Source organism: Paenibacillus montanisoli, assembly GCF_003268025.1.
Lineage (GTDB): Bacteria > Bacillota > Bacilli > Paenibacillales > Paenibacillaceae > Paenibacillus_Z > Paenibacillus_Z montanisoli.
The window spans coordinates 403700-634385 of record NZ_QLUW01000003.1 but is presented as its reverse complement, the minus strand read 5'-3'; the positions used below and the strand labels follow the sequence as shown (position 1 = coordinate 634385).

General features: G+C 54.1%; 216 protein-coding genes, 7 tRNA genes, 3 pseudogenes, 2 riboswitches and 1 other annotated feature (2 of these 229 cut by a window edge). Of the genes and pseudogenes, 57 read left to right on the top strand and 169 right to left on the bottom strand.

Annotated elements, in window-relative coordinates; genetic code table 11:
* Together DL346_RS18850 and DL346_RS18845 are read left to right on the top strand one after the other, a co-directional pair.
* Positions 1-556: the 3' portion of a histidinol-phosphatase gene (locus DL346_RS18850; protein WP_112883676.1), read on the top strand. Its footprint begins 254 nt before the window's first position; 556 of the gene's 810 nt are visible here — the last part of the coding sequence; its start codon lies beyond the left edge, outside the window; its stop codon occupies positions 554-556.
* 145 nt (positions 557-701) lie between these two features.
* A complete protein-coding gene (locus DL346_RS18845; RefSeq protein ID WP_112883674.1) occupies positions 702-1619 on the top strand; it encodes an EamA family transporter in 918 nt (305 codons plus the stop codon).
* Between the two features lie 7 nt (positions 1620-1626).
* On the opposite strand, the gene DL346_RS18840 is transcribed toward DL346_RS18845, so the two are convergent.
* Positions 1627-2466, bottom strand: a complete 840-nt coding sequence (locus tag DL346_RS18840; protein ID WP_112883672.1) for a DUF695 domain-containing protein — start codon at positions 2464-2466, stop codon at positions 1627-1629.
* Positions 2467-2695: 229 nt separating this feature from the next.
* Here DL346_RS18840 and DL346_RS18835 point away from each other — a divergent pair, with 229 nt between their 5' ends.
* Complete coding sequence (locus DL346_RS18835) at positions 2696-3004, top strand: winged helix-turn-helix transcriptional regulator (protein WP_112883670.1); 309 nt, start codon at positions 2696-2698, stop codon at positions 3002-3004.
* A 348-nt stretch (positions 3005-3352) separates the two neighbouring features.
* On the opposite strand, the gene sdhB is transcribed toward DL346_RS18835, so the two are convergent.
* From sdhB to DL346_RS18820, 3 genes are read right to left on the bottom strand one after another with little or no spacing between them, the layout of a single operon-like run.
* Positions 3353-4117, bottom strand: a complete 765-nt coding sequence (gene sdhB, locus DL346_RS18830) for a succinate dehydrogenase iron-sulfur subunit (RefSeq protein ID WP_112883669.1) — start codon at positions 4115-4117, stop codon at positions 3353-3355.
* Between the two features lie 15 nt (positions 4118-4132).
* The gene (sdhA, locus tag DL346_RS18825) at positions 4133-5878 is read right to left on the bottom strand and encodes a succinate dehydrogenase flavoprotein subunit (protein ID WP_112883668.1); all 1746 of its coding nucleotides are present in this window, start codon (positions 5876-5878) and stop codon (positions 4133-4135) included.
* A 25-nt stretch (positions 5879-5903) separates the two neighbouring features.
* Positions 5904-6575, bottom strand: coding sequence for a succinate dehydrogenase cytochrome b558 subunit (locus DL346_RS18820; RefSeq protein WP_112883667.1), 672 nt, complete (start codon positions 6573-6575; stop codon positions 5904-5906).
* Between the two features lie 226 nt (positions 6576-6801).
* On the opposite strand from DL346_RS18820, the gene DL346_RS18815 reads away from it, so the two are divergent.
* The gene (locus DL346_RS18815) at positions 6802-7695 is read left to right on the top strand and encodes a LysR family transcriptional regulator (protein WP_112883666.1); all 894 of its coding nucleotides are present in this window, start codon (positions 6802-6804) and stop codon (positions 7693-7695) included.
* Between the two features lie 566 nt (positions 7696-8261).
* Here DL346_RS18815 and DL346_RS18810 read toward each other — a convergent pair.
* Together DL346_RS18810 and DL346_RS18805 are read right to left on the bottom strand one after the other, a co-directional pair.
* The gene (locus DL346_RS18810) at positions 8262-8567 is read right to left on the bottom strand and encodes a hypothetical protein (RefSeq protein WP_420849576.1); all 306 of its coding nucleotides are present in this window, start codon (positions 8565-8567) and stop codon (positions 8262-8264) included.
* Positions 8551-9213, bottom strand: coding sequence for a potassium channel family protein (locus DL346_RS18805; protein ID WP_112883665.1), 663 nt, complete (start codon positions 9211-9213; stop codon positions 8551-8553). The genes DL346_RS18810 and DL346_RS18805 overlap by 17 nt, the downstream gene beginning before the upstream one ends.
* Positions 9214-9580: 367 nt before the next feature.
* On the opposite strand from DL346_RS18805, the gene DL346_RS18800 reads away from it, so the two are divergent.
* Positions 9581-11215, top strand: coding sequence for a CPBP family intramembrane glutamic endopeptidase (locus DL346_RS18800; RefSeq protein WP_112883664.1), 1635 nt, complete (start codon positions 9581-9583; stop codon positions 11213-11215).
* Here DL346_RS18800 and uvrC read toward each other — a convergent pair.
* Entirely contained in the window at positions 11187-13172 is a 1986-nt protein-coding gene (uvrC, locus tag DL346_RS18795) for an excinuclease ABC subunit UvrC (RefSeq protein WP_112883663.1), read from the bottom strand. The two genes, DL346_RS18800 and uvrC, sit on opposite strands and share 29 nt — an antisense overlap.
* Before the next feature lie 198 nt (positions 13173-13370).
* Between uvrC and DL346_RS18790 the strand changes: the two genes are divergently transcribed.
* The 4 genes from DL346_RS18790 (at position 13371) to DL346_RS18775 (ending at position 18133) form a co-directional block, all read left to right on the top strand.
* Entirely contained in the window at positions 13371-13517 is a 147-nt protein-coding gene (locus tag DL346_RS18790) for a YqzM family protein (protein WP_112883662.1), read from the top strand.
* 428 nt (positions 13518-13945) lie between these two features.
* Positions 13946-15061: a ribosome small subunit-dependent GTPase A gene (gene rsgA / locus DL346_RS18785; protein WP_112884073.1), complete on the top strand. Its 1116-nt coding sequence runs from the start codon at positions 13946-13948 to the stop codon at positions 15059-15061.
* Between the two features lie 86 nt (positions 15062-15147).
* Entirely contained in the window at positions 15148-15822 is a 675-nt protein-coding gene (locus tag DL346_RS18780) for a TetR/AcrR family transcriptional regulator (RefSeq protein ID WP_112883661.1), read from the top strand.
* Positions 15823-15898: 76 nt separating this feature from the next.
* The gene (locus tag DL346_RS18775) at positions 15899-18133 is read left to right on the top strand and encodes an MMPL family transporter (RefSeq protein WP_112883660.1); all 2235 of its coding nucleotides are present in this window, start codon (positions 15899-15901) and stop codon (positions 18131-18133) included.
* Positions 18134-18212: 79 nt separating this feature from the next.
* On the opposite strand, the gene DL346_RS18770 is transcribed toward DL346_RS18775, so the two are convergent.
* From DL346_RS18770 to DL346_RS18750, 5 genes are read right to left on the bottom strand one after another with little or no spacing between them, the layout of a single operon-like run.
* On the bottom strand, positions 18213-18428 hold the full coding sequence (locus DL346_RS18770) for a YezD family protein (protein WP_112883659.1): 216 nt from the start codon (positions 18426-18428) through the stop codon (positions 18213-18215).
* Between the two features lie 22 nt (positions 18429-18450).
* The gene (locus DL346_RS18765) at positions 18451-19515 is read right to left on the bottom strand and encodes an ABC transporter ATP-binding protein (RefSeq protein WP_112883658.1); all 1065 of its coding nucleotides are present in this window, start codon (positions 19513-19515) and stop codon (positions 18451-18453) included.
* A 2-nt stretch (positions 19516-19517) separates the two neighbouring features.
* Positions 19518-20399, bottom strand: coding sequence for a sulfate ABC transporter permease subunit CysW (cysW, locus tag DL346_RS18760; protein ID WP_112883657.1), 882 nt, complete (start codon positions 20397-20399; stop codon positions 19518-19520).
* A gap of 15 nt (positions 20400-20414) precedes the next feature.
* Positions 20415-21263 (bottom strand): sulfate ABC transporter permease subunit CysT, encoded by an 849-nt coding sequence (gene cysT / locus DL346_RS18755; RefSeq protein WP_112883656.1) that lies wholly within the window; start codon positions 21261-21263, stop codon positions 20415-20417.
* Positions 21264-21290: 27 nt separating this feature from the next.
* Entirely contained in the window at positions 21291-22418 is a 1128-nt protein-coding gene (locus DL346_RS18750) for a sulfate ABC transporter substrate-binding protein (RefSeq protein ID WP_112884071.1), read from the bottom strand.
* Positions 22419-22806: 388 nt separating this feature from the next.
* Between DL346_RS18750 and DL346_RS18745 the strand changes: the two are divergent.
* A pseudogene (locus DL346_RS18745) lies at positions 22807-23824 on the top strand (sulfate ABC transporter substrate-binding protein).
* 49 nt (positions 23825-23873) lie between these two features.
* On the opposite strand, the gene dnaI reads toward DL346_RS18745, so the two are convergent.
* The 4 genes from dnaI to DL346_RS18725 form a co-directional block, all read right to left on the bottom strand.
* A complete protein-coding gene (dnaI, locus tag DL346_RS18740; protein ID WP_112884069.1) occupies positions 23874-24830 on the bottom strand; it encodes a primosomal protein DnaI in 957 nt (318 codons plus the stop codon).
* 34 nt (positions 24831-24864) lie between these two features.
* The gene (locus DL346_RS18735) at positions 24865-26373 is read right to left on the bottom strand and encodes a replication initiation and membrane attachment family protein (protein ID WP_112883655.1); all 1509 of its coding nucleotides are present in this window, start codon (positions 26371-26373) and stop codon (positions 24865-24867) included.
* A 124-nt stretch (positions 26374-26497) separates the two neighbouring features.
* Positions 26498-27376 (bottom strand): alpha/beta fold hydrolase, encoded by an 879-nt coding sequence (locus tag DL346_RS18730; protein ID WP_112883654.1) that lies wholly within the window; start codon positions 27374-27376, stop codon positions 26498-26500.
* An 87-nt stretch (positions 27377-27463) separates the two neighbouring features.
* Entirely contained in the window at positions 27464-27769 is a 306-nt protein-coding gene (locus tag DL346_RS18725) for a YuiB family protein (protein WP_112883653.1), read from the bottom strand.
* Positions 27770-27924: 155 nt separating this feature from the next.
* On the opposite strand from DL346_RS18725, the gene hemQ reads away from it, so the two are divergent.
* A complete protein-coding gene (hemQ, locus tag DL346_RS18720; protein WP_112883652.1) occupies positions 27925-28671 on the top strand; it encodes a hydrogen peroxide-dependent heme synthase in 747 nt (248 codons plus the stop codon).
* A 62-nt stretch (positions 28672-28733) separates the two neighbouring features.
* On the opposite strand, the gene DL346_RS18715 is transcribed toward hemQ, so the two are convergent.
* Entirely contained in the window at positions 28734-28988 is a 255-nt protein-coding gene (locus DL346_RS18715) for a hypothetical protein (RefSeq protein WP_112883651.1), read from the bottom strand.
* Positions 28988-30181 carry an NAD(P)/FAD-dependent oxidoreductase gene (locus tag DL346_RS18710; RefSeq protein WP_112883650.1) on the bottom strand — a complete coding sequence of 398 codons (1194 nt, stop codon included), beginning with the start codon at positions 30179-30181 and terminating at the stop codon, positions 28988-28990. Before DL346_RS18710 ends, DL346_RS18715 begins: the two co-directional genes overlap by 1 nt.
* Positions 30182-30513: 332 nt before the next feature.
* On the opposite strand from DL346_RS18710, the gene DL346_RS18705 reads away from it, so the two are divergent.
* The gene (locus DL346_RS18705; protein ID WP_276311566.1) at positions 30514-31515 is read left to right on the top strand and encodes an NAD(P)/FAD-dependent oxidoreductase; all 1002 of its coding nucleotides are present in this window, start codon (positions 30514-30516) and stop codon (positions 31513-31515) included.
* A 376-nt stretch (positions 31516-31891) separates the two neighbouring features.
* Here the strand turns inward: DL346_RS18705 and sda are convergent, their stop codons facing one another.
* From sda to trhA, 6 genes are all read right to left on the bottom strand, one after another.
* Positions 31892-32035 carry a sporulation histidine kinase inhibitor Sda gene (sda, locus tag DL346_RS18700; protein ID WP_112883649.1) on the bottom strand — a complete coding sequence of 48 codons (144 nt, stop codon included), beginning with the start codon at positions 32033-32035 and terminating at the stop codon, positions 31892-31894.
* Between the two features lie 254 nt (positions 32036-32289).
* A complete protein-coding gene (locus DL346_RS18695; RefSeq protein WP_240633287.1) occupies positions 32290-32994 on the bottom strand; it encodes a YheC/YheD family protein in 705 nt (234 codons plus the stop codon).
* A gap of 330 nt (positions 32995-33324) precedes the next feature.
* The gene (locus tag DL346_RS18690; RefSeq protein WP_165822574.1) at positions 33325-33819 is read right to left on the bottom strand and encodes a hypothetical protein; all 495 of its coding nucleotides are present in this window, start codon (positions 33817-33819) and stop codon (positions 33325-33327) included.
* Positions 33816-34286 (bottom strand): hypothetical protein, encoded by a 471-nt coding sequence (locus DL346_RS18685; protein ID WP_112883648.1) that lies wholly within the window; start codon positions 34284-34286, stop codon positions 33816-33818. Before DL346_RS18685 ends, DL346_RS18690 begins: the two co-directional genes overlap by 4 nt.
* A gap of 143 nt (positions 34287-34429) precedes the next feature.
* Entirely contained in the window at positions 34430-34792 is a 363-nt protein-coding gene (gene erpA / locus DL346_RS18680) for an iron-sulfur cluster insertion protein ErpA (RefSeq protein WP_112883647.1), read from the bottom strand.
* 133 nt (positions 34793-34925) lie between these two features.
* A complete protein-coding gene (gene trhA, locus DL346_RS18675; protein WP_112883646.1) occupies positions 34926-35570 on the bottom strand; it encodes a PAQR family membrane homeostasis protein TrhA in 645 nt (214 codons plus the stop codon).
* A 288-nt stretch (positions 35571-35858) separates the two neighbouring features.
* Between trhA and mqnE the strand changes: the two genes are divergently transcribed.
* On the top strand, positions 35859-36962 hold the full coding sequence (mqnE, locus tag DL346_RS18670; protein WP_112883645.1) for an aminofutalosine synthase MqnE: 1104 nt from the start codon (positions 35859-35861) through the stop codon (positions 36960-36962).
* 127 nt (positions 36963-37089) lie between these two features.
* Positions 37090-38157 carry an NAD(P)/FAD-dependent oxidoreductase gene (locus DL346_RS18665; RefSeq protein WP_112883644.1) on the top strand — a complete coding sequence of 356 codons (1068 nt, stop codon included), beginning with the start codon at positions 37090-37092 and terminating at the stop codon, positions 38155-38157.
* Positions 38158-38191: 34 nt separating this feature from the next.
* Here the strand turns inward: DL346_RS18665 and DL346_RS18660 are convergent, their stop codons facing one another.
* Positions 38192-38464 (bottom strand): YuzB family protein, encoded by a 273-nt coding sequence (locus DL346_RS18660; RefSeq protein ID WP_112883643.1) that lies wholly within the window; start codon positions 38462-38464, stop codon positions 38192-38194.
* An 89-nt stretch (positions 38465-38553) separates the two neighbouring features.
* On the opposite strand from DL346_RS18660, the gene DL346_RS18655 reads away from it, so the two are divergent.
* A complete protein-coding gene (locus DL346_RS18655; protein ID WP_048744982.1) occupies positions 38554-38799 on the top strand; it encodes a NifU family protein in 246 nt (81 codons plus the stop codon).
* Positions 38800-38890: 91 nt separating this feature from the next.
* On the opposite strand, the gene DL346_RS18650 is transcribed toward DL346_RS18655, so the two are convergent.
* The 10 genes and pseudogenes from DL346_RS18650 to DL346_RS18605 form a co-directional block, all read right to left on the bottom strand.
* A complete protein-coding gene (locus DL346_RS18650) occupies positions 38891-39679 on the bottom strand; it encodes an SDR family oxidoreductase (protein WP_112884061.1) in 789 nt (262 codons plus the stop codon).
* A 26-nt stretch (positions 39680-39705) separates the two neighbouring features.
* On the bottom strand, positions 39706-40410 hold the full coding sequence (locus DL346_RS18645) for a Cthe_2314 family HEPN domain-containing protein (RefSeq protein WP_112883642.1): 705 nt from the start codon (positions 40408-40410) through the stop codon (positions 39706-39708).
* 32 nt (positions 40411-40442) lie between these two features.
* A complete protein-coding gene (locus DL346_RS18640; protein WP_112883641.1) occupies positions 40443-42203 on the bottom strand; it encodes a UbiD family decarboxylase in 1761 nt (586 codons plus the stop codon).
* Positions 42200-43129 (bottom strand): COX15/CtaA family protein, encoded by a 930-nt coding sequence (locus DL346_RS18635; RefSeq protein ID WP_112884059.1) that lies wholly within the window; start codon positions 43127-43129, stop codon positions 42200-42202. Before DL346_RS18635 ends, DL346_RS18640 begins: the two co-directional genes overlap by 4 nt.
* 161 nt (positions 43130-43290) lie before the next feature.
* Positions 43291-43677, bottom strand: a pseudogene (locus DL346_RS18630) (thioredoxin family protein); the annotation flags it as partial.
* A 9-nt stretch (positions 43678-43686) separates the two neighbouring features.
* Positions 43687-45318: a copper amine oxidase N-terminal domain-containing protein gene (locus tag DL346_RS18625; protein ID WP_112883639.1), complete on the bottom strand. Its 1632-nt coding sequence runs from the start codon at positions 45316-45318 to the stop codon at positions 43687-43689.
* Between the two features lie 93 nt (positions 45319-45411).
* Positions 45412-47055 (bottom strand): putative polysaccharide biosynthesis protein, encoded by a 1644-nt coding sequence (locus DL346_RS18620; RefSeq protein WP_112883638.1) that lies wholly within the window; start codon positions 47053-47055, stop codon positions 45412-45414.
* A gap of 18 nt (positions 47056-47073) precedes the next feature.
* The gene (locus DL346_RS18615; RefSeq protein WP_112883637.1) at positions 47074-47796 is read right to left on the bottom strand and encodes a ThuA domain-containing protein; all 723 of its coding nucleotides are present in this window, start codon (positions 47794-47796) and stop codon (positions 47074-47076) included.
* Positions 47797-47814: 18 nt separating this feature from the next.
* A complete protein-coding gene (locus DL346_RS18610) occupies positions 47815-48291 on the bottom strand; it encodes a DUF456 domain-containing protein (RefSeq protein WP_112883636.1) in 477 nt (158 codons plus the stop codon).
* Positions 48292-48298: 7 nt separating this feature from the next.
* Positions 48299-49051, bottom strand: a complete 753-nt coding sequence (locus tag DL346_RS18605; RefSeq protein WP_112883635.1) for a Cof-type HAD-IIB family hydrolase — start codon at positions 49049-49051, stop codon at positions 48299-48301.
* A gap of 273 nt (positions 49052-49324) precedes the next feature.
* Here DL346_RS18605 and DL346_RS29545 point away from each other — a divergent pair.
* Positions 49325-49408: pseudogene (locus DL346_RS29545) on the top strand (transcriptional regulator); the annotation flags it as partial.
* A 516-nt stretch (positions 49409-49924) separates the two neighbouring features.
* Here the strand turns inward: DL346_RS29545 and DL346_RS18595 are convergent.
* From DL346_RS18595 to DL346_RS18585, 3 genes are all read right to left on the bottom strand, one after another.
* Entirely contained in the window at positions 49925-51958 is a 2034-nt protein-coding gene (locus DL346_RS18595; RefSeq protein ID WP_112883634.1) for a peptidoglycan D,D-transpeptidase FtsI family protein, read from the bottom strand.
* Positions 51959-51980: 22 nt separating this feature from the next.
* Positions 51981-53156 carry a transglutaminase domain-containing protein gene (locus DL346_RS18590; protein WP_112883633.1) on the bottom strand — a complete coding sequence of 392 codons (1176 nt, stop codon included), beginning with the start codon at positions 53154-53156 and terminating at the stop codon, positions 51981-51983.
* A 190-nt stretch (positions 53157-53346) separates the two neighbouring features.
* The gene (locus DL346_RS18585; RefSeq protein WP_112883632.1) at positions 53347-53802 is read right to left on the bottom strand and encodes a hypothetical protein; all 456 of its coding nucleotides are present in this window, start codon (positions 53800-53802) and stop codon (positions 53347-53349) included.
* Between the two features lie 184 nt (positions 53803-53986).
* Here DL346_RS18585 and DL346_RS18580 point away from each other — a divergent pair, with 184 nt between their 5' ends.
* The 3 genes from DL346_RS18580 to DL346_RS18570 all read left to right on the top strand — a co-directional run bounded on the left by DL346_RS18580 (position 53987) and on the right by DL346_RS18570 (position 55928).
* Entirely contained in the window at positions 53987-55195 is a 1209-nt protein-coding gene (locus tag DL346_RS18580; RefSeq protein WP_112883631.1) for an MFS transporter, read from the top strand.
* 136 nt (positions 55196-55331) lie between these two features.
* Positions 55332-55448: a sporulation protein YjcZ gene (locus DL346_RS18575; protein ID WP_240633313.1), complete on the top strand. Its 117-nt coding sequence runs from the start codon at positions 55332-55334 to the stop codon at positions 55446-55448.
* Between the two features lie 105 nt (positions 55449-55553).
* Positions 55554-55928: a toprim domain-containing protein gene (locus DL346_RS18570; RefSeq protein WP_112883629.1), complete on the top strand. Its 375-nt coding sequence runs from the start codon at positions 55554-55556 to the stop codon at positions 55926-55928.
* Positions 55929-55947: 19 nt separating this feature from the next.
* Here the strand turns inward: DL346_RS18570 and DL346_RS18565 are convergent, their stop codons facing one another.
* Genes DL346_RS18565 through cyoE form a run of 3 tightly spaced genes read right to left on the bottom strand, consistent with a single transcriptional unit; the run spans position 55948 to position 58377 of the window.
* Positions 55948-56874 (bottom strand): AEC family transporter, encoded by a 927-nt coding sequence (locus DL346_RS18565; RefSeq protein ID WP_112883628.1) that lies wholly within the window; start codon positions 56872-56874, stop codon positions 55948-55950.
* A 9-nt stretch (positions 56875-56883) separates the two neighbouring features.
* Positions 56884-57504, bottom strand: coding sequence for an SCO family protein (locus tag DL346_RS18560; protein ID WP_112883627.1), 621 nt, complete (start codon positions 57502-57504; stop codon positions 56884-56886).
* Between the two features lie 12 nt (positions 57505-57516).
* Positions 57517-58377 carry a heme o synthase gene (gene cyoE / locus DL346_RS18555; RefSeq protein WP_112883626.1) on the bottom strand — a complete coding sequence of 287 codons (861 nt, stop codon included), beginning with the start codon at positions 58375-58377 and terminating at the stop codon, positions 57517-57519.
* 212 nt (positions 58378-58589) lie between these two features.
* On the opposite strand from cyoE, the gene DL346_RS18550 reads away from it, so the two are divergent.
* On the top strand, positions 58590-59012 hold the full coding sequence (locus DL346_RS18550; protein ID WP_112883625.1) for a cell wall hydrolase: 423 nt from the start codon (positions 58590-58592) through the stop codon (positions 59010-59012).
* A 143-nt stretch (positions 59013-59155) separates the two neighbouring features.
* Complete coding sequence (gene gerQ, locus DL346_RS18545; RefSeq protein WP_112883624.1) at positions 59156-59659, top strand: spore coat protein GerQ; 504 nt, start codon at positions 59156-59158, stop codon at positions 59657-59659.
* Here the strand turns inward: gerQ and DL346_RS18540 are convergent.
* On the bottom strand, positions 59643-59933 hold the full coding sequence (locus DL346_RS18540; RefSeq protein WP_112883623.1) for a hypothetical protein: 291 nt from the start codon (positions 59931-59933) through the stop codon (positions 59643-59645). The two genes, gerQ and DL346_RS18540, sit on opposite strands and share 17 nt — an antisense overlap.
* A gap of 173 nt (positions 59934-60106) precedes the next feature.
* Here DL346_RS18540 and DL346_RS18535 point away from each other — a divergent pair, with 173 nt between their 5' ends.
* A complete protein-coding gene (locus DL346_RS18535) occupies positions 60107-61093 on the top strand; it encodes a metal-dependent hydrolase (RefSeq protein ID WP_112883622.1) in 987 nt (328 codons plus the stop codon).
* 130 nt (positions 61094-61223) lie between these two features.
* Here DL346_RS18535 and DL346_RS18530 read toward each other — a convergent pair whose 3' ends face one another.
* On the bottom strand, positions 61224-61454 hold the full coding sequence (locus DL346_RS18530; RefSeq protein WP_112883621.1) for an alpha/beta-type small acid-soluble spore protein: 231 nt from the start codon (positions 61452-61454) through the stop codon (positions 61224-61226).
* A gap of 117 nt (positions 61455-61571) precedes the next feature.
* Between DL346_RS18530 and DL346_RS29135 the strand changes: the two genes are divergently transcribed.
* Positions 61572-61748 (top strand): DUF5325 family protein, encoded by a 177-nt coding sequence (locus tag DL346_RS29135; protein ID WP_165822572.1) that lies wholly within the window; start codon positions 61572-61574, stop codon positions 61746-61748.
* 46 nt (positions 61749-61794) lie between these two features.
* On the opposite strand, the gene trpS is transcribed toward DL346_RS29135, so the two are convergent.
* On the bottom strand, positions 61795-62781 hold the full coding sequence (gene trpS / locus DL346_RS18525) for a tryptophan--tRNA ligase (protein ID WP_112883620.1): 987 nt from the start codon (positions 62779-62781) through the stop codon (positions 61795-61797).
* 65 nt (positions 62782-62846) lie between these two features.
* Positions 62847-63098, bottom strand: a binding site (T-box leader).
* A 192-nt stretch (positions 63099-63290) separates the two neighbouring features.
* On the opposite strand from trpS, the gene DL346_RS18520 reads away from it, so the two are divergent.
* From DL346_RS18520 to DL346_RS18510, 3 genes are all read left to right on the top strand, one after another.
* A complete protein-coding gene (locus DL346_RS18520) occupies positions 63291-64214 on the top strand; it encodes a permease (RefSeq protein ID WP_240633285.1) in 924 nt (307 codons plus the stop codon).
* Between the two features lie 16 nt (positions 64215-64230).
* Positions 64231-64554, top strand: coding sequence for a DUF1980 domain-containing protein (locus DL346_RS18515; protein ID WP_112883618.1), 324 nt, complete (start codon positions 64231-64233; stop codon positions 64552-64554).
* A gap of 94 nt (positions 64555-64648) precedes the next feature.
* Complete coding sequence (locus tag DL346_RS18510) at positions 64649-64867, top strand: alpha/beta-type small acid-soluble spore protein (protein WP_112883617.1); 219 nt, start codon at positions 64649-64651, stop codon at positions 64865-64867.
* Positions 64868-64930: 63 nt separating this feature from the next.
* Here DL346_RS18510 and DL346_RS18505 read toward each other — a convergent pair whose 3' ends face one another.
* A complete protein-coding gene (locus DL346_RS18505; RefSeq protein WP_112883616.1) occupies positions 64931-65341 on the bottom strand; it encodes an O-methyltransferase in 411 nt (136 codons plus the stop codon).
* A gap of 245 nt (positions 65342-65586) precedes the next feature.
* Here DL346_RS18505 and DL346_RS18500 point away from each other — a divergent pair, with 245 nt between their 5' ends.
* Positions 65587-66846, top strand: coding sequence for a methyl-accepting chemotaxis protein (locus DL346_RS18500; RefSeq protein WP_112883615.1), 1260 nt, complete (start codon positions 65587-65589; stop codon positions 66844-66846).
* Positions 66847-66919: 73 nt separating this feature from the next.
* Here DL346_RS18500 and DL346_RS18495 read toward each other — a convergent pair whose 3' ends face one another.
* Complete coding sequence (locus tag DL346_RS18495) at positions 66920-67579, bottom strand: SGNH/GDSL hydrolase family protein (RefSeq protein WP_112883614.1); 660 nt, start codon at positions 67577-67579, stop codon at positions 66920-66922.
* 16 nt (positions 67580-67595) lie between these two features.
* Positions 67596-68555, bottom strand: a complete 960-nt coding sequence (locus tag DL346_RS18490; protein WP_112883613.1) for an alpha/beta fold hydrolase — start codon at positions 68553-68555, stop codon at positions 67596-67598.
* Between the two features lie 164 nt (positions 68556-68719).
* On the opposite strand from DL346_RS18490, the gene DL346_RS18485 reads away from it, so the two are divergent.
* Positions 68720-69610, top strand: coding sequence for a polysaccharide deacetylase family protein (locus DL346_RS18485; RefSeq protein WP_240633284.1), 891 nt, complete (start codon positions 68720-68722; stop codon positions 69608-69610).
* A 74-nt stretch (positions 69611-69684) separates the two neighbouring features.
* Here DL346_RS18485 and DL346_RS18480 read toward each other — a convergent pair whose 3' ends face one another.
* The 6 genes from DL346_RS18480 to DL346_RS18455 all read right to left on the bottom strand — a co-directional run bounded on the left by DL346_RS18480 (position 69685) and on the right by DL346_RS18455 (position 75519).
* Positions 69685-70476 carry a 3D domain-containing protein gene (locus DL346_RS18480; protein ID WP_112883611.1) on the bottom strand — a complete coding sequence of 264 codons (792 nt, stop codon included), beginning with the start codon at positions 70474-70476 and terminating at the stop codon, positions 69685-69687.
* A gap of 108 nt (positions 70477-70584) precedes the next feature.
* A riboswitch (cyclic di-AMP (ydaO/yuaA leader) is annotated at positions 70585-70780 on the bottom strand.
* A gap of 65 nt (positions 70781-70845) precedes the next feature.
* Positions 70846-71979 carry an ATP-binding protein gene (locus DL346_RS18475; RefSeq protein ID WP_112883610.1) on the bottom strand — a complete coding sequence of 378 codons (1134 nt, stop codon included), beginning with the start codon at positions 71977-71979 and terminating at the stop codon, positions 70846-70848.
* A gap of 79 nt (positions 71980-72058) precedes the next feature.
* Entirely contained in the window at positions 72059-72691 is a 633-nt protein-coding gene (locus DL346_RS18470; protein ID WP_165822571.1) for a TetR/AcrR family transcriptional regulator, read from the bottom strand.
* Positions 72692-72826: 135 nt separating this feature from the next.
* Positions 72827-73510 (bottom strand): CAP domain-containing protein, encoded by a 684-nt coding sequence (locus tag DL346_RS18465; RefSeq protein WP_240633283.1) that lies wholly within the window; start codon positions 73508-73510, stop codon positions 72827-72829.
* A 113-nt stretch (positions 73511-73623) separates the two neighbouring features.
* Entirely contained in the window at positions 73624-74610 is a 987-nt protein-coding gene (locus DL346_RS29540; RefSeq protein WP_240633282.1) for an HNH endonuclease, read from the bottom strand.
* A 24-nt stretch (positions 74611-74634) separates the two neighbouring features.
* Positions 74635-75519 (bottom strand): AraC family transcriptional regulator, encoded by an 885-nt coding sequence (locus DL346_RS18455; protein ID WP_112883608.1) that lies wholly within the window; start codon positions 75517-75519, stop codon positions 74635-74637.
* A gap of 99 nt (positions 75520-75618) precedes the next feature.
* Between DL346_RS18455 and DL346_RS18450 the strand changes: the two genes are divergently transcribed.
* Together DL346_RS18450 and DL346_RS18445 are read left to right on the top strand one after the other, a co-directional pair.
* A complete protein-coding gene (locus tag DL346_RS18450) occupies positions 75619-77640 on the top strand; it encodes a beta-galactosidase (RefSeq protein ID WP_112883607.1) in 2022 nt (673 codons plus the stop codon).
* Positions 77641-78003: 363 nt separating this feature from the next.
* The gene (locus tag DL346_RS18445; RefSeq protein WP_420849581.1) at positions 78004-78657 is read left to right on the top strand and encodes a CAP domain-containing protein; all 654 of its coding nucleotides are present in this window, start codon (positions 78004-78006) and stop codon (positions 78655-78657) included.
* Positions 78658-78679: 22 nt separating this feature from the next.
* On the opposite strand, the gene DL346_RS18440 is transcribed toward DL346_RS18445, so the two are convergent.
* On the bottom strand, positions 78680-79582 hold the full coding sequence (locus tag DL346_RS18440) for an AraC family transcriptional regulator (protein WP_240633280.1): 903 nt from the start codon (positions 79580-79582) through the stop codon (positions 78680-78682).
* Positions 79583-79741: 159 nt separating this feature from the next.
* Between DL346_RS18440 and DL346_RS18435 the strand changes: the two genes are divergently transcribed.
* Positions 79742-80578, top strand: a complete 837-nt coding sequence (locus tag DL346_RS18435; protein WP_112884049.1) for a phytanoyl-CoA dioxygenase family protein — start codon at positions 79742-79744, stop codon at positions 80576-80578.
* 634 nt (positions 80579-81212) lie between these two features.
* Here the strand turns inward: DL346_RS18435 and DL346_RS18430 are convergent.
* The 3 genes from DL346_RS18430 to DL346_RS18420 form a co-directional block, all read right to left on the bottom strand.
* Positions 81213-84056, bottom strand: a complete 2844-nt coding sequence (locus tag DL346_RS18430) for an alpha-mannosidase (RefSeq protein WP_165822570.1) — start codon at positions 84054-84056, stop codon at positions 81213-81215.
* Between the two features lie 213 nt (positions 84057-84269).
* Positions 84270-85289, bottom strand: coding sequence for a Gfo/Idh/MocA family protein (locus tag DL346_RS18425; RefSeq protein WP_112883605.1), 1020 nt, complete (start codon positions 85287-85289; stop codon positions 84270-84272).
* A 26-nt stretch (positions 85290-85315) separates the two neighbouring features.
* Positions 85316-86083: a sugar phosphate isomerase/epimerase family protein gene (locus tag DL346_RS18420; protein ID WP_240633278.1), complete on the bottom strand. Its 768-nt coding sequence runs from the start codon at positions 86081-86083 to the stop codon at positions 85316-85318.
* A 162-nt stretch (positions 86084-86245) separates the two neighbouring features.
* Here DL346_RS18420 and DL346_RS18415 point away from each other — a divergent pair, with 162 nt between their 5' ends.
* The 4 genes from DL346_RS18415 to map all read left to right on the top strand — a co-directional run bounded on the left by DL346_RS18415 (position 86246) and on the right by map (position 89656).
* The gene (locus DL346_RS18415) at positions 86246-87034 is read left to right on the top strand and encodes an AraC family transcriptional regulator (RefSeq protein ID WP_112883604.1); all 789 of its coding nucleotides are present in this window, start codon (positions 86246-86248) and stop codon (positions 87032-87034) included.
* A gap of 78 nt (positions 87035-87112) precedes the next feature.
* Positions 87113-87805 (top strand): L-serine ammonia-lyase, iron-sulfur-dependent subunit beta, encoded by a 693-nt coding sequence (gene sdaAB / locus DL346_RS18410; RefSeq protein WP_112883603.1) that lies wholly within the window; start codon positions 87113-87115, stop codon positions 87803-87805.
* Positions 87802-88716 carry an L-serine ammonia-lyase, iron-sulfur-dependent, subunit alpha gene (gene sdaAA / locus DL346_RS18405; protein WP_112883602.1) on the top strand — a complete coding sequence of 305 codons (915 nt, stop codon included), beginning with the start codon at positions 87802-87804 and terminating at the stop codon, positions 88714-88716. The genes sdaAB and sdaAA overlap by 4 nt, the downstream gene beginning before the upstream one ends.
* Before the next feature lie 193 nt (positions 88717-88909).
* A complete protein-coding gene (gene map, locus DL346_RS18400) occupies positions 88910-89656 on the top strand; it encodes a type I methionyl aminopeptidase (protein ID WP_112883601.1) in 747 nt (248 codons plus the stop codon).
* A 66-nt stretch (positions 89657-89722) separates the two neighbouring features.
* Here the strand turns inward: map and pyrB are convergent, their stop codons facing one another.
* The 12 genes from pyrB to DL346_RS18340 form a co-directional block, all read right to left on the bottom strand.
* Positions 89723-90652: an aspartate carbamoyltransferase gene (gene pyrB / locus DL346_RS18395; protein WP_112883600.1), complete on the bottom strand. Its 930-nt coding sequence runs from the start codon at positions 90650-90652 to the stop codon at positions 89723-89725.
* Positions 90653-90731: 79 nt separating this feature from the next.
* A complete protein-coding gene (locus DL346_RS18390; protein ID WP_112883599.1) occupies positions 90732-92084 on the bottom strand; it encodes a TrkH family potassium uptake protein in 1353 nt (450 codons plus the stop codon).
* 134 nt (positions 92085-92218) lie between these two features.
* Positions 92219-94237 (bottom strand): glycoside hydrolase family 127 protein, encoded by a 2019-nt coding sequence (locus DL346_RS18385; RefSeq protein WP_112883598.1) that lies wholly within the window; start codon positions 94235-94237, stop codon positions 92219-92221.
* A gap of 85 nt (positions 94238-94322) precedes the next feature.
* Positions 94323-94688 (bottom strand): hypothetical protein, encoded by a 366-nt coding sequence (locus tag DL346_RS18380; protein ID WP_112883597.1) that lies wholly within the window; start codon positions 94686-94688, stop codon positions 94323-94325.
* Positions 94689-94851: 163 nt separating this feature from the next.
* Positions 94852-94936 (bottom strand) — tRNA-Leu (locus tag DL346_RS18375).
* A 39-nt stretch (positions 94937-94975) separates the two neighbouring features.
* A tRNA-Lys gene (locus DL346_RS18370) sits at positions 94976-95048 on the bottom strand.
* A gap of 5 nt (positions 95049-95053) precedes the next feature.
* Positions 95054-95128: transfer RNA gene (locus tag DL346_RS18365), tRNA-Glu, on the bottom strand.
* Between the two features lie 301 nt (positions 95129-95429).
* A tRNA-Leu gene (locus DL346_RS18360) sits at positions 95430-95514 on the bottom strand.
* Positions 95515-95550: 36 nt separating this feature from the next.
* Positions 95551-95625: transfer RNA gene (locus DL346_RS18355), tRNA-Glu, on the bottom strand.
* 86 nt (positions 95626-95711) lie between these two features.
* Positions 95712-95802, bottom strand: a tRNA-Ser gene (locus DL346_RS18350).
* 7 nt (positions 95803-95809) lie between these two features.
* A tRNA-Asn gene (locus DL346_RS18345) sits at positions 95810-95885 on the bottom strand.
* Between the two features lie 27 nt (positions 95886-95912).
* Positions 95913-96392 (bottom strand): SprT family protein, encoded by a 480-nt coding sequence (locus tag DL346_RS18340; RefSeq protein ID WP_112883596.1) that lies wholly within the window; start codon positions 96390-96392, stop codon positions 95913-95915.
* Between the two features lie 150 nt (positions 96393-96542).
* Here DL346_RS18340 and DL346_RS18335 point away from each other — a divergent pair, with 150 nt between their 5' ends.
* Both DL346_RS18335 and cmpA read left to right on the top strand, forming a co-directional pair.
* Positions 96543-96896, top strand: coding sequence for a hydrolase/acyltransferase (locus tag DL346_RS18335; protein WP_112883595.1), 354 nt, complete (start codon positions 96543-96545; stop codon positions 96894-96896).
* A gap of 122 nt (positions 96897-97018) precedes the next feature.
* Positions 97019-97153: a cortex morphogenetic protein CmpA gene (cmpA, locus tag DL346_RS18330; RefSeq protein WP_112883594.1), complete on the top strand. Its 135-nt coding sequence runs from the start codon at positions 97019-97021 to the stop codon at positions 97151-97153.
* A gap of 91 nt (positions 97154-97244) precedes the next feature.
* Here cmpA and DL346_RS18325 read toward each other — a convergent pair whose 3' ends face one another.
* The 4 genes from DL346_RS18325 to uptA form a co-directional block, all read right to left on the bottom strand.
* Entirely contained in the window at positions 97245-99509 is a 2265-nt protein-coding gene (locus DL346_RS18325; protein ID WP_112883593.1) for a Tex family protein, read from the bottom strand.
* 47 nt (positions 99510-99556) lie between these two features.
* Positions 99557-100192, bottom strand: a complete 636-nt coding sequence (locus tag DL346_RS18320) for an MBL fold metallo-hydrolase (RefSeq protein WP_112883592.1) — start codon at positions 100190-100192, stop codon at positions 99557-99559.
* Between the two features lie 6 nt (positions 100193-100198).
* Positions 100199-100765, bottom strand: coding sequence for a thioredoxin family protein (locus DL346_RS18315; RefSeq protein ID WP_112883591.1), 567 nt, complete (start codon positions 100763-100765; stop codon positions 100199-100201).
* Between the two features lie 75 nt (positions 100766-100840).
* Positions 100841-101467: an undecaprenyl phosphate transporter UptA gene (uptA, locus tag DL346_RS18310; protein ID WP_112884045.1), complete on the bottom strand. Its 627-nt coding sequence runs from the start codon at positions 101465-101467 to the stop codon at positions 100841-100843.
* Positions 101468-101611: 144 nt separating this feature from the next.
* Between uptA and DL346_RS18305 the strand changes: the two genes are divergently transcribed.
* Positions 101612-102058, top strand: coding sequence for a cupredoxin domain-containing protein (locus tag DL346_RS18305; RefSeq protein WP_112883590.1), 447 nt, complete (start codon positions 101612-101614; stop codon positions 102056-102058).
* 64 nt (positions 102059-102122) lie between these two features.
* A complete protein-coding gene (locus tag DL346_RS18300) occupies positions 102123-102434 on the top strand; it encodes a dehydrogenase (protein WP_112883589.1) in 312 nt (103 codons plus the stop codon).
* A gap of 83 nt (positions 102435-102517) precedes the next feature.
* Here DL346_RS18300 and DL346_RS18295 read toward each other — a convergent pair whose 3' ends face one another.
* The 12 genes from DL346_RS18295 to DL346_RS18240 all read right to left on the bottom strand — a co-directional run bounded on the left by DL346_RS18295 (position 102518) and on the right by DL346_RS18240 (position 114293).
* Positions 102518-102880, bottom strand: coding sequence for a hypothetical protein (locus DL346_RS18295; protein WP_112883588.1), 363 nt, complete (start codon positions 102878-102880; stop codon positions 102518-102520).
* Positions 102881-103029: 149 nt separating this feature from the next.
* Positions 103030-103320 (bottom strand): MazG nucleotide pyrophosphohydrolase domain-containing protein, encoded by a 291-nt coding sequence (locus DL346_RS18290; protein ID WP_112883587.1) that lies wholly within the window; start codon positions 103318-103320, stop codon positions 103030-103032.
* Between the two features lie 33 nt (positions 103321-103353).
* The gene (locus tag DL346_RS18285; protein ID WP_112883586.1) at positions 103354-105510 is read right to left on the bottom strand and encodes an O-antigen ligase family protein; all 2157 of its coding nucleotides are present in this window, start codon (positions 105508-105510) and stop codon (positions 103354-103356) included.
* Between the two features lie 111 nt (positions 105511-105621).
* Positions 105622-106353 (bottom strand): PilZ domain-containing protein, encoded by a 732-nt coding sequence (locus DL346_RS18280; RefSeq protein WP_112883585.1) that lies wholly within the window; start codon positions 106351-106353, stop codon positions 105622-105624.
* Between the two features lie 143 nt (positions 106354-106496).
* Positions 106497-106595, bottom strand: a riboswitch (cyclic di-GMP riboswitch).
* A 31-nt stretch (positions 106596-106626) separates the two neighbouring features.
* Positions 106627-107709, bottom strand: a complete 1083-nt coding sequence (locus tag DL346_RS18275) for an HD-GYP domain-containing protein (RefSeq protein ID WP_112883584.1) — start codon at positions 107707-107709, stop codon at positions 106627-106629.
* Positions 107710-107744: 35 nt separating this feature from the next.
* Entirely contained in the window at positions 107745-108431 is a 687-nt protein-coding gene (locus DL346_RS18270; protein WP_112883583.1) for a GGDEF domain-containing protein, read from the bottom strand.
* A 12-nt stretch (positions 108432-108443) separates the two neighbouring features.
* On the bottom strand, positions 108444-110114 hold the full coding sequence (locus DL346_RS18265) for a histidine kinase N-terminal 7TM domain-containing diguanylate cyclase (protein WP_240633275.1): 1671 nt from the start codon (positions 110112-110114) through the stop codon (positions 108444-108446).
* Positions 110115-110264: 150 nt separating this feature from the next.
* The gene (locus tag DL346_RS18260; protein ID WP_112883582.1) at positions 110265-111452 is read right to left on the bottom strand and encodes a class I SAM-dependent methyltransferase; all 1188 of its coding nucleotides are present in this window, start codon (positions 111450-111452) and stop codon (positions 110265-110267) included.
* A gap of 16 nt (positions 111453-111468) precedes the next feature.
* The gene (locus DL346_RS18255) at positions 111469-112125 is read right to left on the bottom strand and encodes a DUF6483 family protein (RefSeq protein WP_112883581.1); all 657 of its coding nucleotides are present in this window, start codon (positions 112123-112125) and stop codon (positions 111469-111471) included.
* A gap of 35 nt (positions 112126-112160) precedes the next feature.
* Complete coding sequence (locus DL346_RS18250; RefSeq protein ID WP_112883580.1) at positions 112161-112997, bottom strand: alpha/beta fold hydrolase; 837 nt, start codon at positions 112995-112997, stop codon at positions 112161-112163.
* 51 nt (positions 112998-113048) lie between these two features.
* Positions 113049-113597 (bottom strand): spore protease YyaC, encoded by a 549-nt coding sequence (gene yyaC / locus DL346_RS18245; RefSeq protein ID WP_112883579.1) that lies wholly within the window; start codon positions 113595-113597, stop codon positions 113049-113051.
* Between the two features lie 69 nt (positions 113598-113666).
* On the bottom strand, positions 113667-114293 hold the full coding sequence (locus DL346_RS18240; RefSeq protein ID WP_112883578.1) for a hypothetical protein: 627 nt from the start codon (positions 114291-114293) through the stop codon (positions 113667-113669).
* A 108-nt stretch (positions 114294-114401) separates the two neighbouring features.
* Between DL346_RS18240 and DL346_RS18235 the strand changes: the two genes are divergently transcribed.
* Positions 114402-114629, top strand: coding sequence for a DUF1128 domain-containing protein (locus DL346_RS18235; RefSeq protein WP_112883577.1), 228 nt, complete (start codon positions 114402-114404; stop codon positions 114627-114629).
* A 68-nt stretch (positions 114630-114697) separates the two neighbouring features.
* Here DL346_RS18235 and DL346_RS18230 read toward each other — a convergent pair whose 3' ends face one another.
* From DL346_RS18230 to DL346_RS18215, 4 genes are all read right to left on the bottom strand, one after another.
* Positions 114698-115159 carry a hypothetical protein gene (locus DL346_RS18230; RefSeq protein WP_112883576.1) on the bottom strand — a complete coding sequence of 154 codons (462 nt, stop codon included), beginning with the start codon at positions 115157-115159 and terminating at the stop codon, positions 114698-114700.
* A gap of 183 nt (positions 115160-115342) precedes the next feature.
* On the bottom strand, positions 115343-116926 hold the full coding sequence (locus DL346_RS18225; protein ID WP_112883575.1) for a UDP-glucose--hexose-1-phosphate uridylyltransferase: 1584 nt from the start codon (positions 116924-116926) through the stop codon (positions 115343-115345).
* A gap of 30 nt (positions 116927-116956) precedes the next feature.
* Positions 116957-117946 carry a UDP-glucose 4-epimerase GalE gene (galE, locus tag DL346_RS18220; RefSeq protein WP_112883574.1) on the bottom strand — a complete coding sequence of 330 codons (990 nt, stop codon included), beginning with the start codon at positions 117944-117946 and terminating at the stop codon, positions 116957-116959.
* Positions 117947-117978: 32 nt separating this feature from the next.
* Positions 117979-119154: a galactokinase gene (locus tag DL346_RS18215; RefSeq protein ID WP_112883573.1), complete on the bottom strand. Its 1176-nt coding sequence runs from the start codon at positions 119152-119154 to the stop codon at positions 117979-117981.
* 165 nt (positions 119155-119319) lie between these two features.
* Here DL346_RS18215 and DL346_RS18210 point away from each other — a divergent pair, with 165 nt between their 5' ends.
* Positions 119320-120177, top strand: coding sequence for an AraC family transcriptional regulator (locus tag DL346_RS18210; protein ID WP_112883572.1), 858 nt, complete (start codon positions 119320-119322; stop codon positions 120175-120177).
* Positions 120178-120672: 495 nt separating this feature from the next.
* Here the strand turns inward: DL346_RS18210 and DL346_RS18205 are convergent, their stop codons facing one another.
* The gene (locus tag DL346_RS18205) at positions 120673-121806 is read right to left on the bottom strand and encodes an asparaginase (RefSeq protein WP_165822569.1); all 1134 of its coding nucleotides are present in this window, start codon (positions 121804-121806) and stop codon (positions 120673-120675) included.
* Positions 121807-122042: 236 nt separating this feature from the next.
* On the opposite strand from DL346_RS18205, the gene DL346_RS18200 reads away from it, so the two are divergent.
* Together DL346_RS18200 and DL346_RS18195 are read left to right on the top strand one after the other, a co-directional pair.
* A complete protein-coding gene (locus tag DL346_RS18200) occupies positions 122043-122222 on the top strand; it encodes a hypothetical protein (protein ID WP_112883570.1) in 180 nt (59 codons plus the stop codon).
* A gap of 90 nt (positions 122223-122312) precedes the next feature.
* Entirely contained in the window at positions 122313-123548 is a 1236-nt protein-coding gene (locus DL346_RS18195) for an NAD(P)/FAD-dependent oxidoreductase (RefSeq protein WP_112883569.1), read from the top strand.
* Positions 123549-123551: 3 nt separating this feature from the next.
* Here the strand turns inward: DL346_RS18195 and cls are convergent, their stop codons facing one another.
* The 9 genes from cls to DL346_RS18150 all read right to left on the bottom strand — a co-directional run bounded on the left by cls (position 123552) and on the right by DL346_RS18150 (position 131433).
* Positions 123552-124982, bottom strand: coding sequence for a cardiolipin synthase (cls, locus tag DL346_RS18190; protein ID WP_112883568.1), 1431 nt, complete (start codon positions 124980-124982; stop codon positions 123552-123554).
* A 184-nt stretch (positions 124983-125166) separates the two neighbouring features.
* Entirely contained in the window at positions 125167-125967 is an 801-nt protein-coding gene (locus DL346_RS18185; protein ID WP_240633274.1) for an ABC transporter permease, read from the bottom strand.
* Positions 125951-126889, bottom strand: coding sequence for an ABC transporter ATP-binding protein (locus tag DL346_RS18180; protein ID WP_112883566.1), 939 nt, complete (start codon positions 126887-126889; stop codon positions 125951-125953). Before DL346_RS18180 ends, DL346_RS18185 begins: the two co-directional genes overlap by 17 nt.
* Before the next feature lie 109 nt (positions 126890-126998).
* The gene (locus DL346_RS18175; protein WP_133257541.1) at positions 126999-127253 is read right to left on the bottom strand and encodes a hypothetical protein; all 255 of its coding nucleotides are present in this window, start codon (positions 127251-127253) and stop codon (positions 126999-127001) included.
* A 221-nt stretch (positions 127254-127474) separates the two neighbouring features.
* On the bottom strand, positions 127475-127927 hold the full coding sequence (locus DL346_RS18170; RefSeq protein ID WP_112883564.1) for a PilZ domain-containing protein: 453 nt from the start codon (positions 127925-127927) through the stop codon (positions 127475-127477).
* Between the two features lie 64 nt (positions 127928-127991).
* Positions 127992-128489, bottom strand: a complete 498-nt coding sequence (locus tag DL346_RS18165; protein ID WP_112883563.1) for a DUF1854 domain-containing protein — start codon at positions 128487-128489, stop codon at positions 127992-127994.
* Positions 128490-128553: 64 nt separating this feature from the next.
* Positions 128554-129057, bottom strand: coding sequence for a hypothetical protein (locus DL346_RS18160; RefSeq protein WP_112883562.1), 504 nt, complete (start codon positions 129055-129057; stop codon positions 128554-128556).
* A gap of 70 nt (positions 129058-129127) precedes the next feature.
* Positions 129128-130066, bottom strand: a complete 939-nt coding sequence (locus DL346_RS18155; RefSeq protein WP_240633273.1) for an LCP family glycopolymer transferase — start codon at positions 130064-130066, stop codon at positions 129128-129130.
* A 29-nt stretch (positions 130067-130095) separates the two neighbouring features.
* The gene (locus DL346_RS18150) at positions 130096-131433 is read right to left on the bottom strand and encodes a UDP-glucose dehydrogenase family protein (RefSeq protein WP_112883560.1); all 1338 of its coding nucleotides are present in this window, start codon (positions 131431-131433) and stop codon (positions 130096-130098) included.
* 366 nt (positions 131434-131799) lie between these two features.
* Between DL346_RS18150 and DL346_RS18145 the strand changes: the two genes are divergently transcribed.
* Positions 131800-132168, top strand: a complete 369-nt coding sequence (locus DL346_RS18145) for a helix-turn-helix domain-containing protein (protein WP_112883559.1) — start codon at positions 131800-131802, stop codon at positions 132166-132168.
* 78 nt (positions 132169-132246) lie between these two features.
* Here DL346_RS18145 and DL346_RS29130 read toward each other — a convergent pair whose 3' ends face one another.
* Together DL346_RS29130 and gltB are read right to left on the bottom strand one after the other, a co-directional pair.
* Positions 132247-132387 carry a hypothetical protein gene (locus DL346_RS29130; protein WP_165822568.1) on the bottom strand — a complete coding sequence of 47 codons (141 nt, stop codon included), beginning with the start codon at positions 132385-132387 and terminating at the stop codon, positions 132247-132249.
* 363 nt (positions 132388-132750) lie between these two features.
* Positions 132751-137355 carry a glutamate synthase large subunit gene (gene gltB / locus DL346_RS18140; RefSeq protein WP_112883558.1) on the bottom strand — a complete coding sequence of 1535 codons (4605 nt, stop codon included), beginning with the start codon at positions 137353-137355 and terminating at the stop codon, positions 132751-132753.
* 323 nt (positions 137356-137678) lie between these two features.
* On the opposite strand from gltB, the gene DL346_RS18135 reads away from it, so the two are divergent.
* Entirely contained in the window at positions 137679-139037 is a 1359-nt protein-coding gene (locus DL346_RS18135; RefSeq protein WP_165822567.1) for an SGNH/GDSL hydrolase family protein, read from the top strand.
* 218 nt (positions 139038-139255) lie between these two features.
* Here the strand turns inward: DL346_RS18135 and DL346_RS18130 are convergent, their stop codons facing one another.
* The 4 genes from DL346_RS18130 to kapB all read right to left on the bottom strand — a co-directional run bounded on the left by DL346_RS18130 (position 139256) and on the right by kapB (position 143139).
* Positions 139256-141271, bottom strand: a complete 2016-nt coding sequence (locus tag DL346_RS18130; protein ID WP_112883556.1) for a YhgE/Pip domain-containing protein — start codon at positions 141269-141271, stop codon at positions 139256-139258.
* Positions 141272-141470: 199 nt separating this feature from the next.
* Positions 141471-142058, bottom strand: coding sequence for a TetR/AcrR family transcriptional regulator (locus DL346_RS18125; RefSeq protein ID WP_112883555.1), 588 nt, complete (start codon positions 142056-142058; stop codon positions 141471-141473).
* A 99-nt stretch (positions 142059-142157) separates the two neighbouring features.
* The gene (gene pyrE / locus DL346_RS18120; RefSeq protein WP_112883554.1) at positions 142158-142724 is read right to left on the bottom strand and encodes an orotate phosphoribosyltransferase; all 567 of its coding nucleotides are present in this window, start codon (positions 142722-142724) and stop codon (positions 142158-142160) included.
* 22 nt (positions 142725-142746) lie between these two features.
* Complete coding sequence (kapB, locus tag DL346_RS18115) at positions 142747-143139, bottom strand: sporulation phosphorelay system protein KapB (protein WP_112883553.1); 393 nt, start codon at positions 143137-143139, stop codon at positions 142747-142749.
* A 184-nt stretch (positions 143140-143323) separates the two neighbouring features.
* On the opposite strand from kapB, the gene DL346_RS18110 reads away from it, so the two are divergent.
* Positions 143324-144439, top strand: a complete 1116-nt coding sequence (locus DL346_RS18110) for an MGDG synthase family glycosyltransferase (protein ID WP_112883552.1) — start codon at positions 143324-143326, stop codon at positions 144437-144439.
* A gap of 61 nt (positions 144440-144500) precedes the next feature.
* On the opposite strand, the gene DL346_RS18105 is transcribed toward DL346_RS18110, so the two are convergent.
* The 17 genes from DL346_RS18105 to DL346_RS18025 form a co-directional block, all read right to left on the bottom strand.
* Complete coding sequence (locus tag DL346_RS18105; RefSeq protein WP_112883551.1) at positions 144501-144887, bottom strand: MerR family transcriptional regulator; 387 nt, start codon at positions 144885-144887, stop codon at positions 144501-144503.
* An 18-nt stretch (positions 144888-144905) separates the two neighbouring features.
* Positions 144906-145886: an aldo/keto reductase gene (locus tag DL346_RS18100; protein ID WP_112883550.1), complete on the bottom strand. Its 981-nt coding sequence runs from the start codon at positions 145884-145886 to the stop codon at positions 144906-144908.
* Positions 145887-145962: 76 nt separating this feature from the next.
* The gene (locus tag DL346_RS18095; protein WP_112883549.1) at positions 145963-146580 is read right to left on the bottom strand and encodes an NUDIX domain-containing protein; all 618 of its coding nucleotides are present in this window, start codon (positions 146578-146580) and stop codon (positions 145963-145965) included.
* A gap of 92 nt (positions 146581-146672) precedes the next feature.
* Entirely contained in the window at positions 146673-148016 is a 1344-nt protein-coding gene (locus DL346_RS18090; RefSeq protein WP_165822566.1) for a DUF4179 domain-containing protein, read from the bottom strand.
* On the bottom strand, positions 148009-148551 hold the full coding sequence (locus DL346_RS18085; RefSeq protein ID WP_112883547.1) for a sigma-70 family RNA polymerase sigma factor: 543 nt from the start codon (positions 148549-148551) through the stop codon (positions 148009-148011). The genes DL346_RS18090 and DL346_RS18085 overlap by 8 nt, the downstream gene beginning before the upstream one ends.
* A 689-nt stretch (positions 148552-149240) precedes the next feature.
* Positions 149241-150601 (bottom strand): IS3 family transposase gene (locus DL346_RS18080; protein ID WP_112883546.1). Its coding sequence is split into 2 segments (ribosomal slippage): positions 149241-150145 and positions 150145-150601, totalling 1362 coding nucleotides; the frame shifts between segments, so codons are not numbered across the junction.
* A 90-nt stretch (positions 150602-150691) separates the two neighbouring features.
* Positions 150692-150919, bottom strand: coding sequence for a hypothetical protein (locus DL346_RS18075; protein ID WP_206098547.1), 228 nt, complete (start codon positions 150917-150919; stop codon positions 150692-150694).
* 210 nt (positions 150920-151129) lie between these two features.
* Complete coding sequence (locus tag DL346_RS18070; protein WP_112883544.1) at positions 151130-151894, bottom strand: cyclase family protein; 765 nt, start codon at positions 151892-151894, stop codon at positions 151130-151132.
* A 130-nt stretch (positions 151895-152024) separates the two neighbouring features.
* Entirely contained in the window at positions 152025-153020 is a 996-nt protein-coding gene (locus DL346_RS18065; protein WP_112883543.1) for a C40 family peptidase, read from the bottom strand.
* A 315-nt stretch (positions 153021-153335) separates the two neighbouring features.
* Positions 153336-153572 carry a hypothetical protein gene (locus tag DL346_RS18060; RefSeq protein WP_112883542.1) on the bottom strand — a complete coding sequence of 79 codons (237 nt, stop codon included), beginning with the start codon at positions 153570-153572 and terminating at the stop codon, positions 153336-153338.
* 469 nt (positions 153573-154041) lie between these two features.
* Positions 154042-154524, bottom strand: a complete 483-nt coding sequence (locus DL346_RS18055) for a zinc ribbon domain-containing protein (RefSeq protein WP_112883541.1) — start codon at positions 154522-154524, stop codon at positions 154042-154044.
* Between the two features lie 201 nt (positions 154525-154725).
* A complete protein-coding gene (locus DL346_RS18050) occupies positions 154726-156357 on the bottom strand; it encodes a type 2 periplasmic-binding domain-containing protein (protein ID WP_112883540.1) in 1632 nt (543 codons plus the stop codon).
* A gap of 101 nt (positions 156358-156458) precedes the next feature.
* Positions 156459-157352, bottom strand: coding sequence for a carbohydrate ABC transporter permease (locus DL346_RS18045; protein ID WP_112883539.1), 894 nt, complete (start codon positions 157350-157352; stop codon positions 156459-156461).
* A 25-nt stretch (positions 157353-157377) separates the two neighbouring features.
* Complete coding sequence (locus tag DL346_RS18040; RefSeq protein ID WP_112883538.1) at positions 157378-158346, bottom strand: ABC transporter permease; 969 nt, start codon at positions 158344-158346, stop codon at positions 157378-157380.
* 219 nt (positions 158347-158565) lie between these two features.
* Positions 158566-159474 (bottom strand): AraC family transcriptional regulator, encoded by a 909-nt coding sequence (locus DL346_RS18035; protein WP_112883537.1) that lies wholly within the window; start codon positions 159472-159474, stop codon positions 158566-158568.
* Positions 159475-159640: 166 nt separating this feature from the next.
* Positions 159641-161263 (bottom strand): ABC-F family ATP-binding cassette domain-containing protein, encoded by a 1623-nt coding sequence (locus tag DL346_RS18030; RefSeq protein WP_112883536.1) that lies wholly within the window; start codon positions 161261-161263, stop codon positions 159641-159643.
* 73 nt (positions 161264-161336) lie between these two features.
* Positions 161337-162263, bottom strand: a complete 927-nt coding sequence (locus tag DL346_RS18025) for an MBL fold metallo-hydrolase (RefSeq protein WP_240633272.1) — start codon at positions 162261-162263, stop codon at positions 161337-161339.
* A 228-nt stretch (positions 162264-162491) separates the two neighbouring features.
* Here DL346_RS18025 and DL346_RS18020 point away from each other — a divergent pair, with 228 nt between their 5' ends.
* The gene (locus tag DL346_RS18020; protein ID WP_112883535.1) at positions 162492-163673 is read left to right on the top strand and encodes a conserved virulence factor C family protein; all 1182 of its coding nucleotides are present in this window, start codon (positions 162492-162494) and stop codon (positions 163671-163673) included.
* 230 nt (positions 163674-163903) lie between these two features.
* Here DL346_RS18020 and DL346_RS18015 read toward each other — a convergent pair whose 3' ends face one another.
* The 15 genes from DL346_RS18015 to DL346_RS17945 all read right to left on the bottom strand — a co-directional run bounded on the left by DL346_RS18015 (position 163904) and on the right by DL346_RS17945 (position 182473).
* Positions 163904-164686, bottom strand: a complete 783-nt coding sequence (locus DL346_RS18015) for a transglutaminase domain-containing protein (protein WP_112883534.1) — start codon at positions 164684-164686, stop codon at positions 163904-163906.
* Between the two features lie 129 nt (positions 164687-164815).
* Positions 164816-166810: an alpha-galactosidase gene (locus DL346_RS18010; RefSeq protein ID WP_112883533.1), complete on the bottom strand. Its 1995-nt coding sequence runs from the start codon at positions 166808-166810 to the stop codon at positions 164816-164818.
* A gap of 90 nt (positions 166811-166900) precedes the next feature.
* Positions 166901-168199 (bottom strand): ABC transporter substrate-binding protein, encoded by a 1299-nt coding sequence (locus DL346_RS18005; RefSeq protein ID WP_112883532.1) that lies wholly within the window; start codon positions 168197-168199, stop codon positions 166901-166903.
* A 26-nt stretch (positions 168200-168225) separates the two neighbouring features.
* Positions 168226-169119 (bottom strand): carbohydrate ABC transporter permease, encoded by an 894-nt coding sequence (locus DL346_RS18000; RefSeq protein ID WP_112883531.1) that lies wholly within the window; start codon positions 169117-169119, stop codon positions 168226-168228.
* Position 169120: 1 nt separating this feature from the next.
* Positions 169121-170035, bottom strand: a complete 915-nt coding sequence (locus DL346_RS17995; protein ID WP_112883530.1) for a carbohydrate ABC transporter permease — start codon at positions 170033-170035, stop codon at positions 169121-169123.
* A gap of 90 nt (positions 170036-170125) precedes the next feature.
* Positions 170126-171142, bottom strand: a complete 1017-nt coding sequence (locus tag DL346_RS17990; protein WP_112883529.1) for a LacI family DNA-binding transcriptional regulator — start codon at positions 171140-171142, stop codon at positions 170126-170128.
* Between the two features lie 205 nt (positions 171143-171347).
* Positions 171348-171851 (bottom strand): GNAT family N-acetyltransferase, encoded by a 504-nt coding sequence (locus tag DL346_RS17985; protein WP_112883528.1) that lies wholly within the window; start codon positions 171849-171851, stop codon positions 171348-171350.
* A gap of 110 nt (positions 171852-171961) precedes the next feature.
* Positions 171962-172792, bottom strand: coding sequence for a phytanoyl-CoA dioxygenase family protein (locus DL346_RS17980; protein WP_165822565.1), 831 nt, complete (start codon positions 172790-172792; stop codon positions 171962-171964).
* Positions 172793-173198: 406 nt separating this feature from the next.
* Positions 173199-174251 carry a Gfo/Idh/MocA family protein gene (locus tag DL346_RS17975; protein ID WP_112883526.1) on the bottom strand — a complete coding sequence of 351 codons (1053 nt, stop codon included), beginning with the start codon at positions 174249-174251 and terminating at the stop codon, positions 173199-173201.
* Positions 174252-174272: 21 nt separating this feature from the next.
* Positions 174273-175001 carry a ThuA domain-containing protein gene (locus tag DL346_RS17970; protein WP_112883525.1) on the bottom strand — a complete coding sequence of 243 codons (729 nt, stop codon included), beginning with the start codon at positions 174999-175001 and terminating at the stop codon, positions 174273-174275.
* Between the two features lie 129 nt (positions 175002-175130).
* Positions 175131-176723: an ABC transporter substrate-binding protein gene (locus DL346_RS17965; protein WP_112883524.1), complete on the bottom strand. Its 1593-nt coding sequence runs from the start codon at positions 176721-176723 to the stop codon at positions 175131-175133.
* A 66-nt stretch (positions 176724-176789) separates the two neighbouring features.
* Positions 176790-177674, bottom strand: a complete 885-nt coding sequence (locus DL346_RS17960) for a carbohydrate ABC transporter permease (RefSeq protein WP_112883523.1) — start codon at positions 177672-177674, stop codon at positions 176790-176792.
* 11 nt (positions 177675-177685) lie between these two features.
* A complete protein-coding gene (locus DL346_RS17955; protein ID WP_112884038.1) occupies positions 177686-178648 on the bottom strand; it encodes an ABC transporter permease in 963 nt (320 codons plus the stop codon).
* A gap of 462 nt (positions 178649-179110) precedes the next feature.
* Complete coding sequence (locus tag DL346_RS17950; protein WP_240633271.1) at positions 179111-180724, bottom strand: response regulator transcription factor; 1614 nt, start codon at positions 180722-180724, stop codon at positions 179111-179113.
* A gap of 18 nt (positions 180725-180742) precedes the next feature.
* Positions 180743-182473, bottom strand: coding sequence for a sensor histidine kinase (locus DL346_RS17945; RefSeq protein WP_112883521.1), 1731 nt, complete (start codon positions 182471-182473; stop codon positions 180743-180745).
* A gap of 185 nt (positions 182474-182658) precedes the next feature.
* On the opposite strand from DL346_RS17945, the gene DL346_RS17940 reads away from it, so the two are divergent.
* Positions 182659-183222, top strand: a complete 564-nt coding sequence (locus tag DL346_RS17940) for a GNAT family N-acetyltransferase (protein WP_112883520.1) — start codon at positions 182659-182661, stop codon at positions 183220-183222.
* A gap of 255 nt (positions 183223-183477) precedes the next feature.
* Here the strand turns inward: DL346_RS17940 and DL346_RS17935 are convergent, their stop codons facing one another.
* Positions 183478-183789: a hypothetical protein gene (locus DL346_RS17935; protein WP_112883519.1), complete on the bottom strand. Its 312-nt coding sequence runs from the start codon at positions 183787-183789 to the stop codon at positions 183478-183480.
* A 358-nt stretch (positions 183790-184147) separates the two neighbouring features.
* On the opposite strand from DL346_RS17935, the gene gap reads away from it, so the two are divergent.
* From gap to DL346_RS17905, 6 genes are all read left to right on the top strand, one after another.
* Entirely contained in the window at positions 184148-185152 is a 1005-nt protein-coding gene (gap, locus tag DL346_RS17930) for a type I glyceraldehyde-3-phosphate dehydrogenase (RefSeq protein ID WP_112883518.1), read from the top strand.
* 202 nt (positions 185153-185354) lie between these two features.
* Positions 185355-187994 (top strand): pyruvate, phosphate dikinase, encoded by a 2640-nt coding sequence (gene ppdK / locus DL346_RS17925; protein ID WP_420849580.1) that lies wholly within the window; start codon positions 185355-185357, stop codon positions 187992-187994.
* A 68-nt stretch (positions 187995-188062) separates the two neighbouring features.
* Complete coding sequence (locus DL346_RS17920; RefSeq protein WP_338066316.1) at positions 188063-188701, top strand: helix-turn-helix transcriptional regulator; 639 nt, start codon at positions 188063-188065, stop codon at positions 188699-188701.
* Positions 188702-188863: 162 nt separating this feature from the next.
* The gene (locus DL346_RS17915) at positions 188864-190429 is read left to right on the top strand and encodes a spore germination protein (protein ID WP_112883515.1); all 1566 of its coding nucleotides are present in this window, start codon (positions 188864-188866) and stop codon (positions 190427-190429) included.
* A gap of 29 nt (positions 190430-190458) precedes the next feature.
* Positions 190459-191667, top strand: coding sequence for a Ger(x)C family spore germination protein (locus tag DL346_RS17910; protein WP_112883514.1), 1209 nt, complete (start codon positions 190459-190461; stop codon positions 191665-191667).
* A gap of 24 nt (positions 191668-191691) precedes the next feature.
* Entirely contained in the window at positions 191692-192810 is a 1119-nt protein-coding gene (locus DL346_RS17905) for a GerAB/ArcD/ProY family transporter (protein WP_112883513.1), read from the top strand.
* Here the strand turns inward: DL346_RS17905 and DL346_RS17900 are convergent.
* Complete coding sequence (locus DL346_RS17900; RefSeq protein WP_112883512.1) at positions 192754-193053, bottom strand: YczF family membrane protein; 300 nt, start codon at positions 193051-193053, stop codon at positions 192754-192756. The genes DL346_RS17905 and DL346_RS17900 overlap by 57 nt on opposite strands.
* A gap of 124 nt (positions 193054-193177) precedes the next feature.
* Between DL346_RS17900 and DL346_RS17895 the strand changes: the two genes are divergently transcribed.
* The gene (locus tag DL346_RS17895) at positions 193178-193624 is read left to right on the top strand and encodes a CBO0543 family protein (protein ID WP_112883511.1); all 447 of its coding nucleotides are present in this window, start codon (positions 193178-193180) and stop codon (positions 193622-193624) included.
* Positions 193625-193805: 181 nt separating this feature from the next.
* Here DL346_RS17895 and DL346_RS17890 read toward each other — a convergent pair whose 3' ends face one another.
* From DL346_RS17890 to DL346_RS17880, 3 genes are all read right to left on the bottom strand, one after another.
* Positions 193806-194438 carry a bifunctional 4-hydroxy-2-oxoglutarate aldolase/2-dehydro-3-deoxy-phosphogluconate aldolase gene (locus DL346_RS17890; protein ID WP_112883510.1) on the bottom strand — a complete coding sequence of 211 codons (633 nt, stop codon included), beginning with the start codon at positions 194436-194438 and terminating at the stop codon, positions 193806-193808.
* 74 nt (positions 194439-194512) lie between these two features.
* Complete coding sequence (gene mutY / locus DL346_RS17885) at positions 194513-195829, bottom strand: A/G-specific adenine glycosylase (RefSeq protein WP_112883509.1); 1317 nt, start codon at positions 195827-195829, stop codon at positions 194513-194515.
* Positions 195830-195833: 4 nt separating this feature from the next.
* Complete coding sequence (locus DL346_RS17880) at positions 195834-196673, bottom strand: AraC family transcriptional regulator (protein WP_112883508.1); 840 nt, start codon at positions 196671-196673, stop codon at positions 195834-195836.
* A gap of 132 nt (positions 196674-196805) precedes the next feature.
* Between DL346_RS17880 and DL346_RS17875 the strand changes: the two genes are divergently transcribed.
* A complete protein-coding gene (locus DL346_RS17875; protein ID WP_112883507.1) occupies positions 196806-197141 on the top strand; it encodes a c-type cytochrome in 336 nt (111 codons plus the stop codon).
* 65 nt (positions 197142-197206) lie between these two features.
* On the opposite strand, the gene DL346_RS17870 is transcribed toward DL346_RS17875, so the two are convergent.
* The 25 genes from DL346_RS17870 to DL346_RS17760 form a co-directional block, all read right to left on the bottom strand.
* A complete protein-coding gene (locus tag DL346_RS17870; RefSeq protein WP_112883506.1) occupies positions 197207-197431 on the bottom strand; it encodes a hypothetical protein in 225 nt (74 codons plus the stop codon).
* An 87-nt stretch (positions 197432-197518) separates the two neighbouring features.
* Entirely contained in the window at positions 197519-197914 is a 396-nt protein-coding gene (gene acpS, locus DL346_RS17865) for a holo-ACP synthase (RefSeq protein WP_112883505.1), read from the bottom strand.
* A 52-nt stretch (positions 197915-197966) separates the two neighbouring features.
* Positions 197967-198749, bottom strand: a complete 783-nt coding sequence (gene modA, locus DL346_RS17860; protein WP_165822564.1) for a molybdate ABC transporter substrate-binding protein — start codon at positions 198747-198749, stop codon at positions 197967-197969.
* A gap of 31 nt (positions 198750-198780) precedes the next feature.
* Positions 198781-199884: an SGNH/GDSL hydrolase family protein gene (locus tag DL346_RS29125; RefSeq protein ID WP_165822563.1), complete on the bottom strand. Its 1104-nt coding sequence runs from the start codon at positions 199882-199884 to the stop codon at positions 198781-198783.
* A 235-nt stretch (positions 199885-200119) separates the two neighbouring features.
* Positions 200120-201136, bottom strand: a complete 1017-nt coding sequence (locus DL346_RS17855) for a phosphotransferase enzyme family protein (protein WP_112883503.1) — start codon at positions 201134-201136, stop codon at positions 200120-200122.
* 9 nt (positions 201137-201145) lie between these two features.
* A complete protein-coding gene (locus tag DL346_RS17850) occupies positions 201146-203026 on the bottom strand; it encodes a heparinase II/III domain-containing protein (RefSeq protein WP_112883502.1) in 1881 nt (626 codons plus the stop codon).
* A 69-nt stretch (positions 203027-203095) separates the two neighbouring features.
* On the bottom strand, positions 203096-204091 hold the full coding sequence (locus tag DL346_RS17845) for a Gfo/Idh/MocA family protein (protein WP_112883501.1): 996 nt from the start codon (positions 204089-204091) through the stop codon (positions 203096-203098).
* A 50-nt stretch (positions 204092-204141) separates the two neighbouring features.
* Positions 204142-205131: a carbohydrate ABC transporter permease gene (locus DL346_RS17840; protein WP_112883500.1), complete on the bottom strand. Its 990-nt coding sequence runs from the start codon at positions 205129-205131 to the stop codon at positions 204142-204144.
* 19 nt (positions 205132-205150) lie between these two features.
* Positions 205151-206020, bottom strand: coding sequence for a carbohydrate ABC transporter permease (locus DL346_RS17835; RefSeq protein WP_112883499.1), 870 nt, complete (start codon positions 206018-206020; stop codon positions 205151-205153).
* 2 nt (positions 206021-206022) lie between these two features.
* On the bottom strand, positions 206023-208266 hold the full coding sequence (locus DL346_RS17830; protein ID WP_112883498.1) for a DUF5696 domain-containing protein: 2244 nt from the start codon (positions 208264-208266) through the stop codon (positions 206023-206025).
* A gap of 9 nt (positions 208267-208275) precedes the next feature.
* Complete coding sequence (locus DL346_RS17825; RefSeq protein WP_165822562.1) at positions 208276-208920, bottom strand: Yip1 family protein; 645 nt, start codon at positions 208918-208920, stop codon at positions 208276-208278.
* Positions 208917-210341 (bottom strand): hypothetical protein, encoded by a 1425-nt coding sequence (locus DL346_RS17820; RefSeq protein WP_112883497.1) that lies wholly within the window; start codon positions 210339-210341, stop codon positions 208917-208919. Before DL346_RS17820 ends, DL346_RS17825 begins: the two co-directional genes overlap by 4 nt.
* 12 nt (positions 210342-210353) lie before the next feature.
* Positions 210354-211217 carry a carbohydrate ABC transporter permease gene (locus DL346_RS17815; RefSeq protein WP_206098546.1) on the bottom strand — a complete coding sequence of 288 codons (864 nt, stop codon included), beginning with the start codon at positions 211215-211217 and terminating at the stop codon, positions 210354-210356.
* Between the two features lie 14 nt (positions 211218-211231).
* The gene (locus DL346_RS17810) at positions 211232-212182 is read right to left on the bottom strand and encodes a carbohydrate ABC transporter permease (RefSeq protein ID WP_112883496.1); all 951 of its coding nucleotides are present in this window, start codon (positions 212180-212182) and stop codon (positions 211232-211234) included.
* A 22-nt stretch (positions 212183-212204) separates the two neighbouring features.
* Positions 212205-215180, bottom strand: coding sequence for an extracellular solute-binding protein (locus tag DL346_RS17805; RefSeq protein ID WP_112883495.1), 2976 nt, complete (start codon positions 215178-215180; stop codon positions 212205-212207).
* Between the two features lie 80 nt (positions 215181-215260).
* Complete coding sequence (locus DL346_RS17800) at positions 215261-216655, bottom strand: ABC transporter substrate-binding protein (RefSeq protein ID WP_112883494.1); 1395 nt, start codon at positions 216653-216655, stop codon at positions 215261-215263.
* 183 nt (positions 216656-216838) lie between these two features.
* Entirely contained in the window at positions 216839-218251 is a 1413-nt protein-coding gene (locus DL346_RS17795; RefSeq protein WP_165822561.1) for an ABC transporter substrate-binding protein, read from the bottom strand.
* A gap of 66 nt (positions 218252-218317) precedes the next feature.
* Entirely contained in the window at positions 218318-220078 is a 1761-nt protein-coding gene (locus tag DL346_RS17790; protein ID WP_112883492.1) for a sensor histidine kinase, read from the bottom strand.
* Positions 220079-220138: 60 nt separating this feature from the next.
* Positions 220139-221800 (bottom strand): response regulator transcription factor, encoded by a 1662-nt coding sequence (locus DL346_RS17785; protein WP_165822560.1) that lies wholly within the window; start codon positions 221798-221800, stop codon positions 220139-220141.
* A 330-nt stretch (positions 221801-222130) separates the two neighbouring features.
* Positions 222131-222940 carry an ammonia-dependent NAD(+) synthetase gene (gene nadE / locus DL346_RS17780; protein ID WP_112883490.1) on the bottom strand — a complete coding sequence of 270 codons (810 nt, stop codon included), beginning with the start codon at positions 222938-222940 and terminating at the stop codon, positions 222131-222133.
* Between the two features lie 21 nt (positions 222941-222961).
* Positions 222962-223396, bottom strand: coding sequence for a BrxA/BrxB family bacilliredoxin (locus DL346_RS17775; protein WP_112883489.1), 435 nt, complete (start codon positions 223394-223396; stop codon positions 222962-222964).
* 99 nt (positions 223397-223495) lie between these two features.
* The gene (locus DL346_RS17770) at positions 223496-223921 is read right to left on the bottom strand and encodes a DUF3905 domain-containing protein (protein WP_112883488.1); all 426 of its coding nucleotides are present in this window, start codon (positions 223919-223921) and stop codon (positions 223496-223498) included.
* A 14-nt stretch (positions 223922-223935) separates the two neighbouring features.
* On the bottom strand, positions 223936-224073 hold the full coding sequence (locus tag DL346_RS29120) for a hypothetical protein (RefSeq protein WP_165822559.1): 138 nt from the start codon (positions 224071-224073) through the stop codon (positions 223936-223938).
* A gap of 46 nt (positions 224074-224119) precedes the next feature.
* Positions 224120-224791 carry a hypothetical protein gene (locus DL346_RS17765; RefSeq protein ID WP_112883487.1) on the bottom strand — a complete coding sequence of 224 codons (672 nt, stop codon included), beginning with the start codon at positions 224789-224791 and terminating at the stop codon, positions 224120-224122.
* Between the two features lie 64 nt (positions 224792-224855).
* Positions 224856-226538, bottom strand: a complete 1683-nt coding sequence (locus DL346_RS17760; protein WP_240633308.1) for an ATP-binding protein — start codon at positions 226536-226538, stop codon at positions 224856-224858.
* Between the two features lie 239 nt (positions 226539-226777).
* Here DL346_RS17760 and DL346_RS17755 point away from each other — a divergent pair, with 239 nt between their 5' ends.
* Positions 226778-228049, top strand: coding sequence for a BaiN/RdsA family NAD(P)/FAD-dependent oxidoreductase (locus DL346_RS17755; protein WP_112883485.1), 1272 nt, complete (start codon positions 226778-226780; stop codon positions 228047-228049).
* A gap of 49 nt (positions 228050-228098) precedes the next feature.
* Here DL346_RS17755 and DL346_RS17750 read toward each other — a convergent pair whose 3' ends face one another.
* Together DL346_RS17750 and DL346_RS17745 are read right to left on the bottom strand one after the other, a co-directional pair.
* Positions 228099-230597 carry an alpha-mannosidase gene (locus DL346_RS17750; RefSeq protein WP_112883484.1) on the bottom strand — a complete coding sequence of 833 codons (2499 nt, stop codon included), beginning with the start codon at positions 230595-230597 and terminating at the stop codon, positions 228099-228101.
* A 30-nt stretch (positions 230598-230627) separates the two neighbouring features.
* Positions 230628-230686, bottom strand: the 3' end of a protein-coding gene (locus tag DL346_RS17745) for an ROK family protein (protein WP_112883483.1). It continues 919 nt past the right edge of the window; 59 of the gene's 978 nt are visible here — the last part of the coding sequence; the start codon falls outside the window, past its right edge; its stop codon occupies positions 230628-230630.

Sequence of the window (230686 nt, the reverse complement as noted above, 5' to 3'; positions counted from 1 at the left end):
GGAGTCGGACTTCTTCCCGGAGCATGCGAAGGTGTACGGAGACGTCTACGCTCAGTATCCGTTCGACTACATCATTGGTTCCGTCCACAAAACGCGCGGGGTAAGCATTTTTAACCGCAACCGTTGGAAAAAACTGAACGAAGCCCAGAAAATCGATGAAAAACGCCATTATTACGATCTTATCGGACAATCCGCCCGCAGCGGCATGTTTCAGATTCTCGGCCACATCGATGCCATGAAGGGGTACTACCCGGCCTTCTCCGCTCTTTCGGCGGATGATGCCATAGACGACTGCTTGAAGTCGATCGCGGATAGCGGCGTTTCCATTGAAATTAACACGTCCGGCAAGACAAAAGACGTCGGCGGTTGGTATCCGTCCGATGCGATCCTTGAGCGCGCGCATCACTTCGGCGTTACCGTAACGTTCGGCTCCGATGCCCACAAGCCGAGCCGAGTCGGCGACGATTGGGCGCTTGTTGCGAAGAGGCTGAAGGAAATCGGTTTCTCGGAATGGTTTTACTACAAGAACAAGAAGCCTGTCAGTGTCCCGTTATAAAAAAGTGGACCTGCACGCGGCAGGTCCAAAGTCATATATAATCAAAAGGGGGTCTTGCATTTATCATACCCCCGCATTGTAATGGGACTGTAACAGAACGATTTCAATTGTGTAACAAATTTGAAGTGCAGGATGGTGTGTTTTCATGTGGTTTGCGGCTGCCGTTGGCAGTGCGGTGCTGTTCGGATTAGCCGGATGGTGGATGAAGGTGTCCCAGATGCAGAGCGGTTCGTCCGCATTCCTGCTTCTGGGCCTTTATATTTCAGGGACTTTCGGCTTTGGCATCCATGCCGCCATGCAGCATACGCTGGTGAGCTCGCTTTCCGACCCGCGGGTTTGGATTGCAGGGCTGCTGATCGGCGCCGGATCCGCACTAGGGAACGCCCTGTTCATGAAAGCGCTGGAATGGGGACCGGCGAGCCTCACCTCTCCTCTGACGAACATGAATATCCTTCTGGTCGTCGCGCTCGGCACGTTCGTCTACGGCGAAGCGCTGTCCGTAACCGAGCTGGGCGGCATTATCTTGCTGCTGCTTGCGATTGTGCTCGTATCGATCCGAGGCAAAACGAAAGAGACGCGCATTAAGCCCAGATGGTATTTCTATATCGGCGTTAGCATCGTGCTGTTCGCCGTCCGCAACGGCGGGTTAAAGGTCACAGGCGATCTGGGACTTGAAAGCGCTCCGATTCTCTTCGCCGCTTACGGCCTGTCCGTATTATGGTTTGCAGCGGCTTCGCAGCGCGAATGGAGCAGCCAAACATCGCTAGGCGGATTGCCGGCAGCTGCCCGGGCAGGTACCGCTGCCATCATGCGGCGATCGCTGCGTTCCCTGTCCATCGGCATGAAATGGGGGCTTGTCGCCGGCCTCTTTTCTTATGGGGGCCTGCAGCTCTACGCCATCGCGCTTGAAACGGGACGCGCCAATATCGCAGGCCCGATCTTCGCCGCCAATAGCCTGGTCGTTGCCGCGGGTGCCATCTTGCTTTACCGCGAACGTTTGAATGTTTATCAGACTGTCGCTTTCGCGCTCACGATTGCGGGTCTTGTCCTGATTCGGATGTAAACGAGGTTCAAGAGTTGCGTCCTGCGAAAGCTTTGCGCAGCGCTGTTTCGATGGCGCTGTACCGACGGCGAATAAACCGTCGGACCCGTCCGGCGGCAGACAGCTTTATCACAGAGCCCCAGCCGTCGTAGCGTCCGCCGCTTCCGGCCAACAAAGCATGAAGCTCGCGAACCCGCTCATTTACCGTATCGAGCCTGACATCTTCATAACGGCTAATAACGAGCGGATACGGGTAGCCGTGCTCGGGCCTGCCCTCCTTCTCCTTCTCGATTACGTAGCCGAGCTCCTCAAGTACAGGTACGATTTCATGCCGGTCCCCGTCATCCCGAAACTGCAGCCAATGGTAAACGATTCTCGGCTCGCCTACATTGTCGCCTTTATGGATGAGCGCATAGATCATCTGTGCATTATGTACGAACATTTCCTCAAGCTCATCCGGCAGCAAGAATCGATAAAAATCCCACTGCGGATCCTCCTTGCGGTACACTTGTGCCCGAAACGGCCAATTTTGCAACAGCCAAGCATTAATCGCAGGGTGATCCGGCTTGCCGCCTTTCGTATAATAATAAAACTCCAGCCGCGTCGCCGCATTGATCCGACCGATATAAATGGCCTCACTTTCCTTGCTGCCCAGCCATTTCTCCAGCATGGACTCCAACTGCTCCAGCTGCTTCACGAATTCCCGGTTCGATCGGTTATGCGCTCGGACCGGATAGAGATTTATCGTAATCGAGAGCAAATCGGTATATCCGGTCAGCGGCGCACGCCCTTTGTAACCGGCATTGATCAGCACGCGAAGCTGCTCCGACTCAGTCCGGCGTTCATAGAATCCCCAATTATCCGTCATCCGGCACACCTCTACATCATCGAATAGATTGTTTTTTATAATGTCCTAGCATTTATTTCGGCTGCGCCCGAATACTTTATAAGTAATTTGTAAATAAATTCCTTACAGATGCAACTAACTTTATTATAGTATATAATGAATTAAAAGCATTTGTCCGAACTTGGCGAAATGCCCTCCCTTTTAAAAAGGTCCTGTGCTACAATAGAATCATCGAAAGCGGGGTGATAACGTGGATTATTCCAAAATGTGCCCAAAGTATGAGTGCGCAACCGAGCTGCTCGGCAAGAAATGGACCGGGATGATCGTTCGCGTGCTGTTGGGCGGACCGAAGCGGTTCAAGGAAATGAAAGAGCAAATCCCGGAGATGAGCGATAAAATGCTGACCGACCGGATGAAAGAGCTCGAGCAATTCGACATTATTAAACGTAACGTTTATCCGGAGATGCCGGTTCGAATTGAATATGAATTAACCGAAAAAGGACGGGGACTAGAGCCCGTTATCCAATCGATTCAAGATTGGGGCGAAACCTGGTGTTAAAAGCTGCCGTGATATACGGCAGCTTTTTTGCTTTTTGTATATAAGAAAAAGCGTGCACGGGTTTTTGCACGCTTTTTTGCGACTTTAGCACGGAAACGGTATGCCGCAGGCATGACGGTTCGGAGCGACTTTGGTGCGCAGCACCACGGGAGCGACGAGTCGTCATGCCTGCATGCAGTGCCTTCCAGCAAAGGAGCCGATCTCTGCCGCCCATGGTTGTAAAACCGGGCGACTTTGGTGCGGAAACGCAGCAACAGGTATTCCGAATTTGAGACACTTTGGTGCGAAGCACCACGGGAGCGCAAATCGGAATACCTGTGCGAAGTGCCCCACCACGGGAGCCTTATTTTACATCCCCAGCCATTTCTTAAACAAATGCTTCGTCGTATCTTTGTTGATCGCCGCAATCGACGTCGTCAATGGAATGCCTTTCGGGCAGGAGCGCACGCAGTTCTGCGAGTTGCCGCAGCCCTCGATGCCGCCGTCCTCCATTAGCGTTTCCAGACGCTCGGCCGCGTTCATTTCACCGGTTGGGTGAGCATTGAACAAACGTACTTGCGAAATCGCCGCAGGACCGATGAAGCTGTTGCGGTCGTTGACGTTCGGGCAAGACTCCAAGCAGACGCCGCAAGTCATGCATTTGGACAGCTCGTACGCCCACTGGCGCTTCGCTTCCGCCATACGCGGACCAGGACCGAGATCGTAGGTGCCGTCGATCGGAATCCAGGCTTTTACGCGCTTCAGGGCGTTGAACATCCGCTCACGGTTGATGACAAGGTCACGGACAACCGGGAAGGTGCTCATCGGCTGCAGGCGAATCGGCTGCTCAAGCTTGTCGATCAACGCGCTGCACGCTTGACGCGGTTTGCCGTTGATGACCATGGAGCACGCGCCGCAAACCTCTTCCAAGCAGTTCGATTCCCAGCATACCGGTGCTGTCGCCTGGCCGTCTTTCTTCTTCGGATTACGCTGGATTTCCATTAGAGCGCCGATTACGTTCATGTTCGGGCGGTATGGAATTTCAAACTCCTCTGTATACGACTGAGCGTTCGGAGCGTCTTGACGCGTAATGATCAGTTTAACTGTTTTTGATGCCACTGTCGTTTCCGCCATCGTGATTCTCCTTTCTTATTTATCCTTCGAGTAGTCGCGCTTACGCGGTTTAATGAGTGATACATCGACGTCTTCGTACGAGATAGCAGGGCCTTCCGGCGTCCATGTCGCCTTCGTCGTTTTCAGGAAGTCTTCGTCGTTACGGTCCGGGAATTCCGGCTTATAGTGAGCGCCGCGGCTCTCATTGCGCATCAGCGCGCCAAGCGTCATCGCTTCGGACAGCTCAAGCATGTTCCACAGCTGGCGCGTAAACGCTACGCCGGCGTTGTTCCAGCGCGCGGTGTCGTTGATATTGATGTTACGGTAGCGCTGCTTCAGCTCTTTGATTTTGTTGATCGTTTCTAGAAGCTTGTTGTTGAAGCGGACAACCGTCATATTGTTGGTCATCCATTCGCCGAGCTCCTTGTGCAGAACGTACGCATTTTCCGTCCCGCTCATGTTCAGGATGCTCTCGTATTTGTCGGTTTGAGCCTTCTTCTCGCGGTCGTACACCGTCGAGGAAATATCTTCAGCCGATTTCTTAAGGCCTTTGATGTATTCAACCGCTTTTGGTCCGGTAATCATACCGCCGTAAATCGCGGATAGCAGCGAGTTCGCGCCGAGGCGGTTCGCGCCGTGATATTGATATTCGCACTCCCCGCAAGCGAACAAGCCGGGAATATTCGTCATTTGGTTGTAATCGACCCACATGCCGCCCATCGAGTAGTGAACAGCCGGGAAGATTTTCATCGGGATTTTGCGCGGGTCATCGCCCATGAATTTCTCATAGATTTCGATGATGCCACCGAGTTTAACATCCAATACCTTCGGATCTTTATGCGACAGATCGAGGTAAACCATGTTCTCGCCGTTGATGCCGAGCTTCTGGTCGACGCAGACGGAGAAAATTTCGCGCGTCGCGATATCACGCGGCACGAGGTTTCCGTATGCCGGATATTTCTCTTCTAGGAAGTACCAAGGCTTGCCGTCTTTATACGTCCAGATCCGTCCGCCTTCGCCGCGCGCCGACTCCGACATCAAACGAAGCTTATCGTCGCCCGGAATGGCGGTCGGGTGAATTTGAATGAACTCGCCGTTCGCGTAATGAACGCCTTGCTGGTAAACCGCGCTCGCCGCAGTACCTGTGTTGATGACGGAGTTCGTCGTTTTGCCGAAAATAATACCAGGGCCGCCGGTCGCCAAAATAACCGCGTCCGCAGCGAAGGTATGTACTTCCATCGAGCGCAGGTCTTGAGCGGATACGCCGCGGCAAACGCCGTCGTCATCCAGAATCGAGCCCATAAACTCCCAGTGCTCGCGTTTCGTGACAAGACCCGCCGTTTCCCAACGGCGAACTTGCTCATCCAGCGCGTACAGCAGCTGCTGGCCCGTCGTTGCGCCCGCAAAAGCGGTACGGTGGTACTGCGTGCCGCCGAATCGGCGGAAATCGAGCAAGCCTTCCGGCGTACGGTTGAACATAACGCCCATCCGGTCCATTAAGTGGATAATGCCCGGCGCTGCGTCGCACATCGCTTTAACCGGCGGTTGGTTCGCCAAGAAGTCGCCGCCGTATACGGTATCATCGAAGTGCTCCCAGGTGGAGTCCCCTTCGCCCTTTGTGTTAACCGCGCCGTTAATGCCGCCTTGCGCGCACACGGAGTGCGAACGTTTTACCGGCACAAGCGAGAACAAATCGACATGAACGCCCGCTTCCGCCGCTTTTATCGTAGCCATTAGGCCGGCGAGACCGCCGCCAACGACAATAATTTTGTTTTTAGCCATTACACTTTCGCTCCTTGTCTCAAACTTAAACGAGATTCGTCAATTGCAGAGCAGCAGATGCCGCTTCTTTAAATTCATCGCCGCGGAACGCGCCAAGCGACAGCAGGAACATAACCGCTACGATGACGAATACGCCCATCCAAATGAACGAGGAGATGCGCTGCGCGCGCGGGCCGATCGTAATGCCCCAGCTGACCAGGAATGCCCACATTCCGTTGCTGAAGTGGAATGTCGCTGCAAGGACACCGATGATATACAGAACGAAATAGAAGCCGTTGCTCGCGATGTCATGCATCAGGTTGCCAAGCTCTTCATGCTTCACTTCGCCGATCATGACTTGGAAGCGCGTTTGATAAAGATGCCAGAAGACAAAAATGAATGTAATAACACCGGTGATGCGCTGAAGCGCAAAAGCCCAGTTGCGGCCGTATTGGAAGCGTCCGGTGTTCACGTTCGATTGATAAGCAACATACAATCCGTACACGCCGTGGAACAATAGCGGCAGCCAAATGCCGAACAGTTCGAGGAAGAACACGAGCGGGAGATCATTCAAAAACTTGATGCTATCCGAAAACCCCTCTGCTCCGCCCTCAAAAGCCGAATAGTTCGTCACCATGTGTTCGATGATGAACAGACCGAGCGGAATTACTCCGAGTAAAGAGTGGATCTTGCGCGATAAATACGAATTTCCTTTCATAACTTGTACGTTCTCCTTTCAAAACTGTGGGGTGCATTCGCCATAATTCGCCAAAACCATTCTCCATTGTAACTCTAGCCCTACAGGGCGTCAATAAATTAAAGACTTTCGCTTTCATGTCTTCCAGTACACATAATACTCCTTTTGAGCTTATAATGGAATTGCATATTATTCATTAAATGTTATAACTATTGTGCATATAGAGAGAAAGTCAAGGTGATTTCGTTTGTTAGATGAACTGCATGTATTTGCCGTTGTGGTGGAGCAATCCAGCATGAACAAAGCATCGGCGGCTCTGAATCTGTCGCAGCCCGCCCTCTCCCGCAAAATCGCCAAGCTCGAGCAGGACCTCGGCGCGCTTCTCTTCAATCGAGTCGGCAAGCGGCTCGAGTTGACCCGAATCGGTCAGCTGACATACGAGTACGCCGTAGAATCGCGCCAGCAGCATTTGCGATTTCTGAATTTGGTGGCGGAGTATAAAAGCGCAGGCCGATCCACCTTAACGATCGGCGCCAGCTTGACTACGCTGCAATCCACGCTGCCCGATCTGATTCAGGCGCTCACCGCCCGCAGTCCCGAGCTCGACATCAAAGCCATCACCGGCAAAACGCATGAGATCGTCACGCTTGTCCGCGAGCGCAAAGCCGATCTGGGCATCGTCGCCTCGCGTATCGACGATCCGCAATTGAAATGCGTGCCGCTGTTCGACGACCATCTCGTGCTGGTACTGCCGCGCAATCACTTCGTCATGGATAAAGGCTTGCCTGTTATTACCGATTTAAACGCGCTTCCCATGATATTGTTCTCCAAAGGCACCTGGTACCGCATCCTTACCGACGAGCTGTTCGAAAAATACCGTTTGCTCCCCGATGTGCGCATGGAAATCGACTCGTTCGAGGCCATCCTTCGGCTGCTCCATACTTGCCGAGCCGCTACGCTGCTGCCCAAATCCTATCTGCGCGCCGAGATGCTTGAGGATAACGATCTCCTCTCGGTTCCCATCCGCGAGCTCGTCGATGCCAAGCGTACGACTTCGCTCATCCATGCGCATTCGGAGGGCTTGAGTCCGGCTGTAAGACTATGGATCGATGAGATCGCGGCGCATTATAAGCGTGTATAGCGGTTTGGGAGCTGCTGCGCAGTTGGATGAAGAAGTGGATTTGGACTGCGTTCAGGGGATCCGTTTCCGTCGCTGTTGAAGTCAGGAATATTGAATGATACACGCTGCGGTATATTCCTGACTTCAAAGGCGACGCTGACGCTCTCCAACGGATTCCCCTTCCACTTGCCCAAACCATCTTCATCCTTTGCTTCGCATCAACCCGCTTCCCCGCGCTTATTTGCTTGCTTTGGGGAGGGGGCAAATGAGCCGTGCGGTTTATCCGCTTCGCAACAGCTCGTTCCGCCGGTTTGACTGCCTAACGAACCTCACAGTCTTTATTTGTAAAGATTTCCCGCTTTCGAAATGGTAACGATCCTGAGAGACGTTATTCGCACAATTTAGCCCTCGAAGCACCTGATTCCGGCACAATAACGTTTCTGTAGTTCGTTAGCCTAGAAATCAAGCTGGTTTCAGCAAAATAAGCATAATACGATTCGTTAGCGGAAGGCTGCTACAGTTCCTCGAAAAAGCTCAACTCTTCCCAATCAACAACAAAGGACAGAAGCCGAAATCGGTTCTGTCCTTTATTGTTTGCCATTTTCCGTATCCAATACCAAGCCGAGCTTGCGTGCCATCCAAGCGGTTGTGCTGGCCTGCAGCAGGATGGTCAGCATGATCGCCATGAAGGTAATCGACGCTATTATATCCGCATGCTTCACGCCCATTCCCGCCAACATGCCGGAAAGCGCGGCCGGGATGACGCCGGTTTCCCGCACCCAGACCATAAAGGCCATCTCGCGCAGCGTCCAGCGGGATGAGCGGTCGGGCCATGCGGAGGCGAATACGGGCTTTACAAGCCCATCTTGCCGGCGTTTACCGAATGACCGCATCTTCGAACTCTTCGATCTGCTGATTCGTACCGATGACGACCATTACATCCTTTTCGGTGAGCACGTCATTGCCGGTAGGCGCAATGATAATGCCCTTCGGCTTGTTGATCGCAACAATGCTGCAGCCAAACCGGGCGCGCGGGTTCAAATCCTGCAGCGATTTGCCGCTCAAGCACTTCGGCACGGCCAGCTCGGCGATTGTGTAGTCCTTAGAAAGCTCGATATAATCCAGCAAATTCGGCGAAACCAGCTGATGCGCAACGCGGATGCCCATGTCTCGCTCCGGGTAGACGACGCGGTCGACGCCGATTTTTTCCAAGACGCGCCCATGGAGCTCGGTCATAGCCTTCGCCACGACTTTCTTCACGCCTAGATCCTTGAGCAAAATCGCGGTCATGATACTCGCCTGAATGTCGTCTCCAATCGAAACAACGGCGCAGTCGAAATTACGGACGCCAAGCGAGCGAAGCACCTCTTCCTCGGTGGAATCCGCCACAACGGCATGCGTAAGCTCCTGGCTCATATCCTGTACCGCTTCCTCGTCTTTGTCGATGCCGAGCACGTCGTACCCCAGCTGAATTAACTCGCGGGCCAGACTCGAGCCGAAACGGCCAAGACCGATAATGACAAATTGGTTGCTTTTCATAATTGATTTAACTCCCGTCCAACGGTGATTTTGCCTTCTGGATGCCGGTAATGACCTTGCTTCGCGCGAGGGCCGAGCCTGTCCCGCCGTTCCGAATGCGGAAGCGGTCTTGTACAATAGGTTGATGATAACGAGGTAACGCTCCTATAAACAAAAATCATGACGCATATTCCATACGCATGAATAAAATATTGGTTTCCATTGCCCGCCAATGATGCACATTATACCTGTTCAAATCTAGAAATCCAAGACAATCCGATACGCGCAAGCCGTTGTTCCCCTGCTTTCAGATGGATAATATTGTCTCGTTTATGTTAAGGTAATGAATAGACGGTAATCATTATTCTAACTAAGAACGGGGTGCCCCATGAACACGATTCAACTGAGGCCCAATTGGAAAATGTATGCCTGGCTCGCCGGCATCGGCCTACTTACTTATTTGCTCATCCAGATCATCCCTTCGACAGCCGAATCGTTTTTCGGCACGAACAGCGAGCCGGTCATTGAGCGGGAAGCCGCCGAGGAGGCCGCTGCTGCATTCGTTAAGAAGCAATTCCAGACGGTGCCGGAAGGCGTTCATGGCGTCCATCAATCCGACAGCCTGCTCTACGGCTACTTGGAGAAAAATAAGCTCACCCGCAGCTATGAGAAGAAATACGATGCGAATTTTCCGACCGATACCTACCAGGTAACGGCAAAAATGCCGGACAGGAGCGAAGTTTTCGTCTATGTCCATATGCAGAAAGGAACCGTCGTCGCTTGGAACCGCATCAATGAAGAGTCCGCCGAACCGGCTCCAGAGAAGGAGCTCGCGGATACGGCGCTGGCCTTTGCGGTTTCCAAAGGCTTCGTCAAATCAGCCTTGAAGCAAAGTAAAGTGGACCCCGAGAAGGGACAAATTTGGTATGATGTGGCGGATACGTCGATCGGAAACGCCAAGCTGACACTGAGCATTCGGGGCGAGAAGCTTCCGAACGGCAATGTGTTCATTTCCGCTTACAAGCCGCAGTTCAAGGTTCCGGCCGACTACGCGAGCTACGTCAGCAACCAGAAGCGGCTCGCCAACTATTTATCCACAATCGGAAGCTTGTTTCTTTCCTTCGTCTTGTTTATTTTGGCCATCGTCTATGCATCTCTTTATCGCAAGCATACGTCTTTTGTCCGTGGCATCGTGCTGTCCGTCCTCTTTCTGGCGATGTATCTCGCGAACGATTTCAATCTGACGGACGGCATCATTGCAAGCTACGGCGAAATCGCGAATGCGGATGCGATGGCGCTCGTCGCGGTCATCGTCACCTGCTTGATTACGGTCATTATGGGACTTTCCGTATACTTCTCCCTCGTCGGCGGCGACGGCTTATGGCAGGGAATGGGCCGGAATTTATGGCCGCGGTTCGGCCAGCCGGGCTATGGCGAGCATGTATGGCGCAGCATGTGGCTCGGGTATTTAACCGCGTTCATGCTGCTTGGGCTGCAGACGGTCATCTTCATCATCCTGATGCAGGTCAACGGCTCCTGGTCAACGACCGACGTCACCCAGTCTCCTTATAATTTGGCGGCGCCTTGGCTGTTTCCGGTTCTTGCGTGGTGCGCGGCCATTTCCGAGGAAGCCGTATACCGGCTCTTCGGCATCGGGCTCATGAAGCGATGGTTCCGAAATTCCTTTGTCGCTTCGCTCATTCCAACGATTATTTGGGCGCTTGGGCATGTCACCTATCCGATCTTCCCGTCCACTACCAGGCTGCTGGAGCTTACGGTGATCGGCTTGATTTTCAGCTTCCTTTTCCTGCGGTACGGCTTCATTACGGTGCTGTTCGCGCACGCGATTTTCGACAGCGTCATGATGGCGATCTCGCTCATGTTCATGGGCTCCGCCAGCCATATTCTGCTGGGCATAGTCTATATTGTTCTGCCGATTCCGATTGCATGGCTAATGCGCTATGTAGATAAAAAAAGAGGGCCGAAACCGTTTGTCACGGTTCCTCCCTCAGCGCTTCAATGATTTGCGCGGCGAGCTTCTCGCCGATCGACAGAGGCCGGAAATCTTCGATTCCGGCTTCTTTTATTTTCTTGATCGAGCCAAAATGCTTCAGCAGCGCCGTACGGCGCTTCTCTCCGATGCCCGGGATAGAGTCGAGCTTCGAGGCTACCATCGATTTGCCCCGCTGTTCGCGGTGGAATGAAATGGCGAAACGGTGTACCTCATCCTGGATGCGCTGGAGCAGGTAGAACTCCTGGCTGTCTCGCGGCAGAGGCACCACCTCCGGCGGATCGCCCGTCATCAGCTGGGCGGTCTTGTGCTTGGCATCCTTGACAAGGCCGCACACCGGCACCATCAAGCCGAGCTCGTTCTCGAGAATATCGAGCGCGGCCGAAATTTGGCCGCGTCCGCCGTCCACGATGATCAGATCCGGCATCGCGAGCTCCTCCTTGAGCACCCGCTCGTAGCGGCGCCGGATCACTTCCCGCATCGTTTCGTAGTCATCCGGACCTTTGACCGTCTTGACTTTATATTTGCGGTATTCCTTCTTGTCCGGCTTCCCGTCCGTGAACACCACCATTGCCGATACCGGGTCCGTCCCTTGGATGTTCGAATTGTCGAACGCTTCGATGCGGCGAACCTGCGGCATGCCAAGCGCCTCCGCTAAGCTCTCCGACGCCTTGAACGTGCGCTCCTCGTCCCGTTCGATCAGCTTGAACTTCTCTTCCAGCGTCACCTTCGCATTGTTCACCGCCATCGCAACGACATCGCGCTTGCGCCCCCGAAGCGGCATAAACACCTTCACCTTCAGCCACTTCTGCAGCGAGCTGCGCAGCTCGGCTTCGATCGTACCCGCTTCAGGCTCGCCCTGCTCTTCGCCTGGCTCTTCGCCCTGGTGCTCGGCGGAAGCCGCAAGCACGGCTGAATCGGCGGCAGCTGCGGTATATTCCGCCTTCGCTTCCTGAACGGCGGCGGCAGCTGCTTCCGGCCCCCCTTCCTGAGGCGGCGTCGGCAGGAAAATCTCTTTTGGCAGCGCCGGATTTTCCGAGTAATACTGGGTCACGAACGTCATGAAGTCATCATAGGCCGTGCCGTAATACGGAAACGTGGTCGCCCTCCGTTCGATCAGCTTCCCTTGCCGCATGTACATGATTTGCACGCACATCCAGCCTTTATCGGTCGCATAGCCGAACACGTCGCGGTCCATCGCGTCATTGAGCGTAATTTTCTGCTTCTCCATGACGGCATCGATCGCGATGAGCTGATCGCGGTATTCCTTGGCCCGCTCGAACTCCATCATCTCCGCAGCCGATTCCATCTTCGCTTGCAGCGTCTTCTTCACTTCGTCATGCCCGCCGTTCAGAAAACGGGTAATCTCTTGCACCATGTTCTCGTAAGTGCCCGGCTCGATCTCGAACTCGCACGGCGCCACGCACTGCCCGATATGGTAATACAGGCAGACCTTGTCCGGCAGAGTGCCGCATTTGCGCAGCGGATACAGACGGTCGAGCAGCTTCTTCGTCTGCTGGGCCGCGAACGCGTTTGGATAAGGTCCGAAATACTTGCCTTTATCCTTCAGGATGCGCCGCGTAACCTCGAGCTTCGGATGCTTTTCGTTCGTGATTTTGATGTATGGAAACGTCTTGTCATCCTTTAGCAGCACGTTGTATCTCGGATGATACTGCTTGATGAGATTGCACTCCAGGATGAGCGCCTCCATGTTGCTGGACGTTACGATGTATTCGAAATCGCGGATCTGGGATACGAGCCGCAATGTTTTTCCGTTATGGCTGCCGTTAAAATACGAACGCACGCGGTTCTTCAGCACCTTCGCTTTGCCGACGTAAATGATGGTGCCATCCGCGTCCTTCATCAAGTAACAGCCGGGTTGATCAGGCAGCAGCGCCAGCTTGCTGCGAATCCGCTCCTCGGATAGCCGTTTATCGGCTGCCGATTCGCTTCTAGATTGCTCCTTCATTTTCGTTCTCCTCCCGACCCATGGCTACCGTTTATTGTACCACAACGCGCGCTTTTTTGCGGTTGTACTTGCGGGACAAAGGCGACTTTGCCGCATAATTTCGCCTCACAATTGTCACGACCTCCGGCTTTACAATTATTCTGGAAGTTGGGTATACTAGGGGGAGCAATCGTTGTTGCCTAAGGAGGAAGCGAAACAATGGAAAATGTAAGAGACCCTCGCGAACACCTGAACGAGGAGCCGCGCGATGATCTGTTCGACGTTGCGATCGGATTTGGCGGATTCTTTGCACTGCTGTTCGTCATTTTCGCCGTTGCGGTGATTATTAAATTTATCATTTCGTAATAAACGTGGCCTTGCCCCGATCGTTCGGGTGCAAGGCCATTTTAATGGAATGAGTTGACAAGTGATCTGGAAGCGAATAGAATGACAACTAACGATACCCAAAGGAGGCTGATGTGAAATGGCAGCGAATTTCATGAATGTTCAAGTTGCAATCGTCGTCGCGTATGCATCGGTCTCGGACGGAACAGGAACGGGAGAATAGCAGCTAGCTGAAGGTTGGGTCGCAATAGACGGCCTGCTCTGCTTGTTCGCCATCGCCCGCTAAACCGCAAGGGACCGTATCATTACGGTTTCTTGCGGTTTTTTTGTGTCCGTTTCGAGACGTCCACCGTTTCAAAAACGTAGACCGCAGGAGCTTATTTCCTGCGGTCTTTTTGCTATCCAATCCAACCAATAAAGGGGACATCTATTTGAATTTGAATGTAAACATGAATCAACAACCTGTTGAAACCATCTCTGCCGGCACGCTCGAGCGTTACGGCTGGAACGATTACTGGGAGAGCTGCACAGCAAGCGCGGCAGCCGGAGGCGGCACGGATTTGGAGCCGGCGCGCGTCGTCGCGCAGTTCACGAACCGCTACCGCATCATGACGGCAGCCGGCGAATACGCTGCCGAGGTCAGCGGCAAGTTTCAGTTCCAGGCCGCATCGCGCAGCGAGTTTCCAGCCGTCGGCGACTGGGTTGCCGTGCAGACGCTCCCGGGCGAGCAGCGTGCCGTCATTCACGGCGTACTGCCGCGGCGCTCGGCCATGATCCGCAGAGCGGCCGGCAGCGTGCCCGAAGAGCAAGTGATCGGTACGAACATCGACACGTTGTTCATCGTGAACGCGCTGAACGGCGACTTCAACGTCCGCAAGATCGAGCGATACCTCGTCGCCGCATGGGAAAGCGGCGCCACGCCGGTCGTACTGCTGACGAAAGCCGATCTGTGTACCGACACCGCGCGCCGCGTCGCCGAGGTGGAAGCCTCCGCGCCGGGCGTACCGGTCCACGCCGTCAGCGCCGTGACCGGCGAAGGGCGCGAATCGCTCTCGCCTTATCTGCTGCAGGGCCGTACCATTGCCGTAACCGGCTCCTCCGGCGTCGGCAAATCGACGCTGCTGAATTGGCTGGCCGGCGGTGACCTGCAGCGCGTGCAGGACATCCGAGAGGATGACGCCCGCGGCCGCCATACGACGACGCACCGCGAGCTCTTCCCTCTTCCCGGAGGCGTTATCATGATGGATACGCCCGGCATGCGAGAGCTGCAGCTATGGGAATCCGATGACGGCTGGCAGGAGGCCTTCTCCGACATCGAGGAAATCGCCGCAGGCTGCCGGTTCCGCGACTGCCGGCATGCAGCCGAGCAAGGCTGCGCCGTGAAGGAAGCGCTGCGCAGCGGAGCGCTGGATGCGCGGCGCTACGAGAGCTACAAGAAAACCGGCCGCGAGCTGGCACACCAGATGCGCAAGGAGCAGTCCGTCAGCAAGCGGCAGCAGAAGAGCGCGGATAAGCGGATCGAAGCGCGCGCAAGCTACGTCAAGCACAAGCCGGACATGGACTGATTGACGGTCGGTTCGCTTCCTTGTATGATCTTATCAAGTGATAAGCAAGGCAGATCAAGTCAGCCTTTGAAAGGAACCCGTTTAGAATGGCAGCCTCCAGATCGAATCAGTCCCAAGAAACACGCGCCATGATTATCCGCACGGCCAAGGAGATGTTCATGAAGCTGGGGTACCGCGCCGTTTCCACGCGCCTGATCGCCGAGGCATGCGGCGTTACCCAGCCGGCGCTCTACCACCATTTTAAGGATAAACAGGCGCTTTACCTGGACGTCATGCGGTCCGTATGCGACGGTACCCGAAGCGCGCTCGGCCGGATGATCGGCAGCGAACCCGATATGCGCGGACGCCTTTATCGGTTCACCGCTTATATGCTGGCCAGTCATCCCGAGGACTTGAGCCGGATGTTCCACGATATCCGCCACGAGCTCGCTGCGGAATCCCAGCGCATCATTTACGAGCTGTGGCGCAGCGCTTACCTTGTGCCGTTGATCGATATCTTCGGGGAGGGGCAGCGCAGCGGGGAGCTCCGCAGTTCAGCCCAGTTCGGGATGACCCCGGAGAAATCCGCCCGGATGCTGCTCGGCATGATCAATCAATCGCTGGCTTCCGCACAGACCGCTATTGCAGGCGCATCGGCACCTCAAGGCGGCGGTGCCGATGCCGCCGGCGAGAACGGACAGAAAGACTGGGAGCCGCAAGCCCATATGCTCGTCAACGTGTTGCTTTACGGTCTTTCGGCCGCCCCGCCTCCTTCGGAGTAGCGGGCGGCCGGAACCGCTTTTTTTATACGGTTCGCTTATCGCTTGATAAGCAAATTAAAAGGAGTGTTTACTTCGCATGACGGAAAGCCGGTTAGAGAAGCTCGCCCGCATGACGATAGGCAGAAGAGGCAGATGGATGACGCTCGCCGTATGGCTGATCGCCGCAGCCCTGCTCAATATCGGTCTGCCTAAAGCATCCGACTTGAAAGATGATACGCTCGCAAATTTTGATGCAAGCAAGCCTTCCGTGCAAGCCGAGCGGCTGATCGCGGAGCAGTTTCCTTCCGGGGACGGTATCCCCGCCCTCATGACTTGGCATCGTTCATCCGGATTGACCGATGAAGACCTAGCCGGCATTCAGAAGCTGGCGAAGCGGCTTGCCGCGAGCCCCGTTCCGCATCAGATCGCAATTGTCCCGCACGACAAGCTGCCGCTGCCCGCGCTGAAGCAGCAAGTCTCCGCGGACGGCACCACCTTCGTGCAGCCGGTCCTCTTCGAGAAGAATGCCGGAAGCGACGGATTTAAAGCAGGGCTGGAACGGCTGGAGCAGGAAGCCATGCCAATCTTCAAAGAAGCGAATCCGTTCGGGACGAAGCTGGAGGACGGCGGTCTTGCCGTTCGCGCTTCGGGGCCCGTCGGCATCGCAGTCGACGCGACCGGATTATTCGAGAGCGCCGATGTTTCCCTGCTCATGGCCACCGTGCTCCTAGTCCTATTATTCCTGCTGCTCATCTACCGTTCGCCGGTGCTCGCCCTCATTCCGCTCGTCGCGGTCGGTTTCGCGTACGGCGCCATCACGCCGCTGCTGGGCTGGATGGCCGATCTTGGCTGGATCGAGTTCGACTCGCAAAGCCTGTCCATCATGACCGTGCTGCTGTTCGGCGCCGGAACCGACTACTGCCTCTTCCTCATTGCCAGATTCCGCAGCGAACTGAAGGAAGAAGCGAGCACCTATACGTCGCTTAAGCGGGCGTTCAGCGGCTCCTCCGGCGCGATTGCGATGAGCGGTCTGACGGTCGTCATTTCCCTGCTCGTGCTGCTCGCCGCCGAATTCGGGAGCATCCGGCGCTTCGCGATTCCGTTCAGCTTGGCGATATTCATCATGATGCTCGCAAGCCTTACGCTTGTCCCGGCGTTGCTGGCGCTGCTAGGCAGAGCCTCCTTCTACCCGTTTGTTCCAAAGACGCGCGAGATGGCGCTTGCCCATGCCAAGAAGAAAAACAAGCCGGCTCAGGCTCCGCGCACGAAGGCAACGCTCGGCGACCGGCTGGGCGAAAGCGTAGTCCGATGGCCAAAGACAATCGCGTTCGTCACGACGGCGATCCTGCTTCTATGCGTAGTCTTCGCGACGCAGATTAAATACACGTTCGATACGCTCTCGTCGTTTCCGGCGGATACGCCTTCCAGGGAAGGCTTCGCGCTCATTGCGGATCGATTCAACGCCGGCGGGCTGGCACCGGTTCAGGTAATCGTGCGATCGCAGTCCGAAGAGCAAACGGAATCCGTCAGATCAACGCTCGCCTCACTGCCTTTCGTCAAGAGCGTTGCCGAGCCCGTGAAAGGCGCCACCATGACGGACCTGCTCCGTTTCGAGGTTGAACTGTCGGTCAATCCCTACTCGAACGAGGCCATCGGACACATTCCCGACTTGAGGCAAGCAGCCGAAGACGCGTTGGAACAGCCGGATAAAGCCGATGAAACCCGAGTCTGGATCGGCGGGCAGACAGCCGAACAATACGATACGCAGCAAACGACCGGCAAGGATGCGCGTCTCCTTATTCCTGCCATCATCATACTGATTGCGCTTCTCCTGCTCGCTTATCTGCGCTCGGTCGTTGCCATGCTGTACTTAATCGCAACGGTTCTCCTCTCCTACTTCAGCGCGCTTGGATTAGGCTGGATCGTGCTGCATGACATGTTCGGCACGGATGCGATTCAAGGATTGATCCCACTCTATTCCTTCGTGTTTATCGTTGCGCTGGGCGAGGATTACAACATCTTCATGATCGCAAGCATCTGGAAAAAAGCCCGTAATATGCCGCTTCGGCGAGCGGTCAAGGAAGGCGTTTCGCAGACCGGCTCGGTCATCACCTCCGCCGGCCTGATTCTAGCCGGCACCTTCGCGGTGCTTGCGACGCTGCCGATTCAGGTGCTCGTTCAATTCGGCACCGTCACCGCCATCGGCGTGCTGCTCGATACGTTCATCGTCCGGCCGTTCCTCGTGCCTGCCCTTACCGTGCTTTGCGGGCGCGCGGCCTTCTGGCCCGCTGCCGCGTCGAAGCAGGAGCGGGCGGCTGCGCAGCACCGCTAATCCGGCCTTCTCGCAAACAGAAGAAGCGCCGGGTCCCTCGTCGATCTTTCGCGAACGAGCGGCCCGGCACCTCTTTTTTTTATCCGTTAACTGCCTTCAACTTGTCTGAGCTGTTATGGTCTTGTCGATGCTGCGTTTTGACGGATGCCGCATCGAAGCGTTTGCGCTCGGTACGGTCGATTTGGACGACGCGGCCATCGTGCACCGTAATGAGTACCGATCCGTACTCCAGTCCATTCACTTGCGTTGCGATACGCTCTAACCATTCTTGATCCAGCACGATTGGCTTTGCCATCTTAAATCCCTCCCAAATAAATTTAAATATGCACGGGCAGCGGATCGACTTTTAGCGGATTCTCCACGATCGTCGCCGACTCATCTGAGATGACGTATAAACGGTGTATTAGCACGGACACTTCATCGCCAGGCTGCAACGGCTCCTGGTCCAAGGAACGGTGCGCGGACAGGCGGTTGCTGCCGACCTCCACGTCGAGCTCCAAGTGCGCCCCGCGGAAAAAGATATGGCGTACCTTCCCTTTCTCCGCTGCGGACGGAAACGGGATTTCCCGCTCGCGGCCGACCTCGACGAACTCGGGACGGATAAGCGCCTTTGCGCCCGCCGTCAGCGAAGATCCCCCGAAGCCGCGCAGCGATTCGGGCTGCTCCACGACGGTGGAATGGCCGATAAAACCGGCTACGAATGCCGTCTGCGGATCGGTATAAATATGGACCGGCGAGCCTTGCTGCTCCAGCCTGCCCTTCTGCACGATAAGCATTTCGTCGGCCACTTCGACCGCTTCATCCTGATCGTGCGTGACGAAGATCGACGTGATGCCGAGCGTGCCGATGAGCTGTTTCAGCCAGGTGCGAAGCTCCTTGCGCACCTTGGCGTCGATGGCGGCGAACGGTTCGTCGAGCAGCAGCAGGTCGGGCTTCGGCGCTAGCGCCCTGGCGAATGCGACGCGCTGCCGCTGGCCGCCCGAGAGCTGGTGCGGATACCGGTGCTCGAAGCCGCGCAGTCCGGTCAAATCCAGCAGCTCGCCGACCCGCGTCTTGATTTCGGCTTTGCTCGCCTTGCGGATCGTCAGCCCGAATGCAATATTGTCAAACACGTTCATGTGCTTGAACAACGCGTAGTTCTGGAAGACGAAGCCGATTCCGCGGAGCTGGGGCTGCACGTCGTTAACCCGCTTCCCATTGATGAAGATGTCGCCGGAATCCGGCGTCTCCAGCCCTGCCAGGATTCGAAGCAGCGTCGATTTGCCGCCGCCGCTCGGCCCTAGCAGACCAATCAGCTTGCCGCGCTCAATGGAGAAGCTGACATTGTCGACAGCCTTGTGGCCATGAAAGGTTTTGCTGATATTGCGAACCTCGATATGCATCTTTAGCCATCCCCCTTCGGCGTTTTCTGAGCGGTTTTCCATTCGATGAGACTCTTCGCTACAAGGGTCACGAGCGCCAGCATGACGAGCAAGGAAGCGACCGCAAATGAAGCCGAGAATTGATATTCGTTGTACAAAATCTCAATATGAAGCGGCAGCGTATTCGTCTCGCCGCGGATATGGCCGGATACGACCGAGACGGCCCCGAATTCCCCCATCGCCCTCGCGTTGCATAGGATGATGCCGTAGAGCAGGCCCCACTTGATGTTCGGCAAGGTAACCCGCCAAAAAATCTGCCATCCCTTCGCGCCTAAGCTTGCGGCAGCTTCTTCCTCCTGCACGCCCTGCGCCTGCATCAGCGGAATGAGTTCCCTCGCCACGAACGGGAAGGTAACGAACGTCGTCGCCAATACGATGCCGGGAAGGGCGAATATGATCTGGATGTTGTGATCCGACAGCCAAGGTCCCAGAAAGCCCTGCGCACCGAACAAGAGCACGAAGACAAGACCCGAAATGACCGGCGATACGGCGAAAGGCAGATCGATAAGCGTAATCAGGATGTTTTTGCCGCTGAACCTGAATTTGCTGATCGCCCAGGCGGCCGCCACGCCGAACAGCGTGTTGAGGGGAACCGATATGACGGCGGCCATTAGCGTCAGCTTCAGCGCCGACGCGGCGTCGGGATCCCTCAGCGCTGCGAAATACACTTCCGCGCCCCGCTTGAACGCTTCGGTAAATATCGATACGAGCGGAAGCAGCACGATGAGTACTAAAAATAGCAGCGCGACGGAGATCAGAACGATTCGAACGCCGGCGGACTCATTGATATGTTTGGGACGCTGCGCCGATTTTTCGGTTAAATGAACGGTAACTGCACCTGCCATCGTTTTCGCGCCTCCCTATTCCGTAATTACGCGGCGATTGCTCCGCCATTGCAAGTAATTGATCAGCAGCAGAAGAATGAACGAAATGATCAGCATGACCATGGCGATCGCCGTCGCGCCTTTGTAGTCGTATTGTTCAAGCTTCGTCATGATGAGCAGCGGAGCGATTTCGGTCTTCATCGGCATATTGCCGGAGATAAAGACGACCGAGCCGTACTCCCCGATGCCTCTGGCGAAAGCGAGCGCAAACCCCGTCAGCAGCGGCGGAATCAGCTCCGGCAGGATGATCCTGCGGAACGTCCGCAGCCGGAAGGCGCCAAGCATGACGGCTGCTTCCTCCACTTCGTTGTCGAGATCCTGCAGGACCGGCTGAACCGTCCGCACGACGAAGGGCAATCCAATGAATATAAGCGCCAATGTAATGCCAAGCGGCGTGAACGCCACCTTGATGCCAAGCGGTTCAAGCAAGGAGCCGATCCAGCCGTTGGGCGCATAAATCGCCGTCAGCGCGATGCCCGCCACGGCCGTCGGCAGCGCGAAGGGCAAATCGATCAAGCTGTCGACCAGCTTTTTCCCCGGAAATCGATAGCGTACGAGCACCCAGGCAATCAGAAGTCCGAATACGAGATTAATCAGTGCGGCGAAAAATGAAGTCATGAAGCTGATTTTATAGGATGCGATTACGCGTGCCGACGCCACCGTGTCCCAGAACTGCCCCGGCGTCATGCCGGAGGTCTTCACGAAGATGCCGGCAAGCGGAATGATGACCAGCACGCTTAAGTAGAAAATGGTAAATCCCAGGGAAATCCCGAAGCCGGGCAGTATGCTGCGCGGCTTCGCCTTGCTTGATGCGGAACTTTTCATAAGTAGAGTCAGCTCCCGTCCATAGGCTTACGTGCCAGGCGCGTAGATTTGGTCAAACACGCCGCCATCCGCAAAATGCTTCTTCTGTGCTGCAGCCCAGCCGCCGAAATCGTCGTCGATCGACAGCAATGTCAACTCCGGGAATTGATCGGCGAATTGCTCCGCCACCGAGATCAGCTGCGGACGGTAGAAGTTCTCCGCGGCAAGCTTCTGCGCTTCTTCCGTGTACAAGTAATCCAAGTAACCCTCGGCAACCGCGCGGGAGCCTTTCTTATCGACGTTCTTGTCGACTACGGCCACAGGCGGTTCGGCAAGGATGCTGATCGAAGGATAGACAATGTCGAATTTATCCGGGCCGAGCTCTTTCACGGACAGCAAGGCTTCGTTCTCCCAGGCGAGCAGCACGTCGCCGATGCCTTTCTCTACGAACGTCGTCGTGGAACCGCGAGCGCCGGAATCGAGCACCGGCACGTTCTTGAACAGCGCGGATACGAACTCCTGCGCCTTCGCTTCGTCGCCGTTGTTCTGCTTGAGCGCGTAGCCCCATGCCGCGAGATAATTCCAGCGGGCGCCGCCGCTCGTCTTCGGATTCGGCGTAATCACTTCCACGCCGGGTTTGATCAAGTCGTTCCAATCTTTAATGCCCTTTGGATTGCCTTTACGGACCAAGAATACAATCGTCGATGTATATGGCGCGCTGTTATTCTCGAATTTCTGCTGCCAGTCTGGCTGGATCAGCCCTTTTTCCGAAATCGCATCGATGTCGTATCCGAGCGCGAGCGTGACGACGTCCGCTTGAAGTCCGTCGATTACGGCTCTGGATTGAGCGCCGGAGCCCGCATGCGATTGCTTGATCGTAACTTTCTGGTTATGCTCCTTCTCCCAATAAGCCGAGAACAGTTTATTGTAAGCCGCGTAGAATTCACGCGTCGGGTCATACGAGACATTGAGCAGCTCGACCGGATCGGTAGATGCAGGCTCATTCACGGCTGCCGGCTCCGGGCTATCCGCGGCGGCGTTGCCGTTTCCGCTGGAAGCGGTTTGATTGGCGTTTGTATTCGCAGGCTCCGTATCCCAGCCGCAGCCGGTCAGAGCAAGCGCGAAAACGACGAAGATCAACAGCGTGTGCAGCAAAAGCGAATTCTTCTTTTTCATGTGTGTCATGTAAAAGCACCCCTCATCATCTTTTTACAGATAACTAACGCTTTTCCGACTCCGCGTTGACCGGTCGTGGAAATAAGTATTAATCCTACCTGTTTAGTTGGTTATGGGATGATAATAGCAACGGACTTGCTTTCCTGTCAATCATTTTTTTAACAATTTTTATAGAGGGGATCAGTTCTCCTTATATAGAACTCATAGTTGACAGGTTGGAATAATGAGGTTTACGATTAAGCCATCGAGCCTACCGGTCTTCCGGAGGCCCCGGCAGCGATTGCAGCATGAAGCGCTTTTGTTCATGATGCGCTGACGGGGCCTCCTTTTTTTATGGCATGAGCCGGATCGGACAGAGCAGAGAACTTTATAAAGGGAGAGGTTAAACATGAAGAGAAAACTGTTTATCGCCGTGACGATTCTGGCTCTGGTCCTGTCATTGTCGTCCACCAGCTTTGCGGCCGTAACCAGACCGAAGCAGCCGGACATCGAGCTGCTGAACGTCTCGTACGATCCGACCCGTGAGCTTTACGCGCAGTACAATAAAGCCTTCGCCGCCTATTGGAAGGCTAGAACTGGCCAGAAGGTTACCATCAAACAATCCCATGGCGGCTCCGGCGCGCAAGCACGGTCCGTCATCGACGGCCTCCAGGCGGATGTCGTGACGCTGGCGCTCGCTTACGATATTGACGCCATTCAGAAAGCCGGCCTTATCAATGACGGCTGGGAGTCCCGCTTCGCGCGTAACAGCTCGCCGTACACCTCCACCATCGTTTTCCTGGTCCGCAAAGGCAACCCGAAGAACATTAAAGATTGGAACGACCTGATCAAGAAGAACGTCTCCGTCATTACGCCGAATCCGAAAACAAGCGGCGGCGCGCTGGAATTTCCTCGCGGCATGGGGCTACGCGCTGAAGCATAACAACAACAGCGAAACAAAGGCGACCGAGTTCGTAACGAAATTGTTCAAAAACGTGCCTGTGCTGGATTCCGGCGCCCGCGGCTCTACGACGACGTTTGTTGAACGCGGCATCGGCGATGTGCTGCTTGCGTGGGAGAACGAAGCGTATTTGGCGCTCAAGGAGCATGGCTCGGATTTTGAAATCGTGACGCCGTCCTTCAGCATTCTCGCGGAACCGCCGGTAGCGGTGGTCACGAAGAACGCCGATAAGCACGGCACGCGCAACGTGGCCAAAGCATACCTTGACTACTTGTACACGAACGCCGGCCAACGGATCGTCGCCCAGAACTTTTACCGTCCGACCAATACGAAGATCGCCGCGGAATTTACGAAGAAGTTTAAAAACATCGAGCTGACGAACATCCGTGATTTCGGCGGCTGGAACAAGGCGCAAACGAAGTTTTTTAACGATGGCGGCGTGTTCGACAAGATCTATAAGCCATAAAGTTTTATAGAAAAAAAAAGCCTGCCGTCGTCTAGACGGCAGGCTCTTTCTATTTTCGGCCCCGTTTGTTGTGGCCTGTAACGTGAACGGCTTGCACATAAGGCCGGATGCGGTCCATAATCCGCTGTCCCTTATGCAGCTCGTCGCCGTCTTTGTTCGTAAAACTGAAATGCTGCTCGATCGCATCAAGCCCATAATTCGACGTATAGAAGGTCGGCTTGCGGTTCATCCGGTAATTCAAGATCGCGCCAAGCACGTGATCCCGTACCCAAGGGTTCAAGTTCTCCGCCCCGATATCGTCAAAGATGAGCAAGTCCGTTTCCTTCATCATGTCGACCGTTTCTTTCAGCTTGCCCTGTTCATGCATGAGCGACTTCAAGTCTTCTACGAATTCCGGCATGTACACGATCGCTCCGGTGTAGCCGGCTTTGGCCAGCTCATGAAGCATATAGCACATCAGAAACGTCTTGCCCGTACCGAACGAGCCTGTCAAATAAAGCCCTTCCGGCTGCAGGCCGTGTTCTTTCGTTTCATTGATATAGCTGATGATTTGACCGACCGCGCCTACCCGTTCCAGATCCTTGTCGATGATTTCGTCAGCGGAGAATCCGCGGGACAACGCCTTCTCATCCACATAGAAGCTGCGAACGCGGCTGCGGATCCGGTTCTCGGCTTGTCTGGCCAGCAGCCTCTTGCACGGAACCTTGCGGTCGTTCAGTTGGACCAGCATGCCTGTCGTTTCGCAGCTGAGCTCCGTATAATGGCCTTCAAAGTCGTTCGGACAGTTGTCCAATCCCGGACAATTGGAGCAATTCCGGTATTCCTTCGTGCATTGGTAAATCTTATTCATATTAAGCCGTATAATAGCGTCGTTCAACTCGGGATACTTGCTGCGAAGCTTTTCGACAAGCGGGTCGGCAAGCAGTTCCGCCATCAGCTTATCGGCTTGTCTAAGCGCGCTGCCGCCTCCTGGCATTTGCTTCAGCAAATCGCCCAGCGATTCCATGGCCATCTATGTTTCACCTCGCCTTGCTTATGTTTTACGTTGTTTTGCCGTCCAGCTTGCGCGCCATCCTGCGGATTTCTTCGATCTCATCGGCGGATAGCTGCTTGCCCTTCGGCGTCTCCGGCATAATCGGAATCGCCGGCTTGCGCCGCCCCCGCGGCGCTCCGCTTCCGGTTCTCGCCGGCTGGGCACTTGATGTGCCGCCCTCACGCGGCTTGTCCTGCTCCAGCTTGACCTGGTCCCGGACGTACCCGACCGCCTTTTCGTAAGAGTCGACGCCCTTCATCAGCATATTCGAGGCAACAGCGTCAATAAACTGATTCGTCACGCGCTGCGCATCCTTCAATCCGACCACATAATGAATAAGTACATTTATAACGGCATCCTGCAAACGATAATTGATATTCATGACTTCAAACACGCGTATAAACCGCTCCGGCACGGCGCCAGGGAAAAATCTTGCCAGAAACCGCGTATGCGGCTCATTTCGCATCAGCATATTGTACTGGTGGATATCGCACCGGCCGGCCAGCTGATCCGGAACGTCCATATAATACTCCGCTTGCACGGCCACTTCATTCGGTACATCATCAGCCTCGTTATTCGCGCTTTCCTTGGATGCAGCCATTCTGCCATACACCCTCTGCCGTTCGTCGTTCCGTTTGCGGTCCTGCCTGTACATTTGGTTGGCCCGCAGCTGCAGCTCGTCAATAAGCAGTTCGCCTTTGCTCGAGAAAACATCGTCTTCATCGAGCAACCGGCTTAAATCAGCCGCATCCAAATTGTACTTATACGCCACGTAGTTGAGCTGGGCGACCGCTTCGTGATCGCCGCGAAGCCGCTCAACATAGTGCCTGTTCGAGGAATTGCGCGGGAACCTCATAATGATGTCGCCGTACCCGATCCCCGCCGTTTCCAGCTGCGGCTTGGGCAGCGATTGTCTGGACGGGGCTACCTCGGTAAGCGCCTGCTCCAGCTCCGTATCGATTCCTTGCGTATTTAAACGGAACAGCTCGTAGAACGGTACTGTAATATTATCTCGCCGCAGCTCGGCGCTTGCCAGCTGATCGTCTTCCTTCTCGAAGAACGATTCCCGAAGCGCGATCACGGCATGTTTTCCGACCTTGTCCCTCAGCAGCATCATGAGATGGGGACTTCCGAAAAACTCATCCGGCGATAAGGGTCTGATCAACTCGTATTCATAGACGACATCGTCATTATCCGGCACGCCAAGTCTCGATACTTGCAGCAGCCCGACCGCTTCCAGCCTGGATGCTTGATTCACGAGCTCCTGCCTGCCCCGTTCGTTCATTTCAAGCCCGAGTCCAAGCAGCAGCTTCCGCTGAGGCTCGAGCGGCGAATAGCCGACACGGTCATCCGCCACCTGCTGATACAGCAGCTGATAGAGTCCCGCGGCGAACGCGCCGATCATCGCTTGATAGATCAAGCCGATCATTTTGCGATCTACCGCGCTAAGCGAAAAGTCGCGATAGATGTAGCATCGATGATGCTCTGTAAATTGGTGCATGTTGCCGATCCGCATCTCATTTTGACTCCATCCGCCTATTATTCTTTTACTAGTTTACCATAAAAGCGGCCATCGTTTGAGGCGCAGAAAAAAGAAAATTCCCCCGGTAGAGGGAACTTTCGCATGCTGATTATTTGGATTAATGCCTAGGCACAGTGCCGTGCACGCCTTCCTCAATGCCTTGCGCGGACAGCTGCCGAAGCAGTGCCTCCCGCTCTTCGAACGTATCTGCTATTTCCGGATGCGCCTGCTTCTCGATCCATTGCGACATGACATACGCCACCGTCGCCGGCTCCTTGAGCAGCAGCTGTTTGTCTGCTCCGATAATGCCGTACAGCTCGCTATTGGACAGCCTGCGCCGAAGCTCCGCAGCGTGGCCTTGCCCGATCTTATCGCCCGTACCGTACAAGACAAGCACGGGCTGCTTCAGCTGAAGCAGCTTCTTCTGCACGGCGCTGTCCAAGCAGGCGGCCGTATACTCGCGCCATTTGCCGGAATCGCCAAGCTTGGCTTCGGCGTGCAGCTCTTCGAAGCTGGCTTTGCTGTCCGCTTCGTTCAAAGCCGCCTTAAACGCGATCGGTTCCTTAGGGCAAAGAATACTCGAGATAAACGCCGCCTGCAGCTTCGAACGCGTAATAATATCGGTATACGCGGTAGCGCCGGAGACCAATATCCCGCCGATAAACCGGTCGGGATAGGCCAGCATCGCCGTAAGCGCAGGGAACGACCCTGCGCCATAAGAGCACACATAGGCCTTTTTTACCCCCATAGTGTCGAGCACTCTTCTCATATCCTCCGCGATTAACGAAAGGGTCAGCTTCCCGCTTCCCGCCTCGCTGTACCCATGACCGCGGATATCGAAGCGTATGATCGAAGTAGACATCAGCTTCTCTTGCATCGCCGTGAACAGCCGGCTGGTCAGGCATGGCGGGTGCACGCAAAGAACCGGTACGCTGTCCTTTATGATGACATCATGGTTAACATGCAGCTTCGCATCTCCGACATTCAAAAACGGCATCGCGCAACACCTCGGATTCCGCTAAATCAACGCTAGCGCTGAAATGCGAATTTTCCTTAGTATGGCCATGCCGTTTTAGCTTTCATGTTAGAACATTTTGTATCCGCCTTTGCGCAGCGCCCGGATCGTCGAACCGCTCACATAAGCGCCGATCAGCGCTCCGATGGCCGGCAAAATATCCACGAACGTAAAGGAAGTGAAATTGCCGGACACGCTCTTCGTGTCGTCCCAGGTTTGCCAGATAAAGAGCGGTACGAGCACAATTAGAAATAAGTAAATAGGAAAAAAGGTCGTTTTTAGCAGCATGTTTAAAATAAAGCCGATGCCGAACATCATGACAAAAAACAAAACCGTTGCAATGATAAGCTGTAAAATATTAACGTCGCCGTTCATTCCGAATCGTCTACCCCTTTCGCTACGACTAGTGTAGTAGATGGCATAGCGGAAGTCAATTTCCTTCGCGATGTTGTCACAAGTCCGTCATTTGCTCTCCTTTGCCGCGTTACGTTACAATGTAAGCGACAAGAAACCGATAGGGAGTGATCTACATGAGTGAAGCGGCTCAAACGCTTGAAGGCTGGTACGCCTTGCATGATTTCCGCACGATCGACTGGGCGGCTTGGAAGCTTGCCGACGAAGGCGAGCGCGCCATCGCGCTGGACGAGCTTCGTTCGTTTCTAAGCGAGTGGCAAACCGTTGAAGATAATAAGCAAGGGAGCACGGCCTTCTATTCCATCGTAGGCCAGAAGGCGGATTTCATGCTCATGCATCTGCGCGAAACGTTGGAGGAGCTGAATGCGATCGAGAACGCGTTTAACAAAACGACGTTCGCGCAATTCACGATCCCGGCCCATTCTTACGTCAGTGTCGTGGAGCTCAGCAATTATATGGCGCAGCCGGGCGCCGATCCGATGCAAAATCCGGAAATTCTCGCCAGACTGAAGCCGATTCTGCCGAAATGGAACCATATATGCTTCTATCCGATGAACAAACGCCGCCAAGGCAGCGACAACTGGTACATGCTGAGCATGGAAGAGCGCCGCGCGATGATGCGCAGCCACGGCATGATCGGCCGCAGCTACGCGGGCAAAGTGAAGCAAATTATTACGGGCTCCGTCGGCTTTGATAACTGGGAGTGGGGCGTAACCCTGTTCGCAGAGGATGCCCTGCAATTCAAGAAGCTCGTCTACGAGATGCGCTTTGACGAAGTGAGCGCGCGCTTCGGCGATTTCGGCGACTTCTACGTCGGCAACCGAATGACGGACGAGAAGCTGCAAGAGCTTTTCGCCATCTAGCAATCAAACTGGCCAATTAAAAAAAGCGGATGAAACGTCCTAGCGACGCTCCATCCGCTTTTTTACTCCTCATCGTCTTCTTCGAGAAGACGCTTCATTTCCAAGTACGCTTCCGTCTGGCGGTCGCGCTCCCTGCCTTTCTCCTTAAGCCGCTCAATCCCCGGCAAAATGAGAATGTCGACTTCCTTCTGCACCGTATATGCCAAGTCGTAACGGTTCTGCGACTCCAAGAAGGAGCCAACCTCCATCAGCGCGTTGTAGCGGTCCAGCTCATCGCGCGTCAGCAAACCACGAACCTGTACGCTGCAATGGCGCATTACAGGAATTTACCTTTGCGAAGTACCAGCGGAATACCGCCGATGATGTACAGGTAACGAACGTCGATCGCTTTCTTGATCAATGCCGCTACGCCGCCTTTGTATTTCTTGCCGAACGCAAGACCGATCGCTTCGCCTTTACCAAGGGAGGCAACAGTACCTTTGTTCTTGAATTCGAATTTCTTAAGCGGCTGGTTGCGGATCGAAGCAACCAGGTTGTGCGCGCAAGTAACGCCTTGTTGCATCGCGATTTGCGCAGTCGGCGGGTATGGACGGCCTTCCGGATTGAACATCAGGGAGTTATCGCCGACAACATAGATGTTTTCGTGCCCTGGAACGCGAAGGTTCTCGTCAACTTTGACGCGGCCGCGCATCGTTTCAATGCCCGCTTCTTCGATAAGGCGGTTGCCGCGTACGCCGGCTGCCCAGATAACGGTTGCCGCTTTGATTTCTTCGCCATCGCCGACGATAACGCCTTCAGTGGTACATTCTTTGATCGCTGTTCCGATGCGGAATGTTACGCCCTTCTTCGTCAGTACTTGCATAGCATATTCTACGAGCTCCGGATCAAAGCCCGGCAGTGCAGTTGGAGCTGCTTCGATGTTATATAGTTTGACAAGCGATGGATCCACGTCGTTTTGCTTGCAAAGCTCAGGCAGACGGTCTGCAAGCTCGCCCACGAATTCGATACCTGTGAAGCCGGCGCCGCCGACAACGAAAGTAAGGTAATCGAGACGGTGCGGTTCGCGTTTGAAGCGTGCGAATTGGTATTCGATATGTTCGCGGATCAAGCGAACCGAGTTGATGCTGCGGATGTTCATAGCATTCTCAAGCATGCCTGGAATACCGAAAGTTTCCGGCTCGCCGCCAAGGCCGATTACAAGGTAATCGTAAGAAAGCGTACCGTCTTCAAGAATGACTTTCTTGTCTTGCGTGCGGATTTGAACGACAGTCGATTTAACGAAATCGATTTTGAACTCGTCAATCAGCTTCGAGATGCTTACGCGTGCATTTTCGGTTTTGTCCGTACCCGCTGCAGGCATGTGCAGGTGTGTCGTGAAGTAGTGGTAATCATGCTTGTTCACGAGCGTTACATCGGCCTCATTGTAGTTCAGTTCTTTTTGAAGACGCAGTGCTGTCAATACCCCGCCGTAGCCGGCGCCAAGAATAACAATTTTCGGTATGTTGCTCATCGCAGAATCCCATCCATTCGTAATTTCTTTTTCTTTACAGACTTTGTGAAAAATTACACAAACACAGACAATGAATAATGTTAGTGTGTGACCCTGATCCTACTTTTATGAACGGTCCGTGTCCATTTTCGACAAATCGGTTACTAATACCTCACATATTACAAACTTTTTCATTAAAGTTCAAGGGTAAAATATTACGAAAATATTTAGAATAACATCCAATTTTATATTTCCCCACAGCTTGTCGAACAGCTATAATGTACAAGAAGATTTATCCAAGTGTAAGCAGGAAACCCTATGATTAGTCCGTTTATTTTTTGGAGGTGCCCATTGTGTCCAACTCAGCGACTTCTACCCCTCATGTCGACATCGCCATTATAGGCGGCGGTCCTGCAGGCATGTTCGCCGCTTTCTATGGCGGAATGCGCCAAGCATCGGTCAAGATTATTGAAAGTATGCCTCAATTGGGCGGCCAGCTTGCCGCACTATATCCGGAAAAATATATATACGATGTAGCCGGCTTTCCGAAGGTAACGGCAGGCGAACTCGTAGAGCAGTTGAAGAAGCAGATGGCCATGTTCAAGCCGGAGGTCCGTCTGGAAGAGAAAGTGGTTAACGTCATCAAGCGGGATGAACGCTCGTTCGAAATTGTAACGGATAAAGACGTCCATTTTGCGAAAGCCGTCATTATTACGGCCGGGGTCGGCGCTTTCGAGCCGCGTCGTCTGGAGCTAAAAGAAGCCGCCAAGTACGAGAAGAAAAATTTGCATTACTTTATTAGCGATCTGAGCCAGTTCCAGGGCAAGAACGTCGTTGTAAGCGGCGGCGGCGATTCGGCCGTTGATTGGTCGCTGATGCTGGAGCCCATCGCAGCAAGCGTTACGCTCGTGCACCGCAGAGACAAGTTCAGAGCTCATGAACATAGCGTAGAAAACTTGATGAAATCCACTGTCCGTGTCCTTACACCATATGAATTGACATCGCTGCACGGAACCTCCGGTATCGAACGAATCGTACTGCAGAACGTGAAGACCGCAGAACTCACCGAACTTGCGGTTGACGCCGTTATCGTCAATTTCGGATTCGTCTCCTCGCTTGGGCCGATTGCCGAATGGGGACTTGAAATCGATAACGGGTCCATCGTCGTCGACTCCCGCATGGAAACGAGCATTCCCGGCATATTCGCCGCAGGCGATGTCACAACTTATCCGGGAAAGCTGAAATTGATCGCGGTAGGCTTCGGCGAAGCGCCGACGGCCATCAACAACGCGAAAGTTTATGTAGACCCGACAGCCAAGCTCTCGCCAGGGCACAGCAGCAGCATGAAGCTGTAACGAGAAGCACGTATTACAAATCAAAAAAGGGTATCCTAATCTTTAGCCTAACCTGCTGATTCACATCGCACTGGCAAAGGAGGGTACCCTTATCTATGTTATGTCCCATTTGTAATGGATTGGAGCAGCTTACGGCTATCTGTCCGGTTTGCTCCGGGCAAACTGACGATTGCGGAAGGCTTGAGGACTTTACTGGCCCTTATGCACCCTATCAGCCTGATACGTATACCAATTACGAGACGATCTCGCCATTATCACAATCGGAACAAAGCTGCGGCCATGTCGTGTACTGCCCTAACTGTGTGCAGACGTTTGAAGTGCTTATTTCGAAGTGGTGAAACCGAACTTGAGGACTAGTTGACAACGTTGAATGAAATTACGCGGTATTGCGGTATGATTCCGGATTAAGTTGCCTGCGCTTCAGCTCGGCGCTTAGCAATTGGATGAATTCCGGATCCAGTTCGAACTTATGGGCGGCGTGATACGCATCGAGTAAAAGCTCATCCGACAGCTGCTCCATTGTCCACACTCTCCTTTCCCTCTTACTTCCAAATTCATATTAGCATGTCCAAATAGGAAGGAACAAGCGTTCCGATTATCCACATATGCGTGTGGACAGCGTGTTGGTAATCTGTGAGTAATGGTCGAAAAATGAGGAAATACAGCCTGGGATAATGTGGATACGGTTATACACAGCCCGACAAATTCTACTTTCGATAAAAAACTTTAATGAATATTTATGAATCTATTAACGAAATATATCAAAAACGATTTTTATTGGGGTCTTGTATTCACTTCGAAGATCCATATTTTCCCTCTCCGGTCAATGCCGTAATCAAAGCCTAACTGTCCGATCCCCGGAAAACGCCCCTCCAGCACCGCTGTCGACAGCTTCGTAAGCAGTCTCATTTCTCGTTTCTTCGAAACGACCGCACCGCTGGAAAACGATCTGCGTATGCCTTCGGATCCGCTCAGCAGCGTGCCTCCGCGGCAAATATTCGTAACGAACAAGCCTGGCTTCGCCAGCCTTCCGACGATCGCTGTAATTCGCCACTCTCCGGTAGGCTGCTTCACGTACTTAACCCGGTAATCAATCGGTCTGCCGCCTATGGTCGCAAGCTGAATGCCTTTCTGGATCAAATATGGGCGGGCTTTCTTATTCGCAAGAAGCGACTTGTACATGCCATCGAATGTGCCGAAGCTGCTCGTTCTCGAGTAGTACGTGTACTTATACACGCCCGCTGCTTTCGAAACCTTGATAACTCCGTGGCCTCCCGCTCCGCGTACCGGTTTAATGACGACCATGCCATGAACTTGCAGCATGTTGTTCAAATTCGCCTTCGTAAACATCCGGGTCGGCGGAATGTGCGGAGCGATGCGCCCATGCGATAATAGAGCCGCTGTTTTCGCCCATTTGCTGGCTAACTGCCTGCCCTGGATATTCGCCAAGCCGTTCTCCATGCCTTGTTCATCTGCCATGCCATATCCCATCCTTTCAGTCATTTCGGTCCTTTAGTTGACAGCATATGCCTCGCAGTCATCTATCTCTTGGATGATTGCTAGGGTCAACTAGCCTGATTTAATAGGCTACTAGAGCAGAAGTGGCACCCGGTATTACCCGGGCAATAAAGGGGCAGACATTTGCCGCAGCACAAATACCCGGCCAGAGACCGCCCGCGGACGGGCTAATTCTGTCGGGTTTGAGCGCAAATGCTGCCACGATCAGACAATCGCGGACAGGAATGAACAGACAATTTGCGAGGATATGGATTGCGAATTGTCGCAGGCTGCCGCAGCTTACGGTCGCGATCAGCCGCTCGCCCGCCTGCTTTCGAGGCGATGATATAGGAAGATCCAGCACGATTGAACGATTAAATAGATCGGGAACGAATAAGCGAGCTTATAACCGAATCGGTAATGAAAAACATTCGCACAGACAGCCAGCCACTCCAAGCCTGTTGATACAAGCGACCAGATGAGGATGAAAATCGCGATTTGCGATGGCTTCGGCCGCAAGCGATCATAGGTGTAGAAGAATAGATAGCTGATCGGCCCATACGAAATGTAAGACACAAAGTCGATTAGCTGATAGCTGGACCGGTCGTTTACGTCGTAGAAGCTGACAGGCTGGACGCTTAAGGAATGGTCGAAGAAAAAGCCGCTATACACGCCGCACATGAAATATACGAAAGTATGCTTCCTCTGAAATCGCTTCGGCAAGAAAATGACTAGCGCGATCCCGATGCATAACCCGGCTATTATAAACCATTCATTCGAATTAAATCGATTATCGTATACGATCATTGCGCGTTCGCTTCTTTCTGTCCCGTGCTGATAATGATCCAAGCCATCAGCCTTGAGAAAATGACATAACTAGTAAACATCGCCACGGTAAGCCATGCGTTCCAATGAGGCGTCGAGATAATCCCGATCCGTTCCAGCATGTAACCCATAGGGATAAAGGCCAGCACGATTGCGGCGATGATTACCCATTTCAGCACCTTCCAACGATATAGAAGAATGTTCGTCGAGATGATGAAAATAAGCGGATTCGTAAATAGCCGAAGCACCAAGTCGGCAATCGATTTCTCCACGCCTTTATCCACCTCGATCCAGCCTAGATTGAGATGCACGATCGTGAATATACTGAGTTCGAAGACAGTGCTGCAGAAATAAATAAATACCATTTCCGCGCCGCTAAGCTTCTTCGGCATCAGCGAATGTACGATGATCACGCACCAAGTCATAAAAACGCATATCGCGAGCGCCAATGTTCATAGCTCCAATCTTGGTCCAACTGGATTAGAATCAATTCCCATTATCCGCAAATCGGCGTCATTTTAAACGGAAAAGCGGTAATACAAAATAACCCCCAGGCATGTTTGGTAACACGCTTGGGGGTTAAGAATCAAAATTAGCACTCGCCCGCTTCGCTCGGCTTGCCTGCTTCCGTCGCCGTACGGAACGACGAACCGCAGCCGCAAGTCGCGCTAGCGTTCGGGTTGTTGATGGTGAAGCCGCCGCCCATGGCGGATTCTTTATAATCGATTTGCAGGCCGTTCAAGTACTTGATGCTATCGTTATCCACGACAACCTTCAGGCCGTTAAACTCCATCGTTTTATCGGTATCGTTAAGCTCGTCGTCGAAGCCCATGCCGTAGGAAAAGCCGCTGCAGCCGCCTTCTTTTACGCCAATGCGCAAGAACAGCTCCGGTGACGCTTCCGCCTCGAGCATTTCTTTGATTTTCTCATTCGCGGTATCGCTGATATGGATCATGGTATCCCTCCTGTAATATGACGAAGTCAAACTCTCACTGCAATAAAATCTTAAGAAAACTTACTTTATATTTTATAGTATACTGCACATCATTAGCGGACTCAATACGCGGATACCTGATTTGGACATGTCCTTAAGCTGGCAGCACATACAGCAATATCGCAAAGAAATGAAGCACCGTCCCGCCGAGCACGAACAGATGCCATACCGCGTGGTGGTACTTGAAGCTTCGCCAGACATAGAACAGCGTGCCGACCGTATAAAGTACGCCGCCGGTTATGAGCAGCTGCAGACCGCCTGGAGCAAGATGAGCCTTCAGCGGGCCCCATGCGAAGACGATGAGCCATCCCATTGCAATGTACAGCAGCGTGGATGTGAACAGAAACTTGGAAGCGTAGAAGGCTTTGAACACAACGCCGCAGAGCGCAAGCCCCCAGACGATCCCGAACAGCGTCCAGCCCGCCGTTCCCTGCACGATATGAAGCACGATCGGCGTATAGGTGCCGGCGATGAACAAATAGATGCAGGAATGATCCATAATTTCAAAAACACGTTTAGCCTTCCCTTCAGGAAAGCTGTGGACAAGTGTGGACGCTACGTAAAGCAGCAGCATCATGGAGCCGTAAACGGTAAAACTGACGACATGCGATGCGCTTCCTTTAATGGATGCAAACACGATTAGCAGCACAAGCGCGGCAACGCTCAATAAAGCGCCCAGCCCATGCGTAATCGCATTCGCGATTTCCTCTTTGCGGCTGTATGTGTAAGTATTCGCCATCTATACACACCTCTTCTCGTTTTCTCCGGATTGGGATAAGCTTCATTGTACCCCAAATTCCCGCTCAAAGGAAATCGGCAGGCCGGCGCCTCTTCCATCCTTTTGATTGGATGGCATGAGTTAATAGTTGCCGCTCTACATGATGAGGTTTATAATAAGGAAAGTTATTTGTATGGGCTTTTTGGAGTAAGGGTAAGTAATTTTTTTCACAAGGTTGTTTTTTTTCAATTTATACATTATACACCGGACCTGTTAGATAAGTGCCCGGCGGACCAGGAGGATGCCGTTATGAATGTCGTTCTACCGACAGATGCAACGCAAATGCAAGCAATCGTGGAGAAGGTTCGCGCTGGCGAACGCCTTAGCCGCGAGGACGGAGAATTTCTATATCGTTCCGACGATCTGCTCACGATCGGCCAGATGGCGAACGAAGTGAACCTGAAGAAGAACGGACGCAAAGTGTATTTTATCGAGAATATGAGCCTGTACTTCACGAACGTATGTGAAGCTCATTGCGCGTTCTGCAACTTCCGCAAGGACGAAGGCCAAGAAGGTGCGTACACGCTGACCGGCGCGCAAATGATTGAATACGTGGAGAAGTATATTCATCCCGACGTACGCGAATTCCATATCGTCGGCGGACACAACCCGCATGTGCCTTTTCAATATTACGTGGATTCGCTCCAAGCGCTGCATGACCGTTTCCCTGAAGTAGCGCTCAAAGCGTACACGGCGGCGGAAATTGATTTCTTTTCGCGGATCAGCGGCTTGAGCTATAAAGAAGTGATCCAAGAGCTGATGAAGGCCGGCTTGCAGAGCTTAACGGGCGGCGGCGCCGAGATTTTATCCGACGAATACCGCAAGAAGATGCGCGTCGACAAAGCCGACGTTTCCCAGTACCTCGAAGTGCACCGGACTGCGCACAACCTTGGCCTGCGCACGCACACAACGATGCTGTACGGCTCCGTCGAGAAAATCGAAGACCGCGTCAACCATATGCTGCAAATCCGCGAGCTGCAGGACGAAACGAACGGCTTCCAAGTGTTCATTCCGCTTTCCATGCAGCCGATCAGCCCGAAAGCGAGCATTCGCCGCCGCAACTCGGCCTTTGACGATCTGAAGGCGATTGCGATCAGCCGCTTGCTGCTCGATAATTTCCAGCATATTAAAGCGTATTTCATTAATATCGGCACGCAGCTGACGCAAGTATCGCTGACGATGGGCGCTTCCGACGTACACGGCACGATGGTGAAGGAACGGATCAGCCACGCAGCCGGCGCGCTCACTCCGGAAGGCATTACGCGCGAAGATTTGATCTGGCTCATTAAAGGCGCAGGCCGCATTCCGGTTGAACGGGATACATTCTACAACGAAGTCCGCGTTTACGAATAAACAGGTATTGCCATGGCCTCTGCCCGGACAAGACTGATGGCAGGGGCCTTTAAAGTATATACTACGGGAAACAACACAAACAGCAGCATAGATTTTATTGCAAACACAAAGAAGGTTGGGATTGTTCATGAAGCGTTTTGTCATTCTAGGCGGCGGTTACGGCGGTTTAACTGTCGCCCATTCTTTGCTCGAGGGCGAGCTTCCGGACGACACGATTGTCGTGCTCATCGACCGGATGCCGTATCAAGGGCTCAAAACCGAGTATTATTCGCTGGTAGCGGGAACAAGCGCGGATATCGAACTGCGAGTTTCGTTCCCGTCGGATCCGCGTTTGATCGTCATGTACGGCGAAGTGACGGATATCGATTTGGATGCCAAGCATATCCAATTAGCCGGCCAAGATCCGCTTGAGTACGAGTGGCTCGTCGTTGCGCTCGGCTGCACGGATAAATATCACGGTATCGACGGCGCGGAGCTGTATTCCCACAGCATTCAAACGTTCTCGTCCTCGAGAAGAGCGTATATGGCGCTGAATGATGTAAAGCCATACGGCCAAGTATCGATCGTAGGCGGCGGTTTGAGCGGCGTGGAAGTCGCAGCCGAGCTGCGCGAAAGCCGTCCGGATTTGAATATTCGAATCATCGACCGCGGACCGAGCATTTTATCCGCTTTTCCGGGTAAACTCCAGGAGTATGTTTCCTCGTGGTTTATTGAGCATGAGGTGGAAATGCGGGGACATGTTTCACTGTATAAGCTGGAGGACGGCGTCCTGCACGATCAGAACAATAAGACTCCGATTCTGTCGGACGTTACGGTATGGACCGCAGGCATTCAACCGGTGTCGCTCGTTCAGCGCATGAACCTGCCAAAGGATAACACGGGCCGGCTCATCATTAACGAGTATCATCAGCTGCCGGATTATAACGACGTTTTTATCGTCGGCGACTGCGCCTCCCTGCCGTTCTCGCCGAGCGCGCAAGCCGCGGAAGGTCAAGGCAAACAGGTGGCCGAAGTCATGCAAGCCATTTGGAGCGGCAAGACGACTACCCTTGGTAAAATCAAACTGAAAGGCGTACTTGGCTCACTCGGTAAAAAAACCGGCTTCGGCCTGATGGGTCGCACGCCGATGATGGGACGCATTCCGCGCTTAGTGAAAAGCGGCGTCCTCTGGATGTCGAAGCATCATTTTGGCTAAAATGGTGTTATTGCCTGGCGATCCGTCGCCTAGGCTACATATCATCGATAAGCCGATCCAGCGCTTCACGGTCAGCTTTTTGTTTCACAATGGCCTTCATCATTCGTTCTTCCAGTTCCTCTACGGAGTCTGCGGCGATAATTTCGCCGTTGACCATTCCGAACGGAAACATATAGCATTCGCCGCAATTGCCTAGACAGCCGTATTCGATGACATCGTAATCGGGATTGGCTTCCAGCTTCTTCATCAGCCGGTCAGTTCCATGGTGCATGTTGCTGGCGCAAAATTCAATCATCGTTTTTAACATTTTGGTCATTCACCTAACCTTGAGTGGTTGATATCCATTTTCAATTACTCTGTTTTGTACTATAATAGGGGAGAAAGGAGTGGATTGCAATGAGTGAAAATGCACAAAGCACAATGTACGATGAAGTTCTTGACGTTCTAGACAAGCTTCGTCCGTTCTTGCAGCGCGACGGCGGCGACGTCGAATTGGTTGACGTAGAAGACGGCATCGTAAAACTTCGTTTGATGGGTGCTTGCGGCAGCTGCCCAAGCTCGACAATTACGCTTAAAGCTGGTATCGAGCGTGCGCTGCTTGAGGAAGTAGAAGGCGTGCAAGAGGTTATGCAAGTATTCTAATCTCGCGTAAGCGCGCAAATCCATTTTTACAATAAAGAGTCTTGCCGGCTTACCCCGCCTCATGGCGCGGGAACGGCAAGACTCTTTTGTTTTATGATGGCGTCTTTATGGAGGTTTTGATCGGATCGAATCCTCCGGTTACATCGACGATATTGCCGGTCAAATAATCGGATTGAGGCAAACATAGAAACGCAATGACGCGTGCTACATCCTCGCCGCTGCCCGGCCTGCCGCGCGGGGATTCGTCGTCCTGCTCGCCGGACACTTCCGCGATCGTCCGCTCTTTGTTGACGCCGCGGATATCGCCCGGACAGATCATGTGCACCGTAATCCCGTTGCCCGCCTCTTCCACCGCAAGCGTCTTCGTAAAAGACACAAGCCCGGTCTTCGCTGACGCGTAGACGGCCCGGTGCGGCCAGGCACGCCCTTCGCCGGCGTGGCCGAAGCCGAAATGGATGATGCGTCCCCATTGCCGGCTGCGCATTCCCGGCAGCAAATGATGGTCGAGCAGCATAACGCCCAGCAGGTTGCCGTTCACTAAGCCGATCACCTCATCCGAAGTATAATCGGCGAATCGGCGCCGTTCGCGAATAAAAGGTCCGGCGTTGTTAATCAATATGTCGACCGTCCCTGTCAATGACCATGATGCCGCTTCGGCAGCTAACCGGGCGACATCGCTCTGAACGGCGATGTCCGCGGCGATCGTTGTAGCGCGTACGCCCTCGAACTGCTGCTCGATGTCCGTCGCGAGCCGGAGCGCCTCTTGCTCGCTCGATTTGTAGTTCAATACGATGTCGCAGCCCATTTGAGCCAACGATAACGCGGTCATTTTGCCTAACCCTTTTGCACTGCCGGTTATTAATGCCGTTCGTCCTTTCAGCTCCATGGGCACCCTCCCGCTAACGATCATTTTCTCATAAGGCGATAAGCATGGTGAAAGGTCAACCTTAGCGTGTCCAGCACCAGATCCATCATTTCATCCAGATCTCTCATCTGCTGAGCAATGTTCTCCAATTGATGCTCTTCGTCGTAATCCTCATGGCTTTGTCTCAAATCATCCTGCATTTCGGAACTCATGAAGTGGATTTCCATATTCCTCCGCTTCCGCAGACGGTTCATCGCCGGCTTCGTCTGTTCCTTCAGCTCAAATAGCGGCAGGGCAAGCTCGGGATACGCCTCTCGCTTCATCATCGTGCGCAGGACGGTGAAGTACGAGAAATGCGGCTTCACCCGTTCCGTTTGCAAACCGAGATAGTCGTTCATCAGCGTACCCAGCTTATCCAGCAGGGAGAACTGCCGGATGAAGGCGTTCTTGTCAAAGTACACATAACGGTGATAATTCAGCCGCTCTTCAGGCGTCATGTCCTCGTATGAGGTTGACTCGATCATGCGGCTGAATTTGCGCGCGGCATACTGGCTTTGCTCCAGCTCGTCTAGCGACGAGATGAGGCCAAGCGTGTATATTTCGTATTTGCGCAGCTTGTGGTCCACGTCATGGCTCTTCTCGATTCGTTTGTTCAGCATGGTTGCATAGCGCTCCATGGCTTCCATCGTTTCGAGCAGCTTGCCATCCAATACGCGAGGCGGTTCACCGAACAGCATGCGAAGCATAGGTTAGCCCTCCCGAGATCAGTATGTTTCTCTTAGAAGTACTCTTTCCATCTGCGGTCGACAAGCTCGACAATGTCCTCGCGGGGAACGAGCTCATCCGGATAGCCCGGCTTCATCCGCGCGTCGATGACGATCGGCAGATCATAGCCGACATGATGGCGGCGCAGCGTCGTGGCCGCGTAAATATCGTCGGCCGGATTGAATCGGGTAAACACCGTCCATAGAAACGGCGTTTGAGCGCTCGCAATAGAGGCATCATCCGCCAAAATCACAAGCGGCCAGCGGGTGCCCCGATCGCGCAAACGGCTCAGCAGGCGCTGAGGCAACTCCGGCTCTTCGGCGTAAGCCGCGCCGGAGACGACGAGACAACCGCGGCAGTAAGGCGCGATGCCGGTTATCTCGTCGATCGGGCCTTCATCATACGACCGAGGCAGCTCGCGAATCGCCTCGCCGACGCCAAGCATGACGGCTTTGCTGCCGTGGTTCAGCTTGCCCCCGGTATAGTCTAGTGTATCATGAGATGTCTTATCAAAGACAAATAAATCGGTCTCCGGCCGGAAACGTTCCAGTACCGTTTCCATCAGCTGCGGGAAGTTCGCCAGGTCGACCGGCTGATCCGTAATCATCAAATATTTGGTCAGCGTGAGTTGCCCTTCTCCGAGAATGCGGAACGCGGTGCCAAGCGCCTCGCGCGAGTAGCTCTCACGGACGACCGCCGCCGCCAGCGCATGGAAGCCGGTCTCCGCATACGTCCACAGGTCCTTAACCCCAGGCATGGCAAGCGGGAATGCCGGCGAGAGCAGGCGCTGCAGGAAGTCGCCCAAATAATAATCCTCCTGCCGCGGCTTGCCGACGATCGTGGCCGGATAGATCGCATCCTTGCGGTGCCACATGTGGCTTACATTGAATACCGGGAAATCGTGCGTCCACGAGTAGTAGCCGTAATGATCGCCGAACGGCCCTTCCGGACGGCGCACATGAGGGGCAACGCTGCCGCTCAAGACGAACTCCGCTTGCGCCGGAATGCGGTGCGCGCCGCGCGGATCCTGCACAACCGGCAGTTTGCCGCCCGTAATAAGCGACGATAGGAGCAATTCCGGCAGGTGCTCCGGAACCGGCGCGATCGCCGAAGCGATAAGCGCCGGCGGTCCGCCGAGGAATACCGATACCGGCAGCGCCTCGCCCCGTTTCTCGGCTTCATGGTAATGGAAGCCGCCGCCTTTATGGATTTGCCAGTGCATCCCGGTCGTGGAGTGATCGAAAATTTGCATCCGGTACATGCCCAGATTATGCTGCTTCCGGTGCTCCGGATGCTCCGTGTACACGAGCGGCAGCGTAATGAACGGACCACCGTCCAGCTGCCAGCTCGTCAGCGCCGGCATTCCCTCGAGCGGCTGCTCGGTCCTGCAAACGCCAAGTACCGGTGCCGAAGACGCCGGTACTTCTTTAATGCCTACTTTGAGCGCGTCCCAAATGAGCGACCGCTCGCCCCAGAGCGCTTTCGGCGTCGGCGGCAGCAGCCGGTCCATCGCCCCGACGACCTGCTTCATGAACGCTTCCGGCCGCGGCCCGAACGCGAGATCGACGCGGCGCACCGTGCCGAACAAATTGGTGACGACCGGGAACGGACTGCCTTTTACGTTCGTGAACAACAGCGCAGGCCCGCCTTCGTCAATGACCCTTCTATGTATTTCTGCCAGCTCCAGGTAAGGATCGACGGGCGCGTCAACGACCGCCAGATCCCCCTCTCGCCGCAGCGTTTCAATCAAACCGCGCAAATCTGTGAAGCTCATGCCTTATTCCGCCCTTCGCGCCATTTCCATGCTCGTATCAAAAAATCGCACAAAATCCCGAACAAGAAGGATATGATCATATTGTGCAATATACTCGTGAAAACAAACCAATCTTCGTTGCTGATCGTCTTCGTCAGCAGCGCGCCGCTAAACACTTGGCATACCACTAGCACGAAGGAAATCATGGCCGTCCTGCTCATCGCAGAATGAGCGCCTGTAATACGACGGACGTAAACGGTGAGCCAGGCGATCAATATAAACAAGATGGCCGCCGCCACCCGATGGATAAAGACGAATTTCGTAGCCCCCACCATATCCGGAACAAATTCGCCATTGCATAGCGGCCAGCCGATGCACCCGCCGGAGGAATCGGTATGCCGGATATAAGCGCCCAAGTAAATGACAAAGTAGCTGTAAACCAGGATCGCCAGCGTGAAATAAAACACAGGTACCGGAATAGCCGCGGCCGGCTTGTCCGCCTGCTCGCCTCTTCTCATCCTTCCGGTCCACATGACAAGGAGCATCGTAAACATGAAAGCCATGATGGAAATGCCGAAATGAAGCGCCAACACGGCCGGCGACGTCGGCCAGATGACCGCGGCGGCGCCAAGCAGCGCCTGCAGGACGGTAAAGAAGCCCGCGCCCGACGCGTAAATAATCGGCTCTTTGTACGAGCGGTACCACTTCAGCGTGGCGATAAACGTAGCCAGCACAAGCAGGCCGACACCGCCGCTAATGAGCCGGTGCGAATATTCGATTAGCGATTCCAGCGTATATGCCGGAACAAATTTGCCGTTGCACAGCGGCCAGTCCGTTCCGCAGCCGCGGCCGGATTCGGTATTCGTCACAAGCGCGCCGGCAAGCAATACCAAAAACATCCCTATGCACGTTGCATATGCAAGCGCACGATATCGTTTAATAATCACAATGTCCACCTAACTTCCGGGAAGAATCTCCTCAATTATAGCGAACAACGGGGGCAAATACCATGTTCAAACTGTGAACACAAGGGCCTGCGCCGGGCAGAAAGAGAAGCCCGCACTGCGCCGTTACCGGCTGCAACGCGGGCTCCCCAACCCTTGTAATCCTATTCGTTCGGCAGCGCATCCGCCACTTGAACCGCGCGGTCCAGAAACTGCTCGATTTCCTCGCGGGTTTTGCGCAGCTTGCTCACGAAACGAACAAGCTCCTGGCTTTTCTTAAAGGCGATAAAGCTCGGAATGCCCAAAATGTTCAGCTCGAAGCAAAGGTCCGGCAAGTCGTCGCGGTCGATTTGCACGAATTTGATCCGACCGGCATAGCTGCTCTCAATATCAGGCATGAACGGATCGATGTAATGGCAATCCTTGCACCAGGTTGTCTTGAAAACCGCTACTGTCACACCTTCTGAAGCAACGGCTTCGTGGAATGCTTCATCTGTCGTAATAATCTGCATATCTATTATGCGCTCCTTTCGGCTTGCCCTTCCCTTATTATAACCAGCTTACGGCTCTCGCGTCATGACCAGCACGCGAAACTCGGGATCGTATTCATCCGCTTCCCATTTCAAGGTCCCGCCGAGCGCATTCACGAAATTCCGTGCAGGAACGTAGGTGACGCCTTTGATGAGCGTTGGCGGAAAGCTCCATTTGATCTGTTTTCCGCCTACGGTCACAAGGTTACTGCCTGCCTTCATGCTGATCGTCGTGCCTGTAGCCGGATCCTGCACAATGAGCCTGCCCGCCTCCTTTTTAAGGGAAGCATGGAAGCCGTTGGCCGTTGAACGCAGCGGGATGAGAGTCAAGCCAGCCGGCGTAATAATCGGTGCATCCTCGCTGAACGCCGGATACATCGTGATCGTTTGCTTGCTGATATGCGCTTGATTCCGCAGCAGGTCGTACATGACGGAATCCGGCTTGAACAGGCGCAGCACCTCGTAGCCCTGCATCTCCGCGATCCGATCGCCGTCGATGGCGAGTCTAGGCGGATTCGGCTTAACCGGTTTAACGTCGCCGTTCACATTCCAGCGGTCGGAAGTCACTTTGATCCAAATGCCCTCGAACGGAACCGATTCGTCCAGCTGTCCCATCGCGTTTTCCGCTATCGAGCCTGGCTCGTCTCCGTCAGCTTCTTTAGTTGCGGCAGCTTCCAGCGCTTCAAGATCCGGCTTAATCGAAGCTTCGATGACCGATTGTCGGATGTCGAGCTTGCTGTCAATGAACAAATCGCCCTTCACATAGGTGTTGTTCGCGAATAGGCTCCGCAGCTCAGCCTGATTCTCTTTCTCCGCCTTTGCCATGCCGTCCTTTATTTCCGTTAACAGTTGCACGACGCCGTCTGCCGCTTCCTCTACGCTTTGCGTATCCGGTTCTCCAGCGGGCAGCGAGCCGAAAATACTCTCCGCCCCGGTTGATTGCAGCCCCTCGGTTTGGCTTTCAACAAGCTTCTGCAGCTCGATGAGCACCGCTTTCAACCCTTCCTTGTCGGCGAGCAGCGCATCTACGTAGGACTTTACCCAATCAAACAGTTCCTCGCCTTTCAGCTCCGCATGAATCTTCATGCCGCCCACGTTCTCTCCGCCGATCTGAGCCTGACCGGGAACGACCGTCAAATGCGCAGGGTTCGGCAAATTGTCAATCGCAAAGCCGGAAGCCGCATCCGACATCTGCTTCAGCGTTTCGGTGAATTGAGCTTCCGCTTCAGGTGCTGCGCCCGCCCCTGCCGCAGCCGCCATACGGAACTTGATCGGCCGCTTGGCCTCTTCCAAATCAATGACCGCGAGCTTAGCGTCCATCTCCGCCTTGAACGCAATCGACTTCGCGCCAAGCGATAGCTTGCCGTCCGCGGACATCGCGCCGTCCTTAGCTATTTTCACATGATGAAGCTCCAGCTTAACCGCCGCAATTAAATCAAACAGCGCCTTCTCTTCCTTGGAAGCCTCTTTCAGCGCATCTTCCTTGGGCAGCAGCTTAAACTCAACCGTCTGGCTGCCCTCATAAGAGGTAACCTTCAGCGACTGCTTTAGCATCGCATTGAAATCGACGCCTCCGAGCGCCTGGCAGCCCGCCATGATGGCAACGATCAGCGCAAGCAGAAGCAACCCCGCCGTTCTCCTGCATGTCATCCACGTCCGCAAAATAAAAAACTCCTCTCCATGGTAAAAAAGTCTACCGACAATTTTACCATGGGGAGGAATTTATGGGAACGGTATTCCAAATGTTTCCGGAGCTTAAGACCGTGCCGCTGCACGCATAAGCGGGCTTAGCAGCTTGCGCAGCGGTCCCGGGAACTGCTTGGCGTCTTCCGCCGTGACCACGCGAAGCAGCACGAGCAGCGCGACATAGAGTCCCAACGATATGCCCCCTGCCGCGATGCAGGAAATGGCGTAGGTCAGCTTAGCCGGGATGCCGCCGATAAACGTTCTGCATACGTAATCAACAAGCCAGCCTGTCCCTGAAGCGACCACGATCGTAACGGCATACCCGGTCCAGCGCCTGCCGAGAATCGAAAGCGTGATTTCCTTTCGGATCGACCGGAAATTAAGCGATGCGATTGCCATGAAGCAGATCGTGGAAGACAGGATCAAACCGTAGACGCCCATCAGCGGCGCCAAGGCTAGGCTTGTGATTACCTTGACCACGATTCCGATGAGCGCATGGCGCATCGGCAGCCGCGGTTTGTTCATGCTGGTAAGTACCGTGTTGCTCGTCATCATCGTAATTTGAAAGATCGTACCGGCTGTAAGCGCGGCAACGGCCAAGCTGCCCCCGGTATTGGAGAAAAGCAAGCCGTTGATCGACGTGGCGGCAACCGTCATGATCAGCGCGGCGGGAACGCCCGTAAACACCACGATCCGCATGACAAGCGATGCCTGGCGCTCCACCTCAGTCATGTTGCGTACCGAATACGCGGCGGAAATGACCGGGATCATCGATTGGCTGAGCGCAATCGCAAGAATCGGCGGGATGCCTGCCAGCGCCTGCGCCTTCAAGCCGAGCCAGTCCAGCGTTTGGCGCGCGTCCGCAACCGAATAGTAGCCTTGCGTCAACTTCATGAACAGCGAGGTATCGAAGAAATAAATAAATTGCACAGTCATTGAGGTAATGACGATCGGGACCGAAATTTTGAACATTTCTTTGTAAATCGTTTTGAACGAAAGCGCTGCACGGCCCGTCTTGACAGCTTGCGGCGCGGCATTCTCCCTGGCAGCCTGCTTCTCCGCCGCATCATGCCTGCGCAGCTTTCTGGCGTAATACAGCATGACGCAGAACGCGCCGACGCTGCCGAATACGCTGCCGAACGTTGCGGCTGCCGCGATCCAGCTTTGTCCCCAGCCCCATGCCAAGACGATATAGGCAAGTCCGACCGCCGTAATGACGCGCAGGATTTGCTCGACGATCTGCGAAATGCCGCCTGCAGCCATCAACTGACGTCCTTGGAAGTAGCCCCTCATCATCGCGATGACCGGGAAAAACAGAAGCGCTGGCGCAATGGCCCGAACCGCTAAATCCGCGCCGGGATTTTCCGCGATATGCGTCGCGTAGAACGGCGCGAAGACGAGCAGCAGCACCGTAATGAGCACGCCGGTTACGGCTCCGAAGAGCAGCGCCGCTTTATAGATCCGCTTCGCTTCGTCGGGGCGGCCTTGGGCATAGCGTTCCGAGACCATTTTGCTAATCGCGCTTGGAATGCCGCCTGTCGCAACGATCAGAAGCATTAAATAAATATTATTGGCGACGGTAAAGTAACCGCCGCCGTGACTGTCGGTCATATAATCCAGTGGGATGCGCTGGAAGATCCCGAGAAACCGGGCGACCAGCGCTGCCGCTGCGAGGATGATTGTGCCTTTAATCAGTGAGTCTTTTTTAACCATTTGATCTCCTAGCCAAGCTTATTTCGCTTTGATCACTTCAAGCGGCTGGTGATGGCCGCGAACCGGTGCCGCCGCATTCGACGGAGCTGCCCAACGGATGCCGTTCTTGATGACTTGAAGCACGGTTTCGTTATAATACGTCGGATACGTTTCGTGACCCGGACGGAAGTAGAACACTTTGCCTTGGCCGCGGGACCAAGTGCAGCCGCTGCGGAATACTTCGCCGCCTTCGAACCAGCTGATGAAGACCAGATCGTCCGGCTGCGGAATATCGAAGTGCTCGCCGTACATTTCTTCGCGTTCAAGCACGAAGTGCTCCGGAATGCCTGCCGCGATCGGGTGAGCCGGATTCACGGTCCAGATGCGCTCTTTCTCGTCCGCTTCGCGCCATTTCAGGTCGCAGCCCGTACCCATGAGCTTCTTGAAGATTTTGGAGAAATGGCCGGAATGCAGAACGATAAGACCCATGCCTTCCATGACGCGTTTATGTACACGCTCTACGATTTCATCTTCCACTTTGTGATGCGCCATGTGGCCCCACCAGATCAGAACGTCGGTGCTTGCAAGCACGTCTTCCGTCAAACCGTGCTCCGGCTGCTCCAAAGTAGCCGTCTTCACTGCGAAGCCGTCTGTGCCGATACCGGCCTTGATCGCTTCATGGATACCGTTCGGATATACATTGATGACCGCTTCATTGCTTTTCTCATGCAAAAATTCGTTCCATACCGTTACGTTAATCATTTCTTCTTCCTCCTCAGCTTAGATCCATAGAATAAATACAATAATCATAGCCGCTTGCAATATCACTTTGGCGACCATACTGGAAAACAAACCGACGACAGCGCCGAGGCCTGCTTTCAGCGCCTTGTCCACTTTCGCGCCGGTAAACAGCTCGCCTGCCACCGCGCCGAGAAGCGGACCCAAAATAAGGCCGAAAGCCGGGATGACGAACGGACCGAAGATCAAGCCGATCGTGCTGCCGATCACTGAAGCCCGCGAGCCGCCGTATTTCTTGACGCCCCATGCGTTTACCGCATAATCCGCGATGAAGAGCGCCGCGACGATGATGGTCTGGATTGTCCAGAACCAAAATCCGAACGGCGAGAACGAGATAAAGATCCCGTAAACGAAGAACGCCGCGTAAATCGCGAGCGCACCAGGCAAAATCGGGTAGATGGCACCCGCCATGCCCACAACGAACAACACAATGACGATGATCCAGCCGGCTATCTCCATGCAGCGCTCATCCCTTCAGGACGTAATCACGAATCAGGTGCGCGACCGCGTCCTCTTCATTCGTGACCGTAACCGCATCGGCTGCCGCCTTCACCTCGTCCTGCGCGTTGCCCATCGCTATGCCCAACCCGGCCTCGCGGATCATGGCGATGTCGTTCATGCTGTCGCCCATGGCGGCCACTTGTGACATCTCGATGCCAAGCAACGTGCACAGCTCGCGGATCGCCGCGGCTTTCGAAACTCCCTCCGGATTCAACTCCAGGTTCATCGGCGAGGAGTTCGTTATCTCCAAGCCGCCCCATGTCGACGTTTCCTTGAGAATGGCACCCAGCATCTCCGCGTCTTCGGTATAATAACCGAACTTCAGCCAATGGTGCGACTCGTAATCGCCGGCAGGCTTGATCCACTTCTCTTTGTTGTAAATATCCATCGTCGTGTACGCCCAGTACCAGCATTCCGGGTGCTGAAGCGCCAGCTTGTGAAGCCGCTCCACCGTTACAGCCGACATCAGCGTGCGCTTATGGAGCACATGCGGCCGGCTCCAAATCTCGCCGCCATTAACCGTGATCATCGGCGTATCCAGCTTCAGCTGCTCCGCATAGGGCAGCGCGCTCGGAAAGCCTCGTCCGGTGGCGAAGCATACGGTAACCCCGGCATCCATCGCCTTGCGAATCCACTTCGCGTTCTCGCTGCTGATTTCTTGACGGTCATTAAGCAGCGTTCCGTCCATATCCAGTGCAACTAGCTTGATTGTTCCCATGAAGCCCTCCCTGTAAAGCGACCTGCAGCTTCTGATAATGAGCAATGTACCAATTTTATCACATTCTAAGCAGAATCCAAACACGAACCTAATTATAGTGAAGATGTCACACCCCGATCAAGGTGCCGGCAAGAAACAAAATGGCGTAAAGCAGACGGCGAACGGCCGCAGGCAGTTTGGAGCGTCGCATATGAAGTCCCCTCCTTGGCAATAAGCGGTGGAAGCGTTTTATGGTTTATCATATGCAAAAATGTTTCTCCGGTGCAAAACGCTCCTGCGTTCGGAAATTTTAATCATTTGTATCCGGAATGGGAAGTACGGGATTATGGCAACCGGTATCGTTACTTGGATCTCGCTCCCCCGATTCTTCGCCAATGTGATGCTTCCAGAGCTCCTCTTTCACTTCTTCCGCCAATTTCTCGCCAATGTGATGCTTCCAGAGCTCCTCTTTCACTTCTTCCGCCAATTTCTCGCCAATGTGATGCTTCCAGAGCTCCTCTTTCACTTCTTCCGCCAATTTCTCTCCAATGTGATGCTTCCAGAGCTCCTCTTTCGCTTCTTCCGCAAGTTGAAACGTTCATATTTGACTGTTTCAAGCGTAAATCGGTAATTTCACGCATGAGTTCGATGCTAACGGACTTGTGCAGTGTTGGCCAAATAAAAAACGCAACCATATATAGGTTGCGTTTTTTTGATTAATGTCTGTGCTTTCCGAGCCGTCCCAGCGTGATGGCTTACGCATGCCATGCGTACCAATGCTTGTCGCCGCCTCGACCGGTATCAAAGCCATTGTCGGCAGATCCGTTGGAGAGGGCAGCCTTACGGCTGCCCATCGTACCCGCCTCGCCCGTACCCACTGCCGGGGCCGCAGCCTTACGGCTGCTTCGTATTAGGCGAAGTGCCCGTACCCGGAGGCGCTGCCGGCTTCTTCGGCACGCCGTTGAAGCCGATTGCTTCGTTGTAGGCGTCGAGAATTTTACGCGCGACAGGGGCCGCGCCGTAAGCGCCGAAGCCGCCTTCAGGAATGACGACGGCGACGGAAATAACCGGATCCTCCGCTGGCGCGGAGGCGATAAATACCGAGTTTTCAACGGTTTTGCCGCTTACCTGCTGCTGGGACGTACCCGTCTTCCGCAGCACCTTGTACGGCGCGTTGTTGAACTCTGTAACGCTAACCTGCAGCATGCCGTCTTCGATCTCCTTCCAATACTTCTCCGGGAAATTGATCGTGTTTAGCACTTCAGGCTGGAATTTCTGCACGACTTGGCCATTCGAGTCGCGTATTTCGCTCACGAACTGCGGCTTCATCCGCTTGCCGTGGCTCGCCATCGTAGCTGCATATTGCGCGAGCTGCATCGTCGTGTAGCGGCCCATTTGGCCGAAGGAGGCCAGAATAAGCGCCGACTGCGCGCTGGCCGCTTCTTCCTCGTGGAAGTAGCCGATAACGCCATTGCTCTCGTTCAGCAAACCGCTCTCCGTATCGGCGCCGAGGCCGAATTGCTTCACGTAGCTGTCCCAGATTTGTACGCCGTTCTCCGGGTCTTTCCGATATAGGGCATCGCCGACCATCTTCGCCATGAACGGGTTGGACGACTTGCCGATAGCCCTCGCCGGGTCGAGCACGCCGTATACATGCCCCTTGGCATTGCCGATTCTCCGGCGGTAGGAGCCTTCCTTACCGTAATAGAACGAACCGGTATCCGTATAGGTTGTCGTCGTCGTAAAGAGCTGCTCGTTCAATCCGATCAGAATGGTCAGCGGCTTCTGCGTCGAGCCTAGGAACACGATGGACGACGGATGCTTGCGCTGCTCCTTCGGATCCTTGTACGGGCCGATGACCGGGCTGATCGTGCCGTTCTGCAGCACGTTGCTGATCTTATCGTAATCCTCCGTGCTGATTTTGCCGCCTTCCCAGATGTTGGCATTATAGTCCGGCATGCTCGCCATCGCGATGACCTTGCCGGTCTTGACCTCCATGGCGACGGCGTAGCCGGTCTTCGCGTTCTTCGCGCTCTTGTCACGCAACGTTGTCGTCTGCAGAAACTGCAGCTGATCCATGATCGCCTGCTCCGCCGTCTCCTGCACCTGGCGGTTGATCGTCAAATAAATGTTATCGCCTTTCTCCGGCTTCGTGATGACCGGCGGCCCTATGATTCGGCTCGCCGCATTGACGGGGTACGTCTTGAGGCCGTTCTTGCCGCGAAGGACGTCCTGGTACATATACTCGAGCCCGTCGTAGCCGACATCCTCCTGCTGCAAATATTTCAAGCGCGGATCGTCCGTTTTGGCACGATCCTTATAGAGATTGTTCTCGGCCCCGCCGCCGAACTTCTTCAAGTAGCCGATCAATTGGACGGCGAACTTGCTCGTATCGTAGTGGCGGATGCTTTCCTCGACGATATCGATCCCCTGGTACAAGTCGCGGTTCTCCATGAAGTACGCGATTTCTTGAGGCGTCAGACCGCTCTTGATGCGGCGCGGCACGGACACCGTATTTTTCTTGTAATCCAAGTCCATGTTCTTGATGATTTGCTCCAGCGTGACGGCCGACTTCGGGTCGCCATACTTCTGAAAATCCGCAAACAGCTTCTCAGCCACTGCGATGGAATCTGCTTTCTTCGTCCCCGGCTCGATGCTGTAATACAGCGACTGCGTCGAAGTCGAGTAAGCGATCGCCTTGCCGCTGGAATCGTAAATATTGCCGCGGATCGGCGGTATTAGCACGTTCGTCGAGCCGCGCTTCTCTTCTTCCTCGCGCAGCGACGGGCCTTCGACGAACTGTAGAATGGCTAATCGGACAATCAATACACTAAACAAGAAAAACGTAGCAAAAAAGAATAAGTTCAACCGGAACGAAAAATTTCGCCGGTTCGCAATTTCCCGCTTCTGCGGATCTTCCTGTACCACTTCAGGTCTCCTTTCTATACCGTCATGTCTCCCGAATATGGGTAGACGAGAACCCTTTCGGGTTAAACCAATCGCCGGAGGAAGCCCATGTCGCGTCAAGCGGAATCCAAGCGCCTCCGCTATCGGCCAAGCGAACCTCATTCCAAGCATGCGGGCCATAAGTGCCGTTGCCGGTTGCGCCAAGCCCAGTTACGACACGCACCTCCAGACCGACAGAACGAGCCATCATCGCGTACAGCCGCGCCACATCTATACAGACGCCTTTTCGGGTCGAAAAAGTTTCAGTCGGCGTCTGTTCTTTCCATACGCCGCGTTCTATATAATTATTGGCTTTATCCCAGTCGTATGCAATGCGCGTACCGACCCAATCATAGAGCGCGCGTGCCTTTGCTTCGTCCGCCCCCGCATCCCCCGTTACTTTGGCCGCCGCGGCTTCGATATCGGCCGGCACCGCCGCATCGATGACCTCGTATTTGCGCTGCAGCACGCGTCTGAATTCGCCCTGCACCGCTTCCGTAAACACCGGCCCGCGCTTCAGCACATCGCCGGCGACGGGATCGAGCAGCTCGGATGCCGTCTTGGCATAGATCGCCGAGGAACGGATGGCGTCCGCCCCGAACGCATGAGGGATCAGCGACACATACACGAACAATGCGGCGATGACCAGGAAGGCCCGTCCGCCGCCAAGGAGCGCGCCGATCATCGCGCCTGCCATTCGGCTGACCGTCCCGGACAGCTTGCCGGCAGGCCGCCGGCCTGCTGCCTTGGCATCATGGCCGGCCGAGGCCAGAACGGCATCGTAGACCAGGAAGCATAAGGGCTCCAGCAGCCTCAGCAGATATCGGACAGACGTATACAGAAACAGGAACAGTACGCCGAACCGCAGCAGCTCAAAATCGCGCAAACTCGTAATTACCGTATACCATAACTGCTTAAATGCGCTTAGCTCTTCCACCGGCACGACGATTTGGCGCGCTTCCAGCCAGTCCCGAAGCAGCGGCGACAGCCGGGAAGCCCCGCGTCCGGCAACCGCCAGCGCAATGACGACCGAAGCCGCCTGCCAAATAAAAAAGAAAAGGTGCTTCGCGGATCCCGATGCACCTCTTCGCATGCCTTGAATGAATGAGCCAAGCAAGATAAGCAGCACCATGAGCGCAACCGGTTCCGGTTTTAACAAGGGAGTTACCCAAGCATTCATGATGAAGCCTCCTTTACCGTCCCATCACGCGCGAGGACAAGCCTCGCGGCGCGATTAGCTGCTTTGGAAGAACCTCATCTCCAGTCCTCCCGAAGCAGCGTTGCTGCTTCGCAAATACCGTAAATCAGGTCCCGAAGCAGCGTTGCTGCTTCGCAAATACCGTAAATCAGGTCCTCCCGAAGCAGCGTTGCTAGACGTTTTTCTTTGCTTGATCAATTAAGGTTTGAATTGCAGCATCTATCTTCCACTTGCCTAACGGCGTACCGCGGAAGTTGACTTTCACTTCGTTCTCGCCAGGATTGCCGATAAGCTCTAAATTTTTCGTTTTAACCGTAAACGAGCCGTCGCTGTTCGTTGTAAACGTCGCATCCTGCGCCTCGCCCGCCATAGCTTCGATCGCTTCCTGCTTCACGCTGTCCGCAACCTTCGTGCCAAGCTCCGATCCTAGCTCCTTTAATTGATCGAGCGAGTAGCCGCTGTAAAAAACAACGCCGGCAATAATGGCGACGACGATCAGCCATTTCACGACGGTCTTGACGATCCGAACAACGATGAGCAGCACGACGAGCGCGATCACCAGAATCAGCCACTTGTCCTTAAAGAACTGCATATACGTGTCGAAATCATAGTTAAAATCCAAGCTCATCCCCGACTCTCCTCCATTATACCCGCCAAAAGTCTATCTACCAAACATTATACCCTATGACCCAATAGGCGTAAACCAAACGGGACAGCCAGACATAACAGGGCCGGACGAAGCGTACAAGTAGTAACATACTGTTTCGTGAGAACATGCGGTGCGATCGTAAGTAAAACCGAGGAGGCTGCCCGTGAAAACTGCAATTTGGCTCTATTTATTCTTGTTTGTCGCGTTCTTTGACCTGCACGCCCAATACCCGATATTAACGCCATTTGCCGTATCGATCGGTGCCGCGCCATCGTTCATCGGCCTTATGATGGGACTTTATTCCATCACGCACCTGCCCGGCAACCTGATCGCAGGCTATGGAGTAGACCGGTTCGGCAGCAGACTGTTCATCGTCTTCAGCCTCGGTGCGGCCGGCGGCGTCCTGCTGCTGCAATCGAAGGTAACGGACCCTTGGCAGCTGCTCGTTCTCCGTTCGATCAGCGGCTTCGTGCTGGCTTTCCTATCGCCTGCCTGCATGTCGCTGCTTGCCCGCATCGCCACCAGCCAGATCCGCCAGCGGAAGCTGATGGCCGGCAACGGGCTCGTCCACACGGTCGCCTCCGTCATTTCCCCTGCAGCCGGCGCCTACCTCGTCGCGCAGATCGGCTTCACGACCGCCTTTAACGTGCTCGGCTGGGTCTTGATCGGCACGGCCGCCAGTGCGCTCGTCTTCATCCGCGAGATCAAGTCCGCGCCGGCAGCCAAGCCGAGCGCCGACTCACTGGCGGCCCATGCGAATGCAAATGCGCTTGCCATGCGCGGCGGCGATGAGAATGCGCCGCCGGCTTCCATCCCGTGGATCATCTACATTCTGCCCATCGCGATGAGCTGCGCGCAGGGCATCCTCTCCTTTGAGCTTCCGCTGATGTCGACCACGAAGCAGGGCATGATGACAACGGGTCTGCTGTTCTCCATCGTCAGCCTCGGCGCCTTATTTACGCTCAGCATGCTGTTTCTCAACAAGCTCTCGCCATTTCTTCGTTCGCTCTGGGGCGCGTTCATGCTGGCGTTGACGTATTTCGCCATTGCGGCCGGCGCGCCGCTGCCGTTCATGCTGCTCCTGCTGTTCATTGGGATGGCGAAGGGCGTCATCTTCCCGGCACTCTCCTCGCTTCTCATCGAAAGCAGCGGCGGCGTCCGCTACGGGCGCACCTTCTCGATTCTATCGATCGCGTTCTCGGTCGGCGCTTTCCTCGGCCCGATGCTCGCCGGCCAGCTGCGCGACATCGTTTCGCCCTACTATATCGCGTTTCTCAGCCTCATGATCGCCGTTAGCTTGCTCCCGTTCCACGCATCGTCTACGAAAGCGGGCGGCCCGAGCTCCAACGCCCATTTTTCCGGAACTGGGTAATTGCACAGGGCTGATGTCACTCAGGGGCATACATTACAGTGTGGCAAGAGGCTGGAACGCTGCCGCTTGGGAGCAGAGCCCCAAACGCCTAGATTGATCATCATACGAAAGAGGGGTGACATTCACAATGTCTCTCATGGATGCTGATCGCGGAGGCCATCACGGCCATCACGGATTTACTTCTGCTGGTTCCATACTGGTGCTTTTCATCTTGCTGGTTATCGTCATTTGCGGCTGCGGCGGCTGGTTCTAATTCATCCCCGCGCCAATTGCGATCATCAAACGGCTTGCCTGTCGGCAGGCCGTTTTTCGCATTTATCGCAAAATGAGGTAAACTAGTGGCAAGAGGTGATCGAAAGTGGATGATATCGCCATCATCGTCGAAGGCAAAAACGACCGGAGCCGGCTCCGCCGCGTGCTTGCGGAAGAAACGCCGATCTTTTGCACGATGGGTACGCCAGGCGTAAACCAAATCGAGAAGCTGCGCAGGCAGGTCGGCGACCGGCAAGCGTATATTTTCACCGACAACGATGCGTCCGGCAAGCGAATCCGCGGCATGCTGCGCGAGGCATTCCCGGATGCGGAGCATATCCATACCCGCCGCGGCTACCCCGGCGTCGAGAAAACGCCGGAAGAATACTTAATCGAGCAATTAGAAAAAGCGGGCCTGGAGGAATACATCGTGTATCCCGCGCCTGGCTCCGCTATTTGGAGTAAGGAAGACGATTTTTAGATAAGGGCTGTATGCTTTGCTATATTTTCAGAACATAAATCACAAGTGTGACCGTTACAATGCTGAGCAAGGTCGACGTCAACACCGCCTGAGAAGCGAACTCGCGCTCGTTGTCGAACTCTACCGCCAGCAGCACGCTGGATAGCGATGTCGGCACGCAAGAGGAGACGATAAGCGCTTGGGCCATTAAGCCGTCCAGCTGGATCAGCTTTACAACCCCAAAAGCGAGAATCGGTCCAACCAGCAGGCGGAGCCCGCAGGACAGCAGTACGTCTTTCAACATGAAGCTGCGGAAGGATACCGTCATGCTGCCCAGCTGAACGCCGAGCGTCACGAGCGCCGTTCCGATAAAGGCGTTGGCCGCATAATCGAGCGGTACGTTTAAAGCATGCGGGATCGGTACATGAAAGCCCCGCATGAGAAAACCGAGCGGGATGACATAGATGACCGGCTGTTTCAGGATGGTTCGCACGATTTCTTTGCCGCTGATCCGGTGCGCGTTAACGCTATAGATGCCGTAGGTGTTCGGAAGCAGCGCCTGCAGCATCATAATGAGCACCTGCACCGATAAGGTGAACGGATTGGAGGCGAATACGAGCTCATTTAGCGGGATGCCGTAGTTCGCGCTGTTGTAGAACAGCACGCTGTTTCGCATGGCCCCCCGCCTGCCCCCTTGCATGCCCCGAAGCCGGATGACTCCCTCCACGCAGACGTACATCAGCCCCATAAACACGACAAAGAACAGCAGCACGGACATGGCCGACTTCAAGGTCACCTCCGTTGTGTACAGCAGTTTAAAGATGATCGCCGGAGAAAATAAGTAAAAGTTCAGCTTGGACAATGTTTTGATATCTAAAGAAAAAACCCGATGCAGCGTGATGCCGATAGCGATCATGACTGACAACGGGATGATGTTGTTCCATAATATCGAAAGAAAAATAACCATGCCGGCCCTCTACTCTTCGACCAGAGCGTCAACGACGTCTACAAGCTTGTCCGCGTTCTGGGTCTCATCGATCGATCCCGTCACATATTTCCGGACGACGCCTTCGCGGTCAACGAACGTAATCATATCCGAGTGCGTGAACAGGTTCGTCTTTGGATCCTTCACAAGTCCCAGTCCGAAGTCCTTCATCAGCTGCTTCGTTTCTTCCTCGCTTTTCCCGCGAAGGAAGGTCCAAGCGCTCTTGTCGATTTCAAACCTATCGGCGAATTTGCGCATGTTCTCAAGCGTATCGCGCTCAGGATCGAACGTGATCGACATGAACTCCACGTCTTTGCCGTAAACCCCGCTTTCCTTCAGCTTGTCCTGCAGCTGTGTCATCAGGAAGGTGGTCGGCGGGCAAATGTCGGGACAGTTGGCGTAGAAGAAGTAGATGACTCGCACCTTTCCGTTCGAATCCGCAAGCGAGACGCTTTTGCCGTCCAAATCGGTCAATTGAAAGTTAGGCGCCTTTAAGTTCTGATCGAGATTTACTTTCGCTTCCTTCGTAGAGGAGAGATACAGGTAAAGCCCCATCGCCGCGCAAAGCGCAAGCACCGCTATTGTGAATCCGTATTTGCGTAAAACAGGCATGAAATCGCCCTCCTAACCGATGCCGTTCGTATCGACGATCATAACGAGAAAAACGATCATCAAATAGTTGATGGAGATGAAAAAGTTGGTTTTGGCCCACTTGTTGTCATCCTTCGCCTTTAAGCCGGTCAACGTATGAATAAGCCAAAGCACGCCGCCGACAAGCGAAATGATGAGAAAGGCATAACCGACATAGCCGTACGTAAAAAACAAAATCCCGGTCGGAATCAGAAGAATAATGTAAGGGTTCATCTGCAGTTTCGTGCGCTGAATGCCCTTGACGACCGGAAGCAGCGGGAAGCCCGCGGCACGATACTCCTCCACCCGCCTGATCGCTAGCGACCAGAAATGCGCCGGCTGCCAGAGAAACAAGAGCGCGAACAGAAGCCATGCGCCTTCATCGACAACGCCCGTTACCGCGCAGTAGCCGATGACCGGAGGCATCGCGCCGGAAACGCCGCCGATCGAGGTGCTCCAAGTCGACGTCCGTTTAAGCCACATCGTGTAAATGACGACATAAACGAAAAAGCCGAGCAAGCCAAGCCAGCCCGTCAACGGGTTGACAATCGTGAACAGCACGATAAGCCCCGCGATGCCAAGCACGACGCCATAGATCAACACGTTCGTCGGGCTCAGCCGGTTCGTAGGCAGCGCGCGGTTCTTCGTGCGTTCCATCTTCTTGTCGAGCTCGCGGTCCCAGTAGTTATTAATGACGCACGCAGATGCCATCGTTAATGTCGTACCGATCAGCATATATAGCAGCAGCAGCCAGTCAATATCCCATTTGGAAGCGACCCAGAATCCGCCGAACGCAGCGAACGCATTTAATCGCAGTAGTTTCGGTTTTGTCAGGGCCACATATTCTTTAAACACAGCCAGTCTCCCCGCTTCCAATGCCTATGAGCATAATTGCATATCTTCTTTAAAATCGTTCTTAATCATACCGAAAAACCAAGCTGTTTACAATGTTCGCGGTTGTTGTTCATGAAATTGACACCACCTAGGAACCATTTGGGCTCCTCCTCAATACACTGTCATTGTGGTTACTAGCCCAACCGAGCGAAAGGAAGTGGAATGGAAGCGACATGGCAGCTATCAAATCCAACTCCGAAGAAGTGAAACTGCTGGCTAGGCTCCTGCGCGCGGAAGCCGAAGGCGAAGGCAACCAGGGCATGTTGATGGTCGGCAACGTTGGCGTGAACCGAGTTCTGGGCAACTGCATCGACTTCAAAAACATTCGCAGCATTCAACAAATGGTATTCCAAAGCCCCGGCGGTTTCGAAGCGACACAGAAAGGCTATTTCTATCAGGCTGCCAGGGAAAACGAGATCGAGCTGGCCAGACGCGTGATCAACGGCGAACGGATATGGCCGTCGTCTAACGCGCTGTGGTACTTCCGTCCGGCCGGCAGCTGCCCGCCAACCTGGTGGGACCAAAAGTTCGTGGGCAAATTCAAAGCGCATTGCTTCTACAATCCGAAGCCGGAAGAATGCCCGCGCGTATTTTAAAATCTAAGAAAGTATAAGTTCTCATTATACTTTGCTTAGATTACTAAAGGAAGAAACTTGCCGCGCCGCCTAAGGATGGCGTCAGCCGTTTCTTCTCGACGTTCGAATAAAGTTGAAGAAACGAAAGTGAGGAATTGAGTTCTATGTCAAACGGTTATTGGAACAAACCAGCGGTAAGTCCAGCAAGCACAGGAGGATTCCCTGGAGGCTACGGTTTCTATCAACCGACCCCGACGCCGCTGCCAACGCCGGTACCGACACCATTCGTGGCAGGCGCTTCCGCTGGAATGCCGCCGCAAGTACCAAGCGGCTCCTTTGTCACACCCGCCGGCGGTAACGTCGTTACCGTGCCGGCTACGGAAGAATCTTATGTAGAGAACATTTTGCGCCTGAACCGCGGTAAAATGGGTACCTTTTATATGACGTACGAAAACAACCGGGAATGGAATGCGAAAGTATTCCGCGGCATCATCGAAGCCGCCGGACGCGACCATATCATCATTAGCGATCCGTCGACCGGAATGCGCTACTTACTGCTTACGCTTAACCTCGATTACGTCACGTTCGACGGCCCGATTAATTACGAGTATACGTTCAACGGCCAAACGATTACGAACACGGTTCCGATGACTACGAACGGACGCTAATCGGCTTAAACGTCCACGAGTGGAGCTTGGTGCTTCCCCCCGGCACCCATTGAGCCATTTCATGCCAAGAAGAACGCTCGCTGCAGCGTTCTTTTTTGATGTCCAGCGCTTCCTGCTCGCTCTCCGCCTCCCAAACCTCCACGAACAGCAGCGGCTGATCGGTGCCCTCATACAGGTTGAACGCATCGCCGGCCCCTGGCTTTTCCGCAATCCAGCTTCTGTACGTCTGTTCGAATTCAGGCGCAATATGGTATTCCACGAAACAAATAAACATGGCCAAACTCCTTCCAAAAGTTATGGGACGCGCTGCGCCGCCTAAAAACGCCCTCCGCGAAAGATTTAGTTATAAACGCCCACGATTCGGAAAATACTTAAGCGTACATATAGAAGTATACACAAAATGAACATTTCCACACCAAAGCTAACGCAAACGAGGAGGTTCCATCCATGGATAGCGGAACGCATTTGGTTATGGGGCTCGGGCTCGCGGGACTCGCTTCCGTCGACCCCGTCGTCGCATCGGACCAGACGCTATACGCCGCCGTTCTGATCGGCGCGGTTGCGGGGTCGCAAGCCCCCGATCTCGACGGTTTGCTCCGCTTCAAGAGCAATGCGGCATATATTCGAAACCATCGCGGCGCATCGCATTCCCTGCCGGCCATAGCCATATGGGCCGTGCTGATTACTTTCGTGCTTCAAATGATCTTCCGCTTCCAGCTTTCGTGGCTTCATCTTGGCGGCTGGGTGCTGCTCGCGGTCGTCGTCCATGTATTTTCCGACCTGTTCAACACATACGGGACGCAAGCGATGCGGCCATTCAACCAGAAGTGGATTGCCTGGAATATTATCCATATCTTCGATCCGGTCATCTTTATCGCCCATCTGATCGCCATCGTGATGTGGGGGCTCAAAATCGGCGATCCGCAGGTGATTTTCCCGCTGCTGTACGCTTTCCTAATCGTTTATTATAGTTGGCGAACGGTGGCGCACCGCTCTCTGAGTAAGCAGCTCATGCGAGTCGACGAGCTCTATGAGGACGGAGAGCAGTTTATCCTTATTCCGACCATCTCCTTGTACGATTGGAACATCGTGAAGCGCCGGCCCGACGGTTCCTTTATGATTGGCGACTATCGTCACGGCAAGCTGCGCTGGCAGGACCGGGCCAAGTGCTCCGATCATCCGGCTGTGGAAAAATCGAAGAACGACCATTCGATCCGCGCGTTTCTGTACTTCACTTCCTTTGCCTGCGCCGAGGTGCAGGAGCATCCGTGGGGCTACGAAGTGCGCTGGTCGGATGTACGCTACCGCCACCGCAAGCAATATCCGTTCGTCGGCGTACTGCTGATGGACACGGAATACAAGACGCTCGGCTCCTATGTCGGCTGGCTCAGCGATGACCGATTGCAAAAACGGCTCAGAATGAATACGTATTGACTTCAGCAAGCCTCTTCTTGCACAATAGAAGGGGTTTTTGCCTGGTTTTTTTTGCGTTTATAAAAAAAGCAGAAGCTCAAGGCTGCCCTTGAGCTTCTGACCGTTACTTTGTGGAGATTCCTGCTACAGCTTAGCGGAACGAAGATTGTCCCGACAGTTGCTGTTCAGCCATTTGGACGAGTTTCCGAGTGATGTATCCTCCAAGTGAGCCTGCATCACGCGTAGAGACATTACCATAGTAGCCGTCTTGCGGAATTGCAATACCGAGCTCTTGCGCAGCTTCGAACTTCATTTGTTGAAGAGCTGCTGTTGCTTGAGGTACTACCAACGTATTGCTGCTACGAGATTGTTGTCCTGCCATGTGGAAATTCTCCTTTCATCTCTTACGATGGTGTGTTGCAAACTTATTATGATTCGTTTGCGAGTAGAATATGCTAAAGTCCGTAAAGAATTTATCAGGTTAAGGAGACTGCCAGTTATGTCGAAGCCAATGTCCTTGTTTTTCGCGGTTTTTTCGGTGCTGCTTATGTGCGCCACAGCTATTTCCATCAGCTATAATGGGTGGCTCGCCGTCCTGTTCTTCCTTTTGACGGTTGGCAGTATCGGGGCCGGATTTATCGTCGGCGCAAAAATGAGACGCCGCAAGCAGGGATGATCGTCATCCCTCGCCTGCGGCGTCTTTGTTTTGTGCCTTCTAACCATTAACGGGGCAGGAGAAAGCCCATTCTCTCTTTCGCGTCGCGGAGCGTTTTCTCCGCGATCCCCGAAACCTGCTCCGCGCCTTGCTTGAGAATCTGATGGATTTCGCCGGAGCTGCGGATTTCCGCGTAGCGCTGCTGCAGCGGTTCAAGCTTCGCCACGACATGCTCCGCCAGATCCTTCTTGAACGCTCCATAACCTTGTCCTTCGTACCGAGCCGTAATTTCTTCCAGCGTGATCCCCGCGCAGTGCGAGTAGATGCTCATCAGGTTGCTGACTTCCGGCTTCTCGGCCGGATTGAATTGCACCTCGCGGCCGGAATCCGTCGTCGCGCGGCTGATTTTCTTCCGGATGACATCCGGCGGGTCAAGCAGCGCAATGTAGCTGCCCGGGTTCGGATTGCTCTTGCTCATCTTCTTCGTGCCGTCGTCGAGCGACATGATGCGTGCGCCGACCTTCGGAATGTACGGCTCCGGGATCGTGAACATGTCGCCGTAGCGCTGGTTGAACCGTGCAGCCAAATCGCGCGTCAGCTCGAGATGCTGCTTCTGGTCATCGCCTACAGGCACGAGATCCGCGTTGTACATCAGAATATCGGCCGCCATCAGCGTCGGATACACGAACAAGCCGGCCCCGACGGAGTCCTTGCCGTTGGACTTGTCTTTAAACTGCGTCATGCGCTCGAGCTCGCCCATGTAAGCAAGCGTCGTGAACAACCAGCCAAGCTCCGCATGTGCGGCTACGTGGGATTGAGCGAATACGCTCGCTTTGGCAGGATCGATGCCTGCCGCGATGAACAGCGCTGCAACCGATTCCGTTTGCTCTCTTAGCGCCGCAGGTTCCTGAGGAACCGTAATGGCGTGCAGGTCAACGACCATGAAGAAGCATTCGTGGGTTTCCTGCAGCTTAACGAAGTTTTGAATCGCGCCGATGTAGTTGCCGAGCGTCAGCTGGCCGCTCGGTTGAATGCCGGATAATACGCGTGGCATAGTCGGTTCCTCCTTGTGAATGTAGATTCTCATCGTTTTTTTGGACGCAAAAAAGGTCCTCCGCCGCAAGGGACGAGGACCGTGGTGCCACCCTAATTTGTTTGACAAGCATATAGCTCTATGCAAGCTGCTGCAGCAAACCTCAAGCTCCCTAACGCGGAGCGAACGGAAGACGCATACGGCGGGTCCGCAAGGACCGCTTTCCTCATCTCTACTCAGGGATCCATTCGGCATCGGAGGCATGCGCCGGTTTGCACCAACCACCGGCTCTCTGTCGCAGCCCTTCCGCGCTTACTTCTTCCCATCACAGTATTTAGGTGAAATTATACTCCCTCCGGCATAAAAGTCAAGAGTGCCAACCGCCCAATCTTTTCGCCGGTGCCCGAGAAAATTTGTCTAGGGAAGGCTGTCCTGCTCCTCGCTTCTCGCGCATACCTTTAACAGTAGGGGAATAGCTTGGCCTCTCTCTGCATCCGCTATCCTCACCCGAAAGGAGCCTGCGAGCCGCCGTGCATGATTTCCAGCATATCTTTATCAGCATCATTATAGAAGCCTTTCCTTTCATCCTGCTCGGTGTCTTCTTCTCGGCGCTGCTGCAGGTATTTGTATCGGACGCGATGATTGCGCGGCTGACGCCGCGAAATCCGGTCATAGGCGTCCTGTTCGGATGCTTGCTCGGACTGCTTCTCCCTCTGTGCGAGTGCGGCATGATTCCGGTCGTCAGACGGCTGATCCGCAAGGGCATGCCGCCATACATCGGCATGGTGTTTATTTTTGCGGGGCCGATCATAAATCCCATCGTGCTTGCCTCTACGATCAGCGCCTTCCGTTCGCAGCCGGAGATCGCATTTGCCCGGATGGGAATCGCGTTCGCGGTCTGCATGCTGCTCGGGCTGCTCATGTACCGGTTCATGAAGCGCAGTCCTCTCAAGCTCGGCATCCACTCTTTCGCGTCGGGCCGCGCCGGCGAGTCGGCTTACGGCCACAATTACAACCACGGCAGCCTGAACAGCGGCTTTCGCGAACGGGTTCACGCTACTTTCAATCATGCGTCGGACGAGTTTTTCGATATCGGCAAATATCTGATCATCGGCGCCTTGCTGACAGGCTTCGTTCAAGCCACCATAGATCCGAACGTGCTGCTATCCGTTAGCGAGCACCCTGCCGCAGCAACGATCGTGATGATGGGCGCAGCGTTCGCGCTGTCGCTGTGCTCCACCTCGGATGCTTTCATCGCCTCATCGTTCCATGGCATCTTCGGCCCCGGTGCGCTGCTCGGATTTCTGGTATTCGGCCCGATGGTCGATGTCAAAAGCATGCTGATGCTTTTCTCCGCTTTCCGCAGCAAAGTGATCGTGGCGATCTGCCTTTATCTGATCGCAGCCGTATGGCTGTTGTCCCTTGCAGCGGAGAAGCTGCTAACCGGCTATTAAGGAGGCTGCTTCCATTATGTTAACTTCACAGCAGATCGCCGCAATCCACCATATCATCCGAAGCGTCATTCTAACCTGCTTCGGCATGTTCATCATTTACTTGGTCCGCACCGGCAGCCTGCACCAATATGTCGAGCCCAATCTGAACCTTTACGTCAAACTATCGGCCATGGGACTTTTCGCTACAGCGATTTATCAGCTCCATACCGCTTGGGAAAAATGGCATGGCATCGAAGCTGCGGCCTGCGACTGCAACCATGATCCCTCTCCTTCGGCCATCGCGAATGTATTTTATTACAGCCTGTTTCTGCTCCCGCTCGCACTTGGCTTCCTGCGATAAAATTGGAAAAAATTACATTCCTTTCGGTGTATTCGCTTTCGTATAAAACCTTCCAGTGAATCCATACTAAGGGTACACAAAGGAGGTGATTACGATGGCTTCTAACCGCAGCGGATCCTTGGTTGTGCCAGGTGCAAGCGCAGCGCTTGACCAAATGAAATACGAAGTTGCAAGATCACTCGGTATTTCCTTTGCGCAAGACGGCTACTATGGCGACATGCTGACACGCGATGCCGGCTATATCGGCGGTAACATCACTCGCAGACTGGTTGAATTGGCGGAATCGCAACTTGCTGGCAGAATTTCCCGCTAAGCCGAATTCAGGCAAACAAAAAGCTGCCCCAATGAGCCGAGGCAGCTTTTTTGCCGTTTGCGTTTATGGAGCGTCCCGCAGCGAGTGCTGCGCGTATTTCGGGGTGTAGCGGAACATTGAGCTAGCCATGTTATAGTTGGACTCGAACAGGATGCTCGCCGACCAAGCGCCGGTGCCGGAGCGAACCGCGAAATCGTACAGGATTTCGCCATGCGTCCAATTACGCTTGAGCTTTATCGAATCAATGGCCATCTTCCTGAACGCCTGTACCTGCTCCCTCGTCATCCCCTGCTCCGACTCTCCGATGCAGCCGTTCTTGCTTTCAATCGGATGATGCCGAACGCCGTATTTGCCGACGGCGTTATTCCGAATTTGAATGATAACTGTTCCTGCTTGTGCGTTTAGAAGTTCCTCTTCCAGCTGTTTAAAGACAAGCTCCACTTGACGGGCTAATGGCATAGCATCCAAATTCATAAGCTGCACCTCCGGGTTGCTCTTTTAGATGTTATTTCCAGTTCACAAGACCCATTATATGACAAGAAGTACAGCCCTTCAATCCTATTTTTACAAAAATCTTACAGAATTTATTTCTTTCGACACCATCCATATCAGTCTGCTTCCGCTATTTCCGACATGGTTCATCCGCATTAGACGACGATAGACAAACTGGATGGCTTTGCTATAATAAAACTATTCCAATAAAAGGGGCGTTTTTCACGATGCAATGGTTCCATTCCTTATCCATCCGCAACAAGCTTCTGGTGGGCTGTTACGCCATCGTTGCCGCATTTTCGCTCGCCTTATTGCTTGGCCTTGCAATGACTGGCGGAAGCCTCCTGCTCGGATTGTACGTCATCGTGATTGCCGCTATCTCCGCCTTTCCTCTTGTGCGGGCAATTGAGACAGCGCTTACATCGTCCATCGACGAAATGACCTCCATTGCTTCCGGCATTGCGAAGGGGGATTTTACGCAGAAGGTGGACGTAGCCTCATCCGCCTCGCTCGGCGAGCTTGGCCATTCCTTCAATGGCATGGTCGATAAGCTGCGCGATATCCTAAAAGAAACTTCCTCGATTTCACGGCTTGTTAACGATACCAGCCGCAGCATATTCGATAAGAACGTGGACTTAAAGAAGGTTATGGAACAGGTCGCCTCATCGGCAGGCGAGCTCGCAACGGGGTCAAGCCAGATCTCCGAGGATGTAAGCGATATGGCGGAATCGATTCGCGAAATCGAGGATAAAGTGTCCGCATACGCGCATTCCACGAAGGTGATGAACGAGCGCTCCGAACAGACGCTGGGCCTTGTTGCCCGGGGGCGCCATGCCGTTGAGAGCCAATCGGCAGGCATGTCCCGCAACGTCGAGGCTACGAATCAGGTAGCCGAGGCGATCGAAGAGCTTGCGCGTAAGGCCGCAGGCATCTCGGCGATTACCCGCACGATTTCGGATCTCGCGGAGCAGACCAACCTGCTGTCGCTTAACGCTTCCATCGAAGCGGCCCGAGCAGGCGAGCACGGTCGCGGCTTCGCCGTCGTCGCCCAAGAGGTGCGCAAGCTTGCGGAAGAATCGACGTCCTCGACGAAGGAAGTGTTCACGCTCGTCCGCAGCATCGATAACGGCGTGAAGCAAGCGACCCAGAACATCAAGGTCAACGAAGAGATCGTTCGGCAGCAGATGAAGATGCTGCGCGACTCCGAGCTTGTCTTCTCCGAGCTAGTGACAAGCGTTGAGTTCATTACCGAGCAAATCGCCCAATTCTCCCGAGAGAGCGACCGGATGATGGAGAGCGCCCGCAAAATTTCAAGCGCCATTCAAAACATCTCCGCGATTACGCAGCAGTCCGCTGCAGGTACGGAGCAGGTGTCCGCGTCCATGAACGAGCAGATCGGCTCGGTGCAGGCTGTCGTTGCGGAAACCGAGAAAATGCAGCAGACGGTGGTGCAGCTGCACCGTACGATATCGATTTTTAAAATATAAACCAAGAAGACCTCCGCTGTTCCTGCCGTTGCAGAAATAAGCGAAGGTCTTCTTTTTACTTAACGTGTCCGAGCTACAGCCCCTTCGAATAGTCGAAGCCGACCGCTTGCAGAAATGCCCGCGCCAATACTGCATGGCCGGCCTGGTTAGGGTGGACGCGGTCCCAAGCAAGCGTAGCCGGGTATAAATGCTCCATAACCCGGTTGAACGCGGCTTGCGTATCGACGAAGACGGCATTGTGCTTATCAGCGATGTCTCTGACGACTGCGCCGTAGCGATCCATCTGGGCTCTCATCGCGTCGCTCGGATTCGGCTCCAGATAGAACGGCGTCATAAGCAAGAGCCCTTTCAAAGAAGGCTTCGTTTGAACGACCAGCTCCTCCAGCGTTGCCGCATACTCTTCAATGCCTACCTGCGACTCCCTGATGAGCGGCATATCGAATTGGCGCCATACGTCGTTCGTCCCGATCATGACGGAAAGCCAATCCGGCTTCAGCGCAAGCACGTCGGTGTCCCAACGCTCCTTCAAATCGCGTACCGTATTGCCGCTTGTTCCCACGTTCACGACGCGGATGCCCCGCTCGGGGTACGCCGCAGTAATCAAAGCATCGACAAGGCCGACATAGCCCTTGCCGATCGCATCGAATAAACCTTCCCCGATCGGCCTAGCCCGACCGCAATCGGTAATCGAATCGCCAATCATGACCAGCTTTTCGTTTGTCCCTATCCGCATTGCTCTCAAGCCTCCTTTATTCTTTCAAGAAAAATTGCATCACTTTATCGTTCAAGCCCGGCAAGCCCTCGTGACCGAAATCCGGGAAAATTTCAAGCCGTTTCTTCGACGTAATCTTGTTATAGGCGGCAAATTGGCTGGATGGCGGGCAGATCGTATCCATCAGGCCTACACCCATGAGCACCTCGCCTTGAATGCGGTTCGCCAAATGCTGAATATCGATGTAGCCCAGCTTCGTAAAAATCTCCTCTTCGCGCTCATGCTGCGGGTCGAAATGACGGAAGAAGGTGCGCAGCTCATGGTAGGCATCCTTATCCAGGTCCATATCCCAAACGCGGCGATAGTCGCTCAGGAACGGAAATACCGGCGCCAGCTTGGCCACACGCGGCTCAAGCGCCGCGCAAGCGATTGTCAGCGCCCCGCCTTGGGAGCCGCCCATCGCATAGACGCGATTCGGATCAACCTCCGGCATACCCAGCGCGATGCCCGCAAGCTGCGCCGTGTCGAGGAAAATATCTCTGAACAGCAGCTTGTCCGGCTCATCGTCGAGACCGCGGATAATATGGCCGTGATGCGTGTTGCCTTTCACGCTGCCGCTGTCCTCCGACTTGCCGCCTTGTCCGCGGCAATCCATGGCAAAAACCGAGAAGCCTAGCGAGGCATAAGCGAGCCGCTCCGTCCAATCGCCGGCACTGCCGGTATAACCGTGAAATTGAATGACAGCCGGTTGCGGCTCTGACGCATGCCGCGGTCTTACGTATTTCGCATGTACGCGAGCGCCTTTCACGCCGGTAAAGTAAAGATCGAAGCATTCCGCCTGCGGCGTCTGAAAAGCGCTCGGCACAAGCTCGATCGCGGCATCAATTTGACGCATCTCGTTCAAGGCACGCTCCCAATAGGCGTCGAAATCGGCAGGCTTCGGATTTATTCCTGTATACGCTTGCAATTCTTTCAGAGGCATATCGATCGTTGGCATGTTCTATCTCCTTTGCGACTTATTCCCTTCTCATGTTACGTGCTTAAGGTGGACGATGTAAAGAGGTTTTGCATGCATGATCGAGGAAAGGCGGGGCAAAATGAAGTCTACCTGATACTGCACGGCTGCGTGTCAATCAATCGATGGAAGCGGGAGGGAAAGAGATGCTCAAGATGCCTGATCCAAAACGCATGTTAGCGCTGCTGATCGCTTGGACGGCCATTTCCTGCTCCTCGTGGGGCGCCGAAACATCCGTTTACTCTTCCGCGGCCGAGCCCCCTGCCGGAATGCAGATCAATACCGAACATGGGACAAGCACGATTGAACCTTCCTTTAGCAGCGGGCAGAAGCGAAGAAAGAAGAAGCAAAGCCGCAGGGAAGCCATGTCTTGGGTAACGCTGCAGCAGCGCTTCCCCGGCTCCTTCGTCATCTGGGGGCCTCGCCAGTACCGCAGGGTCGCTCTTACCTTCGACGATGTGCCGGATCCCCGGTACACGCCGAAGGTGCTGGAAACGCTCGCCCGCTACAAGGTCAGAGCGACCTTCTTCGTCGTCGGCTCCCGGGCGGCCAAATACCCGGCCATGGTGCAGCGTATGCGCCGGGAAGGCCATATTATCGGCAATCATTCGTACGATCATGCCGTGTTCTCGCGGATTTCCCGCTATGCCTTCGAGCAGCAAATTTGGAAGACCGATTGGATCTTGCGCCCTCTTGCCGGCTACAGCCCGAAATTCATCCGGCCTCCATACGGCGAGATCACGCCGCAGCAGGTCGCCTTGCTGCGCAGCTGGGGCTATATCGTCGTCAACTGGGACGTCGATTCCGTCGACTGGAAGAGCCTTGACAGCAACAGCATCCTGATCAATATCAAAAAAACGCTTCAACCGGGGTCGATTATATTACAGCATGCTGGCGGCGGCGAAGGACAGGATTTATCCGGCACGATCGCCGCGCTGCCAAGGCTCATCCGCTTGCTGCATAGCAAGGGCTATCAGATCGTCACGCTTCCGGAGCTGTTGAACCGCCCCGAAGCGCGAGGCCGCAGATTCCGTTAAACGACCTGGTGGCGGCATGAAACGCGCAGCAAAAAGCGGCAGCCCATCGGGACTGCCGCTTTTTTGCTTATCTGCTATTCAAGAATAAAGACCTTTACGTTCTGAAAGCCGAACATGCTGGCTTCTTTTTGCGATTGCGGGACGAAGATGTCGATGCGGTTGCCTTTGATCGCGCTGCCTTGATCGGTAGCGACGGCCATCATGCCGCCGATCGGCAAACCGTCATGATCATAGCCTGTGATGTATACCTTGCTGCCCATCGGGATGACATCCGGATCGACTGCGATCGTGCCAAGCTTAAGCGGATTGCCGTAGTAGTCTACAGGACCCCAGCCGTTCTCCGACGGATGGGCCGTATACGCGCTCGCTTTGACCTGTACAACGTCCTTGTAGTCGTACGAATGACCGCCGACCGTAATGACGTCGTCGCTGCGGTCCACGGACGCTTTTCTCATGGATTTAACTGATGCCTTCTCCGCTTTCGGAGCGGCTTTCTTCTGCTGCTTCACTTTCGCCGGCTTTTTCGCTTTCTTCTCCGGCTTAGCTTTTGCAGCCTTCTCAGCCTTTTCAACCTTTGCAGTCTTTTCAGCCTTTTCGGCTTTCGCTGTTTTTGCGGCTTCAGGCTTCTTGCTGGCGGCGGAAGGAATCACGATGCTGAGTCCTTCGTAAATGTTGCCCGGATCGATATCCGGATTTGCCTTCAGCATCAGCTCCAGCGAAATTTCGAAGTACTTGGAAAGCTTCCAGAATGTATCGCCTTCTTTAGCTTTGTACGTGGCATCCGCACTTGCCGTAGCCGAATTTGCGACAATGGCAAAGCCAAGCGCCGCGATTACTGCGCTTTTCTTCCATAGTGTGTTCATCATGTTGGGCAAGGCCTCCTTTGATTTACGGACATAAATCCCAGTTCGGACTTATTCCGTCATCGCGATACAGGAACATGCAGCTTATGTTCGATAAGCGGCAAAAATCTTTCCTATGTCGCATGCGGCCTACGAGGTTAGTTGTCGGATTCGGATTGAGGAGTTCAACCCTACGCTTAACCAAAGCGATTCACCCCAGCGCCAAGTGCGCAATCTACCGTTCATTCGAAAATGTCCGGCCGGAGGGCAGTTACTGCCGCTCCCTAATGATCCCCCGTACGATACTTCGTTTCGGCTCGCGTAAAAGAATATCACATCCGTTAGGCGAAAGCCTACCGGTAAATACAGGCAGACCGTTTTAAGCAAGCTCCTTTAGCCATTCCTTGGAAGGAAAATCGTCACCGTTGTCCCTTTGCCAGGCGCGCTCGAAATATCCATTTTGCCGTGGTGACCCTCGATAATGCGGTAGCAGATCATAAGACCAAGTCCAGTGCCGCTATCCTTCGTCGTAAAGAAAGGCCCGCCGAGCTTCGGCAGCTGATCCTCCGGAATGCCAACGCCCTCATCCACGATTTCTACGGTAAATCCGTGCGGCTGAAGCAGCTTCATGTTGATCGTAATCATCCCGGCGTTCGGCATCGCCTCGATCGCATTTTTCAGCACGTTGACAAAGACCTGCTTCAGCTGGTTCTCGTCACAGAGCAGCTCGGCCTCATCCGCCTCTGCATGCAGCACGATTTCCACATTGCGCAAAATCGCCTGCGTTTCCAGCAGCGTCAGCACGTTTTGAATAATTTTTTTCAGATCATGCCTCTTGAACTGGTTCGCCTGCGGCTTGGCCAAGGCCATAAACTCCTGCACGATCGAGTTGATGCGGTCCAGCTCGACGAGCATAATGTCAAAGTATTCATGGTATTGATTGATTTTCGCTTTCAGAAATTTGGAGAAGCCTATGAGCGAGGTAAGCGGGTTGCGGATTTCGTGGGCGATGCCTGCAGCCATTTGGCCGGCTACGGACAGCTTCTCGGACTGGATGAGCGCCTCTTCTTCTTTCTTGCGGTCGCGGATATCATGGAATACGGTTTGAATCACCGTTCCTCTGCCCGGGTAATTGCGGATTCGTATGCTGGACACTTCGACGTCGATGATTTCGCCATCCCAGGCAATCAGCTTGCAATCCGCGAACTCATTAGGCTCGTCAGTCTGCAAGACAGCGTTTAAGCGAGCCACTGTCCTTTCCAAAAAGTCAGGATGTATGTATCTGGAATTCATCCTCGCTGCGGGAAGGGAAAAATCCGCTTCCGTAAGGTTAAGCAGCCTAAGGCCCGCTTGATTCGCAAATAAAATGATATTTCCGTCATGCACAAATATCGGCTCAGGCAAATACTTGATCAACCGTTGATAATTGTGAGCATCCGACTCCGATGCAGGCTGAACCGGTTTGCCTAGCGTTCTCTTCACTTTTACAGCAAGCGACCTGTTACAATACACGGCTTTGCGCCTCATTGTCTCAAACCCTCCGGTAGAAAGTCTACATAGATGAATTCGCTTTTACGCCGCTTAAACCCTGCATACTTAAAAAGTTTTAATTTTGCTTCATGCCGCGAACAAGGGTCAGGATGCCTTGCCTAAGGATCGGGAGCGTCCGCTCAAGAAGCTCCGCGGTCGGCTCGAGGTGACCGGTGTAGGTGCTGATAAAACCTTGCAAATAATAAAATAACATTCTGCCGTTATCGATCGCGGCAGCCGACTCGCGGTCCGGTGCCTCACTCGCGCCCGTAACCGTCTCGTGAAGCATCTGCGAAATATGTGTAAACAGCCGGATGCGGATGACGTTGACTTCAAGCTCCGGACTTGGATCGTCGACCCGAACCGAGCCGGACATGAACAAGACGGTCTGCAGGCTGCCGCTTGTCAGGCAGAATACGACGTATTGCTCGCACACCGCGAGCAGCCTGTCTTCGGGCACTGCTTCCCGCCTCCCTCGAAGTTCTAACAGACGCTGTTCCAGCTGCAGCAGCGATGGAATCGCAATCTGCTGAAGCAGTTCTTCCTTGCTGTTGTAATATAAATAAATGGCCGTGTGGGAGCAGCCTGCCGCTTTGGCAATCTCGCGCATCGTTACGGAAGGATAGCCCTTCTCGGCGAACAGGGCGGCTGCGGCGTCCCGGATTGACGCCTTCATCGCTTCGGACAGCTGCTTTCTTCTTGTCATCATCAGTCGCGGCACCTCTATATGCATTCGAATTGGATAACCATTGGTCACAGAATAACCGATGGTTACTGTGACGTCAAGGAAACGCAAATAAGCGGCCGTTAAGCCGGCCGCTTATGGTCTATCGCATATTGTCTATTAAGACGTAAATTCTTGTACCCATTCGCCGTTGTAGTAAGCAACGCCGATTTTATTGAAGTTTTTGCTCAAAATATTCGCTTTATGGCCAGGGCTGTTCATCCAAGCGTTCATAACCTCAGCCGGCGTACGCTGGCCTTTGGCAATATTCTCGCCTGCATAGGAGTAAGTTACGCCATATGCGCGCATCATATCAAACGGCGAACCGTAAGTCGGCGAGTTATGGTCGAAATAATTGTTCACGTACATATCCTTCGCCTTGTCCAACGCAACTCTATTCAGAAGCGAATCTGGTTTTAGCGCAGTAAGCCCGGCATTCGCGCGTGCCTTGTTCACCAGGGTAACGACTTGCGTCGCATACGTGCTCTTATCCGTCGTGCTTGTGCTAGTGCCTGCGTTCGTCGTACCGGTTCCTGTCGTGGTTCTAACCGAAACCTTAACGGTCATGCCCGGCCAGATGATGTTCGGGTTTGCAATGTATGGGTTCGCTGCGATCAGCGAGTTCAAGCTGATTCCGTATTTCTTGGCAATCTTGTACATCGTGTCGCTTACCGTAACCTTATATGAAACAGAGGTGTTCACTGTAGCTGCTTCTGCCTTCTGCAGGGCTGCTCCTCCTCCAGCCACGATCAAACCGGCTGCAAGCACGCTAGCGACACCTATACGAAATGGTTGCATCTTCATGAATATTTCCCCCTTGTTTTGGAAAAAGTGTGCCGGCCTTTCCGACGCCACCCATGTTAACACGGGAAAATAGCAATTACACCTCATAAAATATGGAAATCGCCCATTACGGGTTAAAAATCATCGAATACAAAGTCTAATTTATCGGCCTTTTTCAGGTTGCATGCCGAGCATGCGCAGACGCAATTCGCCGGGGAGGACAACCCGCCCTTCGACTTTGGCAGCACATGGTCGATGGTGTCTCCGAATTTGCCGCAATAGCGGCAAACATAATCGTCTCGCTGCAGCACGAGCAGGCGGAAATCCGACTTCGTGTAGAGCTTATGGATCAAGCCCGGATGAATGATGCCCGCTGCGCCTTCCTCCACCATCCGCACCGCCATCTCGGTAGGAATGTCAGTCGACCAGCGTTTGCCCGTTTCGCGGCGGCCGCGCAGCCGGATTTGGCCTCTGCCGCGGTCGTTCAAGAGAGACGTTTTGAACGAAAACTTCCCTCTGATCGGGCTGATGTGCCGGTCGGGCGGACGAACGAGGATCTGCTCTTCGCATACCGCCGAATCCTCAGCCTGTAAAATTCTGATCTTCGCTGTTTTATTCCGTTTGCGGCGGCCTCTCTTGCGCTTTCGTTTCGCAGGAGACGCCTGCTCCGAAGCAGCTTCCTGTAAGCCTGCCGCGACCTCAAATTCCAGCGCTTCAGGTTCTAAGGAGACTTGCTCCGCTGCTGACAGGCCTTGAACGGCCGCAGTTCCATTTGCCGCCGCCTTGCTGCGCTTCTTGCGGCGGCGCTTCCGTTTTCTGGCCGGCTTAACGGGAGCGCTTTCGATTTCGGAACTTATCGTCACTTCGCGCATCCCATCGGACTGCCCGTTCACGATCACGCCCGGGTCATCCGCCAGTATTTCGTCCGCGACGGCGGCAAACGCTTCATGCTCCTCCGAACGCAATTCCCGCTTCCGTTTGCGCAGGCAGGATCGGCAAATGCCGCGTCTGCCGGTGCTTCCCGCCCTTTTCGTAAAGGCTGTTAACGGCTTCTCCAGCCCGCATGCCGTGCAATGCTTTATGTCCATAGTCTCATTTTCCGCTCCGTCCGTCCGTTTCATTTTGCCTCCAATTGCTTTACACCGTTATAGGACCGTCGTCAATCCATGCAGCTTGCGGAACTGTTCAGGCGTTATTCCCTCCGACTTGCCGAAAGCCGCTATGAAATGGCTCGGATCGCGGTATCCGGACAGCTGGGCGATTTCTTTAATGGATCTTTTGTCGCCGAGGCTCATCATTTCCTTTGCTTTAATCATCCGCAGCCGGATTAAGTAGGCATAGGCCGTAATGCCGAACGCCTGCCGGAACAGCGAATTTAAATATCGCGGGCTGATTTCCAGCTGCTCTGCCATATCGGTGAGACTTATGTCGGGGTCCCCGTAATGGACATCGAGCCAATGGAGCAGCGGATCCAGCTTCTCCAGGTGCTGGAACACGGACGAGCGCCCGCCCTTCTGCCCATAGATTTTTATCATTGTAAGAAACCGGTACAGCTGCGCGGAAGCGTCAAGACCTGTCCGGTCATCGTCTTGGCCCGTTTGCTCCACCATGCTGATCAGCTGGGAAGTAATCGGCGCGTCTTCGTTCCAATTGAGCCACTCCGTATGCCGAATGCCAAGCGAGGCCAGCATGGAGGCAGCCAAGACACCGCCGAAGGTGACATACATGGTCGACCATTTCTTTCCGCCCTTGGCCGAGTAAGAATGAGGAATCCCGGGGAAAAGCAATGAGCCGTTGCCCGGCGGCAGCGAATACCGGATGCCGTTTAGCTCGAATTCCCCTTCGCCTTCCACCGTTTGCAGCCAATGGAAGCAGGGATAGCCCTTAGACCGGTCGATCGGTTCCTGTTCCGGATTAATGCCAATGCTATCTACATACAGCGGAAGCTCATATTCGCCCATCGTAATCATGTAACGGCTGCGCTGCTGACCTTCCACGAGTCGTTTGATCCGCTCGATAATCTGTTCCATATTATCATATCCTGACTATGCTTTTTTATATATCTCTCCTCCGCATCTTACCATAAAATAAAGCTGTTATCATTCTTTTCACTGGAGGAAATGACATAGATGGATACAGCCAAACTGCCCAAAATGTTATATGGCGGCGATTACAATCCCGAGCAGTGGGATCCGAGCATCTGGCCGGAGGATATGCGGCTGATCGAGCTCGCCGGCATGAATATCGCTACCGTCAACGTTTTCTCCTGGGCGATGCTTCAGCCTAGCGAAGATACGTACAACTTCGAGACGCTCGACCGCATCATGGATATGCTCCACCAGAACGGTATCCATGCTTGTCTAGCCACAAGTACAGGCGCTCATCCGGCTTGGATGGCGCGCCGTCATTCCGATGTGCTGCGTACGGATTTCGAAGGCCGCAAACGCAAATTCGGCGCACGCCACAACTCTTGTCCGAACAGCGAGACCTACCGTACTTACTCGACCCGTCTCGCCTCAAAGCTGGCGGAGAGATATGGAAATCATCCTGCTCTCTTGCTGTGGCACGTGTCCAACGAATACGGCGGCGATTGCTATTGCGACCGCTGCGAAGCCGCCTTCCGGGTTTGGCTGCAGAAGAAATACGGCACGCTGGACAAGCTGAACGAGCAGTGGAACACCCGCTTCTGGGGGCATACGTTCTACGATTGGGATGAAATCGTGCTGCCAAATGCCTTATCCGAGCAATGGTCCTATAACTCCACCTGCTTCCAGGGCATTTCTCTAGACTATACCCGCTTCAATTCGGACAGCATGCTGGACTGCTACAAGCTGGAATATGACGCAATCAAAATGATTACCCCTCATATTCCCGTTACGACGAATCTGATGGGTACCTACAAACCGCTTGATTATTTCAAGTGGGCCAAGCATATGGATATCGTCGCGTGGGACAACTATCCGTCGATGAATACGCCGTCCAGCTACGTCGCCATGACGCATGATCTGATGCGGGGGCTCAAAGGCGGCGCACCGTTTCTGCTGATGGAGCAGACGCCGAGCCAACAGAACTGGCAGGCCTACAATACGCTAAAGCGCCCAGGCATTATGCGGCTATGGAGCTACCAGGCCGTCGCGCACGGCTCGGACAGCGTCATGTTCTTCCAGCTGCGGCGCTCTGTCGGCGCTTGCGAGAAATACCACGGCGCGCTCATCGAGCATGTCGGCCATGAGCACACCCGCGTATTCCGGGAATGCGCTCAGCTTGGCGCGGAGCTTTCCTCGTTCGGCACGAAGCTGCTCGGTTCCCGGCTGCCGAGCCGCGTCGCGATTATGTTTGACTGGGAGAACCGCTGGGCAATCGAATATTCCAGCGGTCCGACCGTTGATTTGAAGTATGTGGATGAAATTCACAAGTATTACCGCGCGTTCTACGATGGCGGTTATCAAGTGGATATCGTTTCGTTTGAGGACCGTATAGAGGAATACGATATCGTTGTCGCGCCGGTCATGTACATGGTTAAGCCTGGCATGGCTTCGCGGATCGAGGCGTTTGTCTCGGGCGGCGGTACGTTCGTCACGACCTTCTTCAGCGGCATCGTGAACGAGAACGACATCGTCACCTTAGGCGGCTATCCCGGCGAGCTGCGCCAGCTGCTCGGCATCTGGGCGGAAGAAATCGATGCCCTTTACCCGGACAGCAGCAATAAGATCGTCATGAATGAATCGTACGGTTCGCTTCAGGGCACGTTCAGCTGCTCTTTGCTGTGCGATTTAATCCATAGCGAAGGCGCCGACGTACTGGCCGTATATGGCGAAGATTTCTACGCCGGCATGCCCGTGCTTACCCGCAACCGGTTCGGCGGCGGACAAGCCTGGTACGTCGCATCGAGTCCTGATGAAGCGTTTTTGCGCGGTTTTGCCGCCGAGCTGTGCAGCCAGCACGGGATCGAGCCGCTGCCGGGCAAAGCGCCTGGCGTCGAGCTTACACGCCGTGCCATCGATAACCGGACTTATTTATTCGTGCTGAATCATAATGCAGGGCCTGTCACGATCGATTTAGGCAGCGAATCCGGTACCGATCTTATTACCGGCAGCTCCATTTCAGGACAAACCGAAATCGCCGGTTACGGCGTTCTTATTATTGAGTAATTTACTTGATATTGCCTAAGCGGCGCACCGCATAGCTCCTTTCGCCCATGAACATATTAGTGGTGTGAAAGGAGCTTGATAAATAAAATGAGACGCTTTTTAGGTACGTTACTCGGCATTGTTTTAGCTTTTGGCATCGGCGCTTTGATCTACAATGCGGTTTCCGACAACCGCGTGGTAGGTCCAGACAACAACACCTACCGTTCAGCAAACAGACCAGGCGTCAGACAAGATCTCAGGAATCTCGGGAATGACGTCAGACGGGGTCAGGATCTCAGACAAGATTTCAGAAGTCTCGGACACGATGTCAGACGGGATCTCACTCCTGATCTGAATGGGCGGTACAGCATGAGATCCCGTGATATGCTGCCGCTTAATCCAGGCCACAGAACGATCACTCCTTATAACGCCAATGGCGCGGGTGATTGGGGCAACTTAGGCAACATCCCTTGGTATCAGTTGTATTATGGCGGCACATGGAACCCGTATACTGGCGGCGCTCCTAATGCAGGCACTGGCTACCCGAATACGGGAACTCGTTATCCAACAACGAACAACCCTCCGGGCACTACCGGCGGAAACACTGGAAACACCGGTGCGGGTGCAGGTGCTGGTGCGGGTACGGCGGAAACCGGATCGATCCAGCAGCAAATTTTGCAGGCCGTTAACGCGGAACGCTCGAAGGCCGGCTTGCAGCCGCTGACGTTGAATGCCTCATTGTCCAAAGTCGCACAAACGAAATCCCAAGATATGCGCGACAAAAACTATTTTGACCATAATTCGCCGACTTATGGCAGCCCATTCGATATGATGAAGCAGTTCGGCATCAACTACTCTTATGCCGGCGAGAACATCGCGGCAGGCCAAAAAGGCGTACAAGCGGTCATGACCGCTTGGATGAACAGCGAGGGGCACCGCAAAAACATTCTTAGCCCTAACTTCACTCAGCTTGGCGTAGGCTATGCGGCAGGCGGCAACATGAGTCCTTATTGGACGCAGCAGTTTATCCGTCCGTAACATGAAGCAAAGCGCGAATCCTTCAATCGGAAGGGTTCGCGCTTTTTGATTGGCTTTGCTTGCCGCGGTACGCGCCGGGCGCTGTCCCGACTTCCTTCTTGAATGCTTTCGTAAAATGATGCACGTCGGCAAATCCGCAGTAGTCGGCAATGTCTTCGATCGTATGCTTGGAGCCGGTCAGCAGCTCCTGCGCGTGGCGAATGCGCAGCTGCAGCAAATATTTGTGCGGAGATACGCCAAGCTGCTCCTTGAACTTCGCGCTGAATCGCGAAGGCGATAAATTGGCCCGGGCAGCCATCTCGCTGATCGAAAGCGGCTCAGCCAAATTCAAGGATAAGAATGAGGTAATCCAATTCATCCGCTGGGGTGCCGCCTTCTCCGTCTGCTTCAAATCGGTATGGTCTTCCAGAATCGCAAGGATCACCTCGGTGCCAAGCGATTGCGCCCGCAATTGCATGAGCGGATCCCGATGCTGCCAGCATTCCACCATCTCCAGAAACTTGTCTCGAAGCGCAAGGGGATGCTTGGGCCGAAGCCGAACGGGAATAGAAATGCCGTGAAAATCGTTAAGGCGCGGCTGGATCAGATGCTCATACGGTTCGAGGTCAATCATGCCGTTGCGCGTCGGAAACCGTTCCTCGCGACTGGCGTCGTAGAATAAATCCATGTGGGCGAACGGCGTAATCGTGTTCGTCCGGCCTTCAAGAACATTTAGGCTTCTCGGTTGAATCAGACAAAAGTCGCCTGGGCGGAACTCATACGGGACGCCGTCCACGTGGAACAGGCAGTCCCCTTCTTGAAAATAGACGAGCAAATAATCAAGCAACCGCCTGGCCGAATACATCCAAGGCCTGCGGACGGCATAATCGCTCTCCCGGATGTAGGGCACGATCGGATGCTTCGCCATCAATTCGGATAAGTACATTTATACAAGCTCCTCTGCCGGATTCGATGATCGTTTGCTTTTATTATACAGGTTCCGCAGTTGTTTTTGACAAAAGAATCGAGAGATTGAAACAAAGTAAGCGGATTGCCGTCCGGTTTATAATAGAAGCATCTTAGCATGATTAAGGAGATAATGACGATGAAAATTCCAGCTAATCTGGCGGAACTGCCGCAGCTTGATACTGACTATCCGTTGACTGAAGAGCAGATCGCTTCCTATCAACGCAATGGGCATATTTACTTAAAGAACATTTTGTCCGCGGAAGAAATCGGTTATTACGAGCCGTTAATCGCGGGTACGGTACGCGAGCACAACTACCAAACGAAGCCCGTGGGGGAGCGCGATACTTACGGCAAAGCGTTCATTCAAATTTGCAACCTATGGCAAATGAACGAAGGCGTGGCACGGTACGTGCTTGCAAGACGTTTTGCCAAAATCGCGGCCGAGCTCATGGGTGTGGAAGGCGTTCGCATCTACCACGACCAGGCGCTCTTCAAGGAAGCGGGCGGCGGCCATACGCCATGGCACCAAGACCAAGTTTATTGGCCGCTTGAAACGCCGAATACCATCACGCTCTGGATGCCGCTTGTAAATGTCTCCGAAGAGGTCGGATCGATGACCTTCGTCGACGGCTCGCACACATCGGGCTACATGAGCCGCCAGTTCATCTCCGATGAATCGCATAAGACGCTCGCCTCCTATATTGAAGGCAAAGGCCTGTCAAAAACGAACTACGGCGCCATGAATGCCGGCGATGCCACGTTCCACGCAGGTTGGACGCTGCACTCCGCTCCAGGCAACCCGACGGACACCATGCGTGAGGTTATGACGATCATCTACGTTGCGGACGGCGTCAATACGATGGCGAATCCGGACAGCAGCGCACGCGAATCCGACCTGAAATCCTGGTTCCCAGGCGTGAAGGCCGGCGAACCGGCGGTGTCTCCGCTCAACCCGCTCGTGTATAAGCGATAATCCGATTAACAAGAAAGCCCAAGTACGGTACCGGTCCGACCCGGTTACAGCACTTGGGCTTTTTTTATTGGTGTCAAGCTTAACGAACCGTATCGACCTTATTCGCGTTAAAACGGTCGTTTTGACAGGCTAACGAATTGCAGCGACGTTATTGGGCCTCCTATTAGCCAATTGGTGCTGTTTGTTGCACAATAACGCCACTGTGGCTCGTTATCCCCATCTATTTCCTTTTTTACCCATATAACTCTCGTCGAGTTTCTTTTTGGGTTTCCTGCCGTGCCTGAAGCTGCCGGAGACCTCGGCAGCTTAGGCCCTGCTTCCCACCACTGGTAAGCGAGGGGAAAAGGGAGCGGAGTTCGAGGTGCAGCCGGAGAGTTTACGTGCCGCCTTTGAACCCTGGATGCTACCTTGCTGGAGATTGATCCGGCATCCAGGGTTCAACAGCGGCCGCAGGCGCAATTCGAATGGAGTGACCGCGAACCCCGAGCGCACCTTCCGGCATGTTCAACAGCGGCCGCAGGCGCAATTCGAATGGAGCGACCGCGAACCCCGAGCGCACCCTTCCGGCATGTTCAACAGCGACCGCAGGCGCAACTTGAATGGAGCGACCGGCAACCCCCGAGCGCACCGTCCACTAGAAATCAACGCGGACAGCCGCAATCGAATAAGCGCCTACCTTCACGGTTAGACGGTCGCCGGACAGCGATACCGAGCTGTCGCCCGGAATCAGATTTTCATTCACGTCGACCGCATATGCCCGGACTGCTCCTTTAAACAGCTTGAGCGCGGCTGATGTCTGTCGGCCTTCCGTTTCGTACAGCCGAATGATCCAGCTAGCCCCGCTTACGCCCTCCGGAGCTTTGATCGCCGATACCGCAACCGTTCCCTCCAGCAACTCAACATAACCGCTCTCCACTGGACGAGATCCAGCCCGCTTCGTGCCCGAAAGGACGTTCAGCGGATGGCACAGCCGGTAGGCTTGCGCGATGATGTCGCGGTTCGAGACTGCCGCATCCGCCAAGCAGACGGACAGCTTGATCCGGTGGTGACTGCCAAGCTCCGGATACGGATCCGGATCGAACGAGCCGCGAATGAGCGAAACGGACATCGATTGATCCGCTCCGCGGAATCCATATTTGTTGCTCGTGACGATGAACAGCGAAGGCTTGCTGCCGTCCCCGTCTCTAAGCGCCTGGATGAAGCTGTTGCCCGGCAGCTCGATTTCTCTTGCTTCCCGCATGATCGTGCCGAACGGGACATCATACTTGTATGACGTGCTTGCATAGCTATGCGGGAAATGGAACTGCAACTGCGGAATGCTCGTCTCTCTGCTCCCCGATTCCTGCCAGTCGCATTCGATCTGATAATCGAGACTCGTGCCGCAAGCATCAAGCGAAACGGCTACTTTCAAGGATGAAGTACCGAACTTCCCGAATTTCAGCTCGTAGCTGAGCGTTTGGCGCAGGTCGCCGGCCTGAGTCTTCTTCAGAATTATGCGCTCATGCAGGCTGTTGATCTCCATGAATCGGCCGACCCACCAAGCCGCCATCCCTTTGCTTGGATCTTCCTGGATGAGGCGGAACAGTCCTGCCGGACGCTGCGGATCGATCAGCTCCTCTCCTGTGCGCTTGTCGATCAAGGAAATGACGGTCGCATCCTTCGGATCGAAAGCAGCCCGCAAATAAGCATTCTCGAGCACGTAGGACTCGTCCCGGTCAACTCGCGGATCTCCGATGACGATTTGCGAGGAATAGCCATCGCCTTCGGAAACGGTAAGCGTCGCGTAACCGCACGCCGGCACCTGCACGCGGGCGAGCAGACGCAAGTAATCGTGCGACCAGTACCAGTGGCGGCCGCTGTCGATGATTTGGCTTTCGACCGGCTCGCCCGCTGCTGTCTTCACGACGATCGCTTTAATCGGACTCTTCCAATCCCAGAGCACGATTTCAACGATTTCCTCCCTTGCCTCCAGCGAGGAGTTGAAGACATGCACAATCCGCGTGCTGCCCTGCCCTCGCTCCACCTGCGTGATGCGGAAGTCGCGCGTCCCATAGCCGACGCCCGCGCCTTGCGCGGTGTTCGCTGCCGTGCTGCCAATGTCGATGGATGACGTATCGATGTCGGCGGCGATCCGCTCCAGCGCCAGCTTTCGGTTCGTGCCGGCGATTGCCATCGTATTCTGAAACAAACCGAGCGCATGCTCGCGCGTATCGATGACGCCCGATCCCGGCAAAATATCGTGGAATTGATTGAACAGTACGCCTCTCCATGCTTCCTCGAACGTGGCGCTCGGGTAAACCGCCCCGTGCGCAGCTGCTGCGACCGAGCTGAACAGTTCCGCTTCGTTCAGCGTCGCTTCCGACACCCGGTTCGCGTTCTTGATTCGGGATTGGGACGTATAGCAGCCCGTGAAGACGGCGTTCAACTCGCCCTTCACGACCGGCAGCCGGTCTGCGATCCGCTCGGCTTCCTTAAAGTAATCGGCATAGCCGCCGAAGCGGATGCGCGGGCAAATCGGCCATTCCTGCATCGCCCGGAGACGATTCAAGTCGCGGCGGGTCGGCCCGCCTCCATGATCGCCTACCCCGTAGACGTACAAATACGTTTTTAGGCCGGTTTTTCGGCAAATGTCCGGTACATAAGATGTAAAGACGGGACGGACAAAATCGTTGTACCACGTCAGCTCGCGGAACACGATGACCGACTTGCCGGACGGCCCTTCCCAGCGGGTCAGCGGCTCTCCTTCTGAACCGCGGCAGTGATAGTAGTACTTCACGCCGCCGCTGGCCAAAATCTCCGGCACTTGGAGGCTGTGTCCGAACGTATCCGGCTCGAAGTCCAGATTCAGGCTGCCCGGATCAATGTCGAATAAGGCGCTGAGGTACCGCTTCGTGTATAGAATATGGCGGGCCAAGCTCTCGCCGCTCGGCATGTTCTTGTCGGCTTCCACCCAATGCGAGGCCGTAATTTCCCAGCGGCCTTCCTTCACCCGGCGTTTAATTTCCTGCAGCATCTCCGGGGCATACTGCTCCACGATACGATAGATCGATGCTTGGGATTGCGAGAACGTGAACTCCGGATATTCCTCCATCAAATTCAGCATAGTCCGGAAAGTGTCGATCGTAACCGATACCGTCTCGTCCCAGCCCCACATCCAGTTCATATCGATATGCGCGTGCGCAACCGCGATGACATCGTAGCTCTTGGCATCCTCCGTCAAACTCTCCAGCATCTGCTCCGCTTCAAGCGCAGTTTGCTTCACGATCGCGCCGTCTTCGGCGATTCTTTCCTCTATGTAGTCGAGCGCTTTCGCGATCACTTCATCGTATTTAAGCCCATTCACTTTCGAAAGCTCTTGCGCAAAAACAAGCTGCGACAAAATCCGGTCGTTCCATTCATTGCGGCCGCTAAACTCGAGATCATCCCAATACGAGCGCGGCTCAGGTCCAATCAGTCGTCTAATTCTCGTTTCGTTCATGTTCATTTCCTTTCCGCATGAAGGATTTGACAAGGCACAAGCCTAGCATAGCGCCCAAGACCGAAGGCTGCAATCAGAAATTTATAAACTTTTCTGAGATAATAGCAGCGCTTTCATGGGGGCTAAAAAAAAACGACCCGCAAACGGTCACTTATCCATTGAAAAAGTGTCCTGCTTGCGAGTCGTCGTAGTTGTCCGTTACGGTACTACTGATTACAGCGAAATAACTTTGCCTGTAGCTTGCGATTCGAATGCCGCCAGGATGACGGCAAGCGATTTGCGTCCCTCTTCACCGGAGATGCTAGGCTTCGTGTTTGTCACCAGCGATTCGATGAACGCATCGACAACGCCGCTTGTTTCTTGCTTATCGTTCGTGCTGATCGCGCCGACGTTGTATTTCTCAACCGTACCGTTGCGAAGCTCAACGATAATTTGATCGTTAGGGTCCGTACCGATCTTCATAACGCCGTTCTCGCACCAGAATACCGTGCTGTTGTCTTCGCCTTTATAGTAAGTCCAGCTGGCAACAAGCGTACCGATCGCGCCGCTCTTCATACGGAGCAAGCAAGTCGCGTTGTCGTCAACGTCCGTGCCTTCTTTGTCCAGCGTACCGATGAAGCCTGTCACTTGCGCAACTTCGTCATCCAGCAGGTAACGGATCAAGTCGGACTTGTGAACGCCGAGATCGCCCATTGCGCCCATGATCGCTTCTTCCTTGCGGAAGAACCAGCTGCCTTTGCCGTCAACGCTCCAGCCTTCAGGACCCGGGTGGCCGAAGGATGTGCGGAACGTCAGTACGCGGCCAAGCGCGCCTGTTTGCAGGATTTGCTTTGCTTTCACGTGCGGCGGCATGAGGCGTTGGTTGTGACCGACCATCAAGAATACGCCGTTCTTGCTTGCCGCTTCGATCATTGCGGCTGCTTCTTCGTCCGTCGAAGCCATTGGCTTCTCAACCAGCACGTGCGCGCCGGAATTTGCCGCTGCGATCGCAACCGGAGCGTGCAGGTAGTTCGGCGTGCAGACGCTCACGGCGTCAGGCTTAATCGCGCTCAGCATTTCTTCATAGCTTGCGAAAGCTTTCGCATTGTATTTCTCGGCGAATTCCTCCGCGCGCTCGATAACCGGATCAACGAATGCGACGAACTCAACATTCGGGTTTCCTGCATATTCTGGAATATGGCGGCGTTGCGCGATCGCACCGCAGCCAACGACTGCTACTCTGATTTTTTTCATGTTGGTTACCTCTCCCTCGTTGTGGCTTATGCTTTATGGCCGTTTGCTTTCAGCCAGTTCATGCTGGTTTGTACCGATTCAAGCGGCGGGTTTGCGCAGCTGTCCTGCTCGACTACGATCCATTCAACGCCTGCTTTGCTTGCCGCGCCGATGATATCGTTCAGCGCCAGGTCGCCGTTGCCAAGCTCGACGGTGTCGATATGCTTGTCCGACGTGCTCTTGCGGAAGTCCTTCAGGTGGAGCAGCGGCAGACGGCCCGCATATTTCGCGATATAAGCAATCGGATCCTGACCGGAGTACTGCACCCAGCCGATATCCATTTCAACTTTGAGCAGATCCGCGTCTACTTTCGTGTACATCGCATCGAAAATGTATTCGCCGTCGATTTTGGCGGCAAATTCGAAATCATGGTTGTGATAGCAGAATTGCAGCCCTTCTTCGCGCAGACGAGCACCGAATGTGGCCAGCTTCGCGATCAGCTCGCGCCAGAACGCTTCGCCGCCTTCGAGCTGCTCAGGCGAAAGCCAAGGCAGAATCGCATAGCTGGCGCCTACTGTTTTCAAATATTTAATTTCGTCTTCCAAGTTCTCTTCAAGCGACTGCAGGCCAACGTGGCTGCCGAACGCTTCAAGGCCGAGTTCTTGCAGCAGATCGCGCATTTCTTCGGCAGGGATATCGCCGTAGCCGGCAAATTCAACGCCCTCATAGCCCATAGCGGCTACTTGGCGGAGCGTGCCTTTGAAATCTTTTGCCAATTCATCACGCAATGTAAACAATTGCAAACCGATTTTCACTTAAGATCTTCCTTTCATAATGCGGATGGACGCCGAGTTGTGCGCCAATCTTACAAATAGTTTACCAATCTGACAACCATTATAGTGGAAATGGCGTCAGATCGAGATGTATTATATAACAGTGACATGTACAATTTTGCTGCAAATTGGAGCGACAACATCATGCTAAGCGAAATATTGAGCTGCAACTACTCTTATCACACGAATCCGTTCCATTTTAACAACCTTGCCGGCTTGAGCGCCTATGTCATTCGGCTGCAGATGGACGGCAGCTGCGAGGCGCTTGTTGACGGGAAGATGCAGCGCATCGAAGCCGGCGATCTTCTGCTGTTCAGGCCGGGAGACTCTTATCAACTGAATATTGCGCCGACTCCTTCTCAAGAGAGCGGCCAAGGTGAAATCTCAAGCGGAGATTACTATATAATCTGCCGCGGGAGCTGGCTTGACGAGTGGTGGAGCCGCAAAGACCGCCCCCAGAAGGTCAAGGTGGTGCCGGATGAGCGTTGGCTGTCGATTTGGCAGGCGCTCATCCTGGAGAAGCGCCGATTTGAAGCGGAGGATCCGGAGCTCGCGGACTACTTGCTGCGCGCGCTCTGTCTCGGCATTGACCGGGCGATTGCGACGCAATCGGTGCTGCAAGGGAAGTCCTTCGTCGCGACCCGCATGAAGAACTTCATCGACGAAAACGCAGCCCGGTCGTTTACGGTCGCCGAGGTCGCCAAGTACGTCGGCCTCAGCGTGTCGCGCACGGTCCATCTCTTCAAGGAATGCTATGGAATGACCATCATTCAGTATACCCAAAATGTCCGTTTATCCATGGCGCTCGACCGGATCAAATACAGCACGATGACGCTGGAACAGATCGCGGTGACGTGCGGGTTCGGCAGCTATTCTTACTTTTACCGCGTCTTCAGACAGAAGTACGGCGTTTCTCCTGCCGCATACCGCTGACTTTCGATTGGAAACAATACATGATGATTGACCGCCGCTTGCAACGATCCGGTCAACTTCATCCGGAGGTGCCGCCGAATGCGATTTAAAGATGTCTTCTCCATCATCGGGCCCTCCATGGTCGGGCCCTCCAGCTCCCATACGGCAGGCGCGGTGCGGATCGGCCTGGTTGCAGGCCAGCTGCTTGGCGGCGTGCCTGACAAAGCCGAGATTATTTTCTACGGCTCCTTCGCCGCCACTTATCAAGGACACGGAACAGATGTCGCCGTCGTCAGCGGCCTGCTCGGCTTCGCGACCGATGACCGCCGCATTCCGCAAGCGCTTGAAATTGCCGAGGAACGCGGCATGGAGATTTCGTTTGAGCAAGGCAAGGGATTGTATTCGCATCCCAATACGGTAAAGCTGATCCTTTCGATGGAGAGCCCAGAGCAGCGGCAGCTGTCCCTTATCGGCACCTCGATTGGAGGCGGCAACATCGAGATCGTCGAGGTTAACGAATTTGCCGTGAAGTTGACCGGCATTTACCCGACGCTTGTAATCAGACATGCAGACAGACCCGGCGTTATCGCCGATTTGACTTCTCTGCTTAAAAATGAAAGCGTGAATATCGGGCATATGTCCGTTGACCGTAAAGGAAGAAGCGGGGATGCGCTTACCGTGCTGGAGCTTGACGGGGCCATTCCGTCACCTCTGATCGAGCGGATCAACGCGATCGCAAATGTGCAGCAAGTATACACGGTGGATCTAAGCCAAACGGAGGGTTCATTATGAAATTTCGGACGTTATCGGAACTCGGCGAGCTGTGCGCGTCACGCGGGCTATCGATCGGCAAGCTCATGCTCGAGGAGCAATGCGCGGAGTCCGGCAAAGCTCCGCAGGACGAGTTCGCCAAGATGGCCGCGTATTACGGTGTCATGAAGGAAGCGGTGCAGCGCGGCTTGCATGAGAATACGACGTCGCGCAGCGGCTTGACCGGTCTTGATGCACAGCGCGTGTTGGCGAAGCGGCAGACGCTCGAGCCGAGCCTCGGCGGGCCGGCCAGCGATGCAATGGCTTACGCGCTGGCGGTTTCCGAGGTCAACGCCTCTATGGGGCGCATCATCGCAACGCCGACGGCTGGCTCCTGCGGCATTATCCCCGGCGTCTTCGTCAGCACGCAGGAACGCTTCGGTCTCGCAGACGAGGAGCTCGTCTACGCCTTGTTCGCCGCCGGTGCGATCGGCTTTGTCATCGCCAACAACTCCTTCGTCTCCGGCGCCGAAGGCGGCTGCCAAGCCGAGGTCGGCTCCGCCATCGGCATGGCGGCCGGCGCGCTCGTCGAACTAAGAGGCGGCACGCCTGCGCAAGCGATTCATTCCGTCGGCCTCGCGCTCAAGAACACGCTCGGGCTCATCTGCGATCCCGTCGGCGGGCTCGTGGAAATTCCGTGCATCGTCCGCAACGGCTTCGGCGCGGTCACAGCTCTGGCGGCGGCCGATATGGCGCTGGCAGGCGTTCGGAGCGTCATCCCGTCGGACGAAGTCATTCAAGTGATGCTCGAGGTAGGCTCGGCTATGCCCGAAATTCACCGGGAAACGGCTGGCGGAGGTCTTGCCCAAACGCCGACAGGCCGCAAAATTATGGACGAGTTGAAGAATAAGAAGAAACAAGTCAAAGACAAGGCCAAAGATAAGCATGATTGACGCAAGACGCAAGACGCAAGCAAACAACGGCTGCCCGCATATAAAATCGGAGACAGCCGTTTCTGTTTGATCCGCTTGCCGGCATCCTCCATCTCCATGAGTATTGCCTTTTCGACGGCAAGCCGAGGACGATAGCCCGTTTCTTTACGAAGCCGGTTTTTTTCTCTATAATTAGCGATTGAAGAGGTGTAACATGATCATAATTAAAACCAAAGAAGAAATCGAAAATATGCGCAAAGCAGGCGAAATTCTCGCGGCCTGCCACCGCGAAATCGCGGGCATGATCAAGCCCGGCATTACAACGAACGAAATCGACCAATTCGTGGAGCGGTTTCTCGAGAAGCACGGCGCCAAGCCGGAGCAGAAGGGCTACAAAGGCTATGCCTATGCCACCTGCGCTTCCCTCAATGACGTTATTTGCCACGGATTCCCTTCGGCTGCGCCGCTGAAGGACGGCGACATCGTGACGATCGACATGGTCGTCAATTTGAACGGCTGGCTGGCGGACTCCGCATGGTCGTACGCGGTTGGCAACGTATCCGAGCAGGCTAAGCGGCTGCTAACCGTTACCGAGGAATCGATGTACAAAGGCATTGAACAGGCCGTCGTAGGCAACCGGATGGGCGATGTGTCCAACGCGATCCAAAAGCATGCCGAGGCAGCCGGCTTCTCGGTTGTCCGCGAATTTATCGGCCACGGCATCGGACGCGACATGCACGAAGAGCCGCAGGTACCGCATTACGGGCCGCCGGGACGCGGCATCCGGCTGAAGGCCGGCATGGTCATGACGATCGAGCCGATGCTGAACACCGGCGAATGGCGAAGCAAAATCGATTCCGACGGATGGACGGCAAGAACGATTGACGGCGGACTTTCCGCGCAATACGAGCACACGATCGCGATTACGGAAGACGGTCCGATCATACTTACGAAGCAATAACAAAAAGGAGCTGATCATTAAGCCTTCACGGCTTCGGATCAGCTCCCTTTTTGTATCGCATGAAGCCTACTTCATCGTCGTCAGACATTTCTCCACAAGCGCCATCCGGATATAGAGACCGCTCTGGGCTTGCCTGAAATAAGCCGCCCGCGGATCGGCATCCACCTCGGGGTGAATTTCGCCTGCGCGCGGTAGCGGGTGAAGAATCATGGCTTCCGCCTTTATCGTATCCAGCAGCTTGCGGTCTATAATGTACTTGCCCTCCGCTTTGCTGTACTCCTCCGGGGAAGGGAACCGTTCCTTCTGAATGCGCGTTTGGTAGAAGACGTCCGCCGTCTTGGCAATGCCTTCAAGATCAATCGTTTCCTGATAGGAAATGCCATTCTCGTCTAAATACTTCTTCACATAAGTCGGAATACGTACGTTATCCGGCGAAATAAAGGACAGATGGACATCCCTGTAATTCGCCAGCAGATAGCTCAAGGAATGGACGGTGCGGCCATAGGTCAAATCGCCGATCATTGCGATGTGCAGCCCGTCGATGCGGCCGAATTCTTTCTGGATCGTATACAAATCAAGCAGCGCTTGGGTCGGATGCTCGCCCGAGCCGTCTCCGGCATTGATGACCGGCACGTCCGAGACGGCCGCGGCGCGTTTCGCGGCGCCGATTTCCGTATGGCGCAGCACGATCAGGTCGCTGTAGCCCGAAATAATCCGGATCGTATCCTCCAAGGTTTCGCCTTTGATCGTTGAGGAGAATTGACTGGCGTTCTCGGTGCCGATTACTCGGCCGCCCAAACGGTGCATCGCCGACTCGAAGGAGAAGCGGGTACGCGTGCTCGCCTCGAAGAAGAGCGTGCTCATGATTTTGTTCGGAAACCGATTGCTGCCGCCACCCTGCGCCACCTGCTCCATGCCTTTCGCCGACGCGAACAGCTCCTCCAGCTCTTTACGGTCGAATTGCTTGGCCCCCAGTACATGATACAAACCACTCATTGCATGCCATCCCCTTTACGCAAGTTGTCCTTTCGATAATAGGCCTGTCCGCCCGGCCCGTTCAATCGGAGGCTATCAGCTATCCGATGATCAGCTTTTCCTCGATATATTTAATGTCAGGCTTCTTCTTGCCGGAAGTAAATAAGGAGAAGAAGAGGAACATGCCGATACGGCCGATGAACATAAGCAAAATCAGCGTGATTTTGGCGGAATCATGGAGCGCGCCTGTAATCCCCGTCGACAGTCCGCAAGTACCGAAGGCGGAAGCTACCTCGAACAATACAGCCGACAGATCGTAGCGATGCTCTTCCGCCATGAGAACGGCGAAGATGCCGACGATGAGCAGCAACACGGACATGGCGAAGAAAACGAAGCTCTTGTACACATCGTCCTTGCTGATCGAGCGGCCGAACATGCGCGTCTCCTTGTCGCCCCGTGCGAAGCTCACCATGACGGACGCGATGACGGCAATCGTCGTCGTCCGGACGCCTCCGCCCATGCTGGACGGGCTTGCGCCGATAAACATGAGTACCGAGATGAGCAGCAGTGACGCCTGGTGCAGAGACGAGACGTCAATCGTCGTCAAGCCTGCGCTTCGGGAAGTAACGGAAGCGAACAGCGAATTCATCATTTGCTGGTGCAGTGGCATCCCGGCGAACGAATTTCCGATTTCGGTCAGCCAGATTGCGAAAAAACCAAGCACGATCAGAATCGCATGCGTCACCATCGTCACCTTCGTAAATAGGGAGAACCGGAACCGCTTGTTCTTTCCCCTCGCCCATTCCACCACCTCAGCGAGAACCGGAAAGCCTACCGCCCCGAGCACGATTAGCATCATTGTGAGGCTTTGCACGAAATAATCATCCGTGTAGCGAAGCAGCGAATCTCCGAACAAATCGAAGCCGGCGTTCGTAAAAGCCGAGATGGAATGGAATAAGCTGTTGAAGATCGCATGGCCAAACGTGTCCGAATATCCGCTCGAATAGAAATAAACGGCGAACGTAATCGTGGCCAAAAGCTCGATCGACAGCGTCAGCAGCAGCACAAGCCTCATCAGATGGACGAGCCCGCTCAGCTGGTTCCGGTTCTGGTCGATCATAATCAGCTTGCGCTCGAGGAGGCCGATGTTCTCCCCCAGCAGAAACCAATAGAAGCTGCCAAGCGTCATGATGCCGATCCCGCCGAACTGGAACGCGAAGATCAGTACCGATGCCCCGAAGACGCTGAACGTATCGCCCGTGCTGACCGTAGTCAATCCGGTCACGCTGACGGCGCTTACCGCCGTAAACAGCGCATCGATAAAAGACAGCCGGACACCGGGCTTCCAGCTGATCGGCAGCATCAGCAGCCCCGTAATGACGATCACCCCGATGAGATAGGCAGTGACGATGAGCCGTGCCGGCGACAATTTGCGAATGATTTTTCTAAGCATTGCTACTCCTTAGTTTCAGGAAAATTTCGTATCTCTATTAGTTTTAGCACCCGGAGACGTTCAATACAAGATGGAAGCCGCTTACAGCCCAAGAAAAAAAGGCCATCCCCGAAGGATGGCCCTGATTTGAATGACTATTCGCCGAACAGATTGGATTCCTTTTGCAGCCAGACCGACATGTCGCCGGCCTCGCGGTTCGCCCATGCAAAATACGGCACGGCCGTGAAAGCGACCTTCTCGTATTTGGAACTGCCCATGCGATACAGCGTTTGCTCCCAATTTCCGCGCGAACGGACTGCCGCCTGGCCCTGCAGCATGACAACCGGAACGCCATTAACATCTCGAAGATCCTGCCTGTACTGAGGATCCCGCAGAACGATCATATCGAAGAGATTGAAGTCATTATCCGCCGCTTCCAAGCAGTAGACCACCGGCCCGCGCATCAGCGCCACTTTGCCTGCCGCTTCGGCTACAAGCGGATTCGCCTCGAGCTCGACGACCGGCATCGGGAATTTCAGCTCGACGGTGTCTCCCGCAATCATGCTCATTGGAATGTACAAATAGCCATGCTTGAGTTCGATGCCCGATGCTAGCGTATGCTGGTCGTACACCGCAGCGCCGTTTACCGATACGCTCGGGTTCACGCACCATCCCGGCATACGGAGCGCGATCACCGCATCCGGCATACGCGCGGCATCCACTTGAATCGAAACGGTTTCCGTCCAAGGATAGTTCGTTGTCTGCGCGACATGAAGCGCACCGGATGCCAGCTGGATATCGGCATTGCTTTGCACATATTGGCTAATATACAGCGTGTCCTTCTCCGTCGCATAGATGTATTCCCCAATGGCCGCAATAAATCTCAAAATGTTAGGCGGGCAGCAAGAGCATTCGAACACCCGCTCGCGGCGGTAATTCGGGAACAAATTCCGCGTATCATGGACGCCTTTCAAGAAATCGTTGTGCGCAGGCGCGGATTTCAGCGCATTATCATAGAAGAACGCAGATCCGTCGAGCGATAGCCCCGCCAATGCGCCGTTATACATTTGACGCTCGATGATATCGGCATAACGCGCGTCGGGATGAATCGAGAACAAACGCTGCGCGAAGAACGCCATGCCGATCGATGCGCACGTCTCCGCATAAGAGTCCTGATTCGGCAAAATATATGAAGCGCCGATCGCTTCACCGAACCGCTCCCCGCTTACGCCGCCGGTCACGTACATTTTGCGGAGCGTAGCGTCATCCCACAGGCGCAGGCACGCCTGATACAGCTCTTCGTCGTTGTACACTCTGGCGAGGTCCGCCATCGAGGAATAATAATACATCGCTCTTACCGCATGCCCAGCAGCCGCAGGCAGCTCACGTGCCGGCGCGTCATCCTGCGCATAGGTATCGTTATAGAGCAGTTGGCTGTTAAGCGGCGGATCAGCCGGCCAAGTCCCGTTCCGCACCGAGAAAATGCGGTCATGCGGATCTGTCCCGCGAACATCGACGAAATGCTTGGACAGCTCCAAGTACCGCTTCTCCCCGGTCGCCTGCCAGAGACGAACGAGCGCGAGCTCGATTTCCTGGTGGCCCGGCGCGGAATAATTGGCGGTCTTGTTCAGCTTGAACGCTTGCTCAATGTAATCCGCGAAGCGCGTCATCACATTAAGGAAGCGCTTACTGCCCGTCGAATAATAGTGAGCGATAGACGCTTCCATCAAATGGCCGGCCGTGTATAGTTCATGCGCCGTCCGGTCCTGAAAAATATTGTCCGGTTCGCAAGTCAGGAAGTACGAATTGAAGTAGCCAGCTTCGTTCTGACCGGCTTCGATCAAATCAATGATTTGCTCCAGCTTCTGCCGAAGCTCGTCGTCTTCATGATAGTAAAGGATGTAGGCCGCGCCTTCCATCCATTTGGCCACATCGGAATCCCAAAAAATGTGCGGTTTATTCGGCATCCCTTCCTTCCAATCCAGCCGCATGGCGTTAATCCGGCCCGTTTCGAAGAAGCGGTCATACACGGCATTCACCGTAGAACGGGCATTCGTTTGCTGCCATTTGCCCCAGAAGCCTTCTCCGAGCTTTACATCTTTCCAAGTCACTTGCGCAATGTTGTGCATGCCCATCAATTTCATCCCTTCTATCAGCGCGTTGAATCGTTTCACCTAATTTCTCTTCGACATTCATTAGCTAATCCCTTCCAAATAAAAAATAAAACAGCCCTCTTGAGGAGGACTGCTTCAATCCGATCTAAAACGGCACAAAGTAAAAGGGGTTTCCTTCAACGGACAGATACTCCGCAACAAGCCTTTCCTTCATTTGATTCATAAAATAGAGCGGATCCGGCATAAACGTATTTCCGGCAGCTGCCGCCTGCTTGATCCGAGCTTCAATCTGCCGCATCGCCTCATCGGGAATGTAATATTCGCCGTCCACGCTTGCAATGGCCGATACCCATACCGTGCGGCATGCCGCAGCCTGCTGCTCCTGCAGCTTCGCGATCGCTTGGAAGTTTCGCGTATCCAAATAATAATTAACCAACGCTTCATAAATAACGATCGACGCAGCATCCTGCCGATGAAGAGCCTTGCTGCCGCTGTATGTATGCTCCATCATACCTGATCCCTCGCACGCCACATGGTAGGCATTCCAACCTAATCCGAACGAACTAATACAGTTCTAGTTATAGCATAAAAGATTTGAATGCGCTACCAAAAAAAATCGGCTCTGGAGACAACAAAAAGACCCTTGAATCATCAAGGGTTGTCATTGGTAAGGTTGGTGCGGTCGGAGGGATTTGAACCCTCACGCCCATAAGGCGCCACCCCCTCAAGATGGTGTGTCTGCCGTTCCACCACGACCGCGGAGTGATATGTGATTATCCCATATCTATTGAAAGAAAGTGAGCCATGTAGGACTCGAACCTACGACACCCTGATTAAAAGTCAGGTGCTCTACCAACTGAGCTAATGGCTCGAAAATGGTGACCCGTAGGGGATTCGAACCCCTGTTACCTCCGTGAAAGGGAGGTGTCTTAACCCCTTGACCAACGGGCCTTGCATTCGCCGTTTTTCGACAAGCCTTTCAAACGACAAGAGTTATTATATCTAAACCGCTGGGCAATAGCAAGCATTTTTTAAAACTTTTTATTAATCCCTTGGAAGCAGCTCAAACTCGAATCGTTAGCGAAACTGTACTGACCTTATTGGCTTAAAACGAACAGTTTTACGCGCTAACGAACATTTTTAAGTTCGTTAACTTCAACGCCGGACGAGACAGACGATGTTGACTATCGGAATGGTGTTTTCAGGCATCAAAAAAGCCCTTGAATCATCAAGAGCTTGTCATCTGTATTGTTGGTGCGGTCGGAGGGATTTGAACCCTCACGCCTTGTGGGCGCCACCCCCTCAAGATGGTGTGTCTGCCGTTCCACCACGACCGCGGAGTGATATGCGATTAATCCATATCGAATAAAAATTGGTGACCCGTAGGGGATTCGAACCCCTGTTACCTCCGTGAAAGGGAGGTGTCTTAACCCCTTGACCAACGGGCCTCTAGTTGCTGGCTCCATCCCACGGCTAACCGAGAATAGAGAATTGAATGTTCACAATAATAAGTGCGATCCATTCAGAAAAATTGTGGCGGAGAAGGAGGGATTCGAACCCTCGCACCACTTACGCAGTCTAACCCCTTAGCAGAGGGTCCCCTTGAGCCACTTGGGTACTTCTCCAAGGAAATGGCTCCCCGAACAGGACTCGAACCTGTGACAACTCGATTAACAGTCGAGTGCTCTACCAACTGAGCTATCAGGGAATAGTATGAGTGACAAGAAATAATGTATCACGTCTTGGAATTGAAGTCAAGCGCATAAAGCAATAATTGACCGCGGCATTTTCCGCATGCGTACCGCCTCGGATCGGTCTTGCGTTTCCGCAGATATTCGGTACCGCAGCTGCGGCAAACGAGCTTAAACCGGTAAGGCTCCGTCTTGCGTTTGATTCCATCGGGCAGCGATTTGCAAAACCGCGTCCCTCCCACTTTGGCGAGCAGCTGTTTAAAATCGGCATCGCGGTGCCGGTATCCCCGCTTCAAAATATGCAAATGATAATGGCACAGCTCATGCTTGATGATCTTTTCCGTTTCCTCTTCACCATAGCTGATAAGCTGATGCGGACTGATTTCTATATTATGCGTCTTCGTAAAGTAGCGGCCTCCCGTTGACTTCAACCGGCCGTTAAAGGTCGCGCGATGCCGGAACGGGATACCGAAATATTGGAGTGAAACGCGCTCCACCCACTCTTGTAGCATGTGATCCTGCATCCTGTGATCTCCTCGAATTTGTAACAGCATAATACTTGAATTTTAAAGGACGGATACGCTACACTGTCAAGTAGTATTCATAGATGATGATCGGTATGAGGAGACCTTCGGTCGACTCGGCATTCATCAATGGGGGGAGAAACGACAATCATGCCAGTAATGCGTTATATCGTAATGAAGAGCGGACAAGAGGTTTCGTTCGTGGAAATGCCTGAGTCGCATGCTTACCAGCTAAGCGCGCTTAATTTGCGGCTGCATAAAGAAATCGACAAGCTCACTGCTGCGTCCGTTCCGGTGCTGCCTTATGCGATCGCGGAATGCGCGGACGTGGAGCTGCACGACAAATCGGTTACCATCCATTCCGGATTGGATTACATGAACCAGCTTGAGAAGGAATTCTCTGCGATCGAAGAGAAATCGTATCCTCTCATCTCGCTGCTCACCGAAATCCGCGCGCTGCAAGCTCAGCTAGAGCAATGGTACGAGGAAGAACTCGACAATTAAGTAGACGCCGCAATGGTTTTTTTGCAATTCTTGTAAAATTATAGGCCGGACAGGCACGGACATTCGCCCGCCTCCATACACTATTTAGTACAACAAGTGATGGCTGGAAGGAGGGCGAAGCTATGCCGCAGTGGCTGTGCAATCAACTGATGCGCGCTTTTCTGAAGAAGGACCGCCGGCAAATTCGTCTATTAAATGATTGCTGGTATTTCTATCGTACGAGTCAGCGTCCTGACGACGACTCTGCGAGCCTGTAACAGCAGACCTCACAACAAACGATAAAAAGGGTGCTATCTCTTTGCAGTGACTTTTCGTGACTGCTCGAAGATAACACCCTTTTTGCTTATCTTACTCCGGCTTGCGCATCGTCAGGCCGACCCTGCCTTTCTTCAAGTCGACGTTCAATACCCAAACGGTAACCGTATCGCCGACGGAGACGACATCCATCGGATGCTTGACGAATTTGTTGCTCAGTTGCGAAATATGAACGAGGCCGTCGTTCTTGATGCCGATATCGACAAACGCGCCGAAATCGATGACATTCCGGACCGTGCCGTGCAGCTCCATGCCCGGTGTCAAATCCTCGATGCTGAGGACATCGGTATGGAAAATCGGCGCAGGCAGCTCCTCGCGCGGGTCACGGCCCGGACGCAGCAGGCTGTCCACGATATCTCTGAGCGTCGGAACGCCTACGCCCAGCGTCTGCGCGACCAGCTCCGTCTGAATGGCCGTGAGCGCCGATTTGAACGCATCTGTGCCTAATTGATCCAGCTTGAGGCCGATCGTCGCGCACAGCTTGTCCACGACCGCATACGACTCCGGATGAATCGGCGTCCGGTCGAGCGGATTGCCGCTTTCCGGCACGCGGATGAAGCCGATGCACTGCTCGTAGGTTTTGGCGCCGAGGCGCGGCACGTTCTGCAGCGTTTTGCGGTCGCCGAACTTCCCTTTCTCCTCGCGGTACTTCACGATGTTTTTCGCTGTCGTCGCGTTGATGCCGGCGACGTAGGACAGCAGGGAAGGCGAAGCGGTGTTGACGTCGACGCCGACATGGTTAACGGCCGACTCCACGACGCCGCCAAGCGTTTCCTCCAGCCGCTTCTGGCTGACGTCGTGCTGGTACTGCCCGACGCCGATCGCCTTCGGCTCGATCTTCACGAGCTCGGCAAGCGGGTCCTGCAGCCGCCGCGCGATCGATACGGCGCTTCGCTCCGCGACGTCGAGCTTCGGGAATTCCTCTGCGGCCAGCTTGGATGCCGAGTACACGCTCGCTCCCGCCTCGTTCACGATAATGTACTTAAGCACGTCCGCGCCGGGCAGCTTCGCCTTCTTGCGCTTGCCGATCAGCTCCGCGATAAACTGCTCCGTCTCTCGGGAGGCGGTGCCGTTGCCTATAACGATCAGCTCAACCTTATAGCGCTCGATGAGGCCGCCGATCAGCTTCTCGGCTTCGGCCACCTTATTGTTCGGCGGGGTTGGATAGGATACGGCAACCTCCAGCAGCTTGCCGGTTTCATCGACAACGGCCAGCTTGCAGCCGGTCCGGAACGCCGGGTCTACGCCGAGCACGACGTTGCCGCGGACCGGCGGCTGAAGCAGCAAATTGCGCAAATTGGCCGAGAAAATGCTGATGGCATGCTCTTCCGCCTTCTCCGTCAATTCGCCGCGTACCTCCCGCTCGATCGACGGCGCGATGAGCCGCTTGTAAGCATCCTCGATCGTTTGCAGCAGCAGCTGCTTAATGCCGGGCGCGGTCTGAGGCCGGATCAATGATCGGTCGATATAGTCATGCACTTTCTCGACCGGAACGTCTAGCGCTGCCCGCAGCACTTCTTCGCGTTCCCCGCGGTTAATCGCAAGAGTTCGGTGCGGCGGCAGCTTCTTCAGCGGCTCCTGATATGAATAATACATCTCGTATACCGACTCCTGCGAAGCATCCTTAGCCTCCGTCCGCAGCAAGCCGTGGTCGAACGTATAACGGCGTACCCACGCCCGGATCTTGGCATCATCGGCGAGCTGCTCCGCGATAATGTCCATGGCTCCTTGCAGCGCATCCTCGGCCGTCGGCACGCCTTTCGCTTCATCTATGTAACGCGCAGCTTCCCGCGTAGGCTCGGCTTGCCTCGGCTGCGACAGCAGCCATTGCGCCAGCGGCTCCAGTCCGCGCTCCTTCGCGACGCTTGCGCGGGTTTTACGCTTCTGCCGGTATGGCCGATACAGATCCTCGATTTCCTGCAGCTTCACCGCTGCGATAATCGCACCGCGCAGCTCATCCGTCAGCTTGCCCTGTTCATCAATCAGCCGAATGACTTCGCGCTTGCGGCTCTCCAGATTCCGCATGTACTGCAGCTTCTCTTCAATGCCGCGCAGCTCGTTCTCGTCCAGCTCGCCGGTCATTTCCTTCCGGTACCTGGCGATAAACGGAATCGTATTCCCTTCATCCAGCAGCGATACGGCCGATTTCACCTTGCCGAGCGGAAGGTTCAGCTCCCCGGAAACACGCTTTACGATGCGCTCCTGTTCAGCCGCCTGCGCTTCGGGCGTCAGCTCGATTTTGCCGGCGGAGCCGGCCTCAAGCTCTTCTTCCTTCACTCGCTGTTTCGTTTCAGCCACTAGCCATTCCTCCAATGTGAACAAATAGAACCCTTAGGGCCGGCTGCTCAGGCCGGCACAAAAGGGTTGTTTGCCATTTCGTAACCGATTGTCGTCTGAGGCCCGTGTCCGGGATAGACGCGTACGGACGGGTCCAGCTTGTATAATTTCAAACGAATGGAATCGTACAAATCGCGTTCCTTGCCGCCAGGCAAATCGCTGCGCCCGACGGATTGGCGGAACAGCACGTCGCCGCTGATCAGATGCCCGCCGCAATGCAGGCTGACGCTGCCCGGCGAGTGGCCCGGCGTATGCAGCACGCTGAACGTGTGCCCGATCAGCTCCAGCCGCTGCCCCTCGGAAAGCGCGAATTCGGCGGGTTCCGTCGTAAGCGGCTCCGTCACGTCGGACCAGCGGGCCGAACCGTTCTTGCGGGCGTCCGTCAGCCAGTCCGCTTCGGCGTCATGCAGATAGACGGGACAGCCGAAGGCGCGGCGGACCTCGTCGACACCGCCCATATGATCAAAATGCGCATGAGTCAGAACGATTGCTTCAAGCGTAAGGCCGCGCTCGCGGATCCGGTCGATGAGCCGTTTCGGGCCCATGCCGGGATCCACGACGAACGCGCGCGTGCCGGTTTCCTCGGTGAGAAGGTAGCAGTTCGTTTGCAGCGGACCCAGCGTGAAGGTCTCGATTTTGAACATGTTCGCTTAAACCGAAGCCAGCAGCTTGCGCAGCTCTTTAATGATTTCATGCTGATACGCCGTACCTTCACCGTAGCGGCGGCCCATTTCTTGGCGGGTTAGGCCGAGCTTCTCCTGGTAATCCGGCGCTTCGCGGTCCGGGTTCGCCATTTTGAAGGCGTTCATCGCTTCCTGCACATGGGCAGGACGAGGACCCCATTGGCCGAGTACGTGGCCGCCGGTATCGGCGATGATGACAATCGGAATCGCGCGTCCGCCCATCGTCAGAAACTCGTCCATCGTATCCAAATGCTCTTCCATGATAAGCACGTCAACCGGCATGCCGGTCAGCTCCAGCGCCTTGAACACAACCGGGACGTTGCGCACGACGTCTCCGCACCATTCCGCCATCAGAATCAAGCAGCGGAGGTCGTCGCGGTTGCCGATCGATTCGAAAAACTCGCGGTCATCTTCGTTTGCCCATTCGAACCGGTTGCCCCAGTCGAGAAACGCTTCTTTGTTCTTTTGCATGGTATCGATGAATTGCTGTGGACTAATGCCTTTGTTCAGCTTGCTTGCTACATTTTTGGCCATGATCATGCCGCCTCCTTAATTTTCGTTTAATGGAATTCATTGTATCAAACGATTCCGGTACTGCACAAACCGCGATTAAATCGATTTGCCCTTTCTCTTCATCACTTTAAAGATGATGTAGACGATCATGAGCGCCAGCGCGACGAGGATCGCAGGTTGCACGTACGGCGCGGCTTTCTCGTCAATGTTATGCCAGTTCGCGCCGAGAGATCTGCCCAATGATACGAACAGAATCGACCATGGAATCGAAGCCAGCGTGGTTAGAAACGTAAATTTCCAGAAGGACATCCGCGCAATGCCGGCCGGAACGGAAATCACCTGACGCATGACCGGAACGAAGCGCGCCGTGAAGACGATTCCTGATCCGTAGCGCATAAACCATTGTTCAGCGATATCGAGATGCTTTGGTTTGATTTTGATAAATTTGCCGTACTTCTCGAAGAATGGCCGGCCTGCATAGCGACCGATCGCGTATAGAATCCATTGCTGCCCCACTGCGCCGATTGTGCCGAATATAACCGCACCGAGAAAAGATATCTGTCCTTCATGCACCAAATAACCGGCATACCCCAGAACAATCTCGCTCGGGATGACCTCGATCAATAGACCGATGACAATACCGTAATACCCTAAACTTTCAATCCATTGCAGCAGTGAATCAATTAATTCATGAAACCAGGCCACTCCGTCAACTCCTATCATTTTGCTTATGAAGCTCTTTCGCCGCATACGGGCGCAAGCCTCTCTTAGGTATTCTAGCATACTTCCAAACTCGCCTCCAGCGATGGCATGGCAGGTCAAGCCTCCGCATAGACTAGCTGTAATCGGTGATGGAAGGTGATGTCGATGTCGAAGGTTTTTATCGTCAGAAAACAACAGCTGTGGTTATTTACGCTGCTAGTGCTCATCATCCTTTTGGCGGCCGCTAGCCTCAGATGGAACCAATCCAGAGCGGCAAGCGCCACGCAGCAGGAGACGCGGGTTTTCCAGCTTGTGACCGGCGAATTCAAGACCAAAACCGAAGACGGCAAAGAATTGGAGGTGTACCGCTGGGACCCTGGCACCCTCGTCGTACATAAGGGCGAACGCGTGGAGCTGCGCATTACGGGAATCAACGGCAAATCGCATCCGTTCGTCATTCAGGAGCTCGGCATCAAGGGGGAAGTGAACAAAGGCCAAACGACGGTCGTGCGGTTTACGGCCGACCAGCGCGGAACGTACCCGATTCTGTGCCTGACCCATACGTCGCTCGCAAGCGGCGGACCGATGATCGGGTACATAGTCGTGCAGTAGCGGCAAGCCAGTGACCTGTGCGGGGGCAAGTGCATATATAGGGGGTAGAGAGGAGTCGGATTCGATGAAATCTACCACCCAAAAGCACACAGCGGAATTCCCTACCGCACGCAAGATCAGACGCGCCTGCGAGAATGAGCTCTATCGCGCCGTGAAACGGCTCGGGGTCTATATTCCGAAGGAAAAAATGGAGCAGGCCGAAAAGCTTTATGTACAGAAGGTCGTTCTCAATCTGCAATATATTCACGAGCATTCCAGCAATCGGAAGCTGCTCTCCGACTGGTGGGACGAGAACGTCAGCGCGGACATCGCCGCATTGTGGGAAGTGGATCAAGCGAAGCTGTGCGCGGCCTTCCGCGCCGCGTTCGGCGGATGAAATATAATAGCAGCACGGCTCCCTCTATAAGAGCCGTGCTGCTATTGTCATAAATGAGAGTTTTGCGGGGCGGAGGAGCCTCATTAGCCGATAATGGCGAAGGTTTCGACACCAGCCGGGATGAAGCGGGTACGGAAGAGGATTCCGAAGGAATTGAACGTGCGGATCGTGAACGACACATTCGTCAGCGTGGGGATGTTGTTAAACCGGACGACGCCGAACCGGTCAAACGCGGCCGTGGAAACAACTTGATTATTCCGGATCAATTGGGCGAAGAAGCCCGTCGTATTGAACGGAACGCCGTTTTGCGCTACCCATACAACGGTCAGGCGGCTAAAGATAGGACCGGAGGTAGAGCCGTCGTTCATCGTCTTCGGAACCGTGGTCCGGATGACTTTGCCGGAGCTTGGGATATAGAGCTTCGGTTTGACGCGAGCAGAGGCCATAAGCAACACTCCTTTCGAGGGTTATGCTTACAGCTTATGCGGACGCCAAGGTGCTAGAGTGGACAATCCCAATAGGAGAAACGCCTGTTTTCATATCGTTTTCAAAGGGCGGATCGGCTGTGTTTTCTCTAGCAGCCTAGCGATCCTCCCTATTTCCACGTTCGTTTGTCGTTGATATCCATTTTGGCTTTGAACGCTTGTTCAAGGTCGATCCCCAGCTTATTGGCGAGGTCGAAAATGTTCCACACCACATCGTACATTTCATAGCCCAAGTTTTCTTTCCGTTCTGCATCCGGGTGGAAGGATACGGACAGCACCTCTTTGGCCAGCTCCCCTACCTCGGTCATTAAATACAGCATGCGCTGCTCGATCGTGCTCTTATCGAACCCTTTGAGCTCGCTCCAATCTTTCACGTATTGCTGAAACTCGGCTGTGTTCATGGCTTGTTCTCCCTTTCTAGTCGGATACGCGTGTTAGGCTTGCGGCACCCCGCCCAGCTGCCGAAGAAGCAGGCGGCTTCGCTCGGCCGCCGCTTTGGCTTCCTTCGTGACGGCAAATTGGCGGCCGTTCACGCCGGGGCTTAGCCTTTGCGCCTCATATGCATCGAAGAAGGCAACGGCCGTCTCCGCGGCCAGCCTTGCCTCCGCGAGGCGCTGCGCAGCTCGCATGCCTTCGGCGAGCTGCGTCATCGTCACGACCGCTTCCGTCTGCTTGTCGCGGTCGAACCGGTCATACCGCAGAGCGAGGCGCAAGTCATGCGCCGCCCCGCGGACATCGCTGCGCTCGGCGGCCAGCTGGCCGAGCGCCCATAACAGCGGCACGGACTGCGGCTCATAGCGCAGTCCGGCCGCGAGCAGCACCGCCCGTTCCGGCGGCGGTGCCAGCGGTGCCAGCTCGAGTCGAATCCGGGTCCAGTACGGATTCGACTCGAGCGCCGCGCGGAGCGCGGCAGCTTGCGCAGTGCCGGAGGCGGCGGCCGCCGCATCGCGGTACTGCACGGCGCGGTCGAGCCGCACGCCGAGCACGGCGGCTGCGGCGAGACCGGCTGCGGCGGCGGCGAGCATCGCGGGCCGCAGCCAGCCATGCCGCGGCGCTTGAGCCCTGCGGCGGCGTCGCGGCGCAGCAGCACCGGCAGCCGCGGCGACGCCGCGTTCATTCACCCGCGCCGGCTCCGCGCTGGAGAAATACACAACCCAGCCAAGCAGCAGCAGCCAGTAGTACCCGAAGGACATGTCAAAATCCACGGCTGCATGCAGCAGCAGAACGGCGGGCGGCAGCAGGCCGATCCGGTCACTGCGCCACACCGCGCGCAGCAGCGCATATCCGGCGAGGGCGAAGACCAGCAGCCCGACGATGCCTAAATCGAGCGCGATTTCGATATAGCCGCTATGAACCTCATTGCCGACGTAAGGCGCCGACTGCACCTGGGTGAAGAGCATCCGCCAGGCGTCGCCGCCGCGTCCAAGAAACGGCGCTTCCTTAAACAGCTGCCAAGCATCCTGATAAAACAGGCTGCGTGCGCCGGCCGTCTGGAATCGTCCGCTCAACCGGCCCTGCAGAACAGAGGGCAGCAGCGCGACCATGCCTGCCAGCCCTGCAAGCCAGCCGCCCCACGCCAATCTGCTCAGCAGCTTCGAGCTGTCCTTCGCCAGCAGCCACCTTAAACCGAGAAAACCGGCAGTCGCAGCCGCGCAGATCATAATCAGCAGCATCGACTCCATCGCGGAAGCTCCGCTTGGCAGCGCCGAGCCGGGCATCACCGATCCGGAGGCTCCGCTTGCGTTTCCGCCTCCGCTTCCGCGAATGCCTGCATGCACGACGGCCCGATAGGCAGCGCCGCCCCCGATCAGCGTCCAGCCGCTATAGAACAGCCAAGCGGTTCGCTCCGATTTCCGAAGAACCGGCAAGCCTCCCAGCCAAACGGCCGCGGTTACGAGCCAGGCTCCTCTTGATTCGGTCAGCAGCAAAGCCAGTACCGCAGGCACCGCTAGTGCGGAAGCGGCAAAGAACTCAACGGTGGACCGTGTCCGTGTCAATAAGATCAGGTAAAAGAGCAAATAAGCGCCTGCAATAGCGCCCATGAAATTCGGATATTGCACGAAGCCCGACAAACGCGCGCCGACGGCGGACAGCCTCTCGTCGCCTGTCGTCATAACGATATCGGGAAAGGAGATCCACCCCATCCAGCCGGCCAATGCACCCCACAGCACGAAAACGCCCGAAGTCTGAAGCGCGGCCGACAACCAGGCGCGGCGTTCCGCACCCGCCCCAGTTCGGCCGAATCTTCCATACAGCGCAATCGCAAATGCCGCATAGGCTGACCAGCGCAACGCCTGTTCTACGGTGCCCAGAAAGGATGCGGGTTGATAGGTTAGAGAGAGGGCATAGAGCAGCGCGACGACTAGCAATCCGTATGCTGCTGCGGGAACAGGCTCCGCATTCAGCCTTTCCTCCCGCCTCGTCCCCAAGCGGCTTACGAATGATCCGGCGGCCGAGCCTGCGCATGCGGCAATGACGATCCATTCCCATCGGTAAAAACCGGTATCGAAAAACATCCCGTACCGGTACGCCGAGATAGCGAGCAGCACAGCCGTTGCGATTGCTGATAATCCTGTCAACAACTTCTCCATAACGAGTCTCCTCTAGCATTTTGCCAATTGTACCATAGAAGCGGCTTTCGCTACATGTACAACAAAGAAGACGCAGCATGCCTTCCATAGGCCGGGCGTCTTCCTTCTCACCTATATCTTTCTGATGCCTTTCGAACCCGTCCGCTCCTGCTTCCCCATGAAATAAGCTTCGACCTGCGTCTTCAGCAGAAACGCCCGAAGCGCGCGCTGCCGCTGCTCGTCCAGCTCATGAAAGCGGGCGCCGTAATAGCCCCATTCGCCGCTCTCTTCCGAACGGATGATTTCCAGCTGGCAGTTTAGCCTGAAGCCGATGAACAAAACCGCCTTCAGCGTCTCGCCTTTCTGCAGCGCCTCCCCGGTCATGAGGGAGAATCCGATGCCTGAATCGCTAATGTTCCGAACGGCAACATCGAAGTTGTCCTCGATATCAATGACCGTTTTCTCGCCGTTTGACCGCTCGACTTCCTGCGTGCAGGTACGCGTAATGGTACCTTTCATGTCAACTTCAACGCGAAGCGATTCGCGCTTCTCCTCCAGCCCTGCCAACAAGCGGCTCGTAATAATAACGGCAACGGCGCCTTCCGCCTTCGCGATAATCGTCGTTTGCAGCCGATGGACGCCGACAGGCGAATATACAGTAAGCTGCACAGGATCGCCCAGCTCGAAGTTTTTGTACTCGGACAATTCGATTTCCATCATTTCGCCTTCCGCATAGGAGAGCACGCCTGTGGAAACGTACCCTTCCTTCTCGACCGTGGTTCGGCTGTGCAGCAGCGCCTTCAAGGCGAAGAAAGGCTTGGTTAAGCCATATCTCTCTTTGATGCGATCCTTGTTGACCGCCATGTTCAATCCTCCTCCACCATGAAAGCCCCTATAAAAATGAAAAAAGCGCTTCCTCGTCTAAACCGGAGCCGCTTCGCGCTTGCCGACCTTTCGCGCATACGATCAAGAAGATCGGATCTATCGCGTGTTTCGACAGGTTTCAATTCGGCAGTCAGGCTGTCATTCGTTCGCCATGAAGCCGGCGGACATTAGACCCTATAACTTTGCGTCCTTACCTTTCGGTAAGTTTGCCATTTTTCGTTGAGTATGAAGTTGTCGGTCGCAGCGTAACCGCTACAGTTCCTTGACGATCATTAAGCTGTGCTCATCCTTCAAATCAATCTGGTAGGGCGAAGACGGCTCCCTGCCGTCCATCTCACGTATGATGCGCACGGTTGGTCTATGAACGGCGAGCGGATCATTCAGCGCGACGACTGCCACCTGGCCGGAGCTCAGCATCACCGTTGTCGCCACGGGATAAATGGATATATGCTTGCAGAACAGCTTAATCAAGTCCAAATCGAAGTAGGTGTTTCCGGCCGCAAACAGAAACTCGATCGCCTCCGATGGCGAATATCGTTTACGGTGCGGCCTCGGTGAGGTCAGCGCATCGTACACGTCCGCAATCGCCACAATCTGGGCGTATTCGTGAATCTCGTGCCGCTTCAGCTTGCGCGGATAGCCGGAGCCGTCATACCGCTCATGATGCTGCAGCGCGCAGTGCGCCGACAGCAGGTTGATATCATGCTGCGCGCGAAGTATGTTGAAGCCTTCCTCCGTATGCTTCTCCATGAGCTTCCGCTCGCTCGCCGTCAGAGCCGTGGACTTGGTCAAGATCTCCTTCGGCAGCCGCGTCATCCCGATATCGAAAAGCATCGCGCCCATGCCCAGCTCTTCGAGCTGATTCCGGTTGTAGCCCTTGGCCAGTCCCATAATGCCGGCCAGAATGGTCACATTCAAGGAATGGTGGAACAAATAACTGTCGGCCACGTGTATATTGGTCAGGTTGACCATGACTTCCTCGCGCCGGATCAGATCCTGCATGATGTCGCCGAATACCTTGCGGAAGGTGCGACCCAGCTCCGGGACGATCGTTCTGCCCCTCGCAGCCGGCTGATCCATTAAGGAGTTCATCGTTTTGAAAATCGCGTCGGACGCCATTTGGCGCGTGCTGTCTTGAATGGCCGTCGTCGGCTCCAATCCTTCGGTCAAGGGGTCATCAATGAACAGCATGTCGATGCCTAAGCCTGCTAACCGGTCGATAAACCGTTGATTGAGCTCCACGCCGGCTCCTAACAATATAGTCCCATTCTCCTGCAAAATAGGGCGAGCCAACTTTTCTCCAGGCTTTACCGAGCCTATGTGAACCTTTCTCATGGGTGTTACTCCCGCCTTTATCGCTTGCTCGCGTACTATGCCTGCAAAGCTGCCGGTTCGTTCAACTGGGTTTTGCGGACGTTTTTCTCCGCGTACATCCGTTTATCGGCAACTGCAGACAGCTGGCTAAGCTCCGTTCCCTGCTCCGGGAAGACGGCATGTCCAGCCGAGACCGACAGGCGCAGTCCGGCACGTACGGAAATGACGAATAACTGTTCATGAATTTGCTTGACAATTCGGTCGATGCCTTTCTCGTCGGCATAGGGGCAAATCATGATAAATTCATCGCCGCCCCATCGACCGATGATTTCACCGCGTTCCGCGCTGGCGGCAAGTGCGCCGGCGATCAGCTTCAGTGCATGGTCTCCTTGGTTGTGGCCCAGACGGTCATTCACTTCTTTGAAATCGTTAACATCCATTAAGATGACGGTCATGCGCTTTCGGGTGCGCAAAGCCTGTCCCTGCAGCTTACTAAAGACAGCCTCGATAAAGCGGCGGTTGTACACGCCGGTCAGGCTGTCGGTGGAGGCCGCCGATTTGAGCCGGTCATACTTCAAGCCCAGCGCATAACCTATCGGCAAAGCGACAGCTGCGAAAATAAAGATTCCGATTGATGCAGCGAACATCGATGGTGTCTTATTCGCAAGTAGGCATAAACCCGCTGCTGCTAGCGTTGCGACGCATGATGCGGCACATGCTGTAAGACGACCGTTACGCGGCATTCGCTAACCTCCTTATAAATTGACTACCCGATTGCGGCCATTATCCTTGGCTTTATACAGAGCCGAATCCACTTTCGCGAACAAATCTCTTAAGTAACTCTTCACATCGTCCAGGTGAAGATCGGACTGTTCGTCCACGACCAGCATTCCCATGCTGATTGTGACCGAAACCGGAGCGCGTCCGCGCCCGATCGGTATTTCGTTATTCTCTACGACCTCGCGGATGCGCTGCGCCAGCATCTCCGCTTGTTCCTTATTCGTGTGCGGCAAGTAGACCGTAAACTCTTCGCCGCCGTACCGCGCCAGGATATCGGTTCTGCGAAGAGAGTGTCGCACCGCGTCCGCCGTCCGCCGAATCACTTCGTCGCCGACGACATGGCCGTACGTATCGTTCACGATCTTGAACAGATCGATATCGAAGAGGAGGAGCGCAAACGGAATTTTGTACCGGATGTTCGTAAGTACCTCGTGCTCCAGCTGCTGCATAAGAAACCTGCGGTTATAGCAGCCTGTCAGGCTGTCCGTAATCGCCATTTGCTCCAGCTTCCGGTTCGCCTGGAACAGCTCGTCCTGCATGTAGATCAGAGCGCGGTTGCGCTCCTGCATCGAGGAGTACTGCTCCTGCGATTTCAAAATATGGCATTTCAACTCCGAAATATCCTGGAACGTCACCGTTTTCCCGATGCGCCGCCCATTTACGATAATCGGGCCTACATGGAGCGTGAAATACTGTTTGAGCATCTCATCGTATTCAATCGCGATTTCCGTCTGGATGCGCTGCGAAGGGCTTGTCCGGTACGCGTGAAGAAACGCCTCCTTGCTCTCCGGATCGATGCTGAAGCAGGAAAGCAAGTCTTCCATATTCAGCGTTTCGCCGACCGAGATTGGCATGCGCGGGCTTACGCCCTGGTTCATCTCAATGACATGGTCATGCTCGTCCAACACGATCATGCCGACCGACAACGTATCCATCACGTCCTGCTGAGCGATCTTGACCAGATCGAGCGAACGGTGCTTCTTCAGCGAGAATACAAAATAGAGGTCGGATAATACGATCCCAAGCGATGTCAGGCCGGGAATAACCGGCAGCCACGGAGCAAGCACCACGTTAAGCAGCAAATCCAGCATCGGAAACGCCACTATAATGATGATCCCGGTAATCGCATTGGCGATGCGTGCCCGATCCTGGGGCAGCTTGCGCGAACCATAAGCTTTGAACAGGATGCGCAAGGAATAAACATAGTAGGATAACAGCACCGCTACCATCACCCATAAAATCGGTCCGTATATCCGTTCTTCATAGCTGCCGTCCAAAGTTGAAACGAAGGCGTTCCAAGGATTCCAAACGACGCCGATGGAAACAAGCAGCGAAGGCAGCACCATGCAAATGAGTGCTCTGCGACTTGGTCTGTAGGTGACATTCACCAGAAATTTCGTAAACAGGAGCCAACCGAAACCTAGCATCGATAATCCGACAAAGGAAGTGTTTATGTAAAAAATCTGGAGATGTGGTTGATCTGTCAAGTGGACGCCGACCTGGCCAAGCGGCCATATCATCATGAAGAAGTGGAATAGCAAATAGACTTTATGCTGGGTTGTAATGATGTTGGTTGCGAATACATAGATGAAAATGGCGAATAAAAAAAGAAATAGGCTTAAATCCAGCCCTGTCATCAGCTCCATCAGCTTCACCCAAATCACGATCAAATTGTTATATGCAAAAAGACCTGGGACATTTCGCTTATATGCTTCTATATTCTATCATACTGCTTAATTATCCGACAATAATGTTGTTATCTTTATTGACATCAGCAAGAGAGCGCCGTGCGCGCGTCAGCCCTGGGGGAGCCGCCCGCCAAGCGCTTTTTCCAAATATGGCGTTACCTGCAGCATGTCGCGGAAGTCGACATATTCCTGCCATTTGCGTGCCGCCTCGGCCGTTCCTCCAGCCATGCGTATTGCTCGAATCAGCATGTTTTTCGGCGTATGCTCCGGATCGATAAATTCGAGAAGCTGCGTGCGGTAGCCGATCACTTCCAGCAGCTGTGCGCGGATCGCATCCGTCGCGAGCGCGGAGAACCGCTCCTTAAGCAGGCCGTGCGAGAGCAGCGGTGACATCGCCTCGTTGCGGATTTGGCGGAACAGCTCGTGCTGACAGCACGGAACCGACAAAATGACGGACGCTCCCCATTCCACCGCCTTGACGAGCGCGGCATCCGTAGCCGTATCGCATGCATGCAGCGTAACGACCATATCTACCTGGGACTGATCCTTGTATTGCGCGATGTCGCCAACCTGGAATTTCAATTTATCGTAGCCGAGCTTTCGCGCAAGCTCCGAGCAGAAGGCGATCACGTCGGCCTTCAAGTCCAGTCCGACGACCGAGATTTGGCGCCGCTGCTTGACCGCAAGCAGATGATACAGCGCAAACGTTAAGTAGGACTTGCCGCAGCCGAAATCCACGATCGTAATTTCACGATCCGTTGGCAAGTAAGGCAGCACATCCGTTACCATTTCCAGAAACCGGTTGATCTGCCGGAACTTATCCTGCTTCTTCGCGACTACCTGGCCATCCTTCGTCATAATGCCGAGCTCTACCATGAAAGGCGCCGCTTCGCCTTCCTGCACGACCCGCTGCTTCTGCCTGTTATGGGTCAGCGTTACCGGCTCCTGCTTGGCCGTTGCCGGCTTCGTGACGACCGAGGCTTTGCCTTTCTTCGAGAACAGCACCTGCACGTCGGCCTCATTCGTCTTGAACAGCGCCTGCCGGTAGTGCTGCTCCAGCCATTCGGCGATTCGCCCGGCCGCCTCCGTCTGCGGCACGTTCTCGTGGGTCACTTTGTTATCGGCGTAATATTGAAATTGATAATGAAGCGCCCCTTTAAGCTCGATGGGACGAATGACCGTTTTGGCAGGGGGCCCGACTTCCTTGCTGCGAAGCTGGCTGAAGGTCGCCTGCCGCAGCTGACCGCCGCTTACCCATTTCTCCAGATCCGATTGCCATTGCTCCTTGCTCACCATGTTACTCTTTCCACTCCTAAGTTTCCGTCAACTCGTTCATCATCCGTTCCAATCCATCATTCACTTCATCGCGGGGCAAACCGCCTGCCGCCAGCGCTTCATCCGGCAGGAGAAGCAGCCTGCGGTAAAAATCCACCGCTTCTCCGCCGCTCAGTGCGCCGTCCTCAAGCAGCTCGTGCAGCACGTTCTCAGCTTCATCGTAGCGTCCGTCCGCTTCGTGCCACTCCCGCGTCAGCAGCTTCGTATCCCGCGGAAGCTCGTAAATGCCAAGCTCCGCATCCAGCTCGGCGGCTTCCTCCGAAGGCGTGCGAAGCAGCGCCGGCGCATCCAAAATCGCGAGGCGCATGAAGAGATGGAAGGCTTTCAATTGAAGCGGAAAGCCTTGCTCCGGTCTTCCGAGTTCCGCCAATAGTTTCGCTTCTTCTTTTATCAACAGCGCGATGGCGTGCAGGTTCGCGGTTTCGACGACGCCATTGGTCGTCATGAGCCGCACGATATCCGCATCCGACAGCTGCCGGATCAGCTTTCCGTTCATCCGGAACTGCCGGTCAAGCAGTTCGTCGATGACAAGCAGCGCCTCCTCCTGCTTGCGCTGCTGCTTTAGTCCCATGACCTGGCCAAGCACCTGACCCATTTGTTCGATCATGCTCATAAAATAATCTCTTTGAAACACCGGCGCCCTCCTCTCCATGTCGTGCTTACCGCGGTTTATATCGATTTCAGGAAAGCCATCAATTCGCCCGCCAGCTGCTCCGGCGCTTCGATCATGCTCATATGGCCGGAGCCTTCGAGCAGCGACTGGGTGACATGCGGACCGTCCACCGTGAACGTATTCGCCGGGACTATGACCGCATCTTCGGAGCCTGCGACGAGCAGGCGGGAAACGGCAAGGCCCTCCAGCACCGCGGTCCTGTCAGGACGCGCTTTCATGCCGAGCGCCGTCGCCGCGGCTCCCGCCGCCGAAGTGCCGCGTCCGATATCCACGATATGCGACACGGCGTCAGCCATCGACTCTCTATGTTCAGGCGCGAACAGCTTCGGTACAAGCCCCTCGACGAACGGGCCGATTCCGTCCGCCAGCAGCGTCTGCGCCGCCTTGTCGCGGTTCCCCTTCGCTTCCTCGCTGTCCGGCTTAGCCGTGGAATGGACAAGACCGAACGACTTAAGCAGATCGGGATGCCGCTCGGCAAATGCAAGCGATACGTAGCCGCCAAGTGAATGGCCGAATAGGTGAACCGACGAAAGGCCAAGCTCGCGCGTCAGCAGCAGCAAATCCTCCGCGAAATGCTCCATCTCATAAGAGGACTGCTGAGGTGCCGAGCTGCCTCCATGACCGCGCAGATCAGGGACGATCACCCGGCCGCGCGCGGCAAGTAGGGGAACGATCTCTGCCCAGTAGGCGGAGCTTCCGCAAAATCCGTGCAGCAGTACGATTGCCGCGGAAGCCGACTCGCCGGATTGAGGGGCGGAATCATAATAGGCGACCGTTTCGCCGCTCGGCAATTGAAAGGCGTTATTGGTCAGAGAAAGCTGCTTTTTCGACATGAACCTTCATCCTTTCAGAGCTAGGAATGATCGAGCCGGACTCGCTCTCTATCAAGCTTCCGGCCATACCCTATTTATTGTATCCGCCACAGAGCGGGCCATCCCCATCACTTCATATAACGAAGCGTGCTGGATCGCCCAATAAGGCTTCACGCTGTGCGGCGCGACGATGCCCGCAATGCTGTAATCGCCGATCGGCGGCAGCCGTTTGCCGACGGCTTGCGCCGGGAACAGCGGACCTTCGGCGATCATATAGCCTGGGGTCGCATCCTTCTTGCCCAAGCAGGCATCGATTGCAATCACCGTCAACGACGGCGGAATATCGCCGATCAAAGCTTCATACCGGTTGGCATCGCACGGATGCTCCAGCGTCCCTGCAATATGCGGCCATCCGGCTTCCTTCAGCAGCGTTCCGACCCAAGGGCCGAACGAATCGCCGGTCGAGCAATCCGTGCCGATACAAACGAAGAGGAGCTTGGCGCGTTCCGGCTGTTGAATGGCCGCCTTTCGCAGCAGTCCCTCAACGCCTTCTATTCCTGTGCGCTCGCGGGCTACCGGGTCGATATTCCGATTCTTTCGCGTCTTGGCCCGATTACCCATGATGAACGACTCCTTTAAACATACATTGTAACGAAATGCGGTGCCCGCTTCAAATTGATCTATTTGTAGTTAAAATTCCGCAGGATAGGAGCGGACGCGCGGCTCCCACTCGATCGAACGGATCCGCACATTGCGCAATTGAATGTAGCTGGCATAGGCCTCGAATCCGACTTTGGCATGTACGGCGGAATCGATCGGCTCATAATCGGTCAGTTCGAGCAGCAGCTTGCCGTCGACACATACAAAGCAGTGCCCGTCGATGCTGCCCGCTTGAATGAAGTACGTCCGCCCCGGCTCAAAATCAAATAGCGGCGTTGCGGCATTCAACACGTACTCCGGTGATTTCTCGAGACCGATCTTCCCTTCCCACCAGCCCTCGAGCCCGGCCACGTAAGCCGCGCCGCGCATGTTCTTCTCCTCATCCCAGCTGGCATTCCACATTAAGTTAATGTCATGGGTGCTTGGAAGGACGGTTCGCCCTTCGAACTCCACAAGCACATTGCCGGGAAAATCCCGCTTGCTCAGCAGCACGCCCGGCGCGTTGAGCGGATTTCGGCCATGCAGCCAGCCGTTCTCAACCCACCATTCTCCGCTGCACATCCGCCAATTGTCGAGCTCTTGCTCCTGCTCGAAGCTTGTTTCATATAGAATCGGGCACTTTCGAGGATCAACTTGTTTATGAAGCAAATGAATCATCTTATTTCCTCCAGTCGTTGGCAGTATCCGATTAGGCGTAGCTTGTACATGGATTGGCATGATACAATACGAACACATACAGGTAACAGGAGAGGAGCTTAATCCCCAATGAGAAATCTATCGGAACCGAACCATGACAATGTCGCCTTCATGATCGATACGATAAAGAACAAGCTGCGCATGGCTTCCGGAGCCGCGATGCAAGCGAGCAACTTCAGCCTCGACAAATACGAGGACTTGAAGGATGTTTACGACATCGTAGCGGGCAAGGACAAGTTCAGCATCAGCGAAGTGGAAGCGATCGTATCGGAGCTTGGCCAGCTGCGCGAGAAATAGACATGATCCCCGTTTAGATAAGAAAAACCGAGCCTTGAACCGCTCGGTTTTTTGTCGTTTCCTATATGCTAGCTGTCTGCGAGGTCATCGTTTCCGTTGGATGGAACTGCTTTGGAGGCCGATATGGACAGTTTGATTGAAACCGCCTTGTGCTCGCCTTTCAGAAAATGTGCCAAGCGCTCAAGCTTATCCGCAAGCTCCGGTCCGCTAAGGGTCACATTGAGCTCGTAGCCGAATTGGTCGGCCGGAACGGCGCGTTCGGTATAGGCGTAAGCAGCCGCGGTATACGCTTCCGGTCCGGTTTTGCCCGTGAACACCTGCTCCGGCGAGAACTTGTCCGACTTGTTCACGACGCGCTCGTAAATGCGCAATTTCTTCAGCAGCATGTAGTATTGAGCAGAGTGTTTGAAGCCCCACGCTTCGCGGATGTCCTTCAACGTGTAGTCCATTTTCCACTGCTTCAGCTTCTCTACTTGCTCATCCGTAGACAAAGCCAAAAATTCATCAATAGGAATAATTGGAAGCGGCATCACAATCCCCCTGACATAGTTAATACGATTTCTATAATGTTTTCGCCATAACATCCAAATATCCTTCTGATTTTATTAAATTATTCCAAATTATTCGCTGTGATTACTCGAAAATAATCATGTCACGTTGTAAATATCGAATTTGCCCGTATTCGATAGCGAACGAAAATTGGGCATTCGCTGTTAGATGCGGGTTAAGCCGAGCGAGGACATAAACCGTCCGAAGGCTTCGCTCCCTTGAACCGTACGTTTATACACACCCGCATCGAGCAGAACGTCAAGAAATTTGCGTCCGACTTCCTCCCGGAGGACCGCCTCCGCTTTGGCTGTTGTGAGCGCCAGGCCATTCGCCCGGACGATCTCTTCGATCCAATCCGCATGCTTTTCAAGCGGGCCCTCCGCAAGCGAAGCCTGATTATATTCTCGGCTGCCTGTTAGGATTGCCGCGATTTCTTCGAGCTCGCTCTTGAGCCTTCCGGGAAGGACGGCAAGCCCCATCACCTCGATCAGGCCGATATTTTCTTTCTTGATGTGGTGCAGCTCCCGGTGCGGGTGGAAGATGCCGTCCGGATGTTCCTCGTTCGCGCGGTTATTGCGCAGCACCAAATCGAGCTCGTATTGCCCGTTATCTTGCAGCCTTGCAATCGGCGTAATCGTATTGTGCGGCACCATTTCTCCGTTCTTCTCGGAGAACGCAAGGATGTCCGCTTCCACGTCGCTGTATGCGCGCCAAGCATCGAGCACGTTCCCCGCCGCGCGAAGCACGGCTGCTTTGTCCATGCCGTTAAGCCGAACGACCGACAGCGGCCAGGCGACGATGCTGTAAGTTACCGCTATATCGCTCGGATGGACGAATACTTGCTCGGCTGCGGCTGTTTCCATCGGGAACACGTGACGGCCTGCTTGGAAGTGGTCATGATTTAAGATCGACCCGCCGACGATAGGCAGATCGGCATTGGAGCCGATGAAGTAGTGCGGAAACTCCTCCACGAAGTCAAGCAGACGCGCGAACGTATCGTGCGATATCCGCATCGGTACATGCTTGCCGTGAAACACAATGCTGTGCTCGTTGTAATACACATACGGCGAGTATTGGAAGTACCAGGTTTCGCCCTGCAGCTCAAGCGGCACGATGCGCAGGTTCTGACGGGCGGGATGGTCCGCGCGCCCTGCGTACCCTACGTTGTCCGCGCAAAGCAGACACTTCGGGTAATTGCTCGGCGCAATCGTCTTGAGCAGCGCGATTTCCCGCGGATCCTTCTCCGGCTTGGACAAATTGATCGTGATCTCCAGCTTGCCATATTCGGTCGGCTGCTCCCAGTATTGATTCTTCGCAATCCGGTCCATCCGGATATAGTTGGAATCGATGCTCAGCCGGTAAAATTCGTCCGTCGCTTTCGCGATGCCTTCCCGTTCCGCCGTGCGGCGAAACTTGGCTGCTGCCTCCGACGGGCGCGGCATCAGCAGCCCCATGATGCGGGCGTCCAACAAATCGCGGTAAGTTGTCGTATTGTCCGCGATGAGTCCGATGGATGCGCCATAGTCGAGCAGCGGCTCCAGCAGCGCGGCGGCACTCTCCAGCCGTTCCTCCGGAACGGTGCCTTCGTAGGCTTCTTGGAAGCCGAACAGCTCAAGCAGCGCGTTGCGGGACGCAAATACGTCCAGCGGCGGCTCGAGCATGCCGCGCTGGACGGCGAATTGCACGAGCCTTTCGATAAGGAGACGCGCCTCATGGGCGCTAACGTTCGATTGTCGTTGTTCTGTCATCGTTGCTGCTCCTTTCGCGGCAAGCTATCGCTATTGGTTGTTATAGCCGCTTGGGTTCGCTTGATGCCATGCCCAGGCGCTGCCGATAATGTCTTCAAGCTTGTTCCGGGTCGGATTCCATCCAAGCTCCGTACGCGCCCGGTCCGAAGATGCGACAAGCACGGCAGGATCGCCGGCGCGGCGCGTTTCCGCGACCGCCTTAATGTCGCGGCCCGTTACTTGGCGGGCGATGTCGATCACCTGCTTCACGGAGAAGCCGGTGCCATTGCCAAGGTTGTAGATGGCGCTCTCGCCGCCCTCTCGAAGCCGGTCAACGGCCAGCAAATGGGCATCGGCCAGGTCGCTGACATGGATGTAATCGCGGACGCAGGTGCCGTCTTCCGTCGGATAATCATCGCCGAAGATGGAAATATGGCTGCGCTGCCCGAGCGCCGTCTGCAGAACGAGCGGCACGAGATGCGTTTCGGGATGATGGTCTTCGCCGATCCTGCCGCTTGCATGCGCGCCGGCCGCATTGAAGTATCGAAGCGACACGTACTTGACGCCATAGGCGGTGTCGTACCACTTCATCATTTTTTCCATAGCCAGCTTCGTTTCGCCGTACGTGTTCGTCGGAAGCGTGCGGTCATCCTCGTGGATCGGTAGTTGTTCCGGCTCGCCGTACGTGGCCGCCGTGGACGAGAAGACGATGCGCTTCACGCCATATTGGTTCATCTTCTCAAGCAGGCACAACGTGCCGTAAACGTTGTTGTGGTAGTACTTGCCGGGATCCTTCATGCTCTCGCCTACCAGCGAGTTCGCGGCAAAATGGATAACGGCGTCAATGCCGTTCTCGCTGAACACGGTATCCAAAAAATCGCCGTCGCGCAGATCGCCTACATACAATTTACCTCCAAGCACCGCTTCCTTATGGCCCTGCTGCAAATTATCGACGACAACGATGTCCTCTCCGCGTTCAAGCAGCGCCGCCACCGCGTGAGAGCCGATGTAGCCTGCGCCTCCTGTTACTAGTACTGCCATGTTTCTCTCCTCCTCCAGTATCTCTTATCTATTTAAGACAACTGCTCGACGCCGTTGCCGATATTGCAAACGTAGAAATCCGGCACAAGCCCGGTCGCTTCCGTATATATGCGTCCGACTTCTTCTTGGAACTTAGTTACGCTGTCCTTGTGAACTAGCGAAACGGTACAGCCGCCGAAGCCCGCTCCCGTCATGCGCGAGCCGAGTACGCCCGAAACCGTGCGCGCCGCGGCCACCATCGCATCGAGCTCGTCGCCCGTTACTTCGTAAAGATCGCGAAGCGAATCGTGCGAGGCGTTCATAAGCCGGCCGAACGCGGCGAGATCGTTTTCTTTGAGCACCTTCATCGATTGCAGCACGCGGTCGATCTCCTCGACGACGTGCTTTGCGCGCTTCACCACAATTTCGTCTTGGATGAGATGCTGATTCGCTTGGAACTGCTCCAAAGATAGCTGGCCGAGCAGCGTCAGCTCCGGGAATGCCGCCTTCAGATCCTGGACGGCTTGCTCGCATTGGCCGCGGCGCTCGTTGTACTTGGAATCGACCAAGCCGCGGCGCTTGTTCGTATTGCCGATGACGATCCGGTATTCGCCGGAGTTGAACGGAATCAGCTCATATTCAAGCGTGTCGCACATGAGCAGGATGGCGTGGTCCTTCTTGCCGTTAGCGACAGCGAATTGGTCCATGATGCCGCATTTGACGCCGTTGAATTCATTCTCGGATTTCTGCGCGAGGCGGGCGATTTGAACCGTATCCGTCGCAAGGCCATCCATCGTGAGCAAGGCATAAGCGGTGACGACTTCGATCGAAGCGGAGGACGAGAGACCCGCTCCGTTCGGAATTTCACCGTGGAACAGCATGTCGAAGCCCTGATTAAAGACAATGCCGCTTTGCTGAAGGACATTTACGATGCCCTTCGGGTAATTCATCCAGTCATCCGCTTCGTCGAACGCGATCGGGGCAATCGGGATATGCTTGCGAAGGTCAAAATTGGTGGAACACAGTCCGAGCTGATCGTCGCCGCGCTTGCGGATCAGCAGCGTAGTGCCGAACGTCAGCGCCGCCGGAAATACATAGCCGCCGTTGTAGTCCGTATGCTCGCCGATCAGATTGACGCGGCCCGGCGCGTGGAATACTGCTATTTTTTCAGTCGATTCATGGCCGTACGTATTTAAAAAACGCTCAGTCAGTTCTTGGATATTCGCCACTGTGCTACACCGCTTTCTTCGTAGTAGTTGTTGGTTTATAGGTTCAGTATAGCGGAATGAGCAGGGGAACTAAATGGCTTGATGTGAACATCGCATGGAATTTTGTGACCTGTATGGTACAATGCAGGTAAGTTGGAATGTGTAAAACGGAGGTGTATCGGCACGGTGACGCTGCAGCCTACCTATACGGTCCTGTCCAATCCGGTCCCGAACGAACATGGTGATTTATATGTATTGTTCTCCGGGGAAAGCCAAACCAAGCCCGGTCATGTGATCGGGCCGAAGGTCTACGACTTCTATTTGATGCACCACGTTTTAAGCGGAAACGGGACATATACCTGCGCCGGCGGCCAGCATGCCTTACGGGCCGGGCATACGTTCCTGATCCCGCCTCAGCAGCTGATCAGCTACGCTTCAAGTGAAAAGGAGCCGTGGAGATACAGGTGGATCGCGTTTGAAGGGCGGCAGGCGGAGCGGCTCGTCTCGGTCGCCGGGCTCGATGCGTCCGTCCCCGTCATCGATACGGGGGACAATCCCCGCGTGGCCGTCCTGTTTCGCAGCATTCAGCGCGCTTTCCGGCTCGGGGGCGTGGCGGCGAACCTGCGCGCGGTCGGTTACTTGCACTTGCTGTTTGCGGAGTTCGGGGCCGCGCAGCCAGGCGCCGTAGCCGGCGCTTTGAACCGTGGACCGGACAGCGAAGCGCTTGCGGACGAGGTTATCCGCTATTTGTCGGCGCAGTATGCGGAGCCGATCTCGATTGAGCATATGGCCGATGCGCTTGGCTATAGCCGCGCTTATCTCTCGCGCGTCTTCAAGCAGCAGACGGGCATGACGCCCGTCACGTTTCTGCTGAAGCTGCGCATTGATAAAGCGCGCCTGCTGCTGCGCGAGCGGCTGGAGCTGACGATCGAGCAGATTGCCGCATCGGTCGGTTTCCAGGACCCGCTGTATTTCTCGAAGCAGTTCCGCCGTTTTTATGAGCAGTCGCCGTCCGCGTACCGAGAGGCGATTCGGCGGCTGTGAGCCGGCAGATGGCGTGTGGCGGCGGCTGGATAGCACGTCTCATGCCGCATAAAGAAAAGGGCATTCTCCCGGACGCCATCTGATGGATGGAAGGAGATTGCCCTTGTTACCTTTTTCGCGCGCCATTGCAGGTAGCGCTCCCAGAGCGCTTCTTTTCCATCGTATTGCCCTTTTCACGCCGATGTAGCGCTATAGAGGCGCTTCTTTGACCCCGTTTTCCCTTCCCGCTCAAATGTAGCGCTCTACAGGCTTCTTCTCTACCTTTGCTGCTCGGGCCCCACTTAAGCCGCGCCTTGAACGCGCACGCAGAACCGCACGCCTACAGGTGTATTGGCGAATCTTCAACGCGCTTTTCCGCCAAAGTATTACACGGGGTTACAATGTAACGTCGAATTCGACGCTTTTCATCAAAATGCGTTGCTCCGCGCTGCGCTCTTTCATCGAAATTCGGCGATTAACGGCAACTGTACTCCCGCTTCCAACCAAACAACAACACTAGGAATTGCGATGAAGAGTCAGGCAGGATTCGCGGTGGCCGACGAGCTGGCCGGCGTCGTTGCGAATCTCTGCCGAGATGCTCCTGCTGATGCGCGCAATGAGTTCTTCGCCTAGCTGCAGCTGCTCGAGGATCGCGCAGACCGCTTCCGGCCAAGGAGACTCGCCCCCATCGGCGAGCTTGATGACAACGGCAACGCGTTCCTTGCGCAGCGCAAAAGCGAAGACGCCCTGCGCGCCGCTCTTGGCGACGACATTATCGTCGCCAAGCATGATGCTTGCCAGCCGGTCCGGCCCTTCCACGAGAGCCGGGTGGTTGATCATCGCAGCCGCGATTCGCTTGGCCGACGCGGCGATGGCTTCGCTGTCCGCCATCGGCGCTGCCTCCAACGATGCCGACGCGTCTGCTCCGGCGCCAGGCACCGACGCACCGCCGGCGCTCGGCTGCGCCGCTGCCCCTGTTGCTTCGCCGCCCCAAGCGGCGAAGCGCGCATAAACGAGCGCGAGCCGCCACATCGGCATCGCGAACACCGGCAGCCCGCAGCCGTCGATGGCGCTGCCGATCTCCTGCGGCGCGAGACCCGCGATCGCCGCGACGGTGCGCAGCAGCTCCTGCTGCAGCGGGTGCTCCGGCTGCGCGTATGTCTCGAGCGGCCAGCCGCGCAGCTTGCAGAGGGCCAGCATGCCGATATGCTTGCCCGCGCACACATGGTACAGCTTCCGCGGTTTGCCGCCGCGCCGCAGCAGCTCATCGCGCGCGTTCTGGCTGGCCGGCAGCGACTCGCCGAATACCAGCTGCTCCTCCTTCACGCCGGTCCGCTTCAGCATCTCTTCCAGCACGGCGATATGCGCCTCCGTCCCTTGATGGGACGCGCACATGAGCGCGATCGCCGCGTCATCAAGCCCGTAAGACTCTACGATGCCGCCCAGCACCGAAGGCAGCGCCTGAATCGGCTTGGCTGTCGAGCGCATATACGTCCAAATCGACGCATCCCCTACATGTGCGATTAACTCTCCTTCACTGCTGACGACCGCGGCATGGCCGCTGTGTACGTTTTCCACCCAATTGCCCCGTGTCGTCCGGACAAGGGGCACCCCAAGCACTTTTTCAGCCGCTGTCTCGTTTTGTGTCATCGTGCTCACTCCTGGCATTTCCGATCCTGCTCCCCTGTCGTCATTTTCAAAATATGGCCTAGCCAGCCGAAACCTCGTTCTTCCTACATTCCCTCATTCCCTATCAGCCTATTCTTAAGCGAACGCTTCGGTCTCGCGTTTCAACTTGTACGATAACAGGGTATTTAACATGCAAGTATACGTGAAGCGGCTCTCATGTGCTTGCTTATTTCAGTATACCAAAGGAGCGATCAATCATGGAAAATCCGATCTGCGGGCAAGCGGGCAGCAAGGCCAAACCGATACGGCATGCCGAAAACGGCACGATGGTACAGGACTACCAGGATATGAAACGGCTCGGCCACGACATGAAGCACATGAAAACGAACAGCCAACTGTTAGAAGAGGGACTGATTCCCGATCCGATACAGGATTAGCCTTGCTCAAGGGCAAAAAGAGGACCGCGCGCCGGTCCTCTTTTTTCTTGCGCGAAATTGGGCATAGTAGCTAGTGGAGGTTAGATATTGATGAAATCCGTGCATAAAGGCCATCTCTATTGGCCTATGACACTAACGCAAACCAAAACATACCCTCCACTCGTTCAACCGATCGAAGCCGAGGTCGCCATTATCGGCGCCGGGATTTCGGGGTCAATCTGCGCTTATTGGTTAGCGAAGAACGGGCTCCGCACCGTCCTTCTCGAGCGGGGCGAGATTGCCGGAGGCAGCACGCTGGCCAATACGGGACTGATGCAATTCTGCAACGATATCATGCTATGCGATTTAATCGAGGAAATCGGGGAACGGGATGCGGTCAGCTTCTATAAAGGCTGCAGGGATGCGGTCGGCCAGATCGGGAAAGTCGCCGCCGAACTTGAAGACGATTCGGACTTCCGTACGAAAAAAAGCCTGTACTTCGCAAGCACCGAGCAGGACGTGCCGAAGCTTCGCCGCGAATACGAGACGCTGAAGCAGCATGGCTTCGATGTCCGCTACTGGGAGCCGGAAACGATAACCGAGCATTTCCCGTTTCGCAAACCTGGCGCAATCGTCACGCTGGGAGATGCCCAGCTGAATCCGTTTCGGTTCGTCCATGCGCTCATCGATGCGGCTGCAAGCCGCTATCATCTTGCCGTTCACGAGCAGACGGACATCACGAGCCACGAAACCGATGAAGACGGCATCCATGTGCTGCACACTTCGTCCGGCTCGATCGTTCGCGCAAAGCATATCATTTACGCAATTGGCTATGAACGCGAAGAACTTCGCCGGCAGCTTATCAAGTCTACGATGAACCGTACCTATGTCATCGTGACAGAGCCGCAGCGGCATGAGCCGAAACTGCCGGAGTACGCGGAATATTTTTTATGGGAAACCGCACGTCCGTATTTCTATATGCGGATCACCGATGACGGAAGAGTGATTGCCGGAGGAGGCGACGAGGAATCGGCCAGGCTCCTGTCGGAAAAAGCGGCGCAAAAGCACGCAGATAGGCTGCATAGCGTTGTACAGTCCCTATTCCCGACGTTCGATGCCCCTGCCGAATTTGAATGGAACGCAACTTTTCTCGGGTCGCGGGATAATTTGCCGTTCATCGGTGCCGATCCCGGCTGGCCGGGCGTCTATTACTGCCTTGTCTATGGCGGGAACGGCACCGTCTACAGCATGATGGGAGCAAACATGCTTTTCGCGCTCATAACGGGGCGAGATCATCCGCTCGCCCACATCGTCTCCCTTGACCGTCCGACATTGCAAGAGAAATAACCCCTATAACAGCGGCGAGAGCATGCGCGCAACGGCTTCCCCGGCTTTCTGCCGAAGCGGACGTTTCCGGAACTGCGCGAGGTCGACCTCGCTGCTGTCCTCCATATCCCGGAAAAAATCCGCCTCCAGCCGCTCGATCCCCTTCTCGTCAAACAGCAGCGCATTGATCTCGAAATTGCTGTGGAAGCTGCGCATATCCATATTGGCCGTTCCCACCGAAGCCATTAGCCGATCGACGATAATCACCTTCGCGTGCATAAAGCCTTTGCGGTACCTGTAGACGCGGACGCCTGCAGCCAGCATGTCCTCGGCATAGGATAACGTCGCGCTGAGCACCAGTTTCGTATCCGGGATATACGGGATAATTAACCGGACGTCCACGCCGCTTTGAGCAGCTGTCCGAAGCGCCGCCGCCAGACCCGGATCGGGAATAAAATACGGGGTTTCGATGTAGATACGCGATCTGGCAGCCGCCACCGCCGCATAGACTACCTCCAGGATGGCGTCCTCCATGCCGCCGGGACCGCAGTGCACGATCTGCACCTGCTCGCTGCCGCTGCAGCGATGTTCCGGCCAATAGGCCGGGCCGCTCAGCCTCTCCTTCGCGGTATACCACCAATCCTTCATGAACACCTCTTGTAGAAAATAAACGGCATCCCCTCTAAGCTGCAAGTGCGTATCCCGCCAAAACCCAAGCTTCGGATTGCCGCCGAGATACTCGTCGCCGATGTTAATGCCGCCCACAAATCCGGTCAAGCCGTCAACGACGACGATTTTACGGTGATTCCGAAAATTCATCCGTTTCTCGAAGAACGCGATCCGCGGCGGCAGAAAGCACCGTACCTTCACGCCCGCCCGCGTCAGCTCCTGCACATAGGCTTTACCCAGTTCAACGCTGCCGATGCCGTCCACAACGACTCTGACTTCGGCGCCTTCCTTCGCTTTGCGGATGAGCGCTTCCTTGAGCCGCTGCCCGGCACTGTCATGACGTATCGTATAAAACTCCACATGCACGTGATGCTTCGCCTCGCCGATCGCACGGAATATCGCTTCGTATGCAGCCTCCACGTCCGACAACACTTTCGTTTCGTTACAGCTGGTTATCGGCGCATCGGCTTGCCGCTGAAGCATATGAAAGAACCGATCCTGACCGCCGAATTCTTTCCCATGCATGTCTTCCCTACCGCTTACCAGCTTGCAGCGCTCAAGCGCCTTCCGCATCGGCGCATCCGCGTTCAGCGTTTTGCTTCGCCGGTAATCCCGCCGCCGCCGATAGTCTTGCGCGAGAAAATAGTACATGGCAAATCCGATGACGGGCAGCCCGAACAAGATCAGGAGCCAGGCAACGGTTTTAGCCGGATGCCGATATTCCAGTGCGATGATCATGGCAATTTGAAAAATAAAAATGAGCAGTGCGATAAGTACCCACACCATATTCAGTCTCCAGCCCCCTGTCTCCGGCGGGCGACGCTCCGCGCCACCGGAATCCTAGGACTAGCTTTAACCCCCCTCCTAGCGGGTATACATAGGGCAAGGTACCGTGTGGATAAAAGAAGAGGCTGTCCCGCAAGTAGATCGTTCTACTTAAGGGAACAGCCTCTTTGAATGGCGTAGCAGCTTATGTCGCTACATCACGTTTGTTAAAGATAAGCCAAGTGATCGCGATGAACACGATGTAATAACCGGCCAGCACCGCAAAGGAGAAGCCGATCGTCATGTCATGCGTAATGACCGGGCTTTGCAAATACTGCTTCAGATCGAGATGAAGGAAGAGCAAATACTCTACCCAGTTATAGTCGAGCGCGGCAAGCAGTCCGCTTGCGATCAGGCCAAAGAAATAGATGAACATCGACAGGCCGATCGCGAGCCCCCCGCTCCGGAAAATCGTCGAGAGCATGAAAGCGAACGTGACGATCATGACAAGCCCGATGTAATCCAGCAGGTACACTTGGAACATATACAACAGCGGATGGGAGTTGTTCAGCACCTTGAATGCTTCGCTCGCAGTAGGACTGCTATTGTAGCCGAACAAGATCAAGTTGAGCACGTACGAGGATACGAACATGACAACCGATAGCGTTAGCGCGAATAGAAGCAGCGATATGTACTTGGAGAGCAAAATCTTCGAGCGGCTCCATGGCCTTATGAGGAGAAGCTTGATGGTGCCCGAAGAGAACTCTCCGGCAACGCTTTCCGCCGAAATGACGACCGTGAAGATCGTTATGAGATAATACGAGAACTGCTCGATGCCGTTCATGACCGTCCACATCGTGTCGTGTTCGGAGAACCATTTGGTCAGCAGGCTGACCGCGACGACGATCAGCAAAATAATGCCGAGCATAATCCAAGTGCCGATCCGGCGGTAAATCTTCATATTCTCGTTACGAACGAGCTGCAGGAAATCAAACAACCTGCTCACCTCCCGTCATCTCCAGGAACTGATCTTCCAGAGATTTGTTCAGGACGCGAATGCCATACACCTTAATGCCCGCTTCGACGAGCAAGGCATTCATTCGCGCAGCGGTCTCCCGATCTGCTCTCACGAGCGCGGCATCCTCTTCGCGGGATGCGCCATATTCGGCCAGCAGCCGTACCGCTTCGTCAGGTCGGTCGACCTCGAAGAGAACTTGGTTCGCTTCATCGGCAAGCGATGTGCCCGGACGGATGCCGCGGACATCGATGAGCTTGCCCGATTGGATGATAGCGACGCGGTCGCACATAAGCTCCATTTCGCTCAGCAGATGGCTCGAGACGAAGACGGTAATGCCTTCCTCCTTCGCCAGCTTCCGCAAATAATCGCGCAGCTCGCGGATGCCCGCCGGGTCTAGTCCGTTCGTAGGCTCGTCCAAAATAAGCAAAGAAGGTTTATGCATGATCGCCTGGGCAACGCCAAGCCGCTGGCGCATGCCTAGAGAATAGGTTTTGACTTTGTCGTGAATCCGGCTCTTCAGCCCGACCAGCTCGACAACTTCATCGATGCGCTGCTTGGTTATACCAGGCACCATCCTTGAGTAATGGAGCAGATTTTGAAAGCCGGTCAAATATTTGTACATTTCAGGGTTCTCGACAATCGCCCCGACATGTCGAATCGCATTCTCATAATCCGAATGAATGCTGTGTCCTTCAATAAGGACATCGCCTTTGGTCATCTTCATTAAGCCGACCATCATCCGGATCGTCGTTGTCTTCCCTGAGCCGTTAGGCCCCAGGAATCCGAACACCTCAGCCCGCGGCAAATCGAGCGTAAGATTGTCGATAATCGTGCGCCTTCCGATTACTTTCGTGACTTGCTGGAGCCGAACGATTGGCTGCTGCTCGCTCTGCCCGGATTGATAATGCATATCTATCCCCCCAATTCCCGAAGCTGAACGATCGGCATTCAAGCTTCGCATCCTCATAATTATACCGGAGCGAGGAAAGGATTGGAAGTTTTGCCCTGTATTCGGCAAACTAGCTGTATGCCAGCGGCTGCTCATAGTTATACGCCGTCGTAAATTTCAGCTCATCAGATAGAGCCGATTCTATACCTGCTGCCGATTTAACGTCATCCTGCGGCAGCGTTTCTTGAGTTTGCGTATAACATGTCTTACAGCAGCCAAGCGGGAGAATCACCCGATAAAAACCCGTTTGAAACAACACTGCCGCATCCATGCTCTCCATCATACATCCGCATCGCACACAATGAAACCGTTCCTTATCCGTCACATTAACCGCTCCTTCGTTCAACCAAATTATGACTCGATTCGATATACTATATGTAGCGCTAGTGCGAATTATGTTACGTTACGTATCAACTTTAGAATATGACAAATCTCGCTATGTGTCAATACATATTCGCAGGAATTGTGCGATAAACGCCGGATTTTGTCGTGTATGCGCTTACATTTTTGACTAAATAAAACTCCTCCCGTTTAAAAGCAGGTCACTCAGCTCCTGACATCAAGGCGGGAGAAGTTCGTCTCTTTCTTATTCACCATTCGCCGGTACAGTTCATGTACGACCAGCCGCTTCGGGCTCATCGCCTGGAGCTTGGCAAGCAGCGCGCATCCGATGCTCTTGCGGATGCTTTCATCCGGCAGAAAGGCACAGCCATAAATATAATGATTGCCTTCGCGGCGTCTCCAGACCACATGCCCGAGCAGGCCGAACTGCCATTCCCCAAGGGTAATGGAGAATTGCAGCATGTAGTCGGTGCTGACCGGCAGACGGAGATGGCTAAGGAATTGCAAGCCTGCCGGGCTCATGTTTTGCAGGAGGATCGGGGATGGCTTGGACGCCTCCCCCGGCTCCCCCTGCACTTGGCAGATGGACATTTCCGCTCCTACACCGTCCCGGAGCTTAATGCGGATATGCTCCCGCTCCTTCATCTCACCGCTCATTTCACTACGCCTCGATTCTGATTAGCGTTACAATTTGTAACATTAGGCTCAAAAAAAAGACCGCTTAATTCACTTTTTCCCACCATCTCCGGCTCTCCGCATCCATCTGCTCCACATTCGACAACATGTAGCGGCGGCCTTCGGTATCGGTTAATATCCACCTGCTGGCGTTGATCGCATGGATGTTCCCATGCAAATCATCCATCGTAATCGTAACTCGGCCGCAATCGGTAACCACCTGCCAGCTCCACTCCGTCGCGAGCTTGCGAATAGATGTGATTCGTTGAATATTCGGCACCATGTAATGTCTGCGCAGCTCTTCATTAGCCGTATACCGGCTGCTATCATCCAATAGCGCAAGATCGCGAAGAAGCATAATTTCTTCGCCCAGCTGGCTTCGGACGGAGATGAAACGGTCGGGAAACGAATGGGGGAATGCGCGAACCAGCCTCACCCGTTCATATTCTTTCCCTTCCATCTCAGCCATCAGCGTCCCGTCGGATGACCGGTATAGTTCGATCGGCCCTGTTGTCTTTTGCCTCAGATACACGATATTGCTCACCTGCTAACTCACCTCCAGCGGTGCGTCTGCCACTGATGCTGCGCCTTCATTTTCACCTTATCCGCTACTCCTGTGCTTGCTCCGCTTGGTATGACCATAACAGCTTCCATTCTCCGGCATCGTTCGCGGCATAACACGGCTGGACGATTTCGAAATTGCCGTACGGGCTTTGGAAGATTTGCTTCACGACAACTTCATAGACCTCCGTGATCGGTTCCGCATTAACGCTCATCTGCCAATCCGCAACCTCCGCAGGGTGTCCGGTCTCGACCTCAAAGGTCGTCACGCCGAAATCCTGCAGCATAATATGAGCCCGCTTCTGGATATAATCCGCTTTGCTGAAGCGTTTCTTCATCTCGGGGTGAAACAGCTCCCATGAGCTGCCGAAGTCTCCCGCCTGCTCATAAGCGTAAAATTGCTCCACAGCTGCAAGCGCATGCTCCGCATCCCCTGCAGGCATCAGCTTCCTGGCGTTATGCCAAGACAGCCACACGACCGTAATGATCAAAATCGCGACCGCAATTTGGAGCACAGGCAGCTGCCTATTCCTTCTATGCCGGCTGGCCATGACGAGTCCTCCTTGTCCATAAAGGTTTCTTCACTTTATGAGCGGAAGCCCTCATTTATTCCGGGAAGCGTTACGCCGAAGATTTAAGCTGATGAGCCTTAAGCAAGTTGTGAATGCGGTCTCTTTCTGCTTCCGAAACAATATAATACCAAATGCGATCGATGGTTTGGCCTGCCCCTTTAATCTCGATGCTATCGACTTTGCGGATCGCCGGTCCGTAGTCCTTGACGAAGGTCTTCATTTCGCTGAATGTAATGTTCGTTTTCACATAGTTTCCAAGTTCGCTCAGCAGCGATTGCAGATGCGTCACATTGGAGATGTCCGTCGCCTTGTTCATCAATTGCTTCAATATAGTCCGCTGTCTCGCATTGCGGCCGATATCGCCTCGGGGATCGTCATAGCGCATCCGGGCGTATTTGAGCGCATCCTGGCCATTCAAACTCAGGTTCCCTTTCGCGAAAACGGTTCCATCATAATCGAACTCAACTGGGTTATCAACCTCCACCCCGCCGACCAAATCGATCAGCCTTGCGAAGCTTTCCATGTTGATCTTGACGAAATAGTCGATCGGGTAATCCAAGAAATGCTCGACAGTTGCCACTGACATTTGGACGCCGCCGAAGGCGTACGCATGATTAATCTTGTCAACGTCTGCGTGACCGACGATGGCCGTGCGCGTGTCTCGCGGAATATTAAACATCAGGATGGAGCCTTTGACCGGATTCACGCTCAGTACAATCATGGAATCCGAGCGCCCGCTGTCATGCTCGCGCTGATCGACACCTAGCACGAGTACGGTGAACGGGTCTAATCTCTTCATCTGGACCGGCTGTTCGGGAGTCTTCGCGTTCCGCACCTCTGTGTCCTTACTGACGTAGACCGGCTTTACCGGCCCAAGCTCCTCGTACATCTTGCCAGCCGTTTGCTGGGCTGAGCTATATAAATAGTAGGTCAACCCGCTGGCTGCCAGCAATATCACTGCGGCCGCAGCCCCGGTCCACAACAGCACACGCTTCCATACCCTAAATTTGTTCTTTGTCATACTAATGGTTGCAGTGTTTGAATGGCCGCTACCGTGTTCATGGATGGCCTTCCGATCGACCTGTAAATAAATCCGCTGTCCTGCAGCTGTTCTTGGTTGTACATGTTCCGCCCGTCAATGAGTACCGGGTGCTTCATGACACGCCGCAGATGCTTCAGCTGGTACCGGCAGTATTCCTGCCACTCGGTCAGCAAACAGATCGCATCCGCGTCGCAGGCTGCTTCCAGCCCGTCCTCGCACCAGGTGATCGCTTCGCTGTCCATTACTTTCCGGAAGTTATCCATCGCAATCGGATCGCATGCCTTCACCGCTGCCCCTCGAAGCACGAGCTCCCGGATAATATCAATCGCCGGAGCATCACGAACGTCATCGGTGTTCGGCTTGAAAGCCAAGCCCCATATTGCGACAGTAAGTCCCTTCAAGTCGCCGAAGATTTCCTCCAGCTTATGGATCATGCTGAAGCGCTGCTGGTGATTGACATCCACTACCGATTTCAACAGCTTAAATTCGTAATCGACGTTGCCGGCAATTTGAATCAATGCCTGCGTATCCTTTGGAAAACACGAGCCGCCATACCCGATCCCCGCGCGAAGGAACGCATGCCCGATCCGATGGTCATAGCCGATACCCGCTGCCACCTGGCTCACATCGGCCCCGACCTTCTCGCATATATTCGCGATCTCGTTGATAAATGAGATTTTCGTTGCTAGGAATGCATTGGAGGCGTATTTAATCATCTCCGCGCTTCGCAGATCGGTGACGATGATATTCTCTGTGAGCTGGCGGTGAAGCTCGATGACGGCTTGCACCGCCGCCGGATCATCGGATCCGATTACAATGCGATCCGGATTGAAGGTATCCTTAACGGCTGTTCCTTCCCGCAGAAATTCCGGAACGGAAACGATGTCGAAAGGCTGATCCGTAAGCTCGGCAATGACTTGTTTCAACATATGATTCGTGCCGACGGGCACGGTGCTCTTCGTCATGATGATCTTGCGGCCATCCATCGCTTGAGCGACTTCTCTGGCTGCCTGCTCGATATAGGCTAGATTGGCTTCGCCGCTCGGCAGCGACGGCGTGCCGACAGCGAGAATGACGAGCTCTGACTGACGAACAGCGGCGGCTAAATCCGAAGTAAAGGATAGTCTGCCCTCCGCCGCATTCCGCAGAACCAGCTCCTGAAGACCCGGCTCATAGATCGGAATCTCGCCATCTTGCAGTTTGCTTATTTTGGATAGCTCTTTGTCCACGCAGATAACCTCGTGTTTCAATTCCGCGAAGCATACCCCTGAAACGAGTCCGACATAACCAGTACCAATCACTGCAATCTTCATTAATCATCCATCCTTCCATGAATCACGTCTTCTTCCATCCATTGATAGTCCTGCTATATATTCTCGAGCCGACTAAAAAAGAGCTACAGCGTCTAAGCCGCTTAGCCCTTAGCGTGATGGAGCGCCTACACGTGAAATATTCGTTAAAAATTATCAAATCGGTGCGTTTAACCCTTGCCTGAAAGGGTAATGATATATAGATAGAGATACATTTTGTATCTATTTCATGTTCTACTCTACGATACGAACTGTAACATGTCAATGCCTTTTTGCTCCACTCCAAAAATATGTGACGTTTCGTAGCATTGAATGCTTTTGTAAGCATTTCGTATTAATATGGAGTTATAGCCTGATAGGAGGAGAAATATGAACATTGGTGACCGTATTGCAAAACTGAGGGACGATCGGGGTTGGACACAAGAGCAGACAGCGGGGCTACTTGGAATTTCACGCGCAGCCTTATCCCATTATGAGAAAAACCGCCGCGAACCGGATACGGATACGTTATCTAAATTTGCCGATTTGTTCAAGGTTTCTGTCGACTTTCTGGTTGGACGGACGAATGCGCCGCATGTGACGCTCGATGAGCCTGTACGCGAATTTGTCGAACAGCTCGAGCTATCCGAAGAGGATCTGCTCAGCAAATACAATTTAAAAATAGACGGCTTAAGCCTCACTCCTGAAGAGGCTAAACGATTTATCGCTTTCGTAAGAATGGAACGCAACATGAAATAACAGTTGCCGCCGACCATCGTTTCTTTTATAAATCAACAAAACCATAGTCGCAGCGACTATGGTTTTTTAATCTGTCTATTATTTTTGGAGTGGAGGTAAATCAATGGGCCATTTCGCAAGATCAATTCCAAGCTGCTCCATAATGGTGCGGACATCGAGCTCTACCGTTCCCAGCGAAGGTGTCTGTGCTTCTTTATTTTGATCTTCAATTTTTTTCATACCCAAACTCCTACTCCCTCTATGTAAGATGAACCTTACCCTTCTTGCCCGCACATGAGATGCCTCACCAACCCATCCACCCAAAACAACCTCTCCTTTATTATATTCTCTCTAGTATATAACCACTTGTCTGAATTCATTATATCGAATCGCGTTCAAAAAGGATGTCGAAGGGTGTGGGCCTATTTTCACATTTATCTTGTTTTTTTGTCGATAAATGGTAATTCATCCTAACACAATATCAACTTTCCTTACATTTTGTAAGCGCTTGCTAAATTTGTTGCTACTCATTGCGGCAATTGGTACAAAAAAGACCGATAGCCGGACATGTCGTCCGCTACCGGTCTCTTTCAATTTGTTCGATTAGTTCCCGCCAACGCGCGCGAGTTCCTTCATATTCGCTTCGAATGCCGCGAGAAGCGCTTCGTCGCCGGCCAAGCCAGCTTGCTCCTGCTTCTCGATTTGCTCCAGCATCCGCTTGTAATCCTTCGGAATGACCTTCACGAATTTCTGCTTGGACGTCTCCCAATCGGAAAGAAGTCGGTCGCCGATCTCCGAGCCCGTGTTCATCACGTGGCGCTTGATCATGCCGTGCAGCTCTTCGGAATCGCGCTCATCTTCGACACGCTCCAGAAGAACCATTTCGATGTTGCAGTGTTTGTAGAAATCGCCTGCTTCATCCAGGACGTAAGCGACACCGCCGGACATGCCGGCTGCGAAGTTACGGCCTGTGCCGCCGAGAATCGCGACGCGGCCGCCTGTCATGTACTCACAGCCGTGGTCGCCAACGCCTTCGACTACGACGTTCACGCCGGAGTTACGAACCGCGAAGCGCTCGCCCGCGATACCGCGGATATAAGCTTCGCCGTTTGTCGCTCCGTAGAATGCCGTATTGCCGATAATGACGTTCTCTTCAGCCTTGAACGTAGCTTTCTTGGATGGCGCCACAATGATTTTGCCGCCGGAAAGACCTTTGCCGACATAGTCATTGGAGTCGCCTTCCAGAGAAAGCGTGATGCCTTTCGGAACGAAGGCGCCGAAGCTTTGACCGGCCGAGCCGACAAAGTGGAACGAAATCGTATCCTCCGGCAAGCCTTTCGCGCCGTGGCGGCGAGTCACTTCGCTGCCCACGATCGTACCGACTACGCGGTGGATGTTCGTGATCGGCAGCGTCGCACGGACTTGCTCGCCCGTCTCGATTGCGGGAAGCGCAAGCGGCAGCAATTGCTGCATATCGAGCGACTCTTCCAATTTATGATCCTGCTCCTGCGTGCAGTAGCGTGCGGAGCCTTGCGGCACCTCCATCTGATGCAGCAGCGGACGAAGATCGATGCCTTTGAGCTTGTAGTGGTCGATGAGATCCTTCGTTTGAAGACGATCTACGCGGCCGACCATTTCTTGTACGGTACGGAAGCCGAGCTCTGCCATAATTTCGCGCAGCTCTTGCGCGACGAACAGCATGTAGTTCGCAACATGGCTCGGGTCGCCCATGAACTTCTCGCGAAGCTCAGGATTTTGCGTCGCAACGCCAACCGGGCAAGTGTCAAGCTGGCAGACGCGCATCATGATACAGCCAAGAACAACGAGCGGCGCGGTCGAGAAGCCGTATTCTTCGGCACCGAGAAGAGCTGCGATCGCAAGGTCGCGGCCGTTCATGATTTTACCGTCCGTCTCAACAACTACGCGGTCGCGCAGGTTATTGATCATGAGCGTTTGGTGCGTTTCAGCAAGTCCGAGCTCCCACGGCATACCGGCGTGACGGATCGATGCAAGCGGCGATGCGCCTGTTCCGCCGTCGTAGCCGCTGACGAGGATGACGTCCGCGCGGCCTTTGGCAACGCCGGCAGCGATCGTACCTACGCCTGCTTCGGATACGAGTTTCACGTTGATGCGTGCTCGAGGGTTGGCGTTCTTCAGATCGTGGATCAGCTCTGCCAAGTCCTCAATGGAATAAATATCGTGATGCGGAGGCGGCGAAATGAGACCTACGCCCGGAGTGGAACCGCGAACCTCGGCAACCCAAGGATAAACCTTGCGTCCCGGAAGCTGGCCGCCCTCGCCCGGCTTCGCGCCTTGCGCCATCTTGATTTGAATTTCGTCGGCATTGACCAGGTAGTTGCTCGTAACGCCAAAGCGTCCGGAAGCAACCTGCTTGATCGCGCTGCGGCGGGAATCGCCGTTCTCGTCCAGCGTGTAACGCGACGGATCTTCGCCGCCCTCGCCCGTATTCGATTTGCCGCCGATGCGGTTCATCGCGATCGCGAGCGCCTCATGCGCTTCTTTACTGATGGAACCGTAAGACATCGCGCCCGTCTTGAAGCGTTTCACGATCGATTCCACGGATTCGACTTCATCGAGCGGTACCGGCTCGGCATCGTAATTGAAGTCAAGCAGCGAACGCAGCGTCAAATGCTTCTTGTCTTCGCCTTGCACGAGCGCGGAGAATTTCTTATACAGCTTATAGTCGTTCTTGCGGGAAGCCATTTGCAGCGTGTGAATCGTCTGCGGGCTGAACAAGTGGTCTTCGCCGTCTTTGCGCCATTGGTATTCGCCGCCGGAGTCAAGCTCCTTCACGCGGCCTTCTTGCTCCGCGAATGCGCGGTTGTGATGCTTCAGCGTTTCTTCCGTGATCACGTCCAGACCGATACCGCCGATCCGGGTTGTCGTCCAAGTGAAATACTCGTCAACAAGCTCTTCGTTCAAGCCGACAGCTTCGAAAATTTGCGCGCCGCGGTATGATTGGATCGTCGAAATGCCCATTTTGGACAAAATCTTAACGACGCCCTTCGTCGCAGCTTTAATGAAGTTTTTCACCGCTTTATCGTGCTTCACGCCTCTAAGCATGCCTTGGCGAATCATATCGTCGAGCGTTTCGAACGCCAGGTACGGGTTCACGGCGCTCACGCCGTAGCCGAGCAGCAATGCAAAGTGGTGCACTTCGCGCGGCTCGCCGGATTCCAGCAAAATGCTGACTCTCGTACGCGTGCCTTCGCGGATCAGATGGTGATGCAGAGCGGAAACGGCGAGCAGCGACGGGATCGCCGCATTCTCGCGGTCTACGCCGCGGTCGGACAAAATAAGAATATTATGGCCTTTGGCAATGACGCGGTCAGCCGCTTCGCACATTTGCTTCAGCGCAAAACGCAGTCCAGCTTCGCCTTCGGCTGCGTTAAACAGCGTCGGAATCGTGATGGATCTGAAGCCAGGACGGCGAATATGGCGAAGCTTCGCGAACTCCTCGTTCGAAAGCACAGGCGTAGCCAATTTAATGTGACGGCAGCTCTCCGGCTCCGGATTGAGCAGGTTGCGCTCTGGTCCAAGCGTCGTGCCGGTCGCCGTAATGATTTCTTCGCGAATCGCGTCGATCGGCGGATTCGTGACTTGCGCGAACATTTGCTTGAAGTAGTTGAACAGACGCTGCGGACGCTCGGACAGCACCGCAAGCGGAGCGTCGTAGCCCATCGAAGCGATCGGCTCTACGCCGCTGCCGGCCATCGGCTCAAGCACTTTGCGCAAATCCTCGAATGTGTAGCCGAACGCCTGCTGGCGGCTCTCGACCGTTTCGTGGTCCGGCTCCGGAAGCTCAGGCGCGTCAGGAAGCTCGTCAAGTCCGACAAGGTGCTCGTCAAGCCATTCGCGGTAAGGGTTCTCGGCTGCGATTTGAGCCTTCACCTCTTCGTCGGATACGATGCGGCCAGCTTGCGTATCGACAAGCAGCATACGGCCCGGGCGAAGACGGTCTTTGTACAAAATATTTTCAGGGTCGACATGAACCGTTCCGGCTTCGGAGCCGAGAATGATCACGTCATCCTTCGTAACGTAATAACGGGCAGGACGCAGTCCGTTCCGGTCGAGGATCGCGCCGATTTGCGTACCGTCGGTAAACGCCATTGCGGCAGGACCGTCCCACGGCTCCATCAAGCAGCTGTGGTATTCATAGAAAGCTTTCTTCTCGTCGCTCATGCCCTCATGGTTGGACCATGGCTCCGGAACCATCATCATCGCCGCATGCGGCAAGGAACGGCCGGAAAGGTACAAGAACTCGAGCGTGTTGTCGAACATCGCCGTGTCGGAGCCGTCCGGATTGATGATCGGCTTGATTTTGTCCAAATCATTGCCGAACAATTCCGAGGCCACCATCGTTTGGCGGGCATGCATCCAGTTCACGTTGCCGCGAAGCGTATTGATCTCGCCGTTATGGATGAGGTAACGGTAAGGATGCGCGCGCTCCCAGCTCGGGAATGTATTCGTCGAGAAACGGGAGTGAACGAGCGCAATGGCTGTTTCCATCGCTTCATCGTTAAGCTCCACGTAGAACGAGCGAACCTGCTCCGTCGTAAGCATCCCTTTGTACACGATTTTCTTGCTGGAGAAGCTGGAGAAGTAGAACGTGTCCGCGCCTTCCGCGCCGGAGTAGCGAATCGCGATTTCCGCGCGTTTGCGAATGACGTAGATCTTGCGTTCAAAGGACAGCTCATCCTTCAGCTCAGGATTGCGGCCGATGAACACCTGGCGAACGAACGGTTTTACCGATTTCGCCGAGTGGCCGAGCTTCTCGTCATTCGTAGGAACGGTACGCCAGCCAAGCAGCGTCTGTCCTTCCTCGCGGATGATCGCTTCGAGCTCGCGCTCATGCTTGCTGCGGATGCTCTCGTCTTGCGACAAGAACAGCATGCCGACGGCGTACTCGCCGCTTGCCGGCAATTCGACGCCAAGCTCCTTCATTTCACGGGAGAAGAAGCCATGCGGAATTTGCAATAAAATCCCCGCTCCGTCTCCGGTGTTAGGCTCGCTGCCTTGGCCGCCCCGATGCTCCATGTTCTCGAGCACCGTCAGCGCCTGCTGGATGATCGTGTGTGATTTAATTCCCTTGATGTTAGCCACAAAGCCCATTCCGCAAGCGTCTTTCTCAAATTGCGGATCGTATAGACCTTGCTTCGGCGGCAATCCTAAACGGTTCTCTTTCACTTGGATGCAACCTTTCTTATGAGAAATTTTTGAATAAACGGATGGAATGGATTCTTATACATCGAATCCGGCTTCATTTTCCAAGCGGTATCGCTTAAAATGAAGGTGTACATGCGAAAAAAATGAAAGCGTTTCGCATGAAATTCAGGTATTCCAAAAAGTTATTATATTATTTTAACACCAGTGCTTACCGATATCAATTTAATATTTTTATAATTGTGATAACCATTCTTTGCCACGGCACAGCAGCAATTCGAAAAATTAAATTCGAAATCGGATCGTACTCAATAAAACGCATAATTATGCATAAGGATGTGGAGAAAATGTATAGTAAATTCAGGAACCTTCCGCGCATAACCGTGACGCTCGCAGCCGCAGCCATGCTGCTTGGCACGTTCGGACCCGGCGGCGCTATCGCCGGGGGTACCGCTGGCGCGGGAGTCATTTTGCCATTATCCACACCTACTCAAGTTATACTGGCAACCACGCCTGCCGCGCCAAAAGCGGAAGCCGGCCAGCCGCTTCGCATCGTCGCGATCGGCGATTCCTTGACGGCCGGCTATGAGCTGGGCATGACGATCGATGCCGTACCTTACGGCTATGTCGAGCGCGTTTACGAGCAGGCGCTTTATCGCGGCCGCGCCGAATTGCAAAATTTCGGCATCCTTGGCCTGAAGACGCCGGGGCTTTTGAAACTGTTTGATGCGGCGGCGACCGGTACTCGCATTACAGCGGAGGGGATTCAGCCGGGCTTGTCCGCTTACCCGCTTGCGGAAGCAACGGCCGCGAAGAGCGACAGGCTTGCCGAAGAGGCAAAAAAAGCGGATTTGATCCTGCTGACGATCGGCGGGAATGATTTTACCCCGATCTTCGATGCGATTCGCAAAGAAGACTTGTCGGCCGACCAGCTGCAAACGCGGTTGGATACGCTGCTGGACGGTTACTATCCTATGCTCGAGTCGGCTTTGCGTTCGGTGTTGGGTTTGAATCCGAAGGCTGCCGTCGTTTTCTCTGATCAATATCTCCCTGCACCTAAGCCTTCCACGCTGAATCAGGCAATCACGGATGAACAATACGCGGTATTAATCGAAGGGGTCGACAAACTGAAGGCACAGACCGAAGCGATTGCCGCCAAATTCGAACAAGAAGGCTTCGATGTGCGGACCGTTGACGTCGCGCTGCCGTTTCGCGGCAAAGAGTTCGGCTACACGTCCATCCTCAGAGGGGATATTCATCCAAAGCAAGCCGGCTATGATGTAATGGGCAGAGTTTTCGCCAAAGGCATCTGGGGCGAGTACCGCGATCCTGATGCGCTCGCTTCGGGCGCTCCGCTGCGCGTGGTCGTGCGGGGCAAGTCGCTGAAGGGCGGCAACAAGCCGGTGCTTAAGAACAACACGACCTTCCTGCCGATGCGCGACGTGGCGGAGGCCCTTAACGCGACGCTCGCCTGGGACGGCAAGACGCGGACCGCGACGATCAAATCCGGCGATAAGACGGTCGCGTTTACGATCGATGCTTCGACGATGAAGGTGAACGGGCAACCGGTCCCGCTGGAAACACCGGCTTATCTGCAGCAGGTCGGCGGCAGCTCGGTAACGTACTTGCCGCTGGCCGCGCTGTCCAAGGGGCTCGGATACCAGGTGGTCTACCGGAAGCCGATCGCGACGGTGTTTATTAATTGAAAAAAGGCTGGACAACGCACAAGCAGATCAACTGCCGCGTAGTCCAGCCTTTTTATTGTGTGCTGATGATTATGAGGTGGTTTGCGATGCAGGTTCCGCCGTAACGAACTCAGTCGTGCTTATTTGCGACAAATATGCGGTTTGGAGCAGCTTAACGAATCGCAGAAGCGTTAATTCTTGTGAAATACGCATTTTCAGCCGCTTTGGTCCAATACGTGTTACGCCAGCACCGCATGCGCGGCCGGCTCTTGCTTTGCTTTGCGGTGCAAAATCAGGAAGACGACGAGCGATAAAGCCGCGAAAACGATGGCAAAGCCGGCGATGTGCAAAGCCTTGCTGCCGACGGTTTGCAGCTCGTTGCCCGTTACGATTTCGCGGAACGCGCCGATCGTGTACGTCATCGGCAGCCATGCGCTGATCTTCTGAAGCCACGAAGGCACGAGCTCAGACGGGTACGTGCCGCTACTACCGGTCAGCTGCAAAATCATGATCATGACGCCGAGGAAGCGGCCCGGCTGATCGAACGCGGTCACGAGGAACTGCACCATCATCATGAAGGTGACGCTAGCCAGCACCGACAGGCCGACAAATGCGCCTAAGTGATTCACTTCAAGCCCGATGCCGTAGAGCAAAATCGCGTCTGCAATCAGCGCTTGCACAATGCCGACGCCTGCAAACAAAAGCGCCTTGCTGACGAACCAGCTCCAGCCCGAGGCCGGCTTCGTGCCGGTTTCGCGCATTTGCATGACCGTTGTGGACAACAGCGCGCCGACGAACAAGCCGAGCGACAAGAAGTACGGCGTGAAGCCGGTGCCGTAGTTCGGCACGTCGGTCAGCTTCTCTTCCTCGACATGGACAGGATTCGCGAACATGTCGTAGAGGGCATCGGTTCCGGTGATGCCCCCGGTTTGCTTCGCGGCATCGCCGAGCTTGCCCGACAGCTCGGCCGTGCCGCCGGCGAGCTCCGCGGTGCCGTTCGCCAGCGCGGCGGAGCCGCTCGCGAGCTTGCCGGAGCCGCCGGCAAGCTCCGCCGCACCGCGGCCTGCGGCAACGGCGCCGTCGGCGAGCTTCGCGGCGCCGGCCGCGGCGGTTTCGGCGCCCGCGGCCAGCCGGGCGCCGCTTTGCTGCGCGGCGCCGAGCTGCGCATGCAGCGCCGCCAGCCCTTGCTGCAGCTGGCGCTGGCCCTGCTGCAGCTGCGCGCCGCCGCCGGAAAGCTGCGCGCTGCCGCCGGAAAGCTCGCCCGCGCCCGCAGCGACCGCGCGGGCTGCGCCGAGCAGCTCCTGCAGCGCGGGATCCTGCGCTGCATCCGGCTGCGCCGCGGCGTACGCCTCGAGCGCCGCAGCCAACTGCGCGGCCGAGCCGGCAAGCTGCGCGCTGCCTTGTTCTGCCGCAGCAAGCCCGGCGGCCAGCTTCGCGCCGGCCTCCGCGGCTTGCGAGGCGCCGTCGCCGAGCTTCGCTCCGGCGGCCTCGAGCTTGCCGAGCCCGGCAGCGAGTGCCGCCGAGCCGTCGCGCACTGCGGCCGTGCCGGCCGCCAGCTGCCCGGCGCCGCTGCCTAGCGCCTCAACCCCGCCGGCTAACCGCTCCGAACCCGCGGCCAGCTTAGCAACATTATCGCGCAGCAGCTGCGCGCCCAGCTCCGCATCGGAAGCGCCGGCGCTCAGCTTGCCGGCGCCTTCGCTAGCCTTCGCGATGCCGTCCGCCGCCTCGCCGATGCCGGAGAAGACCGCTTCGGCGTAGGCCTTCGTCACCTGCTGCGAAATCTCGGACTGCAGCTTCGCAACGGCGGTCTGGCCGATCTTCGCGGCCAAATAGTTTTCGCTGTCGTTGGACACGTAGCGAATCGCCGCCGGCTGCGGGTTCTCATCCATCAGCGTAGTCGCCTGCTTCGAGAATGACGCTGGAATTTCAATGGCATAATAGTAAGTGCCATCCTTTAGTCCCTGCTCCGCCGCAGACCGGCTGACGAAGGCCCAGTCAAACTCCTTGTTCGCCTTTAACTCATCGACCAAGTCTTGCCCGACGGCCAGAGGCTTACCCTCAAACTGCGCGCCGGCGTCTTCGTTGACGACTGCCACGGGCAGCTCATTCAGTTTTCCGTAGGGGTCCCAAAATGAACCGATCAGCATGCCGCTGTACATAACCGGAATGAAAATTATGCCGATAATCGGAACAAGCAGCTTCCGGTCACGTGTAATCCGGCGCATTTCCTTGCCAAACAACGATAAACCATTCATAACGCAACGCCTCCATGAGAATGAATAAATGACCGAATTAGTATTTTGGTCAATCGATAACAAACAAAAAGGCTAGCTCCCCTAGCCTAACTTGAACCGTACTTTCTTGCACCGTACTTTCTTGAACCGCACTTTCTTGAACCGTACTTTCTTGCACCGTACTTTCTTGATCGAACTACAGCCTAACCGGGTCCCCAAATCAACGCGCCGCGACGCCGCTGCTTAACAAATTCGTAAAATAATCCGCGATTTCCTCGCGCGTGAGCGGATGGCTTTTACTCCATTCCACTCCGATCGCTACATACAACTTCAGCATGATGAAAGCCGTCAGCGCCGGGTCGACGCTGTCGCGCAGTTCGCCTTTCTTTACGGCAAGCTCTACCTCATGCTGGATAAAGCCTTGAATCGCCTGCTCAAGCTTGGCGATGCCATCCTTGGCCATCGGCGTGCCGATATCCCGGATCTCCTGCGAAAGCTTCACCATCAGCTCATGCTTCTCGCGGAATAGCAGCAACTCGTGCAGGACAGCAGCCAGATTGGCAAAAAAGTTCCGCTCGCGGTCAATCATGCGTTCCGCAAGGCTGCGCAGCTCGCCGGCCAACTGCCGGATGATTTCGCCGAACAGATCTTCCTTCGTCGCAAAGAACGTATAAATCGTCCCTTTGCCGACGCCGGCGATTTTGGAAACAAGCTCCATAGTCGTCGCTTTATATCCGAACATGGCAAACGATTTTCCCGCCGCCTCGATGATTTGCATTCTGCGATCGACCGGCTTCTTCGATTCCATTACGCTGCGCCCCTTCCTTGACCTTAAAGCAATCCTATCAGAAAATGACCATAATTACAATCCGGTCAATTGGTCAGAATGAAGTTTTTCGGATTTCCTTCAATCCCCCCAGCCTTCCCCCTGATGCTCGACATCCTGATCTGCCCCGGCTGCAACGAGCTCCTCCATCTTGAACAGCGCATGAAGCTTCAGTCCGTTCTCCGCCAGGTTTTTGCGTCCGTCCGGGTGGCGTTCGATGACGCAGACGACATCCTCCACGATCGCGCCCGCTTCTCGCAGTTCCTTGACGCTTAGCAAAATTTGACCGCCTGTCGTTACCACATCCTCCACGACGCATACCCGCTTGCCGCGGATGTCGGCGCCTTCGGCAAGCTTGCAGGTACCATAGCTCTTCGCCTCCTTGCGCACGAACGCCGCGTTCAGGTTCGTCTGCAGTGACAGCGCCGTCGCGATTGGAATGCCGCCCATCTCCAGGCCTGCCAGCACATCGATTCCAACCGGTATGCGGGAGGACAGCTCGCTGGCGATCGCGCCCAGCACCTGCGGATTGCCTTCAAATAAATATTTATCAAAATAGGTATCCGATACTTGGCCGGAACGAAGCTTAAAGCTTCCCTTTAGATGCGAGATGCTGTAGATCTCTTTCGCCAATTCATTTTTGTTCATGAGTGCTGCCCCCGCGTATCCGTTATTTATATTCCTTTTCCAGCTGCCGCAGCTGCTCCAAACCGCGTTCCGCCCAGCGCTTCAGCCTGTCGATCGCTTCGATCTCTGCCGCTACCGCGCGTCTCAACGATTCCTTATAATCGGGCAATTCTCCGCGGTACAGACCGCCGATATCGCCGAATGGAACATTCACTTTCTCTGTATAACTGGACGCCCTTCGTTCATGAAACATCGGCACGTCGGGGTTATACGGATTGTGCAAATCTCCCTGCTCCGGGTGCTTGAGTACGGCAAGTACTTTAAGCAGCGCCCGCGGACCGCTGTTTTCCATGACTTCCCCTGCATATTCGCCCGTTTTATAGGTAAAATTCACAATAGCGCCTTGATCCGGGATAAACTTCTGGTTATTCTGCATCCTCATCCACTCCAATCTGATACTTGCCCGCAACTGGTGCGAGCCTCCTAATTTAAGGATAAATTAAGGAAACGATCGGAAGCAAGTCTCAATTCCAATCTTGTGCTGCAACGGGGTAACAGCGTAATATGATAAGAGGGTTTACAAGGATTCCCGACCCGGTTAATTCGAAGCAGGTGAGAAGATGCGAAAAAAACGAGTATTGCTCCTATCCGAAGGGTTCGGCTCCGGTCATACCCAGGCGGCCTATGCGCTTGCGGTAGGGCTTCGTTCACTTGACTCAACGATTCAGACCCGCGTCATCGAGCTGGGCAATTTTCTTAACCCGGTAATCGGCCCGATGATTGTATCCGCCTACCGCAAAACGGTGACGAAGCAGCCGAAGCTGCTCGGAAAGCTATATCGCAGGCAATATAAAAAATCGCTCAACCGATTTGCGCAGCTTGCGCTTCATCGGCTTTTCTATACGCACACGGAACAGGTCATCTCTCAATTGAAGCCGGATTTGATCGTGTGCACGCATCCCCTTCCGAATGCGGTGGTTTCGAGACTGAAGCGGCTAGGGCTTCAGATACCGCTGTATACGCTCATCACCGATTATGACGCTCACGGGACCTGGACCAGCTCGGAAGTCAATAAGTATTTGGTTTCTACGGTTGAGGTGAAGAAGAAGCTGACCGATCGCGGCATCTCGCCGAGCCGGATCGAGGTTACCGGCATTCCGGTTCATCCGAACTTCTGGCAAACCTACGACAAATCCGAGCTGCAGGCGCAATTCGATTTGAAGCCGCTGCCAACCGTCCTTATTATGGGCGGCGGCTGGGGGATTATGTACAGCGATGATTTGCTTGCGTATATGACCCGCTGGCGCGACCGCATCCAGCTGATCTACTGCGTCGGCAACAACGAGAAGGTGCGAGAGCGCATGCTCGCCGAATCGAGTTTTCAGCATCCGAATATCAAGGTGCTCGGTTTTACGAAGGAAATCAACAAGCTGATGGACGTCTCCGACTTGCTCATCACGAAGCCCGGCGGCATGACGTGTACGGAAGGTTTGAGCAAAGGCATCCCGATGCTGTTCTACGAGCCGATCCCTGGCCAAGAAGAGGTCAATTGCGAATACTTCGTCGCAAGCGGCTTCGGCGAAATGCTCGTCTCCACCGAAACGATCGACAAATGGTTTGAGCTCATCCAAGAGCCATACACCTCCGGCCAGCACCGCATGAATTTATTGAACAAACGCAATCAGCAATACAACCCGATGGAATGCTCGCGCGCCGTCCTGCAGCTCATGCAGTGACGGCTTTTTTCATAAACGAAAGCAAGACCCCCGTTCGATTAACGAAACGGGGGTCTGCCTATTACGAATCATGTGCCATCAATGCTTTTTCTTTCGCGCCTATAGTCTGTTCATATCTGGCAATCTTATCATCCAGACGCTCCAATACGCGCTTCATCTCTTCCATCCGCGTCAGGAGCTGATCACGCTGCCCGATCAAAAGTTCTTTTCTAGCTGCTACGGTCGCGTCACCCAGTTGAAACAACTTAACATATTCGATTAACGTTTCAACCGGAAGTCCTGCTCCCCGCATACATTTGATGAATTCCACCCACTTGCAATCTTCTTCGGTGTAGTCCCTGAGACCGCTCTTATTTCGGTTTACGCGCGGGATAAGTCCGATTCGTTCATAGTAGCGGAGCGTATCCTGGGATAAATCGTATTTATCGCTGACCTCTGCGATCAACATGCCGTTGCCCCCCTCCGATTAAATGGCTCCAACGACCGGATGAGGAACATACGGCTCTTCCAGCGACGCAATTTCTTCTGCCGTTAACGTAATCGAAAGAGCTGCTGCCGCATCTTCGAGATGGGACGTTTTTGTCGCGCCGACGATGGGGGCAGTTACCGGTTGTTTCTGCAGAAGCCAAGCCAGCGCGATATGGGCGCGGGGAACGCCGCGTTGCTCTGCGATGGCGGCTACTCGCTCCACGATCAATCTATCCGTATGTGCCGTCGCGTCATATTTAGATTTCTGAACTTGATCCGTTTCGGAACGATGCGTGGTTTCCGCCCAATCGCGCGTCAATCTTCCCGAGGCTAACGGGCTATAAGGAATGACGCCGATTTTCTCTTCCTTGCAGAGCGGCAGCATCTCCCTCTCCTCTTCGCGGTAAAGAAGGTTCAAATGATTTTGCATGGATACAAACTTGGTCCACCTATTCTTCTCAGCAACATGCAATGCCTTTAGGAATTGCCAAGCGTACATAGCGGATGCTCCTATATATCTGGCCTTCCCTGCTTTCACGACATCGTGCAACGCTTCCATCGTTTCTTCAATCGGCGTATGGTAATCCCAACGATGGATTTGGTAGAGGTCTACGTAGTCCGTCCCCAGCCGCTTCAGACTCTTATCGATTTCACTCATAATGGCCTTTCGGGAAAGTCCGGCGCCATTGGGGCCTTGATGCATGCGAAAATGAACCTTTGTCGCAAGAACGATTTCATCGCGATTGGCATAGTCCTTCAACGCTCGTCCGACAATTTCCTCGCTTGTTCCATCTGAATACACGTTCGCCGTATCGAAAAAATTGATGCCAAGCTCCAATGCTCTCTTAATAATCGGACGACTCCGTTCTTCATCAAGCACCCAAGGATGAACCCACCGCTCCGCTACGCCAAAACTCATACAGCCAAGACAAAGCCGGGACACATCCAAGCCGGTATTGCCAAGCTTCACATATTCCATTCGATCGTTCCTCGCTTTCCGCTAAATTACGATATCTGCACATGAAGTGTACGCTCTGGAGTTAACTCCAAGTCAACTACAAATCAGAAAACACATACTCTAGCCACTTATTTTGAGGGTACACAATCTCAGGCAGCGTATGAAGCGGAGCCCAAAATAACTTGAACAAATGGTGATCCGCTTCACGGTCCCACTCGGTTAAATCGCAATTCGTTCGCAAATGGTAGAAGTGCCGTGAAACCTTCGCGGTAAGGTCAGCCGCTTGCACCCATCCCGTGATTTGATAGGTGATGTAATTGGGATCGGGATATTGATCGCCTTCCCTATATGAAACTTGAACAAAATCCCCTTGTTTCCGCTCTTCTTGTACCGTAATTCCCCGCCTGATCTCGGCCCACTGGGAGCTTGTTAAATCCGGTCTGGAAAATACCTTGGCTTGCTTATAAATGATATGTTCACCGGATAGATCAACATCTAGTTTTCCGATATATCGAATTCCAATAAAATCATCTAATCCCGTTTCTTCATATGCTTCTCGCAGGGTAGCTTGTTCACATTCCTCGCTTAATTCAACCGTACCGGCGGGAAGCTGGATCCCTGCATTCGGATGTTGGATCAGAAGAAGCTCCGTTCCCGCAGCTTTTTCCCTCGTGATCAAACATGTGACCTTACCTAATACATTAGATTGATGCATGTTTCACCTCATCCTATTAGAAATCGCTCCATTATTTTACCATAAAATACCTAAAACAGGCTGCCGAATGCCGGCAGCCTGCTTTAGCTCTACTATTTAATTCTGAGATTTATATCGCCTAGGATCCTGGACGGATAATCTTCAACGTAGAGCGTGAGCGGGCTCTTGTACTCCGCTTTACGGATATAGTACTGGAACTCGTTTTCTGTCGATCCCGTCATGTTGGATTCGAATTGTTTACCGGATGCATCCTTGTAGGTGCTCGAAAACAAATGGTACTGACGATGCTCATCAAGCGGATGGTCATTATCCAAACGAAAGACTAGAACGCCTTGACCATTCTCGCTGCTGGTACCGACATCTACTAGGGTAAGCCGATCGTCCGGTCGGAAGAGCAGCTTCTTGCGATCTAGATCAACCTGTACCTCCAGCTTATTTTTGTCCATCGCCCGAATGCTGCTTGCCCGCAAATAGAGCTTCTCCGGCTTGCTGAAATAGTTGCTCTGGAAGTAAAGCACCTCCTTGGTCTCGCTAATGTTCGAAGCGGATATGCCGTTGATGATGGTGCCGAACGTCTCGCCCTTCTCGTCTTCGATCCGGATATCGTCAAAGTAAAACAATTTCTTCGTATTGGCCGGATCGTAAGCTACCTCCAGCCCGATTCGAGTCGGATGGACGGTCATCGTTCCGAAAGTGATCCGCTGGCCTTCAACGGTAACCGTCTGGTTGATCGCATAGGTTTCTTTCTTGCCCTCGAATTTCGTTTTATCTACCGGAATGTTAAACTTCCATACCGGACTGCTAGTGGCAGTTTCATTCACCTCATCGAACTTAACCTCCAGCTCCAATAGTTCCGGTATACCGGTCCCCTCATGAAAATTAAAGTCGATCGTTCCTTGCTTGCTTACCCATTTTTCACTGAAATCCGAGGCTCCATATGAAGTGGAAGTATTCGCGTTATTGGCCAGCTTCACGTTTCGGAGGTTGACCACGCGCTTGCGTCCATCCTGGTTCGTTAAGGTGTAGAAAACGATAACCCTCGATTCATCCGCAAGGATGCCGTCCACCGTCATTTTGATGCCGTCGTGTTCTTCCGATAGACCGACCTTCTGCATAAAATCATTTTCTATCGCAAGCTTTAAGCCTTTGTCGTAGTTGATTAGCTCAACGAGCGCGCGAAGTCCGGGGATATCGCCGACATAGGCGGCTACTGTAGGAGAGAAGCGGACGGACGCTACCATGACGAGAAGCATGAACATGGCCGTACAGGAAACCATTCTCGTTAGCACTCGGCGCCTTCTGCGCTGCCGGCCAAGCCGCATGCCGTTCTTAATCGCTTCATCGATTGCAGAAGGAACCGCGATCCGATCGATATGCTCCTTCATCGCCTCCAGCTCCTGCCACTCCTGCGCGTTATGGTCACGATACTCATTCATGACATTCACCATCCTTCTCCAGCCTTTTCCGAAGCCCGCCTAGGGCTTTGTGCAGCCATGTTTTGATCGTGCCTTCCGGCTTCTTAAGCGTTCTCGCAATCTCCGTAATTGTCAGATCGTGATAATATTTCAGCTGAATGACAGTCCGGTAATTGACGTCCAGCTGCTCGACTGCCGATTCGAGCATGACTCTCTCCAGCAATGTTGATTCGCCGCTTGTCGCGTGCGGCTCTTCAGCAGCCGCAGCCTGTTGCTGGTCTCCTCTCCTCCTGGCCTTCCGTTTGACCTCGTCCGCACAATAGTTCATTAAGATTCGGATCAACCAGCTGCCAAAATAACCCGGCTCTTTCAACTTGCGAATCTGCACGTACGCCCGGCAGGTCGCTTCCTGAACCGCTTCAAGCGCATCGGCTTCATTTCTCAAGTACGTATATGCGATCCGGTACATTTTTTCCTTGTGCTTCGTAATGAGGCTGTAGAAAGCCGCATCATCGCCGCGTTTGGCCGCAAGGGCCAGCAATTCGTCGTTATCCATGCGTTTTCCTCTCCCGCCATATTGCTTCTATAACCATTAGACTTCGCAGACAGCCAAACGGTTTTGCTTTGTTGAACAAAAAACGAAAAATATGCGGTAAAACGGTGAAGGTGAGGCCAAGAGAGGTAACCGTTACCGCACATGGACGGCAAAGCTGCGAAAACGAGGCCAAGAGAGGTAATAGTTACCGCACATGTGCGGCAAAGCGGCGAAAACGAGGCCAAGAGAGGTAACCGTTACCTCACATGGGCGGCATAGCGGCGAAAATGAGGCCAAGAGAGGTAACCGTTACCGCACATGGGCGGCAAAGCGGAGAAAACGAGGTCAAGAGAGGTAACACTTACCGCACATGGGCGGCAAAGCGGCGAAAACGAGGTCAAGAGAGGTAACCGTTACCGCATATGGGCGGCAAAGCGGCGAAAACGAGGCCAAGAGAGGTAACCGTTACCGCTCATGGACGACAAAGCGGCGAAAACGAGGTCAAGTGAGGTAACCGTTACCTCACATGGGTAAATGCAAAAGGCGGCAGTCATTTTTGCAAATGACTGCCGCCCATATCTTCACGTCAACGTTCTCTAGAAGAACTATTGACTCTAGTAGTATGGCCAAATCGAACGGTATTTTATACCTTCATTGTAAAAAACGGCAGCCTAATTCTGAAGTGACCCCTTAAAGTTAGACAAATATGTTTAGGCAACCTGTTGGGCATGAGTTCGGTATTGTACCGGACTCATGCCTTTTAATCTTGCCTTGATACGTTTGTGATTGTAGTAGTTCATGTATCGTGCCAGTTCTAGCTTAAAGTGATCTACACTTTCAAATTCATTAAGATATAGAAACTCCGACTTCATAATGCCAAAAAAGTTCTCAATTACCGCGTTATCGTAACAATTGCCTTTACGAGACATGCTTTGAGTAATTCCTTTTTTCTTCAAAGCATGCTGGTACTGTTTCATTTGATAGTGCCAGCCTTGATCCGAATGCAGGAGAAGTTCATCCTCTTCAGATAAGCGTTTAAATGCCTGATTCAGCATTTCAGAGACTAGAGAGTAGGTAGGGCGAGATGCTACTGTATACGTGATAATTTCACCGTTATACAAGTCCAACACTGGTGATAGGTACAGCTTTTCTCCAAACAACTTTAATTCCGTAATATCTGTAACCCATTTTTCATTAGGTTTCTGAGCTTTAAAATTACGATCGAGTACATTAGGGGCTATTTTACCGACAGTCCCTTTGTATGAACGATACTTCTTCATGCGAACAATTGATTTCAATCCTAGCTCTTTCATGATACGCTGCACTTTTTTATGATTAACCCGATAGTCCCGATTCAAGAGCTCATCACGGATACGACGATAGCCGTAAAGGCCTTTATGCTCCTCGTAGATGCTCTGAATGAGGAGTTTCAGTTCTACATCAGGATCAGGCTTGTCTAACTGTTTAACCCAGTAATAGAACGTACTACGAGGGATTTCTGCGAGCTCTAGCAACGCATTCACCGTAAATTCAAGCCTTAATTCATAGACTATTTGCGATTTGTCTTGTTTGGTGATTTTTCCTTGTTTTGAACTAAGGCATTCAACTTTTTTAAATAGGCGTTTTCCATACGCAGACGTTCTATTTCAGCTTGGAGGGCTTCCACTGATCCTTCGGTGGGTTCTTGTTTCTTCGTAATCTTTTTGTTCTTATCTGTCACGGGTAGACGCCCCTTTTTCTTTGATTTCAGGGCGTCTAGTCCATGTTCATGGTATTGGCTGCGCCATTTTCTAATGATCCCAGGAGAGGAAATATTGAAAATGACAGCTGCTTCATTTGGAGACGTCCCATTCTCGTTCATATAGTTGAGTACGTCTAGTTTATATGCCGTGGAGTAAGCTGTATAGGTTTTTTCAAAAGCTTTTACACCGTGATATTCGTATTGCCTAATCCACATACGTAAAGCTTCATGATTTATCCCTAATGATTTTGCAATGCTCTTGACCCCTTCAGTACCATCTTGATACCTGTGAATGGCATTCAATTTCTCATCTAAACTGAAATAAGGCAAAAAAAACCGCACCTCCATTGTTAGTCGTGTCTAACAAATGGGGTGCAGTTCAATTCAAGGCTGCCGTTCTCCGTGTTCGGTCAGTCAACCTCACCAAGTCAACCAACCGCTGGTTCGTTGATAGCCGCGCAATAATTCATACTGCCCGCTGCGCATGATGCGTTTCATTTGCGTTCTATATTTTCGGTAATCATCTTTTCTTGCTGTTTTGCTTTCTTTGTTGAAATGCACGCTTTTAATCCCTTTGCGGAAATCTCTCCGCTTCTCTTTTCTTGGGTCCTTGTGTTTCTTAGCGAGCATTACGATACCAGTGTACATCTTCATCCCCGTTGTACCGGGTTAGATTATAGCCATTTGGCCATTATTTCGGCACAACTAATAGAAGAAGACCTTAGGATTGAACATGCAATCACCCCTTATAAGCAAGGTTGGATAAAATCGAGATAAATCCGGCAATCACGGAGTGTCTGTACAATATCTCGCGGAACCTTGCCATGAAACTCTTTTGGAAGGTTCATTGATTTGGAGTTACCGAGCCTCCTCTATAATTGCAACGGGACGCGCCCAACCGGCGCTGCCCTTTTCCACTTTCACCGGGAAGCAGCACACTTTGAAGCCGAACGGCTTCGGAATTTGATCCAGATTGGCCAGCTTTTCAATCTGACAATATTCCCGGTCCTTGCCGACGTAATGCGCAGCCCAAAGCACGCCCTCTCTCGGATTTGCCTTATAGGCTTCTGCCTGCAGATTGAGCGGAATATCCCAGCCCCAGCCGTCAGTGCCGACTACCTTGATACCCTGATCCAGCAGCCATAACGTTGCGTCGGCCGATACCCCGGCATGCAAGAATGCATAATGATCATGATACAGTCGCTTGTCTGGGTCACTGCGGATGAGTACAATATCGTACGGCTTCAACGTGTATCCGATCCGCTCCAGCTCGGCGATCAAATCGTCCGTTGTAATCTCGTAACCAGGCGGCTTCATGCTGAAATTCAGCAGCACCCCATCGGAAAAAAACCACTCGAGCGGCAATTCATCGATCGTTCTAGCTTGCTTGCCCTCCGAAGTCGGCCAGTAGTGCCAAGGCGCATCGATATGGGTTCCCGCGTGAGTGTTCAACGTTACCGTTTCTGTCGCCCACGCCTTGCCTTCCGGAAAATCTTCTTGCTTCAGCCCCAGTATTGCTGCCGCTTGGCGCGCGCCGTCCTCATGGCTCCCATAGTCGATCTTTGCCGGGAGAGGCTCGCGGATCCGCGGACTAATCGTTACGCTTAAGTCTATAAATTTCATGCTTTCGTCTCCATCTGCTCTTTCCGGTTCAACCCATTATATCAACCTGAAAGCTATTTTTGAGCCTATTTAATAAAAACAATTGCAAAAAACCGGAAAGGCCGAAGACCTTCCCGGTTTTTCTACTGGATTAAAGCGCGCTGCCGCCAAACAGGAAGCGATTCTCCCATTGGCCGCCTGCGATGTCGCTGATGCGAACGCCGCCGGAAGCGGTTGAGTATGTATTCAGCATTTGGCCATTGCCCAAGTAAATGCCGACGTGCGTGATTCTCTCGGTCGCTTTGTCCACGCCGGCGTAGGACGAAGCCTTAGACCCTTTGTACGCCATGAAGAACATCAAGTCGCCGCGTTTCAGCTGGTGCCAGTCCGTCTTCACGGCTCCGCGATCTTTGACGAAATCGCCTTGCTGGCGGGAATCGTACGGAATCGTCACGCCTGCGCCTTCGCGGAATGCGGTGCGCGTGAAGTCGGAGCAGTCGAACGTCGTCGTCGTGTTGCGGTCGGAGCCGTACTCGTACGGGGTCCCCAGATATTTCATGCCTGCTGCGATCACTTTCTCAATCGCTTGCGTACCGGTTGTTCCATCGCCGCTGCCGGAGTCGCCGCTGCCCGTACCAGGCTGAACGCCGCTTGGCAGTGAGAAGCTTGCCCCTTCATTGATATACTGGTCGCTGGAGCTGACATAGCCTGTTACTCCGTTGGCGTCCTTAACCGCATACCAATAGCTGTTCGGCTTGCCGGTAATCAACACCGACTCGCCTTTGCTCATGTACCGGATGCGCGCGCCGTCCGTAGAAGGCGACTTGCGGAACGATACGCTGGACACGATCGACGCATTGGAGATGATCTCGATATATTTCGCGGAAGAAGACACATACGCAATCTTGCCGTTTACATCTTGAACCTTGTACCAGCTTGCGTTCACCTTCTCCAAGATTACGACGTTTTCGCCCGCCTTCAAATATTTGTAGACAGTGGACGAGGTTGAAGGCGCGCTGCGGAAGCTGACGCTCGCCTGGATTTCGCCGACAACCGGTGCCGGCGCGGAAGCGGCGCCAATTACTGCAGGCATGACCAGCAAGGCAGTCATAATAAGGACAAGGAACGAGGCTGCAAACTTTTTCATGTTGATATCTATCCTCCTCTTGGATTTGGTCGTGCCGAAGGCATATTGACCCTATCGTTCATTCTACTTTTGCGCCTATGCGGCATATATCGACCTCATGTCTCATTTGTCGCATCACCCGCTAGTCTGATAGAACTAGCAATCATTTCCGCACATGCAAAAAAGACATCCCCTCCCGGAGATGCCTTCGAACGAATCCCTGCATTTGCTAGACAAACACGATTTTCGCCAATTCATACTAATTTCCTATAATAAAGACTTAAGCACCAAAACTCGAAGCTCCATTTTTCCGGGATGTAAATGTTTCCAATCCCATTACTTCTTTTCAAGCCCCGGGACCAGCACTTGCAGCTCCGCTTCGTTCGGGACTTTCTTCATCAGATTCATGAGTGTGTCGTACCTGTTGGGCGAATCGAGGACGGACTGGTAATCGTGTTTCCCGATCGACGGAAAAACCGCCACATCCCCGGTATGATAGTACAAATACAAGGATGATTCATCTTCATTATACGAGCAGAATGCGATTTGCTTGGATTCCACGGGTACGAGCATAGCCAAAAACCTCCCTATGTAGTGTATCGCCAAGGACATTACTATATATATCCTAATAAATACCGTAAAAGCACAATAAAAAAGCATAATTTCCGTAAGTTATTCCTTATTCCAAATACTTAATCTCAAGTAACGCTCCCTCCGCAGACGATGCTTGCCAATTGCCTCCAACGGCACTCGTCACAGGGGACGAAATTTCGACAAAAAAACCGCCTGTGAAAGAGGCGGTTGATCTAGCTATCGTTTGATGCGTGTGTACGAGTCGGTTGAACCAGGGTTACGTCGGCTGAATAGTTGCTTTCTTCTAAATTCCCGTTACGCAAGTGCTTTATCATCCTCTCCTTCTTGTTTACGGAATGTATTCGACGTTCAGGGTACAATACCCTTTGTTTTTGAACGTTCAGATATAAAAAAACAGCCCTCGTACGATGCATGCTGTACAGGGCTGTTCTCTTGGAAGAATGATTTATTAGAACCCGGAACCTGAGGCTGCTAAGCCGGTGCCGCACGATACGCAGAACTTCGCATTCAGCTCGTTCTCGGTTTTACACTGATTGCAGATCACGACGATTTCGCCGACCGTCGTTTCGTTCTTCGGCTCCTCTCCGAGCGCTGCTCCGCAGTCCGGGCAGAAGCGCGCATCGAGCGCAACGACCTTGCCGCAGCTGCATGTTTTCTCATATTTAAGCATCTTGATCCTATCTTCCAGCTGGCCGATCTCAACATGCAGCTCATCCACCTGCTTGCAGCAGTTTCCTACTTCTTGCTCGGCCAAAGACATATCCTGCGCTTGGTGCGCGCGGTATACCGCCGCGCCGATCGCGGTGTAAATTTTATCGATTTCCTTCTCCTTGCCGGAGATTTGCGCCTTCAGCTTCGTAATCTCAACCGTTTGCTGCGCTTTCTTCGCCGCTTCCGATGCGCCTTGTTTGACTTTATCGAAAAAGGACATCTATGATCGTCTCCTTCAACTATTTGTCTATTTTTGTCCATTTTAACACAAACGGCCCTTTCCGGTCATGCGAATCGATAGACCTAGGACGCCGGTAAATGGCCGCGGTTGCTATAGTTTATGTGTCGCACGGCGCCGCAAGAACAACAAAAAGGAGCCGGGAGCATTGCCGCTCCCGGCTCCTTTATAGGTTCGCCCTGCTTATTTGCTGCCTTTAAACCGGTCGTACTGAGCGCGCTTGATTTCGAGGTAACGCTTCGCGCCCATTTTATCCAGCGTCTTCACGTAGTTGTCCCACTCCGCTTCGATATCCGCTTTGCCGGTAATGAACTTCACGCGCATTTCGTCGATATACTTGCCGATATCCGTCAGAATCGGATCGATTTCCATCGACTCTTCCTCGGTAGGCGCGAAGTTCGGCCATACTTCCGCCGGCGCGAACTTATCCAGCTCGGAAATATCGGTGTTGATCTCTTCGGCTACCGTCGTGCCTTTTACGCCCATGCGAAGCTCTTCGGACGGCTCCACGTACGGATAGTAGCCGCCGTATACGTTGTCGACGTATTGGAAGGCGCCGAGCTGCATGCCGCCCTCGTAGTTCTTGATCTCATCGATATATTGAGGTTGGCCGTCAACCATCTTGAAGGTTTCGCCTTCAAGGCCGAGCGTACCGAATTTGGAGCCTTCTTCGCCGTAGAAGTAATCAACCCAACGTATCGTTTCGGCCGGGTACTTGTTCGCCTTCGTGATCTCGAAGGAAGAGATGCCGCGCGCCGGGTTATCCAGCCAGTTCATGATGCGGTCGCCGTTCGGCCCTTCCAGCGCGTTGATGCCGACGAAGTTGTCCTGCACCTTGTCGCCGAGGTAGTTCGGGCCTACCCACGAGAACGCGCCTACCATATCCTTCGCGCCGTCCGCTACCCACTGGGCGTACTCGACGCCCGTGAACGTTTGCGGGTGGAGCAAGCCTTCGGTGTACAGCTTCTTCAGATAGAGCCAAACTTCCTTATATTTCGGATCGTTGAATACCGTTTGCAGCTCGCCTTTATCGTCCAGGTAGATCCAGCTCTCCGCCGCCTTCAACCCGCCGTTGCCCATGCCGAAGCTGCCAAGCAGCTGGCGTTCCAGCGTCCAGTTCACCGAGCCGGAAGGCATATACCAGCCGGTCTCGTCGGCTTTGCCGTTGCCGTTTGCGTCCTGCTCCTTGAACGCCTTCAAGGCGTTATAGAACTCGTCGATCGTTTGCGGTTGCTGCAAGCCGACCTTGTCGAGCCAATTTTTATTGATATAGATACGCAGCGATGCGAATGCCTTGGACGTATCGACATAAGGAAGCGAATACACTTTGCCGTCCGGAGCCGTTACCGCTTGCTTGATTTCCGGATGCTCCTCGAACAGCTTCTTAATATTCGGCGCGTACTTGTCGATCAGATCGTCCAGCGGAATGAAGATGCCCTGCTGCCCGTATTTCGCAATCTCGCCTTGCGAGAAGCCCAGCTGGTAGAATGCATCCGGCAAGTCGCTCGACGCCATGATAATGTTCTTGCGTTCCCCTACGCTTGCGCCCGGAATCTCCTCCCAGTTCACTTTCACGCCGGACATTTCCTCGTATTTCTTCCACATCCACAGATCCTTGGACGCCGGGTGGACATCATTGAAGCCTAGGCGGGTCAATTTCAGCGTAATGCCTGTTTTCAATTCCGATGTGGTTCCCTCGTTGTTGCCGGTCGAGGTTCCATTGTTGCCTCCATCGCCGTTATTGCTGCTGCAGCCTGTCAAAAGCACTGATGCCGTGAATGCTGATGTCACTAATAGCGTAGACAACTTTCTCATCGAAAAGCATCCCCTCTGCCACTAATTTGGATAGTTCTGTATCTGAAAAGGCGAGTCCGCTTGAATGGCGGTTCATACGCCTTGCCGAGATCTCGGTTCGATTAGCCTTTAATGGCACCGACAAGAATGCCCTTCTCGAAAAACTTGGACAGCATCGGATAGATAATGAGCAGCGGCAGCGACGAAACGACGACAACCGCGTACTTCAGCCCTTCCTTGACGATCATCCGCTCGGCGTACTGCTCGTCGACGGACACGGACAGCATGCTGTCCATCTGATTCTGAACGAGAATTTCCCGAAGAATCAGCTGCAGAGTGAACAAGGAGCGATCCGACAAATAAATCATCGCTTCGAAGTAGGAGTTCCAATGCCCTACGCCGTAGAACAGCAGCATGACCGCAATGATCGGGGTCGATAGCGGCAGCACCACTTTGTACAGCAAATGGAAATCGTTAGCGCCGTCAACATAGGCGCTCTCTTCGAGCTCGACGGGAATCCGCGTCTGGAAGTACGTCCGCATGATGATGAGGTTAAACACGCTCACCGCGCCAGGCAGCACGAGCACCCACATGGTGTTAACGATGCCGAGCTGTTTGTTGACCAGGTACGACGGAATAAGGCCGCCGCTGAAGAACATCGTGAACGTGAACAGGAACGTAAAGATGCCTTTGCCGTAGAAGTGCCTGCGCGAAAGCGGGTAAGCCCCGATTGTCGTCATAATGATATTGATCATCGTGCCGACGAATGTGTACAGAATCGTGTTCTTGTACGACATCCAAATGTCTTTATTCTCGAACACCTTCGCGTAGCTTTCTACGTTAAAGCCTTTCGGCCACAGCAGAAGCGGATGCTCGAACATCAGCCTCGGGTCGCTGACCGAGGCGAAGACGACGAACAAGAGCGGATACAAGATCACTAGCAAAATTACGAGTACTAAGAAAACGTTGATATAATCGAATAGCTTTTCCGATGCCGTTCTCCGAATGGCGTTCATGCCGCTGTCCCCCTTCAAAGCGCCTCTACCAAAGGCTAGTTTCGTTGATTCTGCGGGCAACCGTATTTACAAGCAGAAGGATGGCGAAGTTGATGACGTTGTTGAACAGGCCGATGGCTGCCGAGAAGCTGTACTGCGCGTTCTGGATACCGGATTTGTACACGTACGTGGAAATAACCTCGGACGTTTCCAGGTTCAAACCGTTCTGCAGCAGCAAAATCTTCTCGTGGCCGACGCTCATAATGCCGCCGACGCTCAGGATGGACAAGATCACAATCGTAGGTGCGATGCCTGGCAGCGTGATGTGCCAGATCCGGCGGAACTTGCTCGCGCCGTCGATGTAAGCCGCCTCGTATTGATCGGGCGATATACCGGACATGGCCGCGGTATAGATCAGGGATGCCCAGCCGATGCCCTGCCAAGTGCCGGACCAGACAAAGATGCTCCAGAAGCTGCCTGGCTGCGAGAGAAAACTTTTCGGCGTCCCCCCGAACAGCTCGATCAAGGCGTTAATGACGCCGTTCGTCGGCGAAAGGAAGAATAAGAGCATGCCGACAGCAACGACGACCGAAATGAAGTGCGGGGCATACGAGATCGTCTGGGCGATCGTCTTAAACCGCTTGCTGCGTAATTCGTTAAACATAAGTGCTAGAATAATAGGGGTCGGAATGCCAATTAAAATGCTATAAAGCGATATAGCAATTGTGTTGCGTACGATAGGTCCGAAATAATAGGAGTTAAATAGCCGCTCGAAATGATGGAAGCCGGCCCATGGACTGCCCCAGATGCCGACACCGGGCATAAAGTTCTTGAACGCGATTTGCACGCCGTACATCGGCCAGTACGCCCAGATGGCAAAATAAACGACAACAGGCGCAATGATGAGATAGAGAACGGCGCTCTTCTTCAGTTTCTTCTTCACGTCCATGAAGCGCGTCTGCCGCTTGGGAGTGTTTGCGGGTACGGCGGTTGCTGCGACGTTTGTACTTGGCATATCGGTTCTCCTTCCGGTTTCGGTACACTGAATGGTTTGATGAATGGATCGAAACGTTTCGATCCAGTTGTAAGCGATTCCAGAAAATCGGGATCTTTAGCCCTTTTTTTACCATACTTGCCCTTTTTTGATAATTGCTATATGTCATCTTTAAACTTGTTATATTTGTCATTATAAAACTGGCATTTAACAATGTCTTTTTACTTCCGGTCCATGAATTTAACGTTTCGCTCCATGTTGAGATGCGAGCGATACCGTTCGGAAGGCTTGTGGGGACAGCCCCGTATGCCTTTTGAAAAATAAGCTGAAAGCATGAATCGACGGGAAACGCAGCTTCTCTCCGATGCTCGAGACCGTTTCGTTCGTTTCCTTCAGATCATGTTTGGCTTTGTCCAAACACTGGTTGCGCACGTATTCGCCCAGCGGGATTCCGATATGGCGTTTAAATTCCCGTGCCAGGTGAGTGCGGCTGAGATGGAATTTCTCTGCGATCCCTTCAATCGTATGGCTCGCATGCACCTCGGCATGCAAGTAATCAAGCACATCCAGCATATTCGACAGCGGCCTTTCCCGCTGCTCTTCGACTTCTTCGGCATGCTGATCGGTTTGAAAAACGCGCAGGACGGAGACGAGCAGCTGTACCATAATGCCGTGCACCATCTCTTCTCCGCGCGGCCTCGCGTTCCGCAGCTCCTGCATGATGCGGTCGCCTGCCTGCTTCAAGATCTGGTGCTCGTCCTTCTTCGCCCTGTTCATATCGAGCCGGTAATAGTCGTATTCAAGGCCCGACAGCTGGTCAAAGTTAAAGCCGAGAAAATAAAGCTGAAACGCCGTGTCCCCCGATGCCGCGCCTTGATGCCGTTCACCGGGCTTGGTCAAGAACAAATCGCCTTTGCTCACGCGGAAGAAGGATCCGTCGATCGAGAACCATCCGCTGCCGGAGGCGACATAGCAGAGTTCAAAATGATCGTGGCTGTGACTCTCGACACACCATGATTCATGCAGGACGATGCCGATATAGTTCAAGTTTCCCCGCCACAACATCGACTCCATGTCGTACCGAAGCTCCCGATCCGACTCCCTGCACACTGCTCGCAGGCCGGCTTTGCCGCTGCCTGTTCCTCCCATCGCGATCCACTCCTTCCATTTTCCAAATTCCTAGTTACTTCGCTATTATAGACATATTTAACCTATAATTTGTACCGCAGAGGGTCCTATTTATTTTTCGATACGTTTCAACAAAAAAAGACTTTGCCGAACCGGGGTTCGACAAAGTCTATAGAGTGGATGGTGCTTATTCAGCCGGATACATGCGCTCGCGAAGCGCTTTGATTTCAGCGCTCTCGAGGTACTCGTCGTACGTCATGATACGGTCGATGACGCCGTTCGGCGTAATTTCGATAATGCGGTTTGCGATCGTTTGAACGAACTGATGGTCATGCGATGTGAAGATCAGCGTGCCGTCGAAGTCGATCAAGCCGTTGTTGAGCGCCGTAATGGATTCGAGGTCCAAGTGGTTCGTCGGTTCGTCCATGAGCAGCACGTTCGAGCCCGACAACATCATTTTGGAAAGCATGCAGCGCACTTTCTCGCCTCCGGAGAGCACGCTAGCTTTCTTCAGCGCCTCGTCGCCGGAGAAGAGCATACGGCCAAGGAAGCCGCGGATGAAGCTCTCGTCTTGATCCTTCGAGTATTGGCGCAGCCAGTCAACCAGGTTCATCTCGACGCCGTCGAAGTAAGCCGAGTTGTCTTTCGGGAAGTAGGCCTGCGTTGTCGTCACGCCCCATTGGAACGTGCCCGCATCCGGCTCGATCTCGCCCATAAGCAACTGAAACAGAATCGTCTTCGGCAGCGTGTTCGGGCCGACGAGGGCGATTTTGTCACCTTTATTGACGGTAAGCGTCCAATTGTCGATCAGCTTCGCTCCGTCAACCGACTTCGTCAAGCCTTCGGTCATCAGCAATTGCTTGCCTGCCTCGCGCTCCGGCTTGAAGTTGATGAACGGGTATTTACGGCTGGATGGACGGATGTCATCAAGCGTAATCTTATCAAGAAGCTTCTTCCGGGAAGTCGCTTGCTTGGACTTGGATTTGTTGGCGCTGAAGCGTTGGATGAACGCTTGCAGATCCTTGATTTTGTCTTCCTTCTTTTTGTTGGCGTCGCGCTGAAGCGCAAGCGCCAATTGGCTCGACTCGTACCAGAAGTCATAGTTACCGACATACATCTGGATTTTGCCGAAGTCGATGTCCGCGATATGCGTACAAACTTGGTTCAAGAAGTGACGATCGTGAGATACTACGATAACAGTGCCTTCATAGCGGGAGAGGAAATCTTCCAGCCATTCGATCGATTGCATGTCAAGATGGTTGGTAGGCTCGTCGAGCAGCAGAATGTTCGGGCTGCCGAACAAGGCTTGCGCCAAGAGCACGCGAACCTTCTCGTTGCCGGAGAGCTCCGACATTTGTTTGTCGTGCATCTCCGGCGGAATGCCAAGGCCGTTCAGCATGCCTGCCGCTTCGGATTCGGCTTCCCAGCCGTTCATATCGGCGAATTCCGCTTCCAGTTCGCCCGCCCGCATGCCGTCCTCGTCGGTAAATTCCGCTTTGGCATAGATCGCGTCTTTCTCTTTCATGACTTCATATAGACGCTTATGACCCATGATAACCGTTTCAAGCACGCGGAACTGGTCATACTCGTAATGGTTCTGTTTCAGAACCGCAAGACGCTCGCCCGGCGTAATGTGAACTTCGCCGTTCGTTTGCTCAACGTCGCCGGAAAGAATCTTCAGGAATGTCGATTTGCCCGCGCCGTTCGCTCCGATCAGACCGTAGCAGTTGCCAGGCGTAAATTTAATATTTACATCTTCAAATAGCGCACGCTTGCCGTAGCGAAGCGTGATGCCGCTTGTGCTAATCATTGTGCTTAATCCCGTCCTTCTCTAATAAATCTTTTTCATCACACCATTATAGCATAAAATCGCGAAGAATTGCTTAGTTGACATCATTTAGTCGAACAGTTTCCCCATGCGGCAAGAGCATTACGGTTCCGCGCGCAAGCTTGAGGCGGCCGATCTCGGCCTCGAGCCGATCCAGCGCTTCGCGCGGCGTGTCGTCCGCCAGCTTGTAAGATCCGTAGTGCATCGGCACGAACCGCTTGGCGCGCACGTCGAGGAACGCTTGCAGCGCTTCTTCGGGCGTCACGTGCTGCGGCCCCATGAACCATTCCGGCTCATAAGCGCCGATCGGCATGAGCGCGATGTCGATTTCGAAGCGGCGGCCGATTTCCTTGAAACCGTCGAAATATCCGCTGTCCCCGGCGAAATAAAACGTTGGCCCCTGCGCGGATTGCACGACGAAGCCGCCCCAATGCGACTTGTTCGTGTCCGTTAGCGTGCGCCGCGTCCAATGCTGCGCCGGCACGAACGTGAAGGTCACGCCGCCAATCGTGGCCGAATGCCACCAATCCAGCTCGATAATCGAGGAGAATCCTTTGCGCCGCAGCTTATCTGCCAGCCCGATGGGCACGAGCAGCGTTTTGCTGCCTGTCAGCTGCTGAAGTGATTTCAGATGAAGATGGTCATAATGTGAATGCGAAATTAGGACGACGTCGATTGGCGGCACGTCTTCAATCGCGAGGCCAGGAGGCGACATGCGCTTCTGGAAGGCGAGCTGCTCCGCCCAAATCGGATCGGTTATAATATTAAGTCCGGAATGCTGAATCAGAAACGTCGAGTGGCCGATCCAAGTCAGCGAAGGCTCGGCGGCATTGGCATGCAAATAGATCAGATCCGGATTGGCGTTCGGCACCTTATAGGAATAATCCTTCAGCTTCATTTTGCCGGCCCGTTCCCTCCGCCACTGTCTGACTTCCTTGAACGTTCTCGGCACTGCGGCCTGATTTAAGTTTTCAAAGCGCATGGTTCGCTCACGTCTCCCGTCGTGTTCGTGTTGTCTGCTTTTTGTCTATTTGGCTGTATGATACAACCATCTCTATTTCAAAGATACCAAGCTTAAAACGAATAATCAAACGGGTAGAGCAGGTGCTCGTGGCCAATTGTGGTTTTCTTGGCAAATGGTTTACACTAGAACAATAACGGCAAGCGTTTCCGGGACAAAAGCGAAGCGTGAATACGGGGGGAAACTACTATGAAATTGCTTGGAATAGAGCCGACGCCCAGCCCGAATACAATGAAGCTGAACGTCAGCGAGAAGCTGCCGGCCGGGCAGCGCGCGAGCTATGCGCCGGCTGGCGCAGCCGGCGCGCCGGAGCCGCTGCGCAGCCTGCTTGGCATTGAAGGCGTGCGGGGGCTGTTCCGCACGGCGGATTTTATTGCGCTCGACCGGAAGCCTGGGGCGGACTGGGAGCGCATCTTGGCAGAGGCGCGGCGCGTGCTGGCAAGCGGCGACGAGGCTTTGGGCGGCCAGGCCGCCGGCGCCGCCGGGGCCGGGCCTGGCGCGAGCGAAGCCTTCGGCGAGGCGCACGCGTTCGTGCAGCTGTATCGGGGCATCCCGATGCAGGTGCGCGTACGCCCGCAGGGCGGCGCCGAGGCGCGGGCGGCGATGCCCGCGCGGTTTGCGGAGGCGGTGACCAAGTCCGCCGCCTCGTCGATGATCCGCGAGCGCATGCTGGAGGAGCTCGGGGTGCGCTACGGCGAGCCCGAGGAGATTGCCGCGGAGCTCGTGAAGGAGCTGGATGCCGCTTATCCGCAGGAGCGGCTGGATGCGTTGACCGCCGCCGCGATCGCGCTTGGCGGCGGAGATGCCGCTGCCGCGGAGCCGGCTGCGCGGCCGGCTCCGCTGACGGCCGAGCAGCTCGCGGAGCGGCTCGCGTCGCCGGATTGGAGCGTGCGCTACGAAGCGCTTACGCGCACGGCGCCGGAGCCGGCGATGTTGCCGCTGCTCGCCAAAGCGATCAGCGACGACAACGTCTCCATCCGGAGACTGGCCGTCGTCTATCTCGGCGAGCTGCGCCTGCCGGAAGCGATGCCGCTGCTGTTCGCGGCGCTGCGCGACACGTCCGCGTCAGTCCGGCGCACCGCCGGCGACACGCTGTCGGATCTTGGCGACCCCGCCGCGATCCCGCCGATGATCGAAGCGCTGCGCGACCGCAACAAGCTCGTCCGCTGGCGAGCCGCCCGCTTCCTCTACGAGGTCGGCGACGACTCCTCGGCCGAAGCGCTGCGCGCAGCGGCGGCTGACCCTGAATTCGAGGTCAGCCTGCAAGCGCGTATAGCGCTCGAGCGCATCGAGCGCGGCGAGGAAGCTGCCGGCTCCGTCTGGCAGCAGATGACGCAGAGCCGCGATAAGCAAAGCGGCACGAACCAATAAAAAAGGCTGCCCGCGCGCTGGCAACCCATACGATGCTATTTGGATGAATTTCGATGCTTTTCGCCCATTTTATGCCGAATAACGCTCGTAGAGTCCGTTAGCTTGCAAAACGCAGCCAATTTGCTGAAATAACGCCGCTGGAGTTCGTTGAAAGGGATTTCGTTAGAATGACAGACCAAAAAGACCAATTTCCCACGCGGAGAAATTGGTCTTTTTCATCATTGGCAGCGTTATTTCGCAGCCGGATACGCCTTCGTCCAGCTATGGTCCTTCCTCATCTCGCTGTCGCTCTTCAGAAAATACGCGTAGCTGATTTTATTAGGCCGGTCAGGCAGCGGATCGTCCCATGTGACATCCATATGGCGCCAGCCGCTATCAAGCCGGACCATATTCCACACATGGCTGCCGGAGTTTACCGTCCCCTCCACGATCTTCGATTCAATGCCCGCATGCGCCAGCATCCGGTGAGCCAGCAGCGAGTAGCCTTGGCAAACAGCAGTGCCGCTGTCTAACGCCTCGCTCGCCGTGTAGCGCCGAAGCGTCGTATCGTAGGCGAGATGAGTAACGATCCAATCGTGTATATAGGTGACCGTCTCCAACGGAGTCAGCCGGGCAAGCACATCCGGGGAAAGCAGCTGCTTGATCTGCTCGTCCACCTTTGCGGTTTGGTCAGCCGTTTCTCTGAATTTGATCGTCAGCTTGATTTTCGCCGTCTTGCCCCAGGTGCGAATGGTATATAAATAGGAATCGACTATGTACGCAATGTAGTCGTTCTCAGCGAAAACATCTTGAAGCAGTGCGGGAAAATGCTCGGACAGCTCCTTCCGGTCTCCCAGGTAGTCGAGCGAGATTTCGGACTGCTGCTGCAGCAACTGGCGCGAAATTTCCGTCCGCAGCTGATGGAGCGTGGAACTGGCCGTTTCCGCATGCGCCGGCTCACCTTTGAAATGCGAGCCAAGCCCCGCTAAGAGAATCAAAGTGACGAATGCCAATCTGACTATGAACCGGAACATGTCTGCTTGACTCCCTCCCTTCGCACCTTGGCATTTTAGTGATTCCTGCTATTATACCAAAGCTTGGCAGCGAGAATAAAGCAGATGCGCCAAATAAGGGAATATATGTTTATTTCTTCTGCGTCAGCATTATATTTTCACTACGTTCAGGATTACCGACTCCTCGACCGCAAGGCCGTTGAAGAAGATCCCTTCCGCAAGAAGCTGCGCCCCCGTGCGCAAAATAGGCGCGAACTGTTTTGAATCCCCGGCATCCCGATCAGCACCGGCCATCTCCGACACCCGATATGTCGCTTCCGCATCAAGCTCCAGCAGCCTAATGGTTCGCTCTTCTTCACTGCCCGGCAGCCGGAATACGAACACCAGGTGCTCGTCGCTTGCATGCATGCTGTACTGGAACGCCGACCAGCAGTCGCCAAGTCCGCCCCGGACTGGCTGCGCGGTCAAACGGAACAGATCGCCCGAGCGGACGAATGGCTTCACCTTGTCCCGGTACAGGCCGATATGATGGGCCAGCCGCGCGCGCATCCATTCCGGCATTTGCGGGAGCTTCTGCGAAATGCCGAAACCTCGCATCATGGCGATGCGGGTATAATAATCGAACTGATATGGCTTAAGGTCTGGCGAAAGCGGGTTAAACTTCTGCTTCTCGTAGTCCCATAGAAACTCCGAGTAGCTCCAGTGCAAGCACACCTCCGGCGCCAGCATCGTCGTCGCGCCCCAGAACACCTGCAGGCTGTGCTCCGGCCAATCCGGGTCACTCAGGAAGGTCGTATGGGTATGCTGCAGCATGCCGAGATCAATCCGAAGCCCGCCGGAGGAGCAGTTCTCCAGGATAACCTCCGGATGCTTGGCGCGAACGCGGTCAAGCACGCGGTAATAGCCGTTATAGTGCTCATACAAGCCGTCGCCCGCGCCATGGCCGTGATCCGTGCTGTTGCAGCCGGCCTGAGGATCCAGGTTGAAATCCAGCTTGATCCACTGACAGTTGTAACCGGTAATGAGCCCGTCCAGCATGCCGAACGCCCATTCTTGAACTTCCGGGTTGCCGAAGCAGAGATAGCCGAGCGGCTCCCCGTCCCTGCGTGCCGGAAACGACGGATAGCGCTGCGATACCTTGGCGGATTTGCCAACAGCCTCGATTTCGCACCATATTCCGAACTTCATGCCCAGACCGTGCACGTCATCCGACAGCGCACGGATGCCGCTTGGAAAACGGGCCGTGTTGACCATTTCCCAGTCGCCCCGGTACTCATACCATTCCGTCGCGGCGTCCGAAGGTCCGAACCAGCCTGCATCCAGCGTGCAGATTTCAATGCCGAGCTTCGCGGCTTCCGCGGCGTTAGCGCGAAACGCCTCTTCGTTGATCGTCTTATCCTCGTAGCTCCACCAATGGTTCCATTCAGCCGGCAGCGAGCGGGAGAAGCTGTTCTGCGCGTACCAATACTTGCGGCCGACGCGGGCGAGCGGCACGGATGTGCTGTTCAAATCACCGCCGCTTCCCGCAGCCATCGCCACATGGATCCCTTCCATGGCTTGTCCCGGCTGCAGCCGCTTAAAAAATTCCCAATCGTTCAAGCCCCCGCTTACAGCATACGAGCCGGCAGCCCCGCTCTCGCAGCGCAAAATCCAGTTCCCGGACCACATCGGCGAAACGGTCAGCACATCGCCGCCGCTTCCGATGACGCTCATCCAAGGATGCATATCCTTCGAGGAGCGCCCTTTGCGGGTTTCCAGGACGACATCCTCGCCCGCAAGCGGCTGCCGAACCGGTTCGAACTCCGCTCCCCATTCGCTCTTATAATGCAGGAGCGTCCATTCGTCCGCCGGAAGCTCCAGCACGAACGAGTCAATTCGCTCGACCGTTACGGCTGCAGTACTTTCGTTGCGCACAGATACCCAGCGACGGACTACCTGCTCGCCTTCATAATAGGTGACATGGCTTTCGATCGCCAATTGCAGCGGAGCATAGCGGTACAAAGCGACGATATGCCGCGTTCCTTCCGTACCGGACCGCTCTTCCGTTCCTTCAAGCAGCATGCCTTCCGTTTGGGCGTCAACGCGAGTTCCGTCGACAATCACAGCAAAATCCGTTCCCTCAATTATAGGGCCAATTCTATGCAACCCGTTCACGCTCCTATTTGTGTCCTTTTAACATAAAGAAGGCCGCGACTCTAAGTAGAAATTCTACTCGAAAGCGCAGCCTCCTCTTGCTTATTTCTTCGAAATAATTTCGTTTACTTGGTCGTCCATTTGCTTCAATGCGTCGTCGACCGTAATTTTGTTAGCGAAAATTTGGTCAACGATCGGCGAGATCGCCTTATCTTGCGCCTCACGCCATCTGAGGTGGTAGATGTCGCCGATGATGCCGTACTTCATCCAGTCGAAGCGCGAGTCCTGGTAGCCTTCTGGCGCCCAAGCCGGCGTTTCCACCTTCGACAGCGCGGTTTTGTTGACCGGAATCCACGATTGCTGCTTCGCCAGCGTTTCTTGGTTTTCCGTCATCGTCCACTTGATGAACTCCCACGCTTGGTCCGGATGCTTCGTTTTCTCCGTCATCGCATAGCCGCCCATCCAGTATGGAACGACGCGCTGGTCCCCCCACTTCGGCATCGTCGCAATGCCCCAGTTCAAATCCTTCTTCTCTTTAAGCGAGCCAAGATCCCAGTCGCCGCCGACATACATCGCGATTTTGCCGGTCAGGAAGTCGCCGCCGAGCGCGCTGGCTTGCGCCGCATCCGGCGCAACATGGTGCTTGTAAATCAGATCCTGCAAGTATTGCAGGGCGTTCTTTGTCTCCGGCGTGTTGAACGACAGCTTCTCCGGATCGTGAATGTTCGGCGCAAGCGCCCCGCCTTGTTCTTGGCTAAGCGCCATCCAGCCCCACCAAGCGCCGAGGGACATCGTCGTGCCGAATTGAACCGTCTTGTCGCCATCCTTGATCGTCAGCTTCTTCGCCGCGTCAAGGTAATCGTCCCAGTTCCAGTTCTCGCTCGGATAAGCGACGCCGGCTTTATCGAACATGTCTTTGTTATAGTACAGGACAAGCGTTTGATAGTTTTCAGGCGCGACGTACATGTTGCTTCCGTCGAATTTGAACGGCTCGAACAGCTTCTCGTCGTAGTCCGCCATTTTCAGGTCGCGGTCGAAGTAAGGCTGAAGATTTTTCATGAGTCCTTTTTTGTACCAGGCATAAGCCGGTACGTCCCAGTAGAACAGGTCGACGGGCGAATTCGACGCGAGCGACATCTCGATCTTTTTGAACGTTTCGTCCCATGGCAGCAGCGTCATTTTCACTTGAATGTTAGGATGCGTATCGTTGAAGCGTTTGACTTTGTCTTTCTCTTCTTCGTCCAGCGCAGGGCCGTTCGACCAGCGGATGAAGTTAAGCGTTACCTTTTCATCCTTGCTGCCCGAGCCGCCGTTCCCGCTGTTGCCGCCGCAGCCGTACAAGACCGACGACAGCGCCAAGACGACCACCAGAACCGAAGCTAGCTTGCGTTTGCGAAACATACTGATCCCTCTTTTCTGTGTTTTGACTACCCTTTAACGCCTGTGAAGACCATGCCTTTGACAAAAATTTTCTGGCAAAGGAAGTAAAGAATCACGCATGGAGCTATAGCATACAAGGATGCGGCCATCAGCAAATGCAGGTCTGGCGCAGACCTTGCGGAGCCCTGGAAGTAGGAAAGGCCAAGAGCAAGCGTACGTTTATTCTCATCCGTCAAGTAAATCAGCGGTCCCATAAAATCATTCCACGTGCCCATGAACGTGAACACGGCTACGGTGACGAGCACCGGCTTACTGAGCGGAACCATGATCCGAGCCCAGATGCCGTACGTCGAACAGCCGTCGATCCGCGCCGAATCCTCCAGCTCGTACGGAATGCCCATGAAAAACTGCCGCATCATGAAGATGAAGAAGGCGCTTCCAAACCAAGCGGGAATGATCAGCGGAAGGAACGTATCCACCCAGCCCAGCTTGTTGAAGAACAGGTAAATCGGCACCATGGTGACGGCGCTTGGCAGCATCATCGTCGCGAGCAGCACCATGAAGATGAAATTGCGTCCCGGCGCATTCAGCCGCGAGAAGCCGTATGCGGAGAAGGAGCATGAGAACAGCGTTCCGATCAAGACGAACACGACGATTATGATCGAGTTGTACGTATATAAGCCGAACGGGAACGTCGTGAAAGCTTCCACGTAGTTATGCCATTGCATCGGCTTCGGAATCCATTGCGGCGGGAAGATATACACATCCGCTTTCAGTTTCAGCGAGGTCGAAAGCATCCAAGCGAACGGAACGAGGATGACGATGGAACCGAGGACCAGGAGCAAGTAGCTGAACCATGTCGACAGCCGCTCGGATTGGCTCCTCGAAAGACCGGCGCGTACCGGCGCGTTTCTTGTTTGCGTAACGGCATTTGTGTTCATCTTATTTTCCAGACCTCCTGTTCCCTTCATAGAAGACCCACATCGGCGACGATTTAAAGATAATGAGCGTAAAGGCGAGAATAATCAGGAAGAGCACCCATGCAAGCGCGGACGCATAGCCCATCTGCAAGTACGAGAACGCGTTGCGGTACAAGTACAGAACGCTGAACAGCGTCGCGTTGTTCGGGCCGCCTTGCGTCATAATGAAGCCTTCCGTAAACACTTGCAGCGCGCCGATGATCCCCGTAATCAAGTTAAAGAAAATAACCGGCGACAGCATCGGAAGCGTAATGTTGCGGAACTGCTTGCGCTTGTTCGCGCCGTCGATTTCGGCCGCTTCGTACAGGTCCGTCGGGATGCCCTGCAGACCCGCAAGATACACCAGCATGCTTCCTCCAACGCCCCACAAGCTCATAATGATGATTGGCGGGAGCGCCCATTCCTCGTCGATGAACCACTTCGGCCCTTCAAAGCCGAGCAGGCTGATCGCCCAGTTGATCAAACCGAAATCCGGGTTGAAAATCCATTTCCAAAGCAAAGCGACCGCAACGCCGGACATGACGGCCGGCAAATAGAAGATCGTCCGGAATACAAAGATTCCTCTGATATTCTTGTTCAGCAAGAGCGCAAGCGCCAAGGATACGGTCAAACCGAGCGGCACGCTGACGACCGAGTAAATCATCGTCACTTTCAGCGACTGCCAAAACAGCGAATCTTGGAACAAATTGATGTAATTGTCGAGACCGACCCATTTCGGGGTGCTCAAGATGTCGTACTCGGTAAAGCTGAAGTAGGCCGACGCTCCGATCGGGCCAAGCATAAAGAACAGCAAACCGAGAATGGCCGGCGTCATGAACACATAGCCGTCGAGCGCTTCGAGTCTGGACCTGGTCCACCATTTCTTCTTCGTATTCATCCTCGTCGTTCACCTCCGGGGTGGAATCAAAACGTGTTGGAAATATTATTCAAAAAAAAAGCACTCCTGCTTCTCCTATGCTTTTGTCGTCTAAGGAATCGCTTTCGTGCTTTCCCGTATAATTAATTCATTTTGCAAAATGATTCTGCGGTCTACTTGGCGGTTTTCGATCATATCGATGACCAGTTGGGCGGACCGGTAGCCCATTTCGTACTTGTCCTGACGGACCGTCGTCAGCTTCGGCGAGCAGTAAGCGGCGACCGGGATATCGTCGTAGCCTACTATTGATAGCGTTTGCGGAACGCGGCGGTTTAATTTCTCCATCGCCCTTAGCGCGCCGAGTACCATCAAGTCACTGGCCGAGAATACGGCCGTTACGTCGGGATGGTTCAACAATATCCGGTACATCGCTTCACAGCCGCCTTCCTCGGAGAATCCTCCGTCGAAGACGAGATCCGTGTCGAACGGAATGCCGGCCTGCTCCAGTGCCTGCTTATAACCCTCCAGCCGCTTGATGCTCACCGCCGCTTCGTTGTGCCCATTGATCATTGCGATCTTGCGGTGACCAAGCTTCAGCAGATGATTGACCGCAAGCATCGCCCCGTATACATTGTCCGTCGTGACATGGCCCGCGTTCTTGCTCTCGACCGGAATATCGATGAGCACGCATGGGAAATCGGCTTTGCATATGATTTCTTCCAGATACGGGTCGTTAACCCGGAGGCCGAAAATAACCGCTCCGTCTACGCCACGCTCCTTGCACAGGTCCGAATACGATTTCTTCTGCTGCTTCTTTGAGCTTGTGCTAAAAAGCAAAATATCGTAGTCGAGCATCGTCGACCGGTCGTTGATGCCGCATAGAATCTCATACGCGAGCGCATCCTTGATGCCTTCCCGGTTAATGTCCGATATGATGACGCCGATTGTTCTCGATTTCTTCATCACAAGACTTCTGGCAGCGGCGCTGGGACGGTAATTCAATTCCTCTGCGGCTTTCTTAATCTTCTTGCGCGTGTCTTCATTAACGTCGCTGTATCCGTTAAGCGCTCTGGATACGGTCGTCACGGACAATCCCGTTGCTTTAGCCAGGTCTTTAATGGTAATCACGTCGTGCACATCCTCTTAACGAAACGTTTCATGTCAATCTTGGACTCAGTATAAATCATACTGATAGCGCTTGCAATAAAAATATTGTTAACAATATACTCTCTTTTCCGATTTTCGGAAGAGGGTGCATGCTGTCCGCTATTGCTTGCGCCAATCCAAAGTTTCACCCAAACATTGGCTGGTTTTGGATATAGCATTCAATACGTTATGGAGAGATTTCAAGCATGTGGGTTGCATGTTCATTGTCCCGAAGAACGGTGAAGCCAAGTGACCGGTAGAAGCAGTCTGCCTCGGGGTTCGTTGTCCGGAGCAATAGAGACGTATAGTGTTTCTTCGCTTCTTCGATCACCGCGTCCATCAATTTGCGTCCGGCTCCAAAGCGCCGATAGGCTTGGCGAACGTAGAGCCGGCGCACGCGGCCGGATCTGACGCCAGGGCGATAAGGGTCGCGGTTGAGTCCGCATACGCCGATAATCCGGTTGTGCAAAACCGCTGCATACAGCGCTTCTCCGGCTTCCGCGAAACGGTTCCTTCCGTTCGCGTAATCGTCCAACAGCCGTCTGATATGGCGATATCCTTCGCTTTCGCTCTCGATTACCAGATCCGCTATATCGGTTCGGCTCAAGTCCAGCCGTTCGATTGAGATTGCTGCACCGACGGTGCGCTTAGCCGCCAATGCCTCTTCCTTCCCGCTCCCGTGCTCCTTCATCGTCTCGCCTCCCTATCTTCGTACTTATGCTTTGTCTATAGCGAACATTCTGCCCGCAGCAGACAAAACAGAAAGCACCCGACCATGCGGCCAGGTGCTGTTCCATCCTATTAATATGGCTCGATAACCGGGAAACCGATCTTCTCTTTGCGGAGCAGGCTCTTCGCCTTGTCAGACAAGCCGTCGTACGTTTCCTGCGGAATCTGGATGCCGCCTTGCTGCGGTGCATTAGGAGCGGAAGTATAAATAAGCGCGATGTTCGGTCTAGGCTGATCCGAACGGTTCGGCGTGCCGCGGTGCCACATGCGGTCGTCGCGGATCATGATCGATCCCGCCGGCATGAGCGCTTTGAACGAAAGCATATGCTCGGCCAGCACGGACTTATCCACGGTCTTCGTGTTGTAGTAGCGGTCGGGATGCAAATGGGTGCCGCCCGGCCACACTTCCATCGGGCCGTTCTCCTCCGTCACATCGACAAGCGGGTAGTTGACCACCAGATGCGTAATCGGGAGGTTGGCGTTGCAGCGGTCTCCGAATCTGGCGCCCATGTCCGCATGGACATGCTGCGACGTCGTGCCCTTCGGCATCGATGTATTCGATGCGAAATAGGTAAGCAGGCAATCATCGCCCAAAATTTGCTCCACGATATCCGTTACGAACGGATGCGCGATAATCGATTCATCGCAAAACGGCTTTTCAAAGGGCAGATACATGCCGATATGATTCGTTCCGTTATGGAAGCCCTCTTCAAGGCTGAATTGATGCTTGGCCATAAAGCCTTCCAGGTAATCGCCGATTCTGCGGTTCAGTTGGTCCACTTGCGTGCGTGGCAGCACTTCCTCGATCAAGACATAGCCGTTAACCTGAATAAGCTGGACAGCCAGTTTAATGGTCTCCGGCTTCAGTTTGCCCGACGCTAACTCTTCTGCACTTACTCTCACTTCATCCCATCCAATCTGATTATCTGTAGTGTGAATGCGCTTCCTTACCTAAAATAACAAATTCTCCACGGCATTAAAAGCATTATTTTGAAACGATTCACCAAGTGAGTGGATATTAATTTTCGGAGTACACCGGTCTCCTAGCCATTCTTCCGCTTAACGAACTCAATAGCGCTTATTTGAGCAAAAAGCCCCGATTCGAGGCTCTAACGAACTCCAAAAGCGTTATTTAGGTAAAATGCCCCAAAACCTCCTAAACCAGCCGAAATAACGTCGCTGAAGCGTTAACAAAGTGCCGAAATCGCGCAAATAATCGCTATACGGTTCGTTAGCCCCCTCGCACCCGCTTGCTCAACAAAAAAGACTGCCCCATTCCGGGGCAGTCCCAACAAGATAGCCGTAACCATTACAACTGCACAACCGTCTTCGTCTCGCTCGCGCGAATAATCGCGTCCAGCACCTGCTGGTTCCGATAGCCGTCCATAAAGCCCGGCAAGCCGTCCGGCTCCTTGCCTTCCAGCATTGCCAGGAAGTCGGCGTACTGCGTCGTCTTGCACGAGCTTGGCACGTCGAGCGTCGAGCGCGACAGCTGTCCCGGCTCCTCCTCGCGAATCCAGATCAGCTTATCCGGATTCTCCGTTGAAGCATGAAGCGTCCCAAAGTCGCCGTAGATGGACACCTCGTGCTGGTTGCCCGAGCCGATGGCATTGCGCGACGTCTGGAAGATGCCCATGACGTCGCCCGTCATGCGCGATTGGAAGCTGGCGAAATCGTCGACCTCGATCGGAACCATCCGTCCCGTCGCCGCATCCGGACGCTCCGGAATGATCGTCTTGAGCTGCGCGGACAGCTCCTCGAATTCGCCGAACAAAAACCGCGCCAGGTCGATCATATGCGATCCAAGATCGCCAAGCGTGCCCGTGCCGGTAATGTTCTTATCGAAGCGCCATACAAATGGCACCATGTATTGCGCCGCGCCCCAGCCTTGCAAATACTGAACGGAGAAGCTGCGCACCGTTCCGATCTTTCCTTGCAGCACGAGCTCGCGCGCATAGCGGAATGCCGGCGTATAGCGGTACGTGAAGCCGATCATCGCGGGCACCGGCTGCTGCTCATACTGATCAAGCAGCGGTCCCGCTTCCTCGAATACGCGCGTAAAGGGCTTCTCCGCCATGAATGGCTTGCGTGCCGCCAGACATGCGCGGATAATGGCCGCATGGACATGATTCGGCGTCACCGACACGACGGCGTCGACGTCCGGATCCGCGACCAGCTTCTCGAAATCGGCGTACCGCTTGTCCTCGATGATGCCGAGCTGCTCACCGGCTCTAGCTAGCGCTTCCGCGCTGACATCGCTGACGGCCACAATCTCGAAGCGGTCGCCCAGTTCAGCCATCCAGCGAACATGCGCGCCTGCCATGCCGCCTAATCCGATTAACCCAATGCGAAACTTGCCCATCTTCTCCGCTCCCCTCTATGTTTAAGACTTCACCAAAATCCGCTCCAGCGGCTCCGAGTGTCCGTACGACGGCGCGGTCGTCGCGCTTGGAGCCGCCCAGCGGACGCCGTTCGCGATGACGCGCAAAATCTCTTGATTGTAGTAAGTCGGATACGATTCATGGCCTGGGCGGAAGTAGAAAACTTTTCCTTGCCCGCGGCTGTACGTCACGCCGCTGCGGAACACTTCCCCTCCTTCGAACCAAGAGACGAATACAAGCTGATCCGGCGCCGGAATGTGGAAATGCTCGCCGTACATCTCTTCCTTCTCCAGCTCGATATACTCGCCGATGCCCGCAGCGATCGGGTGCGAGGGGTCAATGACCCAGATCCGCTCTTTTTCGTCGGCTTCGCGCCATTTCAGTTGTTCCGTCGGCGTTCCAAGCAGCTTTCTAAAGATCTTCGACGCGTGGCCGGAATGCAGCACAATCAGCCCCATGCCCGCCAATACCCGATTGTATACGCGCTCCACGATCTCATCGTCCACCAGATCATGCGCCAGATGGCCCCACCAGATCAAAACATCGGTATCGTTCAGCGTTTCTTCGCTCAAGCCGTGCTCCGGCTCCGCCAGCGTCGCCGTTCTCACGCTGATTTGATCGCAATTCAAACCTGCGGCAATCGCGCCGTGAATGCCTTCCGGATAAATGGAGGCGACAATCGGATTATTGATTTCATGCAAAAATTCATTCCATATGGTTACTTTAATCATAAGTGCGCACCATCCTGTTAATTATAACCGGCGTATACCGGTTATTACTCAAATAACAGGGGTATAATCGCATGGATTATACCCCCTTGCTGTACTTTGCTGTACTTTGCTGTACTTTGCTATCTCGCTTTATTTCCCGTTCGCCGCACGCCAAGCGTCCAGCTGTTTTTGCGCTTCCGCGACGATTTTGTCGATGCCTGCGCCTTTCAATTTCTCGATCATCTTCGGCACTTCAACCTCAGGATCAAGCTGGCCGGACTGAAGGCCCGGATCGAACGTGCTTTGTACCTTGCTAACGGCGATCAGCTCGTTCTTGACCGGCTCGGAGTCAAAGACAAAGCCAAGGATCGGGGACGGGTTGCTTGCAACCTTCTTGTTGAATTCCTCATAGTTCTTGTATTTGTTCGGATCTTCGCCTACGCGGGTGTAGTTCAGCATCTGGTTACCGATTTGCCACATGATGTCGTGGTAGAAGCCGACCGACTCTTGGGTCTTGCCATCAGGCAGCGCGATTTGGCCGTCCTTCAGGACATAGTGCGTACCGTCAACGCCGAAGTTGAACAGCGTCAGCAGCTTCGCATCACGGTAGAACAGGTTAAGCAGCATCATGGCGCGCTCCGGGTCCTCCGACGTTTGGGAAATCCCCTGCATCGTTGCGGCAAGCTTCGTCGTTTGCAGACGGTCGATGTTCAGCGGCACTTGAATCACGTCGCTGCCGACGCTGCTTGTTTTGCTAGGCATCAGCTGCGCTGCGCCGATCTCAGTGCCGGCCAGAATATCCAAGTCGCTGCCGATGGCTGCGAACGCGGTACCTGCTTGGAACTTCTTCCAAATGTCTACGCCAGGCGTAGTTGCGTCTTTATTGATATAGCCGGCTTTGAACCATTCGCGCGTCAGCTTCGCAAGCTCCATATAGCGCGGTGTTTCATAAGTGTTGACGACTTTGTAAGTGTTGTTCGGATCCGTGTCTCTCAGGTCAAGGCCGACTGGACCGACGATGTTCGCCGTGCTGCCCGAACCGTAGTACGCGCCGAGCGGGAATGCCGGACCCACGGCTGGCGTGATGGAAGGCTCATTATCTTTGATCGTCTTCAAGATCGGCTCAAGGTCTTTGAATTCGCCGGACTTCAGCCCGCTCAGATCCAGCTTGTATTTGTCGACCAGCGATTTGCTGATCGCAATGCCTTGCGGGTTGCCAAGCTCTTGGTGGACGTGGACGCCGTAGATTTTGCCGCTGCGGCGCGCGCCGTCGTGAAACTTGCCTTCGACCGCTTCGATGTCAGGACCATACTGCGAGAGCAGGTCGTCTAAAGGCAGCAGGCCGCCTTTGTTTACCTGAGCGTCGAAGTTCATCCAGTTCGCCGTCCAGATCAGGTCGAATTTCTGACCCGACGACATCATGAGATTTGTTTTATCGCTGTACGCGCTCCAATCGATCGGGTTCAATTTCACCGTCATGTTAAGCGCGGGATAAGTCGTTTTCAAATAGTCGTTCATGGCATCCTGCACGACGCCGAGGTCATTCTGCTTGCCGTCCGGATAAACCATAACAACCTCATACGGCTCGAGTGCTTTCTCGCCATTCGTGCTTGCCTGCGCATCATTGGCAGGCTGGTTGTTCTTTGCTTCGTTCCCGTTGCCGCCGGAGCAGCCCGCCGCTACGAGCGAGAGCGAAAGCAGCAGCGAAGACAGAGCAAGCGTTCCTTTTTTGACACGTTTCATGTTCTTAACCCTCCCATAATGGATGCCCTTTATCATTTCTATCAACTAAACCGGCCTAAGCCGGACTCAGCCTTTTACTGCACCTACCGTCAATCCTTTGACAAAATACTTCTGCAAGAACGGGAAGACCATCGCCACCGGCAGCACCGCGATCATCGCCATCGCCATTTGCAGCTGTTCCATCGGCAAGATCCGGTCCGAGGCCGAATCGATATGCGCTTTGCTCGCGATCGCTTGCAGATACTGCGCATTCATCAGCGTGTTGTAGAGGAAGTACTGCAGGTTGTACAGCTTGTCGTTGCTGATGAACACGAGGCTCGTGAACCAGTCGTTCCAATAGGCCACGATCACGAACAAACCGATTGTCGCCAGCACCGGAAGCGATAGCGGCAGCACGATGCTGAAGTACGTCCGGTACTCGCTCGCGCCGTCGATTTGCGCGGAATCCACTAGCGACGGCGGAATGCTGGTCGTGAAGTACGTCCGCATGATGAAGACGTTGAAGCCGCCGAGCAAACCGGGAATGATGAGCGCCAGCAGCGAATCATTCAGGTGCAGAAATTTCGTATACACGAGATACCAAGGCAGCAAACCGCCGCCGAAGAGCATCGTGAACAGCACGTAGAAGCTCAGCGCCCCGCGGAACGGGAAATCATTGCGCGATAATGTATAAGCCAGCGCCGAGGTGACGAACAGGCTGACAACCGTACCGATCACCGTGACGAAGATCGAAACCCCGTAAGCCCGAAGAATCGGCTCCGCGTCATGCCAGAGGAAGCGGTAGGCGGCCAAGTCGAACTCCTTCGGCCAGAAGCTGTAACCGAATTTGACAAGCGCGTTTTGGCCCGTCAGCGATACCATAAGGATGAGCCAGAACGGCAGCAGGCTCGCCGCACTGAACAGAATAAAGAATAAAATAATGAACGGATTCGTCCGATTGCTGGTTTTCATGCTCTCCCACCTTAGAATAAAGCTTTGTCGCTGCTGATCCGCTTCACGAGCAGGTTCACCGACACCACCAAAATAAATCCGATGACCGACTGCAGCAGACCCGCCGATGAAGCCAAATCCGTATCGCCCGAAACAAGAAGCGCGTTATAGACGTACGTGTCGATAACCTCGGTGACGTCCTTCAGCATGCCGGAGTTCATAGTCACCTGGTAGAATAGACCGAAATCCGCGTTGAAAATGCGGCCGATCGACAGCAGCGTCAAAATGATCATGATCGGAATCAGAAACGGAACGGTTATCTTCGTCATTTGTTTCCACTTCCCGGCCCCGTCAATCATCGCCGCCTCGTAATATTCTTTGTCGATGCCGATGATCGTCGCCAGGTAGATGATCGAACCGAAGCCGACCGACTTCCAGCTGTTGACGATGATCAGAATATACGGCCAGTACGTCGGCGACATATACCAGGACACCGCCTCATGACCCGATGGCTCAAGGATCGATTTGTTTATAAAGCCGAGATCCGGATTCAAGAACCCGAACACCAGATAAGCCACGACAACCATCGAGATGAAGTGAGGCAGCAGCATCGAGCTCTGGATGAACTTCGAGAACAGCTTGTTCTTCACTTCGTTAAGCAGAAGCGCGAGCAGCACCGAAAGGGCTGTATTGATCACGATGAAAACCAAGTTGTACAGGACCGTATTGGCGATAATGCGCCAAATGTCATTGGTCATGAAGAGAAACTTGAAGTTATCGAAGCCGACCCATTCGCTTCCCCAAATGCCCTTGGAAAAGTTCAAGCTTTTAAAGGCCAAAAAAATGCCGAACATCGGCAAATAATTGTTAACGAGCAGCAGCAGGATACCGGGCAATGCCAATATCCAAAGCGCATGGTATTTCATTAACTTACGGAAAGGATGGGCCGATTTCGTCCTAACCTTCCCGCTTGACGCCGTAATCGGCTGATCCATTTGCATGCTTTCCACCGTCCTGCTTTTGTTGTTGCATTGTTTTATAGTGTTTATCATACTTCCATTCCGTGGACAGCCCTACCGATTTTGTCACCCCGCGATAGTCGTTTTGTGACATCACAAAAAAACATGGCCGGGTTCGGCCATGCTCAAATTGTAGTGAATCCCGCCATCGTTATAAAAGGCGGGCTTGTCGACCTCAATATGGTTAGCGTGCGCGCGGCAGCATGAGAGAGCGCCTGCATATTCTAACGGATGCTCCAGTGCTTATTGGCACTAAAATAACCTATCTTAACATCTAACGGTTGCCAGAGGGGCTATTGGTTCAAATCGGTAAAATTCGCTGTCCGAATCGCCAAATAGCGTTCCTGAGAACCGTTAGAATTTTTTAATGGCCATTTGAGGCTAAATAGCGGGCGTGGCAACCGTTAGCTTATGCGCGGCAGCATGAGGCAATGATGGTTAACTGCTATGCTTCCGGTATTCTTGCGGATTTACGCCGGTATGCTTCTTGAACGTCCGCGTGAAATGCGAGAAGTTGGAGTATCCAACCTGCTGGGCGATCGCGCTGACGGTCATGTCGGTCGTATCGAGCAGCAGCTTCGCGCGGTTGACCTTCGTTTCGATCAGATAATCGATCAGGTTGCGGCCGGTCTCCTTCTTGAAGAGCCTGGAGAGATAAGCCGGATTGAGATGCACATAAGCGGCTACATCCTCGCGGGATATATCCTCCTCGACGTTCTCTTTCATGAATTGGATCGACTTCTGAACGACCCCTTCCGATTCCTCCTCGTGAAACACCGTATCCATTACGGCGGACGCCAAGTTGACGGCCCAGTATTTGAATTGGGCGAGCGTGCGGATTTGGGCCGTGGACCACATCGAGAAATTCGGAATTTGGCTGACTTCAATGCCGCGGGCGTACAGAAAGTGATAAATGACCTGCAGAAACTGGTGCAAATACGTCTCAAGCTGCCTCGGATTGCCGTTCGAATGCTCTTCCAGCCGCGCGACATGGGCGCCGATCAACTCGATGACCTTATCGCGATTGCCGCTTGAGATGACGCTCAACCACTCCTCTTTGCTCATGCTTACGTGTTCGGATACAGACGATGACGGCGGCGGCGTTATTGCCTTGTCATACAGCAGCACCGAATGCGGCTTGGTCACATTGCTGCGCTCCATTTTCTTCAAGCCGTCGCATTGCTCGGGCAGCTCCTGCAGGAGAGCGAAATAGCCGATATAGCACGAGACTTGGCAGTAGAAGTACTTCAGGCACGCATCTTTGAAAGCGGACGCGGCCCGCAGCCATCGTTCGCAATCGCGCTCTTCGCCTTGAGGCCCATACGCCAGCACGAACAAGACGCCGTTCTTGTCCGTCACCATATGGCCAGGGCGGCCTTCGAGCAGTATTTCCTCCGCCGCTTTCTTCACCGCATATTCCAGTGCTTCTTGGTCCCGCTCCTGCAACGGCTTCTTCCATTCCTCGATGCTGATGAGGATCGGCTGGACGCAATCGCTGGAGGTCAGCTCCAGCTGGGCATCCCGAAGCGCACGGTCCAGAAAATCGCCGAAGGACAGAATGCGCCGCGACAGCACGTCCTGCCAGAAGTGCTCAACGACAAGAGGCAGCTGCTTGCTGTAAAGCGCGTAATATTTTTGATACTTTTCTTGACTGTCCGACTGTTCTCTCCGCTCGCGGATGGTCGCCATCATGCGGGTAACCACCTGCGCCAACTCCCCGCTGTCGGCGGGCTTCAGTAAATAATCGAAGCTCCCGAGGTGGATCGCCTGTTTGGCATACGCGAATTCACTGTGGCAGGTCAGGAACAGAAACTCCGTATTCGGATAGTGCTCCTTTACCCATTTTGCCAGCGACAGCCCGTCCTCATCCGGCATTTCAATGTCGCAGATGAGGATGTCGATGGGCCTCTCCAGCATGACCGCCCGCGCCTCATCCGCACTGCCTGCGCCATAGACGGCTTCGATGCCCAGCGCCGCCCAGTCGTTTCCATTCATAATCCCTTCGACGGCGAACTTCTCATCGTCGACTATTAGCATTTCACAACGGTTCACCGCATCCGTCACTCCCATTTACACGTATTCGATCGGCAGCCGCAGCCGAATCCGGACGCCGCTCGGCTCATTCGGATAGAAGTGAAGCTCCGCTTTATCGCCGTATTGCATTGTCATCCGTTTCCTCACGTTCCAGATGCCGATATGATTGTCCTCCGAATCCGGCGCATAGCTGCCGTTGTTTAGTTCCGCCATCTTCTCGGCCGACATTCCTTTGCCGTTATCTTCGATCTCGACCGCCATGCTCGCCTCATCCAGGCGGCGCGCCGACAGCTGAAGAATAAACGGCGCTTTTTTCACGCTCATGCCATGAATCATCGCGTTCTCCACGAAAGGCTGTACAAGCAAGGCAGGCAGCTTCGCCTCGCGCAGCTCATCCGGCATGCGGATTTCAAAGGTAAACGAGTCCTGGAAACGCATCTTCTGGATCTCCAAGTAGTTCCGTATGTGCTCGAGCTCCTGCGCAAGCGTAACGGTATCCTGCTTCGTCCGCAGGCTGAAACGGAAATAATGGACCATATGCCGCACCGTTTTTTTGACCAATTCCGTACGCTTCAGATCGGCCAGCTGAAAAATAATATTGAGCGTATTGAGGAAAAAATGGGGATTGATTTGCGTCTGCAAATGCTTCAACTCCGCCTGCTGCGCTCGCAGGTTTTCCTCGTACACGTCGATCTTCAAGTCGGTGATCTCTTCCACCATGTTGTTGAACGTATGGTTGATGATCGCGAACTCCATAATTTGCGAATTCGGCAATCGGGTGCTCATATCGCCTTCCTTGATGCGCCGGATCGCTCCGAGCAAGCGGAGGATAGGATTGAATATGATGTTTCGGAAAATAAATAAGTACAGCACCAGAATCGCGAACACGATCAGCGGGAGAAGATTGATGACGGCTTGAAACCGGCTCAGCCCCCACAGCAGCTCCGAGTTCGGGATGACGACCGCGAAGCTGATGCCGGCCGTCGCGGAATGCTTGTTGACCGCTAACAGCTTCGCCTTTCCTTCCGTCACCGTAAAGGAGCCGCTTTGTTTGAGCTTATCCGCCGGGAGCTGCGCCGACGTGGTAAGCGGAGCCGACGGATTCGACAGGACCCTGCCGTCGTCGCCGAGGATGAGAATGCCGGCTCCGCCCCGCACATCCAGCTTGCCGAGCGGCGACTTCAGGCTGTTGACGTTGATGATGGCGCCGATATAGGCGTTATTCGTTAAATCGTCGCTGACAAGCCGGTAAAGGAAGTATTGGTCTTTGATTTTGATGATGGACCATTTGTACAGGAACTGCTTAAGCTTTTCCGGATGCTGGAACGATTTCTCGATCCAAGCCCGCACCGGTTCGTAGTAGCCGGAAGCTGCGCCGACCAGGTTCGTTGAATAAAGCGAAGCCGCCGGCTTGGAATAGATGAAGAACATATCTACCGTATGGTAGTATGACTGGTAAGTCGTGCTCCGGTGAATCAATTCCATTTGCGCGAAATAATAATCGGAATCCGACAACCCCGGCTGGCCGAACCGCTGGAAGTCATCGCTGTGATTGACGATGTCCACCATGTTGGTCGTAATGTCATCCAGACTTCTGTCGATCACGTTCAGGTTAGCGTTGACCAGATGCTGATACGAATTGGCCACTTGGGTTAAGACGACGCTTTTCGCATAATTCCCGACAAAAAACAGTATGAGCAGCAGCGGGACCGTAATTGCGCAGAACAGCATAATAAACCGGGAGCCGAGCGTATTCAGTTTGTTCATATGATTTTTGCCCCTCCTGGACCCTCTATTGGACAGTGTTCCCTGCAATTGTTCAAGCAATGATAAATAATAACGGCAGGCTGGCAATCAAGCAACCCTTGAAAAGGGTACGGGGCTGCAACTGAGTCGGACGCAGGCGGCACGGCGATCGCTCACAAAAGATTGGATATAGGAGGAACAACCGAATGTTGATCCGTTCTGCAACTAGAGACGACTCGCCGGCCGTCATTCCTCTGCTCATGGAAGCGATAGGCTCCATCGCTTACATGCTAACGGGCGCCTCGAATGAACGCGAAGCCGCGGAGCGGCTGTCCGAATTCTATCGGCAGCCGGGCAATCGGATCAGCTTCGAGCACGTGCTTGTCGCCGAGCAGGAAGGTGAGCTTGCGGGCATGCTCGTCGCCTATTCCGGCGATGACGCGAATGAGCTGGACGAGCCATTCCGGGTGCAGCTGAGCAAGCGCTGGCCGGAGCTGGCAAAGTCGATCGTCCGCGAGGCGCAGGATGGCGAGTATTATTTGGATGCGCTGGCCGTGGCGGAGCCATTTCGCGGGCAGGGTCTGGCGAAGCGACTCATGGCTGCGGCCGAAAGGCGCGCGTCCGAGCTCGGTTTTGACCGCACGACGCTTATCGTGGAGGCATATAACGATAAAGCTTATCGGCTTTACAAATCCGGCGGCTACAAGGAGGACGGCGTGCTGCGCATCGGCGACAGCGATTACCGCCGCATGGTGAAGCGGCTTAACTGAAAAAGGCTGCCCCGGTTGGGGCAGCCTTAGCGAGTTGGATTCTAACGGTCATGAATGTCCGTTAGAGCTTGCTTTATGGACTATTACATTTCTAATGGACATTATTGACCGTTAGACTCGATAATCGGCATTTTTCCGCGCAAATTCAGCTCTAACGGACATTTATGTCCAATACAAACTCAAAATGTTGATTTCGTGTCTTTAACGGCCATCCATGTCCGTTAGAGACACCAGCACCCACACTTGCTCACCATGCTACTTCGCCCAAATCCGCGTCTCGCTCCGCACCGGCGCTCCCGCAGCCAGCGATTCGTTGATCAGCATGCTGAGGTAATGGTCCTGCGACGCTTCCGCCAAGCTGTAGAAGCTCGGTCCGCCGGCGGCGTAATCGGCCATCTTGGCCAGGCAGGTCGCGATGGCGATCTCGTCGTCCGTCAGCCTGCCCGGCGCGAACGGATTGCGGTACGCCCATTCTTCCCCGGCAAGGATGCCTTTGAAATAGTACCCCTCGAGGTTGCCGTTCTCCCCGGCGTTTTGCCGGCGGAACTCTAGCTCAATCGGGGTCAAGTAATCCATCCAACCGTTGCCGTAACAATTCTTACAAATCCATTACTCGAAAATTCCCCTGAAAAACAAAGAGACCTGCGGCAAGATCCGCAGGCACAAGAGAAAATATATAATAAAGGGGGGTCATGTCTTTCATTATAGAGCGTTAATATGAAAGGAATATGAAGGAAATATTACAGTTTCATTACAAAATTAGTTGAAAGCCTATTCCCCTGATGGAAAAGGCTTTTTATTTGTTCATTAACCACTCTACTTATCTATATATGACTCATAATAATTGATTAACATGCACGGTAACACCATATATGCGTCATACATATAAATAAAGACATAACATATAAAGAAGGTGACAGAGCAGTTGAAAATCGGGCTAAGCGGTACAGGACGCATCGGCAGGTTATGTTTGCGTAAGGCACTTGCCAAAGCTTGCGCGTGGGAAATCGGTCTCATTAATACGACGGCTTCCATAGAAACATTGGCTCATTTGCTGCAGTACGATTCCATTCACGGCAAATGGGACGCCGACATCCAAGTTGACGGTGATCGGTTGATTGTGAACGGCCACCCGATTCCAGTCGTCTCGCTGCCGGATCCGGACAGCATTCCTTGGGGGCAATACGGCATCGAGCTCGTCATTGATGCGACCGGTAAATTCGCGAATCGGTCTGGCATGGAGAAACATCTATCGTCAGGAGCCAGAAAAGTGCTGGTCACATCGCCTAGCGATGATGCGGATTTAACCATCGTATTAGGCGTCAATGAACATCTTTACGATCCTATTCGGCACCATCTGCTTTCCGCAGCCTCCTGCACGACCAATTGCCTCGCTCCTGTCCTTTTTATCTTAGATCAGGCTTTTGGCGTGAAATACGGCTGGATGACAACGGTGCATGCGTTCACCAGCGATCAGAAGCATCTGGATAACAATCACAAAGATCTGCGGCGCGCACGCGCCTGCACGAGCTCCATCATTCCGACCTCTACGGGAATCAGCAAGGCGCTTACGAAAGTCCTTCCCTCTCTCGCTCCCCATATGAAAGGAATCTCCTTGCGCGTGCCGACGCAGGATGTGTCGCTGCTTGATCTTCAGGTAGGGCTCAATAAACCCGCAACAGTTGAGGAAGTGCAAAAGGCGTTTAAACTTGCCGTCGCGGGGAGGCTGGGCGCTTATGTCGACTATAATGAGCTGCCGCTCGTTTCCACCGACTACATCGGTAACGAGAAATCCGCGGTCATTGACGGGCTTAGCATCATGTCTCAGCAAGATCAGGTGAAAGTGCTCGCTTGGTACGACAATGAGTGGGCCTATGCCAGCCGCGTAACGGATATTGTCAGCATGGTTGCGGAGAAGGAAGATCACTAAACGATGACATGGAGGGAAAACGATGGACATGAAGAGTCAAAATGAGCCGAAGAACGAACTCGGCATGGTCATTTGTAAGTATTGCAACGAGGTGATGTACACGCTGCCGACCAACAGGCTGAGAAAATTTTATTCGGAGTGCGGCAAAGAACAATGCGCCCTCAAGAAGCAAGGCGTAAAGCCGCAATCCACGCAGCCGAAAATGGTCTATGGATTGACAGAAGGAAATGCGTCGATGAAAGCTTTACTCGGCGGCAAAGGCGCGAATCTGGCGGAGATGACCCGCTCCGGTCTGCCCGTTCCGCAAGGATTCACGATCACAACCGAAGCCTGCCGCGCTTTCTTTCGCTCGGGCAACCGTATTGAGGACGAGCTTCTGGCGCAGATCCAATCCGCGCTTCATAAGCTTGAAGAGGAAACCGGACAACAATTGGGCGACTCCGAAAGTCCCCTCCTCGTGTCGGTCCGGTCGGGCTCCGTTACCTCTATGCCGGGCATGATGGATACCATTCTTAATTTGGGCCTGAACGACGATACCGTGCTAGGCTTGGCGGCATCAACCGGAAATGAACGCTTTGCGTACGATTGTTACCGGCGTTTAATCCAGATGTTCGGAAATGTCGTACTCGGAATCGAGTCTTATCACTTCGAGCATCAGCTTCACCGGTTAAAGAAGAATGCCGGCGCCGAGCTGGATCAAGACGTGACGGCCGAAGGCTGGAAGAACCTGATCGCATCCTACAAATCATGCATTAAGCTGAAGACCGGCCGGGATTTCCCGCAGCAGGTTCACGAACAGCTGAAGCTTGCCGTGGAGGCCGTGTTTAAATCATGGAATAACAACAGAGCGCGAATTTACCGTAATATCCACCATATCCCCCATGATCAAGGAACAGCCGTCAATGTGCAGCGCATGGTATTCGGCAATAAGGGCGATGACTGCGGCACCGGCGTCGTGTTTACCCGGAATCCGTCAACCGGAGACAATGAGCTTTTCGGCGAGTATCTGGTGAACGCGCAAGGCGAAGACGTGGTGGCCGGCGTCAGAACGCCGCATTCCATCGCTGCACTGAAACTTGCGATGCCTGTCATCTATGAACAGCTGGCACAAGTGTGCAAGCGATTGGAGCGGCACTATAAGGACATGCAGGATATCGAATTCACGGTTGAGAGCGGCAAGCTGTTCGTGCTCCAAACGAGAACCGGCAAGCGAAATGCCCAAGCCGCGTTGAAGCTGGCTGTCGATTTCGTGAAGGAAGGGCTGATCAGCCGCGAGGACGCGCTCCAAAGAATCGAGCCCTCCCACCTCGATCAACTGCTGCATAGGAGAATCGATGAGAGCAAGGTGCTCGATTTGCTTGCTGTCGGACTGCCGGCATCCCCCGGCGCCGCGATCGGCGTTGCGGTATTCGATGCGGATTCCGCAGCCGAATGGAAACGCTCGGGCAGGCAGGTCATCTTGATCCGGCCGGAAACGACGCCGGAAGATATCCATGGATTATTGGCGTCGGAAGGCGTCCTTACCAGCCGCGGCGGAATGACCAGTCACGCGGCGGTCGTGGCGCGGGGAATGGGTAAGCCGTGCGTTTGCGGCTGTGAAGGCGTGCATATCGATTTGGAAGCGCGGCGGATGATTGCGGGGGAAAACGTAATCGAGGAGGGTGACTGGATCACGCTGGATGGGGCAAGCGGCAGAGTTATAAAGGGCGCCGTTCCTCTACGGGAAGCAGCCGTGACGGCCGAGCTGCTTCAGATGCTCGAATGGGCGGATGACATCCGCAAACTTGGCGTGTACGCAAATGCCGATAATCCGGAAGACGCGGAGACGGCGCGAAGCTTCGGCGCAGAAGGGATCGGCCTCTGCAGGACGGAGCATATGTTTTTTGCCCCCGTCCGATTGGCGGCTATGCAAAGGATGATCATGGCGGACGCGAAGGACGAACGCCAATCGGCTCTGGATGAGCTGCTGCCTATGCAGCAGAGCGATTTCGAAGGCATCTTTCAAGCGATGGACGGACTGCCTGTTACCATTCGGCTGCTTGATCCCCCTTTGCACGAGTTCCTTCCCAAAATAAACGAACTGCAGCGCAAGCTGGAGAACGCATTTCGCACAGAAGAAAAAATCCAGCTTGCGCAAATGATCCGTAAAGTTCAAACGCTCCATGAGTCCAACCCGATGCTCGGATGGCGGGGCTGCCGGCTTGGAATCGTCTATCCGGAAATTTACGCGATGCAAATCGAAGCGATTTTCAAAGCGGCTTCCGCTTGTATGGATAGAGGTATATCCGTTCATTCGGAAATTATGATTCCGCTTATAGGCCACGCTTCGGAGTTAATGAGATTGCGGGAGCTGGTGGATCGGATCGCGGAACAAGTGCTTCGTGCCGACCGGAAAGGCGCTAGCGGCTACAAGGTAGGGACGATGATCGAAGTGCCCCGCGCCGCCCTGACTGCACGCCAGATCGCCAATCACGCCGATTTCTTCTCGTTCGGCACGAACGATTTGACGCAGATGACGCTCGGCTATAGCAGAGACGATGCGGAAGGCAAATTTCTTACGCACTATTTGGAGCATAAGGTTCTGGCGCATAATCCGTTCCAGGCGCTGGATACGGAAGGCGTTGGCCAATTGATCGAAATGGCCGTCACGGCAGGACGTTCAGCGAAGCCGTCGCTCAAAACCGGGATATGCGGCGAACATGGCGGAGACAAGGCGTCGATTGCATTTTGCCACGAGATTGGACTGGATTACGTCAGCTGCTCCCCCTACCGGGTGCCAATGGCCCGGATTGCCGCCGCCCAGGCTGCGATCGAACAGCGCCACCGAGCAGAATTAGTGTGATCAGTTAACCGGATCGGTTAAAATAAGGATTAGAGAGTTACGCATGCGGGGAGGGAACCGCCATCGAATTGTCAGCCCGCCAATTAGACATCATCGGATTAGTCCGGAAACGCGCTCCGATAACCGGGGAGCAAATCGCGCAGATTCTTGGGGTCACCCGTCCCTCCATCCGATCCGATCTGGCGCTGCTGGTTATGCTCGGAGTGATCGACGCTAAACCCAAAATCGGCTATTTTATCGGCAGCCGGCTGCTAAAGGAGAAATCCGGCATTTCCGACATCGTGCAGCGGCCGGTGAAAGAAGTGATGGGGATTCCGGTCGCGCTTCGGGGAACCGCTACCGTGAACGATGCCGTCGTGACGCTGTTCCTCGAGAATGTCGGCAGCCTAATCGTCGTGGATCCATACGGCTCGCTTGAAGGCATTGTGTCCCGCAAGGATTTGTTAAAGGTGACCTTGGGCAACGCTCAGGCTTCGAACATTCTGCTTGGCATGGTCATGACCCGCTATCCGAACATCGTGACCGTGTCGCCGGAGGACACGGTCAGCGATGCCATGCGCAAAATGATCATGCACGAGGTGGACGGCTTGCCTGTCGTTCAACCGTTCCAATCTTCCGAAGGGCCGGCCAAAGTCGAGGCGGTCGGCAGAATCACAAAGACGACCGTGATGAAATTGTTATTCGATGCCATGGCAAACGAAGGCTGACGCCAATCCGAAATCCCGGCGCTGTCGCATAAGCGGCAGCGTTTTTTATGCTGCCTGAACCAGGTCTGCAATGGAACCGGAAGGTAAAAAAAGGACAAGCAGGGCATACTACCCGTGCGCGGTGCGATTTGGCGACCGGCAGCACGAGGAGGTGCAGGCTTGATGAAAACACGGGAAATGGCATTCGGCAAAAGCTCCGCATCCGCGGGCAGCGAGAATCCCTCCGTCGTGCAGGGTCAGCTTGAAAGCGATCTGGAGGCGAATATCAAACGCATTCGATCCGAGCTTGGATCAAGTCCCGACCTGATAGTACGCCAATTCAAGCTTCGTACCGGGCGTGGGCTCCCCGTGGCGGCCATCTACTTGGACACCATTACGGACAAAGAATTGGTGAACGATTTCGTCATGCGTTCGCTCATGTCCCCGTTCCTGCCTGAAGTTCCGGAAGAATCCTCCTCTCCCGAGGCTGCTTTCCGCTATATATGCGACAATGCGCTGGCGGTCGGCCAAATCGAGATTATCGACAACTGGACGTCCATGTTGCTGGAGCTGCTGACGGGCAAAACGATTCTGCTTGTGAACGGGTGGAACCAGTGCGTCTGCGGCAACACGATCGGCGGTGAAACCCGGGCCGTATCGGAGGCAAGCACCCAGGTCGTCATTCGCGGGCCGAAGGATAGCTTCTCGGAATCCATTGCTACGAACATTGCTCTTGTCCGCCGCCGGATTCGAAGCCCGAAGTTCGGCTTCGAAGCGATCAAGATCGGCACCGTTACGCAGACCAGCGTCGCTATGCTGTATATCGACGGGATTGTGAAAGAAGACATCAAAAATGAGGTCCGCAAGCGCCTCAATAAAATCAACACGGATGCCATCCTGGAATCGGGCTATATCGAAGAATTTATCGAGGACAACTGGAACTCGCCTTTCCCTACCGTATTTAATACGGAAAGGCCCGATGCCATCGCCGCCAATCTGCTCGAAGGACGTATCGCGATTCTCGTGGACGGAACGCCGTTCGCGTTAGTCGTGCCGACGGTGCTTTCGCAGTTTTTCACCGCGGCAGAGGACTATTACCAGCGCTACGATATTGGCTCCTTTATCCGGCTGCTGCGCTATATGGCTTTTATCATTTCGTTGTTCGGACCTGCTGTCTATATCGCGCTAACAACGTTTCATCAGGAGATGCTGCCAACGACGCTGCTGATTAACCTGTCGGGGGCCAGAGAAGGCGTACCCTTTCCTGCACTGGTCGAGGCATTTGCCATGGAGATCAGCTTTGAAATTTTAAGAGAGGCCGGCATTCGCATGCCCCGGGCAGTCGGTCAGGCGGTCTCGATCGTAGGGGCGCTCGTCTTGGGTGAGGCTGCTGTTCAAGCCGGCATCGTCTCTCCGATCATGGTCATCGTCGTAGCCATTACCGCCATCGCCAACTTCTCGATTCCGGCGTACAATCTGGCCATCACGGCGCGGATGCTCCGCTTTCTATTCATGATAGCCGCCGGTATCCTCGGCTTCTATGGCATGATGCTTGGCATGATTATGCTGGTTGCCCATATGAACTCGCTGCGCTCGTTCGGCGTGTCATTCTTCTCGCCGCTAGTCCCGCTTAAGTTTAAGCAGATGAAGGATGTGTTTGTCCGTCTTCCGCATTGGAGCATACGGGAGAGGCCGGATGATACCGCGGTGGACAAGGTGCGGGTCGGCCCCGGACAGAAGCCTCAATAATTGATAAGCCAAAGGAGGCGACATCTCGGATGAAGCTGGGTAAGCTTGCGCTGCTCACGGCGATGTGCATATCTCTCTTGTTCGTAACTTCGGGCTGCTGGAACAGCCGCGAGCTGAACCGGCTGGCGATCGTAACGGCGATGTCCATCGATAAAGCGGAGAATTCCAATAAGTACGAGCTGTCCTTCCAGGTTGTCATGCCGGGCGAATTATCGAGCTCCAGCAAAGGCGGCGGCAATGCGCCGTTCAACATCTACAGCGTCCAATCCGAGACGCTGTTCGAGGGCATCCGCAAAGCGTCCAAGCAGGTGCCAAGACAGCTGTTCTTCTCCCATATCCAGGTTGTTGTTCTCGGCGAAAGGCTCGCGAAGGCCGGCATCGAGGAAATATTCGATTTCTTCGAGCGCTCGCACGAGGTTAGGCTGACATCGATGCTGCTCGTCGCAAGAGGCAGCTCGCCGACCAAATTAATCAGCGCCATCGTACCGCTCGCGCCGCTGCAATCGGAAGCTTTAGTGGGCGCAAGCGAGTTTTCGGCAAAGATTTGGTCCGGATCTCCTGTAATCGGTCTCGACGATGCCATCCGTAAGCTCATTAACCCGGGCTCTGAACCATCCATCAGCGGACTTCGAATCTATGGCAACGAACAGAACGTCACCAAGAAACAAAACGTGGAGCAGACGCGCCCTCCCTACCACCTGGAAATATCGGGCATCGCCGTATTTCGCGGCGGAAAGCTTGCCGGTTGGCTGGATAACGGACAGGCCAGAGGCTATATGTTCATAGTCAACCATATGAGAAGCACGATCATGAATTTGGATTGCCAAGACAAACCGAACGGGCTCGCGCTCGAAATTATAAAAAGCAAGACCAAAACGGACGTCTCGATGAAGAACGGGCGCGCCAAGGTAAACATCGTCGTGAGCGCGGAAGGCAACGTCGCGGAAGTCAAATGCGGCATTCCGCTCGATAAGCTTGATGTCTTGACCAAGCTGGAGCAAGAATGGGGCTACGAAGCGAAAGCCAACATGATGGCGGCGATCCAAGGGGCGCAGAAGCTTCAATCGGATGTGTTCTGTTTCGGCGAAGTACTGCAGCGAAAACACCCGAAGCAGTGGAAGCAAGTTCAGGACCGTTGGGACGAAACATTTGCCGATGCAGAGGTAAGCATCGATTTCAGAGGGCAAATCCTGCGCTCGGGCATGAGGGGCAAGTCCTTAATGCAGAAGGATGGATGATGGTATGGATAGGAGGCAGCGAAGATGAATGGCCAAAAGGAGTTCATTGGCCCCTTGCACCTGTTTGCATGGGTGACGTTATTTGAGTTGGGGACAGCCGTTTTCATTCCGGTCGGGATAGAAGCGAAGCAGGACGCGTGGATCGTCATCCTAAGCGGCTGTTTAATCGGCATCGGGATGTTTGCCGGGGTATACGGAACGTTATTTCGGATGTATCCCGACCTGACGATGACCGCTTATCTTCGCAAAATCATCGGACCCATCCCCGGGTGGATCCTCGGTTTCGCGTATATGATCTATTTCATGTATATCGCTGGGCGCAACACGCGAGATTTTATCGATCTGCTCACTACGGCGGCGTATGATGCAACGCCTATGTTCGCTATTGCTATATGCATGCTCATTGCCGTAGTTTACATCCTCCGGCTTGGCATCGAGGTATTCGGGAGGACAGCCTTCTTCTTTTTCCTGCTCAGCTGCGGGATGTTTCTGTTTATCGTTTTCCTGGTCTGGTTCTCGGACTTGTCGGCCGGCAACCGAATGCTTCCCGTGCTCGGCGAAGGCTTGAGGCCCGTACTTAAGGCCTTATTTCCAACGAACTTGACCTTCCCGTTCGGCGAGATGATCGTCATGACGATGTTCCTGCCGTATTTAAACAAACGCTTCAATGCGGTAGGCATCGGCAGCGGCGCCATGGCATTCAGCGCGATTCTGCTCTGCATTGCGATGTTCGTCAACATCTCCGTGCTCGGCGTCGAGATCGCTTCAAGGGCGACCTTCCCGCTGTTCACCTCCTTGAGCCGGCTTCGGCTCGCCGAAATCGTGCAGCGGATGGATTCCGTCGTGCTATTCCTGCTGATCATCACAAGCTTTTTCAAGATTGCCACCTTCATGTTTGCGGCAGCGCTGGCGGCGCACGATCTGTTCAAGGTTCAAAATTACAGATTAATGGTCACGCCGATCGCATTAGTCGTGCTGCTCACGTCCCTCACCGTTGCGGGGAATTTGACGGAGCATCTTCAGGAGGGGCTGCAGATTGTACCCTATTACCTTCATCTGCCTTTGCAGTTCGGGATACCGATTATTCTATTGTTGATCGGCTTGATTCGGCGCTGGCTGAGCTCCGCCGCTTCCACCTCCTGATTGCTGCTCCTTGCTTGGCGTCATTAGCTTCCGATACATCGCGCCGAGCGGATGCCGCAGAACCAAGAAGATGATGATGAGCAGAATTGTTTTTTCGATCGGATCCAGCATGATGAACGGGAAAATCAAGTTTCGCGCCATTCGCTCCGCCGATAGCCGCATCAGGACATCCATCCCTAGATTCAAAGCGATGACGGAAGCAAGGAGCAGCGCAAATACCCAATACTGTTTGGCATATTTCATGTGAACTCACCTTCGTTTCTTGGAATATCAGAACGTACGTCGAAGCCGTTTTTGCTTGGCCCTGCCTATTATCCCCTAATAAGCACGCTTCTTCACAATACAAAGCCGGAGGTCGGTTGAATCCATGGGAGCCTGGTTCGCTTATGGTTCGTTAGCAGTCGCTTTAATCATAGTCTGGTTCATGCCGAAGCGCCTTACAAGACGGGAAATATACTTGATTTGGGGGTTTGTTGCCGGGGCTACCGTATATGCGGATCTCACCTTGGGAGTCGTTTTCGACCTGTACGACTTTCTCGAAACCGCTAAGATCGATTTGGTTGACCTGCCGCTTCAGGCCACCCTGGCTCCTGCGTACTCCGTAATAATAGCCAATTTTATGCCTAGCCGGACCAGGAGCTTTGTTTACTATCTCATTGGCGTCGTGTTGTTCTCCCTTCTCTTCGAGCGGTTGTCGGTCATCAGTCACTACATCATCTATAAAGGATGGAAGTGGTATTATTCCGTACCTGCCTATGCAGCCGGGATGGTGTTTTTAAGATGGCACCTGGGGTATATAAGGAAGCCGTTGTAATCGAATCGTAATATTCCTTTCATGCTTCTTTCACATTGGCTCTCTATAATAAGTGACATGACCCCCCTTTTCTTCATATAGAATCCCTTTAGTGCCTGCGGAGATGCCGCGGGCTCTTTTTTTTGCCTATGAAAAAAAAGAAACCGAACGTCTGTTAGACGTTCGGTTTCTTATAACAATGCTACAGCGCTTTAGCTGCATCGGCAAACTTGCGCGCGCGCTCCGTCAGCAGGTCGAACCGGCCGCTGCGCACCCAGTCCAAGTTGACAAGCTTGCTGCCCATGCCGACCGCGCATGCGCCGGCTTTGAAGTAATCCGCGATATTGTCCAAATCGACGCCGCCTGTAGCCAGCATCGGAATTTTGTCCAGCGGCGCGCGGATTTCGGATAAGTATTTCCAGCCGAGCGTGGCCATCGGGAACACCTTCACCGCTTCCGCGCCGGCTTTCCAAGCGCGGACAATCTCTGTCGGGGTCATGACGCCCGGCCATACCGGAACCCCGTTCGCATACCCGTACTCAACGACCGCTTCATCCAGGTTAGGAGAAATGAGAAACTGAGAGCCTGCCGCGACCGCTTCCTTGGCCATGTCCAGATCGAGCACGGTGCCCGCGCCGATGCCGGCCTGGCTTCCGTATTTATCGCGCCAACGGTTGATCATGCCGGCCGCGCCTTCGGTATTCATCGTAATTTCCATCAACGTGATGCCCCCGGCTAACAGCGCTTCGGCAGCCTGGTCGGCATATTGATCCTCGATATAACGAAAAATAGCTACAATCTTCTCTCGCTGCAATCTTTCCAGCATTTGACTCACGTAAACAGCCTCCTCATTCTCTCAAATCCGATAATCGACCTATTAGTCATTGTAGAACGAGCCGTTGTTGAAAATCAATCTAAACCATGCCAATAATCGCGTAAAATCCGCACAAAAACGTTCGGGAACGCAAGCTCCTTCATCTGCTCCGGTCCGATCCAGCGATAATTGGCCCGCGGTACGCCCTCGCCGTACGGTGCGGCAGCCTCCGCGGCCGTCGGCAGCTCCGATTCCGTTCCAGGCGCAAGCTCCGGTAGCTGCTGCCAGAAGCCGAACTCCGCGCGGAACACCTGCACATTCCACACAATGTGGCTGAAGACATGCTCCGTCTCGCCCCACCAGCCGGTAGGCCGAACGAGCAAGCCTTCGTCCGATGATAACGCGCGAGTCAAATAATCGGCTTGCATCGCGTGGCGCTCCATCAAGCTTGCGCCGCCTTGATCAGCCGGCATGCTCTCGGAAGCTGCTGCTGCTGCTGCGATTTCCAGCTCGGCCGAAACAACCTTGCCCCGGCCGCGCCGCTTCACGCTGCCTGCGGCTCCGGACTCCGCCAGCACATGCGGCAGCTCCCACATTTGCGCGAGCAAACCTGTCTCAGGCCGCTGCCGTACGAGCAGCTTGCCCTCATGCTCGCCGCTGCCCGTGATGAGGGCCGCGAGCCGCGTTTCCGGACGCGGCGGCTTCGCCTTGCTCTTGATCGGCAGAATGTGCTCTTTTCCGGCCATTCTGCCTTCGCAGTGCATCATTACCGGGCAGGTCAGGCAGCCCGGAGACTTCGGCGTACAAACCAATGCTCCAAGCTCCATAAGGCCTTGGTTGAAGTCGCCAGCCGAGCCCTCGGGTATGAGCGAGCCGGCCAGCTTTTCGATTCCTACCCGCGTGGCAGGCTTCGCGATATCTTCTTCCAGGCAGAAATAACGCGACAACACGCGCATCACATTGCCGTCCACGGCCGGCTCCGGCCGGTTAAACGCGATGCTCATGATCGCGCCTGTCGTATACGGGCCGACGCCGCGAAGCGCCGCGACCTTGTCCTTGTCGTCCGGCACGATGCCGCCGTACAAGGCGAGCACCTCGCGCGCGCCCGCTTGTAAATTCCGGGCACGCGAATAATAGCCGAGCCCTTCCCACAGCTTCAGCACCTCGGGCTCCGGCGCCTCCGCAAGCGCCGCCGCTGTCGGAAACTTCTCCATGAACCGTTCATAATACGGAATGACGGTATCCACCCGCGTTTGCTGCAGCATGATTTCCGAGACCCATACCCGATACGGATCGCGATTTTTCCGCCACGGCAAGTCCCGTTTATTCGCCAAATACCAATTCAGCAGCTCCGTGCTGAAATAACGGGATGCTTCCGTTTTCACTTTTCTTTCATCCTCTCCTGCGGGCATGCCATTACGATTTGCCTTGATTCTTGCCCATATAGATTTGCCGGTAGCGGCTTGGCGTAACGCCCGCATGCTGCTTGAACATCCGGGATAAATAATGATTCTGCATCCCGACCATCGCCGCCACCTCCGAGATGTTGCACTCCGGGCTCTCCAGCAGCTGCTTGGCCCGTTCGATCCGGCGGATGTTGACGTATTGCGTAGGCGCAAAACCGACGATATTTTTGAAGTACCCGATAAAATAATTCGGATGCAAATAAGCGAGCTTGGCCAGCTCGTCCACGCCAATCGGTTCGGACAAATGCTCTTCGATGTACTCCAGCACGCGTTCGATCTTCTCCAACGGCTCTACCTGCTTCAGCGATTCCTCGCTGATTCCGCTGTAATCCAAATAGAGGGCCATAAGATCGAAAAGCGCCGAACGCAAGCGCAGCTCGCGCGTGATCTGCGAAGAGCGGTAAACATCGATTAGACGCTCAAATTGGGTGCGCAGGTAGACCTGCTCCTTCGGCTCCACTATGATGGGCAGCTTCAGCAAATCGAAGATTTCCATATCCCAGATGGATGCACGAAAGTTACACCAATACAGTGAATTCGGCTTCTCATGCCCCGCGACAAACGTCTGCTTGCCCGGCGGAAGGAGCAGCAATTGCCCCGGCTTCGTCGCATACACGCGGCCGTTTTGCGTCAGCTTGCCTTCACCTGATTTAATGTACCATAGCCTATAAAATTCCGATTCCTGGTCCATAGCCAGCCCCGGCTTGGGCGCCGAGAACGCCGCGATGGATATCTCGGCTTGAAAGCGGTGAAAATAGTTTTGTATGATTGTTCTATACGAATGTTTCATCGATTCACCTAAATCAAGATTTTCTCAAGTCAAATAGGGTTCCCTCTATTATAGCGTACTACACCAAAAAGAACACCTGCATGGGCAAGCTTGAACCGCCTGCCGTCTGGTAAATGGAGGTTATGTCAACTCATGAACAAACGCTTTGCACGCCCAGCTTATTTGACGATCGCTCTCATGCTGGCGGCTTGTCTGCTGCTGACCGGATGCGGCTCCTCTTCCCCAACGACGACAACCGCGGCGGATGTGCCGCAAGTGTACAAATCCAACTGCATCTCTTGCCACGGTTCCGAGCTTCAAGGCCGGATGGGCCCGTCCACGAACCTGCAGCAGGTCGGCAAGCGCATGTCGAAGGAACAGATCGCCACTCAAATTAAGAAGGGCGGCGGCGGCATGCCCGCTTTCTCCGGCAAGCTGTCCGCAGATGAAGTCGATGAGCTTGCGAATTGGCTCAGCTCCAAAAAATAAGAAAACAGACCCTTTGCTGCTGCAGCGCTTTATCTGCTGTACGCGGGGGTCTGTTTTAGGTTTCATTATTTGCGCAGGCGTTGGCTTCCCTTGCGCAGCTCGGGCAGGCCGGTCGCAAGCGGTCCCTCGTATGACCATTTGGATGCGCCCATCGTCGGATGTGAAGGAAACAGGTCGCCCTGCATAAGCGGAAGCCAGCCGCCCCACATATCTCCGTACATCCCGTCAAGCGGTACAGACTGTCCGCTCTTATAATACCGCTTCGCGTTTCTATCAGCGTTAGCTGCCATGGGTTCGGCACCGTCCTTCCACCCGTTTTGCTTCCTATTGGTTTATTCCAATTATGGGCAAAAGGTGACGACGGTATGCGCGCGTTTTCAGCTTAGCCGCTCCACGACCGCAAAGGCGGAGGCAAGCGACTGATCGTGCGTAATCGTAATATGGATCGCCGTCTTCTCCGCAGCATAGCCGAGCCGCTCCCAAGCGTCATCGGTTAAACGGCATACGGGCTTGCCGCTTTCATGCCGGTCCACTTCAATATCGCGAAAAGAAAGCTTGCTCCCAATGCCGCAGCCGAACGCCTTCGACACCGCTTCCTTCACCGCGAACCGGCCTGCCGTAAACTCCGCAAGCCTTTTCCCGTTTGAGGCAGCGGATAACTGCAGCTCTCGCTCGGTCAAGATCCGGCGTTGAAACTTGAGGCCGGCCTCGCCCGCCAGCATACGTTCCATCCGGTCCAGCGATGCGATATCATGTCCGATTCCGATAATCACTGCTCTCACCTGCTCTTTAACGATTTCTTGTCTATAGCATCGCTGCTGCCGCTTATGGCAGCAGGAATCCGTAGTTCGTCCAAACTGAAGCCGCTTCAGTGCCCTGCAGATAGGCCAGCAGCTCCTCGGCTTGCTCTTCGTGCTCGGCCCCTTTAATGACCGCTGCCGGGTATATGATCGGCTTATGGGTTTCTTTTGCGATCGTGAACGCTGTATTCACGCCAGTTGATGTCATCGCATCCGTAGCGTAGACGATGCCGGCATCGACGTTTCCAGTCTCCACGTATGAAAGCACTTGCCGAACGTCCTTTGCGTACACGAACTTTGGCATAAGCGAATCCCATAATCCCAATGACGTCAGCGATTGTTCGGCATACGTGCCGACGGGGACGCTGTCCGGCTCGCCGATGGCGATTTTGTTGTAGGCGGTGTCCGAAAGCGCGGCAAGGTCCGCAGGGACGGCGTTCCCGCTTGCCTTCGGCACGATGAGAACCAGCTCATTGCGCAGCAAGATTGGACTTTCGTTGACAAGCCCCTTACTGCGAAGCGCATCCATCTGCCTTTGGGCGGCGGATATGTATAGATCCACCGGCGCTCCCTGCTCGATCTGCTGCTGGAGCGTGCCCGACGATCCGAAATTAAACGCAATTCGGACATCCCCGTGCTGCTCTTCATAGCTCGCTTTTAGCTTGGTTAGTGCATCCTTCAAGCTTGCCGCCGCCGAAACGGTTAACTCGGTTCGTGTTTCGGCTTGGGGCTGCCCGGTACGGCATGCTGTCATCGACAAGCATAGCATAGCGATTAGAATCGTACTGATCATACGGTTAGCGTTCATGTTCATCTCCAAAAGAAGGCTAGGATTATTGTCAGCGGATGATACCGATGTGCGCCAGCCTAAAGTTGGTGCCCCGGCATTCCGGACGGTCGCCGTGAGTAACTTCCAATTCGAAGCGATGGACGCCGGAGAGCAGCTCTTCGCCGAGATAACAGGCCCGGTACCAGCCATCATCGCCGCACCAATCCGGGCGGTCACGCGAAACGCGGATCCAGTCGCCGCCGTCGATGCGGTAACGGAACTCGGCGGACTTTTTGCCGAAATCGAAGCCGAGCGACAACCCGCGCCCTTCGAACGTGAACGCTAGCTTCGCTCCGATCGCCGCGGTTTCGAGCACACGGTCGATCCATTCGTAGTAAGGCCAGCGGCGGATGACCCACGGGCCGCTCGTTTGCACTTCGGCGAGCGGCAGCAGCACCGACTCGCCCCAATGCTGATGGTGCAGCGGCGCGGGAAGGACATGCTCGCGAACGATGGTTGTGTCTGGGACCGCACTTTCTACTAGCAGTTCTTTTTCCAGAAACGCGATCACGCTCTGACCGTAGCTCAGGCTCCCCCGATGTGTCGGGTGCAAGCCGTCGGGCAGCCATTCTTCCCAGCGCATCCGGCCCTTGCGTACTTCCTCCAGGGCGTACAGCCCCATCCATACGGAGCCTGTCCCGTATTGATCGGCCAGCTCCTCAAGCTCCGCAATCGAATCCGGCATGCCGCCTTCGTTCATCACGGCGAACATGTCCTGCATGAACGTATGTACGAGCACGACATCGCGGCCGTCCTCAGCCAACAGCTTCCGGACCAAGCCTTCTCTCGAGCGTTTTCTTTTGTCAGACGGTTCTCCATAGTCATTCACGGCATAATCGATAAATACAAGATGGCAGCCCCGGTCGATCAAATCGCGCTTCGCCCGAAAGACGGCAAGCTCGCTGCCTGTCGCGCCGATGGCGGCATTTTCGACGATGATTCGCGCTTGCGGAAATTTCTCCACCAGCCAAGCGGTGACAGGCTCCGGCCAATTATGGCGCGGGCGCGCGTCGGTAATGGAGCCGCCGATAAAACCGACGGTCAGCTGTCCTTCGGCCAACGCCTTCCTTGAATGAATCAATGGTTTGCGATGTTTCCACACTGAAGCATGCATGTCGTGAGTTTCCTCCCCCATGAGGTTTCGTTTGAACTCATCCGGACTTAGCTTCTTCTATCATACCACTTTGACCAATCGAGTTGCATGTTAGCTTGGCATTTCCTGTTAATGCGTGATATTTCGGGAATGAGCGGCATGACTTTTCGTAGCGCGTATCGGAGGTGAGTGGACTGGCATGCCAAGCGGAGCAAAACAAAAACGGCAGCCATGACGAAGGCCGCCGTTTTCCTCGCTACAAAATACTTCTAATGCCTTCAATAACAGGCTCACCATTTAGCAGATGAACCAGATCTTTCCCCGTCAATTTTTCCAACGTATCGTAAACATAAGCATTGTCCGTCTGTAAGATGAATTCCGCAACAACGCTCAAGATAAACAGCATTTTGAATGCTTCGATGGTGACGATATCATACCGGTTAAGCGGTCGTATCGAGTGATAGCCTTTCACGATTTGCAAAATATCGCTGGTGTCTCCTCCCATATGCGCGCACATTTCTCCTAAGTCGTATAGAAGGTAGCCGTAGACGCATCTCCCGAAATCGATCGGAATCACGGTTTCTCCGTCAGTCAGAAAGTTCGCATCGCGCAAATCCGTGTGGACGATGCCGAGATTGTCCGGGCTTTGATCCAACTCATCCATTCTTCGTTTGATAAAGGCCAGCGCATCTTTCACGATCGTATATTGAGCTGTCGTAATCGTCCCGACAGCGATACCCCGTCGCAGGGTTTCGATGATGTTTTGTACATAGCTCTGCCTGTGGACAGGCCTGTTGTTATATTCGCTCTGCATGTGTTGAATCGAACAATGGTGGAGCTTCGCAGCTGCTACTCCTGCATCGTAAGCCTGTTTACCATATGCCGGCGAACCCTTCACCAGCTCAACGCCGGCAATATAGGTTCTTAACAAGCATGGCAAGCTTGTTCCGTTCACGGTAATGGATGACAGCAATTTCCCTTCCTTATTTGCGATAGGGGATGGACACTTAAGCTCAGGAACCTTCTCCTTCAAGACATGGAGGATGCGCGCTTCGGAAACGATTGCTTCCATCGTAAAGTATTTATCGTTATCCTCGTTTGACGTGCTGTCCTCTTGGTCCTTCTTCATGAAAAGCTCGAAAATATAATTTTTCTTGTTCGCAAGACGAACCTTGTAGACCATTTTGCTGCTGTAGGAAATCAACTCGATCTCCTCCGCAGCCTGCGAATATTGTCTTAGCAGCAAATCCTTAATGAGGTCCTCGACCATCATGTCACCTCGTCAACGAATTCGATTTATTCGAACGACACATTCGCCTTGATCCATTGGACTCTTTAATTTTAGTTTAATCCGGTACAGTTGATTTCCCCAACCCTTCCGCATCATGTCATCCTCAAGCGGAATGGTCTCTACCGATCCAGCATACTGTTCTCCGTTATAGCGGATGCTTACCCTATTGCGATTCTCATCTTGCAAGATATAACTCCCGATCTCTTCAGCCTGTGGAAGGCTAGTCGTCATCAGAATCAACATAACATCAACCGTCCGTTGCTGCAAAAGAAATTCGTCTTTGATCTCGATAGACGGATCCGAACCACGATTGAAACTTATTGTACGTTTCCAGCTTTTTATCCCGACAAAATCCGGATAGGCTCCCGCGATGTTCATCGATAACGATGCAGCTTGATCATCAAGCCTATAGTCGACATCGTTAGCTTGATATTGTCTTCCATGCATTTGTTGAATTCCATTAACGACAGGCACGTTGTGGAAGCCGGATTGCATCGCCCATAGCGTATAGCGCTCGGAAAAGAAAGACTTCGAGGTATAGGTCAAAACACCGGGGTCGACAATCATCGGAGAACCGTTGCAGTATACGATGAATTGACCGATGTCATTGTGGTTATGGCTTTCATCGTTATGCCCGCCTTTAGCCGCGAGATATAACCCTTTGGACGACCCTTGTCTCTCTCTTGCCGCCATCATTTGAATGCCATCCAGCCATGCATCTCGAAGATAAGGAGCTTCTCCCGTATATTGCTCGACTTCCGCGTAATGAAATAACGCCGGCAATAGGCGGGACATGGAGGAGAACTCGATGTCAGTAGCTTCCTCCTGTTTCTTTTTTAGTACCCGTGCTCCCAATTCCGAAAGCCGTTCATCGCCGATACGCCGACCATATCGATAGACAAGCTCTGCAGGGATCTCAACGGCAGGCGCACTGTCCGCAAAATTAACATAAAAGGAACCATCGATAAAAGCTTTATATAGGTAACGGCCGATCTGTTTGATTAGAGGCTCTTCGTATACGTTTATTTGGCCGGCCGAGATGCCGTAAAGCTGCTCCAGGCCATCGAACAGCATTCCTCCGGCGTATATCCAATACTTCGGTCCCTCCTCGCAGCCTCCGTCTGAATGGAGACGGCCCATATACTGGTCCAAGCTGCGCATCGCCTTGATTACCGCCTCTTCACGGCGTTCGCGATCGTCCTCCAAGAGCAGGAAGGCCGATAGACAATTTGCATTGCACCACGGATTCCAATTGTTTACCATCCTTTCCTGATTAAAGCCCATCCACCAGAAATCGTCCCGTATCAAATACGGATCAAGAATCCTCTTCCTGACTTCAAGCCGTATGCGCTCGCAAACCAACCCGCTTATGCCGTCCAATTCGGATTGGAGCAAAAAATGCGTCCAGGCGAGCAGTGACGCCGTCTCGGAAGCGAACAATTCGATAATGGGCTCCGATACGTCCGGCAGCGGGTCCTTCCTCTTCATCATGTAGCCGTGTCCGGGAATCCCCCAAAAGGTTTCCTCGCATATGCACCAGATTCCGTTGACGATGTCATCCAGAAATCGCCCTTGGTTCTCTATGCATTCCGCGATGACCAATGAAGCCAGAGCCGCTCTTCTCTCCCACGAAACGGTATCGTACCTTTCCCGATTTCCCGTTCTGCTGTAATCCATATACGCGGTGGCCGTTAAGGTATTCCATTCATGACCAAGCTTTCCGGCGCCTTTATTGATCCAGTAGGCTCGGAGGTTTTGCGGCAGGTCGTCCCATAGACGACGCTCCGCTATTGTCGGATACGGCTTATAATTCTCCCGTGAAAGCAACAACTCACCGAGATTTGGCATCATATAACGCTGTGCGAATATCATCGTGACATCGCCCCCTATAGTAAAAAGGCAAGCAAACGGAGCCCCGCTGCTTGCCTTTTCGTTCCGGATTCAAGCCGATTGTTCTTCCTTCGATGCCGCGTCTGCAAGCGGATCGTAGCCGGCAGCCTGGTAGATCATCTCCGACAGCTTCACGACCTTCAAGGCAAACTCGCCCGGAACAAGCACCTCGTGCCGCCCGAGAATGGCATCGATGAAGCTTTTATCCTGATTGGTCGTCTGCTGCGGCAGCTCCGGCACGATCGCTTCTTGTCCAAGGCGGCGCAGCGTGATCTTTCCGTTATCGTAGAAGATGCCGCCTTTCTCTCCGCAGAATACGAAGGTTTCATGCCAGCATGGCGCATAACCGACCAAGTTCAAGCCGGCAACGGCTCCTTCCGTGAAACGAATCGACGTAAACGTATCGATCTCTACGTCCGCCCCGTGCATATGCAGCTGTGGCTTTACTTCGATCGGCGTAAGTCCGGTCGTCCACAGCAATACATCGATAATGTGGCTGCCCGAGTCCATCAGAAAGCCGCCTCCGGACAGCGCCGGGTTTGCCCGCCAAGAGCCTGGCGTTCCCTGCCGCCATTGCTGGTAAAGCGCAGCCGTAATCGAAGTGACTTTGCCGATTTCGCCGCTGGCGATCATATTCCGAATATATAAGAATTCCGGCTGAAAATGTCTCTGGTAGGAAACTTGCATGATTTTGCCCGACTGCTCCGCGGTCCGGATCAGCTGCTCCGCCTCCTCGGACGAGCAGGTCATCGGCTTCTCGATCAGTACGTGCAGCCCTTTGCGGAGCACGGCTTGCGCCTGCTCGAAATGCAGCGTGTGCGGGGAGCAAATCACGACGGCATCGATATCCGCCTGCTCCAGCATCTCTTGATAATCCGAGAATTGCAGCACACCGTTCAAGCTGAACTTCTCAAGGAATTTTTCCCTGTTCCCGCTGCTGGTATCGGCTACCGCCTTGATTTCAGCCTCAGTCAGCTCTAGCAGCTGCCGGGCATGCCACCCTGCGATGCCTCCCGTACCAATGAACCCTATGCGCACTTTATTCATATCTATACCTCCACATCAAGAATGTATTGCCAAACCTAGCATCCCGCTCCTTATTCGACCAATCCCGAACGCTCCACGCCTTGAATGAAATAACGCTGAAGGAAGAAATAAACGAAAAGCATCGGAAGCAGAGCCATGAACGTAGCGGCCATAACAACGGGCAAGCTGAATACCTCGAAGCTGCTGCCCGTTAACGTATCCAGCGATTGGTAGAGGCGCGGCAGCATCATCGGAAGCGTAAATTTCTCTTCGGATGTCAAGTAAATCGACGGCTCGAAGAAATCATTCCAATGCCAGACGAGCGACAGCAGCGTCGTGACGACGATAGCGGGCGGCGTAAGCGGCAGTATGATTTTCCAATACACCTTGAAGCTGCCGCATCCGTCCACGCGGGCAGCATCCTCTAGCTCCCATGGAAGACCGCGGAACAGCTGGCGGAAGATGAAGATGAACAGCGCGCCCCGAAGCCCGTTTCCGAAAAAGGACGGCACGATCAGCGGCAGCACGCTGTCCAGCCAGCCCATCGTTTTGTACTGCATGAATAGAGGCACGATGAGCGTCTGCGGCGGGATGATCATGGTGAACATGCACATAAAGAACAAGAACTCGCGGCCGGGAAATTTAATTCGGGCAAAGCCATACGCGATAAAGGAACACGACAGCACCTGGCCGATTACGCTCAGGACGGCGATCAGCGCCGAATTGTTGAAGTGCGTCATGAACTGCAAGCCTTTCATCCCGTAATAGAAATTTTCCCAGGCTAGACTCGTCGGAATCCATTTGATCGTAAAATCCATCAGATCCACCGGATGCTTGAGCGAGGTCGCAACCATATAGATAAAAGGATAGAGAAAGACGAAAGCCAAATCGATCAGAATGACATAGACGAAGGTTCGATAGATCAGCGAGATCCAGCGGCTCTTGCTCCCTATCCGGCTTACCAAGCTGTGGTTTCTGATCGCCTTCACTTTGCTTCCGACCGCTGCTTGCTTAACGGCGGTTACGCCCTGCTCGGACTTCGGAATCGGAATCGACTTCACGCGGATATCACCTCCTGCATTATTTTTCGCCTGTATACACAACCAAACGTCTGGTAGAAACAAATACGAGAATGAGCAGGATAAAGATGAACATGAAGTAGATCCAGCCCATTCCGGAAGCGTACCCCATCTGGATGTTGGTAAAGGCCGTATCCTTGATATAAATCATCATCCTGTTGTTAATATCCGTGAACGAATCGACGCAGGTATAGACCAGATTAAGCAGGATGATCGGCGTCATGAGCGGCAGCGTTATTTTCCAGAACATCTCCCACTCGGTTGCGCCGTCGCATCTTGCGGATTCGTACAACGACACGGAAACGCCCTGCAATCCGGCCAAGAATAGCAAAATTTGCACGCCCGTCTTCCAGAAAATGATGGTGAGCCGGCTTAACATATCAAAGACGATCTGAGAGAACGTCGGTCCCATATACAGAAACACTTCGTCGGGAACGCCGATCCCGTTGACCAGCGTATCCTTGCCTACGCCGGCATACAGCAGCTGCTGCATCGCTAAGCCGGAGCCGATCAACACGGGCAGGAAGAATGCCGCTCGGAAGAACGCGCGGCCTCTAATGTTATGATTCAGCAGGATTGCTATAAACAGCGAAAACACAAGTATAAGCGGCGTATTGATGACGGCATCCTGAATGACCGAGATAAACAGCGGAATAAACTGCGTATCGAGAACGAAAGCTTTGTTGAAATTGTCCCAGCCCACCGATTCCAGCTCGAAGTTTCCAACGCCTACGACCTCATGAAAGCTTAGCCAAAGGGAATAGATCAAGGGATAACACATAAACAATGCGAAGCCGATCGCCCATGGCGCGATATACACATAGCCGGCCAGCATTTTCTTCCTTTCCAAACCCACTCTTCGCCCGCTCATGCTTATCCCTCCTTCCGTACGACGATAAAGTCTTTATCCGGGATGATAAGATCATCGATCTTAACCTCTCGCGGCGAATAATTGACGATCACGCGGGTATCATCCTCGTAAACGACCTCATAGACGTCCTTCTCCAGCTTGCGATGCTCCTTCATTGTTTGGGACCACACCGGCTGAAGCTTCCCGCTCATTTCTTTATATTGTTCGACCGCTTGATCGACCCAGTTGTGGTAGGATGAGCTGAACAGGTCGCTGTAATAGGTGTCCTTGAGATCCTCGGAGTGATTCATCGTAAATTGGTAGTAGGGCATGAAGCCGTATTCGACCATCTTCAGGAACTGCAGACGCGGATCGTAGAACAGATTTTGCGCGTCGCCCGAGTAAGGAATCAGCCCATGAACGACCATTTGGTAGAACGGAATCGTTTCGTCGGTAAAGAAATAGCCGCTGTCTTCCATCGGGATGCTGAACAAACGGGACGAAGCCGGAATGGTGTATCCGTTGCCCCCGATAGCGGCTGCTCCGCCGAACTGATCCTTGGATTTGCCCATCATCTCCAGCCACTTGGCGGCCGTTCCTTCCCGATTCAGCGGATAATCCTTGTTATAGTCGTAGTAGTCCATATATCCGATGCCGTCGAAATTAATGCCGGTAATATCCAGCTTGCTCAGCGGATCAAGCATCTTGTCTTGAAACCGTTCATTTTGCTTGCCCGCATTCAAGTAGAACATCTCGCTGTAACGATCCGTGACCGCAAAATGATTCGCTCCGACGACGACGTCGCTGCGCGTGGAGAAGCCGTCGGTTCCTTTCCAGGCCATGATATAATTGTCCTGCAGAAACAGCTGGTAGTTATTCGCTTTGGCATAAGCGCTTAACTGCTTCAATCCGCTTACCCCGCCTAGCTTCGTTGATGGTTTGTAGCCGGATGGATATTCCAGATACCCCCTGCCGGTCCAGCCCAGCAGATTGGCAGAGATGGCATTTACGCCCCGCTTCGTCATATCCTCCATAATTTGCCGCGCTTCTTCGAAGGTTGTCGTAGGAATGAAATGATCGAACAGAATCTGGCCTTCCTTAATGCCCATCAGCAAATCAAGCCCGAACGGAAGCGGATCTCCCTTCTTGATGAGCGGAGCAACCCCTTGTTCGTCGACTAAATATTGCCGATATGCGGAGGCCATATGGCTGTAATCCGCTTCCTCGCCGCTGAAGAATACATAGCGGATGGTGTGGTCTTCCCGGAGCAGCTCCTTCTCCGGCTTCTTGGTCAAATTCCCGTCCTTCTTGACCGCTTCATACTCGCGCCTATAGACGAGCTCCGAAGAAACCCGGTTCAGATTAATTAAGTACCCGCTTGGGGAATAGAGAATATTCGCGTCATACTCGCCCTTCGTAATCATGCCCAGGAACGCATTGTCATTCACCTTCAAGCCGAATATCGGCAGCAGCGCATTCTGCTGCCGCTGATAGTTGCTGAACGTGATCGTATCCGGACCGTACACGCTCGCGCGATAGGGATTCAAATAACTCGGGTGGTTCGACTTAAAGGTCGACAGCGCGCCCGGGCCATCGGGATAAACGGCGTACCCTTTCTCATGGTCCGCAGCCGCTCCGAAGAACGGAAGCGGCGCTATCGCCATCAGCCAGTTATTCTTGGCTTCTTTGATCGATTGGCCGGGGACGGTGACCTCCAGGGCGTTTCCTTTCAATTGAAAGCTCATATCGAAGCTGATTTGCAATCTAGGCAGCTCATAGTGAACGGAAATCCCGTCCTTCAGAGCCTTCGCTGTCATCTTCGGCTGTTCGAGCATCGAGTTGGTTTCCTGCGTTTCGAGCGCCGGCAGATTCGGGTCCGTGAACGTCAGATGGAAGATGGACTGACTGCTGGCCGTCCATAGATCATTCCCGTCCGTTGCCGCATCCTCGAGAGGTACGGCCGATTTCCACGTATAACCATTGCTCTTATCCTTCACTTCAATCGCGGAATCGGAAGAACGGAAATACAGCTCCAGGCGGTCGGTTTCCGCGACTTTCTCGAATGCGGTTTGTTCCGCGGGCTGTACGTCTTCGACCGGTGTTTCGTCGGCGGCCGCCTCCACAACCTCGTTCTTCGGCTTCAATTCCTGCTGCGCGCGCGCTACGGCGCTTTGCAGCGACGGTAAGGCGATTATGAGGAGAAGCGCCCCAACGATTAAGCTAATAACCGCATTGAACAGTCTTCGTTTTGCTAGTCTCTTAATCATGGTACCCCCTTAATTCTCCCATAAGTATCGAATTTCTACTGCGACTTCACGTACGAATTGCAGGACATGATTCGTCAGGGAGAAGACGAGGCCGACCGTTCCCCAGAAGGTGATGAAAGCAAACACGGACAACAAGAGAACGCCGACCGCTTTCTTAAAGGAATAATCATTAAGCACCTTCAACTGGATGAAGATCAGCAGCGCGACCCATAACCAGATTAGGAGATTCAAGCTGTTGTATAGGCCAAGCTCGCCTCTTGAAATCACTAAGGAGATCGCAGCCAATGGAATCGCAAATACGATATACGGGATGAGGGCGTAGGACATGGCCGTCAAGATTTGGCTGAAATGAGCTTCGCCGTCCATGATCGCCGTAATCAAATAACAAGCGATAACTCCCGATATCAGCGGCACGACGAACCGGATGATTTCCAAATTCAAGTCCGCGTATTCGGTCTGCAGGGAGGTGATATGGAAGCTTGTCATGTAGATCGTAACGATTCGTACGCATAGGGTCAGTAGAATCAGCACGAATGCCGACATCAAATGCTTGTTCTTCTGCAGCTCCTCGAAGGCGTCCACCGGGTGAAAGAGGATGGCTACCCCAAGCCGAAGAGAACGGAGACCGGATTGTTTCATGACCGCTTGATTCAAAAGCCATACCTCCTTATCACGGTGTTCGTGATGCGAATCATGAATTTGACGATCAGATAAATGACGTAAACGATGAGAATGGCAGCGATAATAATCCATCCGAGATATTGGCGCATGAAGTCATGCCGGTACTCGGCAAAGGCCTTTGAATACCCGTCCTGGTCTTCGCCCAGCTTGAATTCCTTCATGGCTTCCTGCCATTTCTCTTCCTTCATCAGCGCTTTCGCCACTCCCCGATGGGCTAACGGGTAATTCTCATCGATCTTTAAAACTTCCTTCCAAGGAACCAGCGCTTCTTGATAGCGTCCGTTATAATGCAGCTGGCTTGCTTCGTGGATAAGCTCCGCAAAGCGCGTCGGCTTGAACGTTTGAATGTTGTTCCGGTCCCGGTCAAGCACGTAAATGTTGCCTGCTTTATCGACAACGATGCTGGACGGATATTCGAACCGGCTCTTCGCATCGCCTTGACCGCCGAATACGGCCAGCAGGTTCCCCTCCTGATCGTACTGATAGATTTTTCGGGACATGGCATCCAGCGCGTTAATGACGCCATACTGGTCGATGGCCATATCGACGAAGTAGGGGTTCTCCAGCGTTCCGCTGTCAATCGACGATTCGCCGAAAAACTGCTTCTTGTAGATGTTCTCGCCCATGGCATTGAACTTCTTGAGCTGATCGCCTTCGCTAAGTACGGTAGGCGCGTAAATAAAGCCTTTGCCGTCAATGGTCAAATTCGAGTTTTGCTGCGGAACCGCATTGTTCAGCTGCTCTCTCTGCTCGGGCGTCGCCAACAATCGGATCAACAGCTTCTTCCAATTGAACGGAACGCGGTTCGCTCCGATATAGCCCCGAAACCGGTTCATCGCATCGATCATCATGAAGCCGCTGTAGTCGGTCTTATTCAGCACGTATAAATAGCCGCGCTGGTCCATGATGACTTTATCCGGGGCAAACTCCAAATCCGGGCTCAACAGGGAAGACTCCGGCTTGACGAACTCCTCGACAAACTTCCCTTCCGGCGACAAATGGATGACCTTGCCGCTGCCCGTGTCCGCCACGAACATATCGCCCAGGTGATCGACGAATATGCCGCTCGGCTGGTCGAGCTCAACCCCCTGTTCCTTTCCGAAGATGCCCAGCACCTTCCCTGCGGTGCTTAGTTTAACGATCCGATTGTTATCCGTATCCGCTACGTACAAGTCGCCTTTATCGTCGATGAACAAGTCGCTTGGTTTATTTAGGCCGGGTTCGCCGACATCGAGAATGACGCTGTCTACCGTATACGTAAGCGGAATCGGGATTTTATAGCCGTACATCGGATCAAGGGTGTAGGACATTTGCGGTAAGGCGTAGGCGGGTAAAGCGCCTAGTAGAAACAGCATGCAGCAGCCGATGAAGCCTTCCGTTATGCGTTTGATCAACGCGTCCACCCCCTATGATTTGATCCCTGAATGAACCATCGTATTCATGATAAGCTTCTGGAATAATAGAAAGATTAAGATAGGCGGAAGCGTAACCAGGAACGTGCCGGCCGCAAGAGCGCCGGATCGCGCGACAACCCCCGGTCCTCCGGCCAGCGTCTGAATCGCCAGCGGCAGCGTCTTCATCGACTCGCTTGTCGTAAACACGAGCGCGGAGAAGTAATCGTTCCAGTTGCCGATGAAGGTAAAGATAATCAAGGTTGCCCAGGCCGGCTTGCTGACCGCCATAATGACTCTCCAGAAGATCTTCCACTCCGATGCTCCGTCGATATGCGCGGCTTCGATCAAAGCATCGGGGATTTGATCGAAGAACTGCTTCATCAGGAAGATGTTAAACGCAACCGCGACCTTCGGCAGAATTAATGCCCAGTACGTATTGACCAATCCGAGCTTGGACACGATCAAATACGTCGGAATTTGCGTCACCTGCGGCGCAAACATCAGCGCCGACAGAATGACGGCGAAGATAAAGCCGGCGCCCGGCGGCTTGAACTTGGACAGCACGTACGCGCCCAAGCTGCAAACGAACAAGCTGAGCGCCACGATGGCGACCGAAATGAATACGCTGTTAAAAATATAGCGAGAGAATGGCACGATCGAGCTGTCCGTAGCGGTAAGCAAGTCGAAGAAGCTGCGCAGCGTCGGCTTCTGGACGAAAAACCTCGGCGGGTACAGAAACAGCTCATCGAGCGGCTTAAACGCGGTGGAAACCATGTATATAATCGGCATGGCCGTAAAGCCGACCAAGGCGATCATAAAGGCGTACAATAATCCCCTATTGAAGCGGGCCGCAAATTTCGCATAATTGAACGTCACGTCCTTTGGCCCCCTTATTGATCCTTGGATGATAATAGTTTCATAACGATGCGTCCCAAGCCGAACGTCACGAAGAAGAGGAAGACGGCAATGGAAGAGGCATAGCCAAGCTCGAAACGAATGAAAGCGTAATCAAAGAGATGCGAAATGATGGTATGACCCGCGTAGTTCGGGCTCGGCATCCCCGCAATGGCCACCGCGATGTCGAAGACGCCAAAGGCGGCAACGATGGAATTGACGGCGCCAAACAGCAGCTGCGGCTTCATCATCGGCAGCGTAATGAACCACAGCTCCTGGAACCGGCTGGATATCCCGTCAATGGATCCGGCCTCATAGAGCTCGGGCGAAACGTTCTGCAAGCCGGCAAGGAAGACCAGAAATCCGGTACCCATGCTCATCCATAAGGAAACGATGATAATGACCGGCATGATCGTATCCGGGTCGGTCGTCCACAGGATCGGCTCGCTGATCATGCCCCAGCTAAGCATCCAGTTGTTCAACAATCCGTACCGGTCTCCCGAGAAAATATAGAGCCAGACGACAGATAGGGCGATGCCGCTCGTAATGGACGGAACGTAGAAAGCGAGCGAGAAGAGCATCTTGGCGCGCAGCGTGTTGATCACCCACGCGAGCAGAAAAGATAAGCAGTAGCTCAGCGGACCTGCGATGACGGCGAAAATAAACGTATTTTTGAGCGATTTGATGAAAATATCGTCCTCCAGGAACAGGACGCTATAGTTCGAGAGCCCGATCCACTTCGCCGGTTGAAGCATGTTGTAATAGGTGAAGCTGAGATAGATGGATTGCACGACTGGGACAACCGTAAAGACGATGAACAGGATGAGGAAGGGACTGAGAAACAAGTAACCGAGCGCAGCCTTCTTCCCCGCCTGGGACAATTTGAATCGGCTTACTTTCTGTGATTTCAGCTGAAGCGGACTATTCACTTCCACGCTGCTTTGCATACCGCTCCTCCTCCCGCTACTGCTAATCCGGAGTGAATCCGAACTCTTCTTGTTTGGCTCTGAGCTCTTTGTTGATATCCTTGATGCCCTGCTCCAGCGATTCCCGGATATTCATGCCGCCTAGAACGACGCGGTTCCAGGCATTGTCGATGTTCCGCGGCGTAAAGTAGCCGCCTAGCACGTATGGCTGTTCCTTGTAAAACTTCAATTGCTCCGTCAGAGACTTCAAATCATCCTCGGGCCATGGCAGCTGCGAGAAGGCTTCCATATTCGCCGTATTCCAGCGGGCCTCGACGCCTAGCAGCGCTTCCAGCTCCTGACCGAATTGCAGCTGGCTCTCCTTGCTCGTCCACCATTTGAGAAACTCCCATGCTTCCTTCTGATGCGTCGATTGCTTGAAGATCGCTACCGACTGAGCCACCCCGCCGCTCGTGCGGTCAATCGTGCCGTCAGGCTTTACATGACCGGGCGACGGCGCTACGCCCCAGCGGCCGATCAGCTCTGGCGCTGCCGTGGAAAGCAGCACGTACGTTAAATAGTCGGCGATCCCGACCGGCATCTCCCCGGTACGGAACCGGTTGAAGAAGTTGGCGGTAACCGGAAATTTATAGTTGGTGTACAGCTCCGTCCATTCCGTGAAGGCCTGGAAGGCTTCCGGCGAATCGAGAGCCGACTTCTTGCCGTCCGCTTGATAGAATTCGCCGCCGTTCTGATAGAGGAACGGCATGAAGCCGAGCGACGAAATCGGATAATACATTTGCATGCCGTTTTGCTGCAGGATCGGCAGCATCGCGTACGTGTCCTCCCACGTCTGCGGAACGCTTACGCCAAGCTCCTTCAGGATATCTTTGCGGTAAACCAGCACGTTGAAGTCCTGCGTTTCCGGCAAAGCGAAATTCCCGCCGTTATAGCGGAAAGGAATAAGCGAGCCCGTCAAAAACCGTTTGCTGACTTCCTCGTAATCCGGAAACTGGGATAAATCAACGGCAGCGTCCCGAATCGCAAACTCCACGGGCAAATGCGAATCGACCCCTGTTGCGACGTCAGGCGCTTTGCCGGAGCTTGCCGCAAGCAGCAGGGTATTGACGGAGCCCGAGTTTAATTGTCCGGCCGGGAGCGTGTTGACATTGATGCGTATGCCGGTTTTCGGCGTGAAATCCTCCTCCGCCATCTCCTTCATGATCTCCGCCCACTCTTTGCCTCGAGAAACCCAAACCTCGAGAACCGGCCCCGTTTCTAGCGCGGCTTGGTCTTTGTCATAGACGCTGCCGACGCCCGTATAGTCCTTGTTAAAGGAGGCGATGAAGTTTTTGAACGTACTCAGCGTCTTTTGCAGAAAATTCGATTTCACCTTCGGATACTCGGTCTCCGGCGAACTGATCAGCAGATAGTCCAGCACGAGCGGCACGTTTTGCAGACCCATCAATAGCGTGCTTAAGCTGGTTTGGCTGTTGCTGAGCTCCGAAATTTGCCTTGGGATCGAGTCGGGATTTTTGATCATTTTCTCGAAGGTATGGTTCATCATGCGAAGACTGCTTACCGTGCTCGGCTCTTTCTCCGAAATGGCATTGAGCGCATCCATTTGGACCAGCAAATCATCCGCGATCGCTTTCAAGTCATCGATAAGCTTGGGAACCTTCTTGCCCAGCTCGTATTCGAAGTTCGGATCCGGCGTCGGTCCCGTGATCATAATGATGCGCCGATAAAGATCGGACAGCTTCTGCGTATCCGCCGTTAAGCCTTCGATTATCGACTGATAAGGGCCGATAACCGCGACCATCGTGATCGTATGCTCGCCTGCCGTTAGATGCATGAGCAGCGGGTCTTCATTCCCGCTTCCTTCCTCGTGTTGGCGAAGGGTCTCGATTCTCCAGTTGCGGGAGTAGGAAAACGGATATTCGGCCAGCTCTTGAAACGGAACTTTCCCATCTATAAGAATTTGACGATAGGACGGTAACCCATCGCCCCACCATTGTCCGATTTTCATGCCGATCTTGTATAATCCATCCTTCGGGACCGAGAACGTCCAGGAAGCCTTCTGCCCGCCTTTTCGCCAGCGCCAGTCCCCGAATGCATTCAGTAGCTTCGTTCCGTCTCCGGCCGGCTCCATTAACGGATCGCCATTGGATTCCCGGCGAATCGTCGGATCGGACTTCATCGGATTGTTCTCCGCTTGCACCTTCACATTGACTTGCTCAACCGGTCCGTAGCCCTGTGCTTCATAAGCCTTCTCGATTTCGTTATAGCCCGGCAATATCTCGGAAGACATCACCCGAATTTCATCCAGCGCCATCGGTTCGACCAAATAATTCATGCGGATCGCGTGCTTGCCTGCTTCAAAGTAAAACTGAAACGGCGCCGAGTATAGGCCGTTTCCGTCCGTGATCGGCACTTCCATCCACTGCGGCTTCTCGATTTGCTTCGGCCGAATGTCGTCCCCCTGGTTATTCCGCAGCGGATCGCCGCGATCCATCCAGTTGCGGGCGAAATAGATGCGCTGCGCTTCGCGGAAAGGACTTTGCCCGTCGATGAGCAGCTCGCGCTGAATCGGCAGCCTTTTCCCGGCTAGCGGATAATAGTTCGCCGCGAGGCTGTATAGCCCGCTTTCCGGCACGTCGACGGTCCACTCCAGCCATTGCGTGTCTTCCTCCCATACAAGAGCGGAAGAAGTGCCTTCGACCGTATCGGAATCCGGCTTGGCGCCTCCGAATGCCGAGTATTCGCCGGCTTTCAAGGTGACCTCAAACGGAGCGGCAGACTTATAGCCCTTCTCCGTATAGGCAGCTAGCGTTTTACCGTATGTAGGCTGCAAAATTTCATCCACGGACAGCTGCGACAAATCCGCTTGCGGGACGCCCTGATTCTGATTGCGGTCCCGTAGACGCTCGCTGGCGTACGTGTTCAGGTTTTCGCCGAAGGTGACCGAAATGACAAGAAAGGTGATCGTGACCAGCACGACTTTCTTCCACTTCCATGCATCTTCCCAATGCCGCTTCATAGATTCTCACCTCTTGTCATTCAATTCGTTTAAATTAGGAAGGGGTAGCAGCAGCTCCTACCCCTTCCTTCTCCATGAATCTATTTGGCTGTCAGCTTTTTAAGCTCCGAGTCCACGTTCTTCTTCGCTTCGTCCAGCAGCTTCTTCGGCTCGCCTTTACCGTTAAGCGCCGCGTCCGAAGCTTTGAACGATTCGTCCCACAATTTTTGGCCTGCAGGCGTTACGGGACGCGTATGCGCGATTTCCATCAGATCGACGAACACCTTCAATTGCGGTTTCTCCGTCATCTTCAATTCCTCGTTCACTTGAGGCATCGCCGTGATGTCGTTGCCGGCATCCGCGCGTTTACCCCAGAGCAGCGTTCCTTCGTAGCCGCCGATGAATTTCAGGAGCTCCCATGCCTCTTTAGGATGCTTGGCGCCCTTCGGCATAGCCCAAGACCAACCGCCAGCCCACGTGGTTTGCGTTTGGCCGTCCTCGGCCGGCATCGGCGCGACGCCCCATTCGAAGGTCGGTTTAACCTTGGCGTTGCTCGTCAAATCGTTCAGGATCCAGTTGCCGTCATACACGAAGCCGACTTTGCCCGTCCAGAACGGATTGATGCCGGTTTTGCCCATGACGTCGTTGAACTTGTTGATTTTGGCCATATCGTACTTCTTCGCGTAACCGGCCATCCATTCCAGCGCTTTTACGATTTGCGGATCATTCGGCGTCAATTCCTCGCCCTTTGCCCATTCACCGCCGAAGTTCCAGCCCTGCGTATATAAGAAGCCTTGATTCATCCACGGAATAAAGCCGACTTGCTCGTACCCGCTGCCCGTTTTCTTGAAGATCTTCTCCGCTGCCGCATCGAGCTCGCTGACGGTTGTCGGCGGCTTCTCCGGATCGAGGCCCGCTTCCTTCATCAACGTTTTGTTATAGTACATCGCCCGGTTATCCGTACCGAACGGCATCGCGAATAATTCGCCCTTGTAGTTCGCTTCCGCCCAGACGCTCGGGTAGTAATCGTCCGCGCTTACTTCGCTGTCGGTTTCGAGGTACGGAGTCAGGCTCTCGAGCGAGCCTTTCGCCGCCCAAGCTCCCGTCATGAAACGGTCGAGAATCGCTACGTCCGGCGGAGTGCCTCCGGCAATCAGCGTCGTCAACTTCTCGATCCCTTGTTCGGGAATGTATTTCACCTTAATATTCGGATGCTTTTTCTCGAATTCGCTCAGTACGATCTTTGTGTAGTCAGTCTGGAATTTACCTCCCCAGCCCCAGAATTCGAGCGTTACTTTCTCGCCGCTATCCGTGCTTGCCGTATTGTCCGCGCTTGCCGTGTTTTCAGGATTAGCAGTACTCGTTGCGTCTTCCGCGTTCGCCCCGCTTGTTTCGCTTTCTCCATTCGTCCCCCCGCAGCCCGTCAAAACCAAACTTACCGACAGCGCAGCAACGAAAAACTTAATCATTCCCGGCCTCCATGATAGAGCTTCCATCTCTTTTCTCCTCCTATGAACTCGTTTTTACTGGGTATTCGCTACACGTACTCAGTGTAAACGCTTTTATTTCCTGCCGTAATGCGACTGCCTTTGCATTTAGTGTAATATTTTGACTTGATTCGATTGCTTTCATAAAAAAAAGAGAGTCTATCTCGTTCAATAGACTCTCTTGCGTATTTCTTATAAAGAGCTTTGCGACGGATTCTCCGTCTTTCTGCGTTCTGCGGACTTGACTTCATTCAAGTGGGCATCGAGGTTCCGTTTCAATTCGTCCAGCAGCGCTTTCGGCTCCCCCTGCAAATTGATAGCCAGAATCTGCACCCGGTACAGCTCATCCCACATATAGCCGCCTACCGGCGATACCGGACGAATATAAGCATGCTGAAGCAGCTTGACGAAGACATCGAGGTTCTTCTTCTTGTCCAAGCCCAGCTGCTTGTTCACTTCAGGAATGCTGCTCAGATCATAGGTTTCGCCGCGGCCTGCCCAAAGAAGCGAGCCTTCTTTGCCTGCAACGTATTTAATAAACCGCCAGGCATGCTCCTTATACTTAGCTCCTTTTGGCATGACGAACGACCAGCCTCCCGCCCAGGTTACCGATCGGCCTCCCTCTTCCGTTGGCATAGGCGCAATTCCCCATTCAAAATTCACGTCATTCATCCCGTTCAACAGCCAATTGCCTTCATAAATGAAGCCGACCTTGCCTGAGGCGAATGGATTCACCCCGGCTAGCCTGATTTCGTCCGAGAAGCTTTTCAGCTTCTTGGTGTCATACTTCTTGCCATAGCGCTGCATCCATTCCAAGGCTTTGACGTTTTCGGGATCGTTGGGCGTCAGCTCCCCTTCCTTCTCCCATTGACCGCCGAAATTCCAGCCATTCGCATAAATGAAGCCTTGGGCCATCCAAGGAACAAAGCCCACTTGCTCGTAAGTGCCGGCTTCGTTTTGCTTGAACATTTTCTCCGCCATGGCATCCAATTCGGCAATCGTTGTCGGCGGCTTATTGGGATCAAGGCCGGCTTCTTCCATCATCGTTTTATTGTAAAGCATCGCGCGGCTGTCCACGTTCCACGGCAGGGCAAACGTTTTGCCGTTATATTGCGCCTCCGGCCATATGTTTGGATAGTAGATACCCGCCATGCCGTCTCGATTCACGTCGGACGACAAGTCCTCCAAAGCGCCCATCGCCGCCCATTCGCCGACGAGGAAGCGGTCGATCATGGCGACATCCGGCGCTATGCCTCCGGCAATCGCGGTTAACAATTTGTCGGATGCCTGCGAATTATCAGAGTTCTCGACAAAGGTCATTTTGACTTTGATATCCGGGTTTACCTTCTCGAACGGAACGACGACCGTGTCGTGAAATTCCTGCTGAAATCCCCCGCCCCACGGAAACCAGAAGTTGATCGTTACGGGGTCGCTGCCGTGCTTCACGTTGTTATTGGCATGATGCTGCAATTCCGTCAGCCCTGCGCTTGCTTCCGAACTGAATTTGGTTCCATTTCCAAATAAGGAACTTGTTAACAGGATCACGATCACTATGAGGACAAGCATGAAAGAAATAAGCTTCTTATTTCGAACAAGCATTTTCATCGCGACAACCATCCCCTCTCCATTCTCGCGGAATCGGTTACATCTGCGGCCATATGCGTCAGACGTTTAGCTGGCATGCTTGGTTTGATTTCTCTTCGTGAGCGGAATCGTCATCGTAACCTCTGTGCCGCTGCCAGGCCTGCTTTGAATCTCGATGCCATACTGGGCGCCGTAAGCAATTTGGATTTGCGAATGAATATTCCGCAGGGCAAAATTATCGTGCTCCTCCGTTCCTTTGCCGCTTAGCATAAGCTGCAGAACGGAGAGCTTGTCTGCCGCGATTCCCGCGCCATTATCCGAAACCACAAATTTCAAGCACTCGCCTTCATGAATAAAAGCGACGTCAAGACGGCCTTTCCCCGACTTTTTCTCCAATCCATGATAGATCGCGTTCTCCACAAGCGGTTGAAAAATATATTTCAATACCGTGTATCTCTCAAGCGATGGGTCCACATGCAGATGAAGCGAAAACTTATCCTGGTAGCGAACCTTCTGGATCATAATATAGCTGTCGAGCAGCTGCACGACCTCGCTGACGGAGACCTCGTCCCTGCCTTCATTCAAGCTTACCCGCAAATACTTGGACAGCCCGAATATCATCGTGCTGATGTCGTCCACCTTGTGAATGCGGGCAATCCAGTGGATGGAATCCAGGGTATTGTACAGAAAATGAGCATTGATCTGCGAACCCAGCATTTTCAGCTGAAGGCCCTGCTCAAGCAGCTTCTGCACGTAGAGTTCATTGATCAATTCCTTGATGCGAGCGACCATCCTGTTAAAATGAGTGAACAAATAGCCGAATTCATCCTCGCGTTTATCTTCGATGCGAGCGTCGAAATCTCCATTCTCGGCTCTTCGCATGACGCGAATCATCTTCTGCAGCGGCCGATGGACCGTCGAGGCGATAAAGATGGCAAACAGGATGCCGAGGAACGAGAACGCCAGTCCAAGGGACAGAACGTACCACCGCAAACTGCCCGCATCCTTCATTAAATCGGTGCCCAGAAGCATGCCTGCAAGCGTCCAATCGCTTGCTTCCAGACGGTTATAGACAACCAGCGTTTGTTCTCCGTCCATCTGCGCGCTGAATATGCCTTGACGCTCTTCGCCAAGCGGAACGCCAAGCATGCTGGACAAGCGCATCCCGTCATTATCGCCGACGATCTGTCCTTGCCCGTCCACGATGACATTCGTCCCTGATCCGTTATAGTCGATTTCCGATAGAATCTCGATGATCTCCGTCGGATCGATTTCATAGACCAGCACGCCGATGATTTCTCCGCTAGTGCTGAAGTTTTTCTCCGCGCGGCCAAAGCAGAATACCGGGTTCGGATCTCCGCTCCTGACGAGCGACGGGCGAATGCCAAAATATACGACTTCGCCGTCGGCTTTCCGGATCTGCTTGTACCAGGATTCCTCCGTGAATCCGTTCGTGTAGGCATTATACGCGGGAAAGGAAGTCTTAGGCGAATAATGGAACGAGAAGCCTTTCTCGCCCAGCAAGTAAATATCGTTGATATCGTTTCTTGAATTCACCAGATTCGATAAGAAGGCTGTGTTCGCATAGTTATTCTGTATCCGCTCCGACGCGTTCGAGAACTTTCCGAAGAGTTGCTTCTGTATCTCCTCGTTGCCAACGACCAGAAGGGAACGATCCTCATAGCCTTCCAATAGGTTATCGATCCGTTTGCTCATCTGCTGCACACTCTGAAGCGCCATGCCGCCGATTTTGTCCTCCATCATTTCCGCGGACTTATCATAGAAGAGATAGCCCATCACGGTGATGATAATCAGCATGCTGGCAACGAATAGCACAAAAACTTTCACGCCGACGGTAGGATGCCTCAGTTTTCCAATGAATGACGGTATGATGATATCCCTCTCTTCTTATGCGCCGTAGTTCCGAAATTGGGCAGGGGTCATCCCTTCCGATTCCTTGAAGGTTTTCACGAAATGCCGAAAATCCTTATACCCTACAGATTCGGCAACCTCGTATATCTTAAGCGGAGTCCGTTCGAGCAGCTCTTTCGCCTTTGCGACTCGAATGCGAATGAGATAACGGCTCAGCGTTTCCCCAACCTCGGCATGAAAGACCCTGCTGAAGTAGGAAGGGTTCATGTAAATTGTTTCGGCGACGTTATTAAGGCTGATGCCGCGGTGATAGTTATCGTGAATGTACCGTAGCGCGATTTCGATCGTATTTCGCTGTCCCGATCCGGAAACAGGCCGATCTTTCTTGAGAAAGGCGCTTAATATCGCGTTCTTCCAAGTCGCGAATGAACTGCGGTAAAGCTGAAGCTTCTGTTGATGCGTGATCTGGCACGGCTCCGAACCTCCCTTCGCCATGCACAGCTCCTGCCATTTGGATAACAGAATCCCGATATGCGCGTTCATCTCGCATCTAACGGCTAGAGCCGAATGTTGTTTTACCAGCGCTTGCATGAGCTCGATCTGCTGATCAAGCAGCTCGGATAATCGGCTTTCGTCCTTGAGCTTGATGGCATGAAAAATGCGGTTGCTCCAAGCCATATCGAGCGCTTCGGCTTTCATCGGCATCGGGGTCATGCGCGCGGTGACCATCACGGGTTGTTTTCCCTTTCCCTCGTTACCCGTGCTGACTGGACCATACACCAGTCCCGTGCCATCCAATAGATACCTCACACTGTTTGTAAGCGCTTCCCTAAATGCGAAAATGAGTTGCGTTCCTTCTCCCATGCCGCTGACGCCTATTGTGAGTTGAATGCCCAGAAATTCAAGAGCGTCTTCAATAACAAGCTTCGCTAGGCGGCATGCTTCCTGATCGGGAATGGATGTCTCCTTCTCCCAAGAGCTGATAAGCGCTACATCCGCGAATTCATTCTCGTGCAATAGACAGGCCGCGCATGAGATGTTCGCTTCGCGAAACACTTCCTCCATCAGGTTTCCAAGCGCGTATCTTAGTTGGGAAGAGCCGCTTTTGCATAAGCTCCGCTCGCCCCAATCGTGGACAACGGCCGTCAGGACGATGAGCCGCTTCGGGTTCAAATCAATGCGAAGCGCCTCCCATTTGGACAACAATTCCGAGCCCGAAATAGGATGGGTTAAACACATTTCCAGATGCTTCTGCCTGGCGAGGGGCAGACTTTCTCTCACCCGGCCCAAAAGCTCATCCAGCCTGATGGCGAGCTCTCTCTTCTTTGTAATTTCGCCGATGCAGCGCTCGATAACCTCCATGAGCACCTTTTCCTCGATTGGCTTGAGAATATAGTCGAAAGCGCCAAGCTTGACGGCTTTCTGGGCATAAACGAAGTCACTGAAGCCGCTAATAAAAATCACCTTGATGCCCAGGCCCCGTCTATCTAATTCTTCGATTAATTCCATTCCGTCCATGGAGGGCATCCTAATATCGGAGATGACGATGTCCGGAAGATGGGCTTCGATCAGCTTCAGCGCCTCGCATCCATCTTCGGCGTCGCCAATGAATTGAATGCCGTACGAGCCCCAATCAATCGTCTGTTTCAATCCTTCGCGGATCCAACGCTCATCATCGACTACCATGAGTTTGATCAATGACTTTGCCTCCTCGATCAGCCATTCCTTTTTTACTAGCTTTGACATTCATATTACCGAAGCAGGACACGTTATTTAAGGTTGTTATTTTTGGATTTGGTGTATTATTTTTACCTGGCTCTCAATTTCCTTACAAAAAACTTCACCCAAAACTACCAACCGAACCATTATACACTAGAATGGGAGCGAAATCCTTTATTGGTGGAAGTTTGAAGCATCGGCGAAAAAGAAATAGCCCACCTGAATGACTCAGGTGGGCTATTTCTATGCCGTTTTAAGCAAAAAAAACATAAAACCGCCCTGCCATTTAGGCAGGGCGGTTCATGCCCGCTAGATCCCCGGGATCGGGTTCCGTTTGTGGGCGGTTTTGAGAAATTGCTTCTCGAGCTTCTCGCGAGCAGCGTCGCTGATGGTCTTACCTTCGAGATACGAGCTGTTGTCATCATACGTGATGCCAAGCTCGGCCTCGTCGGTTTGGCCTTCCCAAAGGCCAGCGGTCGGCGCCTTCGTGATGACCGAATCCGGCACGCCGATTACGGCAGCCAGCTGGCGGACCTGCCGCTTGTTCAAGGAGCTGAGCGGCGTAATGTCTACGGCGCCATCGCCCCACTTGGTGAAGAAGCCTGTAATGGCTTCGGACGCGTGATCCGTGCCGACCACAAGCAGATTGAGGTCGAACGCAAGCGCATACTGAGCCACCATGCGGGTACGGGCTTTGACGTTGCCCTTGCCGCCGCGGCTGAGATGGCGCGAAATGCCGATCGACTTCAAGCTGTGTTCGACTTCAAGAGCAATCTCATCCACAGCCTCTTGAATGTTCGTCTCCACGCGGTACTTCAACCCGAACGCTTCCGCAACCGCGTAGCTGTCCGAAATATCGACCTGTTCGCCGTAAGGCTGGAATACGCCCAGCGTCATATATTCCCTGCCGGTTTCGGCAGTCAATTCATCCGTTGCTTTCTTGCAGAGACCAGTCGCTACCGCGCTGTCGATCCCCCCGCTGATTGCGATCAGCAGCCCCGTCGTGCCGGACTTGCGCACATACTCTTTCAGGAAATCGACACGCTTGCGAATCTCCTGCTCTGGATCGATCTCAGGCTTAACGCCCAATTGCTGAATAATTTCGTCCTGCAAGCTCATCCCCATGTCCCCCAATACGTCTTAACGGCAGAAACGCTCGAACGCAGAAGTCAAATCCGCTGCAATATCAGCGGCCGAACGGTTCTCGATTTGATGGCGCTCGATGAAGTGTACGAGCTCGCCGTCCTTCATCAAGGCAATGGAAGGCGAAGACGGCGGGTACGGAGCAAAATATTCACGCGCTTTCGCGGTAGCTTCTTTATCTTGGCCAGCAAATACAGTGTAGAGGTGATCTGGCGTCACATCGTGCTGAAGCGCCTGAGCTACGCCCGGACGGCATTGGCCTGCTGCGCAGCCGCAAACCGAATTTACGACGACAAGCGCCGTTCCTTTCGCGCCAGGCAGTTTAGCCTCAACTTCCTCAGGCGTACGAAGCTCCTCAATGCCGATACGCGTCAAATCGTCGCGCATCGGTTGTACCATATCCAGCATGTATCTTTCAAAAGACATCGACATGTATAATCGCTCCTTTAATCATGACTTTTTCTTTCTATTATACCCCCCGCACAATTTGAAAGCAAAGAAAAAGCAACCGGGCCCCTGCCCGATTGCTCGCTATTTCTCCTTTGACCGCTCCGCGGCTTCAGGATTTTCCTCGATGCCGGATGCGGCATTCTTGTCCGGATGCATGAAAGTCCCCCCTTGCGGAGGTACCCCTTGTTCAAAATAATCCCGGTTCTCGCTGGTCAGAAAGCCGACGTCTTTATATGGATGCACCCACTGGCTGCCTGCCATGACCGCCGGGTCCGTGTCCTCCGTCCACTGGCTGAGCGGAGATTCCGGCGACTCGTATTGGTGATCGCCGATCACGACGCCGCTGTCGTTCACGAACGGGGCATGCGGCCCCCGGCCTGATTGAAATTCCGGAAGAAAATTAATTTCGAACGGGTCCAAAGCCGGATCGTCTTTACCGGGCGCTGGCGGGAAGGAGGATATCTCTCCTTGCGCAGCGCTCAAATCCCGCTCCTTCTTCTTGCTCATAGCCGATTCCCTCCTTAGGTCGAAGGGCGATTGGGGCCGTCTAGCTTTTTATCATAGCCTTCCGATTCCGGTGCTTTGCTGCTTCCTCGCTGCTTGCTGGCTGCGGCATTTTGGACACCGGCCGCATTGCTGCCGCGCTGCTTGTTTTCCATTGCTGGCACCCCCTTCCACGGCTAGTATGCGCGGGCGCCATTAAGCTTATCCGCTGCTCCTGCGAGTCGGCAAGCCGATGCCGAGCAAGGACATCAGGATAAATAGCCACTGCAGCGTCGTTAACCCGAAGGTCAGCATGGGCAGCTCGCCGGGAGGGTAAGGCGCAAACAAGCTGACTACCAATCCTCCGATGCCGGTGCCAAGCAGCGCGAGCGACGCGGTTTCTCCGCTCCCGGCACGGCCAGCGGCGCCGGTGCGAAACAAGACCCCGTACACAGCGGCAAGCAAAATCGCATAAGGGATTCCGTACCACCTATCAGTGATGAGCGTCCATACAATACATGCAGGCAATAAAGCGAATGGCAAGACATCAAGCAGCTTCAACGCCTTGATTCGCCGTTTCCGGGTTGCATAGCCAAGGTAGACGATAGCAAGCAGCATTCCTACCGCCGTATCCGAACCGCTCCCTCGAACGATGATGAGCGCGCTCGGCCGTTCCCACAGCACCTCGGGCTCCCGTAAGAGGAAGGCCAGCTTCCAGCCGATCAAGATCCAGATCATTGCATTTACCGCTAGCTCGAACCAATAACGCTCTTCCTTAAACGGCGAACGAGCCAGCCACAGCTTCAGTATGGCGAGCCCTGCGGCTGCCGACCCAATCGCCGCAAGCATCATGGCATCCAGCCGCAATGGACCGATGGCAATCGGTTCCGTCATGCCCTTACCTCCTTCAAGCGCAGCTTTGCGCGGTTCAGCGCTGGCGATGCGCATCTAAGTCCAGCTATGCGCGGCTTAGCGCTGCGGCGGCTTCATTATAGTTGCGGCTTCGATCGAACCGCACGATGAACGTAGTGCCTACGCATTCCTCGGATTCCACGTGAATCCTTCCGCCGTGACGCTCGATGATGCTGAGACAAAGCGGCAGGCCCAACCCGGTTCCGCGCGTCTTGGTCGTGAAGAACGGCTCGAACAGCCGCTCCAGCTTCTCCTTCGGAATTCCGCTTCCGTTATCGTTCACGCGAAGCTCCACATAATCCTGGAACGCTTCCGTCTGAATGGTCAGGACGCCGTGCTGGTCCATTGCTTCCATCCCGTTGCGCGCCAGGTTGAGAATTAGCTGCTTCATCTCTTTCTCGTTCAGCATGAGCTGCGGAATCCGATCCGCAAGGCGAAGCTCGATCGACTGCCCCCTCAGATTGGCATCGGCCCAAAGCAGCGGCATAATTTCGTTCAAAATATCATGCAAGGAGCAGCTTTCCTTCGCAATAATCCTGTTCTGCGCCAGCGACAGGAAGTCGTTAATAATCGCATTGGCCCGATCCAGCTCGTCCATGACAATGCGGAAATACTCCTGCTGTTCTTCCGGGCTGCGCTCACGCATAAGCTGCACGAAGCCGCGAATGACTGCCATCGGATTGCGAATCTCGTGCGTAATGCTGGCTGCCATCTGGCCGACCAGGCTGAGACGCTCCATTCGGCCAATTTCATCCCGCAGCCGGTTAAGCTCCGTGATGTCGTGGGCGATAAGCGCCGCCCCGATGATTTCGTTATTTTGCATATCGCGCACGCAAATGCCGGAGTTGACATAGATTTTGCCCTGCTCCTGCACATATTCCGTCGTAATGCGATGTCCGTTTAGCGCCTGGTACAGCAGCCTGCCCAGTACGTCCTTCTCTATATGGTCGTACAAAATCGTAAACGGCTGGCCGAGCAGCTCCTGCCTTCGCTTGCCGCCGAATTTATCCCGCAGCAAATGGATGGCCATCTCGTTGATATGCGTAATCGTGCCATGTTGGTCGACGAAAATAACGCCGAGCGGCGTTTCATCGATGAATTGCTGAAGCTTCTGAACCTCAATACGAAATTTATTGGAAATGCCTCGGTAATGGCGAGCGATCGTTTGGCGGCGGATAAAGCTCTCCGAGAAGATGAGAATCATCCAATTGATCATAAAATAGAACAGTTCATGACCTAGCAGGTAATAGATATCGGAAGCAGTCAAGTCAGGCCGCTCGTACCGATAATAGAAGAAAAAGCAGCTAGCGCGAATCAGCATGATGACCGCTGTGGAAGACATGACGATCGCAAGCTTGCGCTTGTGGGAGAATTCGATGAATCCTTTGTGATACTTCAGAATGATTGGCCCAAGGAGCAAGAGCATGCCGCCGATATCGATCCATCCCCAAATGCCGTCCATCATCAGCCATTCGGACGCCATGAAGATTGTCGATAACGAAAGAAACACGCCGATGCCGCCATACAGCGAGCCGAGCAGGAGCGGTGCGTAATGGTAATCCAGATCGAAGCCTTTAAGCTGAATACAAATCCCAAGACCTAGAAGCACGCAGACTCCGCAAATGATAATCAGGAAAATCGGGATATTTTTGCGCGGTTTCGAATAATCGTACCAAACTTGAAAGGCGAATACGGGCAACAGGGCAACCAACACCTGCAGGAGCATCATCTTCCACACAAAAACAAGTCCCACCCTTCCTACTAGAATGCCATATTCTGTATCAGAGAATACCTGTTATCCCGATTAAATCACAGGTTTGGTCATTTTACAATGTATCAAAATGCTAGTTTTCTATAATACTGTCGAGTAGACGCGAATGGATCGGGGTAGTATGATAATTACCGGCAAAACGCGCACAGGTTCGGTAATTTTTTAGCGAAAATTCGCTTATTTAGGAGTCAGGTATAATGAAAGAATATGATGTCATAATCGTAGGCGCAGGTTCCGCCGGATTGATGGCTGCGGTGGCGGCCGGCAAGCAGGGCGAGAGGATTCTGCTGCTCGACAAGGGGGATAAGCTTGGCCGCAAGCTGGGGATTTCCGGCGGCGGACGCTGCAACGTCACCAACAATAAAGAGACGGACGAGCTGATTAAAAACATTCCGGGCAACGGGCGGTTTCTGCACAGCGCATTGAGCAATTTCTCAAACAAACATATTATCGAGTTCTTTGAGGGATTAGGCATCGCGCTCAAGGAAGAGGACAACGGGCGCATGTTTCCGGTATCGGACAAAGCGAAGACGGTTGTCGATGCCTTGGTCGGCCAAGTGAGGCGGTACGGCGTAGAGCTGCTTGTCAATTCGCCCGTCGCCGGCATCCTCTATGACGAAGAGAAGGTGCTGGGCGTGAAGCTGGCTGGCGGCAAGCGAATCGAAAGCAAAACCGTTATCGTCGCGGTCGGCGGCAAATCGGTTCCGCACACCGGTTCGACTGGCGACGGCTACGCTTGGGCGGAAGAGGCCGGCCACACCATTACGCCGCTGTTTCCGACCGAGGTGCCTTTGACCTCCAAGGAGGATTTTATTGCAAAGCGCGAAGTCCAAGGCCTTGCGCTTCGGGATATAACGCTCAGCGTGCTGAACGAGAAAGGCAAGCCGCTCGTCACGCACCGCGGCGACATGCTGTTCACGCACTTCGGCATCTCCGGCCCGATTGCGCTGCGCTGCAGCCAATTCGTCGTGAAGCAGCGGGCCAAAACCCAATCGCCCGTTCAGCTGACGATCGACTTCTTCCCGGACAAGAACGTCGATGAGATCTATAATGAAACAATGCATGCGGCGAAGCTGGAAGCCAAGAAAGCAGTCATAAATGTGCTGAAAGGGTACCTGCCGGACCGGATATTGCCGATTGTGTTCGGCTCGACGATGCTGGACCCGTACGTCACCTACGACAATATTCCTAAGCATGATTGGCGCGAGCTATGCCAGCTGCTGAAGGCTTTTCCGATCAAGGTGAACGGCACATTATCGATCGAGGAGGCTTTCGTCACAGGAGGCGGGGTGAATTTGAAGGAAATCGATCCGAAGACCATGCAATCCAAGTGCAAAAAGGGGCTCTATTTCTGCGGTGAAATTCTTGATATCCACGGCTACACCGGCGGATATAACATCACCGCAGCGTTTTCGACCGGCTATACGGCTGGCAGCCACGCGGCGATGACCGCAACCGGCGGCGAATAATTCAGAAACAGCAAGAGAACCCTCGCAATCAAGCGAGGGTTCTCTTGCATTAGAGGGAGAACTCGATCAAATTCACCTCGAATACGTCACGGTCCGAGTCCGCGGGAATCCGGAACGTCTTGATCTCGCATTTGCCGATCTGCACCGTCCATACCCGGTCCAGCGCAGGAATTTCGATCCGAACATCGCCGGCTCTCCCGCAGGTCTCATAGCATCGCAAAATATACCCGTCGCCGTCCTCGGCAGGCTTGAACGCCGTGACGATGACATGTTCCGCCGACACCCGAACGCCCTCGAACATCTGCGGCAGCGTACCTTGATGATACGTTTCCACGATATAAATCGGCGGAACGTTCAGTTCGCACGCCTTCTTGGATACGTCCGCATCGCGCCAATCGCCCGCGTGGGGAACAAGCATGTACCTGAAGTGCTGTTCCCCTTGATCCATGTATTCGCAATATTCGTCCCGCTCGCCGAAATGGTCGGCGAAGATGGGGCTGCGTACGACCGTCATCCGCAGATCGTTCCCCAGCACGTCGGAGCTGTATTTAGAATCGTTCAGCAGCGTTAGGCCGTACCGCTGCAGACCGCCATTCTCCGGTTCGCCGGAGACGTCGAGCCACCGCTGGCCCGGTTCCTCTTCCCCGTTCACCGGACGCTCGATGTAGCCGTACGGTATTTCGTAGGTCGCCTTCGGATCGCGGACGCGCACGGGGAAGGAAAGCTTCAGCATTTTGTGCTTCTCATGCCAGTCCAGCTTCGCCTTCACTTCGATGCCCGGCTTGTCGCGGTACAGAATGAAATCCTGCCGCAGCACGGACATCCCGTAGCGGCTCGTCACCCGCATGACGGCTCGCAGCGGTCCCGCCTCCAGCAGCTTCACCTGCGCATCGCCGAATCTCGCAATCTCGTTGCGGAACTCGAATACGCCGTGCGCCCAGGTATCGCAGTGATGCTCGTCAATGACGACCGGCACGGCCCCGCTTCCGGTTAAGACGTCAACGCCATGCTTTTTATCATACAGCTTTCGGATATGCCCGGTATGCGGCTCGAACTCGATCCGGTGCCAGTCATTCTCGAGCGCCGCAGGCTCCGCGGTCAACTGATGGACGGGAGCGGCCGCTGCGCCGAGCGCCTTCCGCTTGTAGATCCAGTACACCCGGTAGCCCATCGCCGGGATACGCGCCATGAAGGCGGTATCGTATTTATCGTCTTTGCCGTTCGTCCGCGAGCCGCGCACGATTTGATGCTCCACGACCTCGCCTTGGTCATCGGAGACGCTGGTGACCTGCTTATTCACCTGTATGAGCGTATGAACCTCCCAGGACAACGGATTAAATACGACGACAGGCACGCCGGCATCCTTCTGCTCCCAGAGCACCCAGTCCATGTCCTTGCTGAGCGACCCAATCTCGGGCTTCATCGTATCGATGGACCACGAAATCCGCTGGAGCGCCGCATTGAGCGTCACCGCCGCAATATTCAACGATTCGCCGTACGATTCCCGCGCGTCCGTGAACGCTTCCCGGATGGAGCAGCCGCCCATAATGTCATGGAACTGGTTGAACATAACGTTCTTCCAGCCCCGCTGGATCTCTTCGCTTGAATAAGCATAGCCGGTCAACAAATGAGAGAGCGTACCGAATGTCTCGGCGGCGAGCAGCCGGTGCTCCGCCTTGCGGTTCAGCGCCTTCGACTCCGAGTGCGTGGAGTAGCAGCCGCTGGCATGGTGCTGCAGATCGTTCTCGTAGACCGGAAACTGCTGGCCGCTTTCACGCATTTCATCAAAATAAGCATTCGGCGAGCTGAACCGGAACCGCCCGCTTCCGAGCTCCGCCTGCAGCTTGCGGATCGACCGGATATTCGCGATCGTCGGGCCGCCGCCGTGATTCCCGACCCCGTAGAAGCCCATAAAGCTATGCTCATGTTGCTCCGCCAGCGCCATGCCCTCTAACGCTTTACCGTAAACCTTATCCTCAAGCTTCGTAGCAGTCGAGTTGTTGTAGCTGATCGGAATGCGGAACGTAAGTACTTCGCTGCCATCAAGGCTCCTCCACCGAAACAAGCTCCGGTCCATATGCTGCTCGTGCTCCCCGGGACGCATATAGACGTAAGCGTCCATGCCGCTTTTTTTTAAAATTTGCGGCAGCATGCCGTGATGGCCGAAGGAATCCACGTTATAGCCGACCTTTGCCGTGACGCCGAGTTTCTCCCGAAAATACCGCTGGCTGTACAAGCCATGCCGCACAAACGATTCTCCGGAAGGCAGGTTGCAGTCCGGCTGAATCCACCAGCCTCCGACGATGACCCAGCGTCCTTCGCGTACGCGGCCGCGGATCTCTTCAAACATGTCGGGCGCATTCTGTTCAATCCACTCGTAGTAGGCGGCACCGGCGCATGTGAAGATAAAATCCGGAAACTCCTTCTTCCGGTCGAGCGCCGATCGGAACGTTGCCTTGATTTCCGCATACCCTTCCTGCCATTGCCACAGCCATACCGGGTCCAAATGGGCATTGCCGATCATATGCAGACGAATGTCGTTACGCATCGCTACCATCCCTCTTCCCCATGAGTTTGTTTATTGACCGGCAACCAGATTGCCGGCGACGGAGAGCGCGGCGTAATCGCCGACCTGTT

Excerpts from the sequence above, each read along its gene's own strand:
- DL346_RS18335 (WP_112883595.1), top strand. The coding sequence starts at position 96,543 with ATGCCAGTAATGCGTTATATCGTAATGAAGAGCGGACAAGAGGTTTCG.
- DL346_RS18100 (WP_112883550.1), bottom strand. The coding sequence starts at position 145,886 with ATGGAATATGTGAAGCTTGGCAATACCGGCTTGGATGTGTCCCGGCTT.
- DL346_RS18105 (WP_112883551.1), bottom strand. The coding sequence starts at position 144,887 with ATGTTGATCGCAGAGGTCAGCGATAAATACGATTTATCCCAGGATACG.
- sdhB (WP_112883669.1), bottom strand. The coding sequence starts at position 4,117 with ATGGCGGAAACGACAGTGGCATCAAAAACAGTTAAACTGATCATTACG.
- DL346_RS18295 (WP_112883588.1), bottom strand. The coding sequence starts at position 102,880 with ATGGCCTCTGCTCGCGTCAAACCGAAGCTCTATATCCCAAGCTCCGGC.
- DL346_RS18050 (WP_112883540.1), bottom strand. The coding sequence starts at position 156,357 with ATGAGAAAGTTGTCTACGCTATTAGTGACATCAGCATTCACGGCATCA.
- DL346_RS17850 (WP_112883502.1), bottom strand. The coding sequence starts at position 203,026 with ATGATATTCGCACAGCGTTATATGATGCCAAATCTCGGTGAGTTGTTG.
- DL346_RS18205 (WP_165822569.1), bottom strand. The coding sequence starts at position 121,806 with ATGACACAAAACGAGACAGCGGCTGAAAAAGTGCTTGGGGTGCCCCTT.
- DL346_RS18040 (WP_112883538.1), bottom strand. The coding sequence starts at position 158,346 with ATGCCAAGTACAAACGTCGCAGCAACCGCCGTACCCGCAAACACTCCC.
- pyrB (WP_112883600.1), bottom strand. The coding sequence starts at position 90,652 with ATGAGTGGTTTGTATCATGTACTGGGGGCCAAGCAATTCGACCGTAAA.
- pyrE (WP_112883554.1), bottom strand. The coding sequence starts at position 142,724 with ATGAACAAAAATGAATTGGCGAAAGAGATCTACAGCATCTCGCATCTA.
- DL346_RS18790 (WP_112883662.1), top strand. The coding sequence starts at position 13,371 with ATGGAAAATGTAAGAGACCCTCGCGAACACCTGAACGAGGAGCCGCGC.
- galE (WP_112883574.1), bottom strand. The coding sequence starts at position 117,946 with ATGGCAGTACTAGTAACAGGAGGCGCAGGCTACATCGGCTCTCACGCG.
- DL346_RS18470 (WP_165822571.1), bottom strand. The coding sequence starts at position 72,691 with ATGATGACAAGAAGAAAGCAGCTGTCCGAAGCGATGAAGGCGTCAATC.
- cmpA (WP_112883594.1), top strand. The coding sequence starts at position 97,019 with ATGCCGCAGTGGCTGTGCAATCAACTGATGCGCGCTTTTCTGAAGAAG.
- DL346_RS17975 (WP_112883526.1), bottom strand. The coding sequence starts at position 174,251 with ATGGGCAAGTTTCGCATTGGGTTAATCGGATTAGGCGGCATGGCAGGC.
- DL346_RS17755 (WP_112883485.1), top strand. The coding sequence starts at position 226,778 with ATGAAAGAATATGATGTCATAATCGTAGGCGCAGGTTCCGCCGGATTG.
- DL346_RS17940 (WP_112883520.1), top strand. The coding sequence starts at position 182,659 with ATGTTGATCCGTTCTGCAACTAGAGACGACTCGCCGGCCGTCATTCCT.
- DL346_RS18535 (WP_112883622.1), top strand. The coding sequence starts at position 60,107 with ATGGATAGCGGAACGCATTTGGTTATGGGGCTCGGGCTCGCGGGACTC.
- DL346_RS17900 (WP_112883512.1), bottom strand. The coding sequence starts at position 193,053 with ATGAAATATGCCAAACAGTATTGGGTATTTGCGCTGCTCCTTGCTTCC.
- DL346_RS18280 (WP_112883585.1), bottom strand. The coding sequence starts at position 106,353 with ATGGCGGTCAACAAGGATCGCATCAAAGAGAGATATGGCTTAACCAAG.
- DL346_RS17760 (WP_240633308.1), bottom strand. The coding sequence starts at position 226,538 with ATGATGCTCCTGCAGGTGTTGGTTGCCCTGTTGCCCGTATTCGCCTTT.
- DL346_RS18035 (WP_112883537.1), bottom strand. The coding sequence starts at position 159,474 with ATGGGAGGAACAGGCAGCGGCAAAGCCGGCCTGCGAGCAGTGTGCAGG.
- DL346_RS18170 (WP_112883564.1), bottom strand. The coding sequence starts at position 127,927 with ATGAGCGGTGAGATGAAGGAGCGGGAGCATATCCGCATTAAGCTCCGG.
- DL346_RS17910 (WP_112883514.1), top strand. The coding sequence starts at position 190,459 with ATGAAGCTGGGTAAGCTTGCGCTGCTCACGGCGATGTGCATATCTCTC.
- DL346_RS18620 (WP_112883638.1), bottom strand. The coding sequence starts at position 47,055 with ATGGTTAAAAAAGACTCACTGATTAAAGGCACAATCATCCTCGCAGCG.
- DL346_RS17895 (WP_112883511.1), top strand. The coding sequence starts at position 193,178 with ATGGGAGCCTGGTTCGCTTATGGTTCGTTAGCAGTCGCTTTAATCATA.
- DL346_RS17855 (WP_112883503.1), bottom strand. The coding sequence starts at position 201,136 with ATGATGGTCGAGGACCTCATTAAGGATTTGCTGCTAAGACAATATTCG.
- DL346_RS18435 (WP_112884049.1), top strand. The coding sequence starts at position 79,742 with ATGAAAATTCCAGCTAATCTGGCGGAACTGCCGCAGCTTGATACTGAC.
- DL346_RS18240 (WP_112883578.1), bottom strand. The coding sequence starts at position 114,293 with ATGATTCATTTGCTTCATAAACAAGTTGATCCTCGAAAGTGCCCGATT.
- DL346_RS17765 (WP_112883487.1), bottom strand. The coding sequence starts at position 224,791 with ATGACGGAACCGATTGCCATCGGTCCATTGCGGCTGGATGCCATGATG.
- DL346_RS18090 (WP_165822566.1), bottom strand. The coding sequence starts at position 148,016 with ATGAATGAGTATCGTGACCATAACGCGCAGGAGTGGCAGGAGCTGGAG.
- DL346_RS18510 (WP_112883617.1), top strand. The coding sequence starts at position 64,649 with ATGGCTTCTAACCGCAGCGGATCCTTGGTTGTGCCAGGTGCAAGCGCA.
- DL346_RS18640 (WP_112883641.1), bottom strand. The coding sequence starts at position 42,203 with ATGAGCTTCACAGATTTGCGCGGTTTGATTGAAACGCTGCGGCGAGAG.
- DL346_RS17830 (WP_112883498.1), bottom strand. The coding sequence starts at position 208,266 with ATGATTAAGAGACTAGCAAAACGAAGACTGTTCAATGCGGTTATTAGC.
- sdhA (WP_112883668.1), bottom strand. The coding sequence starts at position 5,878 with ATGGCTAAAAACAAAATTATTGTCGTTGGCGGCGGTCTCGCCGGCCTA.
- DL346_RS18515 (WP_112883618.1), top strand. The coding sequence starts at position 64,231 with ATGTTAACTTCACAGCAGATCGCCGCAATCCACCATATCATCCGAAGC.
- DL346_RS18225 (WP_112883575.1), bottom strand. The coding sequence starts at position 116,926 with ATGACAGAACAACGACAATCGAACGTTAGCGCCCATGAGGCGCGTCTC.
- DL346_RS17970 (WP_112883525.1), bottom strand. The coding sequence starts at position 175,001 with ATGATTAAAGTAACCATATGGAATGAATTTTTGCATGAAATCAATAAT.
- cysT (WP_112883656.1), bottom strand. The coding sequence starts at position 21,263 with ATGAAAAGTTCCGCATCAAGCAAGGCGAAGCCGCGCAGCATACTGCCC.
- DL346_RS29125 (WP_165822563.1), bottom strand. The coding sequence starts at position 199,884 with ATGCATGCTTCAGTGTGGAAACATCGCAAACCATTGATTCATTCAAGG.
- DL346_RS18150 (WP_112883560.1), bottom strand. The coding sequence starts at position 131,433 with ATGAAGATTGCAGTGATTGGTACTGGTTATGTCGGACTCGTTTCAGGG.
- DL346_RS18070 (WP_112883544.1), bottom strand. The coding sequence starts at position 151,894 with ATGAAATTTATAGACTTAAGCGTAACGATTAGTCCGCGGATCCGCGAG.
- DL346_RS29540 (WP_240633282.1), bottom strand. The coding sequence starts at position 74,610 with ATGAAACGGACGGACGGAGCGGAAAATGAGACTATGGACATAAAGCAT.
- DL346_RS18610 (WP_112883636.1), bottom strand. The coding sequence starts at position 48,291 with ATGGAGATAGCCGGCTGGATCATCGTCATTGTGTTGTTCGTTGTGGGC.
- DL346_RS18540 (WP_112883623.1), bottom strand. The coding sequence starts at position 59,933 with ATGTTTATTTGTTTCGTGGAATACCATATTGCGCCTGAATTCGAACAG.
- DL346_RS18380 (WP_112883597.1), bottom strand. The coding sequence starts at position 94,688 with ATGATGGAGCATACATACAGCGGCAGCAAGGCTCTTCATCGGCAGGAT.
- DL346_RS18195 (WP_112883569.1), top strand. The coding sequence starts at position 122,313 with ATGAAATCCGTGCATAAAGGCCATCTCTATTGGCCTATGACACTAACG.
- DL346_RS18840 (WP_112883672.1), bottom strand. The coding sequence starts at position 2,466 with ATGACGGATAATTGGGGATTCTATGAACGCCGGACTGAGTCGGAGCAG.
- nadE (WP_112883490.1), bottom strand. The coding sequence starts at position 222,940 with ATGAGCTTGCAGGACGAAATTATTCAGCAATTGGGCGTTAAGCCTGAG.
- DL346_RS18145 (WP_112883559.1), top strand. The coding sequence starts at position 131,800 with ATGAACATTGGTGACCGTATTGCAAAACTGAGGGACGATCGGGGTTGG.
- DL346_RS18695 (WP_240633287.1), bottom strand. The coding sequence starts at position 32,994 with ATGGCAGATGAACAAGGCATGGAGAACGGCTTGGCGAATATCCAGGGC.
- DL346_RS18450 (WP_112883607.1), top strand. The coding sequence starts at position 75,619 with ATGGATACAGCCAAACTGCCCAAAATGTTATATGGCGGCGATTACAAT.
- DL346_RS29135 (WP_165822572.1), top strand. The coding sequence starts at position 61,572 with ATGTCGAAGCCAATGTCCTTGTTTTTCGCGGTTTTTTCGGTGCTGCTT.
- DL346_RS18805 (WP_112883665.1), bottom strand. The coding sequence starts at position 9,213 with ATGAAAAGCAACCAATTTGTCATTATCGGTCTTGGCCGTTTCGGCTCG.
- DL346_RS18275 (WP_112883584.1), bottom strand. The coding sequence starts at position 107,709 with ATGAGAAAGGTTCACATAGGCTCGGTAAAGCCTGGAGAAAAGTTGGCT.
- DL346_RS18045 (WP_112883539.1), bottom strand. The coding sequence starts at position 157,352 with ATGAACGCCATTCGGAGAACGGCATCGGAAAAGCTATTCGATTATATC.
- DL346_RS18530 (WP_112883621.1), bottom strand. The coding sequence starts at position 61,454 with ATGGCAGGACAACAATCTCGTAGCAGCAATACGTTGGTAGTACCTCAA.
- DL346_RS18655 (WP_048744982.1), top strand. The coding sequence starts at position 38,554 with ATGAGTGAAAATGCACAAAGCACAATGTACGATGAAGTTCTTGACGTT.
- DL346_RS18230 (WP_112883576.1), bottom strand. The coding sequence starts at position 115,159 with ATGCCGCTTCCAATTATTCCTATTGATGAATTTTTGGCTTTGTCTACG.
- trhA (WP_112883646.1), bottom strand. The coding sequence starts at position 35,570 with ATGGCGAATACTTACACATACAGCCGCAAAGAGGAAATCGCGAATGCG.
- DL346_RS18110 (WP_112883552.1), top strand. The coding sequence starts at position 143,324 with ATGCGAAAAAAACGAGTATTGCTCCTATCCGAAGGGTTCGGCTCCGGT.
- DL346_RS17870 (WP_112883506.1), bottom strand. The coding sequence starts at position 197,431 with ATGGCAGCTAACGCTGATAGAAACGCGAAGCGGTATTATAAGAGCGGA.
- hemQ (WP_112883652.1), top strand. The coding sequence starts at position 27,925 with ATGAGTGAAGCGGCTCAAACGCTTGAAGGCTGGTACGCCTTGCATGAT.
- DL346_RS17800 (WP_112883494.1), bottom strand. The coding sequence starts at position 216,655 with ATGGAAGCTCTATCATGGAGGCCGGGAATGATTAAGTTTTTCGTTGCT.
- DL346_RS18095 (WP_112883549.1), bottom strand. The coding sequence starts at position 146,580 with ATGCATCAATCTAATGTATTAGGTAAGGTCACATGTTTGATCACGAGG.
- ppdK (WP_420849580.1), top strand. The coding sequence starts at position 185,355 with ATGGTCTATGGATTGACAGAAGGAAATGCGTCGATGAAAGCTTTACTC.
- DL346_RS18750 (WP_112884071.1), bottom strand. The coding sequence starts at position 22,418 with ATGAAAAAGAAGAATTCGCTTTTGCTGCACACGCTGTTGATCTTCGTC.
- DL346_RS18135 (WP_165822567.1), top strand. The coding sequence starts at position 137,679 with ATGTATAGTAAATTCAGGAACCTTCCGCGCATAACCGTGACGCTCGCA.
- DL346_RS18735 (WP_112883655.1), bottom strand. The coding sequence starts at position 26,373 with ATGCGGATCGGCAACATGCACCAATTTACAGAGCATCATCGATGCTAC.
- DL346_RS18780 (WP_112883661.1), top strand. The coding sequence starts at position 15,148 with ATGGCAGCCTCCAGATCGAATCAGTCCCAAGAAACACGCGCCATGATT.
- DL346_RS18025 (WP_240633272.1), bottom strand. The coding sequence starts at position 162,263 with ATGCGCTTTGAAAACTTAAATCAGGCCGCAGTGCCGAGAACGTTCAAG.
- DL346_RS17770 (WP_112883488.1), bottom strand. The coding sequence starts at position 223,921 with ATGAGCAAGAAGAAGGAGCGGGATTTGAGCGCTGCGCAAGGAGAGATA.
- DL346_RS18775 (WP_112883660.1), top strand. The coding sequence starts at position 15,899 with ATGACGGAAAGCCGGTTAGAGAAGCTCGCCCGCATGACGATAGGCAGA.
- DL346_RS18820 (WP_112883667.1), bottom strand. The coding sequence starts at position 6,575 with ATGAAAGGAAATTCGTATTTATCGCGCAAGATCCACTCTTTACTCGGA.
- DL346_RS18285 (WP_112883586.1), bottom strand. The coding sequence starts at position 105,510 with ATGGAGAAGTTGTTGACAGGATTATCAGCAATCGCAACGGCTGTGCTG.
- DL346_RS17810 (WP_112883496.1), bottom strand. The coding sequence starts at position 212,182 with ATGCAAAGCAGCGTGGAAGTGAATAGTCCGCTTCAGCTGAAATCACAG.
- DL346_RS18800 (WP_112883664.1), top strand. The coding sequence starts at position 9,581 with ATGAACACGATTCAACTGAGGCCCAATTGGAAAATGTATGCCTGGCTC.
- DL346_RS18340 (WP_112883596.1), bottom strand. The coding sequence starts at position 96,392 with ATGCAGGATCACATGCTACAAGAGTGGGTGGAGCGCGTTTCACTCCAA.
- kapB (WP_112883553.1), bottom strand. The coding sequence starts at position 143,139 with ATGCAGAATAACCAGAAGTTTATCCCGGATCAAGGCGCTATTGTGAAT.
- DL346_RS18265 (WP_240633275.1), bottom strand. The coding sequence starts at position 110,114 with ATGGAGCTGATGACAGGGCTGGATTTAAGCCTATTTCTTTTTTTATTC.
- DL346_RS18480 (WP_112883611.1), bottom strand. The coding sequence starts at position 70,476 with ATGATGAACACACTATGGAAGAAAAGCGCAGTAATCGCGGCGCTTGGC.
- DL346_RS17835 (WP_112883499.1), bottom strand. The coding sequence starts at position 206,020 with ATGAGCGGGCGAAGAGTGGGTTTGGAAAGGAAGAAAATGCTGGCCGGC.
- DL346_RS18305 (WP_112883590.1), top strand. The coding sequence starts at position 101,612 with ATGTCGAAGGTTTTTATCGTCAGAAAACAACAGCTGTGGTTATTTACG.
- DL346_RS17795 (WP_165822561.1), bottom strand. The coding sequence starts at position 218,251 with ATGAAAATGCTTGTTCGAAATAAGAAGCTTATTTCTTTCATGCTTGTC.
- DL346_RS17875 (WP_112883507.1), top strand. The coding sequence starts at position 196,806 with ATGAACAAACGCTTTGCACGCCCAGCTTATTTGACGATCGCTCTCATG.
- DL346_RS18665 (WP_112883644.1), top strand. The coding sequence starts at position 37,090 with ATGAAGCGTTTTGTCATTCTAGGCGGCGGTTACGGCGGTTTAACTGTC.
- DL346_RS18300 (WP_112883589.1), top strand. The coding sequence starts at position 102,123 with ATGAAATCTACCACCCAAAAGCACACAGCGGAATTCCCTACCGCACGC.
- DL346_RS18415 (WP_112883604.1), top strand. The coding sequence starts at position 86,246 with ATGCTAAGCGAAATATTGAGCTGCAACTACTCTTATCACACGAATCCG.
- DL346_RS18575 (WP_240633313.1), top strand. The coding sequence starts at position 55,332 with ATGGATGCTGATCGCGGAGGCCATCACGGCCATCACGGATTTACTTCT.
- DL346_RS18455 (WP_112883608.1), bottom strand. The coding sequence starts at position 75,519 with ATGGAACAGATTATCGAGCGGATCAAACGACTCGTGGAAGGTCAGCAG.
- DL346_RS18690 (WP_165822574.1), bottom strand. The coding sequence starts at position 33,819 with ATGATCGTATACGATAATCGATTTAATTCGAATGAATGGTTTATAATA.
- DL346_RS18500 (WP_112883615.1), top strand. The coding sequence starts at position 65,587 with ATGCAATGGTTCCATTCCTTATCCATCCGCAACAAGCTTCTGGTGGGC.
- dnaI (WP_112884069.1), bottom strand. The coding sequence starts at position 24,830 with ATGGAATCGCTGGGCGATTTGCTGAAGCAAATGCCAGGAGGCGGCAGC.
- DL346_RS18710 (WP_112883650.1), bottom strand. The coding sequence starts at position 30,181 with ATGAGCAACATACCGAAAATTGTTATTCTTGGCGCCGGCTACGGCGGG.
- DL346_RS18490 (WP_112883613.1), bottom strand. The coding sequence starts at position 68,555 with ATGCCAACGATCGATATGCCTCTGAAAGAATTGCAAGCGTATACAGGA.
- DL346_RS17965 (WP_112883524.1), bottom strand. The coding sequence starts at position 176,723 with ATGAAACGTGTCAAAAAAGGAACGCTTGCTCTGTCTTCGCTGCTGCTT.
- DL346_RS18160 (WP_112883562.1), bottom strand. The coding sequence starts at position 129,057 with ATGGCCAGCCGGCATAGAAGGAATAGGCAGCTGCCTGTGCTCCAAATT.
- DL346_RS18020 (WP_112883535.1), top strand. The coding sequence starts at position 162,492 with ATGAAATTGCTTGGAATAGAGCCGACGCCCAGCCCGAATACAATGAAG.
- DL346_RS18560 (WP_112883627.1), bottom strand. The coding sequence starts at position 57,504 with ATGCCTGTTTTACGCAAATACGGATTCACAATAGCGGTGCTTGCGCTT.
- DL346_RS18075 (WP_206098547.1), bottom strand. The coding sequence starts at position 150,919 with ATGTACACTGGTATCGTAATGCTCGCTAAGAAACACAAGGACCCAAGA.
- DL346_RS18810 (WP_420849576.1), bottom strand. The coding sequence starts at position 8,567 with ATGCGGTCATTCGGTAAACGCCGGCAAGATGGGCTTGTAAAGCCCGTA.
- DL346_RS17880 (WP_112883508.1), bottom strand. The coding sequence starts at position 196,673 with ATGAAACATTCGTATAGAACAATCATACAAAACTATTTTCACCGCTTT.
- DL346_RS18605 (WP_112883635.1), bottom strand. The coding sequence starts at position 49,051 with ATGGGAACAATCAAGCTAGTTGCACTGGATATGGACGGAACGCTGCTT.
- DL346_RS18270 (WP_112883583.1), bottom strand. The coding sequence starts at position 108,431 with ATGCCGCGTAACGGTCGTCTTACAGCATGTGCCGCATCATGCGTCGCA.
- DL346_RS18440 (WP_240633280.1), bottom strand. The coding sequence starts at position 79,582 with ATGTACTTATCCGAATTGATGGCGAAGCATCCGATCGTGCCCTACATC.
- DL346_RS17960 (WP_112883523.1), bottom strand. The coding sequence starts at position 177,674 with ATGAAAACCAGCAATCGGACGAATCCGTTCATTATTTTATTCTTTATT.
- DL346_RS18765 (WP_112883658.1), bottom strand. The coding sequence starts at position 19,515 with ATGCATATCGAGGTTCGCAATATCAGCAAAACCTTTCATGGCCACAAG.
- DL346_RS18770 (WP_112883659.1), bottom strand. The coding sequence starts at position 18,428 with ATGGCAAAGCCAATCGTGCTGGATCAAGAATGGTTAGAGCGTATCGCA.
- gerQ (WP_112883624.1), top strand. The coding sequence starts at position 59,156 with ATGTCAAACGGTTATTGGAACAAACCAGCGGTAAGTCCAGCAAGCACA.
- DL346_RS18065 (WP_112883543.1), bottom strand. The coding sequence starts at position 153,020 with ATGAAAAAGTTTGCAGCCTCGTTCCTTGTCCTTATTATGACTGCCTTG.
- DL346_RS18495 (WP_112883614.1), bottom strand. The coding sequence starts at position 67,579 with ATGCGGATAGGGACAAACGAAAAGCTGGTCATGATTGGCGATTCGATT.
- DL346_RS17945 (WP_112883521.1), bottom strand. The coding sequence starts at position 182,473 with ATGAACAAACTGAATACGCTCGGCTCCCGGTTTATTATGCTGTTCTGC.
- modA (WP_165822564.1), bottom strand. The coding sequence starts at position 198,749 with ATGAACGCTAACCGTATGATCAGTACGATTCTAATCGCTATGCTATGC.
- DL346_RS17915 (WP_112883515.1), top strand. The coding sequence starts at position 188,864 with ATGAAAACACGGGAAATGGCATTCGGCAAAAGCTCCGCATCCGCGGGC.
- DL346_RS17905 (WP_112883513.1), top strand. The coding sequence starts at position 191,692 with ATGAATGGCCAAAAGGAGTTCATTGGCCCCTTGCACCTGTTTGCATGG.
- DL346_RS17775 (WP_112883489.1), bottom strand. The coding sequence starts at position 223,396 with ATGTCGATGTCTTTTGAAAGATACATGCTGGATATGGTACAACCGATG.
- mqnE (WP_112883645.1), top strand. The coding sequence starts at position 35,859 with ATGAATGTCGTTCTACCGACAGATGCAACGCAAATGCAAGCAATCGTG.
- DL346_RS18730 (WP_112883654.1), bottom strand. The coding sequence starts at position 27,376 with ATGCCGTTTTTGAATGTCGGAGATGCGAAGCTGCATGTTAACCATGAT.
- DL346_RS18565 (WP_112883628.1), bottom strand. The coding sequence starts at position 56,874 with ATGGTTATTTTTCTTTCGATATTATGGAACAACATCATCCCGTTGTCA.
- DL346_RS18200 (WP_112883570.1), top strand. The coding sequence starts at position 122,043 with ATGGAAAATCCGATCTGCGGGCAAGCGGGCAGCAAGGCCAAACCGATA.
- DL346_RS17955 (WP_112884038.1), bottom strand. The coding sequence starts at position 178,648 with ATGGATCAGCCGATTACGGCGTCAAGCGGGAAGGTTAGGACGAAATCG.
- uvrC (WP_112883663.1), bottom strand. The coding sequence starts at position 13,172 with ATGAAGGAGCAATCTAGAAGCGAATCGGCAGCCGATAAACGGCTATCC.
- DL346_RS17845 (WP_112883501.1), bottom strand. The coding sequence starts at position 204,091 with ATGAATAAAGTGCGCATAGGGTTCATTGGTACGGGAGGCATCGCAGGG.
- DL346_RS18320 (WP_112883592.1), bottom strand. The coding sequence starts at position 100,192 with ATGTTCAAAATCGAGACCTTCACGCTGGGTCCGCTGCAAACGAACTGC.
- DL346_RS18055 (WP_112883541.1), bottom strand. The coding sequence starts at position 154,524 with ATGTCCTTTTTCGATAAAGTCAAACAAGGCGCATCGGAAGCGGCGAAG.
- DL346_RS29130 (WP_165822568.1), bottom strand. The coding sequence starts at position 132,387 with ATGAAAAAAATTGAAGATCAAAATAAAGAAGCACAGACACCTTCGCTG.
- DL346_RS17985 (WP_112883528.1), bottom strand. The coding sequence starts at position 171,851 with ATGAAGGAGCACGGGAGCGGGAAGGAAGAGGCATTGGCGGCTAAGCGC.
- mutY (WP_112883509.1), bottom strand. The coding sequence starts at position 195,829 with ATGCCCGCAGGAGAGGATGAAAGAAAAGTGAAAACGGAAGCATCCCGT.
- DL346_RS18475 (WP_112883610.1), bottom strand. The coding sequence starts at position 71,979 with ATGAGGCGCAAAGCCGTGTATTGTAACAGGTCGCTTGCTGTAAAAGTG.
- DL346_RS18590 (WP_112883633.1), bottom strand. The coding sequence starts at position 53,156 with ATGAATGCTTGGGTAACTCCCTTGTTAAAACCGGAACCGGTTGCGCTC.
- DL346_RS18660 (WP_112883643.1), bottom strand. The coding sequence starts at position 38,464 with ATGTTAAAAACGATGATTGAATTTTGCGCCAGCAACATGCACCATGGA.
- DL346_RS29120 (WP_165822559.1), bottom strand. The coding sequence starts at position 224,073 with ATGGAAAACAAGCAGCGCGGCAGCAATGCGGCCGGTGTCCAAAATGCC.
- DL346_RS18485 (WP_240633284.1), top strand. The coding sequence starts at position 68,720 with ATGCTCAAGATGCCTGATCCAAAACGCATGTTAGCGCTGCTGATCGCT.
- map (WP_112883601.1), top strand. The coding sequence starts at position 88,910 with ATGATCATAATTAAAACCAAAGAAGAAATCGAAAATATGCGCAAAGCA.
- DL346_RS18645 (WP_112883642.1), bottom strand. The coding sequence starts at position 40,410 with ATGCTTCGCATGCTGTTCGGTGAACCGCCTCGCGTATTGGATGGCAAG.
- DL346_RS18180 (WP_112883566.1), bottom strand. The coding sequence starts at position 126,889 with ATGCATTATCAATCCGGGCAGAGCGAGCAGCAGCCAATCGTTCGGCTC.
- sdaAB (WP_112883603.1), top strand. The coding sequence starts at position 87,113 with ATGCGATTTAAAGATGTCTTCTCCATCATCGGGCCCTCCATGGTCGGG.
- DL346_RS18260 (WP_112883582.1), bottom strand. The coding sequence starts at position 111,452 with ATGGTGAGCAAGGAGCAATGGCAATCGGATCTGGAGAAATGGGTAAGC.
- DL346_RS18085 (WP_112883547.1), bottom strand. The coding sequence starts at position 148,551 with ATGGATAACGACGAATTGCTGGCCCTTGCGGCCAAACGCGGCGATGAT.
- sdaAA (WP_112883602.1), top strand. The coding sequence starts at position 87,802 with ATGAAATTTCGGACGTTATCGGAACTCGGCGAGCTGTGCGCGTCACGC.
- DL346_RS18715 (WP_112883651.1), bottom strand. The coding sequence starts at position 28,988 with ATGCGCCATTGCAGCGTACAGGTTCGTGGTTTGCTGACGCGCGATGAG.
- DL346_RS18390 (WP_112883599.1), bottom strand. The coding sequence starts at position 92,084 with ATGCTTAGAAAAATCATTCGCAAATTGTCGCCGGCACGGCTCATCGTC.
- DL346_RS18000 (WP_112883531.1), bottom strand. The coding sequence starts at position 169,119 with ATGAACACAAATGCCGTTACGCAAACAAGAAACGCGCCGGTACGCGCC.
- trpS (WP_112883620.1), bottom strand. The coding sequence starts at position 62,781 with ATGCCACGCGTATTATCCGGCATTCAACCGAGCGGCCAGCTGACGCTC.
- DL346_RS18585 (WP_112883632.1), bottom strand. The coding sequence starts at position 53,802 with ATGAGCTTGGATTTTAACTATGATTTCGACACGTATATGCAGTTCTTT.
- DL346_RS18725 (WP_112883653.1), bottom strand. The coding sequence starts at position 27,769 with ATGAACGGCGACGTTAATATTTTACAGCTTATCATTGCAACGGTTTTG.
- DL346_RS18235 (WP_112883577.1), top strand. The coding sequence starts at position 114,402 with ATGAGAAATCTATCGGAACCGAACCATGACAATGTCGCCTTCATGATC.
- yyaC (WP_112883579.1), bottom strand. The coding sequence starts at position 113,597 with ATGGGTAATCGGGCCAAGACGCGAAAGAATCGGAATATCGACCCGGTA.
- cls (WP_112883568.1), bottom strand. The coding sequence starts at position 124,982 with ATGGTGTGGGTACTTATCGCACTGCTCATTTTTATTTTTCAAATTGCC.
- DL346_RS17805 (WP_112883495.1), bottom strand. The coding sequence starts at position 215,180 with ATGAAGCGGCATTGGGAAGATGCATGGAAGTGGAAGAAAGTCGTGCTG.
- DL346_RS18005 (WP_112883532.1), bottom strand. The coding sequence starts at position 168,199 with ATGTTTCGCAAACGCAAGCTAGCTTCGGTTCTGGTGGTCGTCTTGGCG.
- DL346_RS18130 (WP_112883556.1), bottom strand. The coding sequence starts at position 141,271 with ATGAATGGTTTATCGTTGTTTGGCAAGGAAATGCGCCGGATTACACGT.
- DL346_RS17750 (WP_112883484.1), bottom strand. The coding sequence starts at position 230,597 with ATGCGTAACGACATTCGTCTGCATATGATCGGCAATGCCCATTTGGAC.
- DL346_RS18505 (WP_112883616.1), bottom strand. The coding sequence starts at position 65,341 with ATGAATTTGGATGCTATGCCATTAGCCCGTCAAGTGGAGCTTGTCTTT.
- DL346_RS18030 (WP_112883536.1), bottom strand. The coding sequence starts at position 161,263 with ATGATTAGCACAAGCGGCATCACGCTTCGCTACGGCAAGCGTGCGCTA.
- DL346_RS18290 (WP_112883587.1), bottom strand. The coding sequence starts at position 103,320 with ATGAACACAGCCGAGTTTCAGCAATACGTGAAAGATTGGAGCGAGCTC.
- DL346_RS18425 (WP_112883605.1), bottom strand. The coding sequence starts at position 85,289 with ATGAAAAAAATCAGAGTAGCAGTCGTTGGCTGCGGTGCGATCGCGCAA.
- DL346_RS17995 (WP_112883530.1), bottom strand. The coding sequence starts at position 170,035 with ATGAATACGAAGAAGAAATGGTGGACCAGGTCCAGACTCGAAGCGCTC.
- DL346_RS18125 (WP_112883555.1), bottom strand. The coding sequence starts at position 142,058 with ATGGAATCGAAGAAGCCGGTCGATCGCAGAATGCAAATCATCGAGGCG.
- DL346_RS18315 (WP_112883591.1), bottom strand. The coding sequence starts at position 100,765 with ATGGCCAAAAATGTAGCAAGCAAGCTGAACAAAGGCATTAGTCCACAG.
- DL346_RS18845 (WP_112883674.1), top strand. The coding sequence starts at position 702 with ATGTGGTTTGCGGCTGCCGTTGGCAGTGCGGTGCTGTTCGGATTAGCC.
- DL346_RS18445 (WP_420849581.1), top strand. The coding sequence starts at position 78,004 with ATGCTGCCGCTTAATCCAGGCCACAGAACGATCACTCCTTATAACGCC.
- sda (WP_112883649.1), bottom strand. The coding sequence starts at position 32,035 with ATGGAGCAGCTGTCGGATGAGCTTTTACTCGATGCGTATCACGCCGCC.
- uptA (WP_112884045.1), bottom strand. The coding sequence starts at position 101,467 with ATGATAGGAGTTGACGGAGTGGCCTGGTTTCATGAATTAATTGATTCA.
- DL346_RS18550 (WP_112883625.1), top strand. The coding sequence starts at position 58,590 with ATGGCAGCTATCAAATCCAACTCCGAAGAAGTGAAACTGCTGGCTAGG.
- erpA (WP_112883647.1), bottom strand. The coding sequence starts at position 34,792 with ATGATCCATATCAGCGATACCGCGAATGAGAAAATCAAAGAAATGCTC.
- cysW (WP_112883657.1), bottom strand. The coding sequence starts at position 20,399 with ATGGCAGGTGCAGTTACCGTTCATTTAACCGAAAAATCGGCGCAGCGT.
- DL346_RS18015 (WP_112883534.1), bottom strand. The coding sequence starts at position 164,686 with ATGTTCCGGTTCATAGTCAGATTGGCATTCGTCACTTTGATTCTCTTA.
- DL346_RS18430 (WP_165822570.1), bottom strand. The coding sequence starts at position 84,056 with ATGAACGAAACGAGAATTAGACGACTGATTGGACCTGAGCCGCGCTCG.
- DL346_RS18060 (WP_112883542.1), bottom strand. The coding sequence starts at position 153,572 with ATGCTCGTACCCGTGGAATCCAAGCAAATCGCATTCTGCTCGTATAAT.
- DL346_RS18465 (WP_240633283.1), bottom strand. The coding sequence starts at position 73,510 with ATGAAGATGCAACCATTTCGTATAGGTGTCGCTAGCGTGCTTGCAGCC.
- DL346_RS18615 (WP_112883637.1), bottom strand. The coding sequence starts at position 47,796 with ATGATTAACGTAACGGTATGGAACGAATTTTTGCATGAGAAAAGCAAT.
- rsgA (WP_112884073.1), top strand. The coding sequence starts at position 13,946 with ATGAATCAACAACCTGTTGAAACCATCTCTGCCGGCACGCTCGAGCGT.
- DL346_RS18250 (WP_112883580.1), bottom strand. The coding sequence starts at position 112,997 with ATGTCGAAAAAGCAGCTTTCTCTGACCAATAACGCCTTTCAATTGCCG.